This window comes from Streptomyces fumanus (genome assembly GCF_014655295.1).
Lineage (GTDB): Bacteria > Actinomycetota > Actinomycetes > Streptomycetales > Streptomycetaceae > Streptomyces > Streptomyces fumanus.
In genome coordinates, this window is sequence record NZ_BNBI01000017.1 from 1 (window position 1) to 169484 (window position 169484).

77 protein-coding genes and 16 pseudogenes are annotated in these 169484 nt (G+C 72.5%); 40 read left to right on the forward strand and 53 right to left on the reverse strand.

Features of this window, described 5'->3' with window-relative positions; all coding sequences use genetic code 11:
• Positions 1-315 precede the first annotated feature (315 nt).
• On the forward strand, positions 316-918 hold the full coding sequence (locus IE316_RS36410; RefSeq protein ID WP_190207731.1) for a helicase associated domain-containing protein: 603 nt from the start codon (positions 316-318) through the stop codon (positions 916-918).
• Positions 876-1211 (forward strand): helicase associated domain-containing protein, encoded by a 336-nt coding sequence (locus tag IE316_RS36415; protein WP_190207732.1) that lies wholly within the window; start codon positions 876-878, stop codon positions 1209-1211. Before IE316_RS36410 ends, IE316_RS36415 begins: the two co-directional genes overlap by 43 nt.
• Positions 1212-1476: 265 nt before the next feature.
• Here the strand turns inward: IE316_RS36415 and IE316_RS30235 are convergent, their stop codons facing one another.
• The 8 genes from IE316_RS30235 to IE316_RS30270 all read right to left on the reverse strand — a co-directional run bounded on the left by IE316_RS30235 (position 1477) and on the right by IE316_RS30270 (position 8896).
• Entirely contained in the window at positions 1477-1695 is a 219-nt protein-coding gene (locus IE316_RS30235) for a hypothetical protein (RefSeq protein ID WP_190207733.1), read from the reverse strand.
• On the reverse strand, positions 1695-2615 hold the full coding sequence (locus IE316_RS30240) for a hypothetical protein (RefSeq protein ID WP_190207734.1): 921 nt from the start codon (positions 2613-2615) through the stop codon (positions 1695-1697). The genes IE316_RS30235 and IE316_RS30240 overlap by 1 nt, the downstream gene beginning before the upstream one ends.
• A 60-nt stretch (positions 2616-2675) precedes the next feature.
• Entirely contained in the window at positions 2676-3218 is a 543-nt protein-coding gene (locus IE316_RS30245; RefSeq protein WP_190207735.1) for a GNAT family N-acetyltransferase, read from the reverse strand.
• Positions 3219-3279: 61 nt separating this feature from the next.
• Positions 3280-4146 carry an IS5 family transposase gene (locus IE316_RS30250; protein ID WP_190207736.1) on the reverse strand — a complete coding sequence of 289 codons (867 nt, stop codon included), beginning with the start codon at positions 4144-4146 and terminating at the stop codon, positions 3280-3282.
• Positions 4147-4174: 28 nt separating this feature from the next.
• Positions 4175-4588 carry a hypothetical protein gene (locus tag IE316_RS30255; RefSeq protein WP_190207737.1) on the reverse strand — a complete coding sequence of 138 codons (414 nt, stop codon included), beginning with the start codon at positions 4586-4588 and terminating at the stop codon, positions 4175-4177.
• Between the two features lie 3 nt (positions 4589-4591).
• Complete coding sequence (locus tag IE316_RS30260; protein WP_190207794.1) at positions 4592-5593, reverse strand: DUF6192 family protein; 1002 nt, start codon at positions 5591-5593, stop codon at positions 4592-4594.
• Positions 5594-6579: 986 nt separating this feature from the next.
• Positions 6580-7179 carry a LysE family translocator gene (locus tag IE316_RS30265; protein ID WP_190207738.1) on the reverse strand — a complete coding sequence of 200 codons (600 nt, stop codon included), beginning with the start codon at positions 7177-7179 and terminating at the stop codon, positions 6580-6582.
• Between the two features lie 259 nt (positions 7180-7438).
• Positions 7439-8896, reverse strand: a complete 1458-nt coding sequence (locus tag IE316_RS30270; RefSeq protein ID WP_190207739.1) for an NF041680 family putative transposase — start codon at positions 8894-8896, stop codon at positions 7439-7441.
• A gap of 379 nt (positions 8897-9275) precedes the next feature.
• Here IE316_RS30270 and IE316_RS30275 point away from each other — a divergent pair, with 379 nt between their 5' ends.
• Entirely contained in the window at positions 9276-10106 is an 831-nt protein-coding gene (locus IE316_RS30275) for an IS5 family transposase (RefSeq protein WP_190207740.1), read from the forward strand.
• A gap of 69 nt (positions 10107-10175) precedes the next feature.
• Here IE316_RS30275 and IE316_RS30280 read toward each other — a convergent pair whose 3' ends face one another.
• From IE316_RS30280 to IE316_RS36305, 7 genes and pseudogenes are all read right to left on the reverse strand, one after another.
• The gene (locus IE316_RS30280) at positions 10176-10553 is read right to left on the reverse strand and encodes a hypothetical protein (RefSeq protein ID WP_190207741.1); all 378 of its coding nucleotides are present in this window, start codon (positions 10551-10553) and stop codon (positions 10176-10178) included.
• 101 nt (positions 10554-10654) lie between these two features.
• Positions 10655-11239, reverse strand: coding sequence for a hypothetical protein (locus IE316_RS30285; protein ID WP_190207742.1), 585 nt, complete (start codon positions 11237-11239; stop codon positions 10655-10657).
• A gap of 78 nt (positions 11240-11317) precedes the next feature.
• Positions 11318-11620, reverse strand: coding sequence for a DUF6415 family natural product biosynthesis protein (locus IE316_RS30290; RefSeq protein WP_373311352.1), 303 nt, complete (start codon positions 11618-11620; stop codon positions 11318-11320).
• A 127-nt stretch (positions 11621-11747) separates the two neighbouring features.
• Positions 11748-11930 (reverse strand): hypothetical protein, encoded by a 183-nt coding sequence (locus IE316_RS30295; protein ID WP_190207743.1) that lies wholly within the window; start codon positions 11928-11930, stop codon positions 11748-11750.
• Positions 11931-12028: 98 nt separating this feature from the next.
• Entirely contained in the window at positions 12029-12880 is an 852-nt protein-coding gene (locus IE316_RS30300) for a Scr1 family TA system antitoxin-like transcriptional regulator (protein ID WP_190207744.1), read from the reverse strand.
• Positions 12881-12909: 29 nt separating this feature from the next.
• Complete coding sequence (locus IE316_RS36125; protein WP_190207745.1) at positions 12910-13089, reverse strand: DUF6879 family protein; 180 nt, start codon at positions 13087-13089, stop codon at positions 12910-12912.
• Between the two features lie 49 nt (positions 13090-13138).
• A pseudogene (locus IE316_RS36305) lies at positions 13139-13228 on the reverse strand (DUF6879 family protein); the annotation flags it as partial.
• On the opposite strand from IE316_RS36305, the gene IE316_RS30310 reads away from it, so the two are divergent.
• The 3 genes and pseudogenes from IE316_RS30310 to IE316_RS30320 all read left to right on the forward strand — a co-directional run bounded on the left by IE316_RS30310 (position 13188) and on the right by IE316_RS30320 (position 16264).
• On the forward strand, positions 13188-13673 hold the full coding sequence (locus tag IE316_RS30310) for a site-specific integrase (protein ID WP_190207746.1): 486 nt from the start codon (positions 13188-13190) through the stop codon (positions 13671-13673). The pseudogene IE316_RS36305 and the gene IE316_RS30310 sit on opposite strands and share 41 nt — an antisense overlap.
• A gap of 383 nt (positions 13674-14056) precedes the next feature.
• Positions 14057-14755 carry a Clp protease N-terminal domain-containing protein gene (locus tag IE316_RS30315; protein ID WP_229910620.1) on the forward strand — a complete coding sequence of 233 codons (699 nt, stop codon included), beginning with the start codon at positions 14057-14059 and terminating at the stop codon, positions 14753-14755.
• Between the two features lie 983 nt (positions 14756-15738).
• Positions 15739-16264: pseudogene (locus IE316_RS30320) on the forward strand (DEAD/DEAH box helicase family protein).
• A gap of 104 nt (positions 16265-16368) precedes the next feature.
• Here IE316_RS30320 and tpg read toward each other — a convergent pair.
• From tpg to IE316_RS30340, 4 genes and pseudogenes are all read right to left on the reverse strand, one after another.
• Positions 16369-16926, reverse strand: a complete 558-nt coding sequence (tpg, locus tag IE316_RS30325; protein WP_190207747.1) for a telomere-protecting terminal protein Tpg — start codon at positions 16924-16926, stop codon at positions 16369-16371.
• 12 nt (positions 16927-16938) lie between these two features.
• Positions 16939-19304, reverse strand: a pseudogene (gene tap, locus IE316_RS30330) (telomere-associated protein Tap).
• A 1289-nt stretch (positions 19305-20593) separates the two neighbouring features.
• Positions 20594-21115: an endonuclease domain-containing protein gene (locus IE316_RS30335; RefSeq protein WP_190207748.1), complete on the reverse strand. Its 522-nt coding sequence runs from the start codon at positions 21113-21115 to the stop codon at positions 20594-20596.
• Positions 21116-21764: 649 nt separating this feature from the next.
• The gene (locus IE316_RS30340) at positions 21765-21929 is read right to left on the reverse strand and encodes a hypothetical protein (RefSeq protein ID WP_190207749.1); all 165 of its coding nucleotides are present in this window, start codon (positions 21927-21929) and stop codon (positions 21765-21767) included.
• 319 nt (positions 21930-22248) lie between these two features.
• On the opposite strand from IE316_RS30340, the gene IE316_RS36040 reads away from it, so the two are divergent.
• Positions 22249-22383 carry a hypothetical protein gene (locus IE316_RS36040; protein WP_268257659.1) on the forward strand — a complete coding sequence of 45 codons (135 nt, stop codon included), beginning with the start codon at positions 22249-22251 and terminating at the stop codon, positions 22381-22383.
• A 6-nt stretch (positions 22384-22389) separates the two neighbouring features.
• Complete coding sequence (locus tag IE316_RS36045) at positions 22390-22644, forward strand: peptidase inhibitor family I36 protein (RefSeq protein WP_190207796.1); 255 nt, start codon at positions 22390-22392, stop codon at positions 22642-22644.
• Positions 22645-23156: 512 nt separating this feature from the next.
• On the opposite strand, the gene IE316_RS30350 is transcribed toward IE316_RS36045, so the two are convergent.
• Together IE316_RS30350 and IE316_RS30355 are read right to left on the reverse strand one after the other, a co-directional pair.
• Complete coding sequence (locus IE316_RS30350) at positions 23157-24893, reverse strand: MFS transporter (RefSeq protein ID WP_190207750.1); 1737 nt, start codon at positions 24891-24893, stop codon at positions 23157-23159.
• A gap of 412 nt (positions 24894-25305) precedes the next feature.
• Positions 25306-25572 carry a hypothetical protein gene (locus IE316_RS30355; protein ID WP_190207751.1) on the reverse strand — a complete coding sequence of 89 codons (267 nt, stop codon included), beginning with the start codon at positions 25570-25572 and terminating at the stop codon, positions 25306-25308.
• 293 nt (positions 25573-25865) lie between these two features.
• Between IE316_RS30355 and IE316_RS30360 the strand changes: the two are divergent.
• Positions 25866-27068 (forward strand): annotated as a pseudogene (locus tag IE316_RS30360) (IS3 family transposase).
• Here the strand turns inward: IE316_RS30360 and IE316_RS30365 are convergent.
• Complete coding sequence (locus IE316_RS30365) at positions 27046-27315, reverse strand: hypothetical protein (RefSeq protein ID WP_190207752.1); 270 nt, start codon at positions 27313-27315, stop codon at positions 27046-27048. The pseudogene IE316_RS30360 and the gene IE316_RS30365 overlap by 23 nt on opposite strands.
• 181 nt (positions 27316-27496) lie before the next feature.
• On the opposite strand from IE316_RS30365, the gene IE316_RS30370 reads away from it, so the two are divergent.
• From IE316_RS30370 to IE316_RS30390, 5 genes and pseudogenes are all read left to right on the forward strand, one after another.
• Positions 27497-28021: an AAA family ATPase gene (locus tag IE316_RS30370; protein ID WP_190207753.1), complete on the forward strand. Its 525-nt coding sequence runs from the start codon at positions 27497-27499 to the stop codon at positions 28019-28021.
• 207 nt (positions 28022-28228) lie between these two features.
• Positions 28229-29038 (forward strand): annotated as a pseudogene (locus IE316_RS30375) (alpha/beta fold hydrolase).
• A gap of 107 nt (positions 29039-29145) precedes the next feature.
• Positions 29146-29636, forward strand: a pseudogene (locus tag IE316_RS30380) (helix-turn-helix domain-containing protein); the annotation flags it as partial.
• Positions 29637-29784: 148 nt separating this feature from the next.
• Entirely contained in the window at positions 29785-30255 is a 471-nt protein-coding gene (locus tag IE316_RS30385; RefSeq protein WP_190207754.1) for a hypothetical protein, read from the forward strand.
• A 407-nt stretch (positions 30256-30662) separates the two neighbouring features.
• Positions 30663-31847, forward strand: coding sequence for a hypothetical protein (locus tag IE316_RS30390; RefSeq protein ID WP_190207755.1), 1185 nt, complete (start codon positions 30663-30665; stop codon positions 31845-31847).
• Positions 31848-32585: 738 nt separating this feature from the next.
• Here the strand turns inward: IE316_RS30390 and IE316_RS30395 are convergent.
• The 4 genes from IE316_RS30395 to IE316_RS30410 all read right to left on the reverse strand — a co-directional run bounded on the left by IE316_RS30395 (position 32586) and on the right by IE316_RS30410 (position 37436).
• Positions 32586-32723, reverse strand: a complete 138-nt coding sequence (locus IE316_RS30395; protein WP_190207756.1) for a hypothetical protein — start codon at positions 32721-32723, stop codon at positions 32586-32588.
• Positions 32724-32748: 25 nt separating this feature from the next.
• Complete coding sequence (locus IE316_RS30400) at positions 32749-36084, reverse strand: RHS repeat-associated core domain-containing protein (protein WP_229910622.1); 3336 nt, start codon at positions 36082-36084, stop codon at positions 32749-32751.
• A gap of 183 nt (positions 36085-36267) precedes the next feature.
• Complete coding sequence (locus tag IE316_RS30405; protein WP_229910623.1) at positions 36268-36627, reverse strand: hypothetical protein; 360 nt, start codon at positions 36625-36627, stop codon at positions 36268-36270.
• 662 nt (positions 36628-37289) lie between these two features.
• Positions 37290-37436, reverse strand: a complete 147-nt coding sequence (locus IE316_RS30410; RefSeq protein WP_190207806.1) for a hypothetical protein — start codon at positions 37434-37436, stop codon at positions 37290-37292.
• 1201 nt (positions 37437-38637) lie between these two features.
• Between IE316_RS30410 and IE316_RS30415 the strand changes: the two genes are divergently transcribed.
• The 7 genes from IE316_RS30415 (at position 38638) to IE316_RS30440 (ending at position 43680) form a co-directional block, all read left to right on the forward strand.
• Entirely contained in the window at positions 38638-38946 is a 309-nt protein-coding gene (locus tag IE316_RS30415) for a hypothetical protein (protein ID WP_190207757.1), read from the forward strand.
• Between the two features lie 431 nt (positions 38947-39377).
• Entirely contained in the window at positions 39378-39929 is a 552-nt protein-coding gene (locus IE316_RS30420) for a hypothetical protein (protein WP_190207758.1), read from the forward strand.
• Positions 39930-40259: 330 nt separating this feature from the next.
• Positions 40260-40946: a hypothetical protein gene (locus tag IE316_RS30425; RefSeq protein WP_229910624.1), complete on the forward strand. Its 687-nt coding sequence runs from the start codon at positions 40260-40262 to the stop codon at positions 40944-40946.
• Between the two features lie 567 nt (positions 40947-41513).
• Positions 41514-42029 (forward strand): lytic polysaccharide monooxygenase auxiliary activity family 9 protein, encoded by a 516-nt coding sequence (locus IE316_RS30430; RefSeq protein ID WP_190207759.1) that lies wholly within the window; start codon positions 41514-41516, stop codon positions 42027-42029.
• Between the two features lie 198 nt (positions 42030-42227).
• Positions 42228-42524, forward strand: coding sequence for a DoxX family membrane protein (locus IE316_RS36130; RefSeq protein ID WP_308438950.1), 297 nt, complete (start codon positions 42228-42230; stop codon positions 42522-42524).
• On the forward strand, positions 42515-42706 hold the full coding sequence (locus IE316_RS36135) for a hypothetical protein (RefSeq protein WP_308438951.1): 192 nt from the start codon (positions 42515-42517) through the stop codon (positions 42704-42706). Before IE316_RS36130 ends, IE316_RS36135 begins: the two co-directional genes overlap by 10 nt.
• A 200-nt stretch (positions 42707-42906) precedes the next feature.
• Positions 42907-43680 (forward strand): calcium-binding protein, encoded by a 774-nt coding sequence (locus IE316_RS30440; RefSeq protein WP_190207760.1) that lies wholly within the window; start codon positions 42907-42909, stop codon positions 43678-43680.
• Between the two features lie 733 nt (positions 43681-44413).
• On the opposite strand, the gene IE316_RS36310 is transcribed toward IE316_RS30440, so the two are convergent.
• Together IE316_RS36310 and IE316_RS36420 are read right to left on the reverse strand one after the other, a co-directional pair.
• Positions 44414-44803: a transposase gene (locus tag IE316_RS36310; protein ID WP_373311353.1), complete on the reverse strand. Its 390-nt coding sequence runs from the start codon at positions 44801-44803 to the stop codon at positions 44414-44416.
• Between the two features lie 26 nt (positions 44804-44829).
• A pseudogene (locus IE316_RS36420) lies at positions 44830-45259 on the reverse strand (ISL3 family transposase); the annotation flags it as partial.
• Between IE316_RS36420 and IE316_RS30450 the strand changes: the two are divergent.
• A pseudogene (locus IE316_RS30450) lies at positions 45247-45534 on the forward strand (IS110 family transposase); the annotation flags it as partial. The pseudogenes IE316_RS36420 and IE316_RS30450 overlap by 13 nt on opposite strands.
• Positions 45535-45624: 90 nt before the next feature.
• Here the strand turns inward: IE316_RS30450 and IE316_RS30455 are convergent.
• Complete coding sequence (locus IE316_RS30455; RefSeq protein WP_190207761.1) at positions 45625-48819, reverse strand: type 2 lanthipeptide synthetase LanM family protein; 3195 nt, start codon at positions 48817-48819, stop codon at positions 45625-45627.
• A 72-nt stretch (positions 48820-48891) separates the two neighbouring features.
• Positions 48892-49071 carry a hypothetical protein gene (locus IE316_RS30460; RefSeq protein ID WP_181794033.1) on the reverse strand — a complete coding sequence of 60 codons (180 nt, stop codon included), beginning with the start codon at positions 49069-49071 and terminating at the stop codon, positions 48892-48894.
• A 491-nt stretch (positions 49072-49562) separates the two neighbouring features.
• Here IE316_RS30460 and IE316_RS36315 point away from each other — a divergent pair.
• The 3 genes and pseudogenes from IE316_RS36315 to IE316_RS30470 form a co-directional block, all read left to right on the forward strand.
• Positions 49563-49772, forward strand: a pseudogene (locus tag IE316_RS36315) (P-type ATPase actuator domain-containing protein); the annotation flags it as partial.
• Positions 49773-49812: 40 nt separating this feature from the next.
• Positions 49813-50152, forward strand: a pseudogene (locus IE316_RS36320) (heavy metal translocating P-type ATPase); the annotation flags it as partial.
• 374 nt (positions 50153-50526) lie between these two features.
• On the forward strand, positions 50527-51975 hold the full coding sequence (locus IE316_RS30470) for an MFS transporter (RefSeq protein WP_190207762.1): 1449 nt from the start codon (positions 50527-50529) through the stop codon (positions 51973-51975).
• Positions 51976-52217: 242 nt separating this feature from the next.
• On the opposite strand, the gene IE316_RS30475 is transcribed toward IE316_RS30470, so the two are convergent.
• From IE316_RS30475 to IE316_RS30485, 3 genes and pseudogenes are all read right to left on the reverse strand, one after another.
• Positions 52218-52625, reverse strand: coding sequence for a four-helix bundle copper-binding protein (locus IE316_RS30475; RefSeq protein ID WP_190207763.1), 408 nt, complete (start codon positions 52623-52625; stop codon positions 52218-52220).
• Between the two features lie 171 nt (positions 52626-52796).
• Positions 52797-53159: pseudogene (locus IE316_RS30480) on the reverse strand (DUF4396 domain-containing protein); the annotation flags it as partial.
• A gap of 151 nt (positions 53160-53310) precedes the next feature.
• Entirely contained in the window at positions 53311-54837 is a 1527-nt protein-coding gene (locus tag IE316_RS30485; protein WP_190207764.1) for a glycosyl hydrolase family 18 protein, read from the reverse strand.
• Between the two features lie 540 nt (positions 54838-55377).
• On the opposite strand from IE316_RS30485, the gene IE316_RS30490 reads away from it, so the two are divergent.
• The gene (locus IE316_RS30490) at positions 55378-55587 is read left to right on the forward strand and encodes a hypothetical protein (RefSeq protein ID WP_190207765.1); all 210 of its coding nucleotides are present in this window, start codon (positions 55378-55380) and stop codon (positions 55585-55587) included.
• Positions 55588-55671: 84 nt separating this feature from the next.
• A pseudogene (locus tag IE316_RS35725) lies at positions 55672-55862 on the forward strand (transposase); the annotation flags it as partial.
• A gap of 63 nt (positions 55863-55925) precedes the next feature.
• Here IE316_RS35725 and IE316_RS30495 read toward each other — a convergent pair.
• Positions 55926-56525, reverse strand: coding sequence for a TetR family transcriptional regulator (locus IE316_RS30495; RefSeq protein ID WP_190207801.1), 600 nt, complete (start codon positions 56523-56525; stop codon positions 55926-55928).
• Between the two features lie 55 nt (positions 56526-56580).
• On the opposite strand from IE316_RS30495, the gene IE316_RS30500 reads away from it, so the two are divergent.
• The gene (locus IE316_RS30500; RefSeq protein ID WP_190207766.1) at positions 56581-57045 is read left to right on the forward strand and encodes an SRPBCC family protein; all 465 of its coding nucleotides are present in this window, start codon (positions 56581-56583) and stop codon (positions 57043-57045) included.
• 569 nt (positions 57046-57614) lie between these two features.
• Here the strand turns inward: IE316_RS30500 and IE316_RS30505 are convergent.
• On the reverse strand, positions 57615-57803 hold the full coding sequence (locus IE316_RS30505) for a hypothetical protein (RefSeq protein WP_190207767.1): 189 nt from the start codon (positions 57801-57803) through the stop codon (positions 57615-57617).
• Positions 57804-57914: 111 nt separating this feature from the next.
• Here IE316_RS30505 and IE316_RS30510 point away from each other — a divergent pair, with 111 nt between their 5' ends.
• Complete coding sequence (locus tag IE316_RS30510; RefSeq protein ID WP_190207768.1) at positions 57915-58790, forward strand: glycosyltransferase family 2 protein; 876 nt, start codon at positions 57915-57917, stop codon at positions 58788-58790.
• Positions 58791-58893: 103 nt separating this feature from the next.
• On the opposite strand, the gene IE316_RS30515 is transcribed toward IE316_RS30510, so the two are convergent.
• The 5 genes and pseudogenes from IE316_RS30515 to IE316_RS30535 form a co-directional block, all read right to left on the reverse strand.
• On the reverse strand, positions 58894-59226 hold the full coding sequence (locus tag IE316_RS30515) for a hypothetical protein (protein ID WP_190207769.1): 333 nt from the start codon (positions 59224-59226) through the stop codon (positions 58894-58896).
• Positions 59227-59268: 42 nt separating this feature from the next.
• On the reverse strand, positions 59269-60294 hold the full coding sequence (locus IE316_RS30520) for a hypothetical protein (protein WP_190207770.1): 1026 nt from the start codon (positions 60292-60294) through the stop codon (positions 59269-59271).
• A complete protein-coding gene (locus IE316_RS30525; RefSeq protein WP_190207771.1) occupies positions 60291-61574 on the reverse strand; it encodes a hypothetical protein in 1284 nt (427 codons plus the stop codon). The genes IE316_RS30520 and IE316_RS30525 overlap by 4 nt, the downstream gene beginning before the upstream one ends.
• A gap of 568 nt (positions 61575-62142) precedes the next feature.
• Positions 62143-62712 (reverse strand): annotated as a pseudogene (locus IE316_RS36325) (RNA polymerase sigma factor); the annotation flags it as partial.
• An 82-nt stretch (positions 62713-62794) separates the two neighbouring features.
• Complete coding sequence (locus IE316_RS30535) at positions 62795-63037, reverse strand: class I SAM-dependent methyltransferase (RefSeq protein ID WP_190207773.1); 243 nt, start codon at positions 63035-63037, stop codon at positions 62795-62797.
• A gap of 340 nt (positions 63038-63377) precedes the next feature.
• Here IE316_RS30535 and IE316_RS30540 point away from each other — a divergent pair, with 340 nt between their 5' ends.
• Both IE316_RS30540 and IE316_RS30545 read left to right on the forward strand, forming a co-directional pair.
• Positions 63378-63791, forward strand: a complete 414-nt coding sequence (locus tag IE316_RS30540) for a hypothetical protein (protein ID WP_190207774.1) — start codon at positions 63378-63380, stop codon at positions 63789-63791.
• A gap of 743 nt (positions 63792-64534) precedes the next feature.
• A complete protein-coding gene (locus tag IE316_RS30545) occupies positions 64535-65557 on the forward strand; it encodes an LLM class flavin-dependent oxidoreductase (RefSeq protein ID WP_190207775.1) in 1023 nt (340 codons plus the stop codon).
• Positions 65558-65636: 79 nt separating this feature from the next.
• On the opposite strand, the gene IE316_RS30550 is transcribed toward IE316_RS30545, so the two are convergent.
• From IE316_RS30550 to IE316_RS36145, 3 genes and pseudogenes are all read right to left on the reverse strand, one after another.
• Positions 65637-67199 (reverse strand): alpha-L-arabinofuranosidase B, encoded by a 1563-nt coding sequence (locus tag IE316_RS30550; RefSeq protein ID WP_190207776.1) that lies wholly within the window; start codon positions 67197-67199, stop codon positions 65637-65639.
• A gap of 638 nt (positions 67200-67837) precedes the next feature.
• A pseudogene (locus IE316_RS36425) lies at positions 67838-67989 on the reverse strand (IS630 family transposase); the annotation flags it as partial.
• 228 nt (positions 67990-68217) lie between these two features.
• A complete protein-coding gene (locus tag IE316_RS36145) occupies positions 68218-68676 on the reverse strand; it encodes a DIP1984 family protein (RefSeq protein WP_190207802.1) in 459 nt (152 codons plus the stop codon).
• A gap of 340 nt (positions 68677-69016) precedes the next feature.
• Between IE316_RS36145 and IE316_RS30565 the strand changes: the two genes are divergently transcribed.
• Complete coding sequence (locus IE316_RS30565) at positions 69017-69781, forward strand: MerR family transcriptional regulator (RefSeq protein WP_190207778.1); 765 nt, start codon at positions 69017-69019, stop codon at positions 69779-69781.
• Here the strand turns inward: IE316_RS30565 and IE316_RS30570 are convergent.
• Positions 69733-70095 carry a DUF2000 family protein gene (locus tag IE316_RS30570; RefSeq protein WP_190207779.1) on the reverse strand — a complete coding sequence of 121 codons (363 nt, stop codon included), beginning with the start codon at positions 70093-70095 and terminating at the stop codon, positions 69733-69735. The two genes, IE316_RS30565 and IE316_RS30570, sit on opposite strands and share 49 nt — an antisense overlap.
• A 449-nt stretch (positions 70096-70544) precedes the next feature.
• Complete coding sequence (locus tag IE316_RS30575; RefSeq protein ID WP_190207780.1) at positions 70545-71147, reverse strand: WD40 repeat domain-containing protein; 603 nt, start codon at positions 71145-71147, stop codon at positions 70545-70547.
• Between IE316_RS30575 and IE316_RS30580 the strand changes: the two genes are divergently transcribed.
• From IE316_RS30580 to IE316_RS30590, 3 genes are all read left to right on the forward strand, one after another.
• Positions 71140-71373: a hypothetical protein gene (locus IE316_RS30580; protein WP_190207781.1), complete on the forward strand. Its 234-nt coding sequence runs from the start codon at positions 71140-71142 to the stop codon at positions 71371-71373. The two genes, IE316_RS30575 and IE316_RS30580, sit on opposite strands and share 8 nt — an antisense overlap.
• A gap of 476 nt (positions 71374-71849) precedes the next feature.
• Positions 71850-72338, forward strand: coding sequence for a beta-class carbonic anhydrase (locus IE316_RS30585; protein ID WP_190207782.1), 489 nt, complete (start codon positions 71850-71852; stop codon positions 72336-72338).
• A 274-nt stretch (positions 72339-72612) separates the two neighbouring features.
• Positions 72613-73467, forward strand: a complete 855-nt coding sequence (locus tag IE316_RS30590; protein ID WP_190207783.1) for a hypothetical protein — start codon at positions 72613-72615, stop codon at positions 73465-73467.
• 347 nt (positions 73468-73814) lie between these two features.
• On the opposite strand, the gene IE316_RS30595 is transcribed toward IE316_RS30590, so the two are convergent.
• Positions 73815-74708: a LysR family transcriptional regulator gene (locus tag IE316_RS30595; RefSeq protein WP_190207784.1), complete on the reverse strand. Its 894-nt coding sequence runs from the start codon at positions 74706-74708 to the stop codon at positions 73815-73817.
• A gap of 100 nt (positions 74709-74808) precedes the next feature.
• Here IE316_RS30595 and IE316_RS30600 point away from each other — a divergent pair, with 100 nt between their 5' ends.
• The gene (locus tag IE316_RS30600) at positions 74809-75897 is read left to right on the forward strand and encodes an alcohol dehydrogenase catalytic domain-containing protein (protein WP_190207785.1); all 1089 of its coding nucleotides are present in this window, start codon (positions 74809-74811) and stop codon (positions 75895-75897) included.
• Between the two features lie 246 nt (positions 75898-76143).
• Here IE316_RS30600 and IE316_RS30605 read toward each other — a convergent pair whose 3' ends face one another.
• Positions 76144-77088: an alpha/beta fold hydrolase gene (locus IE316_RS30605; RefSeq protein WP_229910626.1), complete on the reverse strand. Its 945-nt coding sequence runs from the start codon at positions 77086-77088 to the stop codon at positions 76144-76146.
• Positions 77089-77216: 128 nt separating this feature from the next.
• On the opposite strand from IE316_RS30605, the gene IE316_RS30610 reads away from it, so the two are divergent.
• The 4 genes and pseudogenes from IE316_RS30610 (at position 77217) to IE316_RS30625 (ending at position 87874) form a co-directional block, all read left to right on the forward strand.
• Positions 77217-77834: a TetR/AcrR family transcriptional regulator gene (locus IE316_RS30610; protein WP_190207787.1), complete on the forward strand. Its 618-nt coding sequence runs from the start codon at positions 77217-77219 to the stop codon at positions 77832-77834.
• 288 nt (positions 77835-78122) lie between these two features.
• Positions 78123-85970: pseudogene (locus IE316_RS30615) on the forward strand (SDR family NAD(P)-dependent oxidoreductase); the annotation flags it as partial.
• 6 nt (positions 85971-85976) lie between these two features.
• Positions 85977-86462 (forward strand): nuclear transport factor 2 family protein, encoded by a 486-nt coding sequence (locus IE316_RS30620; protein ID WP_190207789.1) that lies wholly within the window; start codon positions 85977-85979, stop codon positions 86460-86462.
• Positions 86459-87874: an NAD(P)/FAD-dependent oxidoreductase gene (locus tag IE316_RS30625; protein WP_229910627.1), complete on the forward strand. Its 1416-nt coding sequence runs from the start codon at positions 86459-86461 to the stop codon at positions 87872-87874. The genes IE316_RS30620 and IE316_RS30625 overlap by 4 nt, the downstream gene beginning before the upstream one ends.
• Before the next feature lie 62 nt (positions 87875-87936).
• On the opposite strand, the gene IE316_RS35740 is transcribed toward IE316_RS30625, so the two are convergent.
• The 6 genes and pseudogenes from IE316_RS35740 to IE316_RS36050 all read right to left on the reverse strand — a co-directional run.
• Positions 87937-98694 carry a type I polyketide synthase gene (locus IE316_RS35740; protein ID WP_229910628.1) on the reverse strand — a complete coding sequence of 3586 codons (10758 nt, stop codon included), beginning with the start codon at positions 98692-98694 and terminating at the stop codon, positions 87937-87939.
• 58 nt (positions 98695-98752) lie between these two features.
• Entirely contained in the window at positions 98753-108766 is a 10014-nt protein-coding gene (locus IE316_RS30675) for a type I polyketide synthase (RefSeq protein WP_190207790.1), read from the reverse strand.
• Between the two features lie 41 nt (positions 108767-108807).
• Positions 108808-115470, reverse strand: a pseudogene (locus tag IE316_RS30680) (SDR family NAD(P)-dependent oxidoreductase); the annotation flags it as partial.
• 82 nt (positions 115471-115552) lie between these two features.
• Positions 115553-130363 carry a type I polyketide synthase gene (locus IE316_RS30685; protein WP_190207792.1) on the reverse strand — a complete coding sequence of 4937 codons (14811 nt, stop codon included), beginning with the start codon at positions 130361-130363 and terminating at the stop codon, positions 115553-115555.
• Positions 130364-130421: 58 nt separating this feature from the next.
• On the reverse strand, positions 130422-139808 hold the full coding sequence (locus tag IE316_RS30690; RefSeq protein ID WP_190207793.1) for a type I polyketide synthase: 9387 nt from the start codon (positions 139806-139808) through the stop codon (positions 130422-130424).
• 55 nt (positions 139809-139863) lie between these two features.
• Positions 139864-169484: type I polyketide synthase (locus IE316_RS36050; protein WP_268257660.1), on the reverse strand; the 29621-nt coding region annotated here is incomplete at its 5' end.

Consider the following 169484-nt stretch of genomic DNA (forward strand, 5'->3'; position numbering starts at 1 on the left):
CCCTGGACAACACACGAGCCCTAGAAACTCACCACACCCTGCGAAGCGCACTCCAGCAACACATGTCCGCCCTTGTGCGCTCAGCAGCCAATCCCCCACCCAGCCCGTCGCCCACAGCAAACACACCGCACCCCGCAACCACCCCTAGATAAAAGGTCTGCGGGCTCACGATGAAGAGGCTGTGGAATTGCTGGCGATCCCGCAGGAACCTCAGAAGGCTGACGTGCAGCCTCCGCATACATCGGTGCCGCACCCGGCGATGACGAGGAAGAAACCCGCCTGCTGCTCCGTTTTGCGGCTCCGCGTGATCCGGTGATGGTCGCGAACTGGGTCAGCTTCAACGTGATCGACACCGAGCGGCAGGACTGGACGCGCGGCTGGGCGAAGCTCAAGGAGTACGTCGAGCGCGTCGGGAACGCGAATGTGCCGTACGAGCACAAGGAGGGCGCGTTCCCGCTGGGGACCTGGGTCGCGGAGCAGCGACGGGCGTACGGGGCCGGGCAGATGAACGGCCGGCGCGCGGCGCGGCTGGAGAAGCTGGGCATGGCCTGGACGGCGGCCGACGCACGCTTCCAGGAGAACCTGGCAGCGGCCCGGGTGTACTACGCGGACCACTGGACGCTGTGTGCGCCCCGGTCGGCGGCCACGCTGGACAAGCCGATCGGGCAGTGGCTGTCCAACCTGCGCCGTCCCGGCGCGCTGGACGGTCACCCGGAATGGGAGGCCGCGTTGAAGGAGATCGTCGAGGACTGGAACCGCGAGTGGCCAGTGGAGTGGCAGCGGCACTACGCCGCGCTGCGCGAACTGGTCGCCGACGAAGAGGGCCAGCCGGAGGTCCTGCCCGGTGTCACCGTCCACGGCATGGACATCGGGAAGTGGCTGGCCCGGCAGCGCACGCCGAAGGTCTGGGAGCCCTGACGGACGGGCAGCGCGAGCGCCTGGAGCAGCTCGGCATCATGCCTCCAGCCCCGGCGCCGGAGGAGCTCGCGAAGCCGGCCCCGGCGCCTCTGAGCGCATTCGAGCGCGGCATTGCGGCCCTCGCGCAGTACAAGGCCCGCACCGGCTCCGTGAAGGTCCCCAGAGCCCACGTAGAGCGGCTGGAGGACGACACAGAAGTCCGGCTCGGGGTGTTCTTGAGCAACAGCAAGAGCCGCCGGGCCAAGCTCACCGCGGACAAGCTCCAGGCGCTGGCGGACCTCGGGCTTGAGTGAGCAGTAGCCTGACGCGGCCGGGCGGTGCCATGTGGGCACCGCCCGGCCGCGTCAGGAGAGTCGTCGCCGTAGCGCTCACCAAAGCTGGTCAGGACCGAGGCATGATTCCCTCCGCTTCCCCCTTCGGCGGTGGCCACCAGGGCGGCCTAGCAGGACACCGACTCGAGACTCGTGACGGGCCACCTCCTGGCGTTCCAGGTCCTCGCGCAGCGGCAGCTCGACCACCGACACCCAGGTGTCGCGCTTCTCGGGTTCGGTCAGGTGCTCACCGAGCCGGGCACCGATCGCGGAGGACGTATCCGAAGCGTTCGGTCATTCCGACGTAGAGGATTTCGTGGGCACGACCCAGAGCAACGTAGATGCCGACGTGATGCAGCAGCGCCGCAGTGTGATGGAGTTGCCGTATCTGCGGCTGGGAGATGACCAGGTCGTCTCCGAGGAGTTCGACGACAGCCCTGGAGACGGTGGAGGTCCAGCGCAGCATCACTCCTCCTTCAGGTTGGCCAGCGAGCCGACCATCTGCATGGCCTGCGCGCTGATCATGGGCTTCCATGCCTGCGAGACCTTGCCGCCCGCGCCGAGGTACTTGGTGTAGTCGTTGATGGCGGTCTGGGTGTCGGTCATGGCTTCGGTGATCTTCAGTTCGTAGTCGCTGTTCTCCAGCTGCTGCTGGTTCTTCTTGGGCTTCCACGCCTTGCGCAGCCCCTCGTCGGTCACGGGGAGGATCTGCCCTGCGGCGGGGGTCACCGGTTCGTAGCGCTTGCCGGCGTCCGGCGTGCCCTGGCGGACCTGTGGGGGGTCCTCCTTGCCTCCGGAGTTCCAGTACGTCTCGACGATGGCCTCGGACTGGCGGCGTCCCCATGCTCCGAGCCGGGTCGTCTTTGCGGTCACCATGTTGCCGATCAAGGTGCTGGCCCTTCCTCGGGCGCGGGTGGCTTCCTGAGCTCCATCGGCGCCCTGGAGGACGCCGGCGGCCGTGGCCGCGATTAGGGTGCGGATCCTGGCTTCGGCCAGGGCCTGCTTGCCGGTGGTGGTGCCGGCGTTCGCGGTGATGGCGTCCATGACCTCGGCGATGGGCCGCCAGACGGGGGTTGGGGGCAGCGCAGAGCTGCCAACGAGCAGGGACTGGGCAGCGGCGGTGTGGTAGCTGTCCGGCGCAGCGGACAGGGAACGATGCACCAGGTGGGCGACGACGCTGCCGCGGCGCTTGCCGGCCCGGGTCGAGGTGTTCGTGCTGTCCATGTTCAGGTCTGCGTAGACGATCTTGGCGGCGGTGCTGCTTCGGCTGAAGGCCCATACCGCCATGAGAGCCAGGTACTCAAGCTTCATGCCGTCGGGGCGCTCGGACGGCATCTTCATGTACTTGACGATTCTGGCCCCGTGGACGGGCACCTGGTCGAGCACGCCGGCCTCTGCGAGCCGGTCAAGGGCGTGCTCAGAGCGTGTTTTTGAAGTTGGAGCCGCTCAGAGCGGGGCGAGGAGCATGAGGATCTCGTCGCGATCGTCGCCTGCGCTGAGGCGGAGCGCGGCAGGCCATCGGCCGATCTCCTTCCAGCCGAGCTGCCCGTAGAAGTCCTCCAGGCCAACGCCGCCGCGGGCGGCGAGGTGCAGTTGTTCCAGACCCATCTCGTCCCTTGCGACTCTGCGCACCTCTTCCATGAGAGCTCGTCCGATGCCCAGCCCTCGCAGGGCAGTTCGGGTCTGGACGTGGTGGAGGGTTCCCCAGTGCGCGATCAGCTCGAACCGGTCGCGGCGGACGTTGAGCCAGCCTGCAAGTTCTCCGTTCACGGTCGCCGTGAGGATTCGGTTGGTGTCGGGGGCAAGCTGATCGACTATGCGATCGAGGGTCGGCGTCACGGTGGCCGCGTCGACGGGCGGGAACGGGAAACCTGCGGCGCCGCCTGCGTTGGTGACCTCGACCCAGCACTCGGCGAGAGCGCGTCGGAGCTCAGGGCTGGCATCGCCGGGCGACGTGAGCTGCTGGAAGACGAGGGAGTCAGGAGTCATCCCGGAATCATCGCAGCGGCCTCTGACATCGGCCTCGGCAGAGCCCGGGTGAATAGCCAGGTCAGCGGGCTGGCCTCGGTTGTCGGGTCCAGGCCGGGGCCGGCCGCTTGCGGGTCAGGCGCTTGGTCATGACAGTGATCAGGGCCCAGTTCAGGTGGGCCGCCTCGGAGTGCTGGGGCAGGCGTTCGTAGTCGCGGACGTTGCGGCGGGCGTTCATCAGCCAGCCGATTGTGCGCTCGACCTTCCAGCGGCGGGGGACGACGACGAAGCCCTTCGCGCCCTTGGGTCGCGAGACGGTCCGCAGGGTGAGCCAGAGATGGTCATCGGCCCAGGTCACGAGCTGTCCGGCATAGGCGGAGTCGGCCCAGACCTGGGTGATCTGGGGCTGGGTGAGCCGCAGACGCCAGAGCAGTTCACGGGCCGCGTCCCGGTCGGTCATGTCGGCGGGCGTCACCGTGATCATCACGGGGAGTCCGATCGTGTCGACCGCGATATGTCTCTTGCGACCGTTGATCTTCTTCCCGGCGTCATAGCCGCGGGTCGTCTTGCTGACGGTGGAGGCGGCCTTCACGCTCTGGGAGTCGACAATCAGCGTCACGGGGTGCGGGCAGCCGCCCAGACCGGTGCGGATGCGGCGCCTGAGCTGTTCGCGGATCCAGGCCACCACTCCGGCCCGGTTCCACCGCCAGAAGAACCCGTAAACGGTCTCCCAGGGCGGAAAGTCCGCAGGCAGAGCCCTCCATTTGCCGCCGTTGTCGACGATGTAACGGATCGCGTCCACGATGTCCCGCCGGTGCCATTTCTCCGGGCGTCCGCCCGTCTTGGTCTGGCAGGCCGGGACGGGCAGCAACGGCTCGATCAGGGCCCACTCGGCGACGGTGGTGTCGGAGGGATAGCGGCTGCGGCGGCAACGGGGAATGTCGGGCATGGAGGGCTCGGCAAGAGAGGGTAGGGTCCTATTTGGTGAGCTGGGCCAGGGTCGCGCGGACGCCCGTGAGCTGCGCGGATGCCAGCTGGGCCCATTCGTCGTCGGGGTAGCGGGCCAGGTGTGGATCCAGCGTGCCGGTGATCATCCGGGTGAGCCGGCCGAGGATGAGGCGGAACTGTTTCTTCTCGTACTCGATCCAGTCCGCGGGCTCGTCGGAGAACAGATAGCCGTCCCGGCGGCGCCAGATGATCGGGGTGAGGTGTTCGGCCGCTCCGACATCGCGAAGGTGCCTGATCCCCCGAGTGACTTGGGATTTCGTCAGGCTGGTGGCGGTGATGAGCTGGCGGGTATTCAGGCCGGCGGGGCGGGCTTCCATCAGGGCGACGCGGACCAGGTCGCCGTACTGCTCATCCAGCGGCCGGGCCTCCCGGCGGCGGGGCATTGCCTACTCGCCCTTGAGGAGCTGGGCCAGTTGCTCGTCCAGGGTGAACTCGCCGTTGTCGACTGCGGCTTCGAGCCAGTCGGCCGCGGCCCGGACCTTGGAGATGCCGCGGCGGACGGTCTCGCGCTCGTCCTCGCTGAACTCCTGGCCCCGCATCCTGGGGACCAGGCGGCCGAGGGTGGCGACGAACTGATGGCAGGAGCCGACCAGGTCCAGGTATTCGATGGTGTGCTCGATCTTGCGGACGGCCGGGGTGCGTTCGCGGATCGTCTCGCGGACCTGGGCGGAGTTGTCGAACTGGGCCCGGTTGACCAGGAAGCGGGCGGTGTCGTCCCGCATCGTCTCCCTCGCAACGGCCGGCCGCTTGAGCAGGTCGGTGGTCACCTGCTTGGCGACGTCGTCGTCCCGGGTGAGCTCGCGCACCACGCGGACGCGGTCGTCGGGGGTGATCTGGGCGGCGGTGGCCGGCCGCGCCAGCAGGTCGACTGTCACCCGGGAGGCGACCTCTTCATCGCGAGTCAGGTCGGTGACGGCCTGGACCTTTTCCTCGACCGTCACCGGCCAGTCGACTCGCTGCCCGACCAGCCGTTTCGCCGCATCGGGAGTCCACTGCCGCTTGCCCGAGCGCGAGTTGAAAGGAGCGTCCTCGATCGCCGCCCACCGCTCGTCCTCGTCCTGGATCGAGGCCAGGATCTTGTGGACGGTGAATGACACGCCGTCCTTGCGCTTGGCCTCGGGCCAGCGCGAGGCGGTCCAGCGCCAATCCTCGACCGTCGAGCGGGCCACCCCGATGTCGTCGGCGAACAGCTGCAGCGACTCCTCGACGGTGAACAGGTCGTCGGTGCCGTTGGGCATCGACCCGCCGACCGGCCGCATCGGCTCGATCTCCAGAGCTTTGTCACCCAGCGCGAACTGTGCCTTCGCCATCTGGTTGATCAGATCGCGGGCTTCGGCGACGAGCTGTTCGTAACGCGTTCGAGTGACGTTGCCGATCCGGTCTGACACGATGATCACCGCCCTCACCGGGCCGGACCAACCACCCGATGGCGGCTGAATGAGGGCTCCGGCCCAGGTCCGCTTCCACCGTGACGCGGACTTGACATGACGGGGCAGAGCGCGAACCAGGGGCGCTCGAAGCACCCGTTGCCCGCCCCTGAAGGCTGTGCAAAACGGCTGTGGCCTGTGGAGTTTCCGTGCCGTTCGCCTACAGCGTTTCCGAAACACCGTTGCGTGACGCCTGCCGCTGACGGCAGGCACGGACCCGGCACCGCGACGAGCAGTAGACAGCCGACCGCGACCGCTCGACCCCCACCGTCCACGACCGGCCGCAAACCGGACACTCAGCCTGATCACCACGCTGCATCAAGGCCACCCGCTGCCGAGTACGCCGAAGCCTCCGCCACCGCCTCGACCTACACCGGCCCGAGCAGAACACCGCCTCCGCCGCCATCGACGACGGAAGCGGATCACCACACTCCCGGCAGTACCGCCGGCCCACCCCGCCAGACGCCACAACCCAGATCATCCAGCCGTACGCACCTCACGGCCAGAGTTCAAAAACACGCTCTCAGCTTGTTCTTTATCTACGGGCTTCACGCAGAGCCACCAGAGTGTCGAAATTCCTGCCCTGTGTGCCAGCCGTGGCGCGGTAGCTGCAATCCAGCCGGCTCGATGGCGACAGCCCTCAGGCCGAGCCGAGGGAGGTCGATGACTTCCTGGTCGAGTGGGGAGCGATACGCCCGCAGTTGGATCACCTTGGTGAGGTCAGCGGCTACGACACGGAGGTACGTCACCGAATGCTTCAAAAGCCGTCCCGTTTCACCATCCCGATGTGCTGGCCGCCCAGCGTCGCGAGCGCGCTCGCACCCGCAGCGGGGAGCGCATTCGCTGGGGCGGGCGCCCAGTACGAAACGACTGACCCTGCGAAAGAGCATCGCGGCAGGCACGCCGTGACGTACCGACTGACCGACGGGGCCATGACAGCGATGGATCTACGGGCTTTCGATTACGAGCTTGCTGGCAAACGCGATCATGGCGATTCCGCCGCTCGCTTTCAGAACCCGGATGCGACGGGTTTTCCCCAGAAACCAATTCCGCATGGATCCAGCAGCACAGACCCAGGTGGTTTCAATAACTGTTTGGACCACGCCTCCAGCGAGTCCGAGGACCAACATCTGGAGAACGAGGTTTCCGCGCGAGTGGTCAACGAACTGGGGCAGGACGGCCATCAGCGACACGATGCTCTTCGGGTTGGCGACACCGATAAGAAGGCCCTGCCGTACCGAACGAGCCCACGACGTCCTGTCCGGGGCATCGGCTGCGGCGAAGGTCTCGTTCACCGAGCTGGACCGGGCGGCGCGCAGGGCACTAAAGCCCAGCCAGAACAGATAGCACGCACCGACCACCTTGATCGCCACGAAGAGTTCGGCCGACGCTGCGACGATTGCTCCGAGGCCGGCGAGCACGAGCGCCAGGAGCACAAGACCACCCAAAGCATTCCCCAGGACGATCCACATCGCCGACCGACGCCCCGCGGTGATGGCGCGACTGGTCTCAAGCAAGACAGATGGTCCCGGGATCACCGACAGCACTGCCGACAGAGTCAGAAATCCGACGACCAGGCTCAAGTTTACGGGCACAAGGACGGACGGTAGCCGAGGTTAGATTTACCAGGAAAGGACAGTGCTCGCCAACCCGGCGAACCTTTCCAGCCGCGGCACTAGCCCGTACTCACAGCAGATGCTGGACTTCTCAACAATCGTTGCCGCGTCCGTACACACCACAGCCGAAGGCGGCAATGTCATCGTCTGGTGAGCTTAATCTTTACTCTCGGCGTCGCGTGGTCGGTATCTACCAGGATCTACCGGGTTTGCCGATGGCCTTGAGGGTCTCGGGGCGTTTGACGGTCTTGCCGACGTCGTAGCGGGGTGCGGTGCGGCGGTTCTTGCTTCCGGGCGGCCGTCCGGGGCCGGCGCCCCGAGGTTGGGGAACACGGGTGGGGCAGAGCAGGTGGGCTCGGATGTTTCGAAACCCCCGGCGCACCCGGGCCGGGGTGAGGCGTTCGGGCTTGGCCGGCTTTTCCCAGGGGCGGCGGAGGTCCGCGGCGAGCGGTCGGGCGAGGCGGAGCTGGGTGTGGGCGACGACCAGGAGCCAGGTCCAGCGGTCCGCCGCCTCGGGCGTACGGATCTTCGGGGTGGTCCAGCCGAGTGTCTGTTTTGTGAACCTGAAGGTGTGTTCCGGGTCGAAGCGGCGCAAGAATCCCTGCCAACAGCGGTCCACGTCGGCCGGTGTGGCTCCGGTCCTTGAGGACCACAGCCACACCGGTGGTGCCTCCCGGTCCTTGGAGAGGTGCTCGACTTGAAGGCGGACCAGGGTGCCCTCGACGATGGGGAGTTCACCGTCGTGCTCCAGCCACGCCGAGCGGTGGGTGAGGCGCGGGTGGACCCGGTCCCACGCCTGGGCCTCGGCCTTGCCGTAGTTGGTGGTGTCGGTGGCCGTGGTGATCGCCGCCTCGGGCCAGGTCTCGGGCTTGTTGAAGCGGAACTCCGGCCCGTGCTTGGGCGGGTGACCGCCGCGGGGATGGGCTCGATGAAACTCCTCGCGCGAAGGCGCCGGACAGCGCATCACCCGGTCGCCACGGATCCGCCCGACCACCTCGACGGGCAGATCACGCAAGACCCAGGCCAGACGGATGACGTCGTAGCCGGCGTCCATGACGATCGTGATGTCCGGGTCGCCGGGCGCCCACTGGCCGGCCGTAATGAGGCGCCGCACTACGGCGCGGAGCTGGGCGGCGGTGAGGGCGGTCGCGTCGTCCTCGGGTCCGAGCCGCACCACGTCCAGGATCGACCTCCACGAGGTGGCCCCGGGCTCCAGGACGGCGACGAAGGAATAGGGCCAGCCCGGGATGAACTGGGAGGCGGACTTCGCCCGCCCGTAGACATGACAGAACAGCCGCTGGTCCGAGCACGGCGCGTCCGAGCGCAGCCAAGGTGACACATCGACCGCGAGCACCAAGCGCACGCCCTCAAACCGGGGCAGCGGCAGCCCGGCGAGCACCGTCCGCAGCCGGCCGACGTCGATCCGGCCGCGGTTGAGGGCTCCGTACAACGCGCCGTGACCACGACGGTGTTCGGGTATCAGCGTCAACTCCACCGGCGAGGTGACCGGACCGTCGACACACAACACGGCGTCGGTCAGCTCGAACAACTCATCCCGTCGGGCAGTCAGGCACTCGTAGAACTCTCCCCGGAAGCGTGACGCTTCCGCGAACGCTTCCTGCCGGACATCGTGATGCAGCAGACTCACCCCTGGCGGCCTTGGGACGTCTTACGACGTGGTGAAACTCGCGCTCTGGTCAGCACGAAGGATCACGCCAAGGCCGCCCCTACGTCCGCCGAACTCCCTCCTGAGCGATCAAGTTCGGGACGCCGTTCGAGGCCGGAAGAAAAAGAACAAGCTGAGAGGGTGTTTAGTCCGTTTTCATAACCTTTCACGACAGTTTGGGGTAAGTGATTGGCGAGGCTAGAGCGAGCCACGGTGCCGCTGCGGCGGCAGGGACTGTGAGGCCGCTGTTGCGCCCCATCTGCTCCTGTTTCATCCCAAGGTGCTCTGGCTGCGCGTAATGCCTCAACTTCGGTCTTGCGCGCCCTGCTCGGCAGCCTATGGCTGCCGCCTCCTGGGAAGTATGAGTGAACGCCGACGGTATGCCAGCGACTTGTCCGACGCCCGGTGGGCCTTGGCCGAACCCCTTCTGACGAGCGGGCGGGGCGACAAGGCCCGCCATGGCCTCAACATCGGTACCCCGCCCCAGCACGACCTGCGCGACGCCATCCTCTACGTGGCCCGCACTGGCATCCCTTGGCGCTACCTCCCGCACGACTACCCGCACCGGAACACGGTCTACGGCCACTTCGGCAAGTGGGCGCGCGACGGCATCTTCGAGCAGCTCGACGCCCTTCTGCGGCGCCGGGTCCGCCAGGACGAGGGCCGCAGTCTGGAGCCGACCGGCTGCGTGATCGACGCGCAGAGCGTGAAGACCTCCACCAACGTCCCCGCCCGCGACCAAGGCGCTGACGTGGGCAAAAAGATTGTCGGCCGGAAGCGCAGCGTCGTCATTGACACGACCGGCCTGATACTGACCGTGCTCGTCACCGCCGCCAGCATCCAGGACTCCGTCGCCGGCGAGCGTCTGCTCAACCGCATCGCCGCCGACCACCCGGGCTTGCGCAAGGGCTGGGCCGACCGCGGCTATCGCGAGTACCTCGTCGACCACGCCGCCCGTCTCGGCATCGACCTCGAATTCGTCCGACGAACTCCCGGCACCCGCGGCTTCGCCGTCCTGCCCTGTCGGTGGGTGGTCGAGCGCACCCTGGGCTGGCTCATGCATCACCGGCGCCTGGCCCGCGACTACGAAGCCCTCCCCACCCGCTCCACCGCCATGATCTACATCACGATGATCGCCCTCATGACCCGCCGTCTCGCCCGCGAATCCATACCAACCTGGCGAGGAGCCTGAACCGAATTTAAATGCACAGAACGGGGCGAAACAGCGGGTCAAAACACCCTCTGACTGTTCCGTGGCGCTCTACACGAGTGTGCCCAGGGCCTGCTCAGCCATCTGAATGCCGACCTGGGCAGCGGCCGTCGCCCCGGCATCTACCAGCATGGCCTTGACCCGGGTCGTGAACTGCCGCATCCGGTCCGGCTCGGGGTTCGCCGACGTGGCTTCGTCGTGGAGCTCCTGGGCAACGCGCTCCAGTTCCGCGCGGTCCGCTTCGGAGATGCCCAGAGTGCTGCTGATCTGACCGACGTAACCGGCCAGCTGAACGAACGCGCTCGGGTCGATGCCGACGGTGTTGTTCTGCATGACGTTCTGCTGCTCGCCGATGATGACGCCCTGCGCGTTCGGCAGGAAGTTGTTGTAGGTGGTCCCAGGGCGCTGCTGGTTGGTGTGGTCCTGCACGCTTCCTCCTGACAGGGCACAGCTGACGCCCTGAGTCGTGATGGCGACCGTGACGGGATCGGCGCCGATGGGTTCGATGAGGTCGTTCTCTGCCAGGTGGATCAGCGCCTGCTCGAGGGCGGTCTGGGAATCTCGGTTCCGGCGAAGAACGCACCGGGGGTGTCAAGGAACAGGCCCGGGTCGGCAGGCGACCGGTCGCCTGCGGCGTCGTACAGCCACCGGAGGAAGGCGTCCATCGTGTGACGGAGCCGAGCAGCGCGATCCTTCTGCAAGTTCTTCAGGTCATGCACGGCGACGCGGCCTTCATCCGTGAGGTGAACGTGCGGCGCACCGCTCCCGAAGATCCGAGCGAGGTCTGCCAGACCGCGCTGCTCCAGCTGGAAGGCGAGCACAGAGGCGTCTTCGGCCAGCTCGTGTTCTTCGACGAACCGGGCGACGTCGACATACTCGCCAGGATGCTGCTGGGCATAGGCGTCCAACCACATCAGCAGCCGCGCCAGATGGGCGCTGCTCTCGATCGCCCCGCCGCCGCTCAGCGCACCGCCTCCTGCCGTGGTGGCCTCGAACTGGACGGGCACACGTGCGCGGTTGCGGCGAGCTGCTCGTTCCAGACTCTTGTTCGCTTCCTTGACCAGGCCCTTGGCCCACTTGTCGAGTTCACGCTTGTTGATGCCGTTGCGGGCCACGTTGCCCTCCTGTCACAGGTGCTTGGGCGACAGGGTACGGGCGGGCACTGACAGTCCGGCCGTGAGCAGGAAGGCAGGTCACACCGGGGCAGCGGCGTCCAGGCGGTCCAGGCGTTCGTAGAGGGCGCGTACGAGGCGGGCGCGGTTCTGGACGCAGCGCACGGTGCCCTCGATCGGTGCGGACAGCCGGCCTTCTGCCTCGCGCAGGACGACGTCGGCGAGCGCTTTGGGTCCGCTGCCCTTGGGTAGCTGGTCGGCGCGGCGGCGGACGTCGGAGACGACGGCGCGGGCGTGGCCGGTGAGCTGGAGGGCGATCTGCTCCAGGGCGCGGGCGGTGAGGGTTTCTGGTCGGTCCAGGCGAGGACGGCCTTGACGAGGCACTCGTACGGTTCGCGGTCGAGCGGGAGCCCGGCTTCGATCAGACCGTCGGGGTCATGCAGGACCGTGTGGGCGCTGGTGTGCATGGCGGGCCTCGATGCCGGGAGCGTCGTGTGCGGGTGGCCGGCGGTCACCGCTGGGGGTCCTCGCCGCCGTCGGCTCCGTCGTCCTGGTCCTCGCCGTGCTGGCCGAGGAACCGGGCGAAGCCGCGGTCCGCGCGGGCCAGCAGGGCCGGGGAGGGGACGCCGTAGGCGGGCGATGGGAGGCCGCGGTCCTCCCGGGCCGGGGCGGTGGAGTCGGTGTGTGCGCGCATGGAGGCCCCGCCTTTCCGGCTGGTGGTCCGTCGGTGCCGTCGCGCGCTACGCAACTGTGGTCCGGGCTCTCAACGAAGTTGCGGAGAATTGCGGGACTTCACTCCAGGGCGTCGATCGCGGCCTGGATGAGGGCGCGGGCGGCGTCGCCGTAGACGGCCATCGACGCCAGGCCGGCGAACGCTTTGGCGTAGTCGGCGACCGCGCGGGGCTGCGTCACCTTGATCTCCGCCGTGAGCGTCTCCACCACGGCCATGGCGTCGTCGTGGACGTAGAACGCCTCCAGCGGCCACACGGTGCGCTGCGTGGTGAACGGGATGATCCCCAGCGAGATCGAGGCGAGCGGCATCACGGCCAGGAGGTAGCGCAGCTGCCCGCGCATCGCGTGAGGGTCGGCGGTTGGGTAGCGCAGGACGGATTCCTCGAGGAGGACGACGTAGAGGTGGCCACCCTGGTAGAGGAACCGGGAGGGGGCGACGCGGGCGGCGGCGGCTTCGGCGACGTCGTCGGGGGTGCCCTGGAAGCGGGTGATCTGCTCCATCAGGGCTGTGGCGAACGTCGGCCTTTGGAGGAAGCCGGGCGGGAGGTTGGAGACGTAGACCCGGCAGTGGCGGGTCTGCTCGTGCAGGGCGTACCAGCCCTCCTGAACCTGGCGCATGCCGTTGCGGTGCAGGCGGCGCCACTCCATGTACATCGAGTCGACCGCTCGGGCGGTGGCGATGAGGTCGTCGGCCTGGTCGTCGGCGCCGCACGCCGCGCACCAGGTCCGGATGTCCGCGTCCGAGGGCAGCATCGCGCCCTTTTGGATGCGGGTGGTCTTGGCGGGGTGCCAGCCGCACCGGGCGGAGAGTTCCTTCCCGGTGAGGCCGGCGTCCTTGCGCAGGTGCATGAGCCGAACGGCGAGCGCCTCACGGGCCGCCTGTGCGCTGGACGAGGGGGAGGCGGTCGTCATGAGGTGGCGGCCCTTGGGTCGTACGTCGGTCAGATGCGGTAGTCGGCGTCGTCGATGGCCAGGTCCCACACCGAGCGGAACGCCTCCACGCACAGCTTGACCGCGGCGGGGTCGTCGGTGTGGTCGGGCTCGAGGACCTCGCCGTCGCCGGAGAAGACCTTCCAGCGCACGAGGCGGTCGTCGATGAGCCAGAAAGCGTTGCCGGGCAAGGGCGAGGGTGGAGGCGCGGCGGCGGGGCAGCCAGCGGACCTGTTCACCGGCGCGGCAGTTGGCGTCGGTGATGGCGTGCTCGAAGCGGATGTAGTCGGTGACGGGCTCGGACACGACCCGGGCCCGGCAGACCTGCACGCCGCAGCGGATCGGTAGTCTTCGCGAGATCACCCCGAAGGACATCGAAGACGCCGTCACAGTACACACCGGCAATCGCGTCCACGGCGTTCACGGAGCACTGCGATCGTTGTTCCGGGCCCTGAAGCGAGAGCAGGTCGTCTTCCGAGACCCGGCCCGCAACGTCTCCGCCACCCACGTGAAACGCGCTCCGCGCCGGATCCCGTCCGACCACCTCGCCGGCCTGCTGGACAGGGCGCCAACCGCGATAGCGAAAGCCGTGGTCGCCCTGGTCGCGATCCACGCACTGGGCTCGACGGAGATCCGGCGCCTGCATCTGACTGATCTCAACAGGTCCGCCGGCCGACTCCTCGCTCATCGCCGCGGCTACAAGCACACCATCTACCTCGACGAGCTGACCTTGAAGCTCCTCTCAGACTGGCTCCGAGAGCGAGCCGAGCGCTGACCCTGCAGCACCAACCCGCATCTGTTCGTCACACAGGTCACCGCCCTCGACGCGGAGGCGCCACCGGTCGCCAAATACAGCATCCAACTAATCTTCTAGGAAATCGTCCTACAGACACATAAGTTGGGATTCGACCGGATCCTCGACGAAGCGCACGAGACGGCCGATCCCGTCCACCTCATGCGCGTCTTCGGGATCGCTCCCACTACGGCAATGAAGTACGTCAAAGCGCCCACCCTCACCGCTTCATCAATCCCCTGTCTCTGTGATGGCCGGGCACTCTCGGAGATCTCCGGGCATCTGAGCTGACCAAGATTGTCTGAAAGCCGTCAGCTACGCAAGCTGACCTTGACAATTCCAAACTGTCAAGACGTACTTGCCTCATGACTCTTCCGGATCTGGACGATCTCATCGCGGAAGTCGACCGGAGATGCGACACCGCGCACCGCCCCGGCGCACAGGAACAGCCCGACTGGCTCGCTCTGCTGGCCGTTGCCGCCCAACTCGCAGGTCAATTGCAGGCGCTGGCAGACGACTTGGTCGAGGACTACGTCGAGCACTGCCGGATGCACGGCTCCTCATGGGCCGACATCGGCGCCGCACTGGGCGTGACCCGACAGGCGGTCCAGCAGCGCTTCTACGCACCCCACAAGCGCTACAGCCCCGAGACAATGACGGACGATCTCCGCCAGGCGATGGTCCACGTCAAGCAGGCAGCGGTGCATCATCGCAACAACTACATCGGTACCGAGCACCTGCTCTGGGGACTGACCGCGCAGAACAACAGTGCCACCCGGCTCCTGCAGACCGTCAACGTCCCGCCGGAGGCCGTCCACCGGTCCGTCGGAACCCGGCTGAGCATGGGCGCCTCCCAGGCAGCTGAACGGATCGCCTGGACGCCCTACTCCCGCAAGGCGATCGCTATCGCGGAGGCCAGATCCGAGCAGAACGGATCCGACCGCATCGACTGCGACGACCTGCTGATCGGCCTCGCCCAGGTCGGCCGCGGAGTCGCTGCCGACGTCCTGGCCGCGGCGGGCTTCGACCCGGCCGCCATCGACGCCACACCTGCCGACGTCTGAGCCCATCACGGCCCCAGGCGACCACTACCCGACGGACTGCGAGAGCACGACCCCCTGCCGGGACTTGAGTGAGACATATCGCCGAGTCCCGTCTCACTCAAGTCCGAGCACCGCAGGTCAGCACAACACGATGCCCGGGCTTATCCGAGACCGGACGATTAAGGACCCGACCCGGGCCTGACCAGCCCAGGAACCCACGGGCTACTCTGCCTCCAAAGGCGCACCCACCCTCCGGTTCCGTGGACTTCCCCACCAGAAATCCGCGATCCCGTCGGCTTGCCACCGGGCCGACTACGATCACATGATCCGGCTCGGCTGGCTCAGCTCACCGCAGTCCATCAAGGTCCGCTTCGGCACCAGCCGAGCCGGTGCCGTCGACGTCGCCCTTTACACCACCGCATCCGTCGACGCGATTCCCGCCGCACCCCCGGACATCGACTGGGGCCACCTCCGCTCGGTGAAGAAAGGCCGCCGCTCCCCGCTCGCCGCACTGCAACCTCATCAGCCCCCACTGGCCCCAGCCACATGGCCTCTTAACAACACCCAGCAAGCCGCAGCCGCCCGATAACCTCCGGCCCCGGCGGCGCATCGGAGGCCCCCAAGGGCCGAGGATGTGCCGACCCTTGGGCGCGGAGACCCGCCTCCTGTCTGCCGCGCCGCAATGCCGACCTGCTAGCCGTCCAGCCTCTGTGAGCCGACCGAGCCATGCAAATGCTGCGCTGCATCCGCGCTGCCGCCCGACAACCACCTGGGCCACCCGCTGCACCCGACGACGGCTATCATCGTCGGCGAGCAGCACGACCAGGAGCAGTCGGGAATGGTGGTCTACAGGACGGTGCCGTGCAGGGCGCGGCAGTCACCGGACAGCGCGTAGCCGCGGACGGCGAGGCCGTGCTCGAGGGGCTCGCCGATCGCGTAGAAGCTGGCGGCAAGGTGTCACCAGAAGCCGCCCCCACAGACTCGCGCGACGCTAGCGTCAGTGCATGATCGTATGGCTCAACGGCACCCACGGGGGCGGGCAAGACGACGACCAGTGTGCTCGTGCAGCGACTGATCCCCGATTCACGGGTGTTCGACGCCGAGAAGGTCGGCGAGACGCTCATGGACATCACGCCGGGACTGCCCGCGACAGACAACTTCCAGCACTGGCCACCGTGGCGGCCCCTCGTGGTCGAAACCGCCCGACGCGTCCTCGACTACACCGGCGGCATCCTGGTGATGCCCATGACCGTCCTGGTCGAGCAGTACTGGCGCGAGATCAGCTCGGGCCTCGCTCAGCACGCCATTCCGGTCCGGCACTTCGTCCTCCATGCCGATCAGGACACCCTTCGCGCGCGCATCGCCGGCGACACCGTTCTCGGCCCCAACTCCCCGTTCCGTCTCCAATACCTCGAGCCCTACGCCGAGGCGGCCCGCACGTGGCTGCATGCCGAGGCCGAGGTCGTCGAGACCACGCACCTCACCCCCGCGCAGGCCGCCCAGCAGATCGCAGAGGCCGTCAAAAGTTGAGACTTTCCGGGACCGCATCTCGCAGGTGACCACAAGACTGCCTATGTCAAACTACCTTGCTTCGGCTCAGCACCGGGGCTCGCGGGCTGTTCGGGGCGCGACCGCTACAGCTCGAACTCGAGGTGATCGATGTCTGTGAAGCGCACCTCCTCCAGGGAGCCGGCACGGCTGCCGCCGTCTTGGAAGTAGACCTCCTTGAGTGCTTCGGCGGCGATCTGCTGAAGCTGCTGGTCGGTGGCGCCGGCCTCCTGGGCGTCGAAGAGGCGGGCGGCGTACTGCGGAGGCAGGGCGACGGTCAGGTGTCGGATGCGGTCCTGGTCCGTCGACCCGATCGGCGCGGTGTAACCGAGGCGGGCGCGGGTGTCGATGACGATGCCGCCGGTGGTCGCCGCCTTCTGCCGGGCCTTGGCCCGGATCTGCGGCTGCCACCGCTTCTTCACCTCGCGCTCCAGGCGCGCGGCCAGGTCGGGGCGGGGCTTCCTGATCTGGTTCTTCACGTACCGTTCGACGGTGCGCTGGGAGACCCGCAGCGTCTGGGCGACCGCCTTGGTGCCCTTGAGCTGCTTGACCAGGTACCGCATTTGCGCGCCCGCGCTCTTAGGTGCCGGGCGTGTGAACGCCTTCTGCACCGCGGCCTCCAGGCCGTCCCCGAACAGGCTCATCGTCGCCCTCTCCTACTCTCCGTTGTCGGCGTCGGTGACGGTGCCGTCCTTGATGTACCGGGCGAGGTTGAGCTCCGGGGCGTTGAATTGCTCGCGGACTTCCTCGCCCCACAGGACGGTCTGGGTGCCCTCGTGCTTGACCAGGCCGGGGTTGATGCCAAGCTTGAAGCCGCCGGGCAGCGGTTTACCCTCCCGGTAGGGCAGGAAGTCCAGCGGCGACGTGCCGTCGGCGGTGTAGACGACGCAGTCCGACAGGATCGCGACGGGGTACTGGCCGGTGAACGCCGCGTGGCGGACGATCTTGCGGTGCAGGTTGATCCGGGTGCGGGAGATGACCGCCGCGCGGATGTCCGGCCGCCACGTCGGGCGGGACAGGGCGCGCCACGGCTCGCCCGGCCGCCAACCCTCGCCGCGCGGGCGCTCGCGGAGCTTGCCCAGGCCGCCCTTGACCGTCGCCTTGATCGCCGAGACGACGATCGCCAGGTCCGGGTCGCGGTCCTTGTAGCCGTCCATCGCGGCGAGGAAGCCGGCCGGGGCGAGGTCGGCGTCGACGCCGAGGTCGGCCATCGTGGCGAGGTAGGCGTCACGGAGCCGGTTGTACCAGCCGTCCAGGTAGCGGCCGTTGTCGTAGCGGACCCACGCCTCGATCGGCGCGACGTCGTAGCCGAGTTCCTGGGCGTACGCCACGGTGGGTGTCGCGTACCAGGCCGGCCCGTCCGGGCGCTCGCCTTTCGGCGTGAACGGAGAGGGCAGCAGCGAGTCGTCCAGCCCCACCCACTCCTTGGCGACCTTCACCTTCGACAGGTCGACGTGGGACAGGTCCACCAGCCATGAGCCGGGCAGCTTCGGGTCGAACGCGGGGGCCTTGACGTGCGTCGCCTCACCGAGACCGACATTCAGACCGTTCGCGCCGGCGGCGAAGGCCATGTTCACGTCGATGCCGACCAGGTACCGCAGGGTGCACTCGGCATCGGTCATCGGCCGCGCCCAGTCGTACGCCTCCTCGAACAGCTTCACTTCGGGGCCGCGCACGTGGAACCGGGGCAGGTCCTTGAGGACCGGGTGGCCGTCGGGAACCTCGCACGGCGGCCAGTTCATCGGGTCGATGGCGTCCTTGCCCAGCGAGCCGGGGTGGTGCTCGGAGTGCCGCTTGCCGTCGGCGTCCGGCTGGGAGGCCCGCGTCGGCGGGTGCAGCGCGGTCATCAGCTCGAGGCCGGTCACGGCGGTCGAGCCGCGCGGCGTCATCACCCGGGAGGCGTACACGCCCAGGACGCGGGCGAGTTCGGCCGGGGGGAGCTGCCCGGCCGCGCCCCAGTGCCGGGTGTCCAGCGCGTTCCAGGAGGGGATGCAGAGTTGGACGCAGGCCCGCTCCGAGCCGGTGGCGGGGCGGTAGATCCGCGCCCACGGGCCGAAGCCGCGCTTGGTCAGCTTCCACTCCGCGCGGACCAGCTGCTTGATGACCTTGTGGCCCTCCGGGATCCGCCCGGCGTGCTTCTCCTCCTCCGTGAGCGTGACGGGGAGGCCGTAGCGCTCCAGCGCGGCTTCGGTAAGCACGATCAGCAGGTCGGCGTCCTTGCCCGGCCCGGCGAGCTTCGGCTGACCGAGCTTCGCCTCACGCAGCGTCCAGTCGACCAGGGCCGGGATGCTCTTGGCGGGTACGTCCAGGACTGGGCCGCCGGTGCAGTACGCCAGCACCTTGCCGTCCTCGACGTCGACGACCGCGAGCGGCCCGTTCTCGAACCGTGGGTCGGAGCCGCCCCCGGGGTGTCGGCCGGGGCCGCCTTCCGCGCGCCCGGGCGGCGCGACGTCGACGACGGCCTGGTGGTGCGCGCCGGACGCGGCGCGGCCGCCGGAGCAGCGGCGACGGGGGCAGGGGTCTGGATGTTCTCGGTTGCAGTCATGGACGCAGCCTCGGACGCCTCTCCTGTGGACAGAGTCCGCGCTTCCGCCGGGGCTGCCTTCTGCGTTCCAGTACGGCACGACCTGGTGGGGTAAAGGGATGCGACCACTTCGTCGATCAGGGAGTCCGGAACCTCCGGCATTTCGCCTGCCGAGTAGGGCCCGGGGGTGAACGTGGCGAGTACCGGGGCCGCCGGCTTCTCCGCCCTTGCGGATGCGGGGTAGAGCTCCGTGAGCTGCCGTAGCAGCCGGGCGTACGCCTCCCACTCCAGGCCGCGCGGCTCGGTCGGCTTCTTCACCGACTCCCAGCCGGACACCGTGGCCCGGCGCACCTTCAGCGCAGCGGCGACTTCGTCCAGCGTCAGGCCGTGCGCAACCCGCAGCCGCTTGCGCTCCGCCGCTGGCGGCAACGGAGAGCGGGACGCGACCAGCGGAGTGCAGCCGTCCTGGGCCCGTTGCCCGAGGCGGAGAGCCTCCAGACGCTGGAGCGGATGATCATTCCGACGTTCACGAGGGGCGCCGTATCTCAGTGCCACCCCGTCGTCGTTGTCGTCGCCGGGCAGCCCGGGCGCGGAACTCAGATCGCCGACCTGGTTCAGGCGGCGCTGGACCGGCCGGGGCGGCGCGGTGCGGATCTGCAGCGATCTCTACGAGACCGCGCATCGCCAGAACGGCGAGCTCCTGGGCCGGCGACCTCCGGCCGGACACCCGCTGCTGGCAGGCTACGGTCAACTATCCCTACTACGCCGACATCGCCCACTTCATGGCCGGCCTTCGCCACGGACCGGCGGCGCTAGCGGTGGACCGGGCCTCGGCCGGACGCCCCGTACACCGCACTCTGGCTGCTGGGCCGCGCGCCGGGCCCGTTCCGTCCGCTCACCGGGGTCGAGACCGACCGGATCGCCACAGTCGCCCGGAGTGCCGCGGGCTGGGTCGAGCGGGCGCTGGACATCGCCACCCAGTCCCGGGTCCTGGAGGAACGGTATGACTGCGGGGGCCGGATCGAGGTGCAGGGTGGGGACGGGGCGCGGCCTCTGGCGCGGTGCACGGGGTGCGGGCGGATCTGGTCGGAGGTCGGGGTGGTGGCCGCGCAGGAAGAAGCCGCCCGCCGCGTGAGGGTCGCGAGCGGGCGGCCTCGGGAGTCACGCCAGGCCGTGGGCCTTCGCACAGTCAGAGCAGAGCCGCATCTGGCGTCGGACTGCCAGCTCCGTCGACCGCCTCGCCCCCGACTACGACCTGCTGCAACCCAAGCCGGACTGGACCCCCGAGGAACGCGCCGCCTACGCCGCAGCCACCGCCTCGCCCTGCGATCCGCCCTCGATCTACTCGCCCCTGCTCCGCCGCATCCGGGCGATCGTCGGGACTGGTCAACAGCACTGACGCTTGGCACGCCGTAGGCGGCAACGTACGACTGGAGACCACCGACGGCCCGCCGTGCCTCGAACTCATCCGGCTCCTGGGCGACGGCCCCACCGGAGTCGGCTGGGAAGTCGAACACAAACGGTGCACCTGCCTGTGCGATCACCCCCACACAGACGTCGGATGCAACATCGACTTCCGCGAGCCCACTACCGGACGATCCGTGTACTACTCCAAAGCCAAATGGGGCCGCACCCTCGACGACCGGCGCTGCGAGAGGATCGCGGAACTGAACCGCACGGCCTTCATCTGACCCCAGCGCGGACTACCGCAGCCCACGACGCTCACACGTCTCAGTTCGCCGTGGTGCGTTCGTCGCCCAAGCCGGTCTACCGCTAGGCGCGGGTTCTCACTCGGGACGCTCCCAGGTCAGCGTGCGCCCGGTGAGGCTGGTGTACCTGACCCGCGCCCACCCCAGATCGTCCGGGTGGAGCTTGCGCGCGTGAGCGCTTTGGGCTGGCGGGGCTGCCAGATAGGCGTCCACCTTCGGCACGGACCATCGCAGGCGAAGTTGCCGCAACTGCTTCTCGTAGCCGCCGAGTCTGGTGTTGCACGGCTTGCAGAGAAGCCCCCGAACGCAACGCGGGCACCCCGTACAGCAATTGTGATCGTGGTCGATCTGCCACCAAATCGGCCCCTCCGCAGCGTCGTCCCCCGGACCTTCGCCGCAGAGCGGACAGTAGTCGTTCTGGACTCTCAGGATGGCATTGACTCGCTCGATGGGGAGGCGGAATCGCTTCGCCTGCCGTACGGCCGGGCCGCACACGGGGCACAACGTGCGACCGTACTTCCGCTCGTCCGCGTGTACCCACTCGTCGCATACCCGGCAGGCTTCGGGATCGTAGTCGATCCAGTCCAGTCCGATCTCCACGACGGCGAGGCTAACTTACGTCACTGACATGCCTGTTGACCCGGCCGTCGGGGGCGGTCGGGCAGCCCTGTGTCGCGCGTTCCCGCCCTTGTCACCGACAGACCTCTGGAAAGGCCCTCACCGACCACAACGACGTCTTCTTCGGCTCGACCGACGACGCCTGGCAGCGGCCCCCAGCGCAGCAGGGTCTCCCCAGACGCGTCACCCCGTACACCGTCGTGTCGGTCACCAGCACCGGGACGGTCCCGTAGGGCAGGACCTCCCCCGGCGCCAGGACGCGCGCCTGGGCGCCACCAGCGCCATTGTCGAGCATGGCGGCAACCGGCGGCACTGCAATGCCGTTCCCGTCGACGGGCATCAGCGCGTACCGGAACACAACCGGCGTGCCGGTGCCCGGGGTCGTAGTCACCGGTTGGGCGGTCAAGCCAACTCCCCCTGATTGCATGTCCTTACGTCACGTTAGTGGACTCTTGGGACCACTGAGGTTAGCGTGAACCCCTGTCAGACCCGGTGGGGTTTTCGTGTAGCCGGAGGTCGGGACGCAGATGTTGCTCTACGGCAGCGAGCGCCAGCGGGGGCTTTGCCCGCAAAGGAGAGATTGCAGCAAGTGAGCCTAACACCCGGGAACCACACCGGTTTCTGTACGCCGTCACGGGTCGCCGGGCATGGCCACGGAGTAGCCGGTCACATTGCCGTCCGGAGCGATCCTCTGCTTCACGCGCAGTCCGGCCGTGGCGAGCTGCTCGAAGAAGTCAGCGTCGCTCACGGCGGCCGCCGCCGTCTCACGCACGGCGCGCTGGAGTGTCTCGCGCACCGGCTCGGATAGACCTCTGCGGACTGCCTTCTCCGCTTCACTGGTCTTCGACCACCTGCGCGCGGTGCCGTCGGCGTGCTCGTCCATGACGTGGCGACGGCCTACGGTCGCGACTCATAATCGCGGCGAGCGTGCAGGCGTGATGTCAAGCGCGAACACGGGTCGTCGAGGCCGTAGCGGGGCAGGAGCCGGCGGACTGCCCCAAGTGTGCCGGTGAGCTTGGCCAGGCGCACGCAGTTGGCAGGAGCCGCTCCTTCGACGGAGTGAACCCACCGCCGATCCGGCCCGCCCAGACGGCGGCGGGCGCTATCTGTGGGACGTGCTGAAGACTCTGATGCGTGCCGCGACCGTCGCCGCCCTCGCCCTCACGCCGCTGACCGTCCCGGCCTCCGCCTCCAGCAAACCCCACGCCGCGGCAGACATCACCTGCCCGGACGGCTACGTCTACATCTAACCCGCGATCAGCTTCGGCGGACAGCCCTGGGTCCGCCGCGCTTTCGACGGCAGCGTCGAAGACCTGCCCTCCTCCATCCGCGACCGCGGCAGCTCCGTGCGCAACAACTCCGACCGCACCGCCCGCGTCTACGAGAAACGCAAGTACAGCGGCCGCTGGGTGTGCGTCACCCGCAGCGGCGGATCCATCCACGACCTGCGCAGCTACAGCCTCAACGACCAGACCCGCTCTCTGAGGATCAACCGCGATGACTGCGGCTGACCAGCCCGCCCGCACCCCCACGACCAGCTCGCCCGGGCTCCCGGCGCGGACGGCAACAACCGCATAGCCGGCACAGACCCCTCGACCAGAGCACGGCCGGCGGCCCCCGCATACCCAGCGGCGCCGCCCGCCCAAGCCGTTCATCCGACTTGCCGCACCAAAGGGTGAACCCACCCGCCGCACGGGGCGGCCATGCGCCGCCAGCCGTTACGAAAACCCCGACCTGTCAGAACGTCCCCGAAGAGGTGACCGTGCCTACCCTCGCCGCCTTCACCGCCGCCAGCGCAGCCCTGGCCGCCCTGATCAGTCCCCGCCCACGCCGCCGGCCCCGGCACCACCAGCACCCTGCCGGTGCGATCCCTGTTGCAGTCACCGGCCTCGTTGCGGTCGGCGGCCGCCGCGCGCTCGCTGAATCAAAAGCGAGCGGTGTCGCTGTCCGGGCCTGACCTTCTGCGGGGGCGTGGTGGAGGGGAGCGGGCGTCGCGCGCCCGCTCCCCTTGGTGTCGTCCGATTCAATCCTGGGGTGCGCTGTGCGCTTCCTGATCGGGTGTGGGTTCCTGGACGGTGTCGTCCTTCGGCGGGGTGGTGAAAAGGCCGCAGAAGGCGGTGGCGGCGAGGAGAACGGCGGCGGAGGCCAGGAACGTGGTGTGCATGGCGCTCGTGAAGCTCGTGGTGAACGCTTCGTTGCTCAGACGCTCGAAGGGCTCTGTCTCACCGGCGCTCAGGTCGGCGGGCGGGTTGGGCGGGCTGAAGTGCTCGGTACTGCTGGTGGCGGCCACGAACGTGTCGCGCAGGTGGGAAGGCAACTGAGCCGCTTGGCGTGCGGCCTCGTCGGCAAGGGCCGCATTGAGTCGGGCGGACAGCAGGGCACCGAGAACGGCGGTGCCCAGGATGCCGCCGATCTGGCGGGTGGTGTTGGAGACGCCTGACGCGGCGCCGGCCAACTGAGGGTTCACTCCGTCCATGGTGGCCTGTTGCAGGGGGGCAAAGGTGGCTCCGCTGGCGATGCCGATGATGATCAGGCCCGGGAGCAGGCTCCAGGCACTGCCGTGCGGACCGGTGGTGGCGACCAGGACGAGCAACCCGGCGGAGAGCAGCGTCAGTCCGGCCATGAGAACGTACTTGCCGCCGTACTTGTCGGACAGTCGGCCGGCGTAGGTGGAGCCGACGGCGGTCAGGACGGCGTTGGGCAGCATCACCAGACCGGTCTCCAGCGCGCTGTAACCGCGGGCCGTCTGCAGATAAAGGACGAGGACGAAGGCGATGGCGATCATGCCAAGTTGGAAGACGAATCCGACACCGTTACCGACGGAGAAGTTCCGGGTCTGGAACAGGCCCAGCGGCATGAGGGGTTCGCGCTTCTTCTGCCGGTGCTGCCAGAGCACGAACAGGATCACTAGGACGACGCCGGCGGTGATGACTGAGCCGACGCTGATCGGGCCGCTGATCGTCCCCCAGTTGTACCGCTCGCCCTCGATCAGTCCGAAGACGATGCCGGTGAGACCGGCGGTGGCCAGTGCCACGCCGATGAGGTCGAGGTTGTGGCTGCGGCCGGAGCGCATGACTGGGACGTAGCGGAGAGTCAGCAGGGCTGTGATCACACCGATGGGCACGTTGACGAAGAAGATCCAGCGCCAGCTGAGGTGGGCGAGGATGAGGCCGCCGGCGACTGGACCGACGATCGGGGCGAAGCCGACGATCGCCCCGAACAAGCCGAACGCCCGGCCGCGCAGCGGGGGCGGGAAGATCGTCAGGATCGATGAGATGACCTGGGGAAACAGCAGCGCACCGCCGAACCCCTGCAGCACCCGCGCGGCCAGCAGTTGCCCGGGCGAGGCAGACAGCCCGCACAGAGCCGAGGCAACGGCGAAGAGAGTGATACCGATCAGGAACAGGCGCCGGTAGCCGAAAATGTCCCCGAGCCGCCCAGTAGTGATCAGCAGCACCGAGAAGACCAACATGTAGGCGTCGATCATCCACAGCACCTGGTCGTAGGACGCGTCCAGGCTGCCGATCAGTGTCGGGATGGCGATGTTGACGATGGTTCCGTCCAGCAACGACATGAAGAAGCCGATGCAGAGAATGCCGAGGACCAGCCACGGCCGCTCGGTGGCCGGCGCCTCCGCCGTCTTGATTTCCGTCACTCCGATGACCTCCATGAACTCGGAGCACCGGTCGTGGTTCTCGGGCGTGCGCCAGGACTGGGCGTCCGCACTCGGCGGATGAGGCGAACACCTGGCGATGCGCATACCTGGATGTGAGACTGCGACCGGGGGGGCGGAACTCTGTCTGGTGGCGGCATCTGAACGCCGTGGAACAGTCTGGATGCGGTGGGAGCCCGAAGCGGTCCGGCAAGATCGGAACACGGACACAGCCTTATTGCCTGTAAGGCGCCGGACGCCCGGCGCCAAGCAACGCACTCTCACCCCGACGGACAGTCGATCCATTGGGCGAACTGCCACCACCATCGCAGAGACAACCCTTGTTATGGTGTGACTTCCACCTTCCTCCGGTCATCGGGACCCGAAGAAGCTGGTTGGCGAGGCAAGAGCCCAACGGTGAGAAGCCGACTGGGACTCTAGCAAGGCGCATAGCGCCTTGCAACGAGCACACCCGCTGCCCGTGGCGGTCAGTCGGGCGGGGGCCGGCAGCCCGAGGAGATCACCGGTGTGCCGCCCGCTCATCACCAGGTGTGCGGTGACGAACCCCCCGCCCTCTCGGTAGGCTATTTCCTCGAAGTGAAGTTCGAAATAACACGTTGCGCAGCCAGTCGATGGAATCGGTGAAATTTTCCGGGCCGCGTTTCTCGGAGCGTTCCAATGTCGCGGGATTGATGTACTCCGGGTGAATGTATTCCTGTGCATCGGCGATTTTACCGGTGGCGAACGCCTGGAACATCTGGCGCACCGCGTCGATTGCCTCGCTCATGGCCGTATCTCTCCCTGTCTCACTGGGCTGCGTATCATCCCGGTCATGATGGGTCTGCGGCACAAGGCTCACAAGACCCGCCCATGCTTTTCACGGCCATTACCAGAGTGCCACTCGACCGCGTTCCATGCATCGCTCCACCGCTGTCTAGTATTTGTGTGAAAGAGTAAGACGACATGGAGGGAAGAATGGATTCGACTGTCTACAAGTCCGGGGTAACGCACGCCGGGCCTTGCCCCTTGATCCTCGACACACGAGACACTGGGTCCTGAGGATCTGAGAACGGACATCTCGTGGCCATGAAGAACTATCCGCCGCAGTTCAAGGCGGACGCGGTCGCGCTGTACCAGTCGCGGCCCGAGGCGACGATCCGGCAGGCTGCCGCCGATCTGGGGATCAGTCCCGAGACCTTGCGGAACTGGGTCCGGGCAGCCGGCGCGAGCCGGCCGCGGGGACGCCGGGCGGAGGTGCCGACCGAGCCGCCGACGCTGCTGGAGGCGGAAAACGCCGCTTTGCGCAAGAAGGTCCGCGAGGTGGAGGATGAACGCGAGATCCTGCACAAGGCGGCGAGTATTTCGCCGGGGAGACGCGCTGGTGAACCGCTTTCAGTTCGTCGCCGACCACCACCGCCGCTACGGCGTGAAGCGGCTGTGCACCATCCTGGGCGTCGCCGCCCGCTCCAGCTTCTACTACTGGCGCCGGACGGCGGAGACCGGGCCTCCCGGCAGGCGGCCGATGCCCGCCTCGCCGCCCGGATACGGGCCGTGCACCGCGAGTCGGACTTCACCTACGGCGTCCCCAGGATCACCGCCGAACTCCGCGAGACGGGCGAGCGGATCAACCACAAGCGGATCGCGCGGGTGATGCGGAGCATCGGCCTGGCAGGCGTGCGGCTGCGTCGCAGACACCGCACCACTGTCGCGGACCCGGCCGCGGCGAAGGCCCCGGACCTGATCGGCCGCGACTTCACCGCGAACGAGCCGAACACGAAGTACGTCGGTGAAGTTACCTATCTCCCCTCGGCCGGCGGGTAGTTCCTCTATCTGGCCACCGTCATCGACCTCGCCTCACGCCGTCTTACCGGCTGGGCGATCGCGGGCCACATGCGCACCGACCTCGTCACCGACGCCCTGGCCGCCGCCGAACGCACCCGCGGTAGCCTCGCCGGAGCGGTCATGCACACCGACCACGGCGCCCAGTACACCAGCCGGGCCTTCGCCGGCGCCTGCCGCCAGGCCGGCGTCCGCCAGTCCACGAGCGCGATCGGCTGCAGCGCGGACAACGCATTTGCCGAGTCCTTCAACGCGACGTTCTAACGCGAGACGCTCCAAGGCCGCAAGACCTGGCCCACCGAACGCGAAGCCCGCCTCGACGCGTTCCGCCGGCTCAACCGCTACAACACCCGACGCCGTTACTCCCGCCAGGGACAACGCAGTCCCATCACCTACGAGACAGCACTCGGCACAACATCGACTACTCTGGCCCAAGCCGCATAGCCAGTGTCCAAGATTCGGGGGCAAGGCCCTTCGCGCCCTGCACCATCTCGTTGGCCGCCGCGACCAGCTTCGGCGCGCTCCAGCTCAGCTCCGTGCCGTACGCGGGGGCGTCGCGGGCGACGTCCAGGCGGCCGGTGTCCGCGTCGAACGCCACGGCCTGGACGTGCCCGGCAAGCTCGGGCGCGGCTGCGGCGAGGATGGCGTCGAACTGGGCGAGGACGCTGCCGCCAGCGGCCGGGGCGACCATGCCGCCACTCGGTCATCATCATGCCTTCCACTGGCTCCGCAAAGCTGACCACCAGCCCTACTACGGCGCCCTCAAACCACTGCTCGAAGACCACGCCAAGCAACTCGCCAAGGCTATCGACCGCACCGGATCTTCTACTCTGCCTGTCCCCGCGGCCCGGCACGACGCTAGCGTCAAGTCCATGATCGTATGGCTCAACGGCACGCACGGCGCAGGCAAGACGACGACCAGTGCGCTCGTCCAGCAGCTCGTCCCGGACTCACGGGTGTTCGACGCCGAGACAGTCGGCGAGACGCTTATGGACATCAAGCCAGGACTGCCCGAGACGGACAACTTCCAGCACTGGCCGCCATGGCGGCACCTCGTGGTCGAAACCGCCGAACGCATCCTCGACTACACCGGCGGAACCCTGGTGATGCCCATGACCGTCCTGGTCGAGCAGTACTGGCGCGAGATCAGCTCGGGCCTTGCCCGGCACGATATCCCGATCCGGCACTTCGTCCTTCATGCCGACCAGGACACCCTCCGTGCGCGCATCGCGGGCGACACCGTTCTCGGCCCCAACTCCCCGTTCCGTCTCCGATACCTCCAGCCCTACGCCGAGGCGGCCCGCACGTGGCTGCACGCCGAGGCCGAAGTCGTCGACACCACGCACCTCACCCCCGCCCAGGCCGCCCAGCAGATCGCAGAGGCCCTCAAGACTTGATGTCCTGTCGCGGAGCATCTGGTACATAGGGACACGTTGAACTGCATGAATGCCAGGTAGTTCGAGACTGCCGATGGCCGCCGATCTCAATCGGTCTGTTTTCGCGGAAGTCCCGCTCGCCGTGGAGACGGAAGTCCTGGCGATGCTCGGCCCCGTGACGACATTCGTACAAGACCGAGGGCTGGCAGCCCCGGCATCCTCCCGAGTATGGCTATCTACGACGGTAAGCATGTGCACGGGATGCACGTGGCCCACGACGGCCCGCGGGAGGCGCCGCCGCCAGTGCTCATCCACGGATCGGGAGCCTCGGGCAACTCCTGGGGCCCGATAATGCCGGCACTGGCCAGCCGGTATCACGTCATCCGGATCGACCTCCCGGGCCACGGTCAGTCCCCGCCCGCGCCGTCGTACGACGTGCCTGAGCAGGCAGCCAGGCTGGCCGAGGCGCTCGATGAGTTCGGCCTTCGTCCAGTCACCGTGGTTGGGCACTCCAGCGGCGGGTAGATCGCCACCGCCCTCGCCGAACAGCGCCCGGACCTGGTGGGTTCGCTCGCACTGATCAGCAGTGGTCCGAGTCCCGACGCGCTCCTTCCGCAGCCCGTCCTCCTTCGGGTCCTGATCGACCCGCCGCTCGGCCCGCTTCTGTGGAGAGTCCGTTCCGACGCGATGCTCCGCCGGGGGGTGACCGCGGTGTGCAACCGCCCGGTGGACGTCCCGAACGACCTGGTCGCCGACGTACGGGGCATCGGTTACCGCACGTTCAGGACGGTGCTGCGCCAAAACGGCGCGTACATCGCCGAGCGGAGCATGCCCGCGCGCCTGACCGCACTCGACGTCCCGGTACTGGTGATCTTCGGCGCTGCCGACCCCCGCTGGGATCCGTCTTCGGCGCACCACTACGACACGGTGCCGAACGCGCGAGTCGAGCATCTGCCCGACGTCGGGCACTTCCCCATGCTCGAAGCGCCGGAGGCGACCAGCGAGTTGCTACTGCGCTTCGCAGCGACGGGCCGCTGACACCCATCGCCTAGCCTGGTGCTGTGAAGTCCACCGAATCACCATCTGACTGGGCGTCGGTGGAGGTCGTCGTGCCCCGACAACCGGGTCGGCTGCCGGGGGTCAGCATGGCTGGGTTCCGCCAGCGTGCTCCGGCAGACGTAGATATCGCCATGGTCGCGCACCCCTCAGTCACTCTGTTCGTGGACCTGAGCGACGGAGACAGCCTTGTCCACGACGCCCACGGCCGGCGCGAATGCGGCAGCACGGTCGTCGGGCTGGTACCGGGCGACCTTCGGCTCGGAGGCCGGGCGGCCGGGGGGGGATCGAGTGCCTCCAGATCCGGTTGTCGCCGGTCCTGGCGGTTGCAGTGTTCTGGTGGCTGATGCGCACCAGCCGGGGACGGGTGCGCGTCGACAGCCTGGCGAACGAGGTGGGATGGAGCCGTAAGCGCCTGTGGTCCCGCTTCCGGTCCCAGATCGGCCTCACGCCCAAGCACGCCGCCCGGTTGGTGCGCTTCGATCACGCCGCCCATCTCCTCGCGGCGGGTAACGCCGTCGCCCAGGTGGCGACCGAAAGCGGCTACGTCGACCAGGCCCACCTCCACCGCGAGGTCAAAGGCTGCCTATGTGGCAACTACCGTGCTTCGGCTCACGAACAGGGTTATAGCAGGCCCTGAATTCAGCCGTGTCAGAACTGGAAGTTCATGGACTGGACGTGCGTGAAATCCGCACGCGGACTTCAGCCCCACCTTCGGCCAGCGGCGTTTGGCTCAGGCCCAGCTCGCCGTGGCTTGGCGCGACGGCGGCACACTGCTGCTGCCCTTCGGCGGACATCCGATCAGCTACCCGCCACGGGCCGGAGAGGGCTGGAGCGGATCGGCAGCCTCCTGGCAGCGGGACTGGAAGATCAGCCACCCCAGGCCCGCCGACGGCGCCGCCTGGTGGGGCCTGCTGCCCCTGCCCCTGCGCGCCCTGGCCGCCCCCGCCCTGCTGGGCGCCGCGGTCACCGCGATGGCCGACCTGGAAGCAGCGCAGTCCGGCCGCGAGGCATACCGGCGCGGCAAGGCCCGCGAACGCTGCACCCAGCAGCAGACCCAGCCCGCCCCCGCACGGCCGCAGCAGCTCGTCCTCCCGCTTCCCGCCGAACCCGCCCCCTCCCCCACCAGCCATCCCCGCCGCGCACCAGGCTCCCCAGCTCGCCCCCAAGACCCGGGCAGTTGCCGGCCCGGCGCCTGATCGCGGGGCCGCCGCCGCCAAGAACAGCCGACCGCGCCGGTGGCGACGCTGGCGCGGGCTCCTGGCCCGCCTGCGCCGCCGCTGAAACGCCGAGCCAGCATCCCGGCTCCCGGCGTAGCGCCGGGGGTCCGCACCGGCGGTCCGGCCACACAGCGGCGCGGTGATGTCCGAAGCCATCGCCACCTGGACCGTGGCGGGCCGTATGGGAACAGCGGATAGAAGACCCTGACCGGGCGGGCTGACATAGCCCGCGCGCGGCACGAGCGCACCGTAGCCGTCCGACAGCCCGTGCGGGCCATGGGCAGCGTCCCCCTATCGATACGTCAATCGGCTTGCACCACACGGGATATGGGCCTCATTCTGGCAAGTTCGCCGGAATGAGGCTGGAAAGGCAGGCACGAACCCACATGGACATCAAGCCACTCGAGGAGCTGCAGGCCGCCGACGAGCGCGCCCTGCTCTTCACCCCCCTCGGACTCGGCCGGATGACGCCCGAGGACGCCGCCGACTTCCAACAGCGGGTGATCGCCAGGCTGCAACTGGCCGACGACGTCGCAGAAACGACGCGGCAAAAGTTCGAGCAGTTGCGTGTCGCCTTCAGCCACGGCGTGCTGTGCTACGAACTGTTCACGCTCGTCGCGGACGCGGCGCAGCTCGCGCTGGAGCAGGCGCTCCGTGACCGGTTCTGCGCCCACCACCGCGGGCAGGTCCTCGCTGTTCGGGACCGTAGGGGACATGAACACCCAATCACCATGAGCAGCCCTACCGACTTCTTCGAGAGGCTCAGTGACATCCGCGCCCCGGAGATCCGCATGGGCTCCGCCCGCGAATGGAAGCCGTTCAACGGCATGCTCACCGGCCTGCTGACCTGGGCACGCCGAGAGGGGCTGCTCCGCGGGCAGCGCAACCGGAATGTGGAGCCGGTCCGCAAAGCGCTGCGGAACATCGTCGCGCACGGGACGTACCACCTGGACACCCCGGTGGAAGCGGCCAGAGCGCTGTCCGACCTCGCGGAGATCATCAACCACCTGTGGGGACGTCCGACACCAGGAGGCCGGCTGTATCCCGCGCCGCTCAGTCGAAGCGTGGTCGCCATCGGTTGGAGCGACCATGGTGAGAAGACCACGGTCGGCTGTGCCGACCGTCTGGCCGAGGCCCGCGACGAAGAGTCGTTCACCTACCTCCTGGTCCGGGCCGTGTTCTGCCCGGGCGGAGTCACCGACCCCAATTTGCTGGAGTTCGACGCACGTAGCGCGACCACCGCCTTCCCCGCGCAGTACCTGTGGGGCCCCGGGTCTCGTGATGAAGCCCTCGTCTGGCTGGCCCGCCATCAGCCCGAGTCCGATCTGTGCGGCTATCTCGACCAGGCTGTCCTCGTCCGAGTTCATGACGGCAACATCGACCTGCCCGTGTATCCGGGCGTCGCGGCCGGACTCCCAGCAGCCGAGCAGCGCGGTACCTGGCACGCGTTGCGCGTCGACCGTGGCCTCGACGCCCTCGCCCACCTCCGGGCCCTCGCGGACACAACGCCACTGCACGTCCCGGACGTGCGTACGCCCTTCGCGCACCGGCTTGCGGGTTCGGCGACCTGACAAGGCGTACGGCTGCAGACGTTGTCCGCTCCACACGCTGAGTCGTTGGGCCTCCGCCGCCCCGGACGCCAGCCGGGTGCCCCCAGGCGACGAGCTGCGGGGCGAGGTCAGGCGCTTCACCGACCGGTTCGTCACCGCCATGCATACCGCACACCATCGCGAGATCTTCCTCAAAGCCCTCAACCCAGACAGGCACGCCCTGGGCCACCAGGACCTCGAAGACACCGACGCCCGCTGGCACCACTGCGACGATCCCGGGAGCATGCCGACATGAACCACCGCACCACACGATGGCTGTCGGTATCCCTACGGCAGTTGCGCGGGCCATCACTCGATCGGTGGCCCCGCTGAAAACGCTCACTGACATCGATCTTGCTGAGCAATACGATGCCTGAGCCATACGAGGCGACTCCCGGAACCGCGTCCGCACGGCTCCCTCACAAAGTGACACAGCCAGTCGTTCGGGGGTCAGCCCGACCCCTTGTGGAATACCGCATGCTCCGGTGATACCGCAGCCGACCGCGAGCCGTCAGCGCTCACGACACCACGAGTCCAACATCAGTACCCACTCGACCAGGGCGTGAGGCAGGTCGAGTGAGGCAGGATGGGGAAGCAACGAGGCTCCTGCGCTGATGAGTTGAGGCGTCGAGCACCTCTCTCAACGGCACAGGAGCTTCGTATGTTGCGGGTCACCGAGCCGTCACCCGATCAGTGGCCCCTCTGGAAGATCCCAGTGTTCTATTTCTTCCCCTTCTTGATCCTGCGTTCGTACATGGTCCAAGAGACTGCGCTGACCACCACGACCACGACGAGCATGATCGCTCCTGTGGGCCAGAAACCGCCGCCTCCGCCGGAGGCCAAGAAGAAGGTGTTCACGACGTTCCCTCCTGTCGACGGACGTTTATGTCCAGTCCCAATCACCGATTGCCGCGCCGCCGAGGTAACTTCCAACCTCGTAGCCGATGTCCGTCATCTTGGCGGCTGTCCCAGTGACCTTGGCCGCTGCCATCGCAACTCCGACTCCGCCGCTGGCTGCACTCAGGATTCCCGTAGCTGCGATCTGTCCGGGGGAATCGCCCTCGAGGATTCCTCCAGCAACACCCAAGCCTGTGCTTGCGGCAGCCATTCCACCAGCGACCAAGGCGCCTCCTGGGACGAACAGAGCGGCAGCGCCCACTACGGTTCCCGCGACGCTCAGGGCGTTACCCCACCCCTCCTTGTCGAGCCCGAGGAAGTCAAGTCCGCTCGGGTCCATGTGGTTTATGGGGTCGCCGGCGGCGTAGGCGTAGAGGTTGGCCTCCTTGCCGGAGGGGTCGGGCTGGGTGAAGCGGCCGAGCTGGGGGTCGTAGTAGCGGGCACCCATCTTGTACAGGCCGGACGGGTCGAGGTAGGTGCCGGTGTAGCGGTAGGGCTGGTCGGTGCCGCTGGCCGTGCGTGCTTCACCGTAGGGCCCGTAGCTGTAGGTCGCGGTGCGCTTGCCGCCGGCGTCGACCAGGCCGATGACACTGCCCTGGACATCGGTCAGGTAGTACTGGCTCGCCCCGCCGCTCGTCATGGCTGTCAGCGTGCCCGAGGCTTCGCGGACGAAACCGGTGGTGTTCTCCCGCGTCATGCCGATCGCGGCGTTGGTGAAGGTCGAATTGCCGCGGGTGAGACGGTTGTTGTTGTCCAGCCCGGCGTAGCTGTAGCTGGAGTCGGCGCCGGACGCAGTCAGTTGCGAGAGCTGGGTGTAGGGGGTCCACTGTCCGCCGGTACGGGTCCCGGTGGGCGAGGCCGCGGAGGTCTCGTTGCCGTCTCCGTCGTAGCTGAAGGCGGTGTTGCCGCCCAGGGAGGTGAGTTCGCCGGCGTTGTTGTACTCGCGGACCGACTGCGCATCAGCGCAGGCGGGAAGGCTGGTGCCGGTGGAGCGGCCGGTCATGTTGCCGGCCTTGTCGTAGCAGTAGGCCCAGCCCGCCGTGGTGGTGCTGTTCTTGGTCTCCACGGCCTTGGTCAGGCGGCCCTTGGAGTCGTAGGTGTAGGCGGTGGCAGCGCCGTCGGTGGTGCGCTTGTAGATCTTGTCGCTGTCCTTGCCGGACTTGTTGTAGTCGTAGGTGATCGTGGACAGGACGGTGGTGCCGTTCTTGACCTCGATCTTCTGGGCGCGGCTGGACTTGTCGTAATCCGTCGTCTGCACCGTGCCGCCGGGGTAGGCCGTGGTGGTGCGGTCGCCGTTCTTGTCGTAGTCATAGGTGGTCTTGGCGCCGCCCGGCTGGGTGAGGGTGGTGAGCTGGTTGGCGTCGTTGTAGTCGTAGGTGAGGGTGCCGCCCGCGTCGGTGGCGGTCCTCACGTTGCCGGACGCGTCGTAGGTCACCGAACTCGCGCCGCCGGCGGGCAGGCTACGGGTGCGTTCGCGGCTCTGCTCGTCGTAGGTGTACGTGCTCGTGCCGGCGGGCGACGTACGCGTTCTGATGTTGCCGTCGGCGTCGTAGACGAAGGTCGTGACCTTGCCGTCACTGGTCTGCGTCTTCAGGCGGTCGCGCTTGTCGTACGTGTAGACGGTTTTGACGCCGCGGCCGTCGGTGACGGTGTCGGTGCGGCCCAGGGCGTCGTAGGTGTAGGTGATGTCCTCCTGCGCGGAGGGACGGTCGACCTTGGTCAGGTTGCCCTTGGAGTCGTAGGTGAAGGACGTCTTGTGGTTCTCGGGGTCGGTCGCCGCGCAGCGTTGGCCCGGCAGGCCGCCGCAGTCCATCGTGCCGGACTTCGGGTTGTGGTCGTAGGTCCACTTCGCACCGTCGGAGCCGGTGGTGGTGTCGGTCTGCGACATCATGTTGCCCGAGGTGTCGTAGCCGTTGGTGACCTTGTTGCCGCTGGCCGAGGTCAGTGTCTCGGGGTAGTGTCCGCCGGACTTCTGGGTCCAGGCCGCCGTCGACTGCGCGCCGGTGGGCTGGGTGGCGGACTTGGGGTTGAAGGAGTCGTCGTAGTCGAACTTCACCGTGTTGCCCGGTGTGGACCCGACCCCCATGCCGTCGACGGCGCTGGTGACGTTGTTGTCCGGCCCCCACGTCTTGGAACGCTCCCGGCCGAGGGGGTCGGTGGTCTTCGTCGTGCGCCAGCGGGCGTCGACCGTCTTCTCGGTGTTCTTGCCGCGCGGGTCGGTGATACGGACCACGCCTTCGCCCTCGCTGCCGGGCTGCGGCAGGATGTAGCGGAACGCGGTGGTGGCGCCGGTGCCCGCGGTCTTGTCGACGACCCGGGTGATCGATGCCAGGAGGTCGGTGTTCCACGTGAAACGGGTCTCGCGGCCCTCCGGCGTGGTCACCTTCGTCATCCGGTGCGAGGTGTCGTACTCGAAGACCGTGGTCTTGCCCTCGGTGTCGGTGAACGTCTTCAGGTCGTTGCCCGACCAGGTGTAGGACACGTAACGGCCGGTGTTGTCGGTGACCTTGGTGATCTGCTCGCCGTCATTGGTGAAGGCCAGGGTGCGGCCCGACGCGGAGGTGACCTTCGACGTGAAGGCGCCGGAGTACGTGATGGTGGTGGCGTTGCCGTTCTTGTCCTCGACCTTGCTCACCCGGGCGTCACCGGTGGTGCCGGAACGAGTGAAGGTGGTCTTCTGCCCATTCTTGCGGGAGGTGAGGGTGAAGGACTTCTTGTCCGAGGACTCGGTCAGGTCCTGCTTGTAGCCGGGGGCCGGGGTGAATCCGGAGCCGTCCCGCTCGAACACCGCGATCGTGCTGGAGGGGCCCTGCACGTAGACCGACGTCGTGTTCGGTTCGTGGATCAGGTAGTCGCTTCCGGTCGTCGCCTTCCAACTGGTGTTCAGGCCGTTGTAGGCGTGCCCGAGGGACAGGCCCGGGCCGGCGTCGGCGATGTCGAAGGCGTTGACCGAGACCAACAGGTTGCCGTTGCCGTAGTTCACCTGCGCGCCGACGGAGTCCGACAGCGGCGCCTTGTGGAACTCCGACCAGGGCACCTGGCCGATGCCCAGGCCCTGGAACGTGGACTGCAGGATGCCCGGCTGCACCAGCTCGCGGTCCTTGCCCGGCGTGCCGATCGGGGTGCTCTTGGGGGCCTTGGTCTGGCCCGTCGGGGACGCGGTGAGCTTCGGCGAGGTCGTCTCGCCGACGGGTGCGGCCGATGCCGTTGCCGGTATCAGGGCGACGAGCAGCGCCGTTCCGGCCGCCGCAGCGACTGCGGCGGCCGCGGCGGAGCGTTCGCCACGTCTGGTCCGCCGGTTTTCGGGCATGACAAAGTGCACGAGGAACTCTCCTTGAGTCGATCGGGCTTCACGGGCCCATGGGTCGAGGAGCGGGACCCGGCGGGTGGCAGCCGGTGCGAGGCTGCCACCCGCACACATCCGGTGCGATGCGGGCAACGGAAGGACACACAGGGGTCCCGCCGCACGAGACGGTGCGAGGCGGGCGCCCGCGCCGACGAGGCGTCAGCAGCGCTTGGACGACCTGGCGGAGTAGCCGCCCTGCTCATTGGCGATGGTCAGCGTGCCGTCGCCCGAGGTGCAGTCGCCGACCGAGTCGGCGCCGTTGCCCCAGAACTCCTGCTCCAGCGAGTCGTACTCACGGCGTACGCCCTGCAGCGTGGAGCGGTCGTAGTTCCAGACGCCGACCTGAAGATCGAACTTGATCTTCTTGTCCAGGAACGACTTCCACACCCACACATAGCCGTAGTTCTGGTTGCACTGCGGTGAGTAGAACTGCTTCACCGAAGCGATCGTCTCCGTGCCCCGGTAGGCATAGGAGGTGGTGCCGATCTGGTAGGCGTCGGAGCACACGCCGGCCGCCACCGCCCGTGCGGTCAGCGGGTTGCCCGCCTCGGACGGGACCGAGGAGGCAGGAGGCTGTGCGTCACCGGGTGCGGGACTCGGTCCCGTACCCGCGGACGCTGATCCCGCCCCGGCCAGCGTCAGGGCGAACGCCCCCGACGCGGCGGCCGCACAAGCAAGCGATCTGAGGCTCTTCCGGGCGCGCGAAACCCGCGCACCGCTGATGCGTCGCAGCACGACTTCCCCCCAAGGAAGACAAACCCCGCAGACCCCAGCGGTCGCGAGGAAGTCACAAACTGTCACAGGAACCACACACAGCAGCCGCCTTGCCCTCAAAGATCAGTACCACACGGGCCGGAACAAGCCCCTCCGCATGCCTCTTTTCGGACCGGCCGGCGCCCCGGCGCCGGGACCCGCGTAGACACGCACCGGCCCCCATGACCAAAAAGCCGCATCGAAACGCGACCGGAAAACGTGCCTGCACCACCGATCGCGCACGTCTCGACGAACAACCGCACGATTCACGCCGGATTCAGACCATGATGAGACCCACCTTTTGCCCGCTATGGCATGTCCTTTGTCATCATGTGAGGTGCTTGTGCCGGTGGCAGAAATGGCGTCAGACATCAGTCACCACGGAAATCCCGTTGACAAGCCTTCTCCCCAGCCCGCGCCCCGTCCCCTCAGCCGGTGCTGCGGAGGCAGGCCCGGCACTCGGCCTTCTCACGGCCGGAGACGGGCTGCGGAGTCTCGCCCTTGGCGTAGTCCTTCAAGCAAGCCGGGCAGGTGCCCGGATACGCGGCGCCCACCGAGCCGCGCGGCAGCGGCACTGCCTTCCTCGCCGGCGCCTTCTTCGCCGCCGGCTTCCTCGCCGTCGGCCCGCCGCCCGCCTTCTTCTTCGCCGCCTGCGCCCGCTCGGCCGCTTTGCGCTGCGCCTTCGCGGTTCGGCGCCGAACGCGGCGAAAAGGACGCGGTGGAAGGTGTGCTGTCCGTAGAAGGCCAGCAGCGCCGGCAGCAGCGCTCGTCCGCGGCACCCGCCCGGACGGCCAAGAGGACATCACCGACGTTCCTGACGACGGCCATCAACGCGGCCAGAGCCCGCAGAGGCTCATCATCAGACAGCCCGACGCCCACGGCACCGCGCTGCAGGCCCACATCCGGACCACACGACGGCATTCGCCACCAGGGCCCCCACCCGCTCCGGCAACCGGTGATCGCCGATCAAAGCCCAGCGGAGATCTATTCGCGCGGCCCGCGGCTTGACGTGACGGCAAGGCGTTGCACTTCGCCGAATGCCCGTAGCGCCGGGCCGTTCGCCGGTTCGTGGGGGGGGGTCGGCCGCGGTCCGTCTGTCCGTCGAGCTGGTCAACACCGTGTACGCCGCGTGCTGGCACACCTCCAGGGAAGCCATAGCGCCGTAGCCCTGCTCGAGGAGTCGAACACGGGCTCGGTCCGTCGTTCTCCATCACCTTCCTGTGCTTCGCCGGCAAGGCCGTTCCCTCGCCAGCCGGTCCCCCAGCCGCTCGTCCTCGACCGGGTTATGGCCCGGCGTCTGCGGTCTCTGGCCCAAGCGGTCGGTCGGCAGACCGGCCACGACCTGGACGGCTCAATGTCTGCCTCTCCCTCATGCAGGCGAGCGCCGACCAAGCAGCGGCAACGGGTACCTTGCCGCCCGACGCCTCGCCCGACCTTCTCGAACACGCCCTGTTCAGCTCGGATTGCGCAGGTCACTGGCGCAACCGGGCCCGATGCCAGGACTGGCGGTACGCGCTCACCAGCAGGGTGTCGTCACCGAGCTCGCCGAGCGGCACCCGCGCCAGCGGCGTACGCGAACCGCATGCCGCCGTGACACGGACCATCTGACGCCCGCGCGGCGACACAGGCGCACCAGCCTCACAGGAGCCGGCTGCGATGAGCGCCTTCTGCCTGCGGCCGTGCTGCCACTTCCTCCGCAAGGCGCGGTGCCTAAGGGGCCTCGGCCCGCGCCCGCTGTCATCGCGTCCCCTGCGACAACGGGTTTACCGTGGGGCCGTGACCTGGAACGAGGACGACTACCTCTGCTACCTGCACTCCGAGCGGCGTGCATACGCATGGGTGATGCGGCATTACGGGGGGCTGTCGCCCGAAGAGGCGGGGAAAGCCGCGCTGGAGAACTACCCGTACGAACCGCCTGAAGCGCCGTTCCGCGGGCTGGTCTTTCACGACGAGGCGTGGCACTGGGCGATGCTGACGATCCACGGCCACCGGTACCCAGCGGAACATCCCGAGCTGGCCGATCCGCCCTATGCCTACCGGGCTCTTGATCAGCCGGTCAACGAGCGCCCGCAGCCACCCGGATGACAACGGTGCCGCTACGGGTCCCCGGCAACAGGCGCGCCGGCCGCGGGGAGACACAGGTCGGCAGCTCGGCGACCAGGCGCGGCCTGATGGGACCGGCCGCGAGTGGATGCTCTGGCTGGGCGGCCGGTCCGCGCGGGCTGTGCGGGCGGCTGCCGCGGAGAACAGCGCGCCGCCCTCCTCCCCCAACCGGCGGCCGGCCGTTCTCCTGCGGCGCCGAGGACGCCCTCGCACCGGAAGCGGGGCGAGGCCGGTGCCGCTCCTGTTGAACAGTTCCTGCGCGCCGTCGCGGAGGGCTTCGTCGGTGTCAGCGGGGAGCATGCCGGCGGGACCAGGGTCCTGCCGACGGGCTTCACACCTCAGCAGATGCATTACTGTCGCCGGGGATCGGCTCGCCGACGTCTTTGAAACGTCTACTCTCTGCTGCGGCGGCGATGCCCCTGTCCCTGGCACTGCGCCTCTTCCCCGGCGCCGCTTCTGCCTCGGCCGGATCAGAGGACTCCACCGAAGCCGTTGAGTCGGTGGACTGCCCCGGCTACGTTTTCCAGCACTTCCCCCCAGGGCGCAAGCTGCTCCCGCAGAACATACGCGGCAACGCCGAGGGCTCCTTCGGCCCCTGTGTGACGACCTCCCCCGACCACGCCTTCGCCGAATACCTCGCTGCGAAGGCGAAGCTCTGCTGTCCTGCTCCGCCAGCCTGCCCGTCTTCGGTATTGCCGAGACCGCCCGCTGGAGCGACGCTTCCGGCGACCCCAGCGGGTCATCCCACTTCAGCGGCGGCATCTCCCTGGCCGAACGCCCAGCGGGAGAAGACGTCGTCGCCGTCATCGCCAGTCATCGCCACCATCGACTCCGGCGACTTCGCCGGCAGCCGGATGATCTTCGCCCTGCTCAATACGGACCTGGCGAAATGCCTGACGACCGGCATCGAACTGGTCGCCGGTCCCACCGACTTGACCATCCTGTCGCTCTGGCTCACGCCCTGATTCCCGGCCGACGCTCACGTCTCCCGTCTGATCAGGAACCAGCATGATCATCCTGCTGACCCGAGCCCGCCGCGTCTTCGCAGGCGCCGGGCTCGTCGGCGACGCCCTCACCATCTGGCCCTGTGGTCACCGGACGTTCACTGGGGAGGGCGTCGGCCGGAAGGGTTGTACGGGCAGAGGAGGCGATTCCGTAACCATCTGGCGTGCTTTTGATCATGCCGTTCCTCCCAGCGTCTGGCCTGATCCGCGAGGTGGAGCAGGATGAGTGCCCCACCCGCCTGCGGCCCAGGATCGTCTCCTTCCCAGGCCCGACACTCAGAGGACCCACCCTTGCTCCACCGAACCGCGCACCTGGTACTGGTGCTGTCGGCACTGGTGCTTTCAGCATGTGCCTCACATCAGGTCGCGCCACCGAACCAGCCCGCGCCGTCGAAGAGCGGCCCGCAGGCAGTACGCGATCGGCTGGCCGCGGCCGACGACGCTCCGTACTCGGCCGCGCTCACAGCCGTCACGCAGTCGGGAACCAGACGACTCCAGCTCATGGAGGGGCGCGTCAACCTCAACGCGCCTTTCACCGGACGTACGACAGACACGACCGAGGAGTACACCGAGGACGTCGTGTACACCCGGCGCACTGTGTACCGGCGGGCCAGCGGAACGCAGGGGATGTGGCAGGAGTTTCCCGCGTCGGCGGCAAAGGGAGGCATACCTACGGACCGGCTCCCGCAGTACGTGCGGCTCATGCTCGGTCACCGTGCCTCCGTGCACCGGAGAAGCGAGGCATGGGAGGTGTCGGCCCATCTCAACCCGAAGGACATCGAGTCGGTGGACAGGACCGTCGGACGCAACCTGCGCTCCGCGACCGCGATCGACGCTGAGGCATGGATCAACGACGAGGGCCGGATCGTGCGCGTGCACCAGAAGATCCACTTCGCATCCGGCCCCGACATCGATGCGACGCTCACGCTCACCGACTTCAAGAGCCCCATGCCGGTGAATGCCCCTACTGCGTCCTGAGCTTCAGCCGAGCCACTGCGCGGTCTGCTGCTCCGCGTAGCTGTGAACCGGAGCGGCAAGGCTGAACACCCGCCAGCAGAACCGGGCCAATCGCGGCGCGCAGTCACCACGGCAAGACAAAGCGAGCCGCGGTCACCCTGACCGTTCCCCGCACGGAAACCAACGGAATCCAACGTCGGCGGGCGCAGTGGCAGGTCGGCCCGGTGGTTCATCGGCGTAGTGCGGCGTGCCGGGTATGCGTTCGGGGAACACGCCGACGACGCAGAACCAGGCTCCTTCGGACACCAGGTTGTCCTCGCACACGGCACGGTGAGGTGCGAAGCCGTGTCCGGCCGTTGTCTCCCCACGTGGACCCTCAACCGCAGGGTAAGCGTCGCCGAAGCTACGGAGGGCCCCTGGTCCCAAGACGCATCGGTCGTGCGCGAGGTCTCGCTTGGTCTAGACCAAGCGGGGTACTCTCTACCTCGCCACCATGAAACACCCCATGTGACATGGCGGCGCTGCTTGACATGCTCATGCCTTCTCGTCCTCGGACGGGCAGGCGCGAACCCCCACACAGGAGTTGTCATGAAGAGCAAGAGGATGCTGGCCATCGCCGTCGGCGCGGGGATCTCTCCGCTGCTGGCCGTGACCCTGCCGGCCAGTAACGCGAGCGCGCACGGCTACATCTCCACGCCCCCCAGTCGCCAGGCCCAGTGTGCCGCCGGAACGGTCTCCTGCGGTTCCATCAAGTACGAGCCGCAGAGCGTCGAGGGCCCCAAGGGTCTGATGAGCTGCAGCGGAGGCAACTCCGCCTTCGCCGAGCTCGACAACGACAGCAAGGGCTGGAAGGTCACCCCGGTCAGCCGGACCACCAGCTTCAACTGGCGGCTGACAGCCCAGCACGCCACCTCCACCTGGCAGTACTACGCAGGTGGCCGGAAGATCGCGGAGTTCAATGACGGCGGCGCCCGGCCCGGGGCCACCGTCACCCACCAGGTCAACTTCGGCAGCCTGACCGGCAAGCAGAAGGTGCTGGCCGTGTGGAACATCGCCGACACCGCCAACGCCTTCTACGCCTGCGTGGACGTGAACGTGAGCTGACGCGGTGGCCCACCCGGTCCTGCCGGGCCGGGTGGGCGGCGGTGGCGGGCGCGCCCGTCACTCAGCGCACCCGGCACCGCGCCACCTTCCCCGGTGCGCCAGCGGCCGAGGGCCTTCGGACGACCGTACGGAAGGGTGGGTACGACGATGGAAGGCACCGGCGAGCGACGCTCTCACCTCCCCCGGGAGACCGCCCCGGTGGCAACCGGGAACGACGGGCGGGTCACCCGGGCGGTCAGGTCACTGGCCGACAGGATCCAGTGGCGCGGTCCGGCGCTGCTCCGGGTGTCCGTGGGCGCGGTGTTCCTCTGGTTCGGCGTCCTGAAGTTCTTCCCCGCGACCAGCCCCGCCGAGGGGGTCGCCGTCCGGGGCGCGACGAAGCTCATGCTCGGGCTGCTGCCGCCGGACGTCACGCTATGGATGCTGGCCGCGGCCGAGACGGCCATCGGCCTCGGCCTCGGCCTCGTCACACAGTCCTGCTGCGCGTGGCTCTGATCGGGTTCTTCGTCCACATGGCCGGCGTCTTCTCCACGCTCCTGCTGCTTCCCGGGGAGATGTGGCAAGGGGATGTGCCGGTCCCCACGCTGGAGGGCCAGTACATCATCAAGAACGTCGTCCTGGTGGCGGCCTGTCTCGTGGTGGCGGCCGACGAGTGGAGCCGGACGGTGCCGCCGTGAGCCGTCCGGGGCACCGCAGCGCGGCCGCGCGCCCAGCCGCCGTCCGTACTGAACTCCCGCACCGGACCAGACCACCAGGTCCAGGCCACGGCGGTCACGCGGACCACGCCGTCAAGGCCGCCGCTGACCGCTGCCCCCGGCCGTTGTACCCCTTCCCCGACAGAGCGACCCACCGGTCGCCACATCGAAGACGAGGTCTCATGAACCGACACGGAGCCAGCGCCGCCACGGCCACCGTGGTCCTGCTCACCACCGTCCTTGCCGCCGGTCCGGCGGCCGCAGCTCCCGCCGTCACCGGGGACGCGGAAGCCCGCGTCGGCGTCGACCGGGCGACCGGGTCCGTCGTCTTCACCGCTGCCGAAGGGCAGGCCAACGACCTCCACGTGATCCCCATGGACCACGGCGTCGGCACCCGGCAGATCGGCTTCCGCGACCAGGTCCCGCTCGCACCCGGTGATCACTGCGCATACCTCGAACCCGGAATCGACACCTTCGTCGTCTGCGAACTGCCCACCGGCAGCGGCCGGCCCGAGCGGATCGACGTCTTCCTCGGCGACGGCGACGACATGATCGTCACCAGCGACCCCGCTGTGGGCACGGTGCGGGGCGGCACAGGTGACGACACCCTGCACGCCCACACCGCACACACGGTGCGCGGCGACGCGGGGGACGACATGGTCATGGGCCGCGCGGTCCTGGACGGCGGCGACGGCGCGGACCACCTGATGGGCGACGACGGTGACCAGTGGATGACTGGCGGCCGGGGCGATGACTTGATCGAGGCGTACGGCGGCGAGGACAGGACGTACGGCGGCCCCGGCGACGACCACGCCCTCGGCGGCCCCGGCGACGACCTGCTTCTCGGCGGCCCCGGCGACGACACCCTCCACGGTGAGGAGGGTGACGACCTGATCGGCGGCGGTCCCGGGAAGGACACGGCCGAGGGCGGTCCGGGCCGCGACATCGTCCTCTGACCCGCGACATCGTCCTCTGACCCGCGACTGCGACCCTCGACCCGCGACCCGGTCTCCGACCGGGCGGGGGCCGTCGCGGTGCGTCGTCCCGGCGGCTTCGCCGTGCCGTCCTGCCCCACGGGTGCCGCGAATTCTGGGTCAGTGGGCGGGCGAGCCGGAGCTGGGGGCAGGTGGCGATGATCAGCCAGGCCGGCCGGTCGGCTGCTTCCGGTTCTCGCGGCCGGGGCTCGTCCAGCCGAGAGTCTGCTGGAACAGGCGGAACGTGTCTCCAGGTCGAACCGGCGGAGGAAAGCCTGCCAGGCCCGGTCGACGTCCGCGTCGGTGGCACGGCCTTGGAGGACCACAACCACACCGGGCCTTTCGACCGGTGCTCGACTTCTAGGCGCACCAACGTGCCGTCGATCAGCGGGAGTTCGCCTTCGCGGTCCAGCCAGGCGGCCCGGTGGGTCAGGCGCGGGTGCGCGCGGTCCCATGCCTGGGTGACAGCCTTGCTGTAGTTCGCCGTGGCGGTGCGTCTGGTGACCGCTGGTTCGGGCCGGGTCTCCGGCCTGGCGAAGCGGAACTCCGGACCGTGCTTCGGTGACCGGCCGCCCTTGGGGTCGTAGATCCGGGGCGGCTTCGGTAACCGCGTCACGCGGTCGCCGCGGACCCGCCCGACCAGTTCGACAGGCAGGTGTCAGGTCTTGCAGGACCCAGGCCAGGCGGGTGAGGTCGTATCCGGCGTCTGTGACGATCACGATGTCCGGCTCGCCAGGCTGCCGCTGGCCTGCGGCGATGAGCCGTTCGACGACATCGCGGAGCCGGGCGGCGGTGACCGCGGTGCATCGTCGGCCGGGCCGAGGCGGACCGCGTCAAGGATCTGCGGCCAGGAGGTGGCGCCCATCTCCAGCACCGCGACGAACGAGTACGGCCAGCCGGGGATGAGCTGTGAGGCTGTCTTCGCCCGGCCGTAGGCATGGCAGAACAGTCGCCCGGGAGAGCAGGGCGCGTCCGAACGCAGCCACGGGAGGACGTCCACGGCCAGGACCAGCCGCCTGTCCGGACACCGGGGCAGCGGAAGCCCGGCCAGCAGCGAGCGCAGCCGGCCGGTGGCGCTCCGGTCCTGATTGAGGCCGTCGTACATCGCGCCGTGGCCACGGCGGTGCTCGGCGGGGCGCGGTCCCGCAGGACGACCTCGACGCCAGGCCGTTCGGCGAGCCGGGCGGCCAGGCTGGACGCCTCCCGGTTGGGAGGGAGCCGATCGGACGGCGGGTCTCGACGTCCACCAGGACAGTGCCGTAGTGGCGGCCCATGCGGGTGGCGTACTCGTCGACGCCGAGAACCCGCGGCGCGGGCACCTCCGGCTCGGGTAGCGCATCGACCAGGCGTAACACCGTGCTCCGGCTGACGGACACGCCGAGGACGGCAGCCGGCCGGGCGGCGGCCCCGGCCGGCCAGGGCGAGACCGACTGCGGCCAGCATCGAACGCAGCCGCTCGGTGCGATGGCCCGTGCCTGCGGGTCAGGCCAGGTATCTGATCCACAAAGGTCTGGCGTGGGCACCTGGTGTTCCGGCGCCGAAACCGCCGAACTCGCAATCGACCCAGGGACCGGCACCCTTGACGTGATCGTTCCGTCCCTGGCCGAGTCGCTTGCCGCCGTCCACGAACAACGCAGGGCTCCCCAAGTACAAGTCAGCTCGTTCCCGAACGTCGCCCGCCTCGCCTCCTGCACCGGCCGCCACTACGACTGCTGCCCAGCCTGCGGCCCAACCCCAACCCAGCCCCTCCTCCGCCTCGCCCGCCACCGCATCAGCGTCCTGTTCGCCCGGCTCCGCGACGGAACCTTCTACGAACCCAGAACCCCACGCCTTGCTTGGCGAAGGACGTCGAGGCACCCCCCACCGGACCCGGTAAGTGGCGCTTCACCTGAAGGAACGGTGCGGTCCCGGTGCGCCCCCGTGACCTCACCGAACGGGTGTCGCCCCGGGCGGGCGGAGGGCCAGCAGGGAGGGCACGGTCTCCGGCGCGGCGAGCCGCAGCAGTCCGTAGCCGATCCCGGCGACCCCGGTCATCAGCGAGGGGCTGTGCACTCCGCTCGGCATGCCGCACACCCAGCCCCGCGCCTCCAGCGCATCCAGGGTCACGGCGGCCTGCCGCAGTGCCGTGCCCGCCGCCGCCCCGCCCGCCAGGAGCAGCGGGTCCAGGTTGCCCAGGTCGCCGTGGCAGAGGGAGAAGTTGTGCCCGAAGCCGTCGCGGGCCACCGTCGCCAGGGCCACCGCGCGTTCCTGGCGCAGCCGGGCGTCGTCCAGCTCCGCGCACAGCTCCACGCGGGCCAGGGCGATGCCCGCCGCCCCGTGGCACCAGAGCACGGGGTGGGACGCGGCGGCGCCGGGCGAGCCGTCGGCGCGTACGTCGCGCCAGTTGGCGGCCTCCGCGTCGAAGAGGGTCCGCTCGTACTCCAGCGCCTCCCGGGCGAGGGCGGCCAGCCGTTCGTCACCGAGCAGGCTCCCGGCCCTGGTGAGCGCCCAGGCGATGCCCGAGGCTCCGTGGGCGAACCCGGCCAGTGGCCGGTCGGCCCTGCCGGCCAGCGCGCGGGGCAGCCAGCCGACCCCGCCGCCGGGCTGCGGGGCGGCCCGGTCCGCGAGCCGCCCGGCACAGCGGGCGAGGGCGTCGGTGACCGCGCCGGAGGGGTGCACCGCTCCCCAGGCGGCCAGCCCGGCGATGGTGCCCGCGCAGCCGTCGATGACGTCGAAGGACTCGTCCTCGGCGGCGGTGGCGGCGGCTCGTCGGACGAGGGTGTCGGCGAGCGCGGCCAGTCGGGCGTCGGGTCGGTGGGCGGTGAGGTGGGCGAGGGTGTAGAGGATGCCTCCGGTGCCGGTCAGACCGCCGGTGAGCCGGTCGGCGCGGCGCCCGGCCTGGTGGCGGAGGGTGACGCCGGCGGCCCGGGCGGCGTTCCGGTATGTCGCCTCGCCCGTGCGGAGGGCGAGGTGGTGGAGGAAGAGGGCGATGCCCGCGGTGCCGCTGTAGAGGTCGGGGCCGAGTTCAGCGGGGGCCCAGCGGCCGGGCGGAGTCCAGTTGGGGCCGATCCAGGCCAGGTCGGCCGGTCCCCGGTAGGCCCGGCGCAGCAGGTGGTCGGCGGCCTCGGTGGCCTTGGCCAGTGCGCGGGCGCGGATCGCCCCGGGGTCCGGGGCCGGGGCCGGGGTGTCCGGACGGGGGGCGGCGACCCGCGGGCGGGACGGTTCGCTCGTACCGGTGGCGGTGGTCACCGACAGGAGCAGGAGCTCGCGTTGGCGGGCGAGGTCGGCGGGGCCCAGGGAGTCGAGCTTGTCGAGCGCGGTGTCGAGCGCGGGCCGGTCGACGACGGAGGGGATGAGGACTCCGGTGGAGGCGTGGGCGTCGACGCCGTCGGGGCGGACGGTGAACAGGGGGACGTCGTTGTTCCACAGGTCGGCGCGTTCGTGCGCGAGGAAGGCTTCGGCGCTCTCCTCCCAGGCCGCCAGCGCCCACAGCCGGTCCAGGTGGCGGTCGTGGTCCAGGGCGTCGCGCAGCAGGTCCGGGTGGTCACCGGCGGCGAGCAGGCTGCGGTACTCCAGCGTGTCGCGGCGCAGCAGCCGGGTGTGGTCGGCGGCGAAGGCCCGCAGCAGGCGGCGCACCCCCGGTCTGGCCCGCGCCATGATGCGGTACGCCTCGGTGAACCCGGCGTCGAGGTCGTCGGCGAAGTCCGCCAGTTCCAGGGGCTGGTCGGCGGGGAGGGGCCGGCTGTTGACGCCCTGGAGGTTCATCGGCCGGTACGCGATGCGCATCCGGTCGGTGCCTTCGCCGTCCACGTACGGCACGGTGCGGGGCGGTGCCTGGTCCGGGTCCCAGCCGAGGGCCGACACGTCCGCGCCGCCGTTGCCGTCCTCGTCCCACACCCGCTGGGGCAGCAGTCCGGACCGGAGCACCGAGTGGGCGGCGTCATGGCGCGCCAGGCGTTCGGAGGAGGACAGGTCCTTGGCGGGTTCGCGCAGGTCGGGGTGGAAGAACGCCTCGCAGTCCACGAGTACGGGCTGGTCCCCGTGGGCGATGAGGTTCTGCGCGTGGCAGTCGACGGCGTCCAGTACGTAGAGCACGGCGGCGAGCGTCCCGGCGCGGTGGTAGAAGGCATGGAGTTCGGCCCCGTCGCCGCAGTGCCTGGCCGCCACGTGGGCCACCCAGCCGTAGCCGTCCCGGGGCAGGTGGGTGACCTCCAGCAGCGGCAGCCGCAGCCGGGGGTTGAGCCAGCGCAGCAGGTCCTGGAAGTGGAGGTCGACGTCGAGCGGGCGGGGCTTGTAGACGATCCGGGTGCCGTTTGCGAAGCGCAGGGCGGTGACGGTGGCGCCGCCCCGGTGAGCGTCGCCGAGGCCGGTGCGTATCTCGGTCAGGCGGCCCAGGGGTACGCCCGGGGAAAAGGTGCGGGAGACGTCGGGCAGGTCGGCCACGAGGCGGCGTACGAGGGTGAGGTGGGTGTCGGTCCACTGCTCGGCGGCCACCGTGAGGCGGCGGGCCAGGACCGGGTACTCGGCGAGGATCTGGACGGCCCGCGCGAGGTCGGCGAGGCGCAGCACGAAGTCGCGGTAGCGCTCCTGCGGGGTGGCGCCGGTCAGTTGGCCGGTGAGCCGGGCGACCTCCAGTTCCACGATCATGGTGCGTACGGCCATGGCGTGGGCGGGGGCGGTCAGGGACGGCAGCAGGTGGGCGGTGATCTCCTCGGGGGTGCCGAACGGGGTGGGGCCGAGGGCGGCGATGCCCGCGCGCAGCCGGTCGCGGGCGGCGGTGAGCAGCGGGGCGACCAGGGTGGCGAAGGCGTCCCGGTCGGGGATCTCGACGGCGGGGGTGGGCGGGGGTTCCGCGAAGACGGACGCCAGGTGGCGCGCCCACGGTTCCTCGGCGCCCAGCCGTTCGGCCAGGGCTGCGGCGGGCTCGGTGAGCAGGTCGCGCAGGAGGCCGGGGTCGAGGGAGTCGGCTGCCAGCCGCCTTTCGAACCAGCCGTCCTGATCGAACGGGCGTTGTGCCCGCCAGCGGGCCAGTACGCGGTCGGCGCGCCCGCCGAGGGAGGCGTCGGTGACGGTGGCCCGGCCCCGGCGGCTCAGCGGGACGGCGCGGGCGGCGGCCAGGCGCAGCGGGGACGTGTCCACCACGGCGGTACCCCCTCGGGTCGGCTCATACCGCGCGCCGCACCCCGCGAGGGTGCGGCGCGGCGGGCGGTCGGGTCAGTAGCTGCACATCCGTGCGCAACTGGAGTAGGACTCGCAGGTGTTGGCCGCCTGCCCGGCGGACACGTAGACCTCCTCGGCCGGGTTCCCGGCCGGGTGGTCCGGGAACTCCCGCGTCAGACTCAGCCGGAAGTCCTCGTCCTTGAGGGCACGGACTCGCTCTGCCGTGGTCAGCACGGCGCCTCCCCTGGTCAGTTGGTGTTTCCGCATGGTCGTTCGAACGGCTCATCATGGCAGCGGGGCCCTCACCGCACCAGGGGTGCGGATCAGGGTTTCGCCGACCGCTCGTCCACCCGCCTGGGGCCGCACCGACGCGCACCGTCGGAGCACCACCCGGTAGTGCGTGCGCGGCCATCGGCTTCCTGAGCGGCCCGTACCCGCAAGGAGCCGCACGCCTGTCATGCGCCGCGCCGCGTGCGGTACTTCGTACGGGGCGACGGGCGCCAGGAGTGGCGCAAGGTGTCCCTTGGCCGGACCTTGTTATCGCGGACCTGATCGCCACCGTCGAGGCCACCGGATGCACCGCCCGCCGGCCACAGCCGGACTCCGCGCAGGGCGCCGCCGGCTCCAGCCGGCAGACGGGGGACGGTGATGAGCCGCGGCCGCTGCGGCAGCGGCAGCGGCTGATCACGGCCGTTCCGCTCGCCGTCCCGGTGATCGTGCCGGCGATGGTGCCCGCCGGGCAGTTCGAGGCCCGGTCCGAGCGGCGAGCCGGCGCCACGCTGAAGGCGCTGCTGGAACCCGGTGCGAAGGACGTCACCGTGCTGCGCGGGGGCCGGGAGGAGCAGATCCCTGTCGGTGAGCTGAGGGCCGGGGACCGCCTCCTGGTCCGGCCGAGCGAGAAGATCGCCACCGACAGGCTCGGCGTCGAGGGCAGCTCCGCCGTCGACGCCTTCATGCTCACCGGCGAGTCCGTGCCGGTCGGGGTCGGCGCTGGGCGACGCGGTGACCGAGGAGGGCCGCGCTCGCCCAGGCCGACCTGGGAGTGGCCATGGGCACCGGCACCGACGCAGCCATCGAAGCCGGCGCCTTCACCCTGGTAATCGGCGGCCTGCGCGCAGCCGCCGACGCGATCGGGGTGGCCCGCGAAGCCCTCGACACCATCGAGTCGAACCTGTTCTGGGCCTTCGTCTCCAGCACCGCAGTGCTCCCACTCGCCACGGCGGCACTGCTCAACCCGATGATCGCCGGGGCCGCGATGGCCTTCTCGTCGGTGTTCGTGGTCGGCGACAGCCTGCGGCTGCGCGGCTTCGAGGCAGGCCGACGCTTCGCCCTCCCAGCACGGGGGGCGAATCACCGGGTCCGCTCCCCCGTCTCGCCCTGCAGCCCTCCTGCGGCGCAATGGGGTCGGCAGGAGGTGTCACGACGACCGCTTTCCATGCCGGATGTTGCCGCCGCGGCGGTGGCCGGGCATCTGTACCGGCCAGGCCACGGGAGGCAGGCAGACCGGCCGCTGCAGGCCGAAGTGCACACGAGATGGCGTTCTGGCCGCGGCTCCTTGGGGAGCAGCGGCCAGAGCGCTGTTCGAGGGCTTCACACCTTTCCACCTCACCTCTTATACCCCCTAGGGGTATGCTATGGTCCTGATTCGAGATACCCCCAGGGGGTATTTGCGTCAGAGAGGGGAAGGCAATGCCAACCGTCAGTCCCAAGCGCTGGTGGGCACTCGCCGTGCTCGCCACCGCCCAGTTCATGGTGATCATGGACACCTCGATCATCGGGGTCGCACTCCCGGAGATGCAGAAGGACCTCGGCTTCTCGCAGGGCGAGCTGCAGTGGGTCTTCAACGCCTACGTCATCGCCTTCGGCGGTCTGCTGCTCCTCGGCGGGCGCCTGTCCGACCTGCTCGGCGCACGCCGCGTGTTCACCGCCGGCTGGACCGTGCTGATCGGCGGATCCGTCGTCGCGGCGGCCGCGCAGACGGCGTCGGTGGAGGTCGTCGGCCGTGCCGTCCAGGGCGTCGGCGGCGCACTGATCGCCCCGGCCGCGATGACCCTGCTGATGACGCTGTTCGCACACGACCCGAAGGAACTCGGCAGGGCCATGGCCCTCTACGGCGCGGCGGCCCCGGCCGGCGGCACCGCGGGCGTCTTCCTCGGCGGCGTGTTCACCGAATGGCTCAGTTGGCCCTGGGTGTTCATCATCTACGTCCCCATCGGCACCGCCACGCTCGCCGCGACCAAGCTGCTCCCGTCCGTCGCCCCCCGTCGCGGAGCGATCGACGTGCTGGGCGCAGCGGCCGTCACCGCCGGTCTCGCGCTCACGGTGTTCGCCGTGGTCCGCGCGCCGGAAATCGGATGGGGTGCCACGCGGACGGTGTTCGCACTCGTCGGCGCCGCTGCCCTACTGGTGCTGTTCCTCATCCTGCAGAAGACCTCGCGTCAGCCGCTGATGCCGCTGGGCATCTGGCGCGTTCCGCGGCTGGGCTCGGCGAACCTGGCGATGGCGCTGCTGGGCGCCGCGTGGATCCCGATGTGGTACTTCCTCAACCTCTACCTGCAGCAGGTCCTCGGTTACGGGGCGTTCGCCTCAGGTGCGGCGCTGCTGCCGATGACGGGGCTGCTCATGGTCTTCATGACCGCGGTCACGGCCCGGCTGCTGGCGCGTCTGGGCGCCAAGCCGCTGATCGGCGGCGGTCTGCTCGTTCTCGCGGCCGGTCTGCTGTGGCTGTCGGCCGTCGAGCCGAGCGGCTCGTTCGTCGTCGACGTGCTGCCCGCCTCGCTGGTGGCGGCGCTGGGCATGGCCCTGGCGTACATCCCGGCCATGATGGCGGCCATGTCCGGCGCTCCGGCCGAGCAGGCGGGCCTGGCCTCCGGCATCGTGAACACCACCTACCAGATCGGCTCCGCGCTCGGCCTGGCGGCGCTGACCGCTCTGGCCACCTCTCAGGGCGCCGGCGAACTCGGTGACCTGCCCGCCCTGACCGACGGCTTCAGCGCGGCATTCACCGCGGCTGCCGTCATCGCCGCCGTCGGCGGACTCATCACCCTCCTGACGATGCGCACCGAGAAGGCCGCAGCCACGGCCGACGCCGAGCAGAGCAGCCGGCCCGACGCGCTGGGCGAGAAAACCGGGGTGTGAACCATGAGCGGTGACAGCGCCGAGCAACGATGTCACGGCCGGGCGGTCCGCCCGCTCCCTCTCCGGGATCGGGCGGACCGTCCGGCCGTGACAATGCGTGGCGGCGTCGGCGCCGGGCTCACGTCCCGGGACGTCGACGCGGCCAGGGCGGCTCGATGTGGCCAGCAGGGCGCCACGGTCGGCGAAGGCAGAGCCGCTGCCCCGTGGGCCTTGCTGAGCCCGGTTTCTACCGCGGTGCGGTGTCAGCCGAGGGCGCCGAGGAGGTTGTCGCATGCCTGCTCGCAGGAACGGCAGGCTTCGGCACAGATCCGGCAGTGTTCGTGCATGTCGGCGTGGGAGGCGCATTCGTCGCCGCATGCCTTGCAGACCACGGCGCACGTCTGCAGGACGGCCCGCGTGATGGTGGCGTCGTAGCCGGTGTGCCGGGAGAGTACGTCCGCGGTGGCGGTGCAGATGTCGGCGCAGTCCATGTCGGTGCGGACGCACTTGGTGAGTTCACCCACCATTCCCTCGGAAAGACAGGCGTCGGCACACGCCGTACACGCCTGGGCACAGGCGATGCACTCCTCGATGCAGCGGGTGAGCTTGTCCTGGTCGACACCTCCGAGGTCTTGCGGGTAGGTGGCGAGCATGTCCTTGACCATGGTCATCGCCCATCGCCTCCTTCATCGATCTCATTACAGAGGCCGGCGGGCCCGGCGGCTCCGCGCGTGCGGCCCCCGGTACCTGTCGGGCTTACCGCTGGGGGCACACGCAAACACGACCGGAGGTACCCCTGCCCGGGGCCCGGCGGCGGTGCTGGTGGCGGTGGTTGAGTCAGTGAAGGCGTGGACGACGGCGTGACCCTTGCCGCAGCCGATCATCCACCGGTTCACCGGAGTGGTCAGCACGAACGCAACGGCCAGCGACGCCGCGAGCGAGGCCCGGAACAGAGGCTGGGACAGACCTGCCTCCATGGCTCCGGGGACGCCCCCCATGATGGTGTTGTCGATCAGTTCCATCACAGCGATGGACGTTGTGTCCGCGGCCGGCGCGACCTTCAGCGCCTGGCGGACCGGCAGACCGGCGCGCAGCACGCCCCGCATGGTCAGCACATAGCCGAAGACGAAGGCCAGCGCGATGGGCAGGACGACGGTGGCCGCGTTGTGCAGTCCGGTGGCGGTTCCGATCACCATGCCGAGGAGCACCTGAGCCGTGTCCGGACGGGCGGACCGCGGCGCGTCCACGGTGCTCCGGGCGCGCGGATCTCCCAGGACCACTCGGAAGCGGTCCTGGGAGAGGAGGCTTCACCTCACGTGCCGTCGGGGCACCCGCGGTGGGTGGTCACGGGGCGGTTCAGCAGGCGCCCAGGTCCTGCCAGACGCCCCACTGGCCGGTGGTGCCGGGCTCCTCGCCCGTCGTCCACCACTTGGCCTTCCAGGAATGACCCTTGTGCGACACCTGCTGGCCGCTGTTGTAGACCTTGTCCTTGGCCCACGGGGCGGCCGTGCACTGGTTGCCGGTGCCGCCGGTGACGGTCAGGGAGTACGTCGCCGAGTGACTACCCGACGCGCCCGCGCCGGTCACAGTGACCGTGTAGGTGCCCGACGCCGCCGCGGAGGTGGTGGCCAGGGTGAGCGTGGAGGAGCCGCCCGCGGTGACCGACGTGGGGCTGAGGGAGGCGGTGACGCCCGCCGGGACTCCGCTGACGCTGAGCTTCACGCTCTGGGCGTCGCCCTTCGTCACGGCCGTCTTCACGGTGGCCGTGACGGACTGGCCGGCCGTCACGGACCCGGTGGCCGGGGTGAGCGCGACGGAGAAGTCATCGGCCGGGTTGGTGGGGCCGCTGCTGGTGAACGGCGCGAAGATGCGCGTGAAGTCCCACGTGTTCTGCTCGATGCCCGAGCAGTTGTCGGCGGCCGGACCGCCCGGGCAGCCGCCGTTGTCCCGTTGCAGCGCCCAGAAGGACAGGGTGTTGATGCCCTTGGCGACCGCCCAGTCGTACACGGTCCGGGCGTTGGCCAGGGTGAAGGTCTCCGCCTTGCCGAAGTCGTCGACGCCCGGCATCTCGGTGACACCGACCATGTTCCACAGTTGGGCCGGGGTCTTGCCCGGGTAAAGCTGGGCGAGGAAGTCGTACAGACCCTGTGCGGCGGTCTGGGTGTCCTTCGCCATGTCGTGGGGCTGGTTGTCGTAGTAGTCGAACGTCATGAGGTTCACGACGTCGACCCGGGTGCCGTTGCTCACCGCGTTGCGCAGCAGCGCCTTGCCGTTGTCCGCGAGGCCGCGCGTGGTGGTCGGCAGGGTGTAGGAGATCTCGACCTTGCGTCCGTTGGCCGCGGCCCAGTCCTGGACGATCTTGATGGCTTTGTTGCGGCGGTCGATGCCGGCCGTGTTGTCGAGCGAGTCGATCTCGATGTCCATGTCGAGCCGCGAGATGTCGTAGGTCGTGATGACCTTCTCGTAGGCGGCGGCGATCTGCTGGACGTCGGTGCAACTGTCCGCGATCTCGGTGCCGGTCGTGTCGGCCGTGTACCCCCCGAAGGAGGGGATGACGTCACCGCCGTTGCCCTGGATCGTCTTGATGTCCGCCCCGAAGGTCGAGGCGGCGATCGGCATGCTCGTGTCGCCGTTCCAGTACGGCGTGCAGGAGCCCTTGGTGGCGGTTTGCAGGAACGCCATCGTCAGGTGCTTGGCACCCGACTGGGCGGACAGGGCGGCGGGGCTCTCACCGGTCCATGCCTCGAAGTAGGGGGCGAAGACGTGGTTCGGCAGAGGTGTCGCGGCCTGTGCGGTGCTGGTTCCCGTGAGAGCGAGGCCCACTGCGGCCGCCGTGGTGGCAGCCGCGGTCAAGGCCGCGCGGAAGGAACGCACGAGTCTCATGTCAGTCCCGGTGTGTGGAGGGGGTGGCCTGTGTCCCGGGGTGGGGACGGTGTTGCCGACTACTGGAATAGCGCCCGCCGGAGGGCGGGTCAATGGTCTGGACCAGGAAGGGACTAGACCAATCCACCGGGCCTGGCCACCCTTTCCCTGCACAGGGCACCCAACGGTGGACTGGACCACACCCGAACGTCCGACGAGGTCATCTCACGGTGACGCGGCGGCCGGCGGTCGGCGGTCGGCGGCCCGGGTTGTGTGCAGCCACGCCAGTCCGGGGGGTCGGTGGTGCGGTGCGCGGCGATCAGGAACGTGTCCGCGTCGATCACGGTTGCGAGCGGACCCGGTCGATCCGGTCCCGTGTCGTGGTGTCGCCGTCGTCGTGACGCTCTCGCCGTTGGCGGCGGCACGGATCGTCCTCCAGCCCTTGCCCTGCCACTCGGCCTCGAGCAGGACGTACTCACCGCGATCTTGCGATCGCAGAACTTCCCCGCGAAGCTGCCGCAGCAAGTCTTGCCCTCCGCGCCTGAGTGCCTGATCCACTTGATGCCGGCCAAGCCGGCGCTGCTGCCGGTCCACAACACCCGGTCGGCGCTGCCCGACACGGCGGCCTCGACATCACCGCTGCCCGCCGCCACCTCGACGGGGCTGTGGGTGGACGCCGGGGCGGCGGTCACGGGAGCGGCACTCGGTACGCCTGCCACGCCCAGCGCAACACCGCTGAAGACAGCCGACCTAGTGATCATTTTGGAGTGACTTCGGCTAAGAGCTTGCCAGTTGGGCTGGTGGGCAGAACTGAGTTCTGCTGGTGCCAGGTCATGTGCCTGGTGACCTGTGGGAGCGCGTAAGGGCACCGCCCACGGATCCGGCCCGGACAGGACCAGGTGGGTCGTGGAGCGCACCTTCGCCTGGCTCTACCAGTTCAAGCGCCTGCGGAATCCGCTACGAGATACGCGCCGACCTCCGCCTCGGACCCGCTCCAACTCCCGTGCAGTCTCATGTGCTTGAGACGACGTCGAACCTCATCCTGAAACGATCAGTCAGAATGGTGGTACGACGTCTGGCCCAGTCGTTACGCCTGATCGGTGACTCCCTCACTCCGAGCCGTAGTACAGCCGGAGGAACTCCTCCATCGCCGCGTCGACGCCCGCGCGGTCACCGGTGGCGAGCAGGTCCAGCAGCAGGCCGCGGACGGTGGCGAGGCCCAGCCTGGCCCGGTTCCGGGCCAGGGCAGGGTCCGCCCCCGCCCCGACCTCGGCGGCCACGAGCGGCTCCAGCCAGTCCGTCACCAGCCCTTCGAGGACCAGGGCGGCCTCGGGGCGGCCGCGCAGCGCGTGCCCGCAGATTTCGAAGAAGAGCCGCTGCTGACCGGCCAGCCGAGGGGCTGTGAGCTGCCGCCACAGCAGCCGCGCGACGTCGGCGGGCGAGAGACCGGGCTCCAGGCGGAGCCGGGACAGCACGTCGCGCTGGCGTCGCTCCGACGTCCGGACGATCTCCACCAGCAGTTGCTCCTTGGAGCCGAAGTAGTGGATCAGCATGCGGTGGCTGACGCCGATCGCGGCGCCCAGCCCGCGCAGGCTCAGGTCCGCGATGCCGTGTCCCGCGACGTGGTCGACAGCCGCGTTCAGCAATTGTGCGCGCCGAGCCCAGTACGCGCCTTGCTCGGCCTCGTCCTCGGGATGCGAGTCGTCCATGGTCACCACGTCACGACTGTACCAATCGGTACATGGCGCATGTACCGTGTGGTACATGAAGTCTGTCACCGTGTCGATCGACGTACCTCAGACTCCCGAACAGGTCTACGGCTTCCTCGACGTCATGGCGAACCACGAACGGTTCACCGACCACTACCTGACCAACTGGCGCTACACCGGCCCCGCCAGGGGCATCGGATCGTGCGCCACCGTCACCGCCGCGCTGGGCGGCACGAAGACCGACGTCACCATCGATGTCGTCGAGGCCGAGGCCCCTCGGCGCATCGTCGAACGCAACGTCAGCGCGGCCGGCCGACGGCAGGGCCGCGGCACCTACACCATCGAACGGCTACCCACCGGCGGGGCCCGCGTCTCGTTCACGTACACGTGGGTACGCGCCCCGCTCGCCGACCGGCTGCTGGCTCCCGTCGTACGGGCCACGATGCGGCACGCCAATCGCATGGTCATGCGACGCCTGGCCACCGAGTTGGCTTGCCACGTGTCCGCCGCCGAGTCCTGACGGCGGTAGGTGCCGCCCCTCCCCCGGCGCAGGCCCGACACCCACCGGGGCCCTGCCCTCGGACACGGACTCCTCCAGCCGGCGCTGCGTCTGAACCAGTGCACGCGCCTGGTCTTGGCGCAGGCGCGCACATACCGGCCTCCCCGCCCCGTCGAGACGCCCCACCCCCCAGTACGCCGCCGAAGGCCCGAGCCAAGGGTCACTCCTGCGGCCCGGGCTCTCTTGCGTCCTGGCCAGCGCGGGCGGGCGCGGGGACCTGGCGTCTTGTCCGTCCTGACCGGCTGGTGCCCGGGGACCACGTGGGCGGGACCTATGACGTGTGGGAGGTGGATCTGGCAGAAGCGTCCGATGGGGGCGCCCAAGCAGGTGGCGGCAGCGCCCCATCGGCATCGACCGCACCCTGCTCGGCGCCGACGACCACCTGTCCGCCAGTTCCAGCACGGTGCCGACGCCGCGGTAGGCGTTGGTGACCTCGCCGTTGAAGCCGACCGACGCACCGGAGCCGATCACGGTATGACCGCGGACGGTGGTGAGCTCCCACTGCGTGCGCCCCCGGCCCGACGGTCACGTCAGTGCCGATGACCGCGGTGGAGTGGATGCGGCAGGTCGGGTGCATGCGGTGCTCGATTCCGGCGAGGGCGCGGGGTGTGCAGGTCGGGCCGGTGGGCGAGCCACCAGGTCAGGTCGCGGTGGTCGAGGTCGGCGTAGGGGGCGCCGACCAGGGGCGGGTCGGCGAGGGCGGTGAGGTAGTCGCCCACAAGCCGGGCGGGGACGTCGGGAACGGCGGGTTCTTCCCGGTGCTGCGGCCCGGGGGCCGGGGCGGGGGCGGTTAGGCTGCGGGGCGTCGTCCGGTTGAGGGGAGTTCGCCTGTGGGTCACCCGCGTGTTGGGGTCGCTGTCCTGACCATGGGCAATCGGCCGACCGAGTTGGCAGCGCTGCTCGGGTCGGTGGCCAGGCAGGATCTGCCCGCTCGGCGAGTGGTGGTGGTCGGCAACGGCACACCACTTCCCGGGCTGCCGGCCGGGGTGGACGGGGTGGAGTTGCCGAAGAACCTGGGGGTCTCCGGCGGCCGGAACGCGGCGATCGCTCACCTTCGTGCCGCGGGCGACGTCGATGTGGTGGTGAACCTGGACGACGACGGCCTACTGGTCGACACCAATGTGTTCACGAAGCTCGCCGCGCTGTACGCCGCGGACGGTCGGCTGGGAATCGTCTCCTTCCGGATCGCGGACGAGCACGGACAGACGCAGCGCCGGCATGTGCCGCGGCTGCGGGCGAAGGACCCGATGCGCGGCGGTGAGGTCACGACGTTCCTGGGCGGCGGCCATGCCCTGTCGATGGCCATGCTGGAACAGGTCGGGGACTGGCCGGAGGCGTTCTTCTTCACGCACGAGGAGACCGATCTGGCCTGGCGGGCGCTGGATGCGGGCTGGCGGGTGGTCTACGAGCCGTCGCTGCTGCTGCAGCATCCGAAGTCCTCTCCGGCCCGGCATGCGGTGTACTACCGGATGACCGCGCGCAACCGGGTCTGGTTGGCCAAACGGCACCTGCCCGCACTGCTGGTCCCCGCCTACCTGGGCGTGTGGGCGGTGCTGACGCTGGTGCGGGCCCGGTCGCTGGGCGGGCTGCGGGCCTGGGGCGGCGGGTTCTGGGAAGGGGTCCGTACCTCGGCGGGCCGGCGGCTGCCGATGCGGTGGGCGACTGTGGCCCGTATGACCCGTCTCGGCCGGCCCCCGGTGATCTGACAGCCGACCGTCCCCACGACGGCCGCCGCTTCCCGTGCCGAGCCCTCAGACAAGGACGCGGAGTGTGCAAGCGCGCAGGCCAGTCGGGTATCAGTGAGCGTTTTCAGCGCTGGCGCTCCCGGGTGAGGATGGCTGCGGCGATTGACGTCAGGCGGTTCGGACTGCAGCGTGCCCTGCGGAAGTTCCGCCAGGACTCCGACCTTGCGACACCCCGTTCGACCGGTGCTCCTGCCGCTGATGACGCTCGGTTCGTCGTGGGCTGAATCGGTGTGAGTTCTCGGTGGGGCGGGCGTCGGACGGGTGTGGTCACCCAGAAGCCCCGCCGCCGCATCTGCGCCAGGGCGTCGTGCCGACGCAGGTACACCAGGTCGACCAGGGCACGCCGGTGGGGCGGGAGCCTGTAGCGGTGGTCACCCTCGCGGGTGACGACGAGCATGGTGACCCACGACCAGGCCGTCGGTCGGCCGTCCGCTGCTGATCAGCGTGAGTAGTCCGCGAGAGTGAGCAGCAGATGGGCGGACTCCAGGCGTACGTGGTCGGAGTGGGCTCCGGCCGGGTTCAGGCGATGGCCGCGGACGTACACCTCGGAGGCATCGACGTTGACGAAGGTGTGATCGAGGGCGGAGAGCGGATACCGCTCGCTGAGAGCCAGCATGCGCGTGGTGAACATGGGTGCGGGTGCGGGGCCGATTCCGGCGTGCCCGATACCGGACTGCTGTTCTGCTTGCAGGTGCCAGAATCCGGTCGCTCGATCGTGGCGGGAGTATGTGGTGACGATGGGACCCCTCAGGGGAGCACCGTCGTACGCGCCGTTGGGCAGGAGGCGAGGGAAGAGCGAAATGAATGCGTCGCGTCGCGCGGCCATTTGGAAGAGCAGCAGGCTGTCCACGGTGAAGGGCCGGGCGGAGGGAAGGCCCGCCGCGCTCCAGCCGAGTGTGTCGTCGATGTGGGGGTCTGCCGCCCATTGCACCGCCTCGCAAAGGAAGCGACAGCCGAAGGAATGTCCGACGAGGTGGAGGTACTGCCCGTCGCGGTTGGCGAGTACGGGTGCCGCGCCGGGATCGGCGCGCCCGGCGTCCAGGTAGCCAAGGAGCCGTCCCAGGATGTGTGCGGCGTGCCCGCCTGCGCCGAGCGCCCCCATGGTGTGCGCTCGATCCCGGATTTTACGGTAGCCGGCCGGGGTGAGCCGGCTGGATGACGGCCAGCGGACAGCAATGCACCACGGACTGAAGGCCCCTGCCAGGGCTGGGTAGTGGTCCGGGACCGCGGTCAGGGCGGCGTTCATCAGGGCCAGCAGCCGTTCGGCGGTGCGGTGGGCGGAGCCAGGAGATGTCTGCCAGCCATGGACGTAGACGAGGATGTCCGTTGCCCAGCTAGGCGGGGCGAGACGGTCTGCGAGGTGGTCACGCAGCCGGTGATCGGATACCGGTTGACCGGTGTCGGGGTCGAGGAGCCAGCCGGTCTCGTCCAGGTCGACTACTTCCACCGCCGCACCGTGGCTCATGCTCGGCCTCCGTTCGCGAGTTCCAGGCGGGCGTCCATGCCGCAGTGCAGTCCATAGGCGAACCCGAGGGGGGTGCGGTAACGGATGGCGAAGTGCCGGGCTAGTTCGTGCGTGATCTGGCCAGCGGTCGCTTCACCACGGAGATAACGGGTGACGAACTCGAGCGCGTACTCGGCAGCGAATGCCTGCGGCATCGAGATGAGTGGTCCAAGGACACCCTGCGCACCGTGCTCGATGAGCATGCGTCCGAGGAACGAACGGTCCATACTCGCCCCGACGACTCCGGCATGACAGGCATTGAGTAGGACGAAGGGTCGAAAATAGCCGTGCCGGTGACGTGCCCGCAGCTCACGCACGGTGTGACCGTCGAAGGGTGTGCCGTCCGTCAGTCTGAGGACCAGGATGTGGGGTTCGGGCTCGTTGCCGATGAACTCGCCGTGGCACCAGAAGTACGTTAGCTGCTCGTCCAGATCCGCTTTTCCGAAGTCGCGGACCAGTTCCTCATAGGTCGTGCGGACGATGCACGTGGTGTTGTCCGCCAGTGCCTTGGCGACTTCGTCCGCCCGCGTCACACGGCCGACGCGGAGGTCGTGGTTCAGGCTGACGATGGGCCGCCGCGGAGCCGTGCGCGGCGGCCCGATCCATGCGTAGGCGTCGCCAGTGTGTTCGATCTGATGCCGGTAGCCGAGGAAGCGGGCGAGCAGGGTGTTCAACGGTGCCATGGACGTGGTGGAGGCGGCGGGCGTGCAGAGCAAGGGCCAGGGCAAGTGCAGGTCGGAATCGAACCGTATCCGCAGCCCTTCGCGAGACAGCGCCGAATTCAGGTAGCCGCGGAACACTTCGGTACGGGCGTCGTCTCCACGTAGCAGCGTGTCAAACAGCAGGGACTGTCCGCCACGCGCCAGATCGGCCACGACCTGCCGCAGCTCATCCTCTGGCTCATCGCTCAAATCGGCGGTTGTCGCGTACGGACGCCGTCGATCCAGCAGCGTCCGTCCCTCGTCGTCGACCGGCTGGAAGTCAACGAAGCGTTCTTTCCAGCGTGCGCAGAGCCGGGCGGCGGCACCGCGAACCTCGTCAGGCCGGGCGCTCAAGTCGGCCTTGTGCTCGGTGCCCTGCAGCGCTGGAACGGCCGTGCCCGACATCCGGGCCCGTATCCGCCCGCCGCCAAGGACATCGAAGCTGACGCGAAGATCGGGCGGCCGCACCTCCAGGTGCGGCAGGAAGCGAAAGCCGTCGCTGGGATCTTGAACGACTTGAGCGGTGAGCCTGCGGGGCACTGAGTCAGGACCTCCCCTCGGGCAGTTCGGGCCGCATATCTTCTCTTCCCATGGGCCCAGAGGCCGCGATGTCCAGCTCGGTCTCCACCTGTTGCAGGGCGACACCCGTGTCGTGGTGCAGAAAAGTGAACCGGATACGGTGGGCGCCGGGCCTCATGGCCGTCACACGGAACTGCGCGGAATCCGTTCCCTGGAGGCGGTACATGACCATGTCGGGCACCACGTCCGCACTGCTCAACGGCGTCGCTACGATGTCCAGTAAAGGCCGGACACCCGACGAACGAGCCCAGGGGTGCGCTGCTTCGACCACCAGCTTCACAGCCAGGCGCACGGGTGTCCCGGCACGAGGATCGTCGTCCAGGAGTGTCAATTGGGCTTGGCAGCCCGGCAATTTCGAGGAGTCGGTAAGCGGCTTCTCCCTCCCTGTGGCAAGAGAGGGCTCAACCGCGCCGCCCGCCGTGACGCCGGTCTGGCTTTGATCGCCGGTACCGAAGGCATGGGACGTGATGCTCGCACGGGGCGTAGGCAATCCAGGAATGTCAGCGGTATTCGGGGCGCCTCGGCTGTCCAGGCCGCCCCGTTCCTCGAGCCGGGCCCGGAGACGGCGCAGACAGCGTTGGCGTAACGGTCCGATGCTGTTCACAGCGATGCCCAGCCCGGCTGCCACTTCCTGGTAGGTGGGTGGTGGCGAGGCCATCAGAGTGCGCAGCAACTGCCTGCACCGCGCACCAAGCTGCTCGAACTCCTCCCACAGGATCCGGATCCGCTCAGCCTCGCCAACCGTCACTGCCACGCCTTCAGGTCGTGACTTCGCGCGGGCCTCCACGTTGACCCAGTCGACCCAGTCGTGCAGCTTCGAGGCATCGTGGCTGGGGTATCTCAGCGCTTCCAGGCACTCTTGGCGCGTGGTTCCAGCGAGCCATACCCCAGCGTCTCGGGGTTCGGGTAAAGCCTTCATGGCCACGATGAAGCGGAACCAGACCTCCTGGTAGACGCCGTGGCTCTCGGCGTCTGAGAGATCGTGAGCACGTATCACGGACCACACCAGCGAGCTGAACTCCGTCACGAGCGCATCCCACGCCGCCTTGTCACCATCAGCGGCGGACTTGACCAGCGCTCCGATATGTGCCCGGTTCATGCTCCTCCCCCAGCAGCATGTGAGCATCCGTAGCCCGCACCTGCACTGGCTAGTCTGACGCAGAAGACCAAGCGGAAACAGCTCAATCAATGAAGGGGACAAACCTGGGCTCGTCGTCGAGCAGCACGATGCCGCCGGGCCGGACGATCTCGCCCAGGAAGTGGAGATCGACGAACACGTTGTGGAAGTGGTGGCTGCCGTCGACGAACGCGGCGTCCGCGGTGACACCCGCGTCGGCGGGCGGGGCAAGGCAGCGCTGCGAGGGTTCGGTGACCAGTTCGGCGAAGTCGTAGGTCGGCGCTGAGCAGCAGTTCCCATCCGACACCGTCGTACGCCGTGTACTGGGGCGGGTCGATCACCACGTGCCGCAGGTTCGGTGATCCGGTGCGCAGCAGTGCCTCGCTGATCGCCGGCGCTGAGGTGGCGTGGGCGAGCCCGTTCTCGACGACCGTGCCGACATGCTCTTCCACCAGGAGGTCACTTACCTGTTCGCAGTCGCGCTCCGGCCGCGTGACGGTGGCGAAGTGCGGGCCGCCGCCGGGACTCCGCGGCGGCCCGTGCTCGGCGAACTCGCGGCGTACGGGCCGATGCGGAGATCGTCCTCAACGAAACGGGCGGGATGGCCTCGCCGGACTGTGCGAGGCTCGAGTCGGCGGTGCTCGCACGTGCTCTGGCCCGGCACGCCGAGCACGAGCTGGAGACCATCCGGCTCGAACGGGGCTTCGCAGGCGACAAGCCGCCTGCGGCGCCTGCTGTATCTGCTGGCGCGGCACGCGGTCCTGCTCGCCTGGGAGGACGCCGCCCGCCGCCTGGCCGCCGCCGACCGGGTGGAGGCCGCACTCGACACCCTCAAGGCCCTGCTCGGCGAGGATGTCCTGGCCGTACCGCAGTACGCGCCGTCGACCACGCTCGCCTCGGACTGGAAGAAGGCCCGCGACGACAGCGGCGGCCTGATCAAGCACTTGGAGGACGCGGGGCGCGACTTCCCGGTGGACGACTGGCTGCACGGCATCGCCAGGGTCAGGGAGAAGCCGCGGCTGGGAGCAGATGGTGATCCTGAGCGACGCGCTGCGCGGTGACGGAGGGCTGCTCGGCCATCTGCCGGACTTCGTGGAGCCGCAACTGGTGCCGGTCCAACTGCCGTACCGGACCGACGACCACTGGCTGGCCATGGAGTTCGCGCCGGGCACGAAGCTGAATGAGGACCGGCTGCTGTTCACCGCGCACTACGCCGCCGAGCCCGTACCGCTGGCCCCCCTCGCCTACCTGGCCATGACCTCGGTCCCCGGCCACTGGATCCCCTTCGTCCCGGTGCACGTCACCGGCGACAGCCGCAAGATCCAGCCCCAGCGCGCCGCCATGCCCAGCGAGATCGACACCGAGCCCGTCCACCCCCGCACCACGATTCTCCGCGAGGGCCTGGACGCCACCCCGCAGCGCTCGTACTTCCTCAACGAAGAGGAGGTTCCGCAGACCGGCGCCAAGGTCACCGTCGCCTACCACCGCACCCGCTGGTGCGACGGCCGCGTCGACGTCTGGCTCAGCGCCCGCCACGGCACCGGCCGCGGCGAAGGCTCCAGCGGCCTGGCCTTCGACCTCCCGGCCGAGACCGAATCCCTCACCTGGCCCGGCCCGGTGAGCCGAGACCTGCGACGCGCGCCACCGGGCCGGCCCGGCGGCCGCCAGGATATCCGGGACGCCGCCCGCATCTCCCCTACCGCACGGCAGATCGCTCCGGACGAGGGGCGGGAGCAGGAGGCTTGCGCCTTGCCTCCGCGCCGCCCTGCTGGAATGAACGGCGCGCACGGTGGTTGTAGCAGGCATGAAAAAGATCGGGTTCCTGTCCTTCGGGCACTGGACGCCTTCTCCGCACTCCCGTACCCGCTCCGCGGCGGACTCGCTGCTCCAGGCGATCGACCTGGCGGTCGCGGCGGAGGAGCTGGGAGCCGACGGCGCCTACTTCCGGGTCCACCACTTCGCGCGGCAGCACGCCTCCCCGTTCCCGCTGCTCGCGGCGATCGGCGCCCGCACCGACCGTATCGAGATCGGCACGGGGGTGATCGACATGCGCTACGAGAATCCCCTGTACATGGCCGAGGAGGCGGGGGCCGCCGACCTGATCTCCGGCGGCCGGCTGCAATTGGGGATCAGCAGGGGCTCTCCGGAGCAGGCGCTCGACGGCTGGCGGCACTTCGGTCACCGGCCACCGGAGGGCGGCACCGACGCCGACCTGGCCCGGGCCCACGCCGAGCGGCTGCTGGAGGTGCTGAAGGGCGAGGGGATCGCGGAGCCGCACCCCAGTCCCATGTTCGCCAACCCGCCGGGGCTGCTGCGTATCGAGCCGTATGCGGAGGGCCTGCGGGAGCGGATCTGGTGGGGGTCGAGCTCCAACGCGACCGCGGTGTGGGCGGCCGGGCTGGGGATGAACCTGCAGAGCTCGACGCTCAAGGACGACGAGAGCGGCGAACCGCTGCACATCCAGCAACGCAAGCAGATCGAGGCGTACCGGGAGGCGTGGCGGGCGGCGGGTCACACCCGTGAGCCGCGCGTGTCGGTCAGCCGCAGCATCTTCGCCCTCGTGGACGACCGGGACCGCGCCTACTTCGGCCGGGAGCGCAACTCGCAAGACCAGATCGGCTACATCGACCCGACCACCCGCGCCGTCTTCGGCCGGTCCTACGCCGCCGAGCCCGACGCCCTGGTCGAGCAGTTGGCCCGGGACGAGGCGATCGCCGCGGCCGACACCCTGCTGCTCACCGTGCCGAACCAACTGGGTGTCGACTACAACGCACATGTCATCGGCAGCATCCTGACGCACGTGGCGCCGGCACTCGGCTGGCGCTGACCGGACGACGGGCGGCCGGCGGTGCCACCAGCGTCGGGTGGCACCGCCGGCCTGCGCGTCCGGGGTCAGGACCGGGGGGTCAGGCCCACGGCGAGGTCACGACCCAGCTCGTGTCGTCGGCCCAGGAGGTGTGGCTGTCCCAGGCGTGGGTGCCGCCGTCGGCGGCCACGTAGGCGGCGTAGTTGTAGTGGCGGACGAAGTCGGCGGGGTAGTTGGCGGACCGCAGGGAGATGCCCTGGCCGTTGTGGGCGGCCTGCGGGCAGAAGGTGGCGTCCAGCCGGGCCAGCGCGGTGTCGACGGTGTCGACCCGCAGCCGGAAGTCGTAGTGGCGCAGGTACTGGCCCGGCCTGTCGGCGGACTCGAACGACACGCACGAGGCGTCGCCCAGCCCCGCGCGCACGGTCCAGGTGGCGGCGGCCTTGTCGGCGGCCGGGCTGGAGGAGGACGTCGCCGCGATGACGGCGTTGCTGTCGGCGGTGTTGTGCCGCAGGTAGTCGGCGGTGCAGCAGGAGGTGGTGGCCCGCAGGGAGACACGGGAGCCGACGGTGGGCGCGCCCGTCAGGGCGGACGTGGAGTAGCCGGCCGCGTTGATGTTGGACTGGACGGCGTTCTCGGTGGCGTCGGTCGGGAAGCCGGACGTCAGGACGCCCTCGTAGAAGGTGCCGGCCGATCCGTTGCTGTTGTCGCCGCCGATGCCGAGGATGATCGCGCCTTCCTTCTTCATCGGGTTGTAGCCGGTGGCGTTGGGGCGCGGACCGTCGTAGGCGGTGGCCAGGCCGCCCGACTGGGCGTTGCCGGAGCGGATGGCCCAGTGGTTCGGTCCGCCCTTGACGGCGGCGGTCAGGAAGCGGTGGCTGACGCTGGGGTTTCCCGCGTTGTAGCCGCGGTTGACGCCGGAGAACAGGCCGTTCTCGAGATCGGCCATGACCCAGGGGCCGTTGCCGGAACCGTAGCCCCAGGTCCGGCTGTTGCCGAAGTAGATGGTCTCCATGGTGCCGTTGCCGTTGTCGCGGCTGTTGGTCTCGGCGTTGCCGTAGTCGAAGCAGCAGCCACCGTTGTAGTGGGTGCCGTCGAGGACGGCGTACATGCCTTCCGGCTGGTCGCCGGTGGCGATGCCGTTGGTGCTGTTGTCGCGGTATCCGGTGCCGGGCGCGACGAAGACGCCGTACGCCTTGTGGCCGCCCACGGTCACGGGCGCGGCGGACGCCTCGGCGAGGTTGTCGTAGCCTCCGGGGGCCGGGCCCTGGAAGCCGCCGGGCGGGGCCTGGGTGAGGTGGTTGCCGCGGCCGGACTGGTCGTAGAGGACGGTGATCAGACAACCGGTGCCGGCGCAGAACGCGTCCTGTGCGGCGGCGTCGGCGTAACCGCCCGCGCTGAGCACGCCGATGTCCCGCGTGGCGCCGTCGGAGGCGCGTTTCACCTGATAGAGGCGGCTGTTGTACGCGGAGTACAGGGCGCGGGTGGTGCTGTGGGCGGCGACACAGGGAGTGCCGCCCGCGGCGTACAGGTCGCAGGGCTGGGAGCCGGCGGCCGCGGCGCCGGTGCTCGCGGAGGTCTGGCCGGCGAACACGGCGCCGACCAGGGCGAGTGCGAGGGCGAGCAGGACGAGCGGCCTGTCCCGCCAGGTGTGGGGTGATCTCATCGACATGGTCGGTCTCCTGGGGATCGGGGGGCGGAGTCCGTTCTTCGCTTGATCATGCGCATGACATTTACGACCGATCGGAGTGGTCGATATACCGAACGCCGTTCGTGAATTCGTCGTGACCCTAGGGACACCGTGACGGGCAGTCAATACACGAGTACGCAAAGCATGGTGCGGGGTCGGCGGGTGCGTCCCGTCGGGGGACGGGGCACACCGCTCACCTTCGACAGAAGCGTCTGGGTGGACAGCACGCCGTCCCACCGGTTGCTGTCGCCACCCGTCCTCTCCGGCCGCGGCCAGGGACTGCTTGGCCGACCGCACGGTCAGCACCGCAAACCGCGACGCCCAACTCACTGCTCGTCCTTCCCTCCAGGATTCCCGCCCCGGGCACAGCGCTTGCTCGCTCCGCGCTTGAGCATCTTGATCCGGTTGACGTGTCCGTTGACGACGCCCGAGCTCCAGGGCAGGGTGAGGCCGGTGATGACGTCGTCGCGGTCCCGGTCGATGCCTGCCGGGGGGTGTGGAGGCTGGGCGGGTCGACCTGCCGGACGACGTCGAGCCAGTCGGGGCGGGCGCTCGCCCTGGCGCTCGGTGAGCATGGTCGCGAAGGAGCGGACGTGCCCGGTGAGGGCGTCGACACGTTTCACGGCACTGGTGATCTCACTGAGGTCCGCAGCGGCCAGGTGGCCCAGGGCGCGCTTCACCAGCGCCCAGATGCCCTCGGCCGGATCGAGCCAGGGGCGCAAGTCTGCAGTGGGAACACGGTCAGCCACACGGCATTCGCCTCGATGCGGAAGGCCCCGAACCCGCCCTCGCCGCCTCGGATCTGCACGTGGTGATGTGCTGTGCGCTGTGCACCGTTACCTGTACGCAGTGCTGAGCTGCACTGTTGCTGGGGAGTCGAACCCCCGCGTTGCTCTTCACGCGCCAGGAGTGGGCTGGAAAACCGCCAGCCCTCGGTGTGTGCACGCCTCCGAAGCAGCTACCTGCTCCACATCGTTCCGGCTTGCTGGACCGCTCAGTCCAGCAGATCGACTTCCCAGTTCATACGCTGGATCCGCACATCGACCTCGCGGATCTCCCGGGCGAGTGCATCCGCCTGACCACGCAGCTCCGCGACCGGAAGCGCGGAGAGCATCAGCAGCTCGGAGCGGAGTTGCCGGCCGTAGCCCCGCTCGCCCTTACCCGCCGCCGCGGTGACCACAGAGTGACGCAACCGCAGGACGTCCCGGCGCGCGAGGGCATCGGTGAGCGTGCCGTCCTGACCCATTGGCACCGTGGCATTGGTCCGGTTGATCCGCCGGATCAACGATTCCAGGGCATCCAGCACCTCACCGGCCTCAGCGAGTAGCTGAGCGGCATCCTCCGCGGGTGTCTCCCCTTCCTGGTACCGCGCACTGTCGACGACGCGCGCTCGTAGCTGTTCTACACGGCGCGTCGCCTCCGCACGCTCCGCCAGCGCCTCAGCGAGCTTCACTGCCTCCACCTCCCCCTCCATGAACCCGCACGAGTATACGAGTGTGAAGCAGCTCGTTCGCACCTGGATTCCGATCCGCTGGAGCCCTGACCAGGCACGCTGCACGCCGACATCCCGCTGGCGCAGCAGCGTCTCAACGACTGGACGGACGTCCCCGGTCGCCACCGCAGCCTGAAGGGCCCGGCGAACCTGCGAGGTCACGAGCACACCAGGGCCTGTCCAGCGGGTCAGGCACTGGTGCCTGGCCAACAGGGTTTCAGGGCTTGCGCTTTCCGTTGCGGCAACTTCTACGGTCATGTGTGTGGCCGGAGAGACCGGCCCGGCGAGGGAGGCACCGGGAATGGCCTGGTCGATCGCACAGGTGGCGCGGATGTCCAAGGTGACATCGCGGACGCTGCGGCATTACGACGAGATCGGCCTGCTGCCGCCCGCCTGGATCGGGAGCAACGGACACCGCTACTACGAGGAGGCCGATCTGCTGCGGTTGCAGCAAATCCTGCTGATGCGGCAGCTCGGCCTGGGGCTGCGCGAGATCCAGGCGGTTCTGGACAGCCAGCTCGACCAGGTGGCCGTGCTCCGTGAGCACCACCAACGGCTGCTCGCGGAACGGGACCGGCTGGCGACGCTGGCCCGTACGGTCGGGCGCACTATCGCCGAACTGGAAGAAGGCAGGGACAACGGGAAGATGACGAAGATTAACAAGCCGGAGAACCTGTTCGAGGGGTTCCAGTTCCCCTCCGAGGCCGAGGCCGAGGTGCGGGAGCGGTGGCCGCAGGCGTGGGAGCAGTCCCGGCAGGCAGTGGAGGCGATGACCTCCGAGGACACGGAGCGCTGGCAGCGTGAGGTGACGGCGCAGATGATCCGTATGGCGGAGTTCATGGTGGCCGGCACACCTGTCTCCGACCCTGCCGTACAGGCTGAGGTGGACGTCAACTACCGGCAGATCTGCCGGTTCTGGACCCCGACCGCGGCCGCGTACAAGGGAGTGGGCCAGACCTACGTCGACGACCCGCAGATGCGGGCCAACTTCGACAGGATCGCCGAAGGTCTCGCCGTCTACCAGCGCGATGCGATGACCGTGTACGCCGATACCCGGCTGAGTTGACCACACGAATCTGGCATCGCGTCTCCGAGTGCGGCGACCACGACGTCCGCATGTTCCCGGGCCACGGCGTGCAACCCGTTGACCGTGGCCGCGTCGAGGGTGTGGACGGGCTTCGCGTGCCTGCTGATCGGCCCGAGGTTGTGGCCGTCGGCCGTCTTGATGTCCGGGCCGTCGACGTCGGGCAGGCGGACGCCGAGGGTGACGCCGAGGACGGCGGCAGTGCTGCGGCGCTCCCGCATTTCGGGTTCCGCCCGGCCGCGGGGGTGGTCGGCCAGGTCCTCGTCCCGGGAGTCCGGCTGGGCGGCAGTCGGCACGGTCAGCTCCAGATGGACAGGCGGCTGGCGTACGGCGTGACGTCACAGAAGTAGCCGGCCGTCAGGCCACGTACCACGTAGTCCTTGCCGGCCGCGTCGCAGGCGGAGGCGGCCGGGTACATGCCGGCATAGGCGAGGCCGGCGGCCTGGGCGGACGGGGCGAGCAGCAGGGCGGCCGCGGCCAGCAGTGCGGTGCGTGGGGGTGCAGGTTGCCCGGGGGTGGTGGGACATGGAAGGGGCCCGCCCGTGACGGTGGGCGGCCCCTTCGCGAGCGCCGGACACGCATCGCCGTGCCGGGCGAAGGGTTCCCTGTCCGTGTCGGTTCGTGGCCAGTAGCGGTCAGGAGACTCGGGGCCAGGCTGTGCGGGCGGCGATGACCGCGGGGTCGGTCGCACGGCGGTTCGGGCGGTGTGCCCTTAGGCAACAGCCGTCTCTGCGCGTCGGTGTAGTCACGCCCGGCGGCGGCCCACAGCGTACGGAACTGCGCCTCGGGGCGCAGGTCGAAGGTCTGGCGCAGGATGCCCGTGCCGACGGTGGCTTCGCAGGGAGCTGGCCACCCAGTCACCGTCGGCGACCGGCAGCATGCCGGAGGCGGCGGCGTCCGTCGGGTCGTGGATCCGAACCATGTCCGCGCCGAACACGGACAGCACGACGCTGTGTTCTGGGCCTAACCCGATCAGGGCGTCGTTGCCCGTGGCGGGGGCGCCACCGGGCAGGGGCCTGTGGCGGCCGACGTCCCGCACCCGGACCTGTCCGTCCGTGTTCTGCACGGCGAGGTGCGAGCCGTCCGCGTCGAAGGCGAGCGGCCCGGTGACGTAGGAGGTGCTGAAGGGCACGCTGGCGGCCCGGCTCGGCAGTGTGCCGATGCGCCGGGGTGCAGTGACGTCCCACAGCAGGATCTCTCCGCTCAGGATTCCCGTCCGGGTCATCGCGGCCACCTGCCCAGGGTGGTCCGGGTGGGCCACCAACTGGCCGCGCGCGAGGATCCGCTGGTCGAGACCGCCGCCGCTCCAGTCGGGCACGGGGTGGACGAGGAAGGGCCGGGTGCGCACGGTCCCGTCCGCCGCGTCGACGCGCGCGAGTCTGCCCTCCACCGTCAGCAGGGCGATCTCGCTGGAAGTGGCCGCCGTCGTGGACCAGCTCGTCCAGGACCGGCTCATCCTGCCGATCGACGGCCGCCTCGTCGGCCTGGCCGTCCAGAACGCCAGCACCGCCATGCCGGGCAGCCGCGACTTCCCAGGCGGACAGTTGCGGATACCGGAGATCCAGCACGCATGAACGCGGACCCCGCGGCCTGTGCGCCGGACCGGCGCCGGCCGATCAACCCTTCGAAGCGGTGCGGCCGGGGCGCCGTCGGGGGAACGGCGCGAGTAGTTGGAGGACGTCGCCCCTGCCTGGTGCCCGAGCCGGCCGGTGGAGTGGCAGCGCCGCTGCCCCCTCGTCCGGCTCGACCTGGAGGCCGGCCGTGGGACGGCCTCGTCGCTGATGTGCCGCATCACCCGCGCGGCTACGGGAAGCGAGGGTGCTGCGAGCCCTTGCCGCCGCGGTCCCGGCGCCGAACATTCATTCTCTTGTCTGACCCCGAGTTGAGGAGTTCACTGGTGTGATGCCGACCTCGGGCGCGACACTGACGGGCTTCTGGCCCTCGCGTCGTGTGTATCTCTTCGACGGTTTCTGTAGCCGGACCGCGTGATCCCGCTCCGCGCCATCACTTCGTCCGTGCCCTTCCCCGTACGAGAGAACCGAGGCCCGTCATGTCCGTCACCGATGAACTGCTCGCCAACAACGCCCGCTACGCCGAGACCTTCTCCGGTCCCCTCCCGCTGCCGCCCTCTCGCCAACTGGCCGTCGTGGCCTGCATGGACGCCCGGCTGAACGTCTACGCGCTCCTCGGCCTGAACGACGGCGAGGCGCACGTCATCCGCAACGCCGGCGGGGTGGTGACCCAGGACGAGATCCGCTCGCTCGCCATCAGCCAACGCCTTCTCGGTACCAAGGAGATCATCCTGATCCACCACACCGACTGCGGCATGCTGACCTTCACCGACGACGAGTTCAAGGACGCGGTCCAGAAGGACACCGGGATCCGTCCGCCCTGGGCGGCGGAGGCGTTCCCCGACCTGGAGGAGGACGTACGGCAGTCCGTCGCGCGCATTAAGGCCGACCCGTTCGTCGTCCACAAGGACCGCGTCCGCGGTTTCGTCTTCAACGTGGCCACGGGCAGGCTCACGGAAGTCCGCTGACCGGGCTCCCGCCGTAGCAGGCGCCGCGCAGCAGGCGGGTGGCGCGGCGGGTCCGAGCGGTGACGCTCGCCGAAGAGCCGATGCGAGCAGCGACGGCCGGTCGTCGTCGGGGCGCTGCCCCCGTCGTCTCGGGCGGTGCCGACGCACTGCCGGCAATCGTCTGGTGCGGGGGGCAGCGGTTGCCGTAGGGTGCCGGGCGACCGTTATGGGAGCGCTCCCATAACGGTTCGCGCAATCCCTCCGATCCCACCCGATGGAGAATGGAGAACTTCGCATGCGCTCTCCCCTCTGCTCCGTCCGGCGGCTGCCCCGCCTGCTCGCCGCCGCTGCCCTGGCCGGCGTCACCGTGGTGGCCGCCACCGGCGGCGCTCCGGCCCACGACCGTCACGGCGGCCGGCCGGCCGGCGGCTGCGCCCCCGACCCGGCGTTACTGTTCTGCGAGGACTTCGAGAAGCTGCCGCGCGGCGCGGGCACCAGCCTGGACTGGGGCGTGGACACCCGTAACGGCGCGCTGTCCGTCGAACGCGAGCCGGGCCGCGGACACGGCGGCAAGCGCGGCACGGACCAAGTACTGCGGGTGCGCACCGAGGGCAACGGATACGCGTTCCTGGAGGTCGACGAGTTCTCCGCCCCGGACAACAGCTTCTTCGGCCGGATACGGGTGAAGGTCGACGCCTTCCCCACCGCTCCGGACTGGGCCCACTTCACCCTGGTGGAAGCCACCGGCCGGGGCGACGGCAGCGTGGTCCGGCCGATCGGCGGCCAGTACGTACCCACCGTCGGCGACGGGGTGCATCTGTGGGGCATCGGCTCCGACGGCGGCCCCACGGGCGACTGGACCGACTGGCGCGAGTCCGCCCCGGCGGAACCGGGGAAGTGGACGTGCCTGGAGTGGGAGATGGACGCCTCGGACAACCGCGTGGCGGTGTGGATCGACGGGAAGCCGCAGCCCGACATGACCGTCACCACCACCCGGCACGGCGGCAATCCGGTGGACTTCGTCCTCCCCGCCTTCGACACCGTCCGCATCGGCTGGCAGCTCTACCAGGGCAATCCCACCCCGGACTCCTACGACCTGCGTCTGGACGACCTTGCGCTGTCCACGAAGCGCGTCGGATGCGGCCGTTGACCGGCATCACAGGCCGGCGCCCGCTCAGGGCACCGGCCGGCGGACGCTGACGGCGAGCAGGGCGGTGACGGCCGGCATCACGGCAGCCGCCACCGCCACCGCCATCGCCCGGCCCGGCGGGCAGCGCGTCCAGTCCGGGCCCGCCGGGCGGCGCCTCCGGCTCAGGGAACGGGGTGATGCACTGGTACGTCCGAGGTGGTCGATCACTGGGTGTCCGACCGCGGTGTGGCCGCAGGTGGCCCGGCTCCGCCGGATGCCGCTCACCGGAGCGGACTCCCCCGTCGTTCCCGTTCTCCCGGTCCGTCTCCGTCACCGTGGCCATGTCCGTGTGAGGGCCTGGTGGTGGTTCAGGCGGTCGAGGAGATGGCCCGGGTGACGGCTGTGATCGCGGGGGTGGGGCGGCCGGGGAGGCGCGCGACGAGTACCCGGCGGGTCTCGGGGGGCGCGCCCTCGACGCGGAGCAGGCTCACCCCGGGCGGCAGGAGGGGCGAGAACCGCGACGGCACGGTCGTCACGCCGAAGCCGCCGGCGACCAGGTGGAGCTTGGTCAGCCAGTCGCGTGCGCGGTGGGCGATGCGTGGCCGTGCGGGCAGGCCGGGCCAGACGCCGAGCAGGGGCTCGGAGGACGATGAGGGGGCGGCGATCCACGCGGCGTCGGCCAGTTCGTCGACGTGCACCGTGGTGCGTCCGGCGAACTGCCCGGCCGAGGGCGCCGCCACGGCCAGTTCGGTGTCCGTGACGGTCTCGATGTGCAGCCGCGGCGAGTCGTTGTCGAAAGTGCGGTGCGGTGGACGGGACGTCAGCACGGCGAGGTCGAGCGTGCCCGCGCGCACTGCCCGGACCAGGGTGGGGGTGGTGCCCTCGCTGGTGGTGACGGTGATGTGCGGGTCGGTCGCCGCGAGGTGGGCGAGGGCGGCGGGCAGCATGGCCACGCCCGCGCTGATGACCATGCCGAGCCGGACCGGTTCGGTTCCCGGGCCGGTACCGGTGAGTTCGCGTTCGGCGGCCGCGAGAGAGGCCAGGACCGTGTGGGCGTGGCGCAGCAGGGTCTGACCGGCGGGGGTGAGCCGTACCCCGTCCGGACGGCGTTCGAACAGGGTGGTGCCCGCGCTGCGTTCGAGGGCGGCGGCCTGGCGGGAGACGGCCGACTGGGTGTAGCCGAGCCGGGAAGCTGCCGCGGTGAAGCTGCCGGACTCGGCGATCTGCCGCAGGACCCGCAGTCCTGTACTGGAGATGTCCATGCGACCTACGCATACCACGGATGCCGGATCGTCGATTCCCGAATGCCCCCGCGGCTCCTAGTGTCGGTCCCAGGAAACGGACGGACATGGAGGTCATCAGGTGCGAGCAGCGGTCTTGACGCGGTTCGGCGCTCCGCTGACGGTGCGGGAGGTGCCGGACCCCGCGGCGGGGGGCGGTGAGGTGCTGGTCGAGGTCCTCGCCGCCTACGTGGCGCCCTACGCGGCCGAGGTCTTCGACGGCACGCGGAACTATCCCCTGGTCCCACCGGTCGTGCCCGGTGTGGGCGGCGTGGGACGGATCGTTCACGTCGGCCCGGACGCCACCCGGCTGCGCGTCGGCGACCTGGTGTGGTGCGACGCGACGGTGCGGGCGCGGGACGACGCCCTGGCACCCGACATCACGCTCCAGGGCTGGAGCCCGCGCGGTGAGGGCGGCGCGCGGCTCGCCCGCCATCTGGCGGACGGTGCGTTCGCCGAGCTGATGCGGGTCCCGACGGAGAACGTCCATCCGCTGCCCGCCGCGGCGGGCGACGACCCGGCCCGGTGGACGGCGCTCAGCGTGCACGCCATCTCCTACGGCGGGTTGCTCGCGGGCGGACTCGCCGCCGGGGAGACGCTGCTGGTCAGCGGGGCCACCGGCAACCTGGGCAGCAGCGCGGTCGCGGTGGCGTTCGCGATGGGAGCGGGCCGCGTCGTCGCACCGGGCCGCAACCAGGCCGCGCTCGGCCTCCTCGCCGACCGGTTCGGCCCGCAACTGCGCCCGGTCGGGCTGACCGGGGACGAGGCCACCGACCGCGCGGCGATGTCCGCGGCGGCCGGCGGCCCGATCGACATGGTGATCGACCTGCTCCCGCCGAGCGCACCCAGCTCGACGTCGCGCGCGGCGGCCATGACCGTACGCGAGTACGGCCGCGTCGTCCTCATGGGCGGCGTCGGCATGCTCGGCGGTGACGACTTCGCACTGCCGTATCCCTGGATCATGCGCAACTCGGTCACCGTGCGCGGGCAGTGGATGTACCCGCGCACCGCCAACGTCGGCATCATCCGGCTCCTCGCCTCGGGTGCTGTGGATCTCGCCCTGGAACGAGTCCGGTCGTTCGGTCTCGACGCCGTCAACGACGCCATCGCGTACGCCGCCGCCCACCCCGGCCCGTTCGACCGCACCAGCCTCGTCCCGCCGGCCGGGTGACCCGGCCCACCGGCCGCCACCGTCCGCACGACCCGCCCCCTCGCCATCAGCACATGGGCGGTCGTGGCGGGACACCGGCCCGGCAGCCGGCCGGAGGCCACGCCGGACACGTCCACCGGGGCGGGTGCGGGACCGCCTGGTGTCCTCGGCGGTGGTTGCGGTGCCGACCGCCCCGCGGCTCCGGGCGGACGCGGCCGGCTCGCGCCGGCGTGCGCACACCGTGAACGAGGCCATCGTCGTGAGTTCTCAGCCGTGCCGTCCGCCGGTGTGCACCTGGTCGCTGTCGGCGGACTCCATGAAGTCCAGCATGAGACGGTTCACCTTCTCGGCGTGGTCGATCTGCGGACCGTGCCCCGTGCCCGCGACGATCTCGACCCGGGAGCCCGGTATCAGCCGGGGCACGCGCTCGGCCTGCCGCTGCGGGTGCAGGATCAGGCTCCGCTTTCCGATCACCAGGTACAGCGGTGTGCGGATGTCGGCCAGTTCGGCATCCGACAGCGGCAGTGGTGCCGGGCGGCGGATGCGGTAGGCGCGCCTGCTCGCGTGGACCATGGCCCGCAGTTCCGGTACGACCAGCACGGGCTGGTCCAGCCAGGCCGCGAGCCGGGGACGCAGTGCCCGGGGGGCGAAACTGGCGAAGAGACTGACGAAGATCCAGGTGAAGAAGCGCAGCCCGATCTTCTCCAGGCCGCCGGGGTCGAGGAGGGTGGCCGAAGCGAGGCGTCCGGGCTCGCGGTGCGCCTGGTTGAGGGCGAGCCAGCCGCCGTAGGAGGAGCCGACGAGATGCACCCGGTCGAGCCCGAGCCCGGCCAGGGTCTCCTCCAGCCACTGTGCCGCGTGCTCGGGCCGGTGGATCGGAGCGCGCTGCACGCTGCGGCCGGGATCGCCCGGAGTGTCGAGGGCGTAGACCGGGCGGGCCGCGCTCAGTGCGGGGGTGTTGGGATACCACATGGCCGAGCAGGAGCCCGCGCCGTGCAGGAGGACGACAGGAGTGCGGTCGCGGGCGGCGGCGTCGGCGGGGTCGTAGCGGTAGACGTGCGTCGTACCGAAGGACGTCTCCACGTCCTGCTCCGCTGACGCGGTCGCTCCCAGCGCGTAGAGCGCGTCGCACGCTGCGAAGTACCGCTCGCGTCGGGTGTCGTCGATGTAGCGGCCGACATCGGCCGGGGGCCGCGGGACGGATGTGGACACGGGCTGCCTCCGAGGAGCCGGAACGTTTTCGTGATACGAACGTATCATGGTTTATGATACGACCGTATCAATGCTGGGCGGGACGCGGTCCCGGCAGCATCGGCCGTGCGGAAACGGAGAAGCGGACCGTGCCCAAGCAGGTGGACCATGAGCAACGGCGCACGCAGATCGCGGAAGCGCTGATCCGCGCCTCCGCGCGCCTCGGCCTCCATGCGGTGGGCATGCGGGACGTGGCGGCGGAGGCGGGTGTCTCCCTGCGACTGGTGCAGTACTACTTCCAGTCCAAGGAGAAGCTGCTCCTGTTCGGGCTGCGGCACGTCACGGAACGCTTCGGGCAGCGCGTGGCCGCCCGCGTCCGGGCCGCCGGCGACGACCCGGGACCCCGCGCGGTCATCGAGGCCCTGCTCGGGGCGGCGCTGCCCGCGGACGAGGAGAGCCGGGTCTTCCATCACCTGTACACCGCCTATGCGGTCCTGTCGGTCACCGACGACACGCTCGCCGCCCAGCCGTACATCAAAGAGCCCGACGCCGCCGAGGCCACCGTCACGAAGCTGCTCACACAGGCGGCGGCGGACGGGCAGTTGCGGTCCGGGACGGATCCGCACACGGAGGCGGTCAGCCTGCTGGCCCTGTCCGCGGGGCTGGGCACCAGCGTCCTGGTGGGCCAGCGCAGCACCGAGTCCGCCGCCGCGGTCCTCTCCTACCACCTCGACCGGATCTTCCTCGAGCCCCGTCTCGGGCCGTGAGCAGGGCTGTCCGCCGGTCCCGCAGGGGGCGGCGGTCCCGGAACTGGGGGTGGGGAGCGGCGGTAGGGGTTGGGGCGGGGGCGGCGGGGTCCATAGGTTGTGCGGCGGCCCCGTCATGCCGCGTCACCCTGGCTGCCGGCGATCCGGGTACAACTCCCCCTGCAACGAGCGGAGTCCGCGATGACCGCCCCTGCCGATCAGCTCGTCGAGGCCCTGCGGGCGTCGTTGACCCGGAACGAGAAGCTGCGCGCCGAGAACGAGCGGCTCAGTGCGCGCCGTGCGGAGCGGGAGCCGATCGCCATCGTGGGGATGGGGTGCCGCTTCCCGGGGGGTGTGACCTCGCCGGAGGAGCTGTGGCGGCTGGTCGCCGACGGCACCGACGCGATCGGGGATCTGCCGGCGGGGCGCGGCTGGAAGCAGCAGGTGCTGGAGCTCGCGGGGGACGGGACGGTTCCGCAGGGCGGGTTCGTCGAGGGGGCGGATCTGTTCGACCCGGCCGTGTTCGGGATCGCGCCCCGTGAGGCGCTGGCCATGGACCCTCAGCAGCGGTTGCTGCTGGAGACGTCGTGGGAGGTGCTGGAGCGGGCCGGCATCGTGCCCGGCTCGCTGAAGGGGAGCCCGACCGGGGTCTTCGTCGGGGCCGCGAACACCGGGTACGGGACCGGGATCACCGAGTTGCCCGACGGGGTGGCGAACTACCTGGTCAGCGGGACGGCCAGCAGTGTGCTGTCCGGGCGGCTGTCCTATGTCTACGGGCTGGAGGGGCCGTCCCTCACCGTGGACACCGCCTGCTCCTCCTCGCTGGTCGCCCTGCATCTGGCGGTGCGGGCGCTGCGGGCCGGCGAGTGTTCGCTGGCGCTGGCGGGCGGGGTGACGGTGATGTCGACCGCCAGCATCTTCCACGGGTTCGGCAGCCAGGGGATGATGGCGCCGGACAGCCGCAGCAAGCCGTTCGCCGCGGCCGCCGACGGCACGTCGTGGGCCGAGGGCGTGGGGCTGCTGCTCGTCGAACGGCTGTCGGACGCCCGCCGCGCGGGCCACCGGGTGCTCGCGGTGCTGCGGGGCTGCGCCGTCAACCAGGACGGTGCCTCGAACGGGCTGACCGCGCCCAACGGGCCGTCCCAGCAGCGCGTCATCCGCGCCGCCCTCGCCGACGCCGGACTCTCCCCCGACGAGGTCGACCTGGTCGAGGCGCACGGCACCGGCACCACCCTCGGCGACCCCATCGAGGCGCAGGCTCTGCTGGCCACCTACGGCCGCCGGCCGGAGGGCGCTCCGCCGCTGTGGCTCGGTTCGCTCAAGTCCAACTTCGGGCACGCGCAGGCGGCTTCCGGTGTCGCCGGTGTCATCAAGGCCGTCATGGCCCTGCGGCACGGCCGCATCCCGCGCACCCTGCACGTCGACGCCCCCTCCCCGCACATCGACTGGAGCGCCGGGCAGGTGCGGCTCGCCCAGGAGGCCCTCGACTGGCCGGAGACGGGACGGCCCCGGCGTGCGGCGGTGTCCTCGTTCGGGATCAGCGGCACCAACGCGCACCTCGTGCTGGAGCAGGCCGACGCGCAGGACGATCCGCCGCCCGCCGGGCCCGCGGGGCGGCCGTCGGAGGGGCCGCTGGCGCGGGGTCCCGTGCCATGGCTGGTGTCGGCGGCCACCGCGCAGGCGTTGGCGGCCCGCGCCGGGCAGCTCGCCCGGTGGTGCGGCGAGGAGCCGGATCCGGTCGGGGTGGGGGCCGCGCTGGCCGCGGGGCGCACCGTGTTCGAGCACCGGGCGGTCGTCCTCGCCGACGGCTCCGGCGCCGACCGGGAGGCGCTCGGTGCGCTGAGCCGGGGCGAGCCGTCGCCGCTGGTCGTGGCGGGGCAGGCGAACGTACGCGGCAAGACGGTGTTCGTGTTCCCCGGGCAGGGGTCGCAGTGGACCGGGATGGCGACCCGGCTGCGGGAGGAGTCCCCCGCGTTCGCGTCCCGGCTGGCCGCGTGCGAGGAGGCCCTCGCGCCCTGGACGGACCGGCGGCTGAGCGAGGTCCTGGACGACGAGGCGGCGCTCGGCCGGGTGGATGTCGTACAGCCCGCGCTGTGGGCGGTGCTGGTGTCGCTGGCCCATGTGTGGCAGGAGCACGGGGTGCGGCCGGCCGCGGTCCTCGGGCACTCCCAGGGGGAGATCGCCGCGGCCTGCGTGGCAGGCGCGCTGTCGCTGGAGGACGGGGCCAAGGTCGTCGCGCTGCGCAGCAGGGCCATCGCCGCGGAGCTGGCGGGGCGGGGCGGCATGGCCTCGGTGGCGCTGCCGGCCGGCGAGGCGGCGGAGCGGATCGAGCGGGCCGGGCTGTCGCTGTCGGTGGCCGCCCGCAACGGGCCGCGCTCCACCGTCGTCTCCGGCACCGCCGGCGACCTCGCCCGCTTCCTGGAGGCGTGCGAGGCCGACGGGGTGCGGGTGCGCCGTGTCCCGGTGGACTACGCCTCGCACTCGCCGCAGGTCGAATCGTTGCGGGAGCGGCTGGCCGCGGAGCTGGCGGGGATCGTGCCCCGGCGGGGCGAGGTGCCGTTCTGGTCGACCGTGACCGGGGACTGGATCGACACCTCGCGGCTGGACGGCGCGTACTGGTACCGCAACCTGCGCCGGCCCGTGCTGCTGGAGGAGGGGGTGCGGGCGCTGCTCGCGTCGGGGCACGGGGTGTTCGTCGAGACCAGTCCGCATCCGGTGCTGACGGCGGCCGTGGAGGAGTGCGCGGAGGAGGTCGGGGCGGACGTCGTGGCCGTCGGCACGCTGCGGCGCGGTGACGGTTCGCTGCCGCGGCTGCGGACCTCGCTGGCGCAGGCGGCGGTGCGGTCCACCCGGATCGGCCTCGCCGCCCTGTTCGACGGCGTCGACGCGCGGGGCGTCGCGCTGCCCACGTACCCCTTCCAGCGGTCCCGCTACTGGCTGTCGCCGGGGCCGGGGGCGGATGCGCGGGCGCTGGGCCTGGACGACGCCGGGCATCCGGTGCTGGGGGCGGCGGTGCGGCTGGCCGACCGGGACGCGGTCGTCCTCACCGGCGGTGTCGAAGCCGAGAGCCCGGCCGTGATGAGCGCGGGTGTCCTCGCGGAGCTGGCCGTGCGGGCCGCCGACGAGGTCGGGGCGAGTGTGGCCGCGCTGTCCCTGGAACGGCCGCTGGTCCTGCCGGAGGGCACCACCCGGATCCAGGTGACCGCCGACGCGGCCGCCGGGGTCACTGTGCACGCCTGCCACCCCGCGGTGGAGGACGAGCGGTGGGTCCGGTACGCCGGAGCCGCGCTCACCTCGCTGCCGCAGGCCCCGGCCGGTTGCGACGGCGCCCGGCCGCCGTCCGACGCCGTCGCCCTGGCGTTCCCGGACGAGGACGGCGCGCCCGGGACGGCGGTGATCCGCGCCCTGGCGCGGCACGAGGGCGTGGTCTTCGCGGAGGTCGCGCTCGACGACACCGCCCGTGAGGTGCGCGGCCACCGGGTGCATCCCGCCCTGCTGGACGCCGCGTTGCGGGCCTGGCACCTGGCGCGGGAGGACGGCGACACCCGGTACCGGGCGCCGGTCTCGCTGGGCCGTGTCGTCGTGCACTCCACCGGCGCCGACACCGCGCGGGTGCGGGTGGCGCCGGAGGCCGACGGCACGGTCGTCGTCACGCTGGCCGACGCGGACGGGCAGTCGCTGGCGGAGCTGGGGCCGGTGGTGTTCGGGCCGCCCGCCGACCGGGTCCCGGGGATGCCCGTCCGTCTGCCCCGGGACACGGTGTTCGGTGTCGAGTGGGTGCCGGTGGCGCCTGCCGGTGAGGGGGCCGCCGGGTCCTGGGTGCCGGCAGCGGCTGCCGGTGAGGGGGCCGCCGGGTCCTGGGTGGCGCTCGCCGGCGGTGAGGTGGACGGGCTGAGCGGCCACTGTGCCGTACACCCCGATCTCACCGCGGTCGCCGGTCACGGGCTGCCCGCGCCGGAGGCCGTGATCGTGCCGGTGCCGGCGGGGGACGCCGGTCCGGAGGCTGTCGCCGTGTGGGCGCTGGGGACGCTGCAGGCGTTCCTGGCCGAGGACGGATTGGCGGACAGCCGCCTGGTGCTGGTCAGCCGGGGTGCGGTGGCCGTGGAGGCCGGTGAGGCCCCCGATGTGGCGGCCGCCGCGCTGTGGGGGCTGGTCGGTGCGGCGGAGGCCGAGCATCCCGGGCGGCTGCTGCTGCTCGACCGCGACGGCCCGCTGACCGCCGCCCTGCTGCGGCAGGCGCTCGCCGCCGGGGAGTCCCGGCTCGCGGTGCGCGGTGGAGCGGTGCGGGCGCCCCGGCTCGGGCGCCCCTCGACCGCTCCCGCCGCCGGGCACCGTCCGCTCGATCCGGACGGGACCGTGCTCATCACGGGCGGGACCGGCACGCTCGGGGGAATCCTGGCCCGGCATGTGGTGCGCGAGCACAGCGTGCGCCGGGTCCTGCTGCTCAGCCGCCGCGGCCCCGACGCGCCCGGCGCCCGGGAACTCGCCGGGGAACTCGCCGATCTGGGCGCCGAGGCGAGTGTCGTCGCGTGCGACGCCGCGGACCGGGACGCGCTCGCCGCGGTCCTGGCGGACGTGCCCGCCGACCGTCCCCTCACCGCCGTCGTCCACGCCGCGGGCGTCCTCGACGACGCCCTCCTCGGCGATCTGACGCCGGAGCGGATGACGGCCGTCATGCGGCCCAAGGTGGACGCCGCCCGCCACCTCGACGACCTGACGCGTTCCCTCCCGCTCGCCGCGTTCGTGCTGTTCTCCTCGGCCGCGGGGGTCCTCGGCACCGCCGGGCAGGCCAACTACGCCGCCGCCAACACCTGTCTCGACGCACTGGCCGCGCACCGGCGGGCGCACGGTCTGCCCGCCACCTCGCTCGCCTGGGGCATGTGGGAGGAACTGAGCGAGCTGACCCGGCGGGTGGCCGTGGACGGCGGCGGCCGGATGGCCGGCGCGGGGTTCGGCACCCTGTCCACCGCGGACGGCCTGGCGGTGTTCGACGCCGCCGTGCGGACCGGGACGGCACTGTTCGTGCCGGTGCCGACGGATCTGGGCACGCTCGCGCGGCGGCTCGCCGGGCACCTGCCGCCCCCGCTGTACCGGGGCCTGATCCGTGCTCCGCAGCGCCGCGAGGCGGGCTCCGGCGCGGGGTCCGGGGACCGTACGGGGCTGGCGGCCCGGCTGGCCGGGCAGTCCGTGGCCGACGGGACGCGGACCGTGCTGGAGCTGGTGCGGGAGCAGGCCGCCGCCGTCCTGGGTCACGCGGACGGGGACGCGGTCGGGGCGGGGCGCCTCTTCCGTGAGCTGGGCTTCGACTCGCTCAGCTCGGTCGAACTGCGCAACCGGCTCTCCTCGGTCACCGGACTGCGGCTGCCGGTCGGCCTGGTGTACGACCACCCCACGCCGCAGGCCATGGCCGCGTATCTGCGCACCCGCCTCGCCGGAGACGCTCCCGAGGCGGCGGTCCCCGGGGCCGTGACCGGTGCCGATCGCGCCGACGACCCGGTGGTGGTCGTCGGGATGAGCTGCCGGCTGCCGGGGGGCATCGGCTCGCCGGACGAGCTGTGGGAGCTGCTGCTGTCCGGCGGGGACGCGATCGGGCCGGTCCCGGACGACCGGGGCTGGGACCTGGACCGGATGGCCTCCTGGAACGGTGCCCTGCGCGGCGTCGGGCTGCTCGCCGAGGGCGGATTCCTCACCGGCGCCTCCGGGTTCGACCCGGCGTTCTTCGACATGAGCCCGGAGGAGGCCCTGGTGGTGGACCCCCAGCAGCGGCTGCTGCTGGAGCTGGCCTGGGAGGCGTGGGAGCGGGCCGGTGAGGACCCGCGCCGGATGCGCGGATCGCGTACGGGGGTCTACGTGGGGACCTTCACCCAGAACTACGTCTCGGACCTGCGGCAGGTTCCCGAGGCCAGCGTGCCCTACGTGTCGTCGGGGGCCGGTTCGCCGTTCGCGTGCGCCCGGGTGGCCTACACGTTCGGGCTGCGGGGGCCGACGCTCGCCGTCGACACGGGCTGCTCGTCCTCCGGTGTCGCCCTGCATCTGGCCTGCCAGGCGCTGCTGCGGGACGAGTGCTCCTCGGCGCTGGTCGGCGGGGTGACCGTGATGGCGTTCCCGGTCGCGTTCGACAATCTCGGCGGGATCTCCTCGGACGGCCGCTGCAAGTCCTTCTCCGCCGACGCCGACGGGGTCGGCTGGGGCGAGGGGGCCGGGGTGCTGGTGGTGGAGCGGCTGTCCGAGGCGCGGCGGCGCGGGCATCCCGTGCTCGCGGTGATCCGGGGCTCGGCGCTGAACCACAGCGGTGCCAGCAACGGGCTCACCGCGCCGCACGGCCCGTCGCAGAGCGAGGTCATGCGGCTGGCGCTCGCGGACGCCGGGCTCGGTCCGCGCGACGTCGACGTGGTCGAGGCGCACGGGACGGGCACGCCGCTGGGGGACGCGGTGGAGGCGGAGGCCGTCATCGAGACGTACGGGCGGCACCGCACGGACCGTCCGGTGCTGCTGGGGTCGGTCAAGGCCAACGTCGGTCACCCGCACGCCGCGTCGGGGGTCGTCGGGGTCATCAAGACGGTGCTGGCGATGCGGCACGGGATCGTGCCCGAGGCGCTGTACGCCGCCGAGCCGCTGGCGGACGTGGACTGGGCCGGCGGGGGCGTCACGCTGCCCCGCCGGGCGGTGGCGTGGCCGGAGACGGGGCGTCCGCGCCGGGCCGGGGTGTCCTCGTTCGGCGGCAACGGCACCAAGGTCCACCTCATCCTCGAACAGTCGCCCGACCCGGACGGCGCCCCGTCGCCCGGCCCGGCGCCCCGCAGCACCGACCTGCCGGTGCCGTGCCCGCTGTCGGCCCGCTCCGGGCCCGCTCTCGCCTCGGCGGCGCGCAGGCTGCGGGACCGGGTGGCCGGCGACCCCGCGCTCGGCCCGCACGAGGTGGCCCGGTCCCTGGCCGCCCGGACCGCGTTCGAGGAGCGGGCGGTCGTCCTCGCGCGGACCCGCACGGACCTGCTCGACGCGCTGGACGCGCTCGCCGCCGGCGACCCGCACCCCGATGTGGTGCGCGGCCGGGCCGACGACGAGGAGGCCCGGCTCGCCGTCCTGCTGCCGGACGCCGACGGCCGCGACCTGTCCGCCGAGGCCGCGCTGCACGCCGCGTTCCCCGCCTACGCCCGCGCCTGGGACGAGGCGGCCGGCGCGCTCGCCCCGTACCTGGACGGCGGCCCGCCCGCGCCCGGCGAAGCGCACGAGCACACCGTCGCCGCCGCCTTCGTGGCGCAGGTCGCCGCCCACCGGCTGCTGGAGAGCCGGGGTCTGCGCCCGGACCTCCTGCTCGGCCGGGGCAGCGGGCAGATCGCCGCCGCCCACCTCGCCGGCAGTCTCACGCTCGGCCAGGCCGCCGGTGTGGCGGCGGGCCGCGCGGACGCCGTGGACGACCCGGGGGCCGCTCCCCCGCTGATCGCGGCGCTGGTGGACGGCGGCGACGAGAAGATCGACGCCGAGGCCCTCCTCGCGGGCGCGGCACCGGCCCCCGGCGGTGACGCACCGCGGCCCGCCGGTCTCGTACTGGACCTGGGAGCCCGCGACACGGACGCGGACCCCTCCCCCGCCGCGCGCCCGGACCGGGAGCTCGCCCGGCTGTGGGCGGCCGGGGCCGACCTGGACCTCGGCGCGCTGCCGGCGGACGCGGCCGCCCGCAGGGTCGACCTGCCGACCTATCCGTTCCAGCGCGAGCCCTACTGGCTCGGCGCGTTCCGGCCGGGCACCACCGATTCAGGGAGCACCATGACCGACGAACCCACCCGCAAGAAGATCATCACGGAGTACTACCGCAGGCTGAACTCCGGTGACGTGGACGGGGTGGTCGCCATGTTCGCCCCCGACGGCTTCATCGAGGACCCGATCGGCGTGTCCGTCGCCCGCGGCCACGAGGCGCTGCGCCACTTCTTCCAGGTCACCATGGTCGACGCCGACATCAAGGACACCGTCAAGTCGATCGTCTGCGCCCAGGACGACCGGTACGTCGCCGCCTCGCTCACCGCCGACCTGGTCAACATCACCGACCCCGAGCGCAAACGGCTCACCGTCGAGGCGGTGATGACGTTCGCGATCGGCGCGGAGGGGCTGATCGAGGAGGTCCGCAGTTTCTGGGGCGCCACCGACGTGAGCATGTGAGCGGCCATGTCCGAGACAGAGACGCTCTGCAAGCACCTGGTGGTGGAACACTGCCGCCGCATCAACGCCGGTGACCTGGAAGGGCTGCTCGCCCTGTACTCGCCCGCGGTGACGTACGAGGACCCGGTCGGCACCGGCCCCCGGTCCGGCATCGAGGCGCTGCGCGCGCACGCGGGCGCGGCCATCGAGTGCCATGCCTACGAGGACTTCGGCGCGCCGGTCGCGGCCCAGGACGGCGCCACCGCCGCCGTCCCGGTCGTCACCACCATGAACTACCTGCCCTGGGGCCCGAACCTGGTCCGCCTGGGCTACATCCCCGCACCGCCCGAGGAGGCGGACGGCTCCGCCCTGCGCATCCGGTTCGACTACGTGATGGCCGTGAAGGTCGGGGCGGACGGGCTGATCAACGACATGCGCGGCTACTGGGGCAGGTCCGACGTGGTGTACCTGGGCCCCGCCGAGCCCGCGGAGGAGAAGGTGGTCTCCCGATGACCGACGCGAAGCACGCCGTGGTGATGGGGGCGGGGCTGGCCGGGATGCTGGCGGCCCGGGTCCTGGCCCCTCACGTGGACCGCGTGACCGTCGTGGACCGCGACACGATGCCCGACGGACCGTACCTGCGCAAGGGCCTGCCCCAGGCCCGCCACGCCCATCTGCTGATGTCCGGCGGCGCGCGGACCATCGACGCGCTGCTGCCCGGCACCACCGACCGGCTGCTCGCCGCCGGCGGGCACCGGATCGGGCTGCCGGCGGACGTGGTGTCGCTGACGGCGTACGGCTGGCAGCAGCGCTTCCAGGGCGCCCAGTTCATGATCACGTGCAGTCGGGAGCTGCTCGACTGGACGGTGCGCGAGGCGGTGCTGCGCGACAGCCGCATCACCCTGCGCGACGGCGTCGAGGTGGTGGGTCCCCGGGTGGCGGGCGGCCGGGTCACCGGGGTCGTGGTGCGGCCGCGCGACGGCTCGGCAGGGCCGGTGGAGCTGGCGGCGGACTTCGTCGTGGACTGCACCGGACGCGGCTCACCGGCGAAGAAGTGGCTGGCGGAGCTGGGACTGCCGCCGGTGCGGGAGGAGACCGTCGACTCGGGGCTGCGCTACTCCAGCCGCGTCTTCCGTGCCCCGGCCGGGGCCGAGCGGGACTTCCCCGTGGTGAGCGTCTACCCGGACCACCGTTCGGGACGGCCGGGGCAGAGCGCGGTGCTCGTCCCGATCGAGGACGGCCGGTGGATCGTCACCGTCTCGGGGACCCGGGGGGCCGAACCGCCGAACGGCGAGGAAGGGTTCGCCGCGTTCGCGGAGGCGGTACGGCATCCGATCGTCGGCCGCCTCATCGCGGGCGCCGAACCGGTCACGGAGGTGCAGGGCTCCCGCAGTACGCACAACCGGCGGCTGCACTACGAGCAGGTCGCCGGGTGGCCGGAGGGCTTCGCCGTCATGGGCGACGCGCTGGCGGCCTTCAACCCGGTGTACGGGCACGGCATGAGCTGTGCCGCGCAGGCCGCGGGGGCCCTGGAGGGCGAGCTGCGCCGGCTCGGCGGCCTCGGCCCCCAGCTCGGCAAGCGGGTCCAGCGTGCGGTGAGCGCGGTCGTCGACGACCCGTGGATCCTGGCCACCACGCAGGACCTGGGCTACCCGGGCTGCCGTTCCGAGGTCACCGACGCCCGGCTGGCCGACCCCTCCGACGCGGGCCGCCGGTTCGCGGACCTGGTGTCCACCGCGGCGCTCTCCGAGCCCGCCGTGGCCGCCGCGACGATGGAGGTGACCACCCTGTCGGCGCCGCTGACCCGGCTGCGGTCGCCCGAGGTGCTCGCGGCCGTGCAGCGCCTCGCCGCACGTCCGGCCGGCACGCCGGCCTCGGCCGAACCGCCCCTGCGGGCCCACGAGACGGCCTTGCTGACGGCCTGACAGCACGCGCACGAGGAAGGGGGCGGCCGATCCGGCCGCCCCCTTCCTCGTGCTCCCGTCCGTCAGGACTCCGAGGCACCTCCCAGCGCCATCCGGATGAGTTCGTCGGCGGCCATGGAGGCGATGTCGGCACCGGCGTCCGCGGCCGGAACCTCCCGGGCGTCGGGGCCGGCCGGCTCGGGCTGCGGGGCGATCTCCTCGCGGATCCTGCGAGCGAGGTCCACCGGGCTCGGGTGGTCGAAGATCAGCGTGGCCGGCAGGCGCAGACCGGTCTCCGCGGAGAGGCGGTTGCGCAGCTCGACCGCCGTGAGCGAGTCGAAGCCGAGGTCCCGGAAGGTCAGGTCCGGGTCCAGCGCGCCCGGCGAGCCGTGCCCGAGGACCGCGGCGACGCCCCCGAGGACCAGGTCGAGCAGCAGTTCGTCCTGCTCGGTCGGTGTCAGCCCGGCGAGCCGCTCGCCGAGGGCGGGCCCCTCGACCGGCCCGCCGGCGAAGGCGGAGGCGGCACGTCGGGTCCGGCCCCGGGTGAGCCCGCGCAGGATCGGTGCCGTCAGGTCGGCGCGCAGGGCGGCGGTGTCGATGCGCACCGCGGCCAGCAGGGGCTCGTCGGTGGCGCGGCCGGTGTCGAAGAGGTTCAGGGCCAGTTCGGTGGAGAGCGGCACCGTGCCGCCGCGCTCCATGCGGGCCCGGTCCGCCTCGGCGAGCCGGCCCGTCAGCCCGCTGGCCTCGGCCCACAGACCCCACGCCAGCGAGGTGGCGCTGAGCCCGCGCGCGTGCCGGTCCTGGGCGAGCGCGTCGAGGAAGGTGTTGGCGGCGGCGTAGTTGGCCTGCCCCGCGCTGCCGAGGATGCCGGCGAGGGAGGAGAAGAGGACGAACGCGGCGAGGTCGTGGCCGGCGGTGAGTTCGTGGAGGTTGACCGCGCCGTCGACCTTGGCGCGCAGGACACGTTCGAGGCGCTCGGGGGTGAGCGACTCGATCAGACCGTCGTCCAGCGCGCCCGCCGCGTGGACGACGCCGGTCAGCGGGGCCGGTACGCGGTCCAGGACGGCGGCGAGGGCCTCCCGGTCGGACACGTCGCAGGCTTCGACGACGACCCGGGCGTCCAGCCCCTCGGGGACCTCGCCGCCGCTACGGCTCAGCAGGACCAGGTTGCGTACGCCGTGCTCCTCGACAAGATGCCGCGCCACGAACGTGCCCAGCGTGCCGGTGCCGCCCGTGATCAGGACCGTGCCGTCCGGATCGAGCCGCCTGGGCATGCGGAGTACCAGCTTGCCCGTGTGCTTGGCCTGCGACATGAACCGGAACGCCGCCGGCGCCCGGCGCACGTCGAAGGTCCGTACGGCGGGCGGTGTCAGCTCGCCCGCCGCGAACAGCGGCATCAGCACGGCGAGTATCCGGCCGATGCCGTCGGGGCCCGCCGCCTGGATCACGTCGAACGCCTGGTACGTCACGCCCGGGTGCCGGTCGGCCACCTCGCCGGGGTCGCGGAGGTCCGTCTTGCCCATCTCCACGAACCGGCCGCCGTCGCCCAGCAGCCGCAGCGAGGCGTCGGTGAACTCCCCGGCGAGGGAGTTGAGTACCACGTCGACACCACCGGCGAACTTCTGCTCGAAGTCGAGCGTCCGGGAGCTGGCGATGTGCGCGTCGTCCAGGCCCATCGCCCGCAGCGTGCCCCACTTGCCCTCGCTCGCCGTCGCGAAGACCTCGGCGCCGAGGTGACGGGCGATCTGGATCGCCGCCGTGCCCACTCCCCCGGCACCGGCGTGGATCAGCACCCGCTCGCCGGGCCGGAGTCCGCCCAGGTCCACCAGCCCGTACCAGGCGGTCACGAAGGCCACCGGCACGGCGGCGCCCTGCTCGAACGACCAGCTCTCGGGCATCGGGGTGAGCATCCGGTGGTCGGCGACGGCGTGCGGGCCGAAGCCGCCCTGGAACATGCCCAGGACCCGGTCGCCGACCGTGAGCCCCGGGGTGCCGGGGCCGACGGCGGTCACGACGCCCGCGCCTTCGCCGCCCATCGTGGCGCCGGCGTCCGGGTACATCCCGAGCGCGATCAGCACGTCACGGAAGTTGAGGCCGGCCGCCCGGACGCCGAGCAGGACCTGACCCGGTTCCAGTGCGTCGGCCTCCGGGAGCGGGGGCGCGGGCAGCAGGGCGAGGTTGTCGAGCGTTCCGGCCCGGTGGGTATCGAGGCGCCAGGCGCCGGGCGGCGGGGTCAGGGCGCGGGACTCGCCGGCGCGGGTCAGGCGCGGGACGTGCATCTGTCCGTCGCGCAGGGCGAGGTGGGGTTCGCCGAGGGCGAGGGAGGCGCGGGCCGCCGCCGGGGTCAGGGCGCGGGAGGCGGGAGTGGTGTCCCGGTCGATGAGGACGCACTGGCCGGGGTGTTCGCTCTGGAAGGCGCGGACGAGGCCGACGATCGCGGAGGCGGTGAGTCCGGGGACGGGTTCGCCGTGGCAGGTGGCGAGCGCGCCGTGGGTGAGGACGACGAGGCGGGTGCCGGCCAGGCGGGGGTCGGTGATCCACGCCTGGAGCACGGCCAGGGTCCGCACGGTCAGGGCGGACACGTCCTCGGTGGGTTCCGGGGCGACGGTCAGCAGGGCGAAGTCCGGTGCCGGGGCGCCCGCTTCGAGGGCGGTGGCGAGGGCCGCCGGGTCCTTGTGCACGGTGGCCGTGGCGAGGTCCGGGTCGGGCTCGCCGAGGACCGCCCAGGTGTCCTCGGTGCCGTCGCCGGGGGGCGCGGTCACGGTCTTCCAGTCGACGGTGAACAGCGCGTCGCGGGTGGTGTCGCGGTGGTCGGTGAGCTGGTCGGCGGAGACGGGGCGCAGGACGAGGGAGTCGGCCCGCAGGACGGGGTTGCCGTCGTCGTCGGCGGCCAGGACGGTGACCGTGTCGGGTCCCGCGGGGGTCAGGCGCACCCGCAGCCGCTGGGCTCCGGAGGCGTGCAGGGTGACGCCGTTCCAGGAGAAGGGCAGCAGGATGCGGGTGTCGCGCTGCCCGGTGCCGGCGAGGCCGTACGCCTGGAGGGCGGCGTCCAGGAGGGCGGGGTGCAGTCCGTGGTGGGCGGCGTCCTCGCGTTCGCGGTCGGCGAGTTCGACCTCCGCGTAGATCTCCTCGCCCGAGCGCCATGCCTGGCGCAGTCCCTGGAAGGCGGGCCCGTAGGCGTAGCCGGAGGCTTCGGCCTGCTCGTAGAAGGCGGTGGTGTCGAGGGGGGTGGCGTCGGCGGGGGGCCAGGCGGTGAGGGTGAAGCCGGCGGGTTCCTCGGTCGGGGAGAGCACGGCGCCGGCGTGGCGCTGCCAGTCGGTGTCGTCGTCGTCGGCGGGGCGTGAGTGGATGGTGAGGGTGCGCTGCCCCGTGCTGTCGGGAGGGCCGACGGCGAGCTGGACGCGGGTCGTGGCGGCCGGGGACAGGATCAGGGGGGTTTCGAGGGTGAGTTCGTCGATGCGGGCGCAGCCCGCCTCGTCGGCGGCGCGGATCGCGAGGTCCACGAAGGCGGTGCCGGGCAGCAGGGTGGTGCCGGCGACGGTGTGGTCGGCGAGCCAGGGGTGGGTGCGGGCGGAGACCAGGCCGGTGAGGACGAGGTGGCCGGGTTCGGGCAGGGTCGTGCCGGCCCTCAGGAAGGGGTGGTCGACGGGGGTGAGGCCGAGCCCGTGGGCGTCGCCCTCGGCGGTGTGGCCGGTGCCGGACTCCAGCCAGTAGCGGCGGTGCTGGAAGGCGTAGGTGGGCAGGGGGACGCGGCGGCCGAAGCCCGCGCCGAGGACCGCGCTCCAGTCGACCGGCAGTCCGTGGGCGTGGGCCTCGGCGAGGGAGCCGAGGAAGCGGTCGGCGTCGGGTTCGTCGCGGCGCAGGGTGCCCAGTGCCACGGCCTGCCGGTCGGTGGCGTCGAGGGTCTCCTCGACACCGCTGAGCAGGACGGGGTGGGCGCTGATCTCGACGAACGCGGTGTGGCCGGTGTCGAGCAGGCCGCGGACGGTCTCCTCGAAGCGGACGGTGTGGCGGAGGTTGCGGTACCAGTAGCCGGCGTCGAGGCCGGTGGTGTCGTGTTCGGCGGCGGTGACCGTGGAGTGGAAGGGGATGCGCGCGGGGCGGGGTTCGATCCCGTCGAGGAGGAGGGCGAGACGGTCCTCGATCTCCTCGACGTGGGCGCTGTGCGAGGCGTAGTCGACGGGGATGCGGCGGTGGCGGACGTTCTCGGCGGCGCACCGGGCGCTGAGTTCGTCGAGGGCGTCCGTGTCCCCGGCGACCACGGTGGAGACGGGGCCGTTGACGGCGGCGACCGACAGACGGCCCTGCCACTCCTGGAGCCGGGCGGCGACCTGCTCGGCGGGTTCGCCGACGGAGAGCATGCCGCCGCGGCCGGACAGGGCGGTGATGGCGCGGCTGCGCAGGGCGACGATCTGGGCGGAGTCCTCCAGGCTGAGGGCGCCGGCGACGTGGGCGGCGGCGATCTCGCCCTGGGAGTGCCCGACGACGGCGGCGGGTTCGACGCCGCAGGAGCGCCACAGTTCGGCCAGGGCGATCATCACGGCCCACAGCACGGGCTGGAGGACGTCGACGCGGGCGAACCACTTGCGCGCGGCGTCGCCCTCGGCGCGCAGCACCTCTTCCAGGGACCAGTCGACGTAGGGGGCGAGGGCCTCCTGGCAGGCGGCGATGCGGGCGGCGAACACGGGGGCGTGGTCGAGGAGGCCGACCGCCATGCGCTCCCACTGCGAGCCCTGGCCGGGGAAGACCCAGACGACGCGTTCGCCGTGCCGGGACTGGCCCTGGACGACGTCGGCGGACTGGGTGCCCGCGGCGAGGTGGTCGAGCGCGTCCAGCAGGGTGGTGCGGTCGGCCGCGCGGACGACGGCGCGGTGGCGCAGGGCGGAGCGGGTGGCGTGCAGGGAGTGGGCGAGGTCGGTGAGGGCGGTGTCGCGGCCGGTGCCGGTGCGCAGGTGGGCGGCGAGGCGGGCGGCCTGGGAGCGCAGTCCCTCGGGGACGGCGGCGGAGACCAGGAAGGCCAGGGTGCTGGTCGGGGTGAGGGCGCCGGGTGCGGGTTCCTCGCCGGGGCCGGTGTCCTCGGGGGCCTGTTCGACGATGAGGTGGGCGTTGGTGCCGCTGATACCGAAGGACGACACGCCGACGCGGCGGGGGCGTTCCCCGGTGCCGGGCCAGTGGCGTTCCTCGGTCAGCAGGGCGACGGCTCCCGCGCTCCAGTCGACGTGCGGGGTGGGTTCGTCGATGTGCAGGCTCTTGGGGAGGATGCCGTGGCGCAGGGCCATGACGGTCTTGATGGTTCCGGCGGCGCCCGCGGCGGCCATGGTGTGGCCGATGTTGGACTTGACCGAGCCGATCCACAGCGGCTGCCCGGGGTCGCGGCCCTGGCCGTAGGTGGCGATGAGGGCCTGGGCCTCGATGGGGTCGCCGAGGCTGGTGCCGGTGCCGTGGGCCTCGACGGCGTCGACCTGGTCGGCGGTGAGCCGGGCGTCGGTGAGGGCGGCGCGGATGACGCGCTGCTGGGAGGGGCCGTTGGGGGCGGTGAGGCCGTTGCTGGCGCCGTCCTGGTTGACGGCGCTGCCCCGGATGACGGCGAGGACGGGGTGGCCGTTGCGGCGGGCCTCGTCGAGCCGTTCCACCAGCAGCACGCCGACGCCCTCGGCGTAGCCCATGCCGTCGGCGGTGGCCGCGAACGCCTTGCAGCGGCCGTCCCCGGCGAGGGTGCGCTGGCGGCTGAACTCGATGAAGCCGCCGGGGGTGGAGGCCACCGACACCCCGCCCGCCACCGCCAGGGAGCATTCGCCGCGGCGCAGCGCCTGGACGGCGAGGTGGAGGGCGACCAGGGCGGAGGAGCAGGCGGTGTCGACGGTGACGGCGGGCCCTTCCAGGCCGAACAGGTAGGCGAGCCGGCCGGAGAGGACACTGCCCGCCGTGCCGGTGAGGACATAGCCCTCGACGCCGTCGGGCATACGGGCCACGTCGGAGCCGTAGCCGGTGGGGGTGCCGCCGACGAAGACGCCGGTGGCGGAGCCGCGCAGGGCGGCCGGGTCCAGGCCCGCGCGTTCGAAGACCTCCCAGGCGGTCTCCAGCAGGAGGCGCTGCTGCGGGTCCATGGCGAGCGCCTCGCGGGGGCTGACGCCGAAGAAGTCGGCGTCGAAGTCGCCGGCCGCGTCCAGGAATCCGGCTTCGGTGGTGTAGAAGGTGCCGGGGCGGTCGGGGTCGGGGTCGTACAGGCCGCCGACGTCCCAGCCCCGGTCGGTGGGGAAGCCGCCGATCGCGTCGGTGCCCGCGGCCGTCAGGTCCCACAGGTCCTCGGGGCTGGTGACGCCGCCGGGGAAGCGGCAGGCCATGGCGACGATCGCGACCGGTTCGTCCTCGCGGACGGCCGCCGGTGCGGTGGGGCCGGTGGCGGGTTCCCGGTGTCCGTCGAGCGTGGTGAGGATGTGCCGGGTGAGGGCCTGGGCGGTGGGGTGGTCGAAGACCAGGGTGGCGGGCAGCGCGAGGCCGGTCTCGGCGTTGAGCCGGTTGCGCAGGTCCACGGCGGTGAGGGAGTCGAAGCCGAGGTCGCGGAAGGTGCGGTCGGCGGGGACGGCCAGCGGGTCGGCGTGGCCGAGGACCTCGGCGATCCGGGCCCGTACGGCGTCCAGGGCGATCCGCTCGCGCTGGGCCGGGGCGGCCTCGGCGAGGCGGCGGGCGAGGGCGCTGGTGGCGGAGGCGGCGGGGTCGGGGGCCTGGGTGTCCTGGGTGTGCCGTGCCTCGGGGAGCGCGTCGAAGAGGGCGCTGGGGCGCAGGGCGGTGAAGCCGGTGAGGAACCGTTCCCAGTCGATGTCGGCGACGGTGACGGTCGTCTCGTCGAGTTCCAGGGCCCGGCGCAGTGCGGCGACGGCGGTGTCCGGGTCGAGGAGGCCGAGGCCGCGGCCGGTCAGGGCGGCGCGGGCGCCGTCGTCGTCGGTCATGCCCGCGCCGGCCCAGGGGCCCCAGGCCAGGGCGGTCGCCGTCAGCCCGCGGGACCTGCGGTGTTCGGCGAGGGCGTCCAGGCAGGCGTTGGCGTAGGCGTAGACGGCCTGCCGGCCGCTGCCCCACACGCCGGCGATCGAGGAGAACAGCACGAACGCGTCGAGCGGGCGGTCGCCGAGCACGGCGTCCAGGTTCCGGGCGCCGGCGGCCTTGCCCGCGGCCACCCGGGCGGCCTCGGCCAGGTCGGTGTCGAGGAGCGCGCCGGCCTGGCCGACGCCGGCCGCGTGGACGACGCTCCTCAGCGGGGGTCCCTCGGCGTCGATGCCGGCGATCAGCCGGGCCACGGCCGCGCGGTCGGCCATGTCGCAGGCGGTGATGGTGACCCGGGGGCCGAGGGCGCCGAGGCGGTCGGCGAGGTCGCGGGCGCCGGGTGCGTCGGGTCCCGACCTGCTGGTGAGGACGAGGTGTTCGGCGCCGTTCTCGGCGGCCCACCGGGCGACGCGCGCGCCGAGGCCGCCGGTGCCTCCGGTGACCAGGACGGTTCCGGTGAGCCGGACGGGGCGCACGGGTGTCCGGTCGCCCGCGGGGGCGCGGACCAGGCGTCGTACGAGGATGCCGTCGGCGCGGACGGCGGCCTGGTCCTCGCTGCCGGAGCCGGCGAGGACGGCGACGACGCGGGTCCAGGCGTGGGTGTCGGGCTGCTCGGGCAGGTCGACGAGGCCGCCCCACAGCCGGGGGTGTTCCAGGGCCACGACGCGGCCGAGGCCCCAGATCCCGGCCTGGTCGGGGCGGGGGGCCGGGTCGGCGGCGGTGGCGTGGACGGCGCCGCGGGTCAGGCACCACAGGGCGCCGCCGGGTTCGGTGTCGGCGAGGGCCTGGGCGAGGGCGAGGGTGGCGGCCGTGCCCTGGGAGAGGGCGGGGTGGTCCGGGTGGGCGTGCTCGCGCAGACCGAGCAGGCTGACCACTCCGGCGAACCCGTCGGGCCGTTCCTCGCGCAGCTCGGCGAGGCGGGCGGCGAGCGACGCGCGGTCGGCGGTACCGGCCGTGACGGTCAGGTGGCGGGGGTGAGCGCCGTGCGCGGCCAGGGCGGCGGCGCACCGGGCGGCGAGATCCTCGTCGCCGGCCTCCTCCTGCGCCGAGACGACGAGCCAGGCGCCCGTGAGGGCCGGTTCGGGGCCGGCGGTCAGGGGGTGCCAGGCGATGCCGTAGCGGGCGGCGTCCACGCCCGCGGTGAGCAGCCGGTCGTCGCGCCAGGCGGCGAGCGGGCCCAGCGCGGTGGCCAGGGCGTCGCGGCCGGTGGCGTCGGACGGGTCGAGGAGCGCGGTGAGGGCGTCGACGTCCCGGTCCTGGACGGCCGCCCAGAAGCGGGCCTCGTCGGGGTGGGCGCCGGCCTGGGCCGGGGCGGGTCCCGCGTCCGGGGCGGGGGCGTTCTCCAGCCAGAACCGCTCGCGGTGGAAGGCGTAGGTGGGCAGGTCGGTGCGGGCGGCGTCGTACGGGGCCAGGAGGGGACGCCAGTCCACGTCGTATCCGCTGGTGAACGCCTCGGTGAGGGTGCCGAGGAGGTCCGTGCCGGGCAGTACGGCCGCCTCCGGCGCGGTGGCCCGCAGGGTCCGGGTGAGGGCGGGGTCGGTGCCCGTCCCGGCGAACGCGTCGTGGCCCTGGCGCAGCAGGAGCCGTACGGCCTCCTCGAAGCGGGCGGGGGCGTCGGGGGCGGTGCTCCAGTACGCGGCGTCGAGGCGGGTGCCGGGCGGCGGCGGGCCCGCCGCGGCGGCCGAGTGGAACGGCGTCGCGGGGTCGGCCGGCCGGATCTCGCCGAGGCCGGCGTCCGGGGTGAGGCCGGCGAGGAGCCGGCCGTGGTGGGCGGCGATCCGCGCGCCGTCCTCCAGGGTGAGGGCGCCGGCCACGCAGGCGGCGGCGATCTCGCCGTGGCCGTGGCCGAGGACGGCGGCGGGCCGTATGCCGAAGGAGTCCCACACGGCGGCCAGGGACACCAGGACGGCCCAGCGCACCGGCAGCCCCAGGTCGGCGCGTTCCGCGGCGGGCGAGCGCAGTACGGAGGTCAGGGATCGGTCGAGGTAGGGGGTGAGGGCCGCCTCGCAGTCGGCGATCCGCGCGGCGAACACCGGTGAGGTGTCCAGCAGTTCCGCGGCGACCTGTGGCCAGGGCGTGTCGGCTCCGGGGAAGACCAGTACGGGGCGGGTGATCCGGCGTCCGGTGTTCCGGGCGACGCCGGGTACGGGTTCGCCCGCGGCCAGGGATTCCAGGCCCGCGAGGAGCTGGGCGCGGTCGGCGGCCGGGACGACCGCGCGGTCGTCGAGGGCGGCGCGGTGGGCGGCGAGGGTGAGCGCGATGTCCGGCAGGGGGGTGTCGGGCGCGGTGCGGACGAAGCGGGCCAGGCGGGCGGCCTGGGCGCGCAGGGCGGCCTCGCCCCGGGCGGAGACCACGAACGGCAGGGCGTCGTGGCGGGGCGGGGTGCCGCGCGGGGCCGCCGGGGCGGTGGGCGGGGTGGGTTCTTCGAGGATGACGTGGGCGTTGGTGCCGCTGGCGCCGAACGCGGAGACGCCCGCCCGGCGCGGTTCGCCCGGCGCGGCCGGCTGCCACGCCACGGGGTCGGTGAGGAGTTCGACCGGTGCCGCGGACCAGTCCACGCGCGGGGTCGGTGCGTCGAGGTGGAGCGTGCGGGGCAGGGTGCCGTGCCGCATCGCCATGATCATTTTGATGACGCCGGCGGCGCCCGCGGCGGCCTGGGTGTGGCCGATGTTGGACTTGACCGCGCCGATCCGCAGCGGCCGGTCGGGGGCGCGGCCGGGGCCGTAGGTGGCGATGAGCGCCTGCGCCTCGATGGGGTCGCCGAGCCGGGTGCCGGTGCCGTGCGCCTCGACGGCGTCGATGTCGGCCGGGGAGAGCCCGGCGGCGGCGAGCGCCTGCTCGATGACCCGGCGCTGCGAGGGCCCGTTGGGGGCGGTCAGGCCGTTGCTGGCGCCGTCCTGGTTGACGGCGGTGCCGCGGACGACCGCGAGGACGGGGTGGCCGTTGCGGCGGGCGTCGGAGAGCCGCTCGACCAGGAGCAGCCCCACGCCCTCGGCCCAGCCCGTGCCGTCGGCGGCGGCGGCGAACGGCTTGCAGCGGCCGTCGGCGGACAGGCCGCGCTGGCGGCTGAACTCGATGAAGGCGGCCGGGGTGGCCATCACGGTCACTCCCCCGGCCAGCGCCAGGCCGCATTCGCCCTGGCGCAGCGCCTGGACCGCCAGGTGCAGGGCGACGAGGGAGGACGAGCAGGCGGTGTCCACGGTGACCGCGGGGCCCTCGAGGCCGAGGGCGTAGGAGACCCGGCCGGACATCACACTGCCGACGCTGCCGGTGAGGGCGTACCCCTCGACGCCCTCGGGCATGCGCTCGACGCCGGCGCCGTAGCCGGTGGGGGTGCCGCCGATGAAGACGCCGGTGCGGCTGCCCCGCAGGGCGCGTCCGTCGACCCCGGCGTGTTCGAACGCCTCCCAGGCGGTCTCCAGCAGGAGCCGCTGCTGCGGGTCCATGGCGAGCGCCTCGCGCGGGCTGATCCCGAAGAAGGCGGCGTCGAAGTCGCCCGCGCCGTCGAGGAAGCCGCCCTCGCGGGCGTAGCTGGTGCCCAGGTGGTCGGGGTCGGGGTGGTACAGGTCGGCCAGGGGCCAGCCCCGGTCGGCGGGGAAGCCGCCGATGGCGTCGACGCCGTCGTCGACCAGCCGCCACAGGTCCTCCGGCGAGCGGACGCCCCCGGGGTAGCGGCAGGACATGCCGACGACGGCGATGGGTTCGGGGCGTTCGAGTTCGGCGATGCGGGCGCGGGCGCGCTGGAGTTCGACGGTGGCGCGCTTGAGGTAGTCCCGCAGTCTGTCGTCCGCTTGGCTCATCGCTCGACCGTCCTCGTGGGGTGGGCCTGTGCACGGCACGGGGGTCGGTTCGGGAGGCTCATGCCTGGTCACCTTTCGGGGCCTGCCCTGGGGCTTCGAGGTGGTCGTCGAGGAGGGCGAAGAGTTCCTCGTCGGAGGCGCTCTCGACACCGGTCGCGTCCGGTGGTGCGGTGTCGTCCCGCTCCAGGGCGGCGAGGCGTTCGAGGAAGCGCCGCATGCGCTGGGTGACGCGGGCCCGGGCCGCCGGGTCCTCGTCGGCCACGCGGGCGAACGCCGCCTCCAGGCCGTCGAGTTCGGCGAGGACGGGGGTGAGGACGGACGTGTCGCCGGTCAGGTCGGTGCGCAGCCGGGCGGCGAGTTCGGCGGGGGTGGGGAAGTCGAAGACGACGGTGGCGGGCAGGTCGACGCCGGCCGCGCGGCTGAGCCGGTCGCGCAGTTCCACGGCGGTCAGCGAGTCGAAGCCGAGGTCGCTGAACGCCTGGTCGGGCCGGACCTGTTCGGCGGAGGCGTGGCCGAGGACGGCGGCGACCTCGCCGCGCACCAGCTCCAGCAGCAGCGCCTCGCGTTCGGCGCCCGACGCCGCCGCCAGCCGTCCGGCGAGGGCCGGAGCGGGGGCGGGTTCGTTGGGGGCGGACCTGGCGGCGAGGGCCGCGGCGGCCTCGGGGAGGGTGGCGAGCAGGGGGCTGGGGCGCAGGGCGGTGAAGCGGGGGGCGAAGGTGTCCCAGTCGACGTCCGCGACGATCACGTCGGTGTCGCCCCGGCCCACCGCGCGGGCCAGGTCGGTGAGCGCGGTGCGCGGGTCCATGGCGAGCAGTCCGCGCCGGGTGAGCTGGTCGGCCTCGGCCGACTCGGCCATCCCGTCGCCGGCCCAGGGGCCCCAGGCGACGGACGTGGCGGCCAGGCCCCGGGCCCTGCGGCTCTGGGCGAGCGCGTCGAGGTGGGCGTTGGCCGCGGCGTAGACGGCCTGGGCGCCGCTGCCCCAGGCCGCGGCGATCGAGGAGAACAGGACGAACGCGTCGAGCGGGCGGTCGCCGAGCACCGCGTCGAGGTGGGACGCGCCCCGGGCCTTGCCCGCGCTGATCGCGTCGGTGTCGGCGGGGAGGGTGTCGGTGATCGGGGCGGACTGGGTGATGCCGGCGGCGTGCACGACGGCGCTCAGCGGCGGCCCGTCGGCGTCTATCCGGGCGATCAGGTTCTCCACGGCGGCGCGGTCGGCGGTGTCGCAGGTCTCGATCAGGACGTCGGTGCCGGCGGCGGTGAGTTCGGCCGCGAGGTCGGCGGCGCCCGGGGCCTGCGGGCCCCGGCGGCCGGCCAGGACCAGGCGGGCGGCTCCCGCCGCGGCGGCCCAGCGGGCGACATGGGCGCCGAGTCCGCCGGTGCCGCCGGTGATCAGGACGGTGCCGGTGGGCTGCCAGGCGGTGTCGCCGTCGGCGGCCGGGGCGTGGGTCAGACGCCGGACGTGGAGGCCGTCGGGGCGGATCGTGACCTGGTCCTCGGCGGGGTGGGCGAGGACGGCGGCGAGCTGGTCGAGGAGGTCGGCGGCGGGGGTGGCGTCCGTTCCCGCCAGGTCCACCAGGCCGCCCCACAGGCCGGGCAGTTCGAGGGCGGCGCTGCGGCCCAGACCCCAGATCTGGGCCTGCTGCGGCTGCGGGACCGGCTCCCCCTCCTCGCGGGCGACGGCGCCGGAGGTCACGCTCCAGAGCCTGCCGCCGGGCTGGACCTCGGTGAGCGCCTGGAGCAGCGCGAGGGTGGCCGTCAGGGCGGGCGCGGCCGGGGCGCCGGGGTCGTCCGGCTGGTCGGCGAGGACGGAGACGACGCCGTCCAGGGGGCCGAGTTCGCGCAGCCGGGCGGCGAGGGTGGCGCGGTCGCAGGCGCCGGGGCCGGCGAGCAGCAGGGGCGCCTGTGCGCCGTGGCGCTCCAGGGCCCGCGCGCAGGCCGCGGTGAGGGGGCTGCCGGGGTGGCCCACGACGGCCCAGGTGCCGTCGAGTCCGGCGTCGGAGAGGCCGGTCCAGGGGGTCCACTCGGCCCGGTAGCGCCGGTCGGCGGCGGGGCGGGGGGCGGCCAGGGGGCGCAGCCAGTAGCGCTCGCGCTGGAAGGGGTAGGTGGGCAGGTCGAGGTGGGCCCGGGGGGCGGTGAAGTACGCGGACCAGTCCACCTCGATGCCGTGCACGTGCAGCGCGCCCAGCGCGGCGGCGAGGGTGGCGGGTTCGGGGCGGTCGCGGCGCAGGGAGGGTACGGCGCGGATGCCGGCGGCCGGGTCGAGGCTGTGCCGTGCCATCGCGCTGAGGATGCCGTCGGGGCCGATCTCCAGCAGCAGGGGGGTGCCGCCCGCGGTGGCCAGGGCGGTGACGCCGTCGGCGAAGCGCACGGCGCCGCGCACCTGGCGTACCCAGTACTCCGGTTCCTCCAGTTCGCCCGGCGCGGCGGGAACTCCGCTCAGGTTGGAGACGACGGGGACGCGCGGGGTCGCGTACGACACGCTCTCCAGGACGGCGCGGAACTCCTCCAGCATGGGTTCCATCCGGGCCGAGTGGAAGGCGTGGCTGACGGTGAGCCTGCGCACGTCGCGGCGTTGCTTGGTGAAGCGGGCGGCCAGCGCCAGGACGGCGGTCTCCTCGCCGGAGACCACCACGGAGCCGGGCCCGTTGACGGCGGCGATCTCCACGCCGTCGACGCCGTCCAGGACGGCCCGTACCTCGTCCTCGGAGGCGCGTACGGACACCATCGCGCCGCCGGTGGGCAGCGCCTGCATCAGCCGGCCCCGGGCGGCGACGACGGCCGTCGCGTCCTCCAGGGACCACACGCCCGCCGCGTGCGCCGCGGCCAGCTCGCCGATGGAGTGGCCCAGCAGGATGCCGGGCCGGATACCGAAGGACTCCACGAGCCGCAGCAGGGCGACCTCGACGGCGAACAGTCCCGCCTGGGTGTACACGGTGTCGTCGAGGAGGCCCTCCGTGCCCGGCTCCCCCCACACCACGTCCCGCACTCCGTGGGCCACGTGTCCGGCGAGGTGCCGGTCCAGTGCGTCGGCCGCCGCGTCGAAGGTCTGCGCGAACACCGGGTGGGCGGCGTGCAGTTCGCGTCCCATGCCGACGCGTTGGCTGCCCTGGCCGCTGAACAGGAACGCCACCCGGGCGTCGGCGCGCACGGCGCCCGTCTGCACCTCGGGGCCGGGGGTGCCGTCGGCGAGCGAGGCCAGGGCGGTGAGGAGGTCGGCGTGGCCGGTGGCGGTGACGACGGCCCGGTGGTCGAACGCGGCGCGGGTGGTGGCGAGCGCCGCGGCGAGGCCGGCCGGGGCGGTGCCGGCGGCGGCGAGGTGGGCGTGCAGCCGGCGGGCCTGGTCGGCGAGGGCCTCGGGGGTCCGGGCGGAGAGCAGGTGGGGCAGGGCGCCGGAGGTGTCGTCCGGTGCGGTGACGGGTTCGGGCTCGGGGACGTGTTCCAGGACGGTGTGGGCGTTGGTGCCGCTGATGCCGAACGCCGAGACGGCGGCGCGGCGGGGGCGGCCGGTGTCCGGCCAGGGGCGGGCCTCGGTCAGCAGCTCGACCGTGCCGTCGGACCAGTCCACGTGCGGGGTGGGCGCGTCCACGTGCAGGGTCTTCGGCAGCACGCCGTGCCGCATCGCCAGCACCGTTTTGATCACCCCGGCGACGCCCGCGGCCGCGGTGGTGTGGCCGATGTTGGACTTGACGGCGCCGAGCAGCAGCGGGGCGTCCTCGGGCCGGTCGTGGCCGTAGGTGGCGATGAGGGCCTGGGCCTCGATGGGGTCGCCGAGGGCGGTGCCGGTGCCGTGCGCCTCGACGGCGTCGACGTCGCGGGCCTCAAGGCGGGCGTTGGCGAGGGCGGCGCGGATGACGCGCTGCTGGGAGGGGCCGTTGGGGGCGGTGAGGCCGTTGCTGGCGCCGTCCTGGTTGACGGCCGTGCCGCGGACGGTGGCGAGGACGCGGTGGCCGTTGCGGCGGGCGTCGCCGAGGCGTTCGACGAGGAGGAGGCCGATGCCCTCGGCCCAGCCGGTGCCGTCGGCGGCGGCGGCGAACGGCTTGCAGCGGCCGTCGGCCGACAGCACGCGCTGCCGGCTGAAGTCGACGAACAGGCCGGGGTTGGCCATGACGGTGACCCCGCCCGCCAGGGCCATCGCGCACTCGCCGTTGCGCAGGGCCTGCACGGCGAGGTGGAGGGCGACCAGGGAGGAGGAGCAGGCGGTGTCGACGGTGACGGCCGGCCCCTCCAGGCCGAAGGTGTAGGCGAGGCGGCCGGAGGCGACGCTCGCGGCGTTGCCGGTGCCGAGGTAGCCGCCGAGTTCGTCGGGCACCTCCATGCCGCTGAGGTAGCCGATGTTGGCGGCGCCGACGAACACGCCGGTGGCGGAGCCGCGCAGGGCGGCCGGGTCGAGGTTCGCGCGTTCGAACAGCTCCCAGGAGGTCTCCAGCAGCAGCCGCTGCTGGGGGTCCATGGCGAGGGCCTCGCGGGGGGAGATCCCGAAGAAGGCGGCGTCGAAGTCGGCCGCGTGCTCGATGAAGCCGCCCTCGCGGACGTAGCTGGTGCCGGGGTGGTCGGGGTCGGGGTGGTAGAGGTGCTCGACGTCCCAGCCCCGGTCGAGGGGGAAGCCGCTCAGCCCGTCGCGGCCGTCGGCGAGCATCCGCCACAGGTCCTCGGGGGACATGACGCCGCCGGCGAAGCGGCAGGCCATGGCGACGATCGCGATGGGTTCCTGGTCGGTGGCACCGCTCGTCGGCGCCGCGGCGGCGGGGGGCGTGTCCCGGGCGCCGAGGAGTTCGGTGCGCAGGTGGGCGGCGAGGGCGGTGGTGGTGGGGTGGTCGAAGACCAGGGTGGCCGGGAGGCGGCGGCCGGTGCGGGCGGCCAGCCGGTTGCGCAGGTCGACCGCGATGAGGGAGTCGAAGCCGAGGCTCTTGAAGGCCGTGTTGACGTCGACGGCGGCGGGGTCCTCGTGGCCGAGGACGGCGGCGACCTGGGAGCGGACGAGGTCGTTCAGCAGGCGCTGCTGCTCCTCGGCGTCCAGGGCGAGCAGGTCGCGGACGAAGGTGTCGGCGGCCCCGCCGGGCCCGCCGGTGCGGGCGGTGCGGCGCACGGGTCCGCGGACCTGGCGGCGCAGCAGTCCGGGCAGCACCCCGGCGTCGGCCTGGGCGCGCAGCGCGGCGGGGTCCAGGCGCAGCGGCACGGCGAGGGGTTCGTCGCGGGCGCAGGCCCGGTCGAACAGGTCGAGGGCGAGGCCGGTGGAGAGGGGGACGACCCCGGAGCGGGCCATGCGCCGCAGGTCGGCCTCGGCGAGGTTGCCGGTCATGCCGCTGGCCCGGTCCCAGAAGCCCCAGGCGAGCGACACGGCGGGCAGGCCCTGGGCGCGGCGGTGCTGGGCGAGGGCGTTGAGGAAGGCGTTGGCGGCGACGTAGTTGCCCTGCCCCGCGCTGCCGAGGACGCTCGCGGCGGAGGAGAACAGCACGAACGCGGTCAGGGGCCGGTCGCGGGTCAGTTCGTGCAGGTGGACGGCGGCGTCGGTCTTGGGCCGCAGGACGGCGGCGAGCCGCTCGGGGGTGAGCGAGTCGATCACGCCGTCGTCCAGGACACCCGCCGCGTGCACCACGGCGCCGAGCGGCCGGTCGGCGGGGATCGCGGCGAGCAGGCGGGCCAGCGCGTCGCGGTCGGCGGTGTCGCAGGCGGCGATCTCGGCCCGGGCCCCGTGCGCGGCGAGGTCGTCGAGCAGTTCGGCGCAGCCCGCGGCGTCGGGGCCGCTGCGGCTGGTGAGCAGCAGGTGCCGTACGCCGTGGCGGGCGGCGAGGTGGACGGCGACCAGCCGGCCGAGGGTGCCGGTGCCGCCGGTGATCAGCACGGTGCGGTCGGGGCCGAACGGCGCGCTCGCCGGGGCGGGCGCCTCGCGGTAGGGGTCGAGGCGGGGGGCGAGGAGGTCGCCGTCGCGCAGGGCGACGACCGGTTCGCCGCAGCCGGGGACGGCGGCCAGCGCCCGGGCCCGGGTGGCCGGGTCGGTCTCCGGGAGGTCGGCCAGGAGGAACTGGTCGGGGTACTCGGTCTGGGCGGAGCGCAGCAGCCCCCAGGCGGTGGCGGCCGGCAGGTCGGGGACGTCCTCGCCGGGGACGGCGGCCACCGCGCCGGCGGTCGTCACGATCAGCCGGGACGCGGCGAGGCGGGGCTCGGCGGTCCAGGCGCGCAGCACCTCCAGCAGGCCGGCGGCGGTGCGGTGGGCGGCCTCGGTGAGGAAGGCGCCGTCCGGTGCTCCCGGTACGGCGTGGACGACGGTGTCGGGGGCGGCGGCTCCGCCGTCCAGGGCCGCGATCAGCTCGGTGACGTCGGCGAAGGCGCGGACCTCGGCGTCCGTGGCGCGCAGGGCGTCCGCGTCGCCGTGCGGGTCGGCGCCGAGGACGGCCCAGTTGCCGGTGGCCGTGGAGTCGGCGGTGGCGGCGACGGACACCCAGTCCAGGCGGTACAGCGCGTCGGCGGAGCCGTCCGGGGCGGGCGCGGTGGGCGCGGGGGCGTCGCCGGTGATGAGGGTGTCGATCCGGGCGACCGGGCCGCCGTCGGGGTCGGTGAGCGCGAGGGCGTGGCGGAGCGTGCCGTCGGCGTGGGTGCGGGGGGTGAGGCGGGCGCGCAGGGTGGTGGCGCCGGACGCGTACAGGGTGATGCCGCCGAGGGCGGCGAGGGGCGCGGCGGGGGCGTCGTACCGGCGCAGCCGCAGGGCGGTGTCGAGGAGGGCGGGGTGCAGGCCGTAGCCGCCCGCTTCATCGGTGTGCTCCTCGGGGAGGGTGATCTCGGCGAGGAGGTCGTCCTCGTGCCGCCACAGCGCGCGCAGGCCCGGGAGGGCCGGTCCGGGGTCCCGCTCGTCGGGGTTCTCGAGGTCCAGGGGGTGGCTCCCGGGTGGCGGCCAGGTGCCCTCGTCGGCGGGCGGGGTGGGGCGGCCCGGGCGCAACAGGCCGTGGGCGTGCCGGGTCCAGGGGGCCTCGGGGCCGGCCGGGGCGGGGCGGGAGTAGAGGGCCAGGGTGCAACTGCCGTCCGGTGCGGGGGCGCCGACGGCGACCTGGAGGCGGACCGGGTCCGGGCCGAGGTCCAGGGGGGTGTCGAGGGTGAGGTCGTCGACGCGGTCGCAGCCCGCTTCGTCGGCGGCGCGGATGGCGAGTTCGGCGAGGGCGGCGGCGGACAGGCGGGCGGGGCCGTCCGGGGTCTGCGGGGCCGTCCAGGCCGGGGTACGGGCGCTGAGCAGGCCGGTGAGCAGCAGGCCGCCGCCGTCGGCGAGGGCGGCGGCGGCGCCGAGCAGCGGGTGCCCGACGGCGTGCAGGCCGAGCCCGGCGGCGTCCTGGGCGGTGTCCTGGTCCGCGGCCAGCCAGAAGCGGCGGCGCCGGAACGGGTAGGTGGGCAGGTCGACGGGGTGCGCCGGGGCACCGCGCCCGGCGAACAGGTGCCGCCAGTCGACGGTGAGTCCGTGGGTGTGGGCGGCGGCCAGGGCCTCGGCGAACCGGGCGGGGCCGCCCGCGCCGCGCCGCAGGGTGTCGAGGACGACCGCGGGCGCGTCGGCCGCCGCGACGGTGTCCTCCAGGGCGACGGTGAGCACGGGGTGGGCGCTGATCTCGACGAACGCGGTGTGGCCCGCGGCGAGCAGGGCGCGTACGGCGGTCTCGAAGCGGACCTGGCGGCGCAGGTTGTCGTACCAGTAGTCGGTGCCGCATCCGGCGGTGTCGAGCCGGGCGCCGGTGGTCGCGGAGTAGAACGGCACGGTGGACGTCGCCGGGGTGAGCCCGGCGAGTTCCTCGGTCAGCCGGTCGTGGACGGCCTCGACGTGCGTGGAGTGCGAGGCGTAGTCGACGGGGACCCGCCGGGCCCAGACGTCGTGGCCTTCGCAGACGGCGAGGAGTTCGTCGAGGGCGGCCTGGTCGCCGGCGACGGTAACCGAGTTCGGGCCGTTGACGGCGGCGATGGTCAGCTCCCCGTCCAGGGGGCCGATCAGGGCGTGGGCGCGGGCCTCGGGCAGGGCGACGGAAGCCATGCCGCCGGTGCCGGCCAGGTCGAGGAGGGCGCGGCTGCGCAGCGCCACCACTTTGGCGCCGTCGGCGAGGCCGAGGCCGCCCGCGACGCAGGCCGCCGCGATCTCGCCCTGCGAGTGGCCCACGACGGCGGCGGGGTGCACGCCGTGGCTGCGCCAGAGGGCGGCGAGGGAGACCATCACGGCCCACAGGACGGGCTGGACGACGTCGACGCGGTGCAGCCAGTCCTCGTCCGGGGAGCGCAGCACGGCGGCGGCGGACCAGTCGACGTGCCGGGCGAGGGCCCGGTCGCAGTCGGTGAACGCGGCGGTGAACTCCGGTGACCGGTCGAGGAGTTCGCGGGCCATGCCGGCCCACTGGGAGCCCTGTCCCGGGAAGACGAAGACGGGCCTGCGGTCCGCCACCGCGTCGGTGCCCTCGCCCTCGCCGCGGGCCAGGGCGCGCAGTTGTCCGGCGAATCCGTCCAGGTCCGGGGCGGTCAGCGCCGTGCGGTGGGTGAGGGCGGGCCGGGCGGTGGCCAGGGCGTGGGCGATGTCGTCGGGGGCCAGGTGGGGGTGTGCGGCGAGGAAGCCGGCGAGGCGGTCCGCCTGGGCGCGCAGTCCCGCGCCGTCGCGGGCCGACAGCAGCCAGGGCGCGGGCGGCAGACCGGGCACCGTGGCCTCGGGCCGCCGGTGTTCCTCGGTCTCGGGGGCCTGTTCGAGGACGAGGTGGGCGTTGGTGCCGCTGATGCCGAAGGAGGACACGGCGGCGCGGCGCAACTGCCCGGTGTCGGGCCAGGGCCGGGTCTCGGTGAGCAGGCGTACGGTGCCCGCCGACCAGTCGACGTGCGGGGTGGGCTCGTCGACGTGCAGGGTCTTGGGCAGGGTGGCGTGCCGCAGCGCCATCACCGTCTTGATCACCCCGGCCACACCGGCGGCGGCCTGGGTGTGGCCGAGGTTGGACTTCACGGCGCCGAGCAGCAGGGGCCGCTGGGGGTCGCGGTCCTGGCCGTAGGTGGCGATGAGGGCCTGCGCCTCGATGGGGTCGCCGAGGGAGGTGCCGGTGCCGTGCGCCTCGACCGCGTCGATGTCGTGCGTGGTGAGCCGGGCACCGGCCAGGGCCTGGCGGATCACCCGGCGCTGGGAGGGGCCGTTGGGGGTGGTCAGGCCGCTGCTGGCGCCGTCCTGGTTGACGGCGCTGCCCCGGATCACGGCGAGCACCCGGTCGCCGTCGCGCTGGGCGTCGCTCAGGCGGCGCAGCATGAGCAGGCCGGCGCCCTCGGACCAGCCGGTGCCGTCGGCGGCGGCGGCGAACGCCTTGCAGCGGCCGTCGGGCGCCATGCCGCGCTGGCGGCTGAACTCGGTGAACATGCCGGTGTTGGACATGACGGTGACGCCGCCCGCGAGCGCCCTGGTGCACTCGCCGCCGCGCAGCGACTGCAGGGCGAGGTGGATGGCGACCAGGGAGGACGAGCAGGCGGTGTCGACCGTGACGGCGGGGCCTTCGAGTCCGTAGACGAAGGCGAGGCGGCCGGAGAGGACGCTGATGATGGTGCCGGTGCCTAGGTAGCCGCCGACGCTCTCGGGCACCTCGCGGAAGCCGGTGCCGTAGCCGGAGGAGCCGGCGCCGACGAACACGCCGGTGGCGCTGCCGCGCAGGGTGGCCGGGTCGGTGCCGGCGCGCTCGAACAGCTCCCAGCCGACCTCCAGCAGGACCCGCTGCTGGGGGTCCATGGCGAGGGCCTCGCGGGGGCTGATGCCGAAGAACTCGGGGTCGAAGTCGGCGGCGCCGTCGAGGAAGCCGCCCTCGCGGGCGTAGCTCTTGCCGGGCGCGTCGGGGTCGGGGTCGTACACCCCTTCGAGGTCCCAGCCCCGGTTGCCGGGCAGCGGGCCGATGGCGTCGCCGCCCTCGGCGACCAGGCGCCAGAGGTCCTCGGGCGAGGCGATGCCGGCCGGGTAGCGGCAGGCCATGGCGACGATCGCGATCGGCTCCGTCTCCCGCTGCTCGGCGCGGCGCAGTTCGGCCCGCGTGTCGTGGAGTTCGGCGGCGACCCGCTTGAGGTAGCCGACGAGCTTCTCGTCCTCCGGCATCGTGGTGTCGGTCCTTCCTGGGGGCGGCGCGGCGGGGGCGCTCACGCGAGGCCGAGTTCGCGGTCGATGAAGTCGAGGACCTGGTCGGTGCTCGCCTCCTGGAGCTGCGCGGCGGCGGTCTCGCCGGGGTTGGCGGAGGGTTCCTGCGGCTCCTGCCCGGCGCGCCAGGCGGTGACGAGCCGGTCGATGCGGGTGCCGATCGCGGAGTGGTCGTAGGCGTCGGCGCGCAGCTTGGTGAGCCGCTCCTCCAGGCGGTCCAGGGCGTCGAGGAGGGCGGGGACCTCGGCCGCGGCGGCGTCGGGGACGAGTTCCTCGAAGAGGTGGCCGGCGAGGTCGGCCGGGGTGGGGTGGTCGAAGACCAGGGTGGCGGGCAGGCGCAGATCGGTGGCGGCGTCGAGCCGGTTGCGCAGCTCGACGGCGGTGAGCGAGTCGAAGCCCATCTCGGTGAAGCCCCGCAGCGGGTCGACGGCGTCCGGGCCGGCGAGGGCGAGGACGGTCGCGGCGTGGGTGCGCACCAGGTCGGTGAGCAGGTGCCGCTGCTCGTCCTCGGGCAGTGCGGACAGCCGGCGTACGAGGTCGTCGGCGGGCTGCTCCGAGGCGCTGGCGGCGGGCTGGGCGCTGCGCCGGCCGGGGGCGGGCGGCAGGCCGCGCAGGGCCGGCGGCGCGGCGGCGCCGGTGGTGGCGTCGACGCGTACGGGCATCAGGACGGGGTCGGGCAGGGCGGTGGCGGCGTCGAAGAGCGCCAGGCCCTCGGCCGCGGTCAGCGCCGACATGCCGGCGCGGGCGGCCTTGGCCCGGTCCACGGCCGCGCTGATCTCGCTGGCCTCCTCCCACAGCCCCCACGCCAGGGAGACGGCGGGCAGGCCGGCGGCGCGGCGGTGGTGGGCGAGGGCGTCGAGGTAGGTGTTGGCGGCCGCGTAGCCGCCCTGTCCCGCGCCGCCGAGGACGCCCGCCGCCGAGGAGTACAGGGCGAACAGGGCGAGGTCCGCGTCGGCGGTCAGCCGGTGCAGATGGGTCGCGCCGTCGGTCTTGGGGCGCAGGACGCGGCGCAGCCGGTCCGGGGTCAGGGAGGTGACGACGCCGTCCTCGACCACACCGGCCGCGTGCACGACGGCGGTCAGCGGGTGGGCGGCGGGGATGCCCGCGAGCAGGGCGGCGAGCCGGGCGCGGTCCGCGACGTCGCAGGCGGCGATCTCCACCCGGGCGGCGCCGAGCGCGGTCAGCTCCTCGCGCAACTGCCGGGCGCCGGGGGCGTCCTCGCCGGTGCGGCTGGTGAGCAGCAGGTGGCGGGCGCCGTACCGGGTCACCAGGTGCTGGGCGAGCAGGGCGCCGAGTGCTCCGGTGCCGCCGGTGATCAGGAAGGTGCCCTCGGGGTCGGGGGCGGCGGGCACGGTCAGCACGATCTTGCCGATGTGCTTGGCCTGGCTCATGTACCGGTAGGCGTGCGGGGCGTCGCGGATGTCCCAGGTGCGCACCGGCAGGCGCTTCAGGGCGCCGGACTCGATCAGTTCGACGATGTGGGTGAGGATGCGGCCGATGCGCTCGGGGTCGGCGTCGACGAACGGCTGGTAGGTGGTGCCGGGGTGGGCGGCGGCCGTGGCGGCGGGGTCGCGCAGGTCGGTCTTGCCGATCTCGATCAGCCGGCCCCCGGGGGCGAGCAGCCGCAGCGAGGCGTCGACGTACTCGCGGGCCAGGGAGTTGAGCACCACGTCCACGCCGCGTCCGCCGGTCGCCTCGGTGAAGGTCTCCTCGAAGGCGAGCGAGCGGGAGGTCGCCAGGTGCGCGTCGTCGACGCCCATCGCCCGCAGCGTGTCCCACTTGCCGGGGCTCGCGGTGCCGTAGACCTCCGCGCCGAAGTGCCGGGCCAGTTGGACGGCGGCCATGCCGACTCCGCCGGCCGCCGCGTGGACGAGCACCGATTCGCCGGGTTTGAGCCCGGCCAGGTCGAACAGGGCGCGGTAGGCGGTGAGGAAGGCGATCGGCACCCCCGCGGCCTCGGCGAAGGTCCAGCTCCGCGGGATGCGGACGACGGCCCGGTGGTCGACGACGGCGACCGGGCCGAGCGAGGCGGGCACCACGCCCATCACGCGGTCGCCGGGCCGCCACTCCCCCGCGTCCGTGCCGACCTCGGTGACCACGCCCGCGCCCTCGGTGCCCATGCCGCTCTGGCCGGGGACCATGCCGAGGCCCACCAGCACGTCGCGGAAGTTGAGCCCGGAGGCGCGCACCGCGACGCGGAGCTCGTGCGGGGCGAGCGGGCGGGCGGCGGGCGGGTAGGGCAGCGGCGCGAGCCGGTCGAGGTCGCCCGCCGAGGTGGTGTCGAGGAGCCAGGGCTCGTCGGGCAGGACCATGCCGGGCCCGGCGGGGACGATCTCCGGGGTGAGGACGGTGCCTTCGCGGACGGCGGTCTGTGGGGCGCCGGCGGCCAGCGCGGTCCCGATCGCGTCGGGCAGCGCGGCCAGGGACGCGGGGTCGGGGCCGAGGTCGACGAGGAGGAACCGCCCGGGGTGCTCGGCCTGTACGGAGCGCAGCAGGCCCCACACCGGGGCGTGGGCGAGGTCGGTGACGTCCTCGCCGGGGCGGGCGGCGACCGCGCCCGAGGTCACCACGGCCAGCGGGGCGTCGCGCCCCACCGCGAGCGACAGCCAGCCCTGCACGGTGTGCAGCATGCGGTCGACGGCCCGGTCGGCGGCGCTCGGCAGGGCGGCGGCGGTCACGGGGGCGAGGGGCAGGAGGACGACGGAGGGCACCGTCTGTTCTCCGGATGCTTCGGCCGCTTCGGCCGCTTCGGCCGCTTCGGCCGCTTCGGCCGCTTCGGCGAGGGAGGTGACGTCGGGGTACTCGCGGGCCGTGCGGCCGGCCCTCTCCAGCGCGTCGCACAGGCCGAAGGGGTCGGGGCCGATGACCGCCCACGAGGCGCGATCATCGTACGGCTGCTCGGCGGGGGTCCGCGGGGTCCAGCCGGGGCGCAGCAGGACGCCCTCGTCGCCCGGCCGGGCGGGCGGCGCGGCGGAGGCGGGGCGCATCACGAGTTCGGCGACCGACACCACCGGCTGTCCGGTGCCGTCGGTGGCGGTCAGTTCGACGGTGTCGGGGCCGGTGGCCGCCAGCTTGACGCGGAGCGCGGTGGCCGCGTCGGCGTGCACGGTGACGCCGCCGAAGGAGAACACCAGCCGGGCCTCTCCGGTGTCCTGGCCCAGTCCGGTGAGACCGCTGGCGTGCAGGGCGGCGTCGAACAGCGCGGGGTGCAGGAGGAAGTCGGAGGCGGCGGCGGTCTGCTCGTCGGGCAGCGCGATCTCCGCGTACACGGCGCCGTCGTGCAGCCAGGCGGCGCGCAGGCCCTGGAAGGCGGGTCCGTAGCCGAAGCCGCCGGCGGCGAGGTCGGTGTAGAAGTCGCTCACGTCGACGGGTTCGGCGCCGGGCGGCGGCCAGGCGGCGGGATCGGTGATCCCGGCGGGCTCGGCGGGCGCGTCGGGGGTGGGTGTGAGGGTGCCGCTCGCGTGCCGGGTCCAGGGGGTTTCCTCGGGGGTGTCGTCGGCCGGGCGGGCGTGGATCTCCACCCGGCGCCTGGCGCCGTCCTCGGCCGGGCCGACGGTGACCTGGAGGAGGACCGCCGCGTCGGCGGGCACCGGCAGGGGGGCTTCCAGCATGAGTTCGGCCAGGTGCGGGCAGCCCGCCCGGTCGCCGGCCTGGACGGCCAGTTCCACGAACGCGGTGCCCGGCAGCAGGGCGACGCCCCGCACGGCGTGGTCGGTCAGCCAGGGGTGGGTGGTGGCGGACAGCCGTCCGGTGAGCACCAGGCGTCCGTCGCCCGCGAGGCTCAGCGCGGCGCCGAGCAGCGGGTGCCCGGTGGGGGCGAGGCCCAGTCCGGCCGCGTCGGGCGCGGTGCGGCCGGCGTCGAGCCAGTAGCGCTTGCGCTGGAAGGCGTAGGTGGGCAGGGGGACACGGCGGGCGCCGGCGAAGAACCGCTCGCCGTCGATCCGGGCGCCGCCGAGGTGCAGGGCGCCCAGGGCGCGGACGGCGGTGTCCGTCTCGGGTTCGGCGCCGCGCAGGGCGGGCACGCACCCGGGGGCCGGGCGGACGCCGGCCAGGCAGTCCTGGGCGAGCGCGGTGAGCACCCCGTCGGGGCCCAGCTCGACCAGGGTGGTGGCGCCCGCGTCGGCGAGGGCCGCGACGCCGTCGGCGAACCGGACCGTTCCGCGCAGTTGGCGGGTCCAGTGGTCGGCGCTCGCCAGTTCGTCGTCGGTGGCGGGACGGCCGGTGACGTTGGAGATCACCGGGATCCGGGCGGGCGCGGCCGGGACGCCGGCCGCGATCTCGCGGAAGCGGTCGAGCATCCCGTCCATGTGGGCGCTGTGGAAGGCGTGGCTGGTGCGCAGGCGCTTGGTCCGGCGGCCCTGTGCGGCGAAGTGCTCGGCGAGCGCCCGTACGGTCCCGGGGTCGCCGGAGACCACCACGGCCGAGGGCCCGTTGACCGAGGCGAGGTCGGCGCCGGTGCCGTGGTCGGCGAGCGCGGCGCGGATCTCCTCCTCGCTGGCGGCGATGGCGATCATCTCGCCCCCGGCGGGCAGGCTCTCCATCAGGGTGGCGCGGGCCGCGACGAGGCGTGCCGCGTCGGGCAGGGACCACACCCCGGCGAGGTGCGCGGCGCTGAGTTCGCCGAGGGAGTGACCGAGCAGCAGGTCGGGGCGTACCCCCCATGACTCGTACAGCCGGAAGAGGGCGACCTGGAGGGCGAACAGGCCGGTCTGGGCGTAGACGGTCCGTCCGAGCAGGCCGGCGGTGGCGGGGTCGTCGGGGGTGAGGACGACCTCGGCGAGCGGGCGTTCGACGTGGGCGGCGAGGTGGGTGTCGAGGGCCGCGGCGGTCTCGTCGAAGGCGTCGGCGAAGGCGGGGTAGGCGGCGTGCAGGTGGCGGCCCATGCCCGGGCGCTGGCTGCCCTGCCCGGTGAACAGGAACGCCGTGCGGCCGCCGGGGCGGGCCCTGCCGTGTGCGGTGTGCGGGGTGTCCTCGCCGCGGGCGAGGGCGTCGAGGCCCGCGAGGAACTCCTCGGGGTCGCCGCCGACGACGACGGCGCGGGCGTCGAGGGCGGCGCGGGCGGTGGCCAGGGTGTAGCCGACGTCGGCGGGGCGCAGGTCCGGCCGCTCGCGCAGGTGGGCGGCGAGCCGGGCGGCCTGGGCGCGCAGGGCGTCCTCGGTGCGGGCGCCCAGGACCCAGGGGAGGGCGCGGCGGGGCCCGGCGGTCCCGGGGGCGGCGTCCTGGGCCGGGGCGGCCTCGGCGGTGGCGTCCTGGGCCGGGTCCGCCCCGGGCGCGGCGGCGTCGGTGTCCTGGGGGGCGGCCGGGGGTTCCTCGATGATCACGTGGGCGTTGGTGCCGCTCACGCCGAACGAGGAGACGCCGGCGCGGCGCGGGCGGCCGTTCCGGGGCCAGGGGGCGGGGTCGGTGAGGAGTTCGACGCCGCCCGACGACCAGTCGACGTGCGGGGTGGGCGCGTCCACGTGGAGGGTGCGGGGCAGCAGTTCGTGCCGCATGGCCTCGATCATCTTGATCACGCCGGCGACGCCGGCCGCCGCGCCGGTGTGGCCGATGTTGGACTTGACGGCGCCGAGCCGCAGCGGCTGCCCGGCGGGACGTTCCCGGCCGTAGGTGGCCAGCAGGGCCTGGGCCTCGATGGGGTCGCCGAGTGTCGTCCCGGTGCCGTGCGCCTCGACGGCGTCGACGTCCTCGGGGGTGAGCCGGGCGGAGTCGAGGGCCTGGCGGATCACCCGCTCCTGCGCCTTGTCGTTGGGCGCGGTGAGCCCGTTGCTGGCGCCGTCCTGGTTGACGGCGCTGCCGCGGATCACGGCGAGCACGGGGTGTCCGAGCCTGCGGGCGTCGCTGAGCCGCTCCAGCAGCAGGACGCCCGCGCCCTCGGCCCAGCCGGTGCCGTCGGCCGCCGCGGCGAACGCCTTGCAGCGACCGTCGGGGGCGAGGCCGCGCTGCCGGCTGAACTCGATGAAGATGCCCGGCGTCACCATCACGGTCACACCGGCGGCGAGCGCCATCGCGCACTCGCCCTGCCGCAGCGCCTGGGCGGCGAGGTGGATGGCGACGAGCGAGGAGGAGCAGGCGGTGTCGAGGGTGACGGCCGGCCCCTCCAGGCCGAGGGTGTAGGCGATCCGGCCGGAGGCGACGCTCGTCATGCTGCCGGTGCCGAGGTAGCCCTCGACGCCGTCCGGGACGCTGGTGAGCCGCTCGGCGTAGCCCGAGGAGACGACTCCGGCGAACACCCCGGTCCGGCTGCCGCGCAGCGAGGACGGGTCGACGCCCGCGTTCTCGAACGCCTCCCAGGCCGTCTCCAGCAGCAGCCGCTGCTGCGGGTCCATGGCGAGGGCCTCGCGCGCGTTGATGCCGAAGAGTTCGGCGTCGAAGTCGGCGGCGCCGTCCAGGAACCCGCCACGCCGTACGTAGCTGCGGCCGGGCCGGTCGGGGTCCGGGTCGTACAGGCCGTCCAGGTCCCAGCCGCGGTCGGCGGGGAAGTCGCCGAGCGCGTCGGTGCCGTCGGCGACGAGCCGCCACAGGTCGTCCGAGGTGCGGACGCCGCCGGGGTAGCGGCAGGCCGTGGCGACCACCGCGACCGGCTCGGTGGCGGCTGCTTCCATCTCGCGCAGCCGCTGCCGGGTCCGGCCCAGGTCGGCCGTGGCCCTCTTGAGGTAGTCGAGGAGTTTGTCTTCGTTGGTCGACACGCGAGCCCTCTTTCGCCGGGTGCCTGGAGCGAGGCCGGTTGGAGTACGTCCATGTCGGGGGTCAGGCGGTGCCCAGTTCCCGATCGAGCAGGTCGAAGATCTCGTCGGCGGAGGAGGCGGCGAGCGCCTCTCCGCTCAGGGCGGGGGCCGGTGCGTCGGCCTCCGTCCGGTCGCGCCACTTCCACAGCAGGGCCTCCAGGCGGCGGGTGACCGCGGCCTGGGTGTCCTGGTCGGACGGGAGTCGGTTCAGGGCGTTCTCCAGGCGGCCGAACGCGCCCTCGGCGGGGGTGGCCGCCGGTGTGTCGTCCAGCGCGAGTTCGGTGGCCAGGTGCGCGGCGAGCGCGGCCGGGGTGGGGTGGCTGAACACGAGCGTCACCGGCAGGCGCAGCCCGAGAGCGGTGCCGAGGCGGCCGCGCAGTTCGACGGCGGCCATCGAGTCGAGGCCGAGTTCGCGCAGCGGTTTGTCGGCGGTGACGTCGTCGGCGCTGTGGCCGAGGACGGCCGTGACGTGGGAGACGACCAGGTCGCTCAGCGCGCGCTGCCGGTCGGCCTCGCCGAGTGCGGCGAGGCGGCGGCGCAGCGCGTCCCCGGCCGCGGTGTCGGGGGCGGCCTCCGGGGCGGTCTCGTCGGCGGGGCGGGCCGTCGTCAGCAGTTTGGGCGCGAGGGACGACGACGCCGCGGTCCGGGCGAGGGTGTCCGCGAACTGCTCCGGGGAGACGGCGCGCAGAGCGAGGGAGCGGACGGTGAGCGCGGGGGCGCCGGTGTCGGTGACGGCGGCCAGCGACAGGGTGCCGGGGGCGCCGCCGGCCGCCTCCAGCCGGACCCGCAGGGCGGTGACGCCGGCCGTGTGCAGGGTGATCCCGGCCCACGCGAACGGCATCAGAATCTCTCCGGCGGCCCCGGTGTCCTCGGTGTCCAGCGCGCCGGCCGCGCGCAGGGCGGCGGTCAGCAGGAGGGGGTGCAGGCCGTGCCCGGAGGCGGTGCGGCGCTGGTCCGGGGAGAGCGCGACCTCCGCGTACAGGTCCGTGCCGGAGGACCACACGGCGCGCAGGACGTCGTGGCCGGTGTCGTCCCCGGCGGGGACCGGCAGGGGTTCGGCGGCGGGCGGGGGCCATGCGGCGAGGTCGTCGGCGATCTCGTCCACGGCGTCGGCGCCGTCCGCCGCGAGGGCGAGGAGCCCGTCGGCGTGGCGGGTCCAGGGGCCGGCGGTGTCGGGGTCGTCCGGGCAGGAGTGGACGGCGACGGGGTGGCGGCCGTCCGCGTGGGCGGCCCCCACCGTCACCTGGACCCGGACGCCGCCGTGCTCGGGGAGCGGCAGGGGGGCGTGCAGGGTGAGTTCCTCGACGGTGTCCAGGCCGGTCGAGCGGGCGGCGTGCAGGGCGAGGTCGACGAAGGCGGCGCCGGGCAGGAGCGCGGTGCCGGGGGCGAGGTGCTCGGCGAGCCAGGGGTGGGTGCGGCGGCCGATCCGGCCGGTGAGGACGACGCCGTCGCTGTCGGCGAGCGCGACCGCCGCGCCGAGCACGGGGTGGGCGCAGGGCACGAGGCCGAGCCCCCGGGCGTCGGCCGTGCCGCCGGTGGCGCCGGTCAGCCAGTAGCGCTCCCGCTGGAACGCGTAGGTGGGCAGCCCGGCCGGCCGTGGCCCGCCGCCGGGGAGGGTGCGGTCCCAGTCGACGTCGACGCCGTGGACGTACGCCTGGGCGAGGGCGGTCGTGAAGCGGTCGGGGCCGCCTTCGCCGCGCCGCAGCGTGGAGAGCACCGCCGCGCGGGCGCCGGTCGACTCGACGGTCTCCAGGATGCCGGTGGTGAGCACGGGGTGGGCGCTGGTCTCGATGAACGCGTCGTGTCCGGCGTCGAGCAGGGCGCGGACGGTGTCGTCGAGGAGGACGGTTCCGCGCAGGTTGGTGTACCAGTAGGCGGCGTCGAGCCCGGTGGTGTCGTCCAGCGGGCCGCCGGTGACGGTGGAGTAGAAGGGGATGTCGGCCGCCTTGGGGGTGAGGTCGGCGAGGTCCGTGAGGAGCCGCTCGCGCAACTCCTCGACCTGCGGGGAGTGGGAGGCGTAGTCGACGGGGACGCGGCGCGCCCAGATGCCGTCCCGTTCGCAGTCGGCGAGCAGGGCGTCCAGGGCGTCGGGGTCTCCGGAGAGGGTCACGGAGTGCGGGCCGTTGACGGCGGCGACGGAGATCCGCTCGCCGTGCGGGGCGGTCAGGCCGGCGGCCTGTTCGGCGGAGACTCCGACGGAGGCCATGCCGCCCCGGCCCGCCAGGGCGAGCACGGCGCGGCTGCGCAGGGCGACGACCTTGGCGCCGTCCGCCAGGGTGAGGGCGCCGGCCACGCACGCGGCGGCGATCTCGCCCTGCGAGTGCCCCACGACCGCGGCGGGCCGCACGCCGTGCGCGCGCCACAGCTCGGCCAGCGACACCATCACTGCCCACAACACCGGTTGCACCACATCGACCCGCTCCAGCCACGCGTCCGACTCAGAGCGCAGGACCGAGGTCAACGACCAGTCGACGAACGGCGCCAGCGCCTCCTCGCACGCCTGGATCCGTTCGGCGAACGCGGGTGACGCCGTGAGCAGCCCGCCGGCCATCTCGGCCCACTGCGAACCCTGACCGGGAAAGACGAACACCGGACGGGCCTCAGACTGTGCCACCCCCGTGACCGCGTCGACCCCAGAGTCGCCTTCCGCCAACCCCGTAAGGGCCGCGCGCAACCCCTCCGGGGTGGTGGCGGTGACGACGGCCCGGTGGGTGAGGGCGGCCCGGGAGACGGCGAGGGCGTGGGCGAGACCGGTGAGTTCGGGGGCGTCCGGGGTGGCGAGGTGGTCGGCGAGACGGCGGGCCTGGGCGCGCAGGGCCCGCTCGGAGTGGCCGGACAGGAGGAACGGCAGCAGGGTGCCGTCCGACGCGGCGGGGGCGGGGAGCGGGGGTGCGGCGGGCGGCTGTTCGAGGACGATGTGGGCGTTGGTGCCGCTGATGCCGAAGGCGGAGACGCCCGCGCGGCGGGGGCGGTCGAGCCGGGGCCAGGGGCGGGGCTCGGTGAGGAGTTCGACGGTGCCGGACGACCAGTCGACGTGCGGGGTGGGGTCGTCGACGTGCAGGGTCGCGGGCAGGACGCCTTCGCGCATCGCCATCACCATCTTGATGACGCCCGCGACTCCGGCCGCCGCGGTGGTGTGCCCGATGTTGGACTTGACGGAGCCCAGGTAGAGGGGCCGGTCCTCGGGCCGGTCGCGGCCGTAGGTGGCGAGGAGGGCCTGGGCCTCGATGGGGTCGCCGAGCGCGGTCCCGGTGCCGTGCGCCTCGACCGCGTCCACCTCCCCCGCCGTGAGCCCCGCGTCGGCCAGCGCCTGCCGGATCACCCGCTGCTGCGACGGCCCGTTCGGCGCCGTCAGCCCGTTGCTGGCACCGTCCTGGTTGACCGCGCTGCCCCGCACCAGCGCCAGCACCCGGTGCCCGTTGCGCACCGCGTCCGACAGCCGCTCCACGAGGAGCAGCCCGACGCCTTCGGACCAGCCGGTGCCGTCGGCGGCGGCGGCGAACGCCTTGCAGCGGCCGTCCGGGGAGAGCCCCCGCTGCCGGCTGAACTCGACGAAGCCGGTCGGGGTGGCCATCACGGTGACCCCGCCCGCCAGCGCCAGCGAGCACTCGCCGCGCTGCAGGGCGCGGGCGGCGAGGTGGAGGGCGACCAGGGAGGAGGAGCAGGCGGTGTCGACGGTGAGCGCGGGGCCCTCCAGGCCGAAGGCGTAGGCGACCCGGCCGGACAGGACGCTGCTGACGCTGCCGGTGAGCGCGTAGCCCTCCACGCCCTCCGGGAGGTCACCGCCGCTGCCGTAGCCGCAGGCGGCGCCGCCGACGAAGACGCCGACGGGCCGGCCCTTGACGGCGGTGGGGGCGATACCGGCGTTCTCGAACGTCTCCCAGGTCGTCTCCAGGAGCAGCCGTTGCTGCGGGTCCATGGCGAGGGCCTCGCGCGGGGAGATGCCGAACAGGGTCGCGTCGAACTCGGCGGCGGTGTCGAGGAACCCGCCTTCGCGCGCATACGTGGTGCCGGGGCGGTCGGGGTCCGGGTCGTACAGGGCGTCGAGGTCCCAGCCCCGGTCGTCGGGGAACTCCGACACGGCGTCCACTCCGTCGGCGACCAGCCGCCACAGGTCCTCGGGGCCGTGCACGGCGCCGGGGTAGCGGCAGGCCATGCCGACCACGGCGATCGGGTCGCTGTCGAGCGCGGCGGGGGCCGGGGTGTCGCCGTCGGAGGGCCGGTCGGCGCCGGCGAGTTCGCCGAGCAGGTAGGCGGCGAGGGCGCCCGGGGTGGGGTGGTCGAACACCAGGGTGCTGGGCAGGTCCAGGCCACTGGCGCGGGCGAGCCGGTCGCGCAGTTCGACGGCGGTCAGCGAGTCGAAGCCGAGGTCGCGGAAGGCCCGCCCGGCGGGGGGCAGTTCGCCGGCCGGGAGGGCGAGCGTGGCGGAGACCTCGCGGCGGACCAGGTCGAGGAGGAGCCGTTCGCCCTCCTCCGGGGTGGCCCGGCCCAGCCGCCGGATCAGCTCCGGCTCGCCCTCCGGCCCGGGTCCGGCGGCGGGGCGGTCGGCTCGGGCCTGCTGGACGCGGGCCTCGGGCAGGTCGGCGAGGAGGGCGCTGGGCCGGAGCGCGGTGAAGCGGCGTACGAAGGGTTCCCAGTCCACGTCGGCGAGGACGGTGACCGCCTCGGGCCGGGCCACGGCCCGCGCCAGCAGCGCGATCGCCCGGTCCGCGGCCATGGCGCGCAGTCCGCGCCGCGCCAGGTGCTCGCCGCTCTCCCCGGCCGCCATCCCGGCACCCGCCCACGGGCCCCAGGCGAGGGCGGTGGCGGCGAGGCCGCGGGAGCGGCGGTGCCGGGCCAGGGCGTCGAGGTACGCGTTGCCCGCCGCGTAGGCGCCCTGCGCTCCGCTGCCCCAGGTGCCGGCGATGGAGGAGAACAGGACGAAGGCGTCCAGCGGCCGGTCGCCGAAGAGGGCGTCGAGGTGCTCGGCGCCGAGCACCTTGCCCTCGGTGATGTACGCGCAGGCCGCGAGGTCCGTGTCGGTGAAGGGCGCGGCCTGGGCGACGCCCGCCGTGTGGACGACGGCCCGGATCGGCGCCCCCTCGTCCTCGATGTCCGCGATCAGCCGGGCCAGCGCGTCGCGGTCGGCGACGTCGCAGGCGGCGACGGTGACGCGGGCGCCGTGCGCGGTGAGTTCGGCGGTGAGCGCGTCGGCGCCGGGGGCCCGCGCGCCCCTGCGGGCGGTGAGCACCAGGTGGTCCGCACCCTCGGCGGCGGCCCAGCGGGCGACGTGGGCGCCCAGGCCCCCGGTGCCGCCGGTGATCAGGACGGTACCGGTGGGTGTCCAGCCCGCCGTCCGGTCCGGTGCGACGGTGCGGCGCAGCCGGTGCGTCCAGGTCCCGGTGGTGCGCAGCGCGACCTGGTCCTCGGTGTCGTCCCCCGCGACGAGGCCCGCCAGCCGGGACCACACCCGGTCGTCGGCGTCCGCCGGGAGGTCCACCAGCCCGCCCCAGGCGGTGGGCAGTTCGAGCGCGGCGGACCGGCCGAACCCCCACACCTGGGCGCGGTCCGCCGGGGGCGCGGGCTCGGCGCCGACGGCCACCGCCTGCTCGGTCACACACCACAGGGGGGCGGTGCACCCCGCGTCGGACAGTCCCTGGACGAGGCTCACGGTGTCGGCGAACCAGGCGGTCAGCGCCGGGTGTTCGGGGTGCCGTCCCGGTTCGCCGGCCAGCAGCCACACGATCCCGTCGAGCGGGCCGACCGCGCGGACGCGGTCCGCCGCCTCCTCGCGGGACAGGCCGGTGGGCAGGCTCAGGGCCTCCACGCGGGCTCCGGCCCGGGCGAGGGCGTCGGCGCAGCGCCGGGCCGGGTCCGCGGCGTCGGCGCGGTCGATCACGAGCCAGGTTCCGGTGAGGGGGCGGCCGTCCTTCGGTGTCCACGGCTGCCAGACGGTCTCGTAGCTCAGTGTGCGGTCCCGCCGGCCCCGGTGCCAGGAGGCGAAGGCGGGCAGCACATCGGCGAGCGCGTCCCGCCGTTCGCCGGCGAGGTCGAGGGAGTCGGCCACCCGCTCGGCGTCGCCCGCCTCGACGGCGGCCCAGAACGCCGGGTCCGCGTCGCCCACCGCGGTGGGCTCGGAGGCGGACGGTTCGAGCCAGTACCGCCGCCGCTGGAACGAGTACCCGGGCAGGTCGACGACCCGTGCCCCGCTGCCCGCGAAGAAGACCGCCCAGTCCACGGGCACCACGGCGAGGGCACCCACGAACGTCGCCCACTCGTCCCGGCCGGCCCGCAGCAAGGGCTGCGCGACCAGGCCGTCCTGCCGTGCCATGGCGGTGAGTACGCTGTCGGGGCCCAGCTCCAGGAACGTCCTGACCCCAGCCGCACGCAACTCCGCCACACCGTCACCGAAGCGGACGGCTTCGCGGACCTGACGCACCCAGTAGGCCGGGTCCGTCAACTCCCCCGCCGACGCCACCCGACCGGTCAGGTTCGACACGATCGGCAGTTGCGGCTCCGCGTACGACACGCCCTCCAGCACCGCACGGAACTCCGCGAGCATCGGCTCCATCCGCGCCGAATGGAAGGCATGGCTGACCGCCAGCCGCTTCGTCTTGCGCCCCAGCTCCTTCAACGCATCGGCAGCCGCCAGGACAGCGGTCTCGTCCCCGGAGATCACCACCGACGACGGACCGTTGACGGCCGCGATCTCCGCACCGTTCCCGAGTACGTCCGCGACTTCGGCCTCCGTCGCCTGTACCGCGACCATCGCGCCGCCGACCGGCAGCGCCTGCATCAGCCTCCCGCGCGCGGCCACCACAGCAGCCGCGTCGGAGAGCGACCACACACCCGCCACATGCGCCGCCGCCAACTCCCCGATCGAATGACCGAGAAGGAAGTCGGGACGTACCCCGAAGGACTCCACCAACCGGAACAGCGCCACCTCGACCGCGAACAACCCGGCCTGCGTGAACACCGTCTCCCCCAGCAGCTCCCCCTCCCCCCACACCACATCACGCAGCCCATGCCCCACATGACCGGCCAACTCCCGGTCCAGCTCCGCGACCACCGCGTCGAACGCCTCCACGAACACCGGGAACGCCGCATACAACTCACGCCCCATCCCCACCCGCTGACTCCCCTGCCCACTGATCAGGAAGGCGAGCCGTCCTCCGACTCCGGCGGAGCCTGTCACCACGCCGGGGGCGGTCTCTCCTCGGCCGAGTGCGTCCAGGGCGGGCAGGAGGTCGGCCGGGTCGGTGGCGGTGAGTACGGCCCGTTCGGACAGCGTGGCGCGGGCGGTGGCCAAGGTGTAGGCGACGTCGGACAGTCGGGGCGCCGGGGTGGTCCGCAGGAAGGTGGCGAGGGTGCGGGCCTGGGCGTGCAGGGCGCCGGTGGTGTGACCGGAGAGGACCACGGGCAGTGCGGTCGGCCGGGGTTCCGGTGCGGGGGCGGGGGGTTCGGGGGCCTGTTCGAGCAGGACGTGTGCATTGGTGCCGCTGATCCCGAACGAGGAGACCGCGGCCCGGCGCGGCTGCCCGGTCTCGGGCCACGGGGTGGTCTCGTTGAGCAGGCGCAGGGCTCCCGCGTCCCAGTCGACGTGCGGGGAGGGCTCCGCCGCGTGGAGGGTGGGCGGCAGGACGCCCTCGCGCAGGGCCCGCACCATCTTGATGACGCCGGCCACGCCCGCCGCGGCCTGGGTGTGCCCGATGTTGGACTTGACGGAGCCCAGGTAGACGGGCCGGTCCTCGGGCCGGTCGCGGCCATAGGTGGCGAGGAGGGCCTGGGCCTCGATGGGGTCGCCGAGCGCGGTCCCGGTGCCGTGCGCCTCGACCGCGTCCACCTCCCCCGCCGTGAGCCCCGCGTCGGCCAGCGCCTGCCGGATCACCCGCTGCTGGGACGGACCGTTCGGCGCCGTCAGCCCGTTGCTGGCACCGTCCTGGTTGACCGCGCTGCCCCGCACCAGCGCCAGCACCCGGTGCCCGTTGCGCACCGCGTCCGACAGCCGCTCCACGACCAGGACACCGACGCCCTCGGCCGGTCCGAACCCGTCGCCGTCCGCCGAGAACGCCTTGCAGCGGCCGTCGGCGGCAAGTCCGCGCTGGCGGCTGAACTCGACGAAGAGGCCGGGTTCCGACATGACGGTCACGCCTGAGGCGAGCGCCATCGTGCACTCGCCGCCCCGCAGGGCCCGCACCGCGAGGTGCAGGGCGACGAGCGAGGAGGAGCAGGCGGTGTCGACGGTGACGGCGGGACCCTCGAAGCCGAAGGTGTAGGCGACCCGGCCGGAGCCCACGCTCGGTGTGTTCCCGGTGCCGAGGTAGCCCTCCAGCTCCTCGGGGGCCCGGTCGAGCCGGCCGGCGTACTCCTGGGCGACCAGGCCGGTGTAGACGCCGGTCAGGGTGCCGGTGAGGGAGTCCGGTGCGACGCCCGCGTGTTCCAGGGCCTCCCAGGAGGTCTCCAGCAGGAGCCGCTGCTGGGGGTCCATGGCGAGCGCTTCGCGGGGGTTGATGCCGAAGAGGTCGGCGTCGAAGAGGTCCGCGTCGTGCAGGAAGCCGCCGGAACGGGCGTAGCTGGTACCCGCGTTGTCGGCGTCGGGGTGGAAGAGGCGGCTCAGGTCCCAGCCCCGGTTGGCCGGGAACTCGGTGATGGCGTCCACGCCTTCGGAGACCAATCGCCACAGGTCGTCGGCCGAACGCACGTCTCCGGGGTAGCGGCAGGCCATGCCGATGATCGCGATCGGCTCGTCGGCGTCGGCGCGGGCCGTCAGCGCTTCCGGAGCGGCCGGTGCCGGTCGCGCGCCGCCGGGGAGTTCGGCGTCGAGGTGGCGGGCCAGCGCCGCGGAGGTCGGATGGTCGAAGACCAGGGTGGCGGGCAGGCGCAGCCCGGTACGGGCGGAGAGCCGGTTGCGCAGTTCGACAGCGGTGAGCGAGTCGAAGCCGAGGTCCTTGAAGCCCCGGTCGGCGGCCACGGCCGTCGGGTCGCCGTGTCCGAGGACGGCGGCGACGTGCTCCTGGACCAGTTCCAGCAGCACGCGCGAACGCTCGGCGGGCGCCAGCCCCGCGACTTCGTGCTGCCAGTCCGACCCGCCCCGCTCCCCCTCGGCCGCCACGACGCGCCGCACGGGCGCACGGACCAGCCCGTGGAACACACTGGGCAGCGCACCGGTTCCGGCCAGCGTGCGCAAGGCGGCCGTGTCCAACCGCGCGGCCACCACGAGCGCCTGCGGCAGGGACCGGCCGGCGTCGAAGAGACGCAGCCCGAACTCCGAGGAGAACGGTACGAGCCCCCCGCGCGCCATCCGGTCCAGGTCCTCGCGGTCGAGGTGCCCGGTCATCCCACTGGCCTCTCCCCACAGGCCCCAGGCCAACGAGGTACCCGCGAGCCCGGCTTCCCGCCGGTGCGCGGCGAGGGCGTCCAGGAAGGTGTTGGCGGCGGCGTAGTTGGCCTGGGCGGGACCGCCGAGGATGCCGGCGAGGGAGGAGAAGAGGACGAACGCGGCGAGGTCGTGGCCGGCGGTGAGTTCGTGCAGGTTGACCGCGCCGTCGACCTTGGCGCGCAGGACGCGTTCGAGGCGCTCGGGGGTGAGCGACTCGATCAGACCGTCGTCCAGCGCGCCCGCCGCGTGGATGACTCCCGTCAGGGGGGTGGGTATCCGTTCCAGGACGGCGGCGAGGGCCTCCCGGTCGGACACGTCGCAGGCTTCGACGACGACCCGGGCGTCCAGCCCTTCCGGGACCTCACCGCCGCTACGGCTCAGCAGGACCAGATTGCGTACGCCGTGCTCCTCGACCAGGTGCCGCGCCACGAGCGTGCCCAGCGTGCCGGTGCCGCCCGTGATCAGGACCGTGCCGTCGGGATCGAGCCGCCTGGGCATGCGCAGTACCAGCTTGCCCGTGTGCCTGGCCCCCGACATGAACCGGAACGCCTCCGGCGCCCGCCGCACATCGAACGACCGCACCCCGATGGGCTCCAGCACCCCGGCCGCGAACAGCGGCATCAGCACGCCGAGCATCCGGGCGATCCCGTCCGCGCCCGCCGCCTCGACCAGATCGAACGCCTGGTAGGAGACGCCTCCGTGCTGGGCGGCCACCTCGGTCGCGTCCCGGAGGTCCGTCTTGCCCATCTCCACGAACCGGCCGCCGTCGCCCAGCAGCCGCAGCGAGGCGTCGGTGAACTCGCCCGCGAGGGAGTTGAGTACCACGTCGACGCCCTCGGCGAACTTCTGCTCGAAGTCGAGGGTCCGGGAGCTGGCGATGTGGGAGTCGTCCAGGCCCATCGCCCGCAGGGTGTCCCACTTGCCCTCGCTCGCCGTCGCGAAGACCTCGGCGCCGAGGTGACGGGCGATCTGGATCGCCGCCATGCCGACCCCACCCGCACCGGCATGCACCAGCACCCGTTCACCGGGCTGGAGTCCACCCAGCTCCACGAGCCCGTACCAGGCCGTCAGGAACACGACCGGCACCGACGCGCCCTGCTCGAACGACCACCCCTCCGGCATCCGGGTGACCATGCGCTGATCGGCGACGGACTGCGGGCCGAAGGCCGGGAACAGCCCGAAGACAGCGTCGCCCACGGCCAGGCCCTCGACGCCCGGGCCGACCTCGGTCACCACCCCGGCCCCCTCGGACCCCATCTCCGTGGCACCCGGGTACATGCCCAGCGCGATCAGCACATCGCGGAAGTTGAGGCCGGCCGCCCGTACCTCGACCCGCACCTGACCCCGCTCCAGCGGCGCCACCGGAGACTCCGTCAGTGCCAGCCCCTCGATGGTCCCCTCCCCCGACGCCCCCAGACGCCAGGAAGCGGAGGACGGCAGCACGTCGAAGGCCCCACCGCCCCGCACCAGCCGGGGTACGAGAACCCGGCCCTCGCGCAGCGCCGTCTGCGGTGCGCCGCTGCTGATCGTGGCGTCCAGCAGTGCCGCCGACTGCGCGGTGTCGTCGGTGTCCACGAGGGCGAACCTGCCGGGGTGCTCGCTCTGGGCCGTCCTGACCAGACCCCACACGGGGGCGTGGGCGAGGTTCGGCACGGCGTCGCCCGGCGCGGCGGCCACCGCGCCGTGCGTCACCACCACGAGCCGCGCGTCGTTCCCGTCCGCGAGCCAAGCCTGGATCCGCTCCAGCACGGCGGCCGTCGCCCGCACGGGCCCCTCCCCGTCGGGGAAGGGCAGGGACGCGCAGTCGAGCAGGGTGACGGGCTGGCCGTCCGGAGCGGCGGCGGGGGCCGGAACCCAGTCCAGGCGGAAGAGGCTGTCGGCGGTGTCGTCGTCGAGCCGGCCGGCCGTGAACGGGCGGAGGGTGAGGCCCTGCGCGGTGAGGACCGGTCGCCCCGTGCTGTCGTAGGCGTCGACCGTCACGGTCTCGCCGCCCCGGACGGCGAGCCGGACGCGCAGCGAGGCCGCGCCGGAGGCCCGCAGGCGTACGCCGTTCCAGACGAACGGCAGGCGGATCGCGCCGCCCTCGGCGTCGAGGTCCGTCAGCGCCGCCGCCTGGAGGGCCGCGTCCAGGAGGGCGGGGTGCAGTCCGAAGCGGTGGGCGGTGTCGCGCTGTTCCGCGGGCAGGGCGACTTCGGCGTACACGCCGTCCGTGGCGCGCCAGGCGGCGCGGAGTCCTCGGAAGGAGGGTCCGTAGGCGTAGCCCGTCTCGGCCAGGTCGGCGTAGAAGGTGTCCAGTTCGATCGGCTGGGCGCCGGTCGGGGGCCAGGTCGGCAGCTCGGGGCCGTCCGAGGTGGCGGATTCGTGGACCAGCAGGCCCTCGGCGTTTCGGGCCCAGTCCGCGTCGGTGTCGTCGTCGGGGCGGGAGTGGACGGAGACACTGCGGCTGCCGTCCGGGTTCGGGGCCGCGACCAGCACCTGGACCTGTACTCCGCCGTGTTCGGGCAGGACCAGCGGGGCCTGGAGGGTGAGTTCCTCAAGGACCCCGCAGCCCGCCGCGTCCCCGGCCCGGATCGCCAGCTCCACGAAGGCGGTGCCCGGCAGCAGGACCGTGCCGTCGACCGCGTGGTCCCGCAGCCAGGGGTGCGAGGACAGCGACAGCCGCCCGGTGAGCAGGAAGCCCTGCCCGTCGGCGAGGGACACCGAGGCGCCCAGGAGGGGGTGCCCCTCACCGGTGAGCCCGAGCCCTGCGACGTCGTCGAGTCCGGCGGAGGCAGTGTCGCGCAGCCAGTAACGCTGGTGCTGGAAGGGGTAGGTGGGGAGGTCGGGTCCGGTGGTACGGGCGGTGCCGACGAGGGGGGTCCAGTCGACGGCGAGGCCGTTGGCGTACGCCTCTCCGAGGGCGGTGGTGAAGCGGCGCAGGTCGCCCTCGTCGCGGCGCAGGGTGCCCAGGACGACCGCGGCGTCCTCGACCGTGCCCTCGACCGGTGTCGTCAGGACGGGGTGGGCGCTGGTCTCGACGAACGCGTCGAAGCCGTCCGCCAGCAACAGGCGCACCGTCTCCTCGAAACGGACCGTCTGACGCAGGTTCGTGTACCAGTACTCCGCATCCAGCGCACCCGTCTCCACCCGACCGACCATGACCGCCGAGTAGAAGGGGACCCTGGGCGTCATCGGCTCGATACCGGCCAGGTCGGTGAGGATGCGGTCCCGGATGGACTCCACCTGGGCCGAGTGCGAGGCGTAGTCCACCGGGACCCGACGCGCCCAGACGTCAGCGGCGTCGCAGTCGGCCAGGAGCGCGTCAAGGGCATCCGGCTCACCCGCGACCGTCACCGAACCGGGCCCATTGACGGCGGCCACCGACACACGCCCCTCGTAAGCGGCGATCAGCTCAGCAGCACGCTCGGCCGAAACACCGAGAGACGCCATGCCGCCCGTGCCTGCCAGCTCCACGATCGCCAGGCTGCGCAGCGCCACAACCTTCGCCGCATCATCGAGGGAGAGCGCACCCGCCACACACGCGGCGGCGATCTCACCCTGAGAGTGCCCCACCACAGCAGCCGGGACGACACCGAACGACTCCCACAGCCCGGCCAGCGACACCATCACCGCCCACAAGACCGGCTGCACCACATCCACCCGGCCCATCCAGTCCTCCTCCGAGGACCGCAAGACCTCCCCCAACTCCCAGTCCACATACGGCGCTAGCGCCGCCTCACACGCAGCGATCCGCTCCGCGAACACCGCAGACTCGTCCAGCAGACCGGCCGCCATCCCCACCCACTGCGACCCCTGCCCGGGGAAGACGAACACCGGCCGAGTCGAGGACCGCGCACCGCCCGGCACCGACTCCCTGGCCGCCAACTCCTCCAACCCCGCCACGAGTTCATCGCGATCGCCAGCTACGACCACACCCCGGAACTCCAACGCGGACCGAGCCGCCACCAAGGCCGAAGCGACCCCACTCAGCTCAGCCCCGCCCCGCACATACGCGGCAAGCCGCTCAGCCTGAGCCCTCAGCCCCTTCTCCGACCGCCCCGACACCACGAACGGCAACACCCCACCAGCAGCAGGCACCTCAGCAGCCTCAGCCGCCTCCGGAGCCTCCTCCACGATCACATGTGCGTTCGTCCCACTGATCCCGAACGACGACACACCCGCACGCCGAGGACGCCCACTGTCCGGCCACTCCCGCGCCTCGGTGAGCAACTCCACCTCACCCGCGGACCAGTCGATCCGCGTCGACCGCTCCCCCGCGTGCAGCGTCTGCGGCAGCACCTTCGCCCGGATCGCCTGGACCGCCTTGATCAGCCCGGCGACCCCCGCGGCCGCCCCGGTGTGCCCGATGTTCGACTTGACGGAGCCGAGCCACAGCGGCCGGTCGGCGGGCCGGCTCTGTCCGTAGGTCGCCATGAGGGCCTGGGCCTCGATCGGGTCGCCGAGCGTCGTCCCGGTGCCGTGTGCCTCGACGGCGTCGACGTCGGCGGCCGACAGCCCCGCGTCGGCGAGGGCCATGCGGATCACCCGTTGCTGGGAGGGTCCGTTGGGAGCGGTGAGTCCGTTGCTGGCGCCGTCCTGGTTGACGGCGGAGCCGCGGACGACGGCGAGCACCCGGTGCCCGTTGCGTTCGGCGTCGGAGAGCTTCTCGACGAGGAGCAGCCCCACGCCGTCCGCGAGCCCCATGCCGTCGGCGCTGTCGGCGAACGCCTTGCAGCGGCCGTCGGCGGCGAGTCCGTGCTGGGCGCTGAAGCCGAGGAGCTGACCGGGCGAGGAGAGGACGGTGACGCCGCCGACGAGGGCGAGCGTGCACTCGTCGCCGCGCAGGGCCTGGACGGCGAGGTGGAGGGCGACGAGGGAGGAGGAGCAGGCGGTGTCCAGGGTGACGGCGGGGCCTTCGAGGCCGTACAGGTAGGAGAGCCGGCCGGAGACGACGGCGGCGGCGGTGCCGGTGGTGAGGTGTCCGGCGTATTCGTCGGGGACGCTGCCGGAGGTCCAGCCGTACTCCAGGTTGTTGGTGCCGATGAAGACGCCGGTGCGGCTGCCGCGGAGGGTGGCCGGGACGATTCCGGCGTGTTCGAAGGCTTCCCAGGAGGTTTCGAGGAGCAGCCGTTGCTGGGGGTCCATGGCGGTGGCTTCGCGCGGGGAGATGCCGAAGAAGTCCGCGTCGAAGCCGGCGACGTCGGAGAGGAACCCGCCGTGCCGGGTGTAGGTGGTGCCGGGGTGGTCGGGGTCGGGGTGGTAGAGGCGGTCGAGGTCCCAGCCCCGGTCGTCGGGGAGGGGGCCGATGGCGTCCTCGCCCCGGCTGACGAGGTCCCACAGGTCTTGGGGAGAGGTGATGTCGCCGGGGTAGCGGCAGGCCATGCCGACGATGGCGACGGGCTCGGCGGTCTCGAGCTCCTCGATGCGCCGGCGGGCGTCGTGGAGTTCGGCCGTGGCCCACTTCAGGTATTCGCGAAGCGTCTCTTCACTGGCCACGGCAGTCCTCCGGTACTGGGGTCGTGGTGTTCGTGGTGCGGGGATGGCGTACGGGGGGTCAGCCGGCCGAGGTGTCGCGGCGCAGCTTGTCGAGGAAGGCGAGCATCTCGTCGTCGGTGGCGGCTTCGAGCTCGTCGGTGGCGGTGCGGGCCTCGGGTTGCCGTGGGCCGTCGTCGGGGGCGGCGGTCCAGGTGGCGAGGAGGGTCTGCAGGCGTTTGGTGATGCCGGCCCGGTCGGTGTCGCCGACGGTGGCGGTGGCGAGGCCGTTGGCGAGGCGGTCGATCTCCGCGTGCAGGGAGGTGGCGTCCGCCGTGCCGTCCTCCAGGAGTTCGGCCTGGAGGAGGTCGACGAGGGCGAGGGGGGTGGGGTGGTCGAACAGGAGGGTCGCGGGCAGGGTGAGGCCGGTGCGGCGGCTCAGGCGGTTGCGCAGGTCGACGGCGGTGATCGACTCGAAGCCGAGTTCGCTGAAGGCGCGGTCGGGCCGGATCTCGTCGAGGCTGTCGTGGCCGAGGGCGGCGGCCGTGTGCTCGCGGACCAGTTCGAGGAGGCGGTGTGCACGGTCGGCGGCGCTGAGGGTGCTGAGGTCGCGGCGGAGTTCGTCGGCGGCGTCGGCCGCGTCGCGGGCTTCCTCGTCGAGTGCGGCGAGGGCGGCGCGGGCCTCGGGGAGGGTGTCGAGGAGCCTGCTGGGGCGGCGGGCGGTGAAGGCGCCGGTGAAGACGGGCCAGTCGACGTCGGCGACGGTGACGCAGGTGTCGTCGTGGTCGAGGGCTGCCCGCAGGGCGTCCAGGGCGTGGTCCGGGTCGAGGAGGCCGAGGCCGCCGAGGCCGATGCGACGCAGGGCGCGGGCGGTGTCGGGGTCGTCGGCGGCGGGGGTCTCGGTGAGCAGGTCCCAGACGGGCCAGGCGACGGAGAGGGCGTGCCGGCCCTGGGCGCGGTGCCGTTCGGCGAGGGCGTCGAGGTGGGCGCAGGCGGCGGCGTAGGCGGCGTGTTCACCGCTGCCCCAGAAGGCGGCGACGGAGGAGAAGTGGACGACGGTCCGCAGTGCGGCGGGGTCGAGGAGTTCGTCGAGGAGGAGGGCGCTGTGGGCGGTGGCGGCGAGGGTGTGGGCGAGGGCGGTGGGGTCGGTCCGGTCGAGGGGGGCGAGGCCGGGGTCGCCGGGTGTGTGCACCAGGTCGGTGATCTTCTGGTCGTCGGTGTGGAGGCGGTCCAGGAGGCGGGTGACGTCCTGCCGGTCGGTCAGGTCGCAGGGGGCGAGGGTGAGGCGGGTGCCGGTGGCTTCGAGTGCGGTCTCGGTGGCGGTGGCGGTGCCGGGGTCGATGGGGCCGGCCAGGACGATGTGTTCGGCGCCGCGGGCGGAGAGCCAGTGGGTGAGCCGGACGGTCAGGGGGCTGGTGCCGCCGGTGACGAGGACGGTGCCGGTGGGGCGCCAGTCGCGTACCGGGTCGGTGGTGGGGAGGGGGGCGCGGTCCAGACGGCGGATGTGGGTGCCGGTGGGGCGCAGGGCGAGCTGGTCCTCGTGTGCCGCGTTGGTGAGGGCCTGGCGCAGCCGGTCGGCGTCGTCGGGGCCGGGGTGTGCGGGCAGGTCCACCAGGCCGCCCCAGCGGTCGGGCAGTTCGAGGGCGGCGACGCGGCCGAGTCCCCAGATCCGGGCCTGTTCGGGGGCGTCGGGGGCGGGTTCGGTGACGGCGACGGCGCCTCGGGTCAGGCACCACAGGCGGGTCTCGGCGGTGAGGTCGGTGACGGCCTGGGCGAGGAGGAGGGTGCCGGTGAGGCCGGCGGAGATCTGCGGGGTGCCGGGGTGGGGGGTGGGGTCGAGTCCGAGGAAGGAGAGGACGCCGACGCGTCCGGGTTCGCGTGGGAGGGCGTCCTGGAGGCGGTCGGTGAGGTCGGCGCGGTCGGTGCGGGCGGGGTCGACGGTGACGGTGTCGACCTTCAGGCCCCGGTCGGCCAGGCCGGCGATCAGCCGGGTGGTGTCCTCGTCGGCGGCGAGTGCGGCCGGGACGACGGCGAGCCAGGCGGTCGGGGCGCCGGGGTCGGCGGTCAGGTCGGGGGCGGGCTGCCAGCGGGCGCGGTAGCGGCGGCCGTCGGCGGTGCGGCGCTCGCGGGTGTGCCGGCGCCAGGCGCGCAGGGTGGGCAGGACGCTGTGCCAGGGCTGTGCTTCGGGTGCGTCGAGGAGGTCGGCGAGTGCCTGGGGGTCCTGGTCTTCGACGAGTTCCCAGAAGCGGGCCTCGGCCGGGTCGCGGTCGGCGGCGGGTGCGGTGCCGGCCGCGTCGAGCCAGTAGCGGCGCCGGGCGAAGGGGTAGGTGGGCAGGTCGACGGTGGTGGGGCGGTGAGCAGCGAGGACGGTGCTCCAGTCGGGTACGACGCCGAGGGCGGCAGCCTCGCCGACGGACAGCAGGAAGCGGTCGAGGCCGCCCGCGCCCCGGCGGAGGCTGCCGAGGACCGCGCTCTCGGCGCCGGCGGACGCGGCGATCTCCTGGACCGGGGTGACGAGGGTGGGGTGCGGGCCGAGGTCGACGAACGTGTCGTGTCCCTGCTCCAGCAGGCCGCGCACGGTCTCCTCGAAGCGGACCGTCCGCCGCAGGTTGGTGTACCAGTACTCGGCGTCCAGCCCGGCGGTGTCCAGCGGACCGGCCGTGACGGTGGAGTGGAACGGCACGTCTCCGGTGGTGGGCCGCAGGTCCGCGAGGTCGGCGAGGAGCCGGTCGCGGATCTCCTCGACGTGCGCGGAGTGCGAGGCGTAGTCCACCGGGAGGACGCGGGAGCGTTCGGCGCCGGCCGCCAGGGCCCGTACGGCGTCGGGGTCGCCGGAGACGACGACCTGGCCGGGGCCGTTGGCCGCCGCGAGGGAGAGCCGGCCGCCGGACGCGGCGACGTGCTCGGCGGCCTCGGTGGCGGACAGCGCGACGGAGGCCATGAGGCCCCGGTCGGAGAGGGCGAGGAGTGCCTTGCTGCGCAGGGCGGCGATCCTGGCGCCGTCGTCGAGGGTGAGGGCGCCCGCGACGACCGCCGCGGCGATCTCGCCCTGCGAGTGGCCGACCACGGCGGCGGGCCGGATGCCGTGGGCGCTCCAGAGCGCGGCGAGGGAGACCATCACCGCCCACAGGGCGGGCTGCACCACGTCCACGCGGTGCAGGGCGGCCTCGTCGGCGTCGCGCAGGACCGCGGTCAGCGACCAGTCGACGTAGGGGGCGAGGGCCGTCTCGCAGCGGGCGATGTGCTCGGCGAACAGGGGGCATTCCGCGAGCAGCCCGGCGGCCATGCCGGGCCACTGGGAGCCCTGCCCGGGGAAGACGAACACGACACGGTCGCGAATGGGCCCGGTGCCTTCGGCGACGTGGGGGCGTGCCACGCCGTCGGCGAGTCCGTCCAGTGCGTGCAGGAGGGTGTCGCGGTCGTGGGCGAGCACCACCGCGCGGTGGGGCAGGACGGCGCGGGTGGTGGCGAGGGAGTGCGCGATGTCGGCGGGGGCGAGGCCGGGGTGGTCCAGCAGGTGTCCGCGCAGCCGGGCCGCGACGGCCCGCAGGGCGGGTGCGCTGGCGGCGGAGAGGAGGTAGGGCAGCGGGGTGCCGGGCTGCGGCCGCTCCTCGGGGGCCTCCTCGGGGGCCTGCTCGGCGGCGGGAGGGGCCTGTTCGAGGATGACGTGGGCGTTGGTGCCGCTGATGCCGAAGGAGGACACCCCGGCGCGGCGGGGCCGGCCGGTGTCCGGCCAGGGTGCCGCTTCCGTGAGGAGTTCCACGGCGCCGGCCGACCAGTCGATGTGCGGTGAGGGCCGGTCGACGTGGAGGGTCTTGGGGAGGGTGCCGTGGCGCAGGGCCATGACCGTCTTCACGAGGCCCGCGAGCCCGGCGGCGGCCGCCGCGTGGCCGAGGTTGGACTTCACCGAGCCGATCCGCAGCGGGCGTTCGGCGGGCCGGTCCTGTCCATAGGCGGCGATCAGGGCGTGGGCCTCGATGGGGTCGCCGAGGGTGGTGCCGGTGCCGTGCGCCTCGACGGCGTCGACCTGGTCCGGCGTCAGCTCCGCGTCGGCGAGGGCGAGCCGGATGACCCGCTGCTGGGCGAGGCCGTTGGGCGCGCTGAGCCCGTTGCTGGCGCCGTCCTGGTTGACGGCGGAGCCACGGACCACGGCGAGGACCGGGTGCCCCTCGCGCCGGGCGTCGGAGAGCCGTTCGAGGACGAGGACGGCGGCGCCCTCGGACCAGCCGGTGCCGTCGGCGCCCGCGGCGAACGACTTGCAGCGGCCGTCGGCGGCGAGCCCGCGCTGCCGGCTGAACTCGACGAAGCCCGTGGGGACGGCCATGACGGCGACGCCCGCCGCGAGGGCCGTGGCGCACTCGCCCCGGCGCAGGGCCTGCACGGCGAGGTGCAGGGCGACCAGGGACGACGAGCACGCGGTGTCCACCGTGACGGCGGGGCCTTCCAGGCCGTAGGTGTAGGCGAGGCGTCCGGACAGGACGCTGCCCGCGCTGCCGGTGAGCGCGTAGCCCTCCGCGCTCTGGCCCGCGTGCGCTCCGGTCGCGTAACCGGAGGGTGAGCCGCCGACGAAGACGCCGGTCGCGGTTCCGGCGAGGGCCGCCGGGTCGAGTCCGGCGCGTTCGAAGGCTTCCCAGGAGGTTTCGAGGAGGAGCCGCTGCTGGGGGTCCATGGCGGTGGCCTCGCGCGGGGAGATCCCGAAGAAGCCCGCGTCGAAGTCGGCGGCGCCGGTGAGGAATCCGCCGTGCCGGGTGTAGGTGGTGCCGGGGTGGTCGGGGTCGGGGTGGTAGAGGCGGTCGAGGTCCCAGCCCCGGTCGGCCGGGAAGAGGCCGATGGCGTCGCCGCCGTCGGCGACCAACTGCCACAGGTCCTCGGGGGACTCGACACCGCCGGGGAAGCGGCAGGCCATGGCGACGATCGCGACGGGCTCGTCGGAGGCGGCGAGGGCGACGGCCCCGCCCTGCCGGCGGTCGGCCGGTCCGTCCTGGGCGAGTTCCTCGCACAGGTACGCGGCCAGCGCGGCACAGGTCGGGTGGTCGAACACGGTGGTGACGGCGAGCTGGAGCCCGGTCAGCGCGCCGAGCCGGTCGCGCAGTTCGACGGCGGTCAGGGAGTCGAAGCCGAGGTCGCGGAAGGCCCGGTCGGCGTCGACCGTCTGCGCCGAGCCGTGCCCGAGCACCTGCGCGACCTGGGTACGCACGGCGTGCAGGGCGAGCGCGGGCCGGTCCGCGGCGGGGGCCTCGGCGAGACGGCGGGCGAGCGCGGCGTCCTTCGGCACCGCGGACCCGGACGCGGGCGCGGGCGCGGCGGCGGCGGTCGGGTGCAGCGCGCTCAGCAGCGGGCTGGGCCGCAGCGCGGTGAACGCGGTGGTGAACCGTTCCCAGTCCACGTCGGCCACGGCCACCGTCGCCTCGGGCCGCCCCACGGCCCGGGCGAGCGCGGCGAGTCCCGCGTCCGTGGACAGCGGGCGCAGACCGCGGCGGGCCAGCCGTCGTACGTCGTCCTCCGCGCCGACCATGCCTTCGTCGGCCCACGGACCCCAGGCGATGGAGGTGGCGGCCAGCCCGCGCGCCCTGCGCTGCTCGGCGAGCGCGTCCAGCGCGGCGTTGGCGGCGGCGTAGGCGCCCTGGACGCCGCCGCCCCACACTCCGGCGACCGAGGAGAACAGCACGAACGCGTCGAGCGGGCGGTCACCGAACACGGTGTCGAGGTGGGCGGCGCCCACCGCCTTGCCGGCGATGACGTCCGCGCACAGGAGCGGGTCGGTGTCGAGGACGGGGCGGTCCTGGGCGAGCCCCGCGGTGTGCACGACGGCCCGGATCGGCTCGCCGTCGGCCTCCACCTGCGCGACGAGCCGGGCGAGGGCGGCGCCGTCGGCGAGGTCGCAGGAGGCGACGGTGGTGCGGGCGCCGAGTTCCGCGAGGTCCGCCACCAGTTGGTCGACCCCGGGCGTTCCGTCGCCCCGCCTGCTGACCAGCACCAGTTCCTCGGCACCCCGCTCGGCCGCCCACCGTGCCACCCGGGCGCCGAGGCCGGTCGTGCCGCCGGTGACCAGGATCCGCCCGGCGGGCCGCCAGTCGGTGGCCGCGCCGTCGGCGGGCGCGGCGCCCAGCCGCCGTACCCGGATGCCGGAGGCGCGGACGGCGACCTGGTCCTCGGCACCGTCCGCGATCATCGCCACGGCCCGGGACCAGGCCGGCGCGTCGGGTACGTCGGGCAGGTCGACGAGCCCGCCCCACAGCGCGGGGTGCTCCAGGGCGACGGTACGGCCGAGACCCCAGACCTGGGCCTGTCCGACGTGGCGCACGGTGTCGGAGGCGCCGGTGGTGACCGCGCCCTGTGTCAGGGCCCACAGCCGGGTGTCCATGCCGAGGTCGCACAGGGCCTGGACGAGCGCGAGCGTGCCGGCCAGCCCCGGGGGCACGGGTCCGGCGTCGGCCGAGTGGTTCACGTTCAGGCCCAGCAGTGACACGACGCCCGTGACGCCGGTGTGCTCGCCCAGGAGTGCGGTGAGCGCCTCCCGGTCCAGCGCTTCGGGCTCGACGGTCAGGTGCGTCACGCGTGCGCCGCGCTCCTCCAGCGCCTCGGCGCACCCCGCGGTGAGAGCGTCGCCGGTGCCGGACACCAGCAGCCAGTCGCCGGAGAGCCTGGCCGTCGGGGATTCGGCGACCGTGCGCCAGTGGATCGTGTAGCGGCCGGTGGGGGCGGCGGGCTGTTCGCTGGTGAGCCAGTAGTGCTGCCGCTGGAAGGCGAACGTCGGCAACTCCACCCGCCGGCCGCCGCGCGCGGCGAGGTTCCCGGCCCAGTCGACGCGGATGCCTTCGGTGTGCAGGGCGGCCAGTGCCCCGGTCACGCTGCTCGCCTCGGGGTGGTCGCGCCGCAGCAACGGCAAGGCGGTGGGCGCCTGGCGCTCGGGATTCGGGACGACCGCCTCCCGGACCATGGCACAGGCGACGCCGTCGGGGCCCAGTTCCGCGAAGGCGGTGACGCCGTGGGCCAGCAGGGCGGTGACGCCGTCACCGAAGCGGACGGCTTCGCGGACCTGACGCACCCAGTAGGCCGGGTCCGTCAACTCCCCCGCCGACGCCACCCGGCCGGTCAGGTTGGACACGATCGGCAGTTGCGGTTCCGCGTACGAGACGCCCTCCAGCACCGTACGGAACTCCGCGAGCATCAGTTCCATACGCGCCGAGTGGAACGCGTGACTGACCGCCAGCCGCTTCGTCTTGCGCCCCAGCTCACTCAGCGCATCGGCAGCCGCCAGGACAGCGGTCTCGTCCCCGGAGATCACCACCGACGACGGACCGTTCACCGCCGCGATCTCCGCACCATCCCCCAGCACTTCCGCGACTTCGGCCTCCGTCGCCTGCACCGCCACCATCACCCCGCCAGACGGCAGCGCCTGCATCAACCTCCCCCGCGCCGCCACCACCGCAGCCGCATCGGCAAGCGACCACACGCCTGCCACATGAGCCGCCGCCAACTCCCCGATCGAATGACCGAGAAGGAAGTCGGGACGTACCCCGAAGGACTCCACCAGCCGGAACAGCGCCACCTCGACCGCGAACAACCCGGCCTGCGTGAACACCGTCTCCCCCAGCAGCTCCTCCTCCCCCCACACCACATCACGCACACCGTGCCCCACATGACCGGCCAGCTCCCGGTCCAGCTCCGCGACCACCGCGTCGAACGCCTCCGCGAACACCGGGAACGCGGCATACAACTCACGCCCCATCCCCAACCGCTGACTCCCCTGCCCACTGAACAACAGGGCCACCCGGGCGTCGGTGCGTACAGCGCCCACCCGTACGTTGGCGCCGGGGTCGCCGTCCGCCAGTGAGGCGAGTCCTTCGACCAGTTCGGTGCGTTCGGTGCCGAGGACGGCCGCGCGGACGTCCAGGGCGGAGCGGGTCGCGGACAGGGAGTGGGCGAGGTCCAGCGGGGTGAGTTCGGGGTGTGCCTCGATGTGGTCGAGGAGCCGGCGGGCCTGGGCGCGCAGTCCCGGCTCCGAGCGGGCGGAGACGAGCCAGGGCAGGGGGCCGCTGTCGTCGGGTACGGCCTCGGCGTCGGCCGGCTCGGCCGGTGCGGGAGCCTGTTCGAGGACGATGTGCGCGTTGGTGCCGCTGATCCCGAACGAGGAGACCGCGGCCCGGCGCGGCTGCCCGGTCTCGGGCCAGGGGCGGGCCTCGGTCAGCAGCTCGACCGCGCCCGCCGACCAGTCGACGTGCGGGGTCGGCGCGTCCACGTGGAGCGTTTTCGGCAGTGTGCCGTGGCGCATCGCCAGCACGGTCTTGATGACTCCGGCGACGCCCGAGGCGGCGGCGGAGTGGCCCAGGTTGGATTTGAGGGCGCCGAGCCACAGCGGCCGGTCCCGGTCCTGGCCGTAGGTGGCGATCAGGGCTTGGGCCTCGATGGGGTCGCCGAGCCGGGTGCCGGTGCCGTGGGCCTCGACGTGGTCGATCTGGTCGGGGGTGAGGCGGGCGTTGTCCAGGGCCTGCCGGATGACGCGCTGCTGTGACGGTCCGCTGGGTGCGGTGAGGCCGCTGCTGGTGCCGTCCTGGTTGACGGCGCTGCCGCGCAGCACGGCGAGCACCTGGTGGCCGTTGCGGCGGGCGTCGGCGAGCCGTTCGACGAGGACGACCCCGACGCCCTCGGACCAGCCGGTGCCGTCGGCGGCGGCGGCGAACGCCTTGCAGCGGCCGTCGGGGGCGAGGCCGCGCTGCCGGCTGAACTCGACGAAGAGCGCGGGGTCGGACATCACGGTGACGCCGCCGACCAGCGCGAAGGAGCACTCGTTGTGCCGCAGGGCCTGTGCGGCCAGGTGGAGGGCGACCAGGGAGGACGAGCAGGCGGTGTCGACGGTGACGGCGGGGCCCTCGAAGCCGTAGGTGTAGGAGAGCCGGCCGGACAGGACGCTGGTGATGTTGCCGGTCATCGAGTAGCCCTCGATGGCGCGCGGGGTGCGGCTCGGGTTCTCGATGTAGCGGTTGGCGCCCGCGCCGACGAAGACGCCGGTGCGGCTGCCCTTGAGGGTGGCCGGGTCGATGCCGGCCCGCTCGAACGCCTCCCACGACGTCTCCAGGAGCAGTCGCTGCTGGGGGTCCATCGCGAGGGCTTCGCGGGGGGATATCCCGAAGAACTCGGCGTCGAACTCGCCCGCGTCGTGGACGAAGCCGCCTTGGCGTACGTAGCTCTTGCCGGGGGCGTCGGGATCGGGGTCGTAGAGGTCGTCGGTGTCCCAGCCCCGGTCGGTGGGGAAGTCGGAGACGACGTCGGCCCCGGACTCCACCAGCCGCCACAGGTCCTCGGGCGAGCGGACACCGCCCGGGAAGCGGCAGGACATGGCGACGATCGCGAGGGGCGCCCGTCCGTGTGCCTCCGTGGCGGCCAGGCGGCGCCTGGTCTGCTGGAGTTCCTCGGTCACCCGCTTGAGGTAGCCCCGCAGTTTGTGTTCCGTGCCGGTGTCGTTCATCGCCCACGCTTTCCAGAGAACGGCGTTGTCCGGGTCGGTCGGGTGGCAGAGGTCATCAGTCCAGCCCCAGTTCCCTGTCGATCAGGCTGAACATCTCGTCGTCGGTGACGGCGTCGAAGCCGCCGGGCCGGTCGTCTTCGGTGCCGGACGCCGGGTCGGGGGTGTCCTCGAACTTCCACAGCAGCGCCTGGAGGCGGCGCAGTACGGCGTCGCGGTCGTCGCCCGGGTCGGGAAGCGCGTCGGTGAGTGCCGCTTCCAGCCGGTCGATCTCGCCGAGCAGGGGTGCCGTCGGGTCCGCCGGGCCGGCCGGGGCGAGTTGCTGTCCGAGGTGGCGGGCGAGAGCGAGGGGGGTGGGGTGGTCGAAGGTGATCGTGGCCGGCAGGTGCAGTCCGGTCGCGGTGGAGAGCCGGTTGCGGAGTTCGACGGCGGTGAGCGAGTCGAAGCCCGCTTCGAGGAAGCCCCGGTCGGAGGAGACGGCCTCGGTGGAGGCGTGTCCGAGGACGGCGGCGCAGTGGCCGCGTACGAGGTCGACGAGGAGGCGTTCGCGTTCCGCCCCGGTCTGTCCGGCGAGCTGCTGGACGAGGTGGGTCGCGGACCGTGCCGTGGCTCCGGTGGCCTGGCGCCGGGGCATGCGCACCAGGCCGTGCAGCGGTGCGGGCAAGTTCCCGGCGGCGGCGGCCTTCCGCAGGGAGGCCGTGTCCAGTCGTACGGCGGCGGGGTTGGCGTCGGGGAGGGTCAGTGCGGTGTCGAAGAGCTGGAGTGCGTCGGCCGCGGTCAGCGGGGCGATCCCCGAGCGGCGCATGCGGGCCATGTCCTGCGCGCCGAGTTGTCCGGTGATGCCGCTGGTGTCCGCCCACAGGCCCCAGGAGAGGGAGGTGGCGGGGAGCCCGGTGGACTGCCGGTGTGCGGCGAGGGCGTCCAGGAAGGCGTTGGCGGCGGCGTAGTTGGCCTGTCCGGGGCTGCCCAGCATTCCGGCGGCGGAGGAGAAGAGGACGAAGGCGGCGAGGTCGTGGCCCGCGGTGAGGTCGTGGAGGTTGAGGGCGCCGTCGACCTTGGCGCGCAGGACGCGTTCGAGGCGCTCGGGGGTGAGTGCGTCGATGAGTCCGTCGTCCAGTACGCCCGCCGCGTGGACGATGCCGGTGAGGGGGGCGGATGTGCGGGCGAGGACGGCGGCGAGTGCCTCGCGGTCGGCCGCGTCGCACGCCTCGACGCGCACCTGGGCGCCGAGTTCCGTGAGGTCGGCGGTGAGGCCGGCCGCGCCGGGGGCGTCGGGCCCGCCTCGGCTGAGCAGCACCAGGTTGCGGACGCCGTGCCGGGTGACGAGGTGCCGGGCCAGGAGGCCGCCCAGGGTGCCGGTGCCGCCGGTGATCAGAACGGTGCCGTCCGGGTCCAGGGGCCTGGGGACGCGCAGGACCAGTTTGCCGGTGTGCTTGGCCTGGGACATGAGCCGGAAGGCGTCCGGTGCCCGCCGCATGTCGTAGCACCGTACCGGGGCCGGGTGCAGCGCCCCGGTCCCGAACAGGCGGGTCACGTCGTCGAGGAGGGCGTTGATGTGGCCCGGGGCGAGGGTCATCAGGTCGTAGGGGAGGTAGCGGGTGCCGGGGTGGGCGGTGTGGACGGTGTCCGGGTCGCGGAGGTCGGTCTTGCCCATCTCCAGGAACCGGCCGCCGTCGGCGAGGAGCCGCAGTGAGGCGTCGATGAACTCGCCCGCGAGGGAGTTGAGCACCACGTCGACGCCACCGGCGAACTTCTGCTCGAAGTCGAGCGTGCGGGAGCTGGCGATGTGGGAGTCGTCCAGACCCATCGCCCGCAGCGTGTCCCACTTGCCCTCGCTCGCCGTCGCGAAGACCTCGGCGCCGAGGTGGCGGGCGATCTGGATCGCCGCCATGCCGACCCCGCCCGCACCGGCGTGGATCAGGATCCGCTCGCCGGGCTGGAGTCCGCCGAGTTCCACGAGCCCGTACCAGGCCGTCAGGAACACGACCGGTACCGACGCGCCCTGCTCGAACGACCACCCCTCCGGCATCCGGGCGACCATCCGCCGGTCGGCGACGGCCCGCGGCCCGAAGGACGGGAACAGCCCGAACACGGTGTCCCCGACGGTGAACTGCTCGACCTCGGAGCCGACTTCGGTGACCACGCCGGCGCCTTCGCCGCCCATGGACGCGGCGCCCGGGTAGACGCCGAGGGCGATCAGCACGTCGCGGAAGTTGAGTCCGGCGGCGCGGACGGCGATGCGGATGTCGTGTGCGCCGAGGGGCTGGGGCGCGGTGTCGTCGGCGGGCTGGAGGGCCAGTCCTTCGAGGGTGCCGTCGCCCGTGGTGGCCAGGGTCCAGTCGCCGGGCGGCGGGATCAGGGCGGTGTGTTCGCCGTGCCGGGCGAGGCGGGGTGCCAGGGCCTGTCCGGCACGGAGGGCGAGCTGGGGTGCGCCGCTGCGGACGGCGGCCTCCAGGAGCGCGGTGGAGTCGGGGCTGTCGTCCGTGTCGACGAGGGTGAACCGGCCGGGGTGTTCGGACTGGGCCGAGCGTACGAGGCCCCATACGGCGGCGTTGACGAGGTCGGGCACGGTGTCGTCGGGGGACGCGGCGACCGCGCCGTGCGTCACCACCGCCAGCGGGCCCGGTGCGTCGTCGTCGGCGAGCCGTTCCTGGATCCGCCGCAGGACCTCGGTGGTCGCCTGCGCGACGGCGTCCGCGAGACCGCCGCCGTCGGTGGTGGTGGTGCGGCGGGCGGTGTCGAGCCGGTCCGTGGCTGTGTCTGTGGCGGTGTCCGTGTCTGTGGCCGTGTCCGTAGCCGTGTTCGTGTTCGTGTTCGTAGCCGTGTTCGTGTTCGTGTTCGTGAGGCTTTCGGTCAGGTCGGCCGGGAGCCAGTGCATGAGGTGGAGGGCGCCGGTCGTGCTCTCGCGGGCCGCGCCGAGCCGGTCGGGGGCGACGCCGCGTACCGCCAGCTCCCGCACGTCGAGGACGGGCTGTCCGGTGCCGTCGACGGCTTGGAGGGTGAGCCGGTCGGGGCCGCTGGTGGACAGTCGTACCCGCAGGGCGGGGGCGCCGGTGGCCAGGAGGGTGATGCCGGTCCAGGAGAACGGGAGGCGTACCAGGCCGTCGTCGGTTTCCGGGGCGGTGAGCTGTGCCGCGTGCAGGCAGGCGTCGAGGAGCGCCGGGTGCAGGCCGAACCGGCTCGCGGAGTCGGCCGTGCCGTCGGGCAGGGCCACGTCGGCGTAGACGGCGTCACCGGCGCGCCATGCGCTGCGCAGGCCCTGGAAGGCCGGCCCGTAGCCGTAGCCGCTGTCGGTGAGCCGGTCGTAGAAGCCGTCCAGGTCCAGGGGCTGGGCGCCGGGCGGGGGCCAGGCGGTCAGGCCGAAGTCGAAGTTGGCGGTGTGGTCGTCGGCCGGGGCGAGGGTGCCGGTGGCGTGGCGGGTCCAGGCCGTCGCCGACTGCTCGGGGTCGGTATCGGTGTCGGTGGTGTCCTGCGGGCGGGAGTGGATCTCCAGGGTGCGCGCTCCGTCGCCCTGGTCCCCGCCGATGGCGATCTGGAGTTGCGCGGCGCCGCGTTCGGGCAGGACGAGCGGGTTCTCCAGGGTCAGGTCGGCGACCCGGGAGCAGCCGGTGAGGTCGGCGGCGTGCAGGGCGAGTTCGGCGAGCGCGGCGCCGGGGAGCAGGACGGTTCCGGCGACCGCGTGGTCCGCGAGCCAGGGGTGGGTGCGGGTGGAGAGCCGTCCGGTGAGGACCATGTGGTCGGTGCCGGCGAGCGGGACGGCGGCGCCGACCAGCGGGTGGCGGCCCGGGGCGAAGCCGAGGCCGGTGGGGTCGGCGGCCGGCCCCGAGCCGCTGCTCAGCCAGTAGCGCCGCCGTTCGAACGCGTACGTGGGCAGATCGGTGGTCCCGGTCCCCTCGAACAGGGTTTCCCAGCGGACGGGCACGCCCGCGACGTGGGCGACGGCCAGGGCGTCGAGGGTGGCCCGCGTCTCGGGCCGGTTGCGGCGCAGCAGGGGGGCGGCGGTGAGGTCGGCGGCGCCGGGGAGGGTGTCGCGGACCATCGCGGTCAGGACGCCTTCGGGGCCGAGTTCGAGGTAGGCGGTGACGCCGTCGGCGTGCAGGGCCGTCACTCCGTCGGCGAACCGGACGGCCTCGCGCACCTGTCGTACCCAGTACTCGGGGGTGCGCAGTTCGTCGGGGTGGGCCGGGGCTCCGGTGAGGTTGGAGACGAGCGGGAGGGTGGGTTCGCCGTAGGAGACGGTGGTCAGGATGCGGCGGAACTCGTCCAGCATCGGTTCCATGCGGGCCGAGTGGAACGCGTGGCTGACCCGCAGGCGGCGGGTCTTGTGTCCGGCGTCCGCGAAGCGCGCCGCCACCGCCAGTACCGGCTCCTCGTCGCCGGACAGGACGACCGAGGCGGGCCCGTTGACGGCGGCTACGCAGACGGCGTCGGCGCCGGGGACGTCGTCACGGGCGGTGGCCAGGCCGTCGAGGGCGTCCTGTTCGGAGACCGAGACGGCCACCATCGCTCCGCCCTTGGGCAGTGCGTGCATGAGCCGGCCGCGCGCCGCGACCACGACGGCCGCGTCCTGGAGGGACCACAGGCCCGCCGCATGGGCGGCGGCGAGTTCGCCGATCGAGTGTCCCAGCAGGTGGTCGGGCCGTATGCCGAAGGACTCGACCAGCCGGTAGAGGGCGACTTCGAGGGCGAAGAGGGCGGCCTGGGTGAAGACCGTCTCGTCCAGCAGGCCCTCGGTGCCGTCGGCTCCCAGGACGACGTCACGCACCGACTGGTCCGTGTGCCCGGCCAGTTGCCGGTCGAGTTCGAAGACCGCCGCGTCGAACGCCTCGGCGAAGACCGGGAACGTCTCGTACAGCTCGCGTCCCATGCCCGCGTGCTGGCTGCCCTGGCCGCTGAACAGGAACGCGACCCGGACGCCGGGCCGAGCCGTCCCCGCCACCACGCCGGGCGCGGATCCGCCCGCGGCGAGCGCGTCGAGCCCGGCGAGCAGTTCGTCCCGGTCACCGCCGGTCACGACGGCCCGCTCCTCGAACAGGGCCCGGGTGGCCACGAGGGCGTGCCCGATCTCCGCCGTCCCGGCGCCGCCCTCCGCCCGCGCGAACTCGGCGAGTCGCCGCGCCTGGTCGGCGAGGGCCCCGGGGGTACGGGCGGACAGCAGCCAGGGCAGGACACGTTCGTCGTGCACGGGCTCGGTGGGGGCGGCGGGCTCGGGGCCTTGCTCCAGGACCACGTGTGCGTTGGTGCCGCTCGCGCCGAAGGAGGACACGCCCGCGCGACGGGGGCGCCCGGTCTCGGGCCACTGCCGCGCCTCGGTGAGCAGCTCCACCGCGCCGGCGGACCAGTCCACGTGCGGCGACGGCTCGGTGACGTGCAAGGTCTGCGGCAGCACGCCGGCCCGTATCGCCATCACCGTCTTGATCACACCCGCCACCCCGGCGGCGGCCTGCGCATGACCGATGTTCGACTTCAACGACCCCAGGTACAGCGGCTCTTGACGCCCCTGCCCGTAGGTCGCGATGACGGCCTGTGCCTCGATCGGGTCGCCGAGGGTAGTGCCGGTCCCGTGCGCCTCGACGGCGTCCACGTCCCCGGTCCCCAGACCGGCACTGGCCAGCGCCTGCCGGATCACCCGCTGCTGCGACGGCCCGTTCGGCGCCGTCAGCCCATTGCTGGCACCGTCCTGATTGACCGCACTGCCGCGTACGACGGCCAGAACGCGGTGTCCCTTGCGCACCGCCTCCGACTGCCGCTCCACCAGCAGCACGCCCACGCCCTCGGCCCAGCCCGTACCGTCCGCCGCGGCCGAGAACGCCTTGCACCGACCGTCCGGTGACATCCCGCGCTGGCGGCTGAACTCGACGAAGAGGCCGGGGTGCGACATGACGGTGACGCCTCCGACGAGGGCCATCGTGCACTCGCCGTTGCGCAGCGCCTGAGCCGCGAGGTGCAGGGCGACCAGCGACGAGGAGCACGCCGTGTCCACCGTCACCGCGGGGCCTTCCAGCCCGAAGGTGTACGCGACCCGGCCGGACACGACACTGCCCGACGAACCGGTACCGATATAACCCTCGGCTTCCTCGGGCACCTCGGTGACGCGAGCGGCGTAGTCGTGGTACATGACACCGGCGAAGACGCCCGTCCGGCTGCCGCGCAGCCCGGCCGGATCGATCCCGGCCCGCTCGAACGCCTCCCACGACGTCTCCAGCAGCAACCGCTGCTGGGGGTCCATGGCGAGGGCCTCGCGGGGCGAGATCTCGAAGAACCCGGCGTCGAAGTCGCCCGCGTCGTACAGGAACCCGCCCTCGCACGCGTAGCTCTTCCCGGGAACCGAGGGGTCGGGGTCGTAGAGGTCCTCCAGGTCCCAGCCCCGGTTCTCGGGGAAGCCGGCCACGGCGTCCCGGCCCTCCGCGACCAGGTCCCACAGGTCCTCGGGGGACTCGACGCCGCCGGGGAAGCGGCACGCCATTCCGATGATCACCACGGGGTCGTCGTCCGTCGCGTCGCCGGCCGGGGCGGGTCCGGCCGCGTCCGTCTCGGAGCCGACCAGTTCACCGCGCAGGTGGCGGGCGATGGCCGAGGGTGTGGGGTGGTCGAACACGAGCGTCGCCGGCAGGCGCAGGCCGGTCGCCGCGTTGAGGCGGTTACGCAGGTCCACCGCGAGCATCGAGTCGAAGCCCAGCTCCTTGAACGGCCGTCCGGCGTTCACGGCCGCGCCGGACTCGTGGCCCAGGACGGCCGCGACGACCTCGCACACCAACTGGGTCAGCTCGCGCTCCTGTTCGGCGGCGGACAGTCCCGCGAGGCGCCGGGCGAACCCGGAGGTCGCCGGCTCGCCGTCGGGTGTGCCGACACGCCGTTTGGCGGCGCGGACGAGGCCGCTCAGCAGCGGGGGCAGCAGTCCGGCGGCGGACTGGGCGCGCAGGGCGGCGGAGTCGAGGCGGATCGGCACGGTCAGCGCGGGGGCCGTGGCGGACAGCGCCGCGTCGAACAGCGCCAGCCCCTGCCGGTCGGTGAGCGGCAGGATGCCCCGGCGCGCCAGGCGGACGGTGTCGCCGCCGTCGAGGTGACCGGTCATGCCGCTGGCCGTCTCCCAGAAACCCCAGGCCATGGAGGTGGCGGGGAGCCCTTCGGCACGGCGGGCGTGGGCGAGCGCGTCCAGGTAGGTGTTGGCCGCCGCGTAGTTCGCCTGCCCCGGACCGCCCAGGAGGCCCGAAGCGGAGGAGAAGAGGACGAAGGCGGTCAGGTCCAGGTCGCGGGTCAGTTCGTGCAGGTTGACGGCACTGTCGACCTTGGCGCGCAGCACGGTGTGCAACTGCTCGTCGGACATGTCGGCCACGACACCGTCGTCCAGGACACCCGTCGCGTGCACCACACCGGCCAGGCGACCCGGTATGCGCTCCAGGACACCGGCCAGGGCGTCCCGGTCGGCCGCGTCGCAGGCTTCGACCACCACCGACACGTCCAGCGCGGCCAGCTCCTCCACCAGCTCGCCCACACCCGGTGCGTCCATCCCCCGACGCCCGACCAGCACCAGCTCACGGACCCCGTGGCGCATGGCCAGATGCCGGGCCACCAGACCACCCAGGGTGCCGGTGCCACCGGTGATCAGAACAGCACCCTCACCCCACGACACCGCCTCCCCATCGGTCACCGCATACCGCACGAGACGCGGCACGCTCAACGCGCCGCTCCGCACGGCTACTTCACGCTCGCCGACCGCCAACGCGGCGCGTACATCGGCCAGCCAGTCCTCGCCGTCCGTCTCGACGAGGACGAACCGGCCGGGGTGCTCCGTCTCCGCCGATCGCACCAGACCCGCCAGCACACCCGCCGGGCCCCGCGTCACCGCCACCAACCGCGAGGACTCGAACCGCGCGTCGGCCAGCCAGGCCCGCAGAACGGTCAGCAGTCGCACCGCGACGGCGTGTGCGTCGGAATCGTCGGCGCACGGCACGAGTACGGCTGCCGGGACGGGCGTGCCGGTGTCGAGCGCGTGCGTCAGCGCGGTGAGGTCGGGGTAGTGGGCGGTCTCCGGGACCAGCGGGCCGAACCCGTCCGCGCCGAGAACGGCGAGGCCGGCCGGGTCGAGGGCGGGCTGCGTGGCTGTCGCCGGTACCCAGTCGAGGGCGTAGAGCGGATCCCTGGCGGTGACGGTCTCGCGCAGACGTGCGGGGTCGATCGGACGCAGGGTCAGGGCGGAGATCTGGGCGAAGGGCCGGCCGTCGCTGTCCGCGAGGGTCAGTGCGACCGTGTCGGTGTCGAGCCGTGAGATACGGAGCCGGGCCGTGGTCGCGCCGGTTCCGGAGAGGACGACGCCGTTCCACGCGAACGGCAGCCGCAGCCGACCGTCGTCGGCGCCGGGGGCGCTCGCCGTGACGATGGCGTGCAGGGCGGCGTCGAGGAGGGCCGGGTGCAGGCCGAACCGGGCGGCGTCCGTGTCGTGCCCGGCGGGCAGGGCCACTTCGGCGTAGGTGTCGTCACCGTGCCGCCAGGCCGAGGTGAGCCCTTGGAAGGCGGGACCGTACTGGTATCCGCGCGCCGCGAGGTCGCCGTAGAACCCGTCCAGGTCGACCGGCTCGGCGCCGGCCGGCGGCCAGGCGCCCGCGCCGAAGCCGTCCTCGGACGCGGCGGACGTCTCATCGGAGAGCCTGCCGACGGCGTGGCGGCTCCACTCCCCGCCCAGTTCCTCGTCGCCGGCCCGCGAGTGGACGGAGACCGTACGGCCGCCCGTCCCGTCCGCGGCGGAGACGACCACCTGGACCGCCACCGCTCCCTGTTCCGGGACGACCAGCGGTTCCTCCAGGGTCAGCTCGTCCAGCCGACCGCAGTCGACGGCGTCCGCGGCCCGCAGTGCCAGTTCCACGAACGCCGCTCCGGGCAGCAGTACCGTCCCGGCGACCGCATGGTCAGCGAGCCAGGGATGCGCCGACAGCGACACCCGGCCGGTCAGCACCACTCCGCCGTCCACACCCGGCACGCAGGCCCCGACCAACGGGTGCTCCGCGTCCCGCAGCCCGACCGCACCGAGGTCGCCACGTGCGCCGGGGGGCGCCTGGAGCCAGTAGCGGCGGCGTTGGAAGGGGTAGGTGGGGAGGTCGGGTCCGGTGGTACGGGCGGTGCCGACGAGGGGGGTCCAGTCGACCGGGAGGCCGTGGACGTACGCCTCGCCGATGGCGGTGGTGAAGCGACGCAGGTCGCCCTCATCGCGGCGCAGGGTACCCAGGACGACCGCGGCGTCCTCGACCGTGCCCTCGACCGGTGTCGTCAAGACCGGGTGGGCGCTGGCCTCGATGAACGCGTCGAAGCCGTCCGCCAGCAGCAGCCGTACCGTCTCTTCGAAGCGGACCGTCTGACGCAGGTTGGTGTACCAATACGTGGCGTCAAGAGGGGTCGTCTCCAGGCGCTCCGCCGTGACCGCCGAGTAGAAGGGAATCCTGGGCGTCATCGGCTCAAGGTCAGCCAAGTCGGCCAGGATGCGGTCGCGGATCGACTCCACCTGCGCCGAGTGCGAGGCGTAGTCCACCGGCACCCGACGCGCCCAGACATCGGCGGCGTCGCAGTCGGCCAGCAGCGCGTCAAGGGCGTCCGGCTCACCCGCGACGGTGACCGATCCCGGACCGTTCACGGCAGCCACCGACACCCGGCCCTCGTAGGGGGCAATGAGCTCAGCAGCGCGCTCGGCCGAAACACCGAGGGAGGCCATGCCGCCCGTGCCCGCCAGCTCCACGATCGCCTGGCTGCGCAGCGCGACGACCTTCGCCGCATCGCCGAGGGAGAGCGCGCCCGCCACGCACGCGGCGGCGATCTCACCCTGGGAGTGACCGACCACGGCGGCCGGCCGCACGCCGAACGACTCCCACAACCCGGCCAGCGACACCATCACCGCCCACAGCACCGGCTGCACCACATCCACCCGCCCCAGCCAGTCCTCCTCCGAGGACCGCAGGACGGCGGTCAACTCCCAATCGACGTGGGGCGCGAGCGCCGCCTCGCACGCCGCGATCCGCTCCGCGAACACCGCAGACTCGTCCAGCAGACCAGCCGCCATCCCCACCCACTGCGACCCCTGCCCGGGGAACACGAACACCGGACGCAACGAGGACCGCGCACCGCCCGGCACGGACTCCCTGGCCGCCAGCTCCTCCAGCCCCGCCACCAGCTCACCGCGATCGCCAGCAACCACGACGCCCCGGAACTCCAGCGCCGACCGAGCCGCCACCAAGGCCGAAGCAACCCCACTCAGCTCAGCCCCGCCCCGCACATACGCGGCGACCTGCTCAGCCTGAGCCTTCAGCCCTTCCGCCGACCGCCCGGACACCACGAACGGCAACACCCCACCAACCGCAGGCACCTCAGGAGTTTCAGTCCCAGGAGCCTCCTCCACGATCACGTGCGCGTTCGTCCCGCTGATCCCGAAGGACGACACGCCCGCCCGACGAGGACGCCCAGTGTCCGGCCACTCCCGCGCCTCGGTGAGCAACTCCACTCGACCCGCGGACCAGTCCACATGGGAGGTCGGTTCCGTGACATGCAGTGTCTTGGGCAGGACTCCCGCCCTGAGCGCCATGACCGTCTTGATGACCCCGGCGACACCGGACACCGCCTGCCCATGACCGAGGTTCGACTTCAGCGACCCGAGCCACAGCGGGCGGTCATCGTCGCGCCCCTGCCCGTACGTGGCGATGATCGCCTGGGCCTCGATGGGGTCCCCGAGCGTCGTGCCCGTACCGTGCGCTTCGACGGCGTCGATGTCCCGGGCGCTCAGCCGTGCGTTGGCGAGCGCCTGTCGGATCACCCGCTGCTGCGAGGGACCGCTGGGCGCGGCGAGTCCGTTGCTCGCGCCGTCCTGGTTGGTGGCGCTGCCCCGGACCACCGCGAGGATGCGGTGCCCTTCGCGCTGGGCGTCGGACAGCCTCTGTACGAGCAGGACGCCCACGCCTTCGGACCAGCTCGTGCCGTCCGCCGTGGCCGAGAACGCCTTGCTGCGGCCGTCGGCGGCAAGCCCGCGCTGCCGGCTGAACTCGACGAACAGCCCCGGCGTCGGCATCACGCTGACACCGCCGACGAGGGCCATCGCGCATTCGCCGTTCCGCAGCGCCTGCACGGCCAGGTGGAGGCTGACCAGCGAGGAGGAGCAGGCGGTGTCGACGCTGACGGCGGGGCCTTCCAGGCCGAAGGTGTACGCGACCCGGCCCGAGCCGACACTGCTGGCGTTGCCGGTGCCGAGGTAGCCCTCGACGTCCTCGGGGGTGCGGTCGAGACGTGTGGCGTAGTCCTTGGCGAGCATCCCGAAGAACACGCCGGTCTGGCTGCCGCGCAGGGTCGCGGGGTCGATGCCGGCGCGTTCGATGGCTTCCCACGAGGACTCCATCAGCAGGCGCTGCTGGGGGTCCATGGCGAGGGCCTCGCGCGGGGAGATCCCGAAGAACTCGGCGTCGAAGTCGGCGACGGAGTCGAGGAACCCGCCGGAGCGGACGTAGCTCTTTCCGTGCCGGCCGGGGTCGGGGTCGTAGATGTCGTCGATGTCCCAGCCCCGGTCGGTCGGGAAGTCCGTGATCGCGTCACGTCCTTCCGCGACGAGCTGCCACAGGTCCTCGGGGGACTCGACTCCGCCGGGGAAGCGGCAGGCCATACCGACGATCGCGATCGGCTCGTGGTCCGTCGGCGGCGTTGTGGCCGGGACGATGGCGCGGGCGTCGTCGGTGTCCTCGGTGCCGAGCAGCTCGGTGCGGAGGAAGTCGGCGAGGGCGAGCGGGGTCGGGTGGTCGAAGACGAGGGTGGTGGGCAGTCGGAGACCGGTGGCCGCGTTGAGCCGGTTGCGGAGTTCCACGGAGGTCAGCGAGTCGAACCCTTGCTCCTTGAAGCTGCGTTCGGCGTCCGTCGACCCGGTGGAGGTGTGTCCGAGGACGGTGGCTATGTGGGTGCGGACGAGATCGAGCAGGATGCGGGTCTGTTCGGACGGGGGCTGCGTTTCGAGTTCACGGGCCAGCGGGTTGTCCCGTCCGGTGGCGACGGCCTCGACGGCTCGGCGCGCTTCCCGGGCCCGTACGATCCCCTGGAGCAGCCTGGGCATCGATCCGCCGGTTGCCTGGGTGCGCAGCGCGGCCTGGTCGAAGCGGACGGCCACGAGGTGCGGTTCGTCGACGTTCAGGGCGGCGTCGAGGAGGGCGAGCCCTTCTTCGGCCGACATGGCGACGACGCCGGAACGCCGCATCCGCGCCAGGTCCTGCCGGCCCAGCCCGCCGGTCATGCCGCTGGACGGCTCCCACAGCCCCCAGGACACGGAGGACGCGGGAAGGCCGGCCGCGTGCCGTTGCCGGGCGAGCGCGTCGAGGAAGGTGTTGGCGGCGGCGTAACCGGCCTGGCCGACGTTGCCGAGGACTCCGGCGAGGGAGGAGAACAGGACGAACGCGGCGAGGTCGTCGTTCGCGGTGAGTTCGTGCAGGTTGACCGCGCCGTCGACCTTGACCCGCAGGACGTTCTCCAGTCGCTCGGGGGTGAGCGACTCGATCAGACCGTCGTCCAGTACACCCGCCGCGTGGACGACGCCGGTCAGCGGGGTGGGTATCCGCCCCAGGACTGCGGCGAGCGCCTCCCGGTCGGACACGTCGCACGCCTCGACGACGACCCGGGCGTCCAGCCCCTCGGGGACCTCACCGCCACTACGGCTCAGCAGCACCAGGTTCCGCACCCCGTGTTCCTCGACCAGGTGCCGCGCCACCAGCGTGCCCAGCGTGCCGGTACCGCCCGTGATCAGGACCGTGCCGTCCGGGTCCAGGCGCCGGGGCATGCGCAGCACCAGCTTGCCCGTGTGCTTGGCCTGCGACATGAACCGGAACGCCTCCGGCGCCCGCCGCACATCGAACGACCGCACGGTGGCCGGCTCCAGCACCCCGGCGGCGAAGAGCGGCATCACCTCACTCAGCAGTTCCCCGATGTGTTCCGGCCCCGCCTCCAGCAAGTCGTACGCCCGGTACGACACCCCTTCGACCGCATCCCGGATATCCGTCTTGCCCATCTCCAGGAACCGACCGCCGTCGCCCAGCAGCCGTAGCGAGGCGTCGATGAACTCCCCGGTGAGGGAGTTGAGGACCAGGTCCATTCCGTCGGCGAACTTCTGCTCGAAGTCGAGCGTGCGGGAGCTGGCGATGTGGGCGTCGTCCAGCCCCATCGCGCGCAACACCTCCCACTTGCCCTCGCTCGCGGTCGCGAAGACCTCGGCGCCGAGATGACGGGCGATCTGGATCGCCGCCATGCCGACGCCACCCGCACCGGCGTGGATCAGCGCCCGCTCCCCGGGCCGGAGTCCACCCAGCTCCACGAGCCCGTACCAGGCCGTCAGGAAGGCCACCGGCACCGACGCGCCCTGCTCGAACGACCACGTGGCGGGGAGGGCTGCCGTCATCCGGCTGTCGGCCACGACCACCGGTCCGAAGGCGTCGCGGAACATCCCGAACACCCGGTCGCCCACGGCGAGTCCGGTCACCTCGGAGCCGACCTCGGTGACGACACCGGCCCCTTCGCTGCCCATGCCGGTCTGGCCGGGCACCATGCCGTGTCCGATGAGTACGTCGCGGAAGTTGATGCCGGCCGCGTGGACATCGATCCGGATGTCGACCGGGCCCAGTTCCCGCTGTGCCGTCGGGGCGGGCAGCAGGGCCAGGTCGGACAGGGTGCCGGCGTCGGCCGTGGTCTCCAGCCGCCAGGGTCCGGAGCGCGGGGGCAGCAGGGCGGCGCCGGAGGTGGCGCGTGCGAGCCGGGGGGTCCACAGGACGCCGTCACGCACGGCCGCCTGGGGTTCCCCGCAGCCGAGCGCGGTCACGAGGGCCGTGGCCGACCGGTCCGCCGGGTCGAGGTCGACGAGAACGAACCGCTCGGGGTGCTCGTTCTGCGCGGTACGCATCAGCCCCCAGACCGGGGCATGGGTGAGGTCCACGTCGTCGGCCCCGTGCCCGGTCTGTACGGCGCCGCGGGTCACCACCATCAGGCGGGACGCCGCGAAGTACTCGTCGGAGAGCCATTCCTGGACGAAGGCCAGGAGGCCGCTCAGGGTCTCCCGCACCTCTCCGTGCGTGTCACCGGAGTCGGCCAGGATCAGCGCGACCACGTCAGGCGCGGCTCCCTCGGACGCGCGCGCCGCCCGCAGGTCGGCGTACGGCTCGGCGGCGAGGTGCGCGTCACGCAGGAGAGCGGCCGTGGCGTCGGCGGTGTCACCGAGAACCGCCCAGACCTGGTCGTTCGCCCGGTCCGTCCCCGTCCCGTCCACCTCGACCTGGGTCCAGTCGACGCGGAAGAGCGCCTCTTCAGCGGGATGGCGTACGAGGTCGAGCCGGTCCAGCGGGATCGGGCGGACCGTCAGGCCGCGTGCCGAGAGCACCGGCCGGCCGGCCGGGTCGGTCGCGAGCACCCCCAGCGTCTCCGGCCCGGTGACGGTGAGCCGGACGCGGAGCGAGGTCGCGCCGGACGCGTGCAGGGTGATGTCCGACCAGGCGAACGGCAGCCTGACCGTGCCGGTGGGGGCAGCGTCCAGGCCGCTGCGGGAGGCGGCGTGCAGGGCGGCGTCGAGGAGCGCCGGGTGCAGCCCGAACAGTGTGGCCTGCGCGGCCGGTTCGGCGGGGAGGGTGACTTCGGCGTACACGTCGTCGCCCGACCGCCAGGCGGTGCGCAGGCCCTGGAACGCCGGGCCGTAGCCGTATCCCGTGTCCGCCAGGGCGGAGTAGAAGTCGTCCAGGGCGATGGGCTCGGCTCCTGCGGGCGGCCAGGTGCCAAGACCGTCCGTCCGGTCGTCGGGGGCCGGCGCCAGGACACCGGAGGCGTGCCGGGTCCACGCGTCGTCGAGGGCGCCGCCGCGCTCGGTACGCCCGTACACGGACACGGCACGCTCCCCGTCGTCGCCGGGGGCGTCGACGACGACCTGGAGCTGTACGGAGCCCTGCTCGGGGACGACCAGCGGTGCTTCCAGGGCGAGTTCGGCGACACGGCCGCAGCCGACCTCGTCCCCGGCGCGTATCGCCAGCTCCACGAAGGCCGTGCCCGGCAGCAGTACCGTCCCGGCGACGGCGTGGTCCCGCAGCCACGGGTGGGTCCGCAAGGAGACCCGGCCGGTGAGTACGGCACCCAGCTCGCCGCCGAGTCGCACGGCGGCGCCCAGCAGGGGGTGATCCGCCTCGGCCAGTCCGAGTTCGCGCGCGTCGCCGGTCGCGGGGATGCGCTCCAGCCAGAAGTGCTGGTGCTCGAAGGGGTACGTGGGGAGGCCGATGTCGGCTGGACGAGGGGTGCCGACGAGGGGGGTCCAGTCGACGGCGAGGCCGTTGGCGTACGCCTCGCCGAGGGCGGTGGTGAAGCGGCGCAGGTCGCCCTCGTCGCGGCGCAGGGTGCCCAGGATGACCGCGGCGTCCTCGACCGTGCCCTCGACCGGTGTCGTCAGGACCGGGTGGGCACTGGCCTCGATGAACGCGTCGAAGCCGTCCGCCAGCAGCAGACGCACCGTCTCCTCGAAACGGACCGTCTGACGCAGGTTGGTGTACCAGTACGCGGCGTCGAGAGGGGTCGTCTCCAGGCGCTCCGCCGTGACCGCCGAGTAGAAGGGAATCCTGGGCGTCATCGGCTCAAGGTCAGCCAAGTCGGTCAGGATGCGGTCGCGGATGGATTCCACCTGCGCCGAGTGGGAGGCGTAGTCCACCGGGACCCGGCGCGCCCAGACATCGGCAGCGTCGCAGTCCGCCAGCAGCGCGTCAAGGGCGTCCGGCTCACCCGCGACGGTGACCGATCCCGGACCGTTCACGGCAGCCACCGACACCCGGCCCTCGTAGGGGGCGAGCAGCTCGGCAGCGCGCTCGGCCGGGACACCGAGGGAGGCCATGCCTCCGGTGCCCGCCAGTTCCACGATTGCCTGGCTGCGCAGTGCCACGACCTTCGCCGCGTCATCGAGGGAGAGCGCACCCGCCACGCACGCGGCGGCGATCTCGCCCTGAGAGTGACCGACCACGGCGGCCGGCCGCACGCCGAACGACTCCCACAATGCGGCGAGAGACACCATCACCGCCCACAGCACCGGCTGCACCACATCCACCCGGCCCAGCCAGTCCTCCTCCGAGGACCGCAAGACGGCAGTCAACTCCCAATCGACGTGAGGTGCGAGCGCCGCCTCGCATGCAGCGATCCGCTCCGCGAACACCGGCGACTCGTCCAGCAGACCGGCCGCCATCCCCACCCACTGCGACCCCTGCCCGGGGAAGACGAACACCGGCCGCCCTACCGGACGTGCCTTGCCCGTCGCCGCTTCGCCCGAGGCCAGCGCCGCCAAGCCGGACGCCAGCTCCGCCCGGTCGTCGGCCAGTACGACGCCCCGGTACTCCAGCGCCGCCCGACCCCAGGTCAGTGCCCGGGCGACCGCGCCGAGTGCGATGTCAGGACGGTCGGCGAGGAACTGGGCCACTCGACCCGCCTGAGCACGGAGCGCACTCTCCGACTTGGCCGACACGAGGAACGGGAGCGTGACGCCGTCGTTCTCGGTGGGCTCGGCGGGGACGGGCTCGGGGCCTTGTTCCAGGACCACGTGTGCGTTGGTGCCGCTCGCCCCGAAGGAGGACACGCCCGCCCGACGGGGGCGCCCGGTCTCGGGCCACTGCCGCGCCTCGGTGAGCAGTTCCACCGCACCGGCGGACCAGTCCACGTGCGGCGACGGCTCGGTGACGTGCAAGGTCTGCGGCAGCACGCCGGCCCGCATCGCCATCACCGTCTTGATCACACCCGCCACCCCGGCGGCGGCCTGCGCATGACCGATGTTCGACTTCAGTGAACCGAGGTAGAGAGGCTCTTGACGTCCTTGCCCGTAGGTCGCGATGAGAGCCTGTGCCTCGATCGGGTCGCCGAGGGTGGTGCCGGTCCCGTGCGCCTCGACGGCGTCCACGTCGCCGGTCCCCAGACCGGCACTGGCGAGCGCCTGCCGGATCACCCGCTGCTGGGAGGGCCCATTCGGTGCCGTCAGCCCGTTGCTGGCGCCGTCCTGATTGACCGCACTGCCGCGTACGACGGCCAGCACCCGATGCCCGAGACGCACCGCCTCCGACTGCCGCTCCACCAGCAGCACGCCCACGCCCTCGGCCCAGCCCGTACCGTCCGCCGCGGCCGAGAACGCCTTGCACCGACCGTCGGCCGACAACCCGCGCTGACGGCTGAACTCGACGAACACCTCGGGCGTCGACATGACCGTCACACCACCGACGAGGGCCATCGTGCACTCGCCGTTCCGCAACGCCTGAGCCGCGAGGTGCAGGGCGACCAGCGACGAGGAGCACGCCGTGTCCACCGTCACGGCGGGGCCTTCCAGCCCGAAGGTGTACGCGACCCGGCCGGAGACCGCGCTTCCTGACTTGCCGGTCAGCGCGTAGCCCTCGACCTCGGCGTTCGCCGGGCCCGTGCCGTCCACGTAGTCGTGGTACATGACGCCCGCGAAGACGCCCGTCCGGCTGCCGCGCAGCCCGGCCGGATCGATCCCGGCCCGTTCGAACGCCTCCCACGACGTCTCCAGCAGCAACCGCTGCTGGGGGTCCATGGCGAGGGCCTCGCGGGGCGAGACCCCGAAGAAGTCGGCGTCGAAGTCACCGGCGTCGTACAGGAAGCCGCCTTCGGAGGCGTAGCTCTTGCCCAGGGCCGTGGGGTCGGGGTCGTAGAGGTTCTCCAGGTCCCAGCCTCGGTTCTCGGGGAAGCCGGCGACAGCGTCCCGGCCCTCCGCGACGAGGTTCCACAGGTCTTCCGGCGAGGCCACTCCGCCCGGGTAGCGGCACGCCATCCCGACGATCACCACGGGGTCGTCGCTCGTCGCGTCGGTGGTCTGCGCGGGCCCGGCGACGATCGTGTCCGATCCGAGGAGCGCTTCCTCCAGATGACGGGCGAGCGCGGAGAGGGTCGGGTGGTCGAACACGAGCGTCGCCGGCAGGCGCAGGCCCGTCGCCGCGTTCAGGCGGTTACGCAGGTCCACGGCGAGCATCGAGTCGAACCCGAGATCCCTGAAGGCCCGTGCGGCCTCGACCGTCTGCCCCGACTCGTGGCCGAGCACGAGGGAGACGTTCGTGCGGACCAGGTTGAGGATCTCGGCTTCGCGTGCCGGTGCGTCGAGCGCGGCCAGGCGTGCGGCGAACCGGGAACCGTCGGTGCCGGCAGCGGTGGACGCGGTACGACGGCTCGTCGTCCGCACGACGCCGCGCAGTACGTCGGGCAGCGAACCCGACGCCGCCCGGGCGCGCAACGCCACCGGGTCCAGGATCACGGGCAGGAGGTGCGCCTCGTCGGAACGCAGAGCGTCGTCGAAGAGGGCGAGCCCCTCGTCGTTCATGAGGGCCCGGACTCCCCGGCGCAGAGCACGCGCCGCCGTGGTGCCCTCGGCGATGCCGGTCATGCCGCTGGTCTGCGCCCAGGGTCCCCAGCCCAGCGAGATCGCGGGTTTGCCGGAGGCGCGGCGTTGCTGAGCGAGTGCGTCGAGGAAGGCGTTCGCCGCCGCGTAGTTGGCCTGACCGCTGGTGCCGAACACGCTCGCGGCGGAGGAGAAGAGGACGAAGGCGGTCAGGTCCAGGTCGCGGGTCAGTTCGTGCAGGTTGACGGCACTGTCGACCTTGGCGCGCAGCACCGTGTGCAACTGATCGTCGGACATGCCGGCCACGACACCGTCGTCCAGCACACCGGCAGCGTGCACCACACCCGCCAAACGCCCCGGAATGCGCTCCAGGACACCGGCCAGGGCGTCCCGGTCGGCCGCGTCGCAGGCTTCGACCACCACCGACACGCCCAGCGCGGCCAGCTCCTCCACCAGCTCACCCACACCCGGCGCGTCCATCCCCCGACGCCCGACCAGCACCAGCTCACGGACCCCGTGGCGCATCGCCAGATGCCGGGCCACCAGACCACCCAGGGTGCCGGTGCCACCGGTGATCAGAACAGCGCCCTCACCCCACGACACCACCTCCCCATCGGTCACCGCGTGCCGGACCAGACGCGGCACACTCAATGCGCCGTCCCGCACCGCCACTTCACGCTCACCGACCGCCAACGCGGTGCGCACATCGGCCAGCCAGTCCTCCCCGTCCGTCTCGACGAGGACGAACCGGCCGGGGTGCTCCGTCTCCGCCGACCGCACCAGACCCGACACCACACCGCCAGGACCCCGCGTCACCACCACCAACCGCGAGGACTCGAACCGCGCATCGGCCAACCAGGCCCGCACCACACCCAACACCCCAGCAGCCATCCCATGGACGTCCGACCCGTCGAAGCAGGGCAGAACCACCACCTCAGGCGCACCCTCCACCGCGCCCAGCTCCGGGTCGTCACCATCAAGCACCACCACCTGCCCCGGGAACTCCCCCTCCACCGGCCCCACGGGCGCCCAATCGACCCGGTACATCCCCCCGCCGGTCCGCGTCTCCTGGAACTGCTCGATCGAGACGCGCTGGAGCAACAGGGAGCCGACGTTCATCACCGGTCGGCCTGTCTGGTCACCCAGTTCGACGGCGACCTCGTCGGCGCCGAGGCGGGCGAGCCGTACACGTACGGCGGTGGCGCCGGTCGCGGACAGGGAGACGTCGGCCCAGCGGCCGGGTACCAGGAGTTGTCCGTCTGTGGTGTTGTCGAGGGCCACGCCGTGGAGCGCGGCATCCAGCAGCGCCGGGTGGATGCCGAAGCCCTGCGGTGCTTCTTCGCCCGAGGGCAACGTCACGTCGGCGTAGATGTCCTCACCGACACGCCATGCCGCCGAGAGCCCCCGGAACAGGCCCGTGTATCCATGCCCGACCTCGGCCAGGCGCTCGTAGAAGGCGTCGAGGTCGATGGGGTGCGCACCCGTCGGCGGCCACACTGCGAACCGGCCGGACTCATCGGCAGAGCCCTGCCTCACCGCCAGCACGGCGGTCGCGTTGCGGGTCCAGGGGGCGTCGGTGTCGGCGTCCGCCCTGCGCGAGTGGATGCTCAGCCCGTACGCCCCGCCCTCTTCCAGCCGCTCGACGCGGACCTGGACCTGTACGGAGCCCCTCTCGGGGATCACCAACGGCGCTTCCATGACGAGCTCTTCGAGCAGGTCACAGCCCACTTCGTCGGCAGCGCGGATCGCCAGGTCGACGACGGCCGCACCGGGTAGCACCACGGTCCCGCCCACTCGGTGGCCGGCCAGCCACGGGTGCGCCGCGAGTGACAGCGCCCCGGTCAGGAGCAGCCCCTCGGCGTCCGCCAGCGGCACCGACGCGCCAAGGAGGGGGTGGCCTGCCCTGGCGAGGCCGGCGGACGTGAGGTCACCGGTGGAGGTGCTGGCGGTGGCCGGCCAGTAGTGACGGCGTTGGAAGGGGTAGGTGGGGAGGTCGGGTCCGGTGGTACGGGCCGTGCCGACCAGGGGGGTCCAGTCGACCGGGAGACCCTGGACGTACGCCTCGCCGAGGGCGGTGGTGAAGCGGCGCAGGTCTCCCTCGTCGCGGCGCAGGGTGCCCAGGACGACCGCGGCGTCCTCGACCGTGCCCTCGACCGGTGTCGTCAGGACCGGGTGGGCGCTGGCCTCGACGAACGCGTCGAAGCCGTCCGCCAGCAGCAGACGCACCGTCTCCTCGAAACGGACCGTCTGACGCAGGTTCGTGTACCAGTACGCGGCATCGAGAGGGCTCGTCTCCAGGCGCTCCGCCGTGACCGCCGAGTAGAACGGGACCGTCGGTGCCATCGGCTCAAGGTCAGCCAAGTCGGCCAGGATGCGGTCGCGGATGGACTCCACCTGTGCAGAGTGGGAGGCGTAGTCCACCGGGACCCGGCGCGCCCAGACATCGGCGGCGTCGCAGTCGGCCAGCAGCGCGTCGAGAGCATCCGGCTCACCCGCGACGGTGACCGATCCCGGACCGTTCACGGCAGCCACCGACACCCGGCCCTCGTAGGGGGCAATGAGCTCAGCAGCGCGCTCGGCCGGGACACCGAGGGAGGCCATGCCGCCCGTGCCCGCCAGCTCCACGATCGCCTGGCTGCGCAGCGCTACGACCTTCGCCGCATCGCCCAGAGAGAGCGCACCCGCCACGCAGGCAGCGGCGATCTCACCCTGAGAGTGACCGACCACGGCGGCCGGCCGCACGCCGAACGACTCCCACAACCCGGCGAGAGACACCATCACCGCCCACAAGACCGGCTGCACCACATCCACCCGCCCCAGCCAGTCCTCCTCCGAGGACCGCAGGACGGCGGTCAACTCCCAATCGACGTGAGGCGCGAGCGCCACCTCACACGCCGCGATCCGCTCCGCGAACACCGCAGACTCGTCCAGCAGACCAGCCGCCATCCCCACCCACTGCGACCCCTGCCCGGGGAACACGAACACCGGCCGAGTCGAAGACCGCACACCGCCCGGCACCGACTCCCGGGCCGCCAACTCCTCCAGCCCCGCCACCAGCTCACCGCGATCACCAGCAACCACCACACCCCGGAACTCCAACGCCGACCGACCCGCCACCAAGGCCGAAGCAACCCCACTCAGCTCAACCCCACCCCGCACATACGCGGCAAGCCGCTCAGCCTGAGCCCTCAACCCCTCCACCGACCGCCCCGACACCACGAACGGCAACACCCCACCAACCGCAGGCACCTCAGCCGCGTCAACGGCCTCCGGAGCCTCCTCCACGATCACATGCGCGTTCGTCCCACTGATCCCGAACGACGACACACCCGCACGCCGAGGACGCCCACTGTCCGGCCACTCCCGCGCCTCGGTGAGCAACTCGACAGCCCCCGCGGACCAGTCCACATGCGAGGACGGCGCATCGACATGCAGCGTGCGCGGCAGCACTCCAGCCCGCAGAGCCATGACCGTCTTGATCACACCACCGACACCGGAGGCCGCCTGCGCATGACCGATGTTCGACTTCAGCGATCCGAGATACAACGGCCGTTCTACAGTCCGCCCCTGCCCATAGGCATCGATCAGCGCCTGCGCCTCAATAGGATCCCCGAGCATCGTACCCGTACCGTGTGCCTCGACGGCGTCCACATCCCCGGTGCTCAACCCGGCGTTGGCGAGCGCCTGGCGGATCACCCGCTGCTGGGAGGGTCCGTTGGGAGCGGTGAGCCCATTGCTGGCGCCGTCCTGGTTGACGGCGGAGCCACGGACGACGGCCAGCACCCGGTGTCCCTTGCGCACCGCGTCCGACAGCCGCTCGACCACGAGCACACCGACGCCCTCGGCCCAGGCCGTGCCGTCGGCGCTGTCGGCGAACGCCTTGCAGCGTCCGTCGTCCGAGAGTCCGCGCTGCCGGCTGAACTCGATGAACATGTCCGGGCTGGACATGATGGTCGCGCCGCCGGCCAGCGCCATCGTGCACTCACCCCGCCGCAGCGCCTGCGCCGCGAGGTGGAGGGCGACGAGGGAGGAGGAGCAGGCGGTGTCGACGGTGACGGCGGGTCCTTCGAAGCCGTAGGTGTAGGCGAGGCGGCCGGAGGCGACGCTGCCGGTGGTCCCGGTGAGGCGGTACCCCTCGACGGCGTCCGAGGTACGGCTCAGCAGGGGTCCGTAGTCCTGCGAGACCGCGCCGATGAAGACGCCGGTCGCGCTGGCCTTGAGTGCGGCGGGGTCGATGCCCGCGCGTTCGAACGCCTCCCAGGAGGTCTCCATCAGCAGGCGCTGCTGGGGGTCCATGGCGAGGGCTTCGCGCGGGGAGATCCCGAAGAACTCGGCGTCGAAGTCGGCGACGGAGTCGAGGAACCCACCGTTCCGTACGTAGGTCTTGCCGAGGCTCTCGGGGTCCGGATCGTAGATGCCGTCGAGATCCCAGCCCCGGTCGGTCGGGAAGTCCGCGATCGCGTCACGCTCTTCCGCGACGAGCCGCCACAGATCCTCGGGGGACTCGACTCCGCCCGGGAAGCGGCAGGCCATCCCGACGATCGCGATCGGCTCGTCCGTCTCGACCGCCGCGACGGGCGCGGTGGGAAGCGGCGGGGCGTCGCCCAGGAGCCGGGACTTGAGGTACTGGGCCAGCGCGGTGGGCGTCGGGTGGTCGAAGGTCAGGGCTCCGGAGAGCTGGAGGCCGGTGGTGGCGTTGAGGCGGTTGCGCAGTTCGACCGCGGCGAGGGAGTCGAAACCCGCCGCCTTGAAGGTCTGCTCCGGCGCGATCAGCTCCGCTGAGGTGTGGCCCAGCACCAGGGCGGCCTGGGTGCGGACCATGTCGACGAGAGCCTGGTCCTGTTCCGCCGAGGGCAGTCCTGTCAGCCGTTCCACCAGCGTGTCCTGCCCACCGCTCGCCGCGGCGGCGGCCTGCGCGGCACGCCGTACGGGGGCGCGGACCAGGCCGCGCAGCATCCCGGGCATCGAGCCTTGAGCACTCTGGGCCCCGGTCCGCAGCTCAGCGTGGTCGAAGCGGACGGCGGCGAGGTGCGCGTCGCCGGCGTGCAGGGCGGCGTCGAGGAGGGCGAGCCCTTCCTCGGCCGACATGGCGACGATGCCGGAACGCCGCATCCGCGCCAGGTCCTGCCGGCCCAGCCCGCCGGTCATGCCGCTGGACGGCTCCCACAGTCCCCAGGCGACGGAGGTCCCGGACAGCCCGGCCTCCTGCCGCTGGGCGGCGAGGGCGTCCAGGAACGTGTTCGCGGCGGCGTAGTTGGCCTGCCCCGCGTTCCCGAGCAGCCCCGCGATGGAGGAGAAGGCGACGAACGCGGCGAGGTCGTCGTTCGCGGTGAGTTCGTGCAGGTTGACCGCGCCGTCGACCTTGACCCGCAGGACGTTCTCCAGTCGCTCGGGGGTGAGCGACTCGATCAGACCGTCGTCCAGTACACCCGCCGCGTGGACGACGCCGGTCAGCGGGGTCGGTATCCGCTCCAGGAGGGCGGCGAGCGCCTCCCGGTCGGACACGTCGCAGGCTTCGACTACGACCCGGGCATCCAGCCCCTCGGGGACCTCACCGCCGCTACGGCTGACCAGCACCAGGTTCCGTACTCCGTGCTCGGCGACCAGGTGCCGCGCCACCAGCGTGCCCAGCGTGCCGGTGCCGCCCGTGATCAGGACCGTGCCGTCCGGGTCAAGGCGCCGGGGCATGCGCAGCACCAGCTTGCCCGTGTGCTTGGCCTGCGACATGAACCGGAACGCCTCCGGCGCCCGCCGCACATCGAACGACCGCACCGCCAACGGCTGCAGCACACCGGAAGCGAAGAGCGGCATCACTTCGCGCAGCAGCGCCCCGATCCGATCCGGCCCCGCGGCCAGCAAGTCGTACGCCTGATAGGCAACCTCTTCGATCCCGTCCCGGATATCGGTCTTGCCCATCTCCAGGAACCGGCCGCCGTCGCGCAGCAGCCGCAGCGAGGCGTCGATGAACTCACCCGCGAGGGAGTTCAGCACCACGTCGACGCCACCGGCGAACTTCCGCTCGAAGTCGAGCGTGCGGGAGCTGGCGATGTGCGCGTCGTCCAGCCCCATCGCGCGCAACACCTCCCACTTGCCCTCGCTCGCCGTCGCGAAGACCTCGGCGCCCAGGTGACGGGCGATCTGGATCGCCGCCATACCGACCCCGCCCGCACCGGCGTGCACCAGCACCCGCTCACCGGGCTGAAGTGCACCCAGCTCCACGAGCCCGTACCAAGCCGTCAGGAACACGACCGGCACCGACGCGCCCTGCTCGAACGACCACCCCTCCGGCAGCGCAGCCACCGTCCGCACATCGGCCACGGCCACCGGGCCGAAGGACGGCAGCATGCCGAACACCCGGTCCCCGACCGCGAACCCGGAGACATCGGGCCCCACCTCGGTCACGACCCCGGCGCCCTCGCCGCCCATCGTCGCGGCGCCCGGGTACATGCCCAGCGCGATCAGTACGTCCCGGAAGTTGAGGCCGGCCGCCCGTACGTCGACCCGCACCTGACCCGGGCCCAGCGGCTGCGCCGACGTCTCGGTCAGCGTCAGCCCTTCGATGGTGCCCTCGCCCTCGTCCGACACTCCCAGCCGCCAGGTGTCGGAGGCCGGCGGTGTCAGCGTTCCGTTCCGTCCCGGCCGGGTGAGCCTCGGTGTGAGGACCGTGCCCGCGCGTACCGCGACCTGGGTCTCGCCGGAGGCCAGAGCGGCGCGGGCCACCTCGGTCAGGTCCGCCGTGGCGGTTTCGGCGTCGACGTCGATCAGCAGGAACCGGCCCGGATGCTCGCTCTGAGCTGCTCGCACCAGCCCCCAGACGGGGGCCTGGGAGAGCCCGGAGAGCGGGTCGCCGGGGGCCGCGGCGACGGCGCCACGGGTGACGACCACGAAGCACGCGGAGGCCGAGGCCGTATCGGCCAGCCATGCCTGCAACGCCGTCAGTGCCTCGAGGGCCGCGGCCTTGGCGGCCTCGGCGAGATCGGCGTCGGCTCCCCCGGCCGGCATGCAGTGGTGGAAGGTGAGTTCCGGGTCGTCGTCGGTCCGCTCGGCCGGTGCGGTGCCGATCGGGGTCCAGACCACCGGGTACAGGGCGTCCGTGGCGGAGGGGACGCCGGTCAGCCGTGCCGGGTCGGCCGTGCGCACGTCGAGGGTCGCGGCGGAGAGGACGGGCTGTCCGGTGCCGTCGGCGATCTGGACCAGGACCGAGTCGGCGTCCCCGTCGACCGGGGCCAAGCGCACGCGCAGGGTGTCGGCGCCGGTGGCGTGCAGGGTCAGACCGTGCCAGGCGAAGGGCAGGCGCACCCGGTCGTCGTCCGGGGCGACCGCGACGAGGGCGTGGAGGGCGGAGTCGAGCAGGGCCGGGTGGATCCCGAACAGGTCGGCACCGGCTGCCGGCTCGGCGGGCTGGGCGACCTCGGCGAACAGTTCTCCGTCCTGGCCCTGGTACAGGGCGCGCAGCCCCTGGAAGGCGGGTCCGTAGCCGTATCCCGCGGCGGCGGCGCGGGCGTAGAAGTCGTCGGTGTCGACGGGGTGCGAACCGGCCGGGGGCCAGGCGGACAGGTCGAACCCGGAGTCCGAGCCGTTCCCGGCCGTCTCCCCGAGGAAGCCCACGGCGTGGCAGATCCACTCGCCGTCTTCGCCCGCCGTCTCGCTGCGGGAGTACACCCCGACGGGCCTGCGCCCGTCGGCGGTCCGCGGATCGACGTGCACCTGGAGGGCGAGGGCGCCCTGCGCGGGGATCACCAGCGGTGTTTCCAGGGTCAGCTCGGTCACGTGCGGCAGTCCGACCCGGTCACCGGCCTGGAGGGCCAGTTCCACGAAGGCCGCCGCCGGCAGCAGCACCACGCCCGCGACCGCGTGGTCACGCAGCCACGGCTGGGCCTGCAGCGAGATACGTCCGGTCAGCATCACGGCCCCGGTCCCGGCGACGCGTACGGTCGCACCGACCAGGGGATGCCCGGCCGCGACCAGACCGAGCCCGGCCGCGTCGGCGGGCGCGCCGAGGGCGCCGTCGAGCCAGTACCGGCTGCGCTGGAAGGCGTAGGTGGGCAGATCGAGATCCGCGCGGGCGGCGGGAAGCGAGGCCCCGGACCAGTCGACGGCGCAGCCCCGGACATGGGCGAGGGCGAGGGCCGACAGCAGGACCTCCCCCTCGGCACGGCCCGAGCGCAGCACGGAGGCACTGGCGACCGACGCCGCGTTCTCCCGCACCATGGCGGTGAGTACGCTGTCGGGGCCCAGTTCCAGGAACGTCCTGACCCCGGCCGCACGCAACTCCGCCACACCGTCACCGAAACGGACGGCTTCACGGACCTGACGCACCCAGTACCCCGGGTCCGTCAACTCCCCCGCCGACGCCACCCGACCGGTCAGGTTCGACACGATCGGCAGGTGCGGCTCCGCGTACGACACACCCTCCAGCACCGCACGGAACTCCGCCAGCATCGGCTCCATCCGCGCCGAATGGAACGCATGGCTGACTACCAGCCGCTTCGTCTTGCGCCCCAACTCCTTCAACGCACCCGCAGCCGCCAGAACAGCCGTCTCGTCCCCGGAGATCACCACCGACGACGGACCGTTGACGGCCGCAATCTCCGCACCATCCCCCAGCACTTCCGCGACTTCGGCCTCCGTCGCCTGCACCGCCACCATCACCCCGCCAGCCGGCAGCGCCTGCATCAACCTCCCCCGCGCGGCCACCACAGCAGCCGCATCGGCAAGCGACCACACACCCGCCACATGAGCCGCCGCCAACTCCCCGATCGAATGACCCAGCAGGAAGTCGGGACGCACCCCGAAGGACTCCACCAACCGGAACAGCGCCACCTCGACCGCGAACAACCCGGCCTGCGTGAACACCGTCTCCCCCAGCAACTCCCCCTCCCCCCACACCACATCACGCACCCCATGCCCCACATGACCGGCCAACTCCCGGTCCAGCTCCGCGACCACCGCGTCGAACGCCTCCGCGAACACCGGGAACGCGGCATACAACTCACGCCCCATCCCCACCCGCTGACTCCCCTGCCCACTGAACAACAAGGCGAAGTCTCCGGACCCGAGGGCCGACCCTCGTACGACGCCCGAGCCGGCTTCGCCCGCGGCGAGTGCGTCGAGCCCCGTCAGCAGGGCTTCGCGCGAGGAACCCACCACGACGGCACGCTCGTCGAGAGCGGCGCGTGATCCGGCGAGCACCGAGGCGACGGCGGCGAGACCGACTTCGGGGTGTTCACGCACGTACGTGGAGAGCGCACGCGCCTGGGCACGGAGCGCGTCGTCGGACTTGGCCGAGATCAGCCAGGGCAGAACGCGGTCGTCCACGACGGGCTCGGCGGGGGCGGACTCGGGTCCCTGCTCCAGGACCACGTGTGCGTTGGTGCCGCTCGCCCCGAAGGACGACACACCCGCACGACGGGGGCGCCCGGTCTCGGGCCACTCCCGCGCCTCGGTGAGCAGCTCCACCGCACCGGCGGACCAGTCCACGTGCGGCGACGGCTCGGTGACGTGCAACGTCTGCGGCAGCACACCCGCCCGCATCGCCATCACCATCTTGATCACACCCGCCACCCCGGCAGCGGCCTGCGCATGACCGATGTTCGACTTCAACGACCCTAGATACAGCGGCTCTTGACGCCCCTGCCCGTAGGTCGCGATGACGGCCTGCGCCTCGATCGGGTCGCCGAGCGTGGTGCCGGTCCCGTGCGCCTCGACGGCATCCACGTCCCCCGTCTCCAGGCCGGCACTCGCCAGCGCCTGCCGGATCACCCGCTGCTGCGACGGCCCGTTCGGCGCCGTCAGCCCGTTGCTGGCACCGTCCTGATTGACCGCCGACCCCCGTACGACGGCCAGCACCCGATGCCCCTTGCGCACCGCGTCCGACAGCCGCTCCACCAAGAGCACCCCGACGCCCTCGGACCACCCGGTACCGTCCGCCGCGGCCGAGAACGCCTTGCACCGACCGTCGGCCGACAACCCACGCTGACGGCTGAACTCGACGAACACCTCGGGCGTCGACATGACCGTCACACCACCGGCGAGGGCCATCGTGCACTCGCCGTTCCGCAGCGCCTGGGCCGCCAGGTGCAGACCCACGAGTGAGGACGAGCAGGCGGTGTCCACGGTGACCGCGGGTCCCTCGAAGCCGAAGGCGTACGACAGCCGGCCCGAGGCGGCGCTTCCGGTGTTGCCCATCAGCAGGTACCCGTCGACTCCCTCGGGCACCTTTTGCATCCCCGAGGCGTAGTCGTGGTACATGACGCCGACGAACACGCCGGTACGGCTGCCGCGCAGCGAGACCGGGTCGATACCCGACCGCTCCAGCACCTGCCAGGACGTCTCAAGGAGCAGCCGGTGCTGGGGGTCCATGGCGAGGGCTTCACGCGGGGAGATCTCGAAGAGCCCGGCGTCGAAGTCGCCCGCGTCGTACAGGAAGCCGCCTTCGCGGGTGTACGCCTTGCCGGAGGCCGCGGGGTCGGGGTCGTAGAGGTCCTCCAGGTCCCAGCCCCGGTCCGTCGGGAACGGCGAGATGGCGTCGCGGCCCTCGGCCACGAGGTTCCACAGGTCTTCGGGCGATTCCACCCCGCCGGGGTAGCGGCAGGCCATGCCCACGATCGCGATGGGTTCGTCGGTGGCCGCCGGCGCGGTGCTGCCGCTGGCGGTCTCGTCCTCGGTGCCCAGCAGTGACTCCCGGAGGGTGCGCAGCAGCGCGGCCGGGGTCGGGTGGTCGAAGACGAGGGTGGCGGGCAGTCGGAGACCGGTCGCCGTGTTGAGCCGGTTGCGCAGGTCGAGGCCGGTGAGCGAGTCGAAGCCCAGGTTCTTGAAGGTGGTGGAGAGTTCGGTGTCCGCGTCGGAAGGCAGGCCGAGTACGGCGGTGACCTGTTCCCGGATCAGGTTCAGCAGGGTGCGTTCGCGCTCCGCCTCGGGCATCGCGGCGAGCCGCTGCGGGAGCGCGGACCCCGATGGGGCGCTGGGGGCGCTGCTCGCGGTCCGGCGCGGTGGCGCGGGGACGACGCCGCTGAGCATCCCGGTCAGCGTGCCTTCGCCGGCCCGGACGCGGAGCGCGGGGAGGTCCAACGCGGCCGTGACCAACAGGGGTTCGGGCGAGGCGAGGGCGGCGTCGAAGAGTTGCAGGCCCTGCTCGGAGGGGAGTTGCCGGACACCGAGCCGCTTCATCCGTTGCCGGTCGGCCGTGCTCATCGCGCCGGTCATGCCGCTCGCCTCGGCCCACAGTCCCCAGGCCATGGAGGTGGCGGGGAGCCCTTCGGCACGGCGGGCGTGGGCGAGCGCGTCCAGGTAGGTGTTGGCCGCCGCGTAGTTCGCCTGCCCCG

Excerpts from the sequence above, each read along its gene's own strand:
- IE316_RS30590 (WP_190207783.1), top strand. The coding sequence starts at position 72,613 with ATGCGCTCTCCCCTCTGCTCCGTCCGGCGGCTGCCCCGCCTGCTCGCC.
- IE316_RS30675 (WP_190207790.1), bottom strand. The coding sequence starts at position 108,766 with ATGCCGGAGGACGAGAAGCTCGTCGGCTACCTCAAGCGGGTCGCCGCC.
- IE316_RS30565 (WP_190207778.1), top strand. The coding sequence starts at position 69,017 with ATGGCCTGGTCGATCGCACAGGTGGCGCGGATGTCCAAGGTGACATCG.
- IE316_RS30490 (WP_190207765.1), top strand. The coding sequence starts at position 55,378 with ATGCCGGCCAAGCCGGCGCTGCTGCCGGTCCACAACACCCGGTCGGCG.
- tpg (WP_190207747.1), bottom strand. The coding sequence starts at position 16,926 with ATGAGCCTGTTCGGGGACGGCCTGGAGGCCGCGGTGCAGAAGGCGTTC.
- IE316_RS30500 (WP_190207766.1), top strand. The coding sequence starts at position 56,581 with ATGAAGTCTGTCACCGTGTCGATCGACGTACCTCAGACTCCCGAACAG.
- IE316_RS30390 (WP_190207755.1), top strand. The coding sequence starts at position 30,663 with ATGGACATCAAGCCACTCGAGGAGCTGCAGGCCGCCGACGAGCGCGCC.
- IE316_RS30440 (WP_190207760.1), top strand. The coding sequence starts at position 42,907 with ATGAACCGACACGGAGCCAGCGCCGCCACGGCCACCGTGGTCCTGCTC.
- IE316_RS30275 (WP_190207740.1), top strand. The coding sequence starts at position 9,276 with ATGAGTGAACGCCGACGGTATGCCAGCGACTTGTCCGACGCCCGGTGG.
- IE316_RS30300 (WP_190207744.1), bottom strand. The coding sequence starts at position 12,880 with ATGACGACCGCCTCCCCCTCGTCCAGCGCACAGGCGGCCCGTGAGGCG.
- IE316_RS30315 (WP_229910620.1), top strand. The coding sequence starts at position 14,057 with ATGACTCTTCCGGATCTGGACGATCTCATCGCGGAAGTCGACCGGAGA.
- IE316_RS30545 (WP_190207775.1), top strand. The coding sequence starts at position 64,535 with ATGAAAAAGATCGGGTTCCTGTCCTTCGGGCACTGGACGCCTTCTCCG.
- IE316_RS30430 (WP_190207759.1), top strand. The coding sequence starts at position 41,514 with ATGAAGAGCAAGAGGATGCTGGCCATCGCCGTCGGCGCGGGGATCTCT.
- IE316_RS30620 (WP_190207789.1), top strand. The coding sequence starts at position 85,977 with ATGTCCGAGACAGAGACGCTCTGCAAGCACCTGGTGGTGGAACACTGC.
- IE316_RS30690 (WP_190207793.1), bottom strand. The coding sequence starts at position 139,808 with ATGAACGACACCGGCACGGAACACAAACTGCGGGGCTACCTCAAGCGG.
- IE316_RS30250 (WP_190207736.1), bottom strand. The coding sequence starts at position 4,146 with ATGCCCGACATTCCCCGTTGCCGCCGCAGCCGCTATCCCTCCGACACC.
- IE316_RS30420 (WP_190207758.1), top strand. The coding sequence starts at position 39,378 with ATGCCCCTGTCCCTGGCACTGCGCCTCTTCCCCGGCGCCGCTTCTGCC.
- IE316_RS30295 (WP_190207743.1), bottom strand. The coding sequence starts at position 11,930 with ATGCGCGCACACACCGACTCCACCGCCCCGGCCCGGGAGGACCGCGGC.
- IE316_RS30370 (WP_190207753.1), top strand. The coding sequence starts at position 27,497 with ATGATCGTATGGCTCAACGGCACGCACGGCGCAGGCAAGACGACGACC.
- IE316_RS30585 (WP_190207782.1), top strand. The coding sequence starts at position 71,850 with ATGTCCGTCACCGATGAACTGCTCGCCAACAACGCCCGCTACGCCGAG.
- IE316_RS30520 (WP_190207770.1), bottom strand. The coding sequence starts at position 60,294 with ATGAGCCACGGTGCGGCGGTGGAAGTAGTCGACCTGGACGAGACCGGC.
- IE316_RS30470 (WP_190207762.1), top strand. The coding sequence starts at position 50,527 with ATGCCAACCGTCAGTCCCAAGCGCTGGTGGGCACTCGCCGTGCTCGCC.
- IE316_RS30365 (WP_190207752.1), bottom strand. The coding sequence starts at position 27,315 with ATGGTCGCCCCGGCCGCTGGCGGCAGCGTCCTCGCCCAGTTCGACGCC.
- IE316_RS35740 (WP_229910628.1), bottom strand. The coding sequence starts at position 98,694 with ATGAGCCAAGCGGACGACAGACTGCGGGACTACCTCAAGCGCGCCACC.
- IE316_RS36410 (WP_190207731.1), top strand. The coding sequence starts at position 316 with ATGGTCGCGAACTGGGTCAGCTTCAACGTGATCGACACCGAGCGGCAG.
- IE316_RS30350 (WP_190207750.1), bottom strand. The coding sequence starts at position 24,893 with ATGCGCATCGCCAGGTGTTCGCCTCATCCGCCGAGTGCGGACGCCCAG.
- IE316_RS30595 (WP_190207784.1), bottom strand. The coding sequence starts at position 74,708 with ATGGACATCTCCAGTACAGGACTGCGGGTCCTGCGGCAGATCGCCGAG.
- IE316_RS30625 (WP_229910627.1), top strand. The coding sequence starts at position 86,459 with ATGACCGACGCGAAGCACGCCGTGGTGATGGGGGCGGGGCTGGCCGGG.
- IE316_RS30235 (WP_190207733.1), bottom strand. The coding sequence starts at position 1,695 with ATGCTGCGCTGGACCTCCACCGTCTCCAGGGCTGTCGTCGAACTCCTC.
- IE316_RS36310 (WP_373311353.1), bottom strand. The coding sequence starts at position 44,803 with ATGTACGACGGCCTCAATCAGGACCGGAGCGCCACCGGCCGGCTGCGC.
- IE316_RS30255 (WP_190207737.1), bottom strand. The coding sequence starts at position 4,588 with ATGCCCCGCCGCCGGGAGGCCCGGCCGCTGGATGAGCAGTACGGCGAC.
- IE316_RS30550 (WP_190207776.1), bottom strand. The coding sequence starts at position 67,199 with ATGAGATCACCCCACACCTGGCGGGACAGGCCGCTCGTCCTGCTCGCC.
- IE316_RS30475 (WP_190207763.1), bottom strand. The coding sequence starts at position 52,625 with ATGACCATGGTCAAGGACATGCTCGCCACCTACCCGCAAGACCTCGGA.
- IE316_RS30485 (WP_190207764.1), bottom strand. The coding sequence starts at position 54,837 with ATGAGACTCGTGCGTTCCTTCCGCGCGGCCTTGACCGCGGCTGCCACC.
- IE316_RS30245 (WP_190207735.1), bottom strand. The coding sequence starts at position 3,218 with ATGACTCCTGACTCCCTCGTCTTCCAGCAGCTCACGTCGCCCGGCGAT.
- IE316_RS30515 (WP_190207769.1), bottom strand. The coding sequence starts at position 59,226 with ATGCTCGTCGTCACCCGCGAGGGTGACCACCGCTACAGGCTCCCGCCC.
- IE316_RS30355 (WP_190207751.1), bottom strand. The coding sequence starts at position 25,572 with ATGAGCGAGGCAATCGACGCGGTGCGCCAGATGTTCCAGGCGTTCGCC.
- IE316_RS30495 (WP_190207801.1), bottom strand. The coding sequence starts at position 56,525 with ATGGACGACTCGCATCCCGAGGACGAGGCCGAGCAAGGCGCGTACTGG.